The organism is Paenibacillus terricola (genome assembly GCF_014779765.1).
Lineage (GTDB): Bacteria > Bacillota > Bacilli > Paenibacillales > Paenibacillaceae > Paenibacillus_T > Paenibacillus_T terricola.
Genome location: NZ_JACXZA010000001.1, coordinates 576,715 through 807,400, shown reverse-complemented (window position 1 = coordinate 807,400; position 230,686 = coordinate 576,715). Strand labels below are relative to the sequence as shown.

At 51.2% G+C, this 230,686-nt stretch carries 199 protein-coding genes and 1 tRNA gene (2 of these 200 running past the window's edge); 36 read left to right on the top strand and 164 right to left on the bottom strand.

From position 1 onward, the window contains the following. The 14 genes from H8B09_RS03510 to H8B09_RS03445 all read right to left on the bottom strand — a co-directional run. Positions 1–8,707, bottom strand: partial view of a non-ribosomal peptide synthetase gene (locus tag H8B09_RS03510; protein ID WP_191202068.1) — the 5' portion only. 443 nt of this gene lie to the left of the window's left edge; only the first 8,707 of its 9,150 coding nucleotides appear in the window; the start codon lies at positions 8,705–8,707; its stop codon lies beyond the left edge, outside the window. A 4-nt stretch (positions 8,708–8,711) separates the two neighbouring features. Next, positions 8,712–9,443: a thioesterase II family protein gene (locus H8B09_RS03505; RefSeq protein ID WP_318152526.1), complete on the bottom strand. Its 732-nt coding sequence runs from the start codon at positions 9,441–9,443 to the stop codon at positions 8,712–8,714. Positions 9,444–9,454: 11 nt separating this feature from the next. Continuing rightward, the gene (locus H8B09_RS03500) at positions 9,455–12,811 is read right to left on the bottom strand and encodes a non-ribosomal peptide synthetase (RefSeq protein WP_191202066.1); all 3,357 of its coding nucleotides are present in this window, start codon (positions 12,809–12,811) and stop codon (positions 9,455–9,457) included. Then, the gene (locus H8B09_RS03495; protein WP_191202065.1) at positions 12,801–13,892 is read right to left on the bottom strand and encodes a hypothetical protein; all 1,092 of its coding nucleotides are present in this window, start codon (positions 13,890–13,892) and stop codon (positions 12,801–12,803) included. Before H8B09_RS03495 ends, H8B09_RS03500 begins: the two co-directional genes overlap by 11 nt. 70 nt (positions 13,893–13,962) lie before the next feature. Further along, positions 13,963–17,892 (bottom strand): non-ribosomal peptide synthetase, encoded by a 3,930-nt coding sequence (locus tag H8B09_RS03490; RefSeq protein WP_191202064.1) that lies wholly within the window; start codon positions 17,890–17,892, stop codon positions 13,963–13,965. Positions 17,893–18,409: 517 nt separating this feature from the next. Next, positions 18,410–18,580 (bottom strand): hypothetical protein, encoded by a 171-nt coding sequence (locus H8B09_RS03485; RefSeq protein WP_191202063.1) that lies wholly within the window; start codon positions 18,578–18,580, stop codon positions 18,410–18,412. 108 nt (positions 18,581–18,688) lie between these two features. Continuing rightward, entirely contained in the window at positions 18,689–19,159 is a 471-nt protein-coding gene (gene dtd, locus H8B09_RS03480) for a D-aminoacyl-tRNA deacylase (RefSeq protein WP_191202062.1), read from the bottom strand. A 61-nt stretch (positions 19,160–19,220) separates the two neighbouring features. After that, the gene (locus tag H8B09_RS03475) at positions 19,221–21,407 is read right to left on the bottom strand and encodes a RelA/SpoT family protein (RefSeq protein WP_191202061.1); all 2,187 of its coding nucleotides are present in this window, start codon (positions 21,405–21,407) and stop codon (positions 19,221–19,223) included. Between the two features lie 246 nt (positions 21,408–21,653). Further along, the gene (locus H8B09_RS03470; RefSeq protein ID WP_191202060.1) at positions 21,654–22,169 is read right to left on the bottom strand and encodes an adenine phosphoribosyltransferase; all 516 of its coding nucleotides are present in this window, start codon (positions 22,167–22,169) and stop codon (positions 21,654–21,656) included. Positions 22,170–22,174: 5 nt separating this feature from the next. Continuing rightward, on the bottom strand, positions 22,175–24,571 hold the full coding sequence (gene recJ / locus H8B09_RS03465; protein ID WP_191202059.1) for a single-stranded-DNA-specific exonuclease RecJ: 2,397 nt from the start codon (positions 24,569–24,571) through the stop codon (positions 22,175–22,177). 466 nt (positions 24,572–25,037) lie between these two features. Further along, entirely contained in the window at positions 25,038–25,937 is a 900-nt protein-coding gene (locus H8B09_RS03460) for a cation diffusion facilitator family transporter (protein WP_191202058.1), read from the bottom strand. A 12-nt stretch (positions 25,938–25,949) separates the two neighbouring features. Beyond that, positions 25,950–26,885 carry a protein translocase subunit SecF gene (gene secF, locus H8B09_RS03455; RefSeq protein ID WP_191202057.1) on the bottom strand — a complete coding sequence of 312 codons (936 nt, stop codon included), beginning with the start codon at positions 26,883–26,885 and terminating at the stop codon, positions 25,950–25,952. Next, on the bottom strand, positions 26,875–28,110 hold the full coding sequence (secD, locus tag H8B09_RS03450) for a protein translocase subunit SecD (RefSeq protein WP_191202056.1): 1,236 nt from the start codon (positions 28,108–28,110) through the stop codon (positions 26,875–26,877). Before secD ends, secF begins: the two co-directional genes overlap by 11 nt. 83 nt (positions 28,111–28,193) lie before the next feature. Beyond that, positions 28,194–28,433, bottom strand: coding sequence for a post-transcriptional regulator (locus H8B09_RS03445; RefSeq protein ID WP_224753231.1), 240 nt, complete (start codon positions 28,431–28,433; stop codon positions 28,194–28,196). A 256-nt stretch (positions 28,434–28,689) separates the two neighbouring features. Between H8B09_RS03445 and spoVB the strand changes: the two genes are divergently transcribed. Further along, complete coding sequence (gene spoVB, locus H8B09_RS03440; protein WP_191202055.1) at positions 28,690–30,270, top strand: stage V sporulation protein B; 1,581 nt, start codon at positions 28,690–28,692, stop codon at positions 30,268–30,270. Between the two features lie 8 nt (positions 30,271–30,278). On the opposite strand, the gene H8B09_RS03435 is transcribed toward spoVB, so the two are convergent. Next, positions 30,279–31,001: a DUF421 domain-containing protein gene (locus H8B09_RS03435; RefSeq protein ID WP_318152525.1), complete on the bottom strand. Its 723-nt coding sequence runs from the start codon at positions 30,999–31,001 to the stop codon at positions 30,279–30,281. A gap of 213 nt (positions 31,002–31,214) precedes the next feature. Between H8B09_RS03435 and H8B09_RS03430 the strand changes: the two genes are divergently transcribed. After that, complete coding sequence (locus H8B09_RS03430) at positions 31,215–31,604, top strand: TIGR04086 family membrane protein (RefSeq protein WP_191202054.1); 390 nt, start codon at positions 31,215–31,217, stop codon at positions 31,602–31,604. Between the two features lie 91 nt (positions 31,605–31,695). Continuing rightward, a complete protein-coding gene (locus H8B09_RS03425; protein ID WP_191202053.1) occupies positions 31,696–32,547 on the top strand; it encodes a phosphatase PAP2 family protein in 852 nt (283 codons plus the stop codon). Positions 32,548–32,595: 48 nt separating this feature from the next. On the opposite strand, the gene yajC is transcribed toward H8B09_RS03425, so the two are convergent. From yajC to ruvC, 7 genes are all read right to left on the bottom strand, one after another. Next, the gene (yajC, locus tag H8B09_RS03420; RefSeq protein WP_191202052.1) at positions 32,596–32,937 is read right to left on the bottom strand and encodes a preprotein translocase subunit YajC; all 342 of its coding nucleotides are present in this window, start codon (positions 32,935–32,937) and stop codon (positions 32,596–32,598) included. 15 nt (positions 32,938–32,952) lie between these two features. Continuing rightward, complete coding sequence (tgt, locus tag H8B09_RS03415; RefSeq protein ID WP_191202051.1) at positions 32,953–34,089, bottom strand: tRNA guanosine(34) transglycosylase Tgt; 1,137 nt, start codon at positions 34,087–34,089, stop codon at positions 32,953–32,955. 50 nt (positions 34,090–34,139) lie between these two features. Next, positions 34,140–35,186 carry a tRNA preQ1(34) S-adenosylmethionine ribosyltransferase-isomerase QueA gene (gene queA, locus H8B09_RS03410; RefSeq protein ID WP_191202050.1) on the bottom strand — a complete coding sequence of 349 codons (1,047 nt, stop codon included), beginning with the start codon at positions 35,184–35,186 and terminating at the stop codon, positions 34,140–34,142. 37 nt (positions 35,187–35,223) lie between these two features. Then, positions 35,224–37,308, bottom strand: coding sequence for a SpoIID/LytB domain-containing protein (locus tag H8B09_RS03405; RefSeq protein WP_318152524.1), 2,085 nt, complete (start codon positions 37,306–37,308; stop codon positions 35,224–35,226). Positions 37,309–37,380: 72 nt separating this feature from the next. Then, the gene (gene ruvB / locus H8B09_RS03400; protein WP_191202049.1) at positions 37,381–38,388 is read right to left on the bottom strand and encodes a Holliday junction branch migration DNA helicase RuvB; all 1,008 of its coding nucleotides are present in this window, start codon (positions 38,386–38,388) and stop codon (positions 37,381–37,383) included. Positions 38,389–38,413: 25 nt separating this feature from the next. Then, on the bottom strand, positions 38,414–39,034 hold the full coding sequence (gene ruvA / locus H8B09_RS03395) for a Holliday junction branch migration protein RuvA (RefSeq protein ID WP_191202048.1): 621 nt from the start codon (positions 39,032–39,034) through the stop codon (positions 38,414–38,416). After that, positions 39,031–39,534: a crossover junction endodeoxyribonuclease RuvC gene (gene ruvC, locus H8B09_RS03390; RefSeq protein ID WP_191202047.1), complete on the bottom strand. Its 504-nt coding sequence runs from the start codon at positions 39,532–39,534 to the stop codon at positions 39,031–39,033. Before ruvC ends, ruvA begins: the two co-directional genes overlap by 4 nt. 466 nt (positions 39,535–40,000) lie before the next feature. Between ruvC and H8B09_RS03385 the strand changes: the two genes are divergently transcribed. Continuing rightward, positions 40,001–40,258: a hypothetical protein gene (locus H8B09_RS03385; protein WP_191202046.1), complete on the top strand. Its 258-nt coding sequence runs from the start codon at positions 40,001–40,003 to the stop codon at positions 40,256–40,258. Positions 40,259–40,348: 90 nt separating this feature from the next. Here H8B09_RS03385 and H8B09_RS03380 read toward each other — a convergent pair whose 3' ends face one another. The 14 genes from H8B09_RS03380 to H8B09_RS03315 form a co-directional block, all read right to left on the bottom strand. Next, on the bottom strand, positions 40,349–41,023 hold the full coding sequence (locus H8B09_RS03380) for a BofC C-terminal domain-containing protein (RefSeq protein WP_191202045.1): 675 nt from the start codon (positions 41,021–41,023) through the stop codon (positions 40,349–40,351). A gap of 121 nt (positions 41,024–41,144) precedes the next feature. Then, on the bottom strand, positions 41,145–43,715 hold the full coding sequence (locus tag H8B09_RS03375) for a LysM peptidoglycan-binding domain-containing protein (RefSeq protein WP_191202044.1): 2,571 nt from the start codon (positions 43,713–43,715) through the stop codon (positions 41,145–41,147). A 191-nt stretch (positions 43,716–43,906) separates the two neighbouring features. Continuing rightward, a complete protein-coding gene (pheA, locus tag H8B09_RS03370) occupies positions 43,907–44,794 on the bottom strand; it encodes a prephenate dehydratase (RefSeq protein ID WP_191202782.1) in 888 nt (295 codons plus the stop codon). After that, positions 44,791–45,768, bottom strand: a complete 978-nt coding sequence (gene thrB, locus H8B09_RS03365) for a homoserine kinase (protein ID WP_191202043.1) — start codon at positions 45,766–45,768, stop codon at positions 44,791–44,793. The genes pheA and thrB overlap by 4 nt, the downstream gene beginning before the upstream one ends. Before the next feature lie 97 nt (positions 45,769–45,865). Further along, positions 45,866–47,152: a homoserine dehydrogenase gene (locus H8B09_RS03360; protein ID WP_191202042.1), complete on the bottom strand. Its 1,287-nt coding sequence runs from the start codon at positions 47,150–47,152 to the stop codon at positions 45,866–45,868. 90 nt (positions 47,153–47,242) lie between these two features. Next, positions 47,243–47,680, bottom strand: a complete 438-nt coding sequence (thrR, locus tag H8B09_RS03355) for a transcriptional regulator ThrR (protein WP_191202041.1) — start codon at positions 47,678–47,680, stop codon at positions 47,243–47,245. 667 nt (positions 47,681–48,347) lie between these two features. Continuing rightward, positions 48,348–49,667 (bottom strand): GTPase ObgE, encoded by a 1,320-nt coding sequence (obgE, locus tag H8B09_RS03350; protein WP_191202040.1) that lies wholly within the window; start codon positions 49,665–49,667, stop codon positions 48,348–48,350. A 17-nt stretch (positions 49,668–49,684) separates the two neighbouring features. Continuing rightward, positions 49,685–50,422: a Spo0B domain-containing protein gene (locus tag H8B09_RS03345; RefSeq protein WP_191202039.1), complete on the bottom strand. Its 738-nt coding sequence runs from the start codon at positions 50,420–50,422 to the stop codon at positions 49,685–49,687. Positions 50,423–50,574: 152 nt separating this feature from the next. Further along, the gene (gene rpmA, locus H8B09_RS03340; protein WP_191202038.1) at positions 50,575–50,886 is read right to left on the bottom strand and encodes a 50S ribosomal protein L27; all 312 of its coding nucleotides are present in this window, start codon (positions 50,884–50,886) and stop codon (positions 50,575–50,577) included. Between the two features lie 15 nt (positions 50,887–50,901). Next, positions 50,902–51,240 carry a ribosomal-processing cysteine protease Prp gene (locus H8B09_RS03335; RefSeq protein WP_191202037.1) on the bottom strand — a complete coding sequence of 113 codons (339 nt, stop codon included), beginning with the start codon at positions 51,238–51,240 and terminating at the stop codon, positions 50,902–50,904. 13 nt (positions 51,241–51,253) lie between these two features. After that, positions 51,254–51,565: a 50S ribosomal protein L21 gene (rplU, locus tag H8B09_RS03330; RefSeq protein WP_110047210.1), complete on the bottom strand. Its 312-nt coding sequence runs from the start codon at positions 51,563–51,565 to the stop codon at positions 51,254–51,256. Between the two features lie 157 nt (positions 51,566–51,722). Continuing rightward, a complete protein-coding gene (locus H8B09_RS03325) occupies positions 51,723–52,994 on the bottom strand; it encodes an Rne/Rng family ribonuclease (protein ID WP_224753227.1) in 1,272 nt (423 codons plus the stop codon). 64 nt (positions 52,995–53,058) lie between these two features. After that, the gene (locus tag H8B09_RS03320) at positions 53,059–53,940 is read right to left on the bottom strand and encodes a site-2 protease family protein (protein ID WP_191202036.1); all 882 of its coding nucleotides are present in this window, start codon (positions 53,938–53,940) and stop codon (positions 53,059–53,061) included. Next, positions 53,933–54,973 carry a M23 family metallopeptidase gene (locus H8B09_RS03315; RefSeq protein ID WP_191202035.1) on the bottom strand — a complete coding sequence of 347 codons (1,041 nt, stop codon included), beginning with the start codon at positions 54,971–54,973 and terminating at the stop codon, positions 53,933–53,935. Before H8B09_RS03315 ends, H8B09_RS03320 begins: the two co-directional genes overlap by 8 nt. Before the next feature lie 610 nt (positions 54,974–55,583). Here H8B09_RS03315 and H8B09_RS03310 point away from each other — a divergent pair. Further along, entirely contained in the window at positions 55,584–58,886 is a 3,303-nt protein-coding gene (locus H8B09_RS03310; RefSeq protein ID WP_318152551.1) for a X2-like carbohydrate binding domain-containing protein, read from the top strand. 98 nt (positions 58,887–58,984) lie between these two features. On the opposite strand, the gene H8B09_RS03305 is transcribed toward H8B09_RS03310, so the two are convergent. The 21 genes from H8B09_RS03305 to H8B09_RS03200 form a co-directional block, all read right to left on the bottom strand. After that, the gene (locus H8B09_RS03305; RefSeq protein WP_191202033.1) at positions 58,985–59,944 is read right to left on the bottom strand and encodes a D-2-hydroxyacid dehydrogenase; all 960 of its coding nucleotides are present in this window, start codon (positions 59,942–59,944) and stop codon (positions 58,985–58,987) included. Between the two features lie 102 nt (positions 59,945–60,046). Further along, a complete protein-coding gene (locus H8B09_RS03300; protein ID WP_191202032.1) occupies positions 60,047–61,192 on the bottom strand; it encodes an FtsW/RodA/SpoVE family cell cycle protein in 1,146 nt (381 codons plus the stop codon). Positions 61,193–61,199: 7 nt separating this feature from the next. Next, complete coding sequence (minD, locus tag H8B09_RS03295) at positions 61,200–61,994, bottom strand: septum site-determining protein MinD (protein ID WP_191202031.1); 795 nt, start codon at positions 61,992–61,994, stop codon at positions 61,200–61,202. 5 nt (positions 61,995–61,999) lie between these two features. Then, entirely contained in the window at positions 62,000–62,665 is a 666-nt protein-coding gene (locus H8B09_RS03290; RefSeq protein WP_191202030.1) for a septum site-determining protein MinC, read from the bottom strand. Positions 62,666–62,730: 65 nt separating this feature from the next. Then, positions 62,731–63,258 carry a rod shape-determining protein MreD gene (gene mreD, locus H8B09_RS03285; RefSeq protein ID WP_191202029.1) on the bottom strand — a complete coding sequence of 176 codons (528 nt, stop codon included), beginning with the start codon at positions 63,256–63,258 and terminating at the stop codon, positions 62,731–62,733. Further along, positions 63,255–64,118 carry a rod shape-determining protein MreC gene (gene mreC / locus H8B09_RS03280; protein WP_224753226.1) on the bottom strand — a complete coding sequence of 288 codons (864 nt, stop codon included), beginning with the start codon at positions 64,116–64,118 and terminating at the stop codon, positions 63,255–63,257. Before mreC ends, mreD begins: the two co-directional genes overlap by 4 nt. A gap of 100 nt (positions 64,119–64,218) precedes the next feature. Continuing rightward, on the bottom strand, positions 64,219–65,247 hold the full coding sequence (locus H8B09_RS03275) for a rod shape-determining protein (protein WP_191202027.1): 1,029 nt from the start codon (positions 65,245–65,247) through the stop codon (positions 64,219–64,221). A 46-nt stretch (positions 65,248–65,293) separates the two neighbouring features. Next, entirely contained in the window at positions 65,294–65,983 is a 690-nt protein-coding gene (gene radC / locus H8B09_RS03270; protein ID WP_191202026.1) for a RadC family protein, read from the bottom strand. Positions 65,984–66,055: 72 nt separating this feature from the next. Beyond that, positions 66,056–66,691, bottom strand: coding sequence for a Maf family protein (locus H8B09_RS03265; protein WP_191202025.1), 636 nt, complete (start codon positions 66,689–66,691; stop codon positions 66,056–66,058). A 77-nt stretch (positions 66,692–66,768) separates the two neighbouring features. Beyond that, positions 66,769–67,011, bottom strand: a complete 243-nt coding sequence (locus H8B09_RS03260) for a DUF4321 domain-containing protein (protein ID WP_191202024.1) — start codon at positions 67,009–67,011, stop codon at positions 66,769–66,771. Positions 67,012–67,072: 61 nt separating this feature from the next. Beyond that, a complete protein-coding gene (locus H8B09_RS03255) occupies positions 67,073–68,548 on the bottom strand; it encodes an SPOR domain-containing protein (protein ID WP_191202023.1) in 1,476 nt (491 codons plus the stop codon). A gap of 249 nt (positions 68,549–68,797) precedes the next feature. Further along, positions 68,798–69,190, bottom strand: a complete 393-nt coding sequence (locus tag H8B09_RS03250) for a divergent PAP2 family protein (protein ID WP_191202022.1) — start codon at positions 69,188–69,190, stop codon at positions 68,798–68,800. Between the two features lie 12 nt (positions 69,191–69,202). Next, a complete protein-coding gene (locus tag H8B09_RS03245) occupies positions 69,203–70,117 on the bottom strand; it encodes a decaprenyl-phosphate phosphoribosyltransferase (protein ID WP_191202021.1) in 915 nt (304 codons plus the stop codon). 41 nt (positions 70,118–70,158) lie between these two features. Beyond that, positions 70,159–71,382: a glycosyltransferase family 2 protein gene (locus H8B09_RS03240; RefSeq protein ID WP_191202020.1), complete on the bottom strand. Its 1,224-nt coding sequence runs from the start codon at positions 71,380–71,382 to the stop codon at positions 70,159–70,161. Next, a complete protein-coding gene (locus H8B09_RS03235) occupies positions 71,379–72,707 on the bottom strand; it encodes an oligosaccharide flippase family protein (protein WP_191202019.1) in 1,329 nt (442 codons plus the stop codon). Before H8B09_RS03235 ends, H8B09_RS03240 begins: the two co-directional genes overlap by 4 nt. Before the next feature lie 9 nt (positions 72,708–72,716). Then, positions 72,717–73,409: a hypothetical protein gene (locus tag H8B09_RS03230; protein WP_191202018.1), complete on the bottom strand. Its 693-nt coding sequence runs from the start codon at positions 73,407–73,409 to the stop codon at positions 72,717–72,719. A 395-nt stretch (positions 73,410–73,804) separates the two neighbouring features. Further along, positions 73,805–74,947 (bottom strand): stalk domain-containing protein, encoded by a 1,143-nt coding sequence (locus tag H8B09_RS03225; protein WP_191202017.1) that lies wholly within the window; start codon positions 74,945–74,947, stop codon positions 73,805–73,807. Between the two features lie 249 nt (positions 74,948–75,196). Continuing rightward, positions 75,197–76,579, bottom strand: coding sequence for a UDP-N-acetylmuramate--L-alanine ligase (gene murC / locus H8B09_RS03220; RefSeq protein ID WP_191202016.1), 1,383 nt, complete (start codon positions 76,577–76,579; stop codon positions 75,197–75,199). Between the two features lie 7 nt (positions 76,580–76,586). Continuing rightward, positions 76,587–77,975, bottom strand: coding sequence for a bifunctional folylpolyglutamate synthase/dihydrofolate synthase (locus H8B09_RS03215; RefSeq protein ID WP_191202015.1), 1,389 nt, complete (start codon positions 77,973–77,975; stop codon positions 76,587–76,589). 44 nt (positions 77,976–78,019) lie between these two features. Continuing rightward, positions 78,020–80,680: a valine--tRNA ligase gene (locus tag H8B09_RS03210; protein ID WP_191202014.1), complete on the bottom strand. Its 2,661-nt coding sequence runs from the start codon at positions 80,678–80,680 to the stop codon at positions 78,020–78,022. A gap of 414 nt (positions 80,681–81,094) precedes the next feature. Next, a complete protein-coding gene (locus H8B09_RS03200) occupies positions 81,095–83,050 on the bottom strand; it encodes an endonuclease MutS2 (protein ID WP_191202012.1) in 1,956 nt (651 codons plus the stop codon). Between the two features lie 521 nt (positions 83,051–83,571). On the opposite strand from H8B09_RS03200, the gene H8B09_RS03195 reads away from it, so the two are divergent. After that, the gene (locus tag H8B09_RS03195) at positions 83,572–83,931 is read left to right on the top strand and encodes a hypothetical protein (RefSeq protein WP_191202011.1); all 360 of its coding nucleotides are present in this window, start codon (positions 83,572–83,574) and stop codon (positions 83,929–83,931) included. A gap of 60 nt (positions 83,932–83,991) precedes the next feature. Here the strand turns inward: H8B09_RS03195 and H8B09_RS30980 are convergent, their stop codons facing one another. The 20 genes from H8B09_RS30980 to H8B09_RS03095 form a co-directional block, all read right to left on the bottom strand. Next, on the bottom strand, positions 83,992–85,467 hold the full coding sequence (locus H8B09_RS30980) for a LysM peptidoglycan-binding domain-containing protein (protein WP_191202010.1): 1,476 nt from the start codon (positions 85,465–85,467) through the stop codon (positions 83,992–83,994). A 196-nt stretch (positions 85,468–85,663) separates the two neighbouring features. Continuing rightward, positions 85,664–86,668 carry an RluA family pseudouridine synthase gene (locus H8B09_RS03185; RefSeq protein ID WP_224753225.1) on the bottom strand — a complete coding sequence of 335 codons (1,005 nt, stop codon included), beginning with the start codon at positions 86,666–86,668 and terminating at the stop codon, positions 85,664–85,666. A gap of 9 nt (positions 86,669–86,677) precedes the next feature. Further along, on the bottom strand, positions 86,678–87,988 hold the full coding sequence (gene hemL / locus H8B09_RS03180) for a glutamate-1-semialdehyde 2,1-aminomutase (protein WP_191202009.1): 1,311 nt from the start codon (positions 87,986–87,988) through the stop codon (positions 86,678–86,680). Positions 87,989–88,037: 49 nt separating this feature from the next. Next, positions 88,038–89,030 (bottom strand): porphobilinogen synthase, encoded by a 993-nt coding sequence (gene hemB / locus H8B09_RS03175; protein ID WP_191202008.1) that lies wholly within the window; start codon positions 89,028–89,030, stop codon positions 88,038–88,040. A gap of 289 nt (positions 89,031–89,319) precedes the next feature. Continuing rightward, a complete protein-coding gene (gene cobA / locus H8B09_RS03170) occupies positions 89,320–90,888 on the bottom strand; it encodes a uroporphyrinogen-III C-methyltransferase (protein ID WP_191202007.1) in 1,569 nt (522 codons plus the stop codon). A gap of 6 nt (positions 90,889–90,894) precedes the next feature. Beyond that, the gene (gene hemC / locus H8B09_RS03165; RefSeq protein ID WP_191202006.1) at positions 90,895–91,887 is read right to left on the bottom strand and encodes a hydroxymethylbilane synthase; all 993 of its coding nucleotides are present in this window, start codon (positions 91,885–91,887) and stop codon (positions 90,895–90,897) included. Then, positions 91,880–92,602 (bottom strand): precorrin-2 dehydrogenase/sirohydrochlorin ferrochelatase family protein, encoded by a 723-nt coding sequence (locus tag H8B09_RS03160; RefSeq protein ID WP_191202005.1) that lies wholly within the window; start codon positions 92,600–92,602, stop codon positions 91,880–91,882. The genes hemC and H8B09_RS03160 overlap by 8 nt, the downstream gene beginning before the upstream one ends. A 138-nt stretch (positions 92,603–92,740) precedes the next feature. Then, positions 92,741–93,553, bottom strand: a complete 813-nt coding sequence (locus tag H8B09_RS03155; RefSeq protein WP_191202004.1) for a cytochrome C assembly family protein — start codon at positions 93,551–93,553, stop codon at positions 92,741–92,743. A 66-nt stretch (positions 93,554–93,619) separates the two neighbouring features. Next, positions 93,620–95,008, bottom strand: coding sequence for a glutamyl-tRNA reductase (gene hemA, locus H8B09_RS03150; RefSeq protein ID WP_191202003.1), 1,389 nt, complete (start codon positions 95,006–95,008; stop codon positions 93,620–93,622). Between the two features lie 277 nt (positions 95,009–95,285). After that, positions 95,286–95,888, bottom strand: coding sequence for a ribosome biogenesis GTP-binding protein YihA/YsxC (gene yihA / locus H8B09_RS03145; RefSeq protein ID WP_191202002.1), 603 nt, complete (start codon positions 95,886–95,888; stop codon positions 95,286–95,288). After that, positions 95,885–98,275 carry an endopeptidase La gene (lon, locus tag H8B09_RS03140; RefSeq protein WP_191202001.1) on the bottom strand — a complete coding sequence of 797 codons (2,391 nt, stop codon included), beginning with the start codon at positions 98,273–98,275 and terminating at the stop codon, positions 95,885–95,887. Before lon ends, yihA begins: the two co-directional genes overlap by 4 nt. Before the next feature lie 36 nt (positions 98,276–98,311). After that, complete coding sequence (gene lonB / locus H8B09_RS03135) at positions 98,312–100,015, bottom strand: ATP-dependent protease LonB (protein WP_191202000.1); 1,704 nt, start codon at positions 100,013–100,015, stop codon at positions 98,312–98,314. A 229-nt stretch (positions 100,016–100,244) separates the two neighbouring features. Next, entirely contained in the window at positions 100,245–101,357 is a 1,113-nt protein-coding gene (gene ispG, locus H8B09_RS03130; protein ID WP_191201999.1) for a flavodoxin-dependent (E)-4-hydroxy-3-methylbut-2-enyl-diphosphate synthase, read from the bottom strand. Between the two features lie 101 nt (positions 101,358–101,458). Continuing rightward, a complete protein-coding gene (clpX, locus tag H8B09_RS03125; protein WP_110047155.1) occupies positions 101,459–102,715 on the bottom strand; it encodes an ATP-dependent protease ATP-binding subunit ClpX in 1,257 nt (418 codons plus the stop codon). A gap of 13 nt (positions 102,716–102,728) precedes the next feature. Continuing rightward, entirely contained in the window at positions 102,729–103,310 is a 582-nt protein-coding gene (gene clpP, locus H8B09_RS03120; RefSeq protein WP_110047156.1) for an ATP-dependent Clp endopeptidase proteolytic subunit ClpP, read from the bottom strand. A 342-nt stretch (positions 103,311–103,652) separates the two neighbouring features. Further along, positions 103,653–104,951 carry a trigger factor gene (gene tig, locus H8B09_RS03115; protein ID WP_191201998.1) on the bottom strand — a complete coding sequence of 433 codons (1,299 nt, stop codon included), beginning with the start codon at positions 104,949–104,951 and terminating at the stop codon, positions 103,653–103,655. A 98-nt stretch (positions 104,952–105,049) separates the two neighbouring features. Beyond that, positions 105,050–106,039: a hypothetical protein gene (locus H8B09_RS03110; protein WP_224753224.1), complete on the bottom strand. Its 990-nt coding sequence runs from the start codon at positions 106,037–106,039 to the stop codon at positions 105,050–105,052. 238 nt (positions 106,040–106,277) lie between these two features. After that, positions 106,278–106,351, bottom strand: a tRNA-Arg gene (locus H8B09_RS03105). A gap of 241 nt (positions 106,352–106,592) precedes the next feature. After that, positions 106,593–107,924: a 5'-deoxyadenosine deaminase gene (locus tag H8B09_RS03100; protein ID WP_191201997.1), complete on the bottom strand. Its 1,332-nt coding sequence runs from the start codon at positions 107,922–107,924 to the stop codon at positions 106,593–106,595. A 132-nt stretch (positions 107,925–108,056) separates the two neighbouring features. Then, positions 108,057–108,803, bottom strand: a complete 747-nt coding sequence (locus H8B09_RS03095) for a YheC/YheD family protein (protein WP_224753223.1) — start codon at positions 108,801–108,803, stop codon at positions 108,057–108,059. A 130-nt stretch (positions 108,804–108,933) separates the two neighbouring features. Between H8B09_RS03095 and H8B09_RS03090 the strand changes: the two genes are divergently transcribed. From H8B09_RS03090 to H8B09_RS03080, 3 genes are read left to right on the top strand one after another with little or no spacing between them, the layout of a single operon-like run. Continuing rightward, the gene (locus tag H8B09_RS03090; RefSeq protein ID WP_191201995.1) at positions 108,934–110,139 is read left to right on the top strand and encodes an AMP-binding protein; all 1,206 of its coding nucleotides are present in this window, start codon (positions 108,934–108,936) and stop codon (positions 110,137–110,139) included. After that, the gene (gene sbnA / locus H8B09_RS03085) at positions 110,112–111,119 is read left to right on the top strand and encodes a 2,3-diaminopropionate biosynthesis protein SbnA (protein WP_191201994.1); all 1,008 of its coding nucleotides are present in this window, start codon (positions 110,112–110,114) and stop codon (positions 111,117–111,119) included. The genes H8B09_RS03090 and sbnA overlap by 28 nt, the downstream gene beginning before the upstream one ends. After that, the gene (locus H8B09_RS03080; RefSeq protein WP_318152523.1) at positions 111,082–112,095 is read left to right on the top strand and encodes a 2,3-diaminopropionate biosynthesis protein SbnB; all 1,014 of its coding nucleotides are present in this window, start codon (positions 111,082–111,084) and stop codon (positions 112,093–112,095) included. The genes sbnA and H8B09_RS03080 overlap by 38 nt, the downstream gene beginning before the upstream one ends. 90 nt (positions 112,096–112,185) lie before the next feature. Here H8B09_RS03080 and H8B09_RS03075 read toward each other — a convergent pair whose 3' ends face one another. Continuing rightward, positions 112,186–112,620 carry a hypothetical protein gene (locus tag H8B09_RS03075; protein ID WP_224753222.1) on the bottom strand — a complete coding sequence of 145 codons (435 nt, stop codon included), beginning with the start codon at positions 112,618–112,620 and terminating at the stop codon, positions 112,186–112,188. Positions 112,621–112,799: 179 nt separating this feature from the next. Between H8B09_RS03075 and asnB the strand changes: the two genes are divergently transcribed. Continuing rightward, complete coding sequence (gene asnB, locus H8B09_RS03070; RefSeq protein WP_191201992.1) at positions 112,800–114,644, top strand: asparagine synthase (glutamine-hydrolyzing); 1,845 nt, start codon at positions 112,800–112,802, stop codon at positions 114,642–114,644. 93 nt (positions 114,645–114,737) lie between these two features. Here asnB and rdgB read toward each other — a convergent pair whose 3' ends face one another. From rdgB to H8B09_RS03055, 3 genes are all read right to left on the bottom strand, one after another. Then, on the bottom strand, positions 114,738–115,382 hold the full coding sequence (rdgB, locus tag H8B09_RS03065; RefSeq protein WP_191201991.1) for an RdgB/HAM1 family non-canonical purine NTP pyrophosphatase: 645 nt from the start codon (positions 115,380–115,382) through the stop codon (positions 114,738–114,740). Further along, positions 115,379–116,122 carry a ribonuclease PH gene (rph, locus tag H8B09_RS03060; RefSeq protein ID WP_191201990.1) on the bottom strand — a complete coding sequence of 248 codons (744 nt, stop codon included), beginning with the start codon at positions 116,120–116,122 and terminating at the stop codon, positions 115,379–115,381. The genes rdgB and rph overlap by 4 nt, the downstream gene beginning before the upstream one ends. A 230-nt stretch (positions 116,123–116,352) precedes the next feature. Further along, a complete protein-coding gene (locus H8B09_RS03055; protein ID WP_191201989.1) occupies positions 116,353–117,417 on the bottom strand; it encodes a GerMN domain-containing protein in 1,065 nt (354 codons plus the stop codon). 194 nt (positions 117,418–117,611) lie between these two features. On the opposite strand from H8B09_RS03055, the gene H8B09_RS03050 reads away from it, so the two are divergent. Continuing rightward, entirely contained in the window at positions 117,612–118,142 is a 531-nt protein-coding gene (locus H8B09_RS03050; protein WP_191201988.1) for a phosphatidylglycerophosphatase A family protein, read from the top strand. Between the two features lie 88 nt (positions 118,143–118,230). Here the strand turns inward: H8B09_RS03050 and H8B09_RS03045 are convergent, their stop codons facing one another. From H8B09_RS03045 to H8B09_RS03030, 5 genes are read right to left on the bottom strand one after another with little or no spacing between them, the layout of a single operon-like run. Further along, positions 118,231–118,593, bottom strand: coding sequence for a lipid-A-disaccharide synthase N-terminal domain-containing protein (locus H8B09_RS03045; protein ID WP_191201987.1), 363 nt, complete (start codon positions 118,591–118,593; stop codon positions 118,231–118,233). After that, positions 118,594–119,301: a glycosyltransferase family 2 protein gene (locus tag H8B09_RS03040; protein WP_191201986.1), complete on the bottom strand. Its 708-nt coding sequence runs from the start codon at positions 119,299–119,301 to the stop codon at positions 118,594–118,596. After that, the gene (locus tag H8B09_RS03035; protein ID WP_191201985.1) at positions 119,295–120,329 is read right to left on the bottom strand and encodes a GDP-mannose 4,6-dehydratase; all 1,035 of its coding nucleotides are present in this window, start codon (positions 120,327–120,329) and stop codon (positions 119,295–119,297) included. The genes H8B09_RS03040 and H8B09_RS03035 overlap by 7 nt, the downstream gene beginning before the upstream one ends. Next, complete coding sequence (locus H8B09_RS30320) at positions 120,326–120,796, bottom strand: UDP binding domain-containing protein (protein ID WP_224753221.1); 471 nt, start codon at positions 120,794–120,796, stop codon at positions 120,326–120,328. The genes H8B09_RS03035 and H8B09_RS30320 overlap by 4 nt, the downstream gene beginning before the upstream one ends. Continuing rightward, positions 120,748–121,698 carry a UDP-glucose dehydrogenase family protein gene (locus H8B09_RS03030; RefSeq protein ID WP_224753220.1) on the bottom strand — a complete coding sequence of 317 codons (951 nt, stop codon included), beginning with the start codon at positions 121,696–121,698 and terminating at the stop codon, positions 120,748–120,750. Before H8B09_RS03030 ends, H8B09_RS30320 begins: the two co-directional genes overlap by 49 nt. Before the next feature lie 157 nt (positions 121,699–121,855). Between H8B09_RS03030 and H8B09_RS03025 the strand changes: the two genes are divergently transcribed. Beyond that, positions 121,856–122,305: a MarR family winged helix-turn-helix transcriptional regulator gene (locus tag H8B09_RS03025; protein WP_191201984.1), complete on the top strand. Its 450-nt coding sequence runs from the start codon at positions 121,856–121,858 to the stop codon at positions 122,303–122,305. Positions 122,306–122,385: 80 nt separating this feature from the next. Here the strand turns inward: H8B09_RS03025 and H8B09_RS03020 are convergent, their stop codons facing one another. After that, positions 122,386–123,417, bottom strand: a complete 1,032-nt coding sequence (locus tag H8B09_RS03020; RefSeq protein WP_191201983.1) for an MBL fold metallo-hydrolase — start codon at positions 123,415–123,417, stop codon at positions 122,386–122,388. Between the two features lie 2 nt (positions 123,418–123,419). Continuing rightward, positions 123,420–124,157: a class I SAM-dependent methyltransferase gene (locus H8B09_RS03015; protein WP_191201982.1), complete on the bottom strand. Its 738-nt coding sequence runs from the start codon at positions 124,155–124,157 to the stop codon at positions 123,420–123,422. 275 nt (positions 124,158–124,432) lie between these two features. Here H8B09_RS03015 and H8B09_RS03010 point away from each other — a divergent pair, with 275 nt between their 5' ends. Further along, the gene (locus tag H8B09_RS03010; protein ID WP_191201981.1) at positions 124,433–125,443 is read left to right on the top strand and encodes a LacI family DNA-binding transcriptional regulator; all 1,011 of its coding nucleotides are present in this window, start codon (positions 124,433–124,435) and stop codon (positions 125,441–125,443) included. Positions 125,444–125,452: 9 nt separating this feature from the next. Here H8B09_RS03010 and rbsK read toward each other — a convergent pair whose 3' ends face one another. From rbsK to citZ, 8 genes are all read right to left on the bottom strand, one after another. After that, positions 125,453–126,391, bottom strand: coding sequence for a ribokinase (gene rbsK, locus H8B09_RS03005; protein WP_191201980.1), 939 nt, complete (start codon positions 126,389–126,391; stop codon positions 125,453–125,455). Beyond that, positions 126,388–127,473, bottom strand: coding sequence for a type 2 isopentenyl-diphosphate Delta-isomerase (gene fni / locus H8B09_RS03000; RefSeq protein WP_397376047.1), 1,086 nt, complete (start codon positions 127,471–127,473; stop codon positions 126,388–126,390). The genes rbsK and fni overlap by 4 nt, the downstream gene beginning before the upstream one ends. Before the next feature lie 139 nt (positions 127,474–127,612). Beyond that, positions 127,613–128,569: a sugar kinase gene (locus tag H8B09_RS02995; protein ID WP_191201978.1), complete on the bottom strand. Its 957-nt coding sequence runs from the start codon at positions 128,567–128,569 to the stop codon at positions 127,613–127,615. Positions 128,570–128,619: 50 nt separating this feature from the next. Beyond that, on the bottom strand, positions 128,620–129,042 hold the full coding sequence (locus H8B09_RS02990; RefSeq protein WP_191201977.1) for a hypothetical protein: 423 nt from the start codon (positions 129,040–129,042) through the stop codon (positions 128,620–128,622). A gap of 114 nt (positions 129,043–129,156) precedes the next feature. Further along, positions 129,157–131,370, bottom strand: a complete 2,214-nt coding sequence (gene recQ / locus H8B09_RS02985) for a DNA helicase RecQ (protein WP_191201976.1) — start codon at positions 131,368–131,370, stop codon at positions 129,157–129,159. A gap of 285 nt (positions 131,371–131,655) precedes the next feature. Next, complete coding sequence (gene mdh / locus H8B09_RS02980) at positions 131,656–132,597, bottom strand: malate dehydrogenase (RefSeq protein WP_191201975.1); 942 nt, start codon at positions 132,595–132,597, stop codon at positions 131,656–131,658. 824 nt (positions 132,598–133,421) lie between these two features. Then, on the bottom strand, positions 133,422–134,717 hold the full coding sequence (icd, locus tag H8B09_RS02975) for an NADP-dependent isocitrate dehydrogenase (RefSeq protein ID WP_191201974.1): 1,296 nt from the start codon (positions 134,715–134,717) through the stop codon (positions 133,422–133,424). Between the two features lie 51 nt (positions 134,718–134,768). After that, the gene (citZ, locus tag H8B09_RS02970) at positions 134,769–135,881 is read right to left on the bottom strand and encodes a citrate synthase (protein ID WP_191201973.1); all 1,113 of its coding nucleotides are present in this window, start codon (positions 135,879–135,881) and stop codon (positions 134,769–134,771) included. Positions 135,882–136,175: 294 nt separating this feature from the next. Between citZ and H8B09_RS02965 the strand changes: the two genes are divergently transcribed. Continuing rightward, positions 136,176–137,702: a Ppx/GppA phosphatase family protein gene (locus H8B09_RS02965; protein WP_191201972.1), complete on the top strand. Its 1,527-nt coding sequence runs from the start codon at positions 136,176–136,178 to the stop codon at positions 137,700–137,702. Here the strand turns inward: H8B09_RS02965 and ppk1 are convergent. Continuing rightward, complete coding sequence (gene ppk1 / locus H8B09_RS02960; RefSeq protein WP_191201971.1) at positions 137,699–139,762, bottom strand: polyphosphate kinase 1; 2,064 nt, start codon at positions 139,760–139,762, stop codon at positions 137,699–137,701. The genes H8B09_RS02965 and ppk1 overlap by 4 nt on opposite strands. Before the next feature lie 318 nt (positions 139,763–140,080). Between ppk1 and ytvI the strand changes: the two genes are divergently transcribed. Beyond that, positions 140,081–141,196 (top strand): sporulation integral membrane protein YtvI, encoded by a 1,116-nt coding sequence (gene ytvI, locus H8B09_RS02955; protein WP_191201970.1) that lies wholly within the window; start codon positions 140,081–140,083, stop codon positions 141,194–141,196. A 353-nt stretch (positions 141,197–141,549) separates the two neighbouring features. On the opposite strand, the gene H8B09_RS02950 is transcribed toward ytvI, so the two are convergent. The 8 genes from H8B09_RS02950 to H8B09_RS02915 form a co-directional block, all read right to left on the bottom strand. Continuing rightward, positions 141,550–141,942: an FxsA family protein gene (locus H8B09_RS02950; RefSeq protein ID WP_191201969.1), complete on the bottom strand. Its 393-nt coding sequence runs from the start codon at positions 141,940–141,942 to the stop codon at positions 141,550–141,552. Between the two features lie 290 nt (positions 141,943–142,232). Then, on the bottom strand, positions 142,233–142,715 hold the full coding sequence (locus H8B09_RS02945; RefSeq protein WP_397376038.1) for an acyl-CoA thioesterase: 483 nt from the start codon (positions 142,713–142,715) through the stop codon (positions 142,233–142,235). Between the two features lie 90 nt (positions 142,716–142,805). Beyond that, on the bottom strand, positions 142,806–144,560 hold the full coding sequence (gene pyk / locus H8B09_RS02940) for a pyruvate kinase (protein WP_191201967.1): 1,755 nt from the start codon (positions 144,558–144,560) through the stop codon (positions 142,806–142,808). 33 nt (positions 144,561–144,593) lie between these two features. Then, entirely contained in the window at positions 144,594–145,652 is a 1,059-nt protein-coding gene (locus tag H8B09_RS02935) for an acetyl-CoA carboxylase carboxyltransferase subunit alpha (RefSeq protein ID WP_191201966.1), read from the bottom strand. After that, positions 145,642–146,526 carry an acetyl-CoA carboxylase, carboxyltransferase subunit beta gene (accD, locus tag H8B09_RS02930; protein ID WP_191201965.1) on the bottom strand — a complete coding sequence of 295 codons (885 nt, stop codon included), beginning with the start codon at positions 146,524–146,526 and terminating at the stop codon, positions 145,642–145,644. The genes H8B09_RS02935 and accD overlap by 11 nt, the downstream gene beginning before the upstream one ends. 36 nt (positions 146,527–146,562) lie before the next feature. After that, positions 146,563–146,751, bottom strand: a complete 189-nt coding sequence (locus H8B09_RS02925) for a glutamate decarboxylase (RefSeq protein WP_191201964.1) — start codon at positions 146,749–146,751, stop codon at positions 146,563–146,565. Positions 146,752–146,894: 143 nt separating this feature from the next. Beyond that, positions 146,895–147,386 (bottom strand): phosphatidylglycerophosphatase A family protein, encoded by a 492-nt coding sequence (locus H8B09_RS02920; RefSeq protein WP_191201963.1) that lies wholly within the window; start codon positions 147,384–147,386, stop codon positions 146,895–146,897. A 941-nt stretch (positions 147,387–148,327) separates the two neighbouring features. Beyond that, a complete protein-coding gene (locus H8B09_RS02915) occupies positions 148,328–152,146 on the bottom strand; it encodes a DNA polymerase III subunit alpha (RefSeq protein ID WP_191201962.1) in 3,819 nt (1,272 codons plus the stop codon). Between the two features lie 331 nt (positions 152,147–152,477). Between H8B09_RS02915 and H8B09_RS02910 the strand changes: the two genes are divergently transcribed. Beyond that, positions 152,478–152,807, top strand: a complete 330-nt coding sequence (locus H8B09_RS02910) for a YtrH family sporulation protein (RefSeq protein ID WP_191201961.1) — start codon at positions 152,478–152,480, stop codon at positions 152,805–152,807. A gap of 2 nt (positions 152,808–152,809) precedes the next feature. After that, on the top strand, positions 152,810–153,307 hold the full coding sequence (locus H8B09_RS02905) for a sporulation membrane protein YtrI (protein ID WP_191201960.1): 498 nt from the start codon (positions 152,810–152,812) through the stop codon (positions 153,305–153,307). 198 nt (positions 153,308–153,505) lie between these two features. Here H8B09_RS02905 and fabF read toward each other — a convergent pair whose 3' ends face one another. After that, a complete protein-coding gene (gene fabF / locus H8B09_RS02900; protein ID WP_191201959.1) occupies positions 153,506–154,744 on the bottom strand; it encodes a beta-ketoacyl-ACP synthase II in 1,239 nt (412 codons plus the stop codon). Between the two features lie 229 nt (positions 154,745–154,973). On the opposite strand from fabF, the gene H8B09_RS02895 reads away from it, so the two are divergent. Together H8B09_RS02895 and H8B09_RS02890 are read left to right on the top strand one after the other, a co-directional pair. After that, positions 154,974–155,828 (top strand): helix-turn-helix transcriptional regulator, encoded by an 855-nt coding sequence (locus tag H8B09_RS02895; RefSeq protein ID WP_191201958.1) that lies wholly within the window; start codon positions 154,974–154,976, stop codon positions 155,826–155,828. Positions 155,829–155,991: 163 nt separating this feature from the next. Next, positions 155,992–156,291, top strand: coding sequence for a YtpI family protein (locus H8B09_RS02890; RefSeq protein WP_191201957.1), 300 nt, complete (start codon positions 155,992–155,994; stop codon positions 156,289–156,291). Between the two features lie 74 nt (positions 156,292–156,365). On the opposite strand, the gene H8B09_RS02885 is transcribed toward H8B09_RS02890, so the two are convergent. The 4 genes from H8B09_RS02885 to H8B09_RS02870 form a co-directional block, all read right to left on the bottom strand. Further along, positions 156,366–157,139 (bottom strand): class I SAM-dependent methyltransferase, encoded by a 774-nt coding sequence (locus H8B09_RS02885; RefSeq protein WP_191202777.1) that lies wholly within the window; start codon positions 157,137–157,139, stop codon positions 156,366–156,368. A gap of 29 nt (positions 157,140–157,168) precedes the next feature. Beyond that, complete coding sequence (locus tag H8B09_RS02880) at positions 157,169–158,533, bottom strand: DRTGG domain-containing protein (protein ID WP_191201956.1); 1,365 nt, start codon at positions 158,531–158,533, stop codon at positions 157,169–157,171. A gap of 95 nt (positions 158,534–158,628) precedes the next feature. Beyond that, positions 158,629–158,922: a hypothetical protein gene (locus H8B09_RS02875; RefSeq protein WP_191201955.1), complete on the bottom strand. Its 294-nt coding sequence runs from the start codon at positions 158,920–158,922 to the stop codon at positions 158,629–158,631. A 139-nt stretch (positions 158,923–159,061) separates the two neighbouring features. Continuing rightward, positions 159,062–159,397 (bottom strand): YlbF family regulator, encoded by a 336-nt coding sequence (locus H8B09_RS02870; protein WP_191201954.1) that lies wholly within the window; start codon positions 159,395–159,397, stop codon positions 159,062–159,064. Positions 159,398–159,650: 253 nt separating this feature from the next. Between H8B09_RS02870 and H8B09_RS02865 the strand changes: the two genes are divergently transcribed. From H8B09_RS02865 to H8B09_RS02840, 6 genes are read left to right on the top strand one after another with little or no spacing between them, the layout of a single operon-like run. Continuing rightward, positions 159,651–161,015, top strand: a complete 1,365-nt coding sequence (locus tag H8B09_RS02865; RefSeq protein WP_191201953.1) for a YheC/YheD family endospore coat-associated protein — start codon at positions 159,651–159,653, stop codon at positions 161,013–161,015. A 14-nt stretch (positions 161,016–161,029) separates the two neighbouring features. Beyond that, the gene (locus H8B09_RS02860; RefSeq protein ID WP_191201952.1) at positions 161,030–162,244 is read left to right on the top strand and encodes a YheC/YheD family endospore coat-associated protein; all 1,215 of its coding nucleotides are present in this window, start codon (positions 161,030–161,032) and stop codon (positions 162,242–162,244) included. Then, positions 162,241–163,617, top strand: a complete 1,377-nt coding sequence (locus H8B09_RS02855) for a YheC/YheD family endospore coat-associated protein (RefSeq protein ID WP_191201951.1) — start codon at positions 162,241–162,243, stop codon at positions 163,615–163,617. Before H8B09_RS02860 ends, H8B09_RS02855 begins: the two co-directional genes overlap by 4 nt. Then, on the top strand, positions 163,607–164,761 hold the full coding sequence (locus H8B09_RS02850) for a YheC/YheD family endospore coat-associated protein (RefSeq protein WP_191201950.1): 1,155 nt from the start codon (positions 163,607–163,609) through the stop codon (positions 164,759–164,761). Before H8B09_RS02855 ends, H8B09_RS02850 begins: the two co-directional genes overlap by 11 nt. Next, the gene (locus H8B09_RS02845; RefSeq protein ID WP_191201949.1) at positions 164,762–165,265 is read left to right on the top strand and encodes a GNAT family N-acetyltransferase; all 504 of its coding nucleotides are present in this window, start codon (positions 164,762–164,764) and stop codon (positions 165,263–165,265) included. It abuts the gene before it with no gap. Next, positions 165,247–166,419 (top strand): YheC/YheD family endospore coat-associated protein, encoded by a 1,173-nt coding sequence (locus H8B09_RS02840; protein ID WP_191201948.1) that lies wholly within the window; start codon positions 165,247–165,249, stop codon positions 166,417–166,419. Before H8B09_RS02845 ends, H8B09_RS02840 begins: the two co-directional genes overlap by 19 nt. A 763-nt stretch (positions 166,420–167,182) precedes the next feature. Here H8B09_RS02840 and H8B09_RS02835 read toward each other — a convergent pair. The 3 genes from H8B09_RS02835 to H8B09_RS02825 form a co-directional block, all read right to left on the bottom strand. Beyond that, the gene (locus H8B09_RS02835) at positions 167,183–168,478 is read right to left on the bottom strand and encodes a D-alanyl-D-alanine carboxypeptidase family protein (protein ID WP_318152522.1); all 1,296 of its coding nucleotides are present in this window, start codon (positions 168,476–168,478) and stop codon (positions 167,183–167,185) included. Between the two features lie 88 nt (positions 168,479–168,566). Next, positions 168,567–169,043, bottom strand: coding sequence for an HPP family protein (locus H8B09_RS02830; RefSeq protein WP_191201947.1), 477 nt, complete (start codon positions 169,041–169,043; stop codon positions 168,567–168,569). Positions 169,044–169,250: 207 nt separating this feature from the next. Continuing rightward, complete coding sequence (locus H8B09_RS02825; RefSeq protein ID WP_191201946.1) at positions 169,251–170,225, bottom strand: aldo/keto reductase family protein; 975 nt, start codon at positions 170,223–170,225, stop codon at positions 169,251–169,253. Positions 170,226–170,437: 212 nt separating this feature from the next. On the opposite strand from H8B09_RS02825, the gene H8B09_RS02820 reads away from it, so the two are divergent. After that, positions 170,438–170,860, top strand: a complete 423-nt coding sequence (locus tag H8B09_RS02820; protein WP_397376046.1) for a GNAT family N-acetyltransferase — start codon at positions 170,438–170,440, stop codon at positions 170,858–170,860. A 118-nt stretch (positions 170,861–170,978) separates the two neighbouring features. Here H8B09_RS02820 and odhB read toward each other — a convergent pair whose 3' ends face one another. From odhB to moaA, 16 genes are all read right to left on the bottom strand, one after another. Beyond that, positions 170,979–172,217, bottom strand: a complete 1,239-nt coding sequence (odhB, locus tag H8B09_RS02815; protein WP_191201944.1) for a 2-oxoglutarate dehydrogenase complex dihydrolipoyllysine-residue succinyltransferase — start codon at positions 172,215–172,217, stop codon at positions 170,979–170,981. Between the two features lie 5 nt (positions 172,218–172,222). Then, positions 172,223–175,090 carry a 2-oxoglutarate dehydrogenase E1 component gene (locus tag H8B09_RS02810; protein WP_191202775.1) on the bottom strand — a complete coding sequence of 956 codons (2,868 nt, stop codon included), beginning with the start codon at positions 175,088–175,090 and terminating at the stop codon, positions 172,223–172,225. Between the two features lie 284 nt (positions 175,091–175,374). Then, entirely contained in the window at positions 175,375–176,403 is a 1,029-nt protein-coding gene (locus H8B09_RS02805; protein WP_191201943.1) for a Gfo/Idh/MocA family protein, read from the bottom strand. Continuing rightward, the gene (locus tag H8B09_RS02800; RefSeq protein ID WP_191201942.1) at positions 176,400–177,185 is read right to left on the bottom strand and encodes a sugar phosphate isomerase/epimerase family protein; all 786 of its coding nucleotides are present in this window, start codon (positions 177,183–177,185) and stop codon (positions 176,400–176,402) included. Before H8B09_RS02800 ends, H8B09_RS02805 begins: the two co-directional genes overlap by 4 nt. Before the next feature lie 144 nt (positions 177,186–177,329). Further along, positions 177,330–178,349, bottom strand: a complete 1,020-nt coding sequence (locus H8B09_RS02795; protein WP_191201941.1) for a hypothetical protein — start codon at positions 178,347–178,349, stop codon at positions 177,330–177,332. Beyond that, entirely contained in the window at positions 178,346–179,650 is a 1,305-nt protein-coding gene (locus H8B09_RS02790; RefSeq protein ID WP_191201940.1) for a hypothetical protein, read from the bottom strand. Before H8B09_RS02790 ends, H8B09_RS02795 begins: the two co-directional genes overlap by 4 nt. Before the next feature lie 127 nt (positions 179,651–179,777). Then, on the bottom strand, positions 179,778–180,596 hold the full coding sequence (locus H8B09_RS02785; RefSeq protein ID WP_191201939.1) for a DUF2935 domain-containing protein: 819 nt from the start codon (positions 180,594–180,596) through the stop codon (positions 179,778–179,780). Positions 180,597–180,660: 64 nt separating this feature from the next. Beyond that, the gene (locus tag H8B09_RS02780) at positions 180,661–181,230 is read right to left on the bottom strand and encodes a manganese catalase family protein (RefSeq protein WP_191201938.1); all 570 of its coding nucleotides are present in this window, start codon (positions 181,228–181,230) and stop codon (positions 180,661–180,663) included. A 27-nt stretch (positions 181,231–181,257) separates the two neighbouring features. Next, on the bottom strand, positions 181,258–181,524 hold the full coding sequence (locus tag H8B09_RS02775; protein WP_191201937.1) for a spore coat protein CotJB: 267 nt from the start codon (positions 181,522–181,524) through the stop codon (positions 181,258–181,260). 7 nt (positions 181,525–181,531) lie between these two features. Continuing rightward, entirely contained in the window at positions 181,532–181,759 is a 228-nt protein-coding gene (locus tag H8B09_RS02770) for a spore coat associated protein CotJA (protein ID WP_191202774.1), read from the bottom strand. A gap of 230 nt (positions 181,760–181,989) precedes the next feature. Continuing rightward, a complete protein-coding gene (locus H8B09_RS02765; protein ID WP_191202773.1) occupies positions 181,990–183,321 on the bottom strand; it encodes a hemolysin family protein in 1,332 nt (443 codons plus the stop codon). A gap of 70 nt (positions 183,322–183,391) precedes the next feature. Further along, positions 183,392–184,531 (bottom strand): radical SAM/CxCxxxxC motif protein YfkAB, encoded by a 1,140-nt coding sequence (yfkAB, locus tag H8B09_RS02760; RefSeq protein WP_191201936.1) that lies wholly within the window; start codon positions 184,529–184,531, stop codon positions 183,392–183,394. A gap of 227 nt (positions 184,532–184,758) precedes the next feature. Beyond that, complete coding sequence (locus tag H8B09_RS02755; protein ID WP_191201935.1) at positions 184,759–185,859, bottom strand: HD-GYP domain-containing protein; 1,101 nt, start codon at positions 185,857–185,859, stop codon at positions 184,759–184,761. Between the two features lie 121 nt (positions 185,860–185,980). After that, entirely contained in the window at positions 185,981–187,438 is a 1,458-nt protein-coding gene (locus tag H8B09_RS02750) for a bifunctional metallophosphatase/5'-nucleotidase (protein WP_191201934.1), read from the bottom strand. Positions 187,439–187,463: 25 nt separating this feature from the next. Continuing rightward, complete coding sequence (locus tag H8B09_RS02745; RefSeq protein ID WP_191201933.1) at positions 187,464–187,985, bottom strand: hypothetical protein; 522 nt, start codon at positions 187,983–187,985, stop codon at positions 187,464–187,466. Positions 187,986–188,035: 50 nt separating this feature from the next. Further along, positions 188,036–189,037, bottom strand: coding sequence for a GTP 3',8-cyclase MoaA (gene moaA, locus H8B09_RS02740; RefSeq protein WP_191201932.1), 1,002 nt, complete (start codon positions 189,035–189,037; stop codon positions 188,036–188,038). 121 nt (positions 189,038–189,158) lie between these two features. Between moaA and H8B09_RS02735 the strand changes: the two genes are divergently transcribed. From H8B09_RS02735 to H8B09_RS02725, 3 genes are all read left to right on the top strand, one after another. After that, on the top strand, positions 189,159–189,908 hold the full coding sequence (locus H8B09_RS02735; protein ID WP_191201931.1) for a molybdenum cofactor biosynthesis protein: 750 nt from the start codon (positions 189,159–189,161) through the stop codon (positions 189,906–189,908). Continuing rightward, positions 189,851–190,969, top strand: coding sequence for a ThiF family adenylyltransferase (locus H8B09_RS02730; RefSeq protein ID WP_397376037.1), 1,119 nt, complete (start codon positions 189,851–189,853; stop codon positions 190,967–190,969). Before H8B09_RS02735 ends, H8B09_RS02730 begins: the two co-directional genes overlap by 58 nt. 178 nt (positions 190,970–191,147) lie before the next feature. After that, the gene (locus tag H8B09_RS02725) at positions 191,148–192,224 is read left to right on the top strand and encodes an HD-GYP domain-containing protein (protein ID WP_191201929.1); all 1,077 of its coding nucleotides are present in this window, start codon (positions 191,148–191,150) and stop codon (positions 192,222–192,224) included. A gap of 112 nt (positions 192,225–192,336) precedes the next feature. On the opposite strand, the gene H8B09_RS02720 is transcribed toward H8B09_RS02725, so the two are convergent. From H8B09_RS02720 to H8B09_RS02595, 26 genes are all read right to left on the bottom strand, one after another. Continuing rightward, on the bottom strand, positions 192,337–193,812 hold the full coding sequence (locus H8B09_RS02720; protein WP_224753217.1) for an ABC transporter substrate-binding protein: 1,476 nt from the start codon (positions 193,810–193,812) through the stop codon (positions 192,337–192,339). Positions 193,813–193,949: 137 nt separating this feature from the next. Next, entirely contained in the window at positions 193,950–194,825 is an 876-nt protein-coding gene (locus tag H8B09_RS02715) for a carbohydrate ABC transporter permease (protein WP_191201928.1), read from the bottom strand. Position 194,826: 1 nt separating this feature from the next. Beyond that, the gene (locus H8B09_RS02710; protein WP_191201927.1) at positions 194,827–195,756 is read right to left on the bottom strand and encodes a carbohydrate ABC transporter permease; all 930 of its coding nucleotides are present in this window, start codon (positions 195,754–195,756) and stop codon (positions 194,827–194,829) included. A gap of 123 nt (positions 195,757–195,879) precedes the next feature. Further along, positions 195,880–197,217 (bottom strand): response regulator transcription factor, encoded by a 1,338-nt coding sequence (locus tag H8B09_RS02705; RefSeq protein ID WP_191201926.1) that lies wholly within the window; start codon positions 197,215–197,217, stop codon positions 195,880–195,882. A gap of 79 nt (positions 197,218–197,296) precedes the next feature. Further along, positions 197,297–199,114: a cache domain-containing sensor histidine kinase gene (locus H8B09_RS02700; protein ID WP_224753216.1), complete on the bottom strand. Its 1,818-nt coding sequence runs from the start codon at positions 199,112–199,114 to the stop codon at positions 197,297–197,299. 922 nt (positions 199,115–200,036) lie between these two features. Beyond that, positions 200,037–200,660 carry a lysozyme gene (locus tag H8B09_RS02695; protein WP_191201925.1) on the bottom strand — a complete coding sequence of 208 codons (624 nt, stop codon included), beginning with the start codon at positions 200,658–200,660 and terminating at the stop codon, positions 200,037–200,039. Next, positions 200,650–200,925 carry a hypothetical protein gene (locus tag H8B09_RS02690; RefSeq protein WP_224753215.1) on the bottom strand — a complete coding sequence of 92 codons (276 nt, stop codon included), beginning with the start codon at positions 200,923–200,925 and terminating at the stop codon, positions 200,650–200,652. Before H8B09_RS02690 ends, H8B09_RS02695 begins: the two co-directional genes overlap by 11 nt. A gap of 56 nt (positions 200,926–200,981) precedes the next feature. Next, positions 200,982–201,275 carry a hypothetical protein gene (locus tag H8B09_RS02685; protein WP_191201923.1) on the bottom strand — a complete coding sequence of 98 codons (294 nt, stop codon included), beginning with the start codon at positions 201,273–201,275 and terminating at the stop codon, positions 200,982–200,984. 196 nt (positions 201,276–201,471) lie between these two features. Beyond that, positions 201,472–201,615 carry a hypothetical protein gene (locus H8B09_RS02680; RefSeq protein WP_191201922.1) on the bottom strand — a complete coding sequence of 48 codons (144 nt, stop codon included), beginning with the start codon at positions 201,613–201,615 and terminating at the stop codon, positions 201,472–201,474. Further along, positions 201,615–201,965, bottom strand: coding sequence for a hypothetical protein (locus H8B09_RS02675; RefSeq protein WP_191201921.1), 351 nt, complete (start codon positions 201,963–201,965; stop codon positions 201,615–201,617). The genes H8B09_RS02680 and H8B09_RS02675 overlap by 1 nt, the downstream gene beginning before the upstream one ends. Before the next feature lie 2 nt (positions 201,966–201,967). Beyond that, positions 201,968–204,733 (bottom strand): XkdV family phage structural protein, encoded by a 2,766-nt coding sequence (locus H8B09_RS30315; protein WP_224753214.1) that lies wholly within the window; start codon positions 204,731–204,733, stop codon positions 201,968–201,970. 7 nt (positions 204,734–204,740) lie between these two features. After that, entirely contained in the window at positions 204,741–205,019 is a 279-nt protein-coding gene (locus tag H8B09_RS02665) for a ketopantoate hydroxymethyltransferase (RefSeq protein WP_191201920.1), read from the bottom strand. Continuing rightward, positions 205,016–205,600 carry a putative phage tail protein gene (locus H8B09_RS02660; RefSeq protein ID WP_191201919.1) on the bottom strand — a complete coding sequence of 195 codons (585 nt, stop codon included), beginning with the start codon at positions 205,598–205,600 and terminating at the stop codon, positions 205,016–205,018. The genes H8B09_RS02665 and H8B09_RS02660 overlap by 4 nt, the downstream gene beginning before the upstream one ends. Beyond that, on the bottom strand, positions 205,593–206,669 hold the full coding sequence (locus H8B09_RS02655) for a baseplate J/gp47 family protein (protein WP_191201918.1): 1,077 nt from the start codon (positions 206,667–206,669) through the stop codon (positions 205,593–205,595). Before H8B09_RS02655 ends, H8B09_RS02660 begins: the two co-directional genes overlap by 8 nt. Continuing rightward, positions 206,662–207,060 carry a DUF2634 domain-containing protein gene (locus H8B09_RS02650; protein ID WP_191201917.1) on the bottom strand — a complete coding sequence of 133 codons (399 nt, stop codon included), beginning with the start codon at positions 207,058–207,060 and terminating at the stop codon, positions 206,662–206,664. Before H8B09_RS02650 ends, H8B09_RS02655 begins: the two co-directional genes overlap by 8 nt. After that, on the bottom strand, positions 207,057–207,350 hold the full coding sequence (locus H8B09_RS02645; RefSeq protein WP_191201916.1) for a DUF2577 domain-containing protein: 294 nt from the start codon (positions 207,348–207,350) through the stop codon (positions 207,057–207,059). The genes H8B09_RS02650 and H8B09_RS02645 overlap by 4 nt, the downstream gene beginning before the upstream one ends. A 1-nt stretch (position 207,351) precedes the next feature. Beyond that, positions 207,352–208,320, bottom strand: a complete 969-nt coding sequence (locus H8B09_RS02640; protein ID WP_191201915.1) for an XkdQ/YqbQ family protein — start codon at positions 208,318–208,320, stop codon at positions 207,352–207,354. Further along, positions 208,313–208,999 carry a LysM peptidoglycan-binding domain-containing protein gene (locus H8B09_RS02635; RefSeq protein ID WP_191201914.1) on the bottom strand — a complete coding sequence of 229 codons (687 nt, stop codon included), beginning with the start codon at positions 208,997–208,999 and terminating at the stop codon, positions 208,313–208,315. The genes H8B09_RS02640 and H8B09_RS02635 overlap by 8 nt, the downstream gene beginning before the upstream one ends. Then, positions 208,996–211,305 (bottom strand): phage tail family protein, encoded by a 2,310-nt coding sequence (locus tag H8B09_RS02630; RefSeq protein ID WP_191201913.1) that lies wholly within the window; start codon positions 211,303–211,305, stop codon positions 208,996–208,998. The genes H8B09_RS02635 and H8B09_RS02630 overlap by 4 nt, the downstream gene beginning before the upstream one ends. A gap of 187 nt (positions 211,306–211,492) precedes the next feature. After that, on the bottom strand, positions 211,493–211,918 hold the full coding sequence (locus tag H8B09_RS02625) for a phage tail assembly chaperone (protein ID WP_191201912.1): 426 nt from the start codon (positions 211,916–211,918) through the stop codon (positions 211,493–211,495). A 27-nt stretch (positions 211,919–211,945) separates the two neighbouring features. Beyond that, positions 211,946–212,413 carry a phage tail tube protein gene (locus H8B09_RS02620; RefSeq protein WP_191201911.1) on the bottom strand — a complete coding sequence of 156 codons (468 nt, stop codon included), beginning with the start codon at positions 212,411–212,413 and terminating at the stop codon, positions 211,946–211,948. 1 nt (position 212,414) lies between these two features. After that, a complete protein-coding gene (locus tag H8B09_RS02615) occupies positions 212,415–213,731 on the bottom strand; it encodes a phage tail sheath family protein (protein ID WP_191201910.1) in 1,317 nt (438 codons plus the stop codon). A 1-nt stretch (position 213,732) separates the two neighbouring features. Continuing rightward, entirely contained in the window at positions 213,733–213,924 is a 192-nt protein-coding gene (locus tag H8B09_RS02610) for a hypothetical protein (protein WP_191201909.1), read from the bottom strand. Continuing rightward, positions 213,884–214,351, bottom strand: a complete 468-nt coding sequence (locus H8B09_RS02605) for a phage tail terminator family protein (RefSeq protein WP_191201908.1) — start codon at positions 214,349–214,351, stop codon at positions 213,884–213,886. Before H8B09_RS02605 ends, H8B09_RS02610 begins: the two co-directional genes overlap by 41 nt. A 649-nt stretch (positions 214,352–215,000) precedes the next feature. Next, positions 215,001–215,645 carry an ECF-type sigma factor gene (locus H8B09_RS02600; RefSeq protein WP_224753213.1) on the bottom strand — a complete coding sequence of 215 codons (645 nt, stop codon included), beginning with the start codon at positions 215,643–215,645 and terminating at the stop codon, positions 215,001–215,003. Between the two features lie 77 nt (positions 215,646–215,722). After that, positions 215,723–216,055, bottom strand: coding sequence for a PDDEXK family nuclease (locus H8B09_RS02595; RefSeq protein ID WP_191201907.1), 333 nt, complete (start codon positions 216,053–216,055; stop codon positions 215,723–215,725). A 282-nt stretch (positions 216,056–216,337) separates the two neighbouring features. On the opposite strand from H8B09_RS02595, the gene H8B09_RS02590 reads away from it, so the two are divergent. Together H8B09_RS02590 and H8B09_RS02585 are read left to right on the top strand one after the other, a co-directional pair. Further along, entirely contained in the window at positions 216,338–216,775 is a 438-nt protein-coding gene (locus tag H8B09_RS02590; RefSeq protein ID WP_191201906.1) for a helix-turn-helix domain-containing protein, read from the top strand. Continuing rightward, complete coding sequence (locus tag H8B09_RS02585; protein WP_191201905.1) at positions 216,708–217,250, top strand: ImmA/IrrE family metallo-endopeptidase; 543 nt, start codon at positions 216,708–216,710, stop codon at positions 217,248–217,250. The genes H8B09_RS02590 and H8B09_RS02585 overlap by 68 nt, the downstream gene beginning before the upstream one ends. 282 nt (positions 217,251–217,532) lie before the next feature. Here H8B09_RS02585 and sufB read toward each other — a convergent pair whose 3' ends face one another. The 6 genes from sufB to H8B09_RS02555 all read right to left on the bottom strand — a co-directional run bounded on the left by sufB (position 217,533) and on the right by H8B09_RS02555 (position 223,582). After that, positions 217,533–218,930 (bottom strand): Fe-S cluster assembly protein SufB, encoded by a 1,398-nt coding sequence (gene sufB / locus H8B09_RS02580; protein ID WP_191201904.1) that lies wholly within the window; start codon positions 218,928–218,930, stop codon positions 217,533–217,535. 75 nt (positions 218,931–219,005) lie between these two features. Further along, positions 219,006–219,434, bottom strand: a complete 429-nt coding sequence (gene sufU, locus H8B09_RS02575; RefSeq protein ID WP_191201903.1) for a Fe-S cluster assembly sulfur transfer protein SufU — start codon at positions 219,432–219,434, stop codon at positions 219,006–219,008. Next, positions 219,421–220,647: a cysteine desulfurase gene (locus H8B09_RS02570; protein WP_191201902.1), complete on the bottom strand. Its 1,227-nt coding sequence runs from the start codon at positions 220,645–220,647 to the stop codon at positions 219,421–219,423. Before H8B09_RS02570 ends, sufU begins: the two co-directional genes overlap by 14 nt. After that, positions 220,644–221,951 carry a Fe-S cluster assembly protein SufD gene (gene sufD / locus H8B09_RS02565; RefSeq protein WP_191201901.1) on the bottom strand — a complete coding sequence of 436 codons (1,308 nt, stop codon included), beginning with the start codon at positions 221,949–221,951 and terminating at the stop codon, positions 220,644–220,646. Before sufD ends, H8B09_RS02570 begins: the two co-directional genes overlap by 4 nt. Before the next feature lie 19 nt (positions 221,952–221,970). Further along, the gene (gene sufC, locus H8B09_RS02560) at positions 221,971–222,750 is read right to left on the bottom strand and encodes a Fe-S cluster assembly ATPase SufC (RefSeq protein ID WP_191201900.1); all 780 of its coding nucleotides are present in this window, start codon (positions 222,748–222,750) and stop codon (positions 221,971–221,973) included. A gap of 250 nt (positions 222,751–223,000) precedes the next feature. Further along, positions 223,001–223,582 carry a DUF1802 family protein gene (locus tag H8B09_RS02555; protein ID WP_191201899.1) on the bottom strand — a complete coding sequence of 194 codons (582 nt, stop codon included), beginning with the start codon at positions 223,580–223,582 and terminating at the stop codon, positions 223,001–223,003. Between the two features lie 216 nt (positions 223,583–223,798). Between H8B09_RS02555 and mtnA the strand changes: the two genes are divergently transcribed. Then, the gene (gene mtnA, locus H8B09_RS02550) at positions 223,799–224,866 is read left to right on the top strand and encodes an S-methyl-5-thioribose-1-phosphate isomerase (protein WP_191201898.1); all 1,068 of its coding nucleotides are present in this window, start codon (positions 223,799–223,801) and stop codon (positions 224,864–224,866) included. 117 nt (positions 224,867–224,983) lie between these two features. Here mtnA and H8B09_RS02545 read toward each other — a convergent pair whose 3' ends face one another. Continuing rightward, complete coding sequence (locus H8B09_RS02545; protein ID WP_191201897.1) at positions 224,984–225,289, bottom strand: YunC family protein; 306 nt, start codon at positions 225,287–225,289, stop codon at positions 224,984–224,986. Between the two features lie 192 nt (positions 225,290–225,481). Here H8B09_RS02545 and H8B09_RS02540 point away from each other — a divergent pair, with 192 nt between their 5' ends. The 4 genes from H8B09_RS02540 to H8B09_RS02525 all read left to right on the top strand — a co-directional run bounded on the left by H8B09_RS02540 (position 225,482) and on the right by H8B09_RS02525 (position 228,251). Continuing rightward, the gene (locus H8B09_RS02540; RefSeq protein ID WP_191201896.1) at positions 225,482–226,036 is read left to right on the top strand and encodes a hypothetical protein; all 555 of its coding nucleotides are present in this window, start codon (positions 225,482–225,484) and stop codon (positions 226,034–226,036) included. Between the two features lie 434 nt (positions 226,037–226,470). Next, complete coding sequence (locus H8B09_RS02535) at positions 226,471–226,971, top strand: hypothetical protein (protein ID WP_191201895.1); 501 nt, start codon at positions 226,471–226,473, stop codon at positions 226,969–226,971. A gap of 112 nt (positions 226,972–227,083) precedes the next feature. Then, a complete protein-coding gene (locus H8B09_RS02530) occupies positions 227,084–227,764 on the top strand; it encodes a hypothetical protein (protein ID WP_191201894.1) in 681 nt (226 codons plus the stop codon). Positions 227,765–227,792: 28 nt separating this feature from the next. Then, positions 227,793–228,251, top strand: a complete 459-nt coding sequence (locus H8B09_RS02525) for a hypothetical protein (RefSeq protein ID WP_224753212.1) — start codon at positions 227,793–227,795, stop codon at positions 228,249–228,251. A 69-nt stretch (positions 228,252–228,320) separates the two neighbouring features. On the opposite strand, the gene H8B09_RS02520 is transcribed toward H8B09_RS02525, so the two are convergent. Then, positions 228,321–230,150, bottom strand: coding sequence for a putative bifunctional diguanylate cyclase/phosphodiesterase (locus H8B09_RS02520; protein WP_224753211.1), 1,830 nt, complete (start codon positions 230,148–230,150; stop codon positions 228,321–228,323). 228 nt (positions 230,151–230,378) lie between these two features. Then, on the bottom strand, positions 230,379–230,686 hold the 3' portion of the coding sequence (locus H8B09_RS02515; protein ID WP_191202768.1) for a DUF423 domain-containing protein. It continues 88 nt past the right edge of the window; only the last 308 of its 396 coding nucleotides appear in the window; its start codon lies off the right edge, out of view; it ends in the stop codon at positions 230,379–230,381.

Sequence of the window (230,686 nt, the reverse complement as noted above, 5' to 3'; positions counted from 1 at the left end):
CTTGAGCAGCGAGCCCCGCCGATTGCCCAAGCATAGTCAGCTGCTCGACCGTTTCCTCCGGCAGAGTGGAGCGATAAAGCTGAATCGTTCTGCTCGGTTCCAGCTCGACACGCCAGCTGTCAGGCAGCGCAATCAACTCAGGCGTTACCGCCGTCTGTATACTTGATTCGTCTAAATATCTAGCCAGCTGCTCAATCGTCGGATATGCAAACAAGTCGCCTACGCTGACGGTTTCATACTGCGGATACCGATCCTGCAGCGCCCGATGAAGCCGAATGAGCAGCAGCGAATTGCCGCCCAGCTCGAAAAATTGATCGCGTGCGCCGACTCGATCTCGCTGCAGAAGCTCCTGCCAGAGAGCTGCCAACGCTTTCTCGGTCTCTGTTCGCGGCTCCTCGTAGGCTGTGCCTGTCTTCATGGACGTGCCGGCATGCGGTTGAGGCAGCGCTTTGCGATCTGCCTTGCCGCTTGCTGTAAGCGGCATTTGCTCCAGCTGCACGTAGGCTGTTGGCAGCATGTAGACTGGCAGCAGCGCAGCGCAGTGCTCGCGCAGCTCGCTTGCTGTGCAAGAGCGCCCAGCGACGATGTATGCGCATATGGAGCGCTCATCCTTCGATGTCGAATTTCCGTCAACAACGGTCACAATCGCTTCTGACACCGCTTCATGCGTCAACAGCGCACGTTCGATCTCACCAAGCTCGATGCGGTGACCACGAATCTTCACCTGATTGTCGATCCGGCCCAAGTAGTCCAGCATCCCATCTTCCGTCCAGCGCACCAAATCGCCCGACCGATACAAACGTCCGCTTAGATCATGTGAGAATGGATCTGGCACGAACCGCTCCGCCGTCAGCTCTGGCCGATTCACATAACCCGCTGCGACTTGAACGCCTCCAATGCAAAGCTCTCCTGCAATCCCGATTGGTTGAAACTCCAATCCGTTCGGACTCAAGACGTACGCTGTCGTATTATCGATCGGCCGGCCAATCGGTACAGCGTGCAGCCGAGCTCCTGGCTCGCATTCATACACCGTTACGTCGACGGTTGCTTCTGTCGGACCGTACAAGTTGATCAGCCGGGATTCTGTATTTCCCGCTGCCATCATCAAGTCGTAGAACCTCTCCACATGGCTTGGCTGCAGCGCTTCACCGCTGGCGAATACGTAGCGGAGCGTCCGAAGCTTGCGCTGGAGCTGTTCTACTGGCTTAAGCTGCGCTGATTCCGTGAAGGCCGCCAGCATCGATGGCACAAAATGAATCGTCGTTGCGCCGCTCGTCTCGATGGCTTGCAGCAGCGCATCGGGATCCCTCTCCGCTCCAGGCGCAAGGAAAGATGCAGATGCGCCGGCAAGCATCCACCAGAACAGCTCCCAGACGGAGACGTCGAAGCTGTAAGGCGTTTTCTGCACGATGACATCCTCCGCTTGAAGCGGATATGCCCGCTGCATCCAACCGATTCGGTTCATGACGGCGCCGTGGCGGATCATGACGCCCTTTGGTCTGCCCGTTGAACCAGAGGTGAACAAAATGTACGCGAGATCGTCGGCCGTGACGTTGGCTGCGCTGAGATGAAGATCATCGGTTGAACTCAAATGAGAAGACGTGCACTCGCCTTCCGTATTAAGCGTAACGATCCGCTTCTCGGGCAGCGCGGACGCCGCAGCATTCACCCAATCCTCCTGCACGCATATGACTTCCAGCCCGCTGTCCTCTGTCATGAAGCGCAGCCTCTCCGCTGGAAAATCCGGCGGCAGCGGCACATACGCGCCTCCCGCTTTCATAATCGCAAGAACGCCAACTATCAGTGCCGGCGACCGCTCGGTCATCAGGCCTACTGCGCCCCCCAGACGCACACCATGTGACTGCAGCTGCTTCGCCAGACGATCTGATCGTAGATCAAGCTCTTGGTAAGTCAGTGATATCGTGCCGCCGAATACTGCTGCGATCCGCTCTGGCGTACGTTTCGCCTGTAGACGGAACATATCATGCAGGGTCAATGCTTCGTACGGATGTTCCATTGCCGCCCTGTTGAACCTGTGCAGCAGCTGTTCCCGCTCTTGCTCGTCCAGCAGCGCCAACTCGCTGAGCGGTACATCCGGATTGCTCACCGCCGACTCCAGAAGGCGAAGCCAATGACCGGCCATCCTCTCGATCCGCTCTCGGCGGAACAGCTTCGTCCGGTATTCGAAACGGCATTGCAGCGAATCGCTGCCTGCCTTCTCGATAACCTCCAGAGTCAAATCGAATTTGGATGTTGATGTACGCTGGTCGACAGGTTCGAATACGACGTCTCCGCATGCGACAGCTGGAATCGACGTATTTTGCACAATAAACATGACATCAAACAATGGATTGCGGCTGTTATCCCGCCGAACCGACAGCTTATCGACCAGCCGCTCGAACGGATACCGATCGTTATCCAACGCCGAAATCGACTGTTCACGCGTATGCGCAAGCAGTTCGCGGAAGGTTAGGCTGCCGTGCGGCATACAACGAATGACGACCGTGTTAACGAACATCCCGATCATTTCATGAAGCTGAGAATGAGGTCTGCCGCCGACCGGTGTGCCAATCCAAATATCTTCTTCCCCCGTATACCGGTGCAGAAGCGCTTGGAACGCCGTCAGCAGCGTCATGAACATCGTTGCGCCAGACTTTGTGGTAAGTGATTGCAGCCGCGTCACCAGCATCTCATTCAGCTCGACTCGAACATCGTCGCCTGCGAATTCGAGCCGGTCCGGACGGCTGAAATCGGCTGGAAGCGACAGCGTCGGAGGCGTCCCCGCCAGCGTCTGCTGCCAGAACTGCTCCTGCTTACCGCTTTGTTCAGTCGACATCCACTGCTCCTGCCACGCACTATAGTCGACGTAAGCGGCTCTGGATGGCTCCAATTCTTGGCCCTCGTACAACGTCATAAACTGTCGAGCTAATACCGCGATCGACAGCCCGTCAGCGATAAGGTGATGCATCTCAAGCAGCAGCCGATGTTCTTGGTTGTCCACTGCTGCTAGCTGCAGCCGAAGCAGCGGAGCCTGTTGAAGGTCAAACGGCCGCGAGAAGCTGTCTGCTGCGGCAATCGAACTCGAGTGGCGTTCATCCACCCACTCCCATTCCGCTTCTGTCGCTGGCGCGATCCGCATGACAGGTTGTCCATCGACCCAGTGAAACGATGCACGCAGCATCTCATGCTGATCGATAAGGGATTGGAACGCCGCACGCAAGCGTGCCAGATCCAGCGGCCCCGTAATGCGCAGGGTTGCCGAAACATGATAGCCCGTACTAGCTGGATCGAGCTGCTGCAGCACAAACAGACGATTTTGACCCATAGACAATGGATATTCTGCTCGACGCGGCTGCTTCGGAAGGTCTTCATAACCGTCCGCCCTGCGTTCCGCATTCTGCTCATCAATGCGAGCGGCCAACTGCCTGACCGTAGAATGGTTGAAAATATCCCGCAATGACAACGTACACTGGAAGGTGCGATGGATGGAGGCCAGCAGAGATGCGCCCTTCAACGAATGACCGCCTATTGCGAAGAAGTCATCGTCCGCACCAATCGGCTCACGTCCAAGCAGCTCCTGCCAGAGCGCTGCCAATGCTTGCTCCGTCGCGGTTCTCGGCTCAATATGTGTTGAGCCCGTCTCCATGGATATAATAGCCGGCGGTTTCGGCAGTGCCTTCCGGTCTGCTTTGCCGCTTGCCGTCAGCGGCATTTGCTCCAGCTGTATGCAGACGACTGGCAGCATATACGCAGGCAGCAGCGCCGCGCAATGCTCGCGCAGTTCCGTGGAAGTGCAAGTGCGGCTCGCCACGATATAGGCCCATATCGAACGATCGCCTTCTGCCGCGCCATCAACGGTGGTTACGACCGCTTCTGATACCGCTTCATGCGACAGCAGTGCACGCTCAATCTCGCCAAGCTCGATGCGGTGACCACGAATCTTCACCTGATTGTCGATTCGGCCCAAATAATCGAGCGTTCCCTCTTCCGTCCAGCGTACGAGATCGCCTGTCCGATACAGCCGAGCGTCCGTTACATCTGAGAATGGGTCTGGCACGAACCGCTCCGCTGTCAGCTCTGGCCGATTCACATAGCCGGCTGCGACTTGAACGCCTCCAATACATAACTCTCCTGCGATCCCGATTGGTTGAAGCTCCATTCCGTTCGGACTCAAGACGTATGCTGTCGTATTATCGATCGGGCGACCGATCGGCACGGTGCGAAGCTTCGCCCCTGGTTCGCATTCGTACACGGTAACGTCCACCGTCGCTTCGGTCGGCCCGTACAAATTAATCAACCTTGACTCGGTATTGCTTGCTCGGGTCATCTGTTCGTAGAATCGATCCACATGACTCGGCTGGAGCGCTTCTCCGCTCGCGAACACGCGGCGCAGCGTTCGCAGCTTGCGCTGAAGCTGTTCTACTGGCTGAGGCTGCAATGAATCCGTGAAAGCCGCCAGCATCGACGGCACAAAATGGATCGTCGTCGCGCCGCTCGCCTCAATCGCCTGCAGCAGCGCAGCTGGGTCTTTCTCATCGCCAGGAGCAAGGAAAGTCGCTGATGCGCCAGCAAGCATCCACCAGAACAGCTCCCAGACCGAGACATCGAAGCTGTAAGGCGTCTTCTGTACGATGACGTCTCCCGCGTCGAGCGGATAAGCGCGCTGCATCCAACCAATGCGGTTCAAGACGGCACCATGGCGGATCATGACGCCCTTCGGCCGGCCGGTAGAGCCGGAAGTGAACAGAATATAAGCCAAGTCATCAGCGGTAACTGATTCATCATTGGTTAGAAGTTCATCATAGGTTTCTAGTTCAGAGCGCTCGCAATCGCAATAACCATCCTCATGAATCGAGAGAAGCTTCATCTCGGGCAGCGCACCTGCTGCCGTATCCCCCCATGCTTCCTGCACGCATACGACATCCAGTCCGCTCTCCTCCGTCATGAAACGCAGACGCTCCGTCGGAAAATCAGGCGGCAGCGGCACATAAGCGCCGCCCGCCTTCAGAATCCCGAGTACGCCAACCATCATGGCAGGTGAACGTTCAGCCATTAAGCCAACTGCGTAGCCACGTTGTACGCCTTGTCTCCGCAGCTGCTTCGCGAGTCGATCTGACCGCTCATTAAGCTCGCGATAGGTAAGCTGTGCCTTGGCGCCACCACCGAATGCCGCCGCGATCCGTTCGGGTACCCGTTCTGCTTGTCGACGGAACATTCCGTGCAAGGTTGCTTCCTCGAACCGATGCTCGATTGCCGTTGCGTTAAATGTATGCAGCAGTAATTCCCGCTCCTGCTCGTCCAGTAGTTCCAGCTCACGAATAGTAGCATCAGGACGTTCTACAGCCTGCTGCACCAGCTTTAACCATAAGCGAGCTAATCGTTCCGCCGCTTGACGGGTGAACAGCGCTTCGTTGTATTCCCAGACGCAGCTTAGTTCCCCGGATGCTTCCGGGAACACATCAAGCTTCAGATCCAGCTTCGCAGAGTTCGTATCCAGAAACCGCTGCTCGAATTGGCAGCCTGCTGCCTTGAACGCTGTACGGATGCCTTCCGTCTGGTTATGCAGCACGAGCATCGTATCGAACAATGGATTACGTCCTCGCTCTGGCGAAACCTCTGTAAGCGAAGTAATTAATTCATAAGGAACGCTGCCGTGACGGAGCGCATCCAGGACAGTCGTACGGGTCTCAGCCAGTAACTCTTGAAGTGAAACGTTGCCTGCCGCATGCATCCGAATCGGTACGTAGTTATTGAACATACCGACGATTGCAGCAGTGCTCGGATGATCGCGGCCCGCCAGCAGCATGCCGATTACGAATTGTTCCTGTCCGGTATATCGGTGCAGGAGCATGCCGAGCAGCGATTGAAGCACCGCCGACATTGGAGCATGCTGCGTCGCAGCTAGCTGCTGGAGACGCTTGGTCACCGAAGCGGGAAGCTGACTTTGTACCGTTCCTCCGCGGTAGGTACGCTTGTCTGCTCTCGCTGCAGATGCCGGCCATTCGATAACCGGAAGCCGACCTGCTAATTGCTGCTTCCAATAACCAAGTGAAAGCTCTATTACAGCAGAACCATGCCGCTTGCGCTCCATTTCTGCATAATCCCGATAACTCGCTTGCAGTCCCTCTAGCGTATGGCCAACCAACAATGCCGTAAATTCGTTCAGCAGCACATTCATCGCAACACCGTCAGCCGCAATATGATGGATAGCTAACAGAAGCTCATGCTGCAGATTACCATCTGTCACGAGCAGCGCGCGTAACAGCGGTGGAGAAGATAAGTCGAACGGTCGCAGCAATAGGTCGCTATGTTCCTGATCTGCTCGTCCTTCTTCGACATGAACGACACCCCACCAGCTGTCATTCCATTGTCCCGCCTGCAGCGGCACCGCTCTAACCTCTCCATTCTGCCAGCGATAGCTCGTTCGCAACGTTTCATGCCTTTCAATCAACGTAGATAATGCAGCATAAACCTTATCCGCTGCCAAAGGACCATCGGCTTGCAGCGCTACCGCAATGACATAAGCATTGCCGATCCCTTCCGCCTGCTCAACAAGCGCGATTCGAGCTTCAGCATAAGATGCAGCTGTGAACGGCTCATTCCGATCCGATCGAACCAAGAGTTGCAAATCAGTTGAACTAGCGGCTTCGCCGATTGCAGCTCCCGCTTCCTCTGCTGCTAGTCGAGCTAAAAGCAGCCTTGGCGTTGGACACTGATACAGCTCGCGAATCGATATATCCGTGCGCCAACGAGCGCTTATCGCATGAGCGGCATAAGCCGCCTTAAGCGAGTTGCCGCCCAACTCCAAGAAGTGGCTGTCAAGCCCAATAGTCAACTGCTCTTTGCCCAATGCCTCTCGCCAAATAGCGGTCAATTCTTCGAAGCGGTCCGGGTATTCCGCAGCATTTATCCCATCGATTGTCTCACTTGATAGGTTATCTTTCTCCTTCGAAACAGAAGTCTGGCTCCCCTGGCAATCGAGCTCCGCCAACTCCTGCATAATGGAAGTCCACTCACCAGCTTGCCAACGTTCAGCGAGCAGATACCGTTGGATCTTGCCGCTCGTCGTCCGCGGAATCGTCCGAATCGGAACGATGGCATATACGTCCATGCCCAACTCGCGATTTAACTGCTTCCTCCAAAGTCTCGCCTGCTCGGCGAACCGTTCCAGCTTGCCGCGATGGACGACGAATAAGACGATTTCCTCATCGCCGGAATCGGGCAGCTTTACCCCGCATACTGCCGCGCGGCCATTGCCGGTGCCGTCCAATTCCTCCGCTCGGCGTTCTACGTCATGCGGATAAACATTTTGCCCGCGAACGAACATGATGTCTTTGAATCGGCCCGTTATGATCAGCCTGCCTGCTTTCACAAACCCGATATCGCCAGTCCGCAGCCAGCCGTCAGCGGTGAAGGCGGCATGATTCGCTTCCGCGTTATTGTAGTACCCCGTCGTTACACCAGCTCCGCGAATATGAATGTGGCCAACCGCCAGCTCCGGCAGCATACGATCTTCATCATCCGCAATGCGAACCTCACAGTCCGCTACGGGCAAGCCGACGTCGACGAATGTAATCGTCCCATCCACTGTTTCTTCAGCGATAACGGCTGAACCGCCGAGTTTAAGCGATTGCTGCTGAACCGATACCGATACGAGCCGCTCCTCCACAGGCGGAAAAGTGACAGCGAGCGTCGCTTCAGCCATGCCATACACCGGAAACATGGCAGCCGGATTCAACCCGTAATCAGCGAGTGCATCGACGAAACGATCGGCCCACTGAGCGGAGATCGGCTCCGCGCCATTGAAAATAAGCCGGACAGCCGATAAATCCCAGTCGTGCCTCTCCGATGGCTTCAATCGGCCAAGGACATGCTTATAACCAAAATTAGGCGACGCAATGGACGTAATGCGATATTCAGATGTTTTGGCAAGCCACATCGCGGGATCCATCATAAATTGCGCCGGCTGCATCAAATATTGATTCATGCCAGCGTAGATCGGGGACAGGTGAAAACCGATCAAACCCATATCATGCGTCAGCGGCATCCAGCTGAGCGAGCGATCGCTTGGCGTTGAGCGCGAGCCTGATACGATCGCATCCATATTGGACATCAGGTTGCGGTTCGTGAGCATGACGCCTTTCGGATCGCCGGTCGAACCGGAAGAAAACTGAATGAACGCTAGGGAATCGGCATTCGAATCAGGCAAGGCATATGAGTCCCCTTCATCAACATGCTCAGACGAATACAGCTCCACGTGTCCGATACCTGACGGTTGATCAACGAATAGTTTCCAGTCCACAACAGCTTCAGCTGGAATTGAACCATTCCCCGAACCGATTACCTGAAGGAGCATCTTCGCTTCGTCTGTAATGAGCCAAGGACGCCGAAGCACCCCCCATACCTTGTACAGCTTCGCTAGACTCTCATCTCCACCGCCGGAAGCAAGCGGAACGGGAATCATGCTGCTAAGAACAGCCGCCCAGAAAGCTCTCACGAAGCTCCGCATATCTTCTATGCGAAGCACGACTTCATCGCCTGGCCGCATGCCATACGAGCGCAGTTGACCGGCAAGCTGAAGGCTCTCTTTGTACAATTGGCGGTACGAGAGCCGTTCATCGCCTTTTTTACGTATAAAAACGATACCTGCACCTGCCTCGTCCATAGCCCGCTGCTCGAGCATTGCGGCTAAGTCGGCAAATCTCATCGTCTTATCCCCTTTCCCACCCGATATTCGCATGCAAGAATTGAAGCTCCTCTGACAGAAGCGAGGTAATCGGTTCCGGATTGCCGTTCCAATAGAAATGGCCGCCTTCAAGCCTCGTGATGCGGCAGCCAGCCGATGTATGGCTGTGCCAGCCATTCAATTGTTCATCCGTCCATCGCTCAGTCGTTCCTGCAACGACAAGAAACCGATAGGGCAGCGGCGCCCGAGGCTTGTACACATACGTCTCAACGAGTCGAAAGTCTGCACGAAGCACGGGCAGAAATATATTGCGAAGCTGTTGGTCAGCGAACAGCTCGGAAGGCGTGCCGCCCATCTCTTCGATCCGCTTCATGAAATCGGCATCCGGCAGTTGATGGATGTTTGCATCCGTTCGCTCAACATGAGGGGCCGGCCGACCGGAGAAAATAAGCAGCGCAGGCGGCGGAAGTTGTCGCTCAAGAATGAGGTGCGCGGCCTCATACGCAATCATGCCGCCCATCGAATGGCCGAACAACGCATAAGGCTCCCTGTCAGTGACGTGATTCATCATCTGCTCTACCACATCTTCCGCCGCATCCTTCATTCCTTCATAGAAAGCGAGCTGACGGCGAACGCCTCTCCCCGTCAACTCAATTGGCATGCACGCGATGCCAGCCTGAAACCTTCTACGCCATGCAGCGTATAAATTGGCGGAGCCTCCAGCATACGGTAAGCACAACAATTTCAATCGGCGCACTCTCCGTCCGTTTATTTAGTCGTATGCTGCGCCAGATCACGTATCGTACGACACTGTGCGAACTGCTCAGGCGATATGAGATAGCCGCGCAGCTCCATCTCGAGTTCCATCTTCACGGCCAGCAAGGAATGGCCCCCGATTTCGAAGAAATCATCGAGCACGCTCACGTTGTCAAGTTCGAGCAGTTCCTTCCACAGCTCTGCGATTTCCGCTTCCATGTCATTCGCTGGCGGCTCATAAGCTTCATCCGGCCGCTTAATCGAGTGGGGATCCGGCAATGCGGATCGGTCAACCTTGCCATTCGAGGTGACGGGGATCGATGCCAACTTGATGAAATAAGAAGGAATCATATAAGGCGGCAGCTCGGTGCCCAAATAGTCACGCAGCGACCGCACCTGATATTCTTCTTCTGCGACATAATAGGCGCACAGCGACTTTACGCCGGCGGCATCAGCACGATCCAGCACGATGCACTGCCCGATGCCAGGATATCGCAGCAGCTTCGCTTGAATTTCGCCAAGCTCGACGCGGTACCCGCGGATTTTGACCTGATGATCCGTCCGACCGAGAAACTCCATATTGCCATCCCGCATCCACTTGGCGAGATCGCCTGTCCTGTACATCACACCGCCAGCTATAGGGGAATAAGGGTCAGCAATAAACCGATCCAGCGTCAGCTTCTCCGAGTGATAACCAGATGCTAAGCAATCTCCGCCGATATACAGCTCGCCTATTGCGCCGATCGGACAAGGCTTATAATTCCGGTCCAGAATGTAATAACGCGCATTGCGAATCGGTTTGCCGTACGGAATGCTTGCCCAAGCCGGATCCACCTCGTCAACCTCGTAACAGTTAGACCAGATACACGCCTCCGTCGCACCGCCAAGCGCTGCAACGCGAATGCCCGGAAACCGATTATTCAATTGGCCAGGCAGCGTCAGCGGAATCCAGTCGCCGCTTAGAAGAGCCAGACGGAGCTTCACAAGCTCCGACCATTGGCGTTCCATGTACGGCACGCACTGCGCTAATGCAGCAGGAGCCGAATCCCAGATCGTAATGCCCGCTTCTGCCATACGTTTGAGCCAGCCTTCCGGTCGTTTGACGTCTTCCTCCGGCACAATGTCGATAGCGCCGCCTGCCGCGAACATGCCGAACATGTCGTAGACCGACAGATCGAAACATAGTGAGGTAATGAAGAACAAACGGTCCTGCTCGTCCACCCCAAACGTTCTATTCACCCAGTCGATAACGTTTACGACCGGGCGATGCGTGACGACAACGCCTTTGGGCGTACCTGTCGAGCCAGATGTGAACAACACATAAGCGGTATCCTCCGGTCTCTCAACAGGATCGAGAGCATCTGCGCTCTCTTGCGCAATTCGGCCGCCTGTTACGTATAGATTGTGACCAGGCTCCATATATTCTCCATCCAAGGTCATCACGACATCATATCGATATCGCAGCTCGTTGCGGAAACCGGATCTGCGTGCTATCTCGATCGATACATTCGGATACATAGCCGCATAACCTTGGAAAAATGCTTCGCTCGCGTACAGATGTTGATCGATATTGAATCGGGACTGATAGACCATTCCATAATCACGGCGGAACTCTTCGAGCGAGATGCGGAACTCCTCCTTGGAATCCTCGTCGGGCACATCCGCAATCAGAATCGTTCCGTTTGGCTTCAGCAGACGCAATGCTAAACGCATAACCTTCTCCGCATACCGGTACCCGTCAAAGAACTGAAAAACACTCGGCAGCATAATCAAATCAAACGATGCCGCCTCCATGTCAGCCATGCTGTCCGCGAAAGCGGTGAGCAGCGAAACGTTAGCGAACCCGCGCTCGCGGCGAATCTGCTCATTGCGCTGTTGTGTTGCTGGCGAAGGATCAAGACCGACATAGAAACCGAACAACGGTGCCAGCTCGAACATAATCAAGCCGGAGCCGCAGCCTACTTCAAGCACCCGCCTATCATCTCTTGCGAACGGCCTTGCTAGCTCGACAATCCGGTTCACATATTGATTGACCTCTTCTTCTGTATAAGCAAGACCTGTGTAGGCGCTAATGAATCCGCCTGCCGATACCCGATCATGGGCCGCAGCGGATAGATCGTCAAACATCCGGACAATAAGATCCGGCTGCTGCAGGACTGGTTCTGCATGAACGTCCTCTTCATCAAGCAGAAGAATGCGGTCGATCGAACGTACGCGACGCGCCAGATCCGCAACAGGCTCCCAAGTCTGTTTCATCGTAACGATATGCGTCGCTCCTACTTCCTGAAGCACCGTCTCCAACCTTCGCTTCGGCCATGCAGCATCAAGCGGAACATAGGCCCCGCCTGCTTTGAGGATGCCCAGCACGGCGGCCACCATCGCAAACGAACGGCTGCACAGCACCGCTGTACGCGAGCCGGAAGCAGCGCCTGTCTGCCGAAGCGTTCTTGCAATCCGATTCGACCATTCATCTAACTCGCGATACGAGATCCGTTCATCCCGACACAGCGCAGCAATCGCATCCGGCATTCGAAGCGCCTGTGCCTCGAACAAGCTGTGCAGCGTTGCATCCGAAGGGAAAGGTCCTGCCGTTGCATTCCATTGCTCGATAACAAGTGAACGATCGGATGCCGGCAGCCACTCCAGTTCAACGAGCGTCGTATCGGTTTGCACCGCCAGTTCTCGAACGGCTGATTGCCAATGCATGCTGATCTGTTCAATGAACGCCTCTGAATACAGCTGTGCATTATAGGTCAGTTCCAGCAGCAATTGACCGTCCGCCGAATAACTGAACCAGAACTGAAGATCGGTGAGATTCGCGTCAAGCTCAGCCTTAGACTGCAGCTTGCTGTAGCCGACTGCAATCGGAATGGTCAGCAGTTCCTCCTCTTGAGCAAGCCAGCCGATCTCGCGAGCCAATCGATCAAAAGGATAGCGTTGATGCTCCATCACACCTCGAAGCATATCCCGCATGCCGTTCAAATACATTCTTGTGTTATCCTGCTGCCCGATCGCAACCGGCATCACAAGAAGATCGTTATCCATCCCCCCTTCCCTTGTTTGTTCGAACACGGGCGTCACTAGCAGCACTTCGTGCTGATTCGTATATCGGGCTGTGACAAGCGCAAGCGCGCCTGTCACAAGCAAGTACATCGCATAATCCGAACCGCCGCTTCTACCATGAAGCAGCGCCGTTAACCCTTCATCACATTTTAAGCTGTACTGGGCTAGCAGCGAGTCCAGCTTTCTGCTATCGGCTGGAACGCGTGTCAGCTCCCGGTCGTTCCCCAGCAGATTGCGCCAGAATAACCGATCCGCCTCATGCACGACACCGCTTAACGTTTGACCGTTCGATGCATCAAAAGGCATAGGCACCATTCTCCTTCACTCTTCCTTGTGGATTCGCCGCATACTGCTCGAGCATGGATGTCATAATGACCCGCTCGTCCTGCTCCATCTGAACGAGACGCTCACGCAATTGCTGAAGGAACCGCATATCCTGAGACAACCAAAACTTCAGAATCAGGTTTTTCATCACAAGCGCCGACTGTTCAATCCGCTCATATCCTTCTCTTACCTGCCGGTCGAACTGGAAAATCTCGTTCTGCTCCATGTAGTCCAGACGGGCATTCATCACCCGCTTGTGTTCCCACAATATTAGCAGCGGGCGATGATCGACGACATCTTTGCCGTTCAAGTGATCATCGACCCTGCGAATGAGCTCGCCGTACACATCGATTCCATACATCGAAGGGAATGGCGGCAGCTCGTCCATGGCGTAATTGGCGTAAGTGGTCGGCTTTGCATTCAAATAATCCTGCAGCTGTTCCATGACCCAATACAGCTTGAACGACATCCCTTTTCTGCGTTCCTCATTGATTCGAATCAAATGCACCATCCGATGAAAATCCTCGGAAAAGAACCCTTCGATATTGGCAAAAGACCGCTCTACATCCTCGTAGTCAATCAAGCGGGAGGCCAGCTTCTGGTTAGCGAAGAAGCCCATCACATGGAACTTCTTCAGCTCATCGTCATAGCCGTGGATCATCATGCTATGGACAAAATAGCGATTGTTATAGCTCAAGCTGCCGGGAATGTAATATTCATCAAGCGAGGCGAAGACGTAAAATCCTCGGCTAACTCGGTTACGGACAAAATCTGTAAAGCTGCCGGTCTCCTTGACGGAGTCCCGGGTCATCTGCTCAGAGCCCTGCAGGAAAGAGATGTAGGCCGAGAACGGACACGGCGTCGTAAAATCAACAAATAGCGAATTACCCTCGGTCCCGTTCGGAAAAAGCGTCACCTTGAGTTGGACATGATTGCTGTACACCCAGCGCATTGCAATTTCATCGGTATACAAAATGGAGTTGAAATAAGCATTGTGCGCGTATGTCGCAATATCCGGTTCTGCGATCGGTAGAACCCGTCTCGTATCCAAAGCGATTGCCATCTACATCAGCCTCCAGTGCTTTATTTGTGATGCGTACGTTTGCTATTAAAAGTGCATGTTCGAACAATCGCTAAAACTCAAAATCGAGCGCCGAACCAGTAGAAACAACTGGCTGCGCTTTCGCTTCATGAACTGGCAGCTCTACATCACCAATTCGCATAGCTGGATTGGCGGCAAGCTGCTCAAGCAGCAGCAAGTAATCAGAGGCCAAATTCTCTACTGTCGATCGTCTGAAGAGCGCGGAAGCATACGTAATCCACAGCAGCATCCCGTCAGCGTTGTCCCATGCTTGGAAGACGAGATCGAATCGCGTCATCCGCTCTTCCAACCGATGAGGAATTATCGCTAAGCCTTCTGACGAAGCGAGCGGAATTTCAAGATTTTGCAGAACGAACATCGTATCGAACAACGGGTTGCGTGAAGAATCCCGAATACCGAGCTTGCGTACAAGCGTCTCGAAAGGATAAGCGCTATGCGCATAATCTTCCATTACGTCTTGTTTCACTCGGCTGACAAACTCATCGAAGCGCATTTCTTCTTGCATTTGCTGTCGATGTGCCAGCGTATGCACGAACATCCCTACCATATCTGCCGCATCAGGATGGCTTCGTCCCGCATGCAGCGATCCGACCGTCCAGTTGCGATAACCCGTTGTACGAGTAAGCAGCACATAATAAGCGGCAAGCAAGGTCAGATGAACAGTCGCGCCGCATTGTACCGCAAGATGTTTCAAGGCTTCTGCCATGGAACGGTCCCATTGAATCGCTATCGTATCGCCTGCAAATTGACGTACCGTCCCACGTGAATAGTCGATCGGAAGCTCGCCGCTGCTCTGGCCGTCCGAGAAACGGCGAAGCCAATGCGCTTCCGCTTCTTCCATTCGGCTGTCATGCTCATTACCGCTCGTCTGCAGCCATTCGCTGTAATCCTTGTACTGCAGTTGAAGCGGCGCAAGCGGACGTTCTGACAACAGCGCCAATAAGTCATGAACGAGTCGACCAAGTGACATGCCGTCTGCGATGAGGTGATGAATCTGTATGAACAACATCGTCCTGCCATCGGACCAATCAATCCAATCCGCATGCAGCAGCGGTGCTTGTTCAATAGTAAACGTATGATTCATGTAATCCGCGACTTCAGACAGCTTCTCGATCGGAAGTGACAACTTGTTTAGATAAAAGGGTACATGCTCGCTTATCCATTGCACGAGCTCCCCATCCTGCCAGCCGAAAGACGTACGAAGCGGTTCATGCCGATCGATAAGCTTGCGCAGCGCATCTTCGAAACGATCCGCCGAGGCGCGCTCTCCGCTTACCCATAAGGCGAAGGGGAGGACATACAGCGAACCGGACTGCCTCGACTTCTCAACGGCATACACGCGACGCTGAGCAGGGGAAGCTCGATAGGCAGAAGCTTTCGGAGCTGGCGCAATCGGCCGGATCACGCGCAGCTGCCGTTCCTTCTCGATCAACGCGGACATCTCCGCAAGCGATGCATGCTCTATGAGCTGCTCAAGCGGTACATCTACGCCGAATTGCTCGTACAGCAATGATCCTAACTTGGCAGCCTTGAGCGAGTGCCCGCCGATTTCAAAGAAGCGGTCATGTCGTCCAATGTTGTCGACCGCTATCACCTTCGCCCATAATCGAGCTAATTCGTTCTCTACCGCGCCCTGTGGCGCTTCGAAACGCTCTCGCTCCATCAAAGCAGCCGCTTCCGCAGCGCTTGGGAGCGCCTTTCGATCGGGCTTGCCATTGATCGTAAGCGGTATAATCGGAAGGCGAACCCACCGTTCGGGCAACATATGACGCGGCAGCTTAGCTGCGAGACCGGCAGCCAGCATCTTCGAAGCCGGTGCTTCTTCGCCGGTATAATAGGCGATCAAGACATGCTCTCCGTGCTCGTCTGGCTTTGCCAGAACGACTGCAGTCTCAACGCCTTTCAAGCTGCGTATAGCAAGCGCGACTTCCTCCGTCTCAATTCGGAAGCCTCTTATTTTGACCTGCTGGTCAATCCGACCTAAAAACTCTATATCCCCCATTTCAGTCCATCGTGCTAAATCACCGGTACGGTAGACACGCATGCCGTCCTCGGGCATTAACACGAAACGTTCCGATGTCAAATCCGGTCGATTCCAATAACCTTGCGCCAATCCGATACCGCCTACGCACAGCTCTCCTGCCATACCTGTCGGCAGTCGCTGCATGCTGCCGTTCACAATCGAAACGGTCATATTCGGAAGCGGTCTTCCGATAGGAACGATCGAGTGAATCGGTTCTAATAATTCGTTCATAGCGAAGTCCTTAGCGTTCGGACACTCCCATACTGTTGCGCATACAGTCGTCTCTGTTGGACCGTAAGCGTTATAATAGCGAGCCTTGCCGTTCCATCGTGCAGGCAGCTCAGGATGGGCTTCTGATCCGGCTGTAATAAGCGTTCGAAGACTGGGAATCCGTTCGGGCGCGAGCTGCGCAGCATAAGCTGGAGGCAAAGTTGCCGTTGTCACCCGCTGTTCCCGTATCAGCTGTTCGAACAGTCTCGAATCGGCGATTCGATTAGGCTTAGCGATTACAAGTGCTGCTCCTGTAAGCAGCGCCATGGCGATTTCCCATATTGACGCGTCAAATGAAGCGCTCGCAAACTGGATAATACGGTCTTCGGGGCCAATACCCATTCTGTGCATGAACAAGTTGGTTAGATTAATAACTCCGCGATGTTCGATCATGACACCTTTCGGTTGTCCGGTCGATCCTGAGGTAAACAACAGATAAGCCAGCGCATCCGGCGCCGCTCTGCTCTCTTGTTGCGTGAAGCCAATTTGTGGGGAAGTATTTGAGGTTGTTAGATCTTGGATGTGGTAATAAGTGCCTGTCCAGCCGGCGGGACTGCCGCGATCTCCGATACAGGCGACTGCTTCGCTGTCCTTCAGCATGGCATCGATTCTTTCTTGCGGATAAGCGGGATCGATCGGCACATAGATGCAGCCGTTATGCAGGATGCCTAGGAACGCTGCAATCCAAGAAGCGGATCGCTCCATCATAACGACAATTCGATCGCCTGGGTTATAACCTGCACGACGCAGCTGCGTCGCTGCGTTAAGCGCTTGAATGTGAAGCTCTTTGTAAGTCCATTCGATACCTTCATCCACAATGGCAAGTGAAGTCGGCTGCTTGGATACGAGTCGCTCGAATGCCTCGATAATGGACTGCTCGGAATCGAAAGGATGCGTCGTAGCGTTCCATTCGTCCTGCCTTGCTTTCTCGCATTCTGACAGCAAGTTTATCTGCTTGAGCGGGGTTTGGAGTTCGCCGCTAATCGCTGTCGATAAAACTCGCATAAACAGATCGGCTAATGATGCAAGAAGTGTCGAACTATAATTGGCGGCACCTGTCAGCTCCATGCTTAGCTTTCTTTCATCCTCTGCACGTATTCTAAAGACCAAATCTGCCTCATCATCTGGTACTTTAACCATGCCATGCAGCGGCTCATGGACGAATCGAATCCGATAAAGTCCATTAGGAAACGAGTCACTTATCGCTTGATACAGCTGTTCATGCTGCGAATGCTTATTGCAGTGCTTCACTGTCTCCAGGTTACGCTGTAAAGCATCCCGAAAGTTTTCCGATCCCGGTCTGTTTCGACATCGGATCGGCATCCACTGAACGAAGTTTTGTGACGAAATTGTAACTTCAGAGGCAACCATTCGACGGATTGCTGGCATTGCGATAACATGATCAGCGCCATCGAGGGCAAGTGTAGAAAACGTTTCCGATAATGCGGTCAACAAAAAAACAGCTTTCAAATCTTCCCGACTTTTGCAATATCGATCGATCTGATGAGTTTCGGCTATCCATCGACATACACGAGAGGATTGCTGCCCAGGGGAAAGCTTCGAATCGGGCATCATCACCTGATCCGCCTGCCACCCTTCCAGCAGCTTGGACCAATAGTCGCGAATTTGCCCCTCGGTTAATCGATCATCCGACAAATGTTGATTCAAAGCTTGTTCAACCCCTTTGTTGAGTATGAGGCATTGTACCAGCATTTCGACATTTGCTAACAAATTCACATTTTGACAAATATGACTATAGTTAGATCGTTTAACCTGTACATTTCGTTCTGATTGTAATCATAGATGGAACATTGGTCAATAGGTCTGGCTGTTCGTCAAGCAACATACATTCGATTGATAATAACTTTCAATTTTCTAGAAATAATATAATGCTGCTTGAAAAAAATCGTGATGAATGAAAACTTCAATACGCTGTATCCTCTGTATTATTCAGACAAATCGCTCTCTAACTTATTCATATAACTAAATATTTACATATAAAGATTTGATTCCATTATTGTTGAAGCACAAATTATTCTTGAAAAAAGACAGAAAAAAACCTGCGGCATACACCGCAGGTTATCCAAAGTATATTTTAAAAAAGGGGGTCGAGTTCTAGTATAGACCGACCATGTTAAAGGAAGATGTTAATCCTATTACAATCAGATTACAAAATATAAAGCGTTTACGTCTGCTCCTGATTATGCCTTCTCGCCGGCATTGTGCCTTGCGCCCACTCCGCAGCGGCCTCCATGTCATCCTCCCATTCGTCCAGCAGCATCGCTTCCTTGCGATCAGTGAACAGAAGACGGCGATTCGCCCGTTCTACACTTTGCTCCTTGCGCGATTGATGCATTCGAATTCAGCTCCTTTACGGTCATTCGTCTGCCGTAACTACGGCATTTCGCTATCCGTATTGTTTCCGAATTCGGGTAAAGTAATCGTCGCGGCGCTAAAGAGGTTGTTACTTATTCAAACTTGGGCTGGAGGCGGCACTCGGACTGTCCAATATAAGCGTAACCGGCCCCCAATTGACCAAGGAGACGTCCATCATCGCACCAAATCGACCTGTTTCGACATGAAGCTCTGCGTCGCGCAGCAGCTCATTGAAACGATTGTACAGCGCTTCAGCAGGCTCTGGACGAGCTGCTCCCATGAAATTCGGGCGTTTGCCATTGCGGCAATCGCCATACAACGTAAACTGCGAGATCGACAGAACCGACCCGCCGACATCTCGGATGGATAAATTCATTTTGCCCGCGTCATCTTCGAAGATGCGCAAGCCTGCAATTTTGTCCGCAAGCCACTTCGCGTCTTTCTCGGTATCTTCATGCGTAACACCAACTAGCAACACGAGACCGTGATCGATCGCACCTACTGTTACGCCATCTACCTCTACGGATGCCTTCTTGCTGCGTTGCAGTACAACTCTCATCTGCATCTGCCCTCAATCCAAAGACCGCCTGCCCAAGGCGGGCAGGCAGTCGTGTAATGTGCTATTGCATAATCCGCTGAACGGAATAAATATCTTTGACACGTTTGATTTTCTCCACGACGGATTCCAAATGCTGAACGTTGCGAATGAGAATCGTCATGTGAATCATCGCCATCTTATTCTTCACAGCTCGGCTCGTAACCGCCGAAATATTCGTCTTGCTCTCGGACACAGCCTGCAGCACTTCATTCAGAACGCCTCTGCGATCATGGCCGGTAATCTCGATATCGACACTGTAATTCGCCTCAACCGATTCTTCCCACTCCACCTCAATGACGCGATCTGCTTCTTCTCCCTCGCCTGCTGCCGGGATGTTCGTGCAGTCCAGCCGATGCACGGATACGCCGCGACCACGTGTAATGTACCCGATAATCTCGTCGCCTGGCACAGGATTGCAACAACGTGCGAAACGAACAAGAAGGTTATCGATACCTTTAACGGTAACGCCGTAATTCGGACGATTCCGCTTCGCTCCCGGCGACTTCATCTCATGCGGCTCGTTCGACAGCTCGATGAGGTTTGCTTCCTCTGCCTCTTTGCGGAGCTTCTCCGTCAGCTTCGAGCATACTTGAGCGGCTGTGATGCCGTTAAAGCCGATAGCTGAGAGCATATCTTCAACATCGTTAAATGTGAATTTAGTCGCAACTTCCTGCAGCTTATCATCCGTTAACCATACCGATGCTTCCAGTCCAAGACGCTTAATCTCGCGTTCGAGCAGTTCGCGTCCTTTCGCGACATTCTCGTCACGCTTCTCCTTCTTGAACCACTGCTTGATCTTGCTTCGCGCATGCGAAGACTGTGCAATCTTCACCCAGTCCTGTGATGGACCGTACGAGTGTTTCGAAGTAAGAATCTCAACGATATCGCCTGTCTTTAGCTTGTGGTCGAGCGGAACGATGCGGCCGTTGACCTTCGCGCCAATCGTGCGGTTACCGACTTCCGTATGGACACGATACGCAAAGTCCAGCGGTACGGAGCCTGCAGGGAGCTCGAACACTTCACCTTTCGGCGAGAACACGAATACAAGATCGGAGAAAAAGTCCATCTTCAACGATTCGACAAATTCCGATGCATCCTTCGCATCCTGCTGAAGCTCGACAATTTCGCGGAACCAGGACATTTTGTCTTCAAAATTGCCGCCTGCTACAACATGCGAGCTGCCTTCCTTATAAGCCCAGTGCGCAGCAACGCCATATTCGCTCGTCCGGTGCATGTCCCATGTCCGAATTTGCACCTCGGTTGGTTCCCCATTCGGTCCAATGACTGTCGTATGGAGCGACTGGTACATGTTCGTCTTAGGCATCGCAATATAGTCCTTGAAGCGGCCTGGCATCGGTCTCCACAGCGTATGAATAATGCCAAGGGTCGCGTAGCAATCTTTAATATTGTCGACTATAATCCGAATCGCAAGCAAATCGTAGATCTCGTTAAATTGCTTGTTCTTGATCGTCATTTTCTTATAAATGCTGTAAATATGTTTGGGACGGCCGGAAATGTCGCCTTCAATGCCCATTTCCTCCATCTTTTCAAATATTCTTGCAATTACGTCCGCGATATACCGCTCACGTTCGGTCCGCTTCTTCTTCATCAGGTTAGCGATCCGATAATACTGCTGCGGGTTCAAGTAGCGAAGAGCAATGTCCTCCATCTCCCACTTGATCGCACTGATGCCGAGCCGATGCGCAATGGGACAAAAAATTTCGAGCGTCTCATAGGCAATACGGCGTTGCGCTTCTTCCGACTGAAATTTCAGCGTACGCATATTGTGGAGCCGGTCAGCGAGCTTAATGAGAATAACGCGTATGTCCTGAGCCATCGCCACGAACATTTTGCGATAGTTCTCATTCTGCTGCTCTTCTTTCGACCGGAATTGAATTTTCTCTAGCTTCGTCAGGCCATCGACCAGCATCGCACACGTATCGCCGAACCGCGCGCGTACAGCACTTAATTCTACGGTCGTATCTTCGACAACATCATGCAGGAGTGCCGCAATAATCGACATCACATCCATCTGCATGTCGACAAGAATCTCGGCTACTGCGACTGGGTGCAAGATGTACGGCTCACCCGATTTACGGACTTGGCCGTAATGCGCCTGCTCCGCAAAAGCATAAGCTTCGCGTACATGCAGCAGATCCTGTTCCTTCATGTAGGCCGATGCCTTTTCAAGTAACTGCTCTATGCCCATGCAACGTCCCTTTCCGAAACGAGTCGACTCCCCCGTTTGCCCTAATCAAACTATCAATCGTACACGATTCATTCATAATGGATTAAAGCTATTATGCCTGTTAAACCAACGCGGCGTCAACTCTTTGGCTGTCGATGCACGCCCGGCATCAATATACACGAATAAAACAAACACGCCCTTAACGGACGTGTCTGGATATAATCAATAGCTAACTTGTTCACGTAAGCTTACGCTGCTTCACTACAATTAGTACGTAATGAGCGAATTAATCTCGAACCCACTGCCGAGTTTCTCACGCCCTGGCAGGTAGCCAAGCTCAATAAGGAACGATGTGCCAACGACTTCGCCGCCGAGCTGGCGGATCAGATTGATCGTCGTTGCAATGGTACCGCCCGTTGCGAGCAGGTCGTCTGCAATAAGAACCCGCTGGCCTGGTTTGATTGCATCTTTATGAATGGCAAGGCTGTCATTCCCATACTCAAGGTCATAGCTTGCTTGCACGGTCTCGAACGGCAGCTTACCTGGCTTACGGACAGGAACAAAGCCTACGCCAAGTGAAATGGCAAGCGGAGCGCCAATGACGAAGCCGCGAGCTTCAGGACCGGCTACTACGTCAATCTCCAAATGTTCAACCGCAGCCTTCATTGCTTCTATTGCGGCACGATAGGCAGGGCCGTTCTGAAGCAGAGTCGTAATATCTTTGAAACGAATGCCCGGCTGCGGGTAGTCATGGATGACGCGGATGTAGTCTTTGAAATTCATGAAGCTTAACTTCCTCTCGTAATAAAATTATACAATTGCTCAGTGGATGCAAATAAAATGCCATTATTCTCGCTTTGACGCTTCGCCTTGTTATATGCTTGCGATGTGGACAGATCTGCCTTAGAAGGCGTCTCCGCAACAGTTACGACACCCGAATTCCGCGCAATGAACGCAAGCTCCTCGAACACATCCAGCATCATCGATACAACAGAAGGCGGCCAGCCAATCTGCTGCGCGATCCGCTCGTTCAACCCGCGTTCCGGCGCTTGACCAAGCCGTCTAAGGAGCTGATATGCCGCTCCAAAATCTTTCCGTTCAGGGAAGCTTGTCTTCCCTGTTCGGTCACCGCGATCATTCTGACGCTTCGCATACAGCAGATGAACCGATTGCAGCTTACCGAGCTTGTTAGCAATCATCAGCTGCAGCGCATCCGCGGAAGGCGGCAGTCCGTATACGATAGCTTCAACAAATGGGAGTGAATCTGACAACGTATCTTCATAATGACCAATATAATAATGCTCGGATACGGCATCCGTCCTTGCACAAGCAGCTGCTGTTTCACGCACTGCATCTTCACTTGTTAATACGATCGTCCGTCTACTGCCTCGACTTGCCGTCTCCAGAAGACGGCGCAAAGCTGCATAAGGCTCCCGCTCATCCCGCCAATCGAACAGCTGGACCTTCTCCACTCGTAAATCTTGAATGAACAGCTGCGGTTTCCGATTGCCGTTCCATTCATTCACAGCAAGCTCACCTACAAGATCAACGAACGCACCGTGCGCCATTCGCTCAGCAAGCTCGCCGAACCCGAAACCAACCGCTTCTAGCTTCATCCCAGTGCCGACTGTCAGACGAAGATGCCGATGATCCTTGCCCATCGTGCGTTTATCTGCTACCGGTTGAGCTGCCAATAGAAACCGCGGAGCCGGATTACCCACTCCGAAAGGCTCGAGCAAACCAAGATGATCGATCGTCTCCAACGATACGTCTGATGCCGCGCAGCAAATATCGACTGCTGTTTTCGGTATCCAGTCTTCTGACGTTAACCATGCATTCGCCGATTGAATCAAGCTCGCTTCGAACGCCTCAAGTCGATCTCGATGCAGACTCATCCCTGCAGCAGCCTGATGACCACCAAAATGATCAAAAAGCTCTGCGCACTCATTCAGTGCTGCATGCAGATCGAACCTATCGATTGAGCGAGCCGAGCCCTTGCACATGCCCGTCTCTGGATCGATACCAAGCACGACAGTCGGCTTGTAATGCTTATCGAGCAGCTTGGATGCGACAATGCCAATGACGCCAGCATTCCAGCCCTCGCCGGCAACGACAATGACAGATGGCTCCGGCAAATCGGCTTCTGCTGCTGCTTGACACTTATCGGCCCACTGCTGTTTAGCTTGTTCTACGATGACTTCTACAATGCCCTGGCGCTCTCGATTTAGCGTATCGAGCCGTGCAGCCATCACATCGGCAGATTCCCGGTCCGATGCGGTCAACAGTTCCACAGCGCCATTCGCATGATCAAGCCGCCCGCTCGCATTAATGCGTGGCGCCATTGCAAAAGCGACGTTCGTCGACGTTACCTTGTGAATATCGAACCCAGCGATTTCTGCTAATGAGCGAAATCCAGGACGCGTGTTGGCAGCCATCGTTTCCAAACCTAGCTTAACGAGTATACGATTCTCGCCTGTCAACGGCATGACATCAGCAATTGTTCCGAGAGCGACGATGTCGGTCAAATCGATTGGCGGTTCGCCCAGCAACGCTGTTGCTAGTTTGAATGCAACGCCTACACCTGCAAGCGAGGAATAAGGATATGTGCATGCTTCTTGTTTCGGATTAATAATGGCATATGCATCAGGCAAAATGTCCGGCGGTTCATGGTGATCTGTTACAACCACATCAATGCCAAGTTCATTCGCGTATGCAACCTCATCAACAGCACTAATTCCAGTATCGACTGTGATGAACAGCTTTACCCCTGCTTGGGCTGCAAGATCTACCGCTCCATTGTTCATCCCGTAGCCCTCGCGAGTCCGATGCGGAATGTAATAATCGAAGTTAGCGCCAAGTCGTTGAAGCAAATGTATCATAAGCGACGTGCTGGATACCCCGTCAGCATCGTAGTCACCGTAAATGCGGATGCGTTCTCCGTCCGTGATCGCCTGACGGATCCGTTCAACAGCAGCGTCCATGCCATGAAGCTCATAAGGATCATGCAGCAGCTCCGCGCCGCCCTTGAGAAAAGCTTCTGCTTCATCCGCCGTCTCGATGCCTCGTCCTACGAGCAAACGAGCAACGATCGGGGGAATGCTGAGCAGCTTCGATAAGCTGCTGGCCGCCTGTTCGCGGTCTTCTGTCCATTCCGGCTCCGACCACCGTGTTTTGGATGGAATCATCGGTGCATCGCCTCCCTTGAATAGGGGCTTTCCGCCCCTTTTGACCCCGATTGTTTTAAAACAAAAAAATAAATAAAATTACAAGTCCTATTACACACATTAAAACCAATATTTCTACCCACCTAAATCCTCCCTGCTAGGGAGGACCCCCGGGGTTTCCAACCCCTGGACCCCGGAAGGGGATGTTGGAGGAACAGTGGCGTAGAAATGTTGCTGCGTGCTGTCAGCCGTGTGCCCTCTTGGCACAACTCTTGTTCGAGCGTTTGAATACAGCGCAAATGAGTTACTGCGTGCTGTGAGCCGTCTACCCTCTTGGCACAACTCTTGTTCGAGCGTTTGAATAAAGCGTAAATGAGTTACTGCGAGCTGAGAGTCATGTACCCCTGTGGGGTACACCTCTTGTTCGAGCGTTTAAAAGATAAATAAGAAGAATCTTACAAACGTTCAACCACATGCAAAGACGCTGCTATTGCAGCAGCGTCGGCATATGGTTTTGATTCGGATCGTGGTTGGATTTGTACGGATAACCAGGATCATAGGGTTCGACGTAGACGGTTGTTTCCGTTACGTGAATGAACCTTTTCATAATGAGTTCTTTAATCATCTTCGCGATCTCATTGCCTTCCAGCACGGAGATGCGCGGATTAACGCTAATTACGATATGAACAACAATATAATGCCCGTGCTCGCGTGCACGCAGCGACTCAACGGTAACAACGCCTTCGACACGCTGAACAACTTCCATAATAGCTGAAACTTGTTCCTCATGCCCGAGCGGCATGCTGCGCCGATTCGATGCGAGCTGAAGCAAACAAGTATATCCCTTGTACACGACAATTAGGGCAACGAACATGGCGGCAATTGGATCGGCCGCTTCCAGTGCAGGCATGTTAGCATAATCGCCTATTGCAGCACAGCCTGCGCCAGCAACTGTTACAAGCGACGCCAGTCGATCCAGCAGCTGTTTGCTTACAGCAGGAACCAGCCATTCCTTCAAGACGAGCGCAATTAGAGCAAATACAGCTGCGGTCCAATCCGGCACAGCGGCCGACTCCGATGACCAACTGCGAAATGCTTCAAGTCCGATCTCGACGCCAAGGAGCAGCGTAATCGCAGACACGATAATGACTGCCGTAGCTCCACTGCTCTCTTGGTGTTTCATTCGGGTTATTCTGCGCCCATCAATGTGAAAGCTGTAAGCCAACGATTCAGCGCCATTGGCGATCGATCGGATCGAATCCGCCATTAATGCAGTGCTGCCTGATAAAAGCGCCGCAGCCGCCTTGCCAAGCGCCAATGCTCCATTACCCCATATCCCTGCGCGCATGGCAGAGAATCGCTTGTCCGATAATTGATTAGCGCTCATGTAAATCCCCTCTTACGATGCAGCAGGCGTCTTGACTGTTTTGCGTTGCTTCTTGCCATTACCGTGAAGCATCAGCCACAACGGACTTGCGATGCAGACAGACGAGTAAGCGCCGCTCGCCAGACCGATCAGCTTCGCAAGCGCGAACAGCTTGATCGACTCGCTGCCGAACAGGTAGAGGCAGGCAGCCACGATCAATACGGTAAGCACCGTGTAGATGTTACGCGCCATTGTCTGCCACAAGCTCGCATTAACAAGCTCGGCGAGCTGCTCTTTATTTTTTTGCTTGCTGAAACGCAGGTTCTCGCGAATACGGTCAAAGATAACGATTTTATCGTTGATCGAATAACCGATCGTCGTCAGAACAGCCGCGATAAACGGAAGGTTTACCTCGAGCCTGAAGATCGAGAACAATGCGATAACGACGAATGCGTCATACAAGATCGCAATATTCGCAGCCACAGCGAACCGCCATTCGAAACGAATCATCACGTAGAGCATGATTGCAATGCTCGCAATAATGATCGCATAGATTGTTTTCTTACCAAGCTCCTGCGCCATATCCGGGGATACAACGTTCGTCTCAGCCGAAACGGTATCGCCATACTTCGCTTTCAAGCCAGTCAAAATTTCAGTAACCTTTGCTTGCTCCAGAACATCATCGAAACGAACAGAGAGACGCGAGTTGTTCGAACCGCCAACTGTCGTATCTACGCCTTCATAGCCCAGCTCAGCCAGTTCGGCTTTCGCTTCTGCCTGCGTAATTGTTTTGCCAAGCTCGATATCCATGTTCGTGCCGGCTTTGAAGTCGACGCCGAAGTTCATTTGGAAGAAGATCAGAGACAGAATCCCGATAATAACAAGCGCGATCGATGCACCGAAAAACTTCTTCTGATGCTTAATGAAGTCAAAACGAATCTTGGTATGGAATCTCTCGTTATAGTGCACGGATTTCTTCCTCCTTCACGCCATAGTAGCTTGGTTTCTTAAACACGTTGCTGCGAATGAGCAGGTGAATGAGGAACCGGCTAAAGAAGATGTTCGTAACGATACTTACGAGAATACTGAAAATCATCGTGAGCGCGAAACCGCGAATGGCGCCATTGCCGATGACATACAGCACAACGCTTGCGATGATGTTCGTGATATTCGCGTCCATGATCGTGCGCAGCGAGTTCTTCGAACCTGCTTTCAGCGAGGAGAGCAAGCTTTTGCCACTGCGGATTTCTTCTTTGATCCGTTCGTACATAATGATGTTTGCGTCAACCGCCATACCGACACCAAGCACGAATGCCGCGATACCCGGAAGGGTTAGCGTTGCGTTCATTAGCTTGAATACGAGTAGCAGCAGCCAGACGTACGAAATAACCGTAATACCAGCCACAACACCTGGCACGCGGAACAGAATGACCAGGAATACGAGAACGATTGCGGAACCGATAATACCCGCCTCAACCGTCTGGTGAAGCGATTGCTCACCAAGTTTAGCGCCTACGCTTTGCGTATATTTCTCCGTCAGCTTGAGCGGAAGTGCACCCAGGTTGATCGTATCTCTCAGCTTCTTCGCTTCTTCCATCGTGTAATTACCGCTAATTTGCGCGCTGCCGCCAGGAATCGCGTAATTGACCATTGGATCGGACAACATCTCTTCGTCCAAGTAGATCGACATCTTTTGGCCAATCAGCTTAGTCGTAACTTCCTCAAATTTCTTAGCATCCTTCAGCTTGATCGTTATCATCGGGCTGCCGAGTTGGTCACGTACAACTTCTGCGCCGTTCTGTACGAAGTCCGTACCTGTCAGCACGGTTTCGCCTTGCGGATTACGGAATGTGAGGTTGACAGGCTTCTTGAGCATGTCACGCACTTCATCCTCATCCATTACGCCGGCCAGCTTCACGCGAATGCGGTTGGTGCCTTCCGTTGTAATTTCAGGCTCGGCGATACCTCTGGAGTCGATCCGATCCTCAAGGCTTTTGGCCGTACGTTTCAATGACTCCGGCGTTACCGCCTCGCCGCCTTCAAGCGGTGATGCTTCGTACAAAACCTCGAATCCGCCCTTCAAGTCCAATCCTAACTTGATGTCCTTGACTAGCCCTGGGGTTGTCCAAGCGAAAACGCCGGCCATAATTACAATAATACCCAGGAAGGCTACCAACCTGCTGCTGCCTTTCATAGACGAATGATCCCCCTTATTTTCACAATAGTCCTATTATACCGAGGAGGTAAAAAGCAGTCAAAAAAAAGACCGTTTCTGTATCAGAAACGGCTGCCTCGGTAAGCGTTCAACGTCATCTGATTCATGAATGTCGTCGCCTTAAGCGACAAAATGTCGTTCACAACAGCATGCAATGCTGGAACGCCATTCTTGCTATATTTGCTGCTGACACATGTCCAAACTTCCTCTGCTTCAACGTGCTCATAGCCGATCAGCCGAAATTCTTCCGCTTTACTCTCGCACAGCGTCTGCACCATCTCATCAAATTCACCTTCCGTCATCGCCCGCTCTTCCTCTCCATTGCCGTTATTCCCTTATCCACTGATGGGCAACACTTCTTTATTCGCCTTCACCCACAAATTATCCTGCTGGCAAATTTGAGAAAACCTCTAGCCGTTATCTAGGTCATTCGAAGATAAGATAAATTCTTATGCCGTTCAAATCCGATTGGACATGCGCTAATCGTTGCCTGCATAAGGATGAATAAGAGCTTGTTCCACTAGGGCGAAGTCTTATTTTTTGAAAAGAGGGAAGCGTGTGACGAAACAATCGTTCATCAAAGGCGCTTTGATTTTGCTGCTGGCAGGCGTAATCAATCGACTGCTCGGATTCGTTCCCCGTATCGTCCTGCCGCGCATAATGGGAGCGGAAGGGGTCGGCATTTATCAGCTTGGCTACCCTTTCCTATCGGTCATGCTGACGATTGTTGTTGGCGGCATCCCTCTAGCTGTGGCCAAATGGATAGCTGAAGCTGAATCGCTTGGTGATACGAGACGGGTCAAGAAGATATTCCGAACGGCTATGACGTTTACTGTAACGCTATCCTTATTGCTCACGGCGCTGCTTGTTTTGTTTGCACCTATGATATCCTCTCACATTTTGCCAGATGCCAGGGTGTATCAGACGTTTCTATGTATGACGCCGCTTGTTACGATAATTGGCGTTTCCTCGGTGTATCGCGCCTATTTCCAAGGCAAACATAACATGATTCCTACAGCGGCTTCACAGGTTACGGAAACAATCATCCGCATCATCTTTCAGCTCATGCTTGCCACAGCGCTGCTCCCTTACGGATTACAATGGGCGGCAGCTGGCGCCATGTTAGGTACCGTCGCGGGTGAAATCGCTGGACTTGGTGTTACCCTTTACCATTATTTCAAAGACCGCAGACGTCAGCCTGTTATGCCTGACCAAGAGCCTGACGCCTCTGTTCCTTCCTTATATAAACGCCGTCCTGCGGAACCTCCGGTTCTTCGCCGTCTGCTGCATCTGTCTATCCCGGTCACGGGCAGTCGACTGGTCGGATCACTGTCTTACTTGCTGGAGACGATATTCACCAATCGCAGTCTCGCGGCAGCCGGCATTGCCATCGGAGTGGCAACATCGCAATACGGCGCGCTGCAAGGGATGGTCGTTCCGCTAGTACTGCTGCCCACCGCTCTGACTTACTCGCTGTCTGTATCTTTAATACCGACATTAGCGGAAGCAGCCGCACGCGGAGATCGAGAGCTCATCCATCGTCGAATGCATCAATCACTGCGTCTGTCGCTCGTGACAGGCGCCCCATTCGTTGTTGTCATGACCCTATTCGCTGAACCGTTATGTCGACTGATCTATAATCATGCTGATATCGCTCCACTGCTCCAGCTTATTGCACCATTTGGCATGTTCATTTATTTGCAAGGACCACTGCAAGCGGCTCTTCAAGCTTTGGAGAAGCCTGGAACAGCACTTCTGAATACATTTATTGGTGCTGGCATTAAGCTCGTCCTCATTATTCAGCTTGCCTCAAAACCTGAGTTAGGCATCTATGGTGCTGCCATCGCTATCTGTCTGAACATTGTGATCGTAACCGCACTGCATGGCTGGAGTGTCGCCCGATTCGTCGGTTATCGGATCAAATTATTAGATTTTGTAAAGGTCGGAACTGCGATGACGATCATGAGCGCTTTCTCGCTCTGGCTAATGAAAGGCGCTTGGCTGCCGCATGAAGCGCTCAATCTCATGCTCGCATCCGCAGGCGGCGTCGTGCTCTATCTCATCATTATGCTGCTTACCGGCATCGTTGATCGTTATGATGCTATGCGCCTTCCAATCATTGGTCGATTGTTTAAGTGATCACTCGATTATCGGCTTCGCTTCTTATCCACATACCATCTTCCGCGATGATCGATCGTGCAGAAGAATACATCCTTGAAGTCGGTAACTCCCTGCTGCTGCAGTTCATTTTTGAGCCAAAAACGCGTTTTCTCCATCTTCTCCAAATTATTATCCTGCACCTTGCCATCCATTATGAGTGGAACTGGCAGCATTTCAAACCGGTAACGATGCGGGAAGATCGTGTCCTCAGATTCCTCCGGCTTATCACTTATGATAGGGGTAGCTGGAGGATGTTCTTTCTTAATAACGGACAACTTGCCGCTCGTCTCCAAAATGGCGAATTCTACCTCGCTTACGGAGCTGATCCCGTTCTCCCTAAGCTGGAGCATCAGGTCATCCAAGTTGTAACGCCCCCTGTGCATCACATGACGGTTCAGTTCCCCGTTCTGGACAATAATACTTGGCTTGCCATCAAACATCAGACGCAGCTTGCGATTCTTCATCGTAATGAAAGAAATCACGATTTGCAGCAACATAAGCAGCGCCATCGGGAATATGCCGTGCCACATGGAACGCTTCGTATCCTCGATAACAATGACAGCAATCTCGGCAATCATGAAGGAAATGACGAGGTCAAGCACCGACATTTTGCCGATCTCGCGTTTGCCCATCAGACGCATGACAATTAAAACAACGAAGTAAATCAGAACCGTTCGAAGGAATAAGCTCCCGAATTCTGCCGCTTCCACACTTAACGCCCTCCTCTTCGCTGTACGTTTTATCCGACTTGTAGAAGTATTCTCACCTCCACCCTCAGCCGTCATGCCTGCGTTAGCATTCGAATTTATGGCAGGTAAGCCAGGCGCTTGTACTAAATGGTTGGACATAGCCATACAGTGGAAGTAAGTCATCATTCGTACGTACTATTCACTCCAAAATTCGTTAGAGGGGGTACATCACTCGTGAATCCGATTAAAAATGTATCCAAGGTAAGTGTCTCTTCACCTATGCTAGGCGGCGCATTGACGGCTTGTATCTGGCTTGGTGCTGGCGCCTTGCTGTTATCGCTTATTCTGAAATTTAGCAGCATGCAGGAAACATCGCTCCCGATGTATGCGATGACCATACACGGCTGCGCATCCTTCGCCGGCGGCTTTTCTTCAGGTAAACGTTCTGGCCGCAAAGGCTGGTATCATGGCGGTGGGCTTGGCATTCTCTATGCGCTAATCATCATTCTAATTGGCTTCCTGTCTGTCAATGCCGGCTTCTCCTCACATACTTGGAATCTGCTTGCTGTTGTCGTACCAGCTTCTGCAATTGGTGGTATGATTGGCGTCAACTTGAAGAAATAAATCGCTTTTGTGATGTTCCCCCAGTTTTGTGTTATACTAATGCAGGCACTTTGGACTTCGCCGCTGCATTACGTCATTAGGGGGATCATGCATGGTTTTGTTTGACAATATGGGGAGCGTAACGTTATACACAGTCCTGGTCGTCACCGCGCTTCTTACATACGGCGTAGCTGGAAATCCGTTTGCTGCCGCATTGGATTTTCTGAAAAATTTAGTTTTATCGCCGAAGCATTTCATTCATTTTGTTGCAGTGCTAGCCATTTTGTTTCTGAACAAGAATGAAATGCGTTTCGAACGAAACATAGACTTTTCCGCCAACTTCACACACTTGTTCAAATCCATTGAAGGTAATTTCGTTGCCAATCTGCAGCATACTTTTGAAAATTCTACGTTAACGACTGGACTAGTTTTCATATATGTGGTTTGCTTGCAAGCTCTCCTTGTTTCGTCAATCATTCTCTATACGTATCGAAGCAAATCGAAACAAATGTACTACGCAACCTGCTATGCTATTATGATTAATTATCTCGTCGCCATACCATTCTACCTGTTCTTTCCGATTAACGAGGTCTGGTCTTACGACCCGAATGTAAGGTTTCTCATGCTGGAAGCTTTCCCGAAATTCGAGACCGAATATCGTCCATTGTCAGGGTTAAACAACTGCTTCCCTAGTCTTCACACCTCGATCTCAACAACGCTTGCGATCTTGGCTGTAAAATCCGGCAATAAGAAATGGGCCGTTCTTGTCTGCACTTGTGCGGCACTCACGATCTTCTCCATCTTCTATCTGGGCATTCACTGGCTCATTGATATGTGTGGAGGACTAGTGCTCGCAACATTCGCTTCCGTAGTTGGCCTCAAGCTTGCGAAGTTAAACTTACTTCGTCTTCCTGAACAACTTCCTAGCCGCTTGTTCGCACGTGCACGTGAAGAAGTGAAATAAAAAAGGTTGAGCAGAATAATCTGCTCAACCTTTTCTCGTTCCTATGGACTACTCGGATTTCTCCGCTTTCTCCAGCTTCTCCGACGGAGCAGGCGCGCTCGTCAGAACGCTGCTAATTGCACTGCGTTCGAACGTGAGCTTGACCGTATCGTTGACGCGAAGAACAACCGTGTCGCTGTTCAGCTCAACGATCGTACCGTGCAAGCCACCGATTGTTGCGATTTTGTCACCCTTCTTCAGCTGGTTCATCATCGCATTACGCGTTTTCGTCTTGCGCTGCTGCGGTCTCAGTAATAGGAAATAAAATACCGCAAACATGAGAACGAACGGGAGTACAAGACCCCAAATGCCACCGCCTGAACTAGAGGCAGAGTCTGCTGCTAGATACATACGAATTCCTCCTTTTTAAAATCCTCTTTCATTGTCATTAAGACCATACTTCGCGAAAAATTCGTCCCGGAAATCAAGCAGCCGGTCGTCCATAATCGCTTGTCGTACATCCTTCATGAGCTGAATCAGGAAATGCAAGTTATGGTACGTCGTCAATCGAATACCGAATGTTTCATCGGCCTTGATTAGATGACGGATGTACGCGCGAGAGTAATTGCGGCATGTATAACAGTCGCAGTTCGGATCAAGCGGGCCAAAATCATCGGCGAACTTCGCATTGCGAATGACAAGACGTCCTTCGCTTGTCATGGTTGTACCATTGCGTGCAATACGGGTTGGCAGCACACAGTCGAACATGTCGATGCCACGAATCGAGCCTTCAAGCAATGCGTCTGGCGATCCTACGCCCATCAGGTAACGAGGCTTATTAGCCGGCATTAGCGGCACGGTAACATCCAGCATCTCATACATAAGAGGCTTGGATTCGCCTACGCTCAAACCACCAATAGCATAACCCGGAAAATCCATGGCGGTCAATTGCTCCGCGCTCTGCTTGCGCAGATCCGCGTACATGCCGCCTTGAATAATGGCGAAGAGCGCCTGATCCTGCGGGCGAGCATGTGCCTTCAGGCAGCGCTCTGCCCAGCGAGTTGTCCGTTCCAGCGAGTTCTTCACATATTCATAATCAGCCGGGTATGGCGGACATTCGTCGAACGCCATCATAATGTCTGGTCCAAGAGCGTTCTGGATTTCCATTGCTACCTCAGGAGAGATAAACAGCTTGTCCCCGTTCAAATGGGAGCGGAAGGTTACACCCTCCTCGGTAATCTTACGCATATTAGCGAGGCTGAACACTTGGAAGCCGCCGCTGTCCGTCAGAATCGGGCGATCCCAATTCATAAACTTATGCAGACCGCCTGCTTGGCGAACGATCTCATGACCAGGACGAATAAACAGATGATACGTGTTGCTCAGAATGATCTGCGCGTCCATCGATTTCAATTCTTCCGGACTCATCGTCTTCACTGTAGCCTGTGTGCCAACTGGCATAAAAGTCGGCGTCTCGATCACGCCGTGTGGTGTATGTACACGCCCTAAGCGTGCGCCTGACTGTTTGCAAACTTTAATTAATTCGTATTTAACTGCTGCCACGAACGTCCCTCTTCCGTAATCACTAATGATATGTTAATGATTCAATTCATTTAATAAATAAACATGGCGTCACCGAAACTAAAGAACCGATAACGTCGCTCTACCGCTTGTCGGTAAGCTTCCATAATATGCTCTCGGCCAGCTATCGCGCTGACCAGCATGACGAGCGTTGACTTCGGCAGGTGAAAATTCGTCAGCAGCGCATCTACCAGCTTAAACGAATAGCCCGGGAATATGAAAATGTCCGTCCAACCGCTGCAAGCCTGCACTTCTTCACCATCAAACCGCTGTGCAACACTCTCAAGCGTACGGGCCGATGTTGTGCCTACAGCTACAATACGTCCGCCGCGCGCTTTGGTTTCATTCAATTGCTGCGCTGTTTCTTCTGACAATTCATAATACTCGCTGTGCATAACATGCTCTTCAACCGTATCGACGCTCATCGGACGGAATGTACCTAACCCAACATGCAGCGTAATGTATCCGATACGAACCCCTTTGTTCTTCAACCGATCAAGCAAATCTTGTGTAAAATGAAGACCTGCCGTCGGAGCAGCGGCAGATCCCTCATGCTTCGCATATACCGTCTGGTAACGCTCTCGATCTTCGAGCTTCTCCTTGATATAAGGGGGAAGCGGCATCTCGCCCAATCGGTCGAGCAGTTCATTGAAGATGCCTTCATACTCGAAACGTACAATGCGGGCGCCATGCTCGCCTTCTTCTTCTACAACAGCCGTTAATAATGGGCTGCCATCTGCTTCATTGCCGAAAGCAAGCACCGTGCCTGCCTTCATACGCTTTGCTGGCTTCGCAAGTGTTTCCCACCGATTATCGCCAAGCGCCTTCAGCAGCAACAGCTCCACCTTGGCGCCTGTATCCTGCTTCACGCCCATTAACCGGGCAGGCAGCACGCGAGTATCGTTAAGAATTAACAAATCGCCTTCGCCAAGCATTTGTTCCATATCAAGGAATGTGCCGTGACCAACCTCGCCTGTTAACTTATTGAGCGTTAATAGGCGGGAGCCGGTCCGTTCTGCCAAAGGCGTCTGTGCGATGAGCTCTTCCGGCAGATCAAAATCAAATAAATCTACGTTCATGATTTCCGTCCTAACTGATCAATTAACAGCTTGTCCGTTACTGTCCTTCGATCGTAATTCCATTATAGTAGTATTGCATGATATAGACATAGTCATACCCAAGCTGTGCCAGCCCCTGCGCCCCGTACTGCGACAAACCAACGCCGTGTCCGTTGCCGTATCCAACGAAACGGAATTCTGGTTCTACTGTGGCCGCACGGACAGTACCGTCTCCGCTCAATACATAGTAATTCGAGGAAGCAGCCGTCTTGCCGTTAGCGCCTGCAATGTAGAGCGTTCCCGACTGCTCCGGACGTTTGCTCGTCGCACCGTTCGCGCCTGCGATTTCAAGGCGCGCCGTCTCGTCAATCTCAAAGCGCGTACTCGGCAACCCTCCCATCAACGTCCGATAGTTGACCGGCGATTTCGTAGACAGCGAGGATCCGTTAATGCGCATGCCAATGACGCGTCCCGATTGTCCGTAATCCGCTTCGAGCGTGCGAATCGCCGATGTCCAACCCGAAGACTTCTGAAGGGTATCGGATGTATATGGACCAAGCACCCATGACATTTTGTTCGATTCGATAGACTGATCGATGAGAACAACCTCTGTGCCTTTGGCTAACTTGTCCACTAGCGCGATTGTGTCGTTAACGACAGGATTATCACGTACCTTCACGCCATCCGTGTTCGTGACAAGCACCTTCGCGCCAACCGCATTCTTGCGCCCCGTATCATCCAGCAAATCCTGACGGATATAGCCGACGTCCCCGCTTGGCACAACAACGCGATACCACTGCATGAGACCATTCTGCGCGGCTTGATCCGGACTAGGCACCGACTTCAAATACGGAACCGCATTCCCCCAGATTTCGGTTGCGTCCGCCGTTTGACCGCCTGCATTCGATGAGAACAGCGCTTCAATTGGCTTGCCGTTGTACATCGCGACCATACCTGCTGTCGCATTGACAGCGTCTGTCGTTGATTGCTTCTCTGTATCAATGCCGCTGTATACTTGGCTGAGCTCCGTATCATTCACGTGTGCGATACCGAAGCCCATCCCTTGATAAAGGGCATAGGAACGTGCCGCAACAGCCTGCGCTTTCAACGCTTCACTAGCCCATGACGAAGGCATCTCGGAAGGAACGACCGAATACAAATACTGTTCGAATGGCAACTCATTGACGACAGCCATCTTGCCGTTATATGCACTGACTTCCATGGAGCCCCGGTAAGTACGTCCGCCACGTTCCTGCAGTTTTATGCCTGCGCTGCCATCTGTCGACACCCATACCTTCGTACCGCCTGCTGGGTACGAATAGGATGGGTAAGTCTGCTTCGCTGTGCCAGAGATGGTGTTATCGTCACGAAGCAGCAAATATGGCGTTGAGGTGTCTGCTTCACGAAGCGAAGGAGCACCTGCAACTTTGCTTGCATTAGTCTTAAGCGTTGATAGCGCCGCCGAATCGGCTGCAGCCCCGACCATAACACTGTATGTACCCGCTTTGCGAAGAGCCGGATAGGCATCGATGCCTGCTGCACTAAACAATTGAACAACGCTGCGCGCAGCAGACTCGCTTGCATAACTCCCGCCCTCTAAGTGAAGCGGTCCCGTAAGCGAAGCTTTGAGCGATCCCATCAAGGATGCAATAGAGCTATCCTTCGTCCACTTATCCATCGCTGTCTTCGCATCTGCAGCCGTACCGTAACTGCCCTCAGAAACAACATAAAAACTTTTGCCGCTTTTCGAGATCGTTGTGATGACGGCTGAGCCGCCGAGCGCCAGCACCCGCTTCGAAATCGACAACGCTGTATTGAAATCCGTCGTTTCTGCCAATTTAACTTTAAAATCGTCGACAGCGAAACGTACAGGGTCCTTGCCTGCAGTTAACCAGTTCTCAACAGCTGAAGCTGTCCGCAAGCCGATCTTTAGGGAGCTTGCAGATGAAAAGGTCGCAGTTGCTGTATTCAATCGATATTTGGTTGACGCATCAATAAACAAGGCAACCCGAATGTTATCCAGTTTGGGAGCTGCTGCCCCCGATGAAGGCGAATCCTGCCACACAGAGATGGACATCAGCAGCGCCGCTGACACCATAACAGCAAATACCCGATTTCTAACTTTGGTTCGTTTAGCAGACACGTTGTAAAACGCACTCCTTCCCTATTGCATGCTGTTGCCGACGCCAGGCGATGTCTTAAAGAGGATTATATTCTAAGAATCGCCTGGTACCGGTATGCCAAGATGGCGATAAGCCTGCGTCGTGACAACACGTCCGCGAGGCGTTCGCTGCAGCAGTCCGACCTGCATTAAGTAAGGCTCATAAACATCTTCAATGGTCTGACTCTCTTCACCGATCGTTGCTGCGATCGTATCAAGGCCCACAGGCCCTCCGCGGAAGCCCTCAATCATTGCGCGAAGCATCTTGTGGTCGATTGCATCAAGTCCCATCGGGTCAACGCGAAGCAGTTCTAATGCGGAACGGGCAAGATCATGCGTTATGATGCCATCTCCACGCACCTGTGCAAAATCCCTAACCCGCTTCAACAGCCGATTGGCAATACGCGGTGTACCACGTGCGCGAAGCGCGATCTCCGTCGCCGCTTCTCCAACGATGCTGACGCCAAGTATATCGGAGGCGCGAGAAACGATAAATGCGAGTTCATCTGTCTTATAAAATTCAAGACGGCTGACGACGCCGAAGCGGTCCCGAAGCGGAGCGGACAGCAAGCCTGCTCTCGTCGTTGCGCCGATAAGCGTAAACGGCGGAAGATCGAGCCGCACCGAACGGGCGCTTGGCCCTTTGCCAATCATTATATCAAGCGCGAAGTCTTCCATCGCCGGATACAGCACTTCTTCTACCGACCGATTCAACCGATGAATCTCGTCGATGAACAAGACGTCGCCTTCCTGCAAATTCGTCAGCAGCGCGGCGAGATCGCCGGGACGCTCGATAGCAGGTCCCGACGTCGTCCTTAAGTTAACGCCAAGCTCGTTGGCGATAATGTTCGACAGCGTCGTTTTGCCAAGTCCGGGCGGTCCATACAGCAGCACATGATCAAGCGCTTCCTTACGCATCTTCGCCGCTTCGATGAATACCTTCAAATTTTCCTTAACACTTGATTGGCCGATATATTCAGCCAAATAGCGGGGACGAAGACTTAATTCAACGGCCTGCTCATCCATCATCAAGTTAGCGGATATGATACGATCATCATCCATGGGTCATTCCTCCTTCCGCTTCCCTTTACCCCTTGAACAGCTGCTGAAGCGCGCGCTTCATTAATGAATCGACCGACTCATCCGGCTTAATTGATTCGCGAAGCCCTTCATACGCCTTGTTCAGCTCTGCACCTGTATAACCGAGCGCCTCCAGCGCCTCGCGAGCTTCCGCCCATGCGCCGATCTTCTGATCGGAAGGCGAGCTCTCCTCGGTCCATGCCGATGCATCCGCGCCGAATGCAAGCGGCGCATTACCGAGCTTATCCTTCAGATCGAGTATCATGCGCTGCGCAGTCTTCCTTCCGATGCCTGGCAGCTTGGTCAAGAAGTTGATATTCTCTTGTTGAATAGCTGCAACGATGGCTTCCGGCTTGCCGCCAGCAAGCACGCCAAGCGCTACACGCGGGCCAATGCCAGACACATCCAGCAGCTTGCGGAACATGGTCTGCTCATCGCGCGATGAGAAACCAAACAGCTGGATTGCATCCTCGCGGACATGATGATGAATGAAGACGGTAACCGGCTCGCTCGAGCGTGCGAACGCATACGGATTCGGCGTGAACACCCGATAGCCGACATCACGCACATCGAGTACAACGTATTCTGAATCCCAGTGGACAACCGGTCCTTTAAGAAAATCGATCATAATTTCGGCACCCCGTTCAATTTGTTCGTCAGTACGACGGAATGCGCATGACAAATGGCAACAGCAAGCGCATCGGCCACGTCGTCAGGCTTCGGTACCGCGCTCAGCTTCAAGAACATGCGGACCATCTCCTGCACTTGCCGCTTCTCTGCCTTGCCGTAACCGACAACGGCCTGTTTGACCTGCAGCGGCGTATACTCCGCAACGGGAAGTCCGCGCTGCGCTGCCGCTAATATAATAACTCCGCGAGCCTGACCAACAGCAAAAGCCGTCGTCACGTTACGGTTGAAAAACAGCTTCTCGACCGCAACTTCGTCCGGCTTGTATTTGTCCATCAGCGCTCCTGCCGATTCATAAACCTGAATAAGGCGCGTCTCCTGCGGCGTTCCTGCCTTCGTCTCAATCGATCCGTATTGCACAGGCGTGAGCTTATGTCCGTCCTTATCTACAAATCCGAATCCCACAATCGCTATCCCGGGATCTATGCCTAGCACACGCAAATTCGTCCTCTCCCTTACCCACCTGCAATTAACGGAAGCTTCCTATCATTATAGCAAAATATCAGCGAGATGAGAACGCGCGTTTCTACTTGGAGAACACTTCGCGGATAAAATCTATTTTGTAATGCTCATAGGATATGCTTCGTGAACAAATGTTCTTCCGATCGCTGTTGTGTCCAGATTGTTCTGATTTGATAAATTCAGAATAGGAAACAATCCGGACACAAAGGCGAACGCTGGCGCTTCTCCAGAATCATTTGTCCACTACGCTGACTCCTAGTTCGCATTACTTCAATGAGTTTTCCCGCTTCGTGTTTGGGATGGAACTTTGTGTGGTCGTCTATTTCATATAGACGACCACAACCATTCATAAACATTAGTGCAGAATATAGTTAGTCTGCAGCGTGGACTCGTATACTCGTTCCGCTGTATAATTTAGGAAAACCTTGCGGAAGAGGTGAGTTCTGTGGACAATCATGATCATTCAAACTCGAATCATTCCCATTCGCATAGTCATCAAGAGAGCACCGATACGGGCTCCGGAGCGGATGTTCCGGTGTTTAATGATGTGACGTCGCACTATCAGAACATTATGGGTGTTCCGAGTAAGAAGGCGGATTTGAAGTCGATGCCGGGACCGGTCCGCTGGTTCGGTTATTTCTTTTATGCCGCGATTATCGCACTCGCTGCGATCTTCGTCGTATCTTATATCGTCAATCGTTGATCGTTCGCTGAATAGGCGGCGATTGTTTATATGCAAGAACAAGAACAGCCCCTCTGCCATATGGACAGGGGGCTGTTTGCACTACCTTTACTATGGCGTCATCGTCTCTCGGGAAGCGTCGATTGCGAAGTCGCTGAATGAGGAGAGGACGCTGTAGTATGTCTCTTTGTCCTCGATGCGAATGCCATTCGTCAATCGTTTGATCTCTTCCTCAGGCAGACTGCTTTCCATGAAGTTGACATCAAGTTGGTAAAAAGTACGAACCACCTTTTCTTTCTTAGGCGGTCCGTCATATAACGTTAGTCGGCCGGCACGATCGACACCAAATACTGCACGCTGTTTGCATGCTTCTGATAAATCGCTCACCCGCTCCTCCAGTACAAGTGATGGAATCGCTGCTGAGTCAGCGTTCAAGCGAACGAAGGACACAGTTGGTCGTTTAGCGATTTTGAGCGCACGATCTGTTGGAATCATACCTAGCGAACGATATTCTTCCCCGCATATATAGGTGCGGTGAATCCGAACGATCATTGGCTGCTTAATGGACAGGACAGCCTTCTCAAGCTTCTTCCATTGATCAGCAGTCTGTATGCTGCCGCTGTATGAGCCTGATGATAAACCAGGATCGGCTGCATCTGCTGTCGGAATCACACCTGCATTGAAACCAAACAAGACCATAACCAATATGCTTCCCAACGTCCACATTGGGCGACCATTGCGGCGAAGCTTACGTTTGAGCTGTTTCCATAGGCTGAATGCCCTCATGGCGAATATCCCCTTACATCCCTTTTTGCGTTATTGTGGCTTAATGCAAGGGAAATATTCACTCCTGCACAAAAAGAGACAGCGATCGCCGCTTTCGCGTACAATCGCTGTCTCCTGCACCTTAATTGTTAATCCAAGGCTTGCTGCTGCGTTTACGCTCCGACCGGGACGGGACACTGCGTACCGATACCTTCTTAACCGGTTTGCGTGGCGCGTTCCGTTTGACTGATTTACCGTTGCTAGCCGTATTGTTAACTTTAATGGAATCGAATTCGGATAGCTCTTCGCCATCCTCCTCGCCATTTTCTTCATCCTCACGTTTGTTGCAGCCACAATCTTTATCCTCTGCAGCTTGCTGTACAGGCCAAGTTGGATACGCGCCATAAGGCCAAGCCGATTGTCCGGCTGCGAACGGATCAACAGCGTTTGGCGAACCATAACCATAATAGTCTGCGCCTGCACCTGCAGGCGCTACAGAAGGCACGCCGTAACCATAATGGTCAAGGTTCGCTGGCGATACGAGCGGCGAGCCATAGCCCTGCTCTGGGCCCACGTTTGCTGGCGACACGAGTGGCGAGCCATAACCAAAGCCTGGGCCTACGTTCGCTGGCGATACGAGCGGCGAGCCGTAACCAAAGCCTGGGCCTACGTTCGCTGGCGATACGAGCGGCGAGCCATAGCCAAAGCCTGGGCCTACGTTCGCTGGCGATACGAGCGGCGAGCCATAGCCCTGCTCTGGGCCCACGTTTGCTGGCGACACGAGCGGCGAGCCATAGCCCTGCTCTGGGCCTACGTTCGCTGGCGATACGAGCGGCGAGCCATACCCAAAGCCTGGGCCTACGTTCGCTGGCGATACGAGCGGCGAGCCATAGCCCTGCTCTGGGCCCACGTTTGCTGGCGACACGAGCGGCGAGCCATAGCCCTGCTCTGGGCCCACGTTTGCTGGCGACACAAGCGGCGAGCCATAACCAAAGCCTGGGCCTACGTTCGCTGGCGATACAAGCGGTGAACCATAACCCTGCTCTGGGCCTACGTTTGCTGGCGACACGAGTGGAGAGCCATAGCCAAAGCCTGGGCCTACGTTCGCTGGCGATACAAGCGGCGAACCATAGCCTGGCTCTCGACCTGCGTTCGCTGGCGATACGAGCGACGAGTCATAACCAGAGCCTTGGCCTACGTTCGCTGGCGATACGAGCGGTGAACCATAGCCAAAACCTGGGCCCATGTTCGCAGGCGATACGAGCGGTGAGCCATAACCAAACTGCTCTGGGCTGACATTCGCTGGCGATACGAGCGGTGAACCATAGCCTTGTTCTGGGCCTATGTTCGCTGGCGATACAAGCGGCGAGCCATAGCCAAATTGCTCTGGGCTGACATTTGCCGGCGACACGAGCGGTGAGCCATAACCAAACTGCTCTGGGCTGACATTCGCTGGCGATACGAGCAGTGAACCATAGCCTTGCTCTGGGCCTACGTTTGCTGGCGACACGAGTGGCGAGCCATAGCCAAAGCCTGGGCCTACGTTCGCTGGCGACACTAGCGGTGAACCATAGCCATGTTCTGGGCCGATATTCGCTGGCGATACAAGCGGCGAGCCATAACCATGCTCTGCGCCGATATTCGCTGGCGATACAAGCGGCGAGCCATAACCATGCTCTGGGCCGATATTCGCTGGCGACACAAGCGGCGAGCCATAACCATGTTCTGGGCCGATATTCGCTGGCGACACAAGCGGCGAGCCATAACCATGTTCTGGGCCGATATTCGCTGGCGATACAAGCGGCAAGCCATAACCGTAATGCTCTGGACCGATATTCGCTGGCGATACAAGCGGCGAGCCATAACCGTAATGCTCCGTACCGATATTCGCTGGCGACACGAGCGGCGAGCCATAGCCATGGTGCTCGAAATGGGCTGGCGACACCTTCTCTGGCATATGCGGCACGCCATAGACGGCACCTGCCTCAACAGCTGGTATGCCGCATTGCTGGAACAACTGGACGTTCTGTTGATGATATTCAACATGAACGGGATACGGCTTCGGTACCGGCTTCTCTACCACAATTGGCGCTGGGGCTGGTGCAGGTGCTGGCGCAGGGGCAGGAAGCGGAACTGGTGCTTCAGGCACAGCTTCTGCAATCGGACCCGTTGGTGTCTTCTCAATTGGTGCAGTCGGAACTTTTCCCGTATTCTTTTTGCCCGGAATAATGCCAGTTGGAATTTTGCCTGCCAAGCCCTGTACGCTGTTCTTGATCGACGATGGGCTCATATGATGGCTGTGATGATGCGAACCAGACGATCCATGCGCATTCATCTGGTTGACGATACTCTCTGCATGCACATGCGTCTTCGGAATGTTCACAATATCGCCGGTCAGCAGAACATTCGGATTTTTCAGTTGCGGATTCGCTTTAATTAAGTCGTTCAGCGGAATCCCCCATGCCTTGGACAACTTCCACAACGTATCGCCCTGTTTCACAACATGCTGATGCATAATGTCTTCCCCTGCATGTGAGCCGTTCGAACCATGCCCGCCATGCGGGTTGGAAGGGACCTTCACCTTCATTCCAACTTCGATGACGTCAGGATTCGTAATGCCAGGATTCAGCTTCATAACTTCTTCAACGGATACGCCATATTTTTGTGCGAGCCCGAAAAGCGTATCGCCACTTTTGACAATATGGATTTTCACTCCCCGCAAGCCTCCATTCACGGTCTATATTGCGAGCGGCGCGAGACATTCGCCCACCAATCATTACATCCTATGCGCGTTATATGCCGATGTCCCCGTCCGTTAGAAAAAAAATTTGCATGAATCTCCTGCTAGTTCACCAATACAAAAAGCTCCTTCGGCAAAACGCCGAAAGAGCTTCGTTCAGGTTCTTACTTGTTATGCGCAGCTGCTTGATATGAGAAGCTTGGATAGGTACCCATTACTCGAACCTGGAAACCAATCGCCTCGATCTCTGCAATCGCGGATTGCAGAAGAATCGATTCCAACGACATATCGATGTCGATCAGGAAGTAATAAGTGCCCAGCTTCTTCTTCGTAGGCCGCGACTCGATCCGCGACAGATTAATGCGGCGCCAAGCCAATGCCGACAGCACTTGGTGCAGACCGCCTGGATAATCTTCTTGGCTCGATACAATAATCGTCGTCTTATGCTTGTCCGACGTCTTGCCTTGCAGCGGCTTCGGACCGATCAATAGAAATCGCGTGTAGTTGTTATCGTGATCCGTCACCGATTCTTGCAGCACATCCAGCCCATTATACTGTGCAGCCGTCTTCTGACCGATAGCAGCCCAGCCGAGGCCTGGATTATCGCGAACCAAACGGATCGCTTCCGTTGTGCTTCCAACATGTTCAAGCTCAGCATGCGGAATATGCTTCTTCAGAAACTGACGACATTGTGCCATTGCTACAGGGTGGCTCATTACTTTCACAATACGGCTATAATCCAGCTCGCCCGTTGATGTGCGATCCAGCTCTGCCTGACGGCCAATTAGATTCTGAATAGACGGATATACCCACTCTGCTTGAATCGGCAGATCCACATCATCAATCAGCAAATCCGTGTGCAGGCTTACCGAACCGTCAATCGTATTCTCGATCGGAATAACGCCGTAGTCCGAGCGACCTTCTGCCGTACTCGCGAACACTTCAGCAATCAGACGATGATAATGATATTCTACACCTTCGATATTGTCTAAAATGTAACGGGCTGCATCATCGGATGTCGAGCCTTGGGGCAATACGGCTACTCTCATTATGCACGCACCTCATTTCGAATCAGATCCATAAGCGGCGTCGTATCATGCTCTTCGAGCTTCGTCCACACTGCACCATGCTTATAAGGCGGGAGCCACATTGTCTCAGCCTCGATGCCTTCTGCAGCGAGCGTATCAAGAAGAAACCGTTCCAACTCCGCTTTGCTGCTCTCGCTGCTGCTGCCATCGACGAATGTAATAATCGTCGGACCGGCGCCGCTGAGTGCAGCACCAAGCGCTCCATGCTCGGAAGCATGCGCCAGAATATTGCTCATGCCAGGAATCAACGGTGCACGGTACGGTTGATGCAGACGATCGCGCATCGCTGTGCTAATAAGATCAAGACGTCCAGCGCTAAGCGCTGCTACAAGCAGAGAGCTGCGGCCGACGTTGAATACGGCATCTGCCATGTTCAGCGTCTTCGGCAGCGCATGGCGCGCTTTCTCCGTCGACAACTGGAACGATGGAATAACAACCAACGTCTCGAGTGAAGGATGCGGCTCAATTCTCACATGGTCCGCGCGTTCGCCATCCCATGCGGAGACGACGATGCCACCAAACAACGAGGCACCTACGTTATCAGGATGGCCTTCAAGCTTCGTAGCGATCTGGAACAGCTCATCCTCGCTCAGCGGCGAGCCGATAAGTGCATTCGCTGCTACCAGTGCGCCAATGATCGCCGATGCGCTGCTGCCAAGCCCCCGCGTCAGCGGAATGTCGCAATAGAGCGAGATCGACAGCTCGGGAACGGAGACTCCAGCCTCTTCGAATACAAGCTGCGCCACTTTATAGATCAGATTTGATTTATCCCCGGGAATATCCTGCATCCCTTTGCCATACGCCGTAATGGTCGTTTCATCTGCAGCCCGCATTTCAATCCATTCAAACAATGATAGCGCCATTCCTAACGTGTCAAAGCCCGGTCCTAGATTAGCCGTGCTTGCCGGAACTTTAACAAGAATTCGTGGTCCGTACATGTGTCCCCTCTTTTCAGCTTGTCTATCAGCATAGGATAAAAATAAAAACCGGCACGCCGCCAATTGGCGACGCCCGGTTGTAAAATTCGCCTGCGTTCTAGCCTTCGACGCGGTAAACGCTCTTCACTTGCCGAATTACATCGAGCGATTGGAAGGCGCCCAGCACTTGATTCATTGCAGCTTTATTCGCATCATGAGTAATAACGATAATTTCTGCTTCCGGGTTGTGAGGATTCGGCTGTTGAAGCACCGATTGCAAGCTTACCTCATGCTCTGCGAATACTTGCGTAATGCGTGCCAATACGCCGGCACGGTCCGCTACATGAAGCAGCAAGAAGTATTTGGAAGAGATCTGCTCATCCGTTTTGAGCTTCTTCTCCTTATAAGCCGTAACGCCTTGTTTGCCATTCACACCAAGCTTCAAGTTTTTCACAACTGCAACCAAGTCGGAAACAATAGAAGTTGCTGTTGGCAGTTCACCTGCACCTGCACCATAGAACATCGTCTCGCCAACCGCTTCACCATGTACGTAGACGGCGTTGAACACTCCGTTAACCGAAGCGATCGGGTGGCTGATCTTGACCATTGTCGGCTGTACGCTGACGCTAATATAGTCGTCCTGGCGCTCTGCGATACCGAGCAGCTTGAGCTCATAGCCAAGGCGTTTGGCATAGGCGATATCTTCTTGGCTGACCGACGAAATTCCTTTGACGCTAACATCCTCAAGCGCAACGTTAGCACGGAAGCCAAGCGTCGATAGAATCGTCATTTTGCGAGCGGCATCAAGACCTTCTACGTCCGAAGTCGGGTCCGCTTCCGCATAACCAAGCTGCTGCGCTTCCTTCAGCACGTCATCGTAAGAGGCGCCTTCCTTGCTCATCTTCGTCAAGATGTAGTTCGTCGTACCGTTCACGATGCCCATAATCTTCGTGATCCGATCGGAGGAGAAGCCTTCGATCAGCGTACGGATGATTGGAATGCCGCCCGCAACGCTTGCTTCATACAGAACGTCGCATTCGTTAGCACGTGCTGCGGCAATAATTTCTGGACCGTGCAGCGCCATCAAATCTTTGTTTGCCGTTACGACATGCTTCCCGCGCGACAGCGCCTCGAGAATGTACTGCTTCGTATCTGCGATACCGCCCATCACTTCAACGACAACATCGATCTCTGGATCTCGGATAATATCCCATGGATCTTCCGTCAGTTTATCCGCATCGATATGCAGCGCGCGCTGCTTCGATTTATTTTGTACAAGAATTTTCTCGATTACAATCGACGAGCCTACTTGGCTCTTCAAATCCTCTTGATGTCCCTCTACGATCCGCACAACGCCCGTTCCAACCGTTCCGAGTCCAAGCAAGCCTACTTTTACTGGTTTCATGCGTTACCTCCAACAACCGTTGATTTGCCATATAAGAATATAAAAGTTTACGAATATATTGAAAAAACAAAAACCTCAAAAGAAAGCTTATCACCCTTGCCCGATAACTGATGCTTTGCGGACGCCATCCAATCGGCGAATCCTCTCGAGCATCTCTGTCAATTGTTCTGTCATGTAAGAAGTATCAACCGATATGACGACATTGGCAAGCCCTTGGAGCGGAATGCTCTGATTGATCGTCAGCACATTGCCTTCAATTCCCGCTACTAGACCAAGCACTTTCGACAAAATACCAGAGCGATGCTCCAATTCCATCGATATCGTCACAATTCGCTCTCGATCCAACTCGCTCAGCGGAAATACGCCATCCTTATATTTGTAGAATGCGCTTCGACTAAGTCCTACCCGTTCCACAGCCTCGTGTACGGTAGCCGCTTCGCCCCGCTTCAGCATGTCCTTCACTTGAATTGTCTTTATGATCGCTTCCGGTAATATGTCCTCCCTGACGACATAATAACGTTCTGTCATTCATCGTCCTCCTGAAAAAGACAACTGTACACCTATAGCGGACATTATACGTGAATTTTGGAGTATCGGCAATAGGCAATTAGGGGCGCTGCCCCTAATGACCCCTTATTTAAAGTAATCTTAAAAATACTAATGATATATTTTCTTCTTATCTGAAGAGTTTCTACCCACCCAAACCCTCCCTGCAAGGGAGGGTTTGGGTGGGTAGAAACTCTGGACTCCTCACAAGGACTTTTCTTGATTATGCTGAACGTATGCACGCACTTGCCGCTTTGGCGGCAAGCTTTTGTTCGTATGGATCTAGATACGGTATATCGTTCGCACAGCTTGTTCGTTCGTGCCCAACGGTCACCGCCCATTGAAGATACTTATGATTAGATGCAGCATGATGCTGGATAGTTAGTTAGGTTCCTCAAATGAAAAAAGACGGTATATCGTTCGCACTGCTTGTTCGTTCGTGCCCAACGGTCACCGCCCATTGAAGATACTTATGATTAGATGCAGCATGATGCTGGATAGTTAGTTAGGTTCCTCAAATGAAAAAAGACGGTATATCGTTTGTGCCCAACTGTCACCGCCCATTGAGGATACTTATGATTAGATGCAGCATGATGCTGGATAGTTAGTTAGGTTCCTCAAATGAAAAAAGACGGGTTTCCCCGTCTTTCTAGAAATTATAGTCGCTGCCTTCGAAGAACTCGAATTGATAGTGCCCGATACGGCAAATATCGCCGTCTTTCGCGCCGATCTTGCGCAGCTCCTTGTCGACTCCGAGATTACGCAGAATGCGTGCGAAACGCATTACCGCATCGTACGAATTCAAGTTCGTACGTCTCATGAGACGTTCGATGCCTTCGCTCTCCACAACGAAAATCTCGTCCTCGCGGAATACGCGGAACTTGATTTGATCGCGCTCCTCGAACTTGTACACCTTGCGTTCCGCCAGCTCGCTTACTTCCTCGATCAGCGGCTGCTCCGGCACCGTCTCCAGCACTTCGGCAGCACGGTACAGAAGCTCTTGAACGCCTTGACGCGTCAGCGACGACATCGGCATAATTTCATACTTTTCGCCGCCCTCAATCTCAGCCAGCTGCTCCTTGAACAACTCCAGCTGCTCTTCAGCGCCTGGCATGTCCATTTTGTTCGCAGCAATAATCTGCGGCCGTTCGCTAAGCTTATCATTATATTGACGAAGCTCTGCATTGATCTTCACCCAGTCATCGAATGGATCGCGGCCTTCTGTGGCAGCCATATCGATGACATGAATTATGATCCGCGTCCGTTCGACGTGACGGAGAAACTCGTGGCCGAGACCAACGCCTTCACTTGCGCCTTCGATCAGACCAGGCAGGTCGGCCATTACGAAGTTGCGGCCATCACCAACGTCAACGACGCCCAAATTCGGCGTAATCGTCGTGAAATGATAAGCGCCAATCTTCGGCTTTGCACCCGATACGACCGACAGCAGCGTTGATTTGCCTACGCTCGGGAAACCGACGAGACCAACGTCTGCCATGACCTTCAGCTCAAGGACAACCCAACGCTCTTCGCCCTCTTCGCCATTCTCAGAAATGTCTGGAGCCGGATTGTTAGACGTTGCGAACCGCATATTACCGCGTCCGCCGCGTCCGCCGCGCGCAATAACAACTTCTTGTCCTTGACGCGTCATATCCGCAATAATTTCTTGCGTATCGTCATCGACGACAACCGTTCCTGGCGGAACACGTACGATCATATCGTCCGCATTCGCACCATGCATGCCTTTGACCTTACCCCGATCGCCCGGCTTGGCCTTAAAGTGCTTCTGATAACGGAAGTCTACAAGCGTCCGAAGGCCTTCATCAACGCGGAAAATAACGTTGCCGCCGCGTCCTCCGTCACCACCTGCTGGTCCCCCGTTCGGAACATACAGCTCACGCCGGTACGATACGATACCGTTACCGCCGTCGCCGCCTTTTACAAAAATCTTCGTTTTATCTACAAACATGTTGCTCTGGCCTCCGTTCAGCCACGCAGTTCAGCCTTGAGCAGCAGCCCACTGGGAGACTGCTCCGAACCGATTGGCTGCAGCGGCGAGTTTTTCAGCCGCTGTTTTATTTTGTGCATCGAACTATCGATGTCATTCCATTCTCCATCATAGCACAAGGCAGCATGCAGCGCCTTGTCGTCGCGCGACAGCCGAAGCGTTAAGTAAGCAGGATCACCGACGCTTGGCTTTACGCCGCTGCGATAAATATTCATAAGATCGATGAGTGCGACTGCAACAGCCTCCTTATCGATCGGAATTTCTTCGATGTCCAAGTCGCCATCGATGTCCACGACAAGCTGCAGCGAATTGGTCATCGTTCGGAACGATTGCAGATACATGACAAGCGCTGGCACACCCAGCTTAGCAATCCGGCTTTCTGCTGCCATACGATCTCGAACCCGTTCCACGTACTGTACAACTCGTTCCTGCTTGTTCATACGGATATAGCCGTATAACACCTGCAGTTCATTCATCCAATCATGACGATGATGGTTCAACGTACGAATTGCCGCAGTTTGAATCGCGCGTTCTATTGTGCTCTGACGCCTGCGATATTCATTCCGCTCGAGTCGAATCCATACGACAAGCACCATCACGGACCATGCGACGAAAGTCAATATCGGCCACCATGCCTTGTCCCAAATGAATAAACAAGCGATTGGGAGCAGCAGCGAAGCCGACACGTAAAGTTTTGCCGAACCGATCCGATTCATTCGCGATAAACCCACCTTTATATGTAGAGCGGTATATGCATCATAGTACGGATGATTTGCTAATATAGGCCGTTCGAGAACAGACCGTTACACTCATTTAAATCTGAAAAACCCGGCCTGTGACTTCAGGCCGGGCTCTTGTTGAAGCGATATTATTCGACTGCTGCAGCAACAGCAGCTGCTTCAGCAACAGGGTATACGCTAACTTTCTTACGGTCGCGACCCCAACGTTCGAATTTAACGACGCCTTCGACCAGAGCGAACAGCGTATCGTCTTTACCGATGCCTACATTGTTACCTGGGTGAATTTTCGTTCCGCGTTGACGGAAGAGAATGCTGCCCGCAGTAACTTGTTGGCCGTCTGCGCGTTTAGCGCCCAGACGCTTCGAGTGGCTATCGCGTCCGTTCTTCGTCGAGCCTACGCCCTTCTTGGATGCGAATAACTGAAGATCCAATTTCAACATGGTGGTTTCCCTCCTTTATTGTACGAATTGCTCTTGAATGGCAACATACTTCCCGTACGATTGCCGTATCGAATCGATCATGACCGCCATACCTTCAAGCAGCAGCTGCACCCGTTCATCGACGGACGAATCATCCTGAGCCGGAATATCCGAGCTCACGAAACCGTTCCGCATCGATGCCGGCAGCGTTACGCCCGCAACTGCCTCTATCGCATTGACCGTTCCAACGGTAACTGCAGAAACGCCTGCACAGACAATGTCTTGACCGTGCTTCGCGTAATGCGCATGTCCGGAAACTTCGAACGATACGATACGACGGTCAGTGGCGTTCCGCACGATCGTGACCGTAATCATCGATCAAATCCGATTACGCTTGGATTTTTTCAATCGTCACTTTCGTGTACGGTTGACGGTGGCCTTGTTTACGACGGTAGTTTTTCTTCGCTTTGTATTTGTAAACGATGATTTTTTTACCGCGGCCTTGCTTCTCGACTTTAGCAGAAACCGATGCTCCGGCTACAACCGGCGTTCCTGCAACGAGAGCGTCGCCTTTGGATACGGCAAGAACGCGATCGAAAGTGATGCTTTCGCCTGCGCCAGCTTCGAGTTTCTCGATGTAAAGAACATCGCCCTCTTGGACTTTGTATTGCTTGCCGCCCGTTTCAATAATTGCGTACATGGATGGTGCACCTCCTTATTAGTGAAGACTCGCCTGATGGCAGGTGGCATGCGCAGGAGCGCCTGCACTTGATAGACCTGATCGGAGCGGTACCTTGTGTATGCAAGACATATGCAAAACATACACCCGACTAGTATAGCATGCCCATTAGGCGAATTCAACGTTTTTCGTACAAAAGTCCGCGCCCGCCGCAGCTGCCACATGTTGTAATCGCGGAAGGCAGCGACTTCAAACGTGATTTCTTGCGTGTGATCTCCAGCAAACCAAGCCTTGTCCAGCCTACAACGGTGCAGCGACTGCGGTCCATGCGAGTCAGCGCCTCCAACTGCTGCGATATGCGCTGACGGTTCGCTTCGATCTCCATATCAATGAAATCAACAATAATGATGCCGCCTGTATCTCGGATGCGCAGCAGTCTGGCAATAAGCTCGGCCGCTTCCGCATTCGTTCGAAACATCGTTTCCTCTAGATTGTCACTGCCGATAAATCGCCCTGTATTCACATCGATGACCGTCAGCGCTTCCGTCTCGTCCCATACAATATAGCCCCCGCTGGCAAGCTGAATCGTTCGGGAGAGCGCCTTCTCCGCTTGATGGCTAATGCCGAATTGTTCGAACAGATCGCCTGCCGTGCTGTGGCATCGCACAAGATTGGTCCTGCCTGGCGCCATTGTGCCTACAAGAGAGCATACCTGCTCATACAGCTGCTGATCGCTTACGAGCACTTCATCAATATCGGCTGCCAGCATGTCGCGGACAACCCGGTGCACCAGCCCCGCCTCAAGATGAAGCACTGCCGGCGCTTTCTTGTTCACTGCTTGTCCAGTAAGCGCCTGCCACAATTCGCGCAGTACGGCTGCGTCATCGGCAAGAGCCTCATCCGGCACTCCGTCTGCCGCAGTACGCATAATGACGCCTTCCTCAGGCTGCCGAATCCGCTCGCCTGCAATTCGTAGTCGCTCGCGTTCCTGCTCGTCGCCAATTTTGCGAGATACGCCCACATATGCCGCCTCCGGCATATAGACCAGCCATCTGCCCGGCAGCGAAATGTGTGTTGTGACGCGCGCGCCTTTCCCGCCGCCTGGTTCTCTCACTACTTGCACGACCAGCTCTTGTCCCGGCCGCAGCACATCGCGAATTGACGGTTTGTCAGCCGCCTGCTTCTCTCTCTTCTCAAGGTTCGGGTGCAGCACATCGTCGATGTAAAGAAACGCATTTTTCGACAAACCGATATCAAGAAAAGCTGCCTGCATACCAGGCAGCACATTCATTACTTTGCCTTTATAAATATTGCCCATCACCGCTCCTGGCTGCATTCGCCCTGGCTGCTCTGGATCATGAAGTTGTGAGACGTAATCGACCAAAATCCCGTTATCGAGCACCGCTGCATAGAGACCATCCATGCTGCTATGCATAAGCAATTGCTTCAAATGTCGTCACCTGCCCGTCCGATTCGTTAACGTCAGGACGATTATAGCATGAACGAATGGGCGGTTAAATGATCAGTTCGGCAACGGGTCGATTCGGGTTGGCAGACGCAAAGAAACCATGCAGCAGCTCATTTTCCGGCAATATGCCAAGCAGCTCTCCGCGCGCTGTTGTTACATAGACGAGATGAACCGCATCCCGTCGAAAATATTTGAGCACCGAATGCAGCGCTGTTTCGGGCCTTACAATGATTGGCGCTGCGCTGGCGCCGCGGTTCATATGTTTACGGGCATACCGCTCGCGGTTCATGAGGAAACGGATGAAAAGAAAAGGCATATGGCGCCGCTGCGTCCAATTCGTAGCGAGCAGGAAGATTGCAATCGTGAGCACATTAAGTTGGATGCCGCCGCCTGGCCACAGCTGCTGAATGAAAGCCGATATAGCTAACAGTAGGCTCAGCGCCATACTTATACGGATTGTCCATGCCAGCGCTAGATGATAGGTCATGAGACGGCACAGCAGACATTGAAACAGCTTTCCGCCATCCAACGGATGAATGGGAATCATATTGAACAACGCAATGAGCATATTCGCTTCGACCAGCTCATTCGCCCATGCGGGATCTCCGATTCCCATCTGCCCTATTCCCCAAGCCAGAGCCGCCATCCATACGTTCTGCAGCGGTCCTGCGAGTGCAACAATCGCTTCCTCCCGCGTTGGCATACCGCCCGCTTCCTCTGTCTCTGCAACGCCTCCGAATGGAAGCAGCTTCACCTCTCGGATGTGCCAGCCGAATGAACGCGCCGCTACAACATGTCCTAGTTCATGAACAAAAACGAGAATGAATAATGTGATAAGCTCGGCGAATCGGCCTGCTGCAGCGGACAGCAGCATAACGATAACGAAGAGCGGATGAACACTCCATACGATGCCGCGGAATTTAATCAAGCGGGATCACGTCGGTCGGGTCAATATAACGTCCATCCTCTTTTACAGCAAAATACAATACGCCAGATTCGCTGCCGCTGTCATTCGCGAGCTGGCCGATAATATCGCCTGCTTCCACCCAGTCACCTTTGCTCACCGCCGCAGCAGCCAGCTGTCCATATTGCGTCTGCCTGCCGCCCGAATGCTGAATGACGACCGTCTGGCCTTTTCCGGCATTCTCTGTGACAAGCACGACTTGTCCGGTTTCAGCCGCCGCAACCGAGCTTCCTGGATCCCCGGCCAATTCAATTCCGCCAAGCGACTCCGCGAACGATTTGATCAATGTCGACTTCGGCAGTGGCGAGACGATAGGCAGTGTGCTGTGCGGAGCGCTATCTACAGCCGTAACTTCATCTTTATTGTCGCCGAACAGCGGAATAAATGCAGGCGAGCCGGCAAACGTTCGATCGTACCAAGCTTCCACGGTTTGAAAATTAAACTCGTCCGTCAGCGCAGCCGTCACAATCGTCTGCCCACGCTCTGCCATACCGCCATTTAGTTGAAATAATCCCCATACAACGCCGAACAACACTGCGCTCGCAACAATTTGCAACCGCAGTTGACGCAAGAAGCGAGACCCGCCGCCATCGACTGGGCCAACCGGAGGATACTCCGAAGCAAGGCTGCCGTATCCCGAACCTGGCCGGTTCACCCCAAGCCATGGCGCCGAACTTGATTTCCACAGTTTCTCCGGATCCTGTTCCATCTGATGAGGACCAGCAGATACAACAGCCGGATCGCCACGTTTGACAAGCATAGGCGGACGGCTATTCACCATGTCGCTTGGCGGAAGCGATCCTTCCTCCATCAGCGGCATCGCTGGTTGTATCGCATGCTTCAACGGCAGCGGCGAAGAAACCGTTGTTTCTGCCGGGGTCATTGTGTGTCCGCTTATGTCCGCCATATCAATGTGATCCACCTGCATTTGAAGTTGATTCTGCTCTATGATTTGGCGGATTCGTTCCTTCTGCCTCTCTCGAATCCTCTCGTTCATCGCTAACGCCCTCCTTCACTTGTCCTATATGTATGAAAAAGGCTGGACAACTATGAACAGTGCATGATGCACATGCGGTGCAAATATAGAGGCAAATAATTTCTTTACATCAATTTCGAATTGATTTATGATGTAAGCGCAAACATTTCTTGTGTCATATTGTCTCAGCCTACCCCGTCCTTGGGCATTAGGCTTTTTTTATCCCACATTTCGGAAACGTTTTCGTTTGGTCTTTCGAAACATTTTGCCACCAACGAACTGCTTACGTATTCCGCTCCCACATCTAACTCCAACGTTGTTGTTTTGCTAATATCCCTACATCAACGCCGCATTCAAACTACTGCCCAACATGTAATCGATATCGATCTGCTTCCTATCTATGATCCGATTTAAGGAGGTGATGCCCTCGTCGAAACTGGTCTGACAGGTTTGGTGTTTTGAAAGATTTCATGATGTGTTTTGAACGTATTCGTGTTAAGGAAAGCATTCAGATCTGCTACACGATTCCGCACACATTCTAACACCATCTCACCCATTCCAATTTACAGGAGGTTATTTCGTGTTCAAATCGTTGCTTAAGCAAGCTGGCTTTGTTTCTCTCGTAACTGCCATACTTGCGACTTCTTTCGTGTTCAGCGCACCTCAACAGGCATCCGCAGCGGCAAGTGAAGCTTATAACTGGAACAATGTCGTTACCGGTGGCGGCGGCGGATATGTACCAGGCATTATTTTCAACAAAAAGGAAAAAGATTTGATCTACGCCCGTACCGATATCGGCGGCGCCTATCGTTGGAATAAAACGACGAACAGCTGGGACTCCATCACGGACTCCGCTGGCTGGGTCGACTGGAATAAGAACGGTGTAGACGCGCTCGCGACAGACGTTGTCGACCCGAACCGTCTGTACCTTGCAACTGGCATGTACACGAACGAATGGGACGGAAACGGCCAAATTATGCGCTCAACGGACCGGGGCAATACGTGGTCGGTCACCCCTCTCCCGTTCAAAGTGGGCGGCAATATGCCAGGACGCGGAATGGGCGAACGTCTCGTTATCGACCCGAATAAGAACAGCATTCTGTTCTACGGCGCTAGAAGCGGCAATGGTCTGTGGAAAAGTACGGACTACGGCGCAACTTGGTCGAAGGTAACGACATTCCCGAACGCAGGCACTTACATTCAAACGCCAGGTGACGTGTACGGCGGCGATATTGTTGGTCTGTCCTGGGTCACGTTTGATCCAAGCACAGGCACATCAGGCAATGCAACGCAAACGATTTATGTGGGTGTCGCCGACAAAGGGACAAGCGTCTACAAGAGTACGAATGGCGGCGCGACATGGTCGGCAGTGGCGGGTCAACCAACAGGTTATATTCCGCATCATGGCGAGCTCGCATCGAACGGTTATCTGTACATAACGTACAGCGATGGCGCTGGTCCATATGACGGCACCAAAGGTGACGTGTGGAAGCTGAACACAGCAACTGGCGCATGGACGAACATTAGCCCAGTACCAAGCAGCAACGCATCGGACAACTACTTCGGCTATGGCGGTATTGCTGTTGATGCGCAAAATCCGAACACGCTTGTTGTTGCACCGCTCAACATGTGGTGGCCGGACAGCCAAATTTACCGCAGCCGCGATGGTGGCGCAACATGGTCGACGTTCTGGGTATGGGGTAATTATCCGAGCCGTACGCTGAATTATTCGCATGATATTACGGGAGCTCCGTGGCTCGATATGGGCGTAACGGCATCGATGCCGGATGTATCTCCGAAGCTTGGTTGGATGATGGACGATATCGAGATCGACCCATTCAACTCCGATCGGATGATGTATGGCACTGGCGCAACGATCTACGGTACGACGAATCTGACAGCTCTAGATACTGGCGGCAAAGTCAATTTGTCTGTCATGGCTAAAGGCGTTGAGGAAACAGCTGTTCTCGGTCTGATCAGCCCGCCATCAGGCGCACCGCTGCTGAGCGCGCTCGGCGATATTGCCGGCTTCCGTCATGACAGCCTGACGACGCCTCCGTCCAAAGTGTTCACAAGCCCTCACTGGTCGACCACTTATGGCATCGACTATGCCGAGCTTAGTCCAAGCTATATCGTACGGGTTGGCATGGCCGACTATAAGGCGGATCCATCTGTGAAATCGGTTGCCATCTCGACGGATGGCGGAACGAACTGGTACAAAACAAATTCGGAACCTTCCGGCACCACAGGCGGCGGCACTGTAGCCGTAGCGGCCGATGCAAGTTCCATCGTCTGGAGCACGTCGGACAAAGGCGTTTATTATTCCAAGACAGGCGGCAACTCTTGGACTGCAAGTACAGGCGTACCCGCAGGTGCGAAGGTTGCTTCCGACCGCGTTAATCCAAACAAAATCTATGCTTACTCAGCAGGCGCACTCTACTTGAGCACGAACGGCGGCGCTTCGTTTACACAGACTGCAGCAACGGGACTGCCGCTGGGCGGCTCCGCGGACCTTAAAGCTGTACCAGGAATTGAAGGCGACATCTGGTTCGCCGGCGGCAACGACAACCCAGGACCATATGGCCTGTGGCATTCGACGAACTCCGGCGCATCGTTCACGAAGCTGTCCAATGTAACTGAAGCAGACGGCATCGGTTTCGGTAAAGCCGCACCAGGCGCCTCCTATATGGCACTCTATACGATTGCTAAGATCGACGGCGTACGCGGCATCTTCCGTTCCAATGATGCGGGTGCAACATGGGTTCGTATCAATGATGACCAACATCAATATGGACGCCCGACGGTTATTACAGGGGATCCGCGCCTCTATGGCCGCGTCTACCTGGGCACGAACGGCCGCGGCATTCTATACGCAGACCCAACAGGCGGAACGACAACGCCAGTCAACTCAACGATTACGCCAACGACCGCTTCGTTCGATAAGAAAACAGCGAATCAAGCCGACATTGCCGTAACGATGACGCTGAACGGCAACACGCTTTCGAACATCAAGAATGGTTCGACAACGCTCGTATCCGGTACGGATTACACCGTCTCCGGCAGCGCCGTAACGATTAAGAAAAGCTATCTGGCTGCGCAAGCTGTTGGAACGACGACGCTGACATTCAACTTCAGCGCAGGCGCTGCAGCGACGCTCGCAGTAACGGTCGTAGATACGACGTCTACGGTAAACAACTCAACGATTACGCCAACGACCGCTTCGTTCGATAAGAAAACAGCGAATCAAGCCGACATTGCCGTAACGATGACGCTGAACGGCAACACGCTCTCGAACATCAAGAATGGTTCGACAACGCTCGTATCCGGTACGGATTACACCGTCTCCGGCAGCGCCTTAACGATTAAGAAAAGCTATCTGGCTGCGCAAGCTGTTGGCACGACGACGCTGACATTCAACTTCAGCGCAGGCACTGCAGCGACGTTGACCGTATCCGTAGTGGATACGACTTCAACTGCAACTGGCTCCTTCAAGGTACTAACTTTCAACGGTACGGTCGCAGCTTCGACCCAGTCGATCAACCCACGTATCCGCATTCTGAACACGGGAACGACTGCACTGAATTTAGCGGATATCAAAGTTCGCTACTACTACACGTCGAACGGTACGCAATCGCAAGTCTATGCGATCGACTGGGCTTCGATCAGCAGCACGAACATCACAGGCAGCTTCGTCACGATGCCAACAGCCAAAACGAATGCCGATACGTATTTAGAGATCGGCTTCACGAGTGCAGCAGGCACGCTGGCAGCAGGCCAAAGCGTAGATATTCAAATCCGGTTCAACAAATCCGACTGGTCGAATTATACGCAAACGGACGACTACTCGTATAATTCCACGGCTACCGCTTATGCCGACTCGACCAAAGCAACTGGATACACTTCCGGCGTGCTTGCTTGGGGTATTGAACCGTAAGAAGCTGTTCGGTTAGAACCAAACAAGCCGACCTCGCACCAGCTGAGAAACCAGCTGTCGCAAGGTCGGCTTGTGCTATTTATTCATAACCTACAATTCTAGCCAACAACACGGTTGATCGACTTGCCTGCTTGATACTGGGCTAGGTTATTCGCCGCAATCGCCATTAACCGCTGTCGGGCTTCGAACGTAGCCCAGCCAATGTGCGGCGTGATCAGGCAGTTCTGTGCTCCAATGAGCGGATTACCGGAAGAAGGCGGTTCGATCGAGAGCACATCGACAGCTGCACCTGCAAGACGCCCCTCATTAAGAGCTGCCGCAAGCTCCTCCTCTGCGATATGTCCGCCGCGAGCCGTATTAATAAGAAAAGCGCTAGGCTTCATCAAATCAATCGTTTCTTTATTTATAAGATGCTGGGTATGCTCGGTTAATGGGCAATGAAGCGTCACGAAGTCGGACGCTGGCAGCAGCTGTTCAAGTGAAGTGAATTTCACTGATTCAAGTCCGGCAACATGCTTCTCTGTCCTGCTGTTTACGAGCACCCTCATGCCAAATGCTAGCGCGATGCGCGCAACCTGCTGGCCAATTTGCCCGAAGCCAATAATGCCGATCGACTTCCCTGCCAACTCGACCATTGGATAATTGGCGAACATAAAATGCTCACTTCGGCTCCATTGTCCCTCCTCCACCGCATCGCTATGACGTTGTATATGGTGACAGTGCTCCAGCACATAAGCGAACACGAGTTGGGCGACGGACATCGTGCTGTAATCCGGAATGTTCGTTACCGTTATCCCTTTCTCAGCCGCGGCCGACAAATCGATAACATTGTAACCCGTCGCCAACACACCGACATACCGTAGTTTCGGGAGCAAAGCTATCGCTTCCGCATTCAGCGGCGTCTTGTTTGTTAATATAACGTCTGCCTCTAGCGCACGTTCAACGACAAGCGACGGCTCTGTACGGTCATATACGGTTACTTGTCCCAATGCTTCGAATGCATCCCAGTTCAAATCGCCAGGATTAAGCGTATAACCATCCAGCACTACAATATTCATCTTATCTACCCCTTCGTCCAGCGCTTCCGCAGCTTCTCATTATTCCATTGAAAAAGGACGACCTTTGAGCAATCAAAAGTCGTCCCTATCCCTAATTGGTGGTTAAGTGTCTATCTCATATTTATCCTGGTGCATCTTAATGCTGAGCACAAGTCCAACGCAAAGCATATTAAGCAGCAGTGACGTACCGCCATAGCTGACAAACGGAAGCGTAATACCGGTGATCGGCATCAATCCGATCATCATCCCGATGTTCTCGAATATTTGGAACACGAACATCGAGACAATCCCGATAATCATGAATGACCCCCGTTTGTCATTGCACTGGAAGGCAATGATGATCATCCGATATATCAATAAGAAATATAGGAGCAGCAGCACGGCTCCTCCCTGGAAGCCAAACTCCTCGCCAACGACGACAAAGATGGAATCGGAGTAAGGATACGAGATGAAGGCATTATTCTTAGAATCGCCCTGCATGTATCCATCGCCAGATAGCCCGCCTGAACCAATTGCAATCTTCGCCTTGGTCGCCTGATACACTTCCCTCTCCGAGGCATTGCCTGGATTCATAAATCCGTTGATCCGCTCATACCAGTGCAGCTTGTTATGATCAATCATATACGTCTTAATCTCGTCGTTATACGTATTAAACAACGTACCGAATATGAGCAGGAAGCCTACGACAGCAGTCACGCCAATCATGACATGTGTATATCGGACATTACCGATCCAGAGCATTCCGAGAACGATAATGATATAGATGATGGCGTTACCCAAGTCGGGCTGCATCATGACCAATAAGAATGGCACAATGGAGAAAACAGCAATCGGCAATACATCGCTGGTCAAGTTCAACGTTTCCCCTTGACGTCTGCCCATCAAGTGCGCAATTCCAATAATCAAGACGATCTTAACCATCTCCGCGGGCTGAAAATTCAGTCCGCCCAGTTTGAACCAAGCTCGCGCACCGTTAATTTCCGCACCGAGGAAGAAAACGAGAACGAGCAGAATCAAACCGAGTCCGTACCATATGAGCCAACCTTTGAGCAGCAGCCGATAGTCGATCATCGAAATAATGAACACAACGCTTATTCCAACGCAATAAAAAATAACCGTCTTTGTATCATATGTGGCATATTTGGGGTCGTACGAGGTGGCGCTGTGTACGATTAGCGTACTGATGCACATGAACACAAGCAGCATCAGTATAATGCCCCAATCCATTTTCTTGAATTTATTGATCACCGCAAGCTCATCCTATTCCCAGGAACTTGCGGATACGCTTGAACATGCCGGCTGATTTCTCATCTAACGGCATTAGCGGCACCATATCACCCAGAATGCGGCGAGCAATATTGCGGTATGCAATTGCTGCTCTCGATGAAGGGTCCATAACCGTTGGTTCACCAGCATTCGCCGACTTGATCACTTTCTCATCATCGGGCACGATGCCGAGCAAGTCGATAGCAAGCACTTGGCAAACCTCGTCAATTTCAAGCATATCCCCAGTCTTCAACATGGCAGGCCGGATCCGGTTAATGACCAGCTTAGCCGTAATTTGCGATTGCTCCAACAGTCCAATGACACGGTCAGCATCCCGAACCGCAGCATTCTCCGGCGTTGTGACGACGATTGCACGATCAGCGCCGGCTACCGCATTGCGGAAGCCTTGCTCGATACCGGCAGGGCAATCGATGATGACGAAGTCGAATTCTTTCTTAAGCTCCAGCACAATATCGCGAACCTGTTCCGGCGATACGTCATGCTTATCTTTTGTTTGCGCTGCGGGAAGCATATACAACTCTTCAAACCGTTTGTCCTTCACAAGCGCTTGTTGCAGACGGCAGCGGCCCTCCGCGACATCGACAAGATCGTATACGATCCGGTTCTCAAGTCCCATCACGACATCCAAGTTGCGAAGACCGATATCGGTATCGACCATGCACACTTTTTTGCCAAGCAGCGCAAGCGCCGTTCCTACATTCGCGGACGTCGTCGTTTTGCCAACGCCGCCTTTACCCGAAGTTACGACTATCGCATCTCCCATAATCTCTACACTCCTTTATACACGAGCGGTTCTCTTCTCATACGGAACAATTGAGTCGTCTTATCGACTTGCATAACACCTTCCTGGAGGAAAGCGTATTCCATCGCAGCATCGCCGGTAAGCCATTCCTCTGGCGGTCGGCTTATGACATCTGCGATTCGCAATTGCGTCGGTTTGAGCAGTGACGCTGCAATAATGACGTCCATTCTGCCTTCCGACCCCGCATGAGCCATACCAGCGAGTGTTCCCATCACATATATATCGCCTGTACAAATAATCGAACCGCCGGGATGCAAGTCGCCTAGCAGCAGCAGACTGCCATCGTGCGTGACCACCTGTCCAGATCGAATGATACCAGACATTACCTTAAGCTCCTGCTGATTGCTTTCCGTCAGCGACTGAAGTTCCGAATCGCTCTGGATTGACTGGACAAGCAGGTTCCCCTGCTGCCTCAGCACGGACTTGATTTGTTCTTTCTCATCATCCGTCGTCTCACGGCTGCCTAGCTTAACGTTGACATGCATAAGCGGGCCGGTTAACAACTGTTGGTGTGTTTTCTCCAACTTATAATGCAGCTCGTCGAGCAATGCCGAAAATTCGCAGCGATCGTCGAGAATGAACACGAGACCATCTTTAACACCCTTGATCGTAATATGTTGTTTATCGGTCAACGTTCGTCCCTCCCATGATCTATTTCTTTTCTTTTCGACATGCCCCGAATCCTGCCGAGCTTCTGTTATTCTTCTTCTTTTTCAGGTTGGCGTACAGGAATGGCGCTTTGCACCCAACGTCTTGCCGGCACATATACAGCCAGTGCGAAGCCAAGCTGAAGGAAAGTGCTCAGCAGCATATGATCAACTACTGCATAAGCAAGCGATTCCCGCGTAAACCAGAACACACGATAAACGGCATAAATGATAATCTCATAAACCATGCAGCAAACCGCTATCGTGAACAATGCGCTCATCATCGTAACCTTCCGCTTCTCTAGAAGGAGACCCGTTACATAGCCAATGAGGCCCATAGCGAATGTATGAAGACCAAGCAGACTGCCATAGAACACCACATCCTGAAGCAAGCCGTATAGCAACCCAAGCATTAATGCCTTATGCCTTGTGCCATACATTGCCGCATATAGCACGAACACGAATGTGAAATGCGGATAAAGCCGCCCTACTAGCGAGGTTGGGATGAACCATGGCACCAGCGTACTCTCGATTACAAAAAGCAAAAACATGACGACGCCTAGTCGACCGATCGTCATGGCGTACCGCCCTCATTGTCCGCCATCTTCACAACGAACACTTCCGTCAGTCGGTTGAAGTCAGCCTGTGGTTTAACGGAAGCTACCTTCGTTAAGCCGAAGTCCCCTGCTTGAGGCGTCGTCTCAACCGTTCCGACCACGAGACCACGAGGGAATACGCGGCCAAGTCCAGACGTAATGACCGTATCGCCAACGATCATCGGATCGTTCTCTGGAATACGGGTCATCTCAAAGCGCCCATTTTCTTGATCGTATGTGGCAATAATGCCGAATGAGTCATTCTCCCTGCCAAGAACCGTAACCGAAATCGACTTCGAATTCGGCGACTTCTCATCAAGCGACGTAATGGGCTCAACATTCGAGGAGAAGGCCGACACTTTGGAAACAATGCCGATTAAGCCATCTACTGTCACGACAGCCATATTCTCTTTAATGCCGTTCTCAGAGCCGAGGTCAATCTTAATCGTTGGATTGTAAGGATCAGAGCTGACCGATACCACTTGTGCGATCAAATATTGATAGTCATTCAACTGGCGCTGACGCTCTGTAAACTTAAGATCCCTTTCCAATTGCGCATTCTGCTTCTCAATCACATTGTACTTGATTTTGTCTCTCGCATAAGCAGCGGCAGTCGTACGAAGCTGTTCATTCTCTTCTTGCAGAGATCGGATGTTGCCAATATCCTCAAAGAAGCCCGCTATATAGCCAGCGGGCTTGTACAACCATTGCTGCACATAGGCGACAGAGTCATTGACAAACTTCTCAGGCGCCGACAATTGACGGTCACGCAATGAGAACCCGATCACTGCGATGAACAGGATCAATCCGATCATGAGGAAGAACAACCGCTTGTTTCTCATCAGATTAAACAGTCCAATCACCGCCGATTAAGTTAACTTGAAATGAATAGTAGAAATATCGAAGCCTAGCGAGGCTATGCCATGCTAGACTGTTGAACGATTAGCGCTTCGAACGGGAACCCGAAGCCCGATTCTTGAACAGATGAATATTATCGAGCGCGCGACCCGTGCCTATCGCTACGCAATCAAGCGGATTCTCAGCGACAATGACCGGCATACCCGTCTCGCGAGCCAGCAGCTTATCGAGGCTGCGGAGCAGCGCGCCGCCACCCGTCAGAACGATACCGCGGTCCATAATATCAGCCGACAACTCTGGCGGACACTTCTCCAGTGTAATCTTAACCGCATCCACGATGGAATTAACCGTATCCGTCAGCGCATCCGTCATTTCGTCCGACGTAATCGGCAGCGTCTTCGGCAGACCCGAAACCAGATCGCGTCCGCGGATTTCGATTGTTTCCGTCTTCTCAAGCGGAAGCGCGGATCCAATCTCCATCTTCAGCTGCTCAGCTGTCCGTTCGCCGATCATCAAATTGTATTGACGCTTAATATATTGAATAATCGCTTCGTCCATCTCGTCGCCAGCAACTCGAATCGACCGGCTCGTAACGATACCGCCCAGCGAAATAACAGCAACTTCAGTCGTACCGCCGCCGATGTCAACAACCATGCTGCCCGTAGGCTCCCATACTGGAAGATCCGCACCGATTGCTGCCGCGAACGGCTCTTCAATCGTATAAGCTTCCTTGGCGCCTGCCTGCTTCGTTGCATCCTCAACAGCACGCTTCTCAACGGCTGTAATGCCGGATGGCACGCATACCATCACGTTCGGATGGCGCGGGAACAGCGCACGCTGTTTCTGTGCCTGTCTGATGAAATGCTTGATCATCGTTGCAGTCGTTTCAAAATCAGCAATAACGCCATCCTTCATCGGACGGATCGCACGAATATTGCCTGGCGTTCTGCCAATCATTTTCTTCGCTTGTTCGCCAACAGCTGTAATCGACTTCGTATCGGTATGCAGGGCTACCACCGACGGCTCCCTGACGACTATTCCTTTACCTCGCGCATAGACCAAAGTATTCGCAGTACCAAGGTCAATTCCTAAATCTTTCGATCCACCAAACATAACTGTAAAGCTCCCTTCTTTTCATACGACAATCCTTATTATTATATTACAACAAACCCCGCTCCTTCAAACTAACATACTTTCCATCTCCGATAATAAGATGGTCCAGCACATCAATTCCAACGAGTTCTCCAGCTTCACGCAAACGCCGCGTCAATGCGATATCTTCGGGGCTTGGGGTCGGGTCTCCGCTCGGGTGGTTATGCGCACATATAATCGATGCGCTCCCGCGCTTGATCGCTTCACGGAACACTTCGCGCGGATGAACAAGAGATGCGTTAAGTGTACCGACAGACAACGTTTCTCGCGCTACGACTTGGTTCTTCGTATTTAGAAATAAGCACATGAAGTGCTCGACCGTTTGATAACGAAGTTCTTCCATAATAAGATCTGATGCATCTGCCGGCCGCTTTATGACAGGTCGGTCACCGAACCTTGCTGCCGCCATTCGTCTGCCAAGCTCAATCCCGGCTTTCAGTTGAAGCGCCTTAGCAGGTCCGACTCCCCGGACATTCATAAGCTGCTCCAAGCTGGCATCTACCAGATATCGGAGTCCGCCGCATTCTTTCAGGATATTATTGGCAAGCTCCATAACAGATTCCCGGCTTGTACCGGTCCGCAGCAAAATTGCCAGTAATTCGGCGTGACTCAGCGCTTCAGCCCCATGTGTCATCATGCGTTCTCTAGGTCGTTCTTCAAGGGGAACATCGCGCAGTAATTGAACCTTCGCTTTCATGTTCCGATCCTCCCAAACAGCATTGAAAAGCTTATGTCCAGCATGGGCCAGCATCAGCCCTTTTCTTATCAATCAGTAGACGTCTACGCCAAATGGCCCCAACATGTCTGCTAGGAGCGACAATGGCAGTCCGACGACGTTGAAATAACAGCCTTCAATCCGTTCTACAATCGTTGAGCCAAGTCCTTGAATGCCATAGCTTCCGGCCTTATCCATCGGTTCGCCAGTTGCTACATAACGTTCGACTCGCGCTTGGGACAAGGGCTTCATCCATACTTGTGTATGACGATGTTGAACAACTGTTGTACCATCCTGTGAGTGGATGCAGGCAACTCCTGTGAACACATCGTGGCTCCGCCCTTGCAGACGCATCAGCGTTGCAATCGCATCCTGCTGGTCGATCGGCTTGCCGAGCACTTCCCCATCCAATACGACAATGGTGTCAGCACCGATAACGAGCGAAGGCTTGTCCGATTCTTCAGCGACTAGCCGTGCTGCTGCCGCTGCTGCCTTGCGCTCCGCAAGTTTCTCAACGACCTCGGCGGGCGACCATGTTGGTTCAATGGATTCATCCGCATCCGTTGATAAAATACGAACCGGCAAGGACAGGTCGAGAGATGCGACCAGTTCCTGCCGGCGCGGAGACGAAGATGCCAGCACGAGCTGACATAACTTATTCGATTGTAACTCCTTACCGAATGCTGCCACTGTTACGACACTTCCTCTCCCGGTGCTGAAAACCGAACCTTTTGAACTTGCACTCAACTTTTATTCGTTAACCCGTTCTATAACTTCCTAAACAGCCAAATCGCCAAAACAAGACACAAAATGCTAAGCAGGCTCAGTTCAAGCCGTATCGTCAGGTCATAACTGAGCACAACCAAATCTGCGTCTGGCGACCACTTAATCGTTGTTGTATCGGTCAGAAAGGACAACGACGATACACGTTTTAACCATTTCGTAATGAGTGCGCCCGTTATCAATCCGAGCACGATAAAAAGAAGGAGGGTCCAGCCATTCTTCTTCATCCTACAACGCCTCTCGCCATGAAATGACACCTATGGACATTATAAGACGTAACGGAATGGTTTACAATCCAGCGTTCGAATCCAGCCATCCTTTTTCAGCGAAAACAGCACCCATCAACGCCGACTGCACGTTCCACAAATAAGCAGCAGAAGGCTTCTTATCATATTGCTCTAGTGATACGGCAGCTGTGTTAATGGACTGGGACAAACGGTTGGCCCCGGCACTCGCCTTGTCGCCACTCAGCTTGGCCGTTACAGCAGACGATGTGGTGAGCCATTGTTCATGCATCTTCTTCCATGCAGCGGATACGGCAGTACTGAAAGGTTCCATCTTATTCTGACTAAGCTGATCAAGCGTCAGCCGATCTAGTACGGCGATGAGCTCACTTGTCTGCTTCCAATATTGCTTTAACAGCTCCGCATCACCGTTGAACGGCATGGATTCAATGGAGGGGAGCTCGATTGCCTTCACATAAACTTCCAGGCCGTCAAGCTGCTTCGTCAAGGCCGCCGCCCCATCCCGATCATTCGAAATGCCGACGTACACGCGGAAATCTGCTGCTGTATCCCATCGGTAAGCAGCCAGACCTTTGTCCTTCAGCTCTGCAACGGCTGCATCCGCACCTTCTGCCGAGCTGAAGACGCCATACTGAAGCGCTTGGTATGTCTGGCCTGGTACAGCGATCTGTACGGTTGCAGCGGATGCGTCTGACGGTTTGTCTGGCGATGCGACCGGATCCGTTCCCGTGGCCGAAGAATCAGTGCCCGCTTCAGGTGCTGCTCCGCTCGTGCCCGTCTGCGTATCCGTCTGATTGCCAGAGGCGCCAGGAAGTGTAATGGTTGTCTGTTCGGCTTCATTTGGCGTCTTCTCTCCGCTTCCCCCTGCCCACGGACCCTCTCCTGCGAATAATGCAAGCGCCATATATCCGAACAATGCGCCAGTTGCGATAGCGCCTGCGACTGAAGCAAATACTTTAAGCCAAGAAGGTCCCCTCGAGCTTCGAATATGATTGATATCCGCATACCGGAATCCGCCCGTTCCTTTATCCGATTTGCTCTCGCGGTCTTCCTCAGCGATTCCCCAATCATAGGCGTGAACCGGCAGCGTTGGAGAAATCTCTGTCGGAGGGGCGATAACAACAAGCGGCTGGGTCTGCTCTATCGCCGGCGGCAGCGACTGGTTAGACGCAATCAGATCCAGCGAACTCATCTCATTGTTCATGACCTCCGCTTCGATACGTTTCGCACCAGAAGACGATTTTCGTTCGGTTTCGACACGATTTTGTTTCGATTTATGAATCGGCTCTGGAAAATGCCATACGCTTGGTCGATTAGGAGCATGATCTGCACTCTCTGCATCGGGCTTGTCCACGACATGCTGCATTTCTGATTTCGCTTCGGCGCTGCTGTTCCCGTGTCGAATGAGCTCCTCCAACGCCTGTATATCATCTTGAAGCGGCTGCGTATCAAACTGCCTTGCGGAATCAGCCGGAGAAGTTCCATCAAATCGAAAAGTTAATCGCGTGTCTCGTTTCATATATGCCTCTCTCCTTCGCTAACTGCATTTGGATCTGCAGCTTCGGAAGCTTGTCAATCAAGCCTTTACTAGTAATCTATGAACTGCTTGCGAGATTTATGACGAGTATTAGCGAGCAGCAGACATCTCGTAACATAAAAAAGACTGCGCAAACGCGGAACATTATCGTTCCACCGCGCAGTCCTTGATGTATGGCTTTCGTCTATAAGTCGTTGCGTCACCGCTCTCTTAAATTACACCGTACAGCCTTCAAATGATCCAGCTCAAAGCCCAGCCAAGCAGCGTCCCAAGGACAAGACCTCCGCCTACTTCAACTGCGTTATGCCCTACACTCTCTCTAAGTTTATGGCCATCCAGCCTCAACTCGTTAATATGCCGAGCATGCAGACCCACATAACGCCTGAGCCCCATCGCATCAATAATGACAATAAAGGTGACGGCCGCACCTAGTCCGAATATCGGGCTGGAGAAGCCTTCCTTCCATCCGATTAACATCATCGTTGTCGTCACAATCGTCGTATGATTGCTAGGAAACCCGCCATTGCCGACTCTCTCCCGCGCATTGCCATACCTGAAGTGATTGACGGCATATTTCATCATGCCGGCGATTAGCCAGGCGACGAAAGGCGCAACAAAATACATTGGCCCTTCCCCCTATAAATGTAAATTTAAAATAAGAACTACAGCAATTCCGAAGACGACAACGCAGGATAATATGCCTTTATCCTCAAACAACAGCGTTTCCGGCTTGCCTCCCTTGCCTAATACATGGATCAAATAAAGATAGCGGAACATCCCATATATTACGCAAGGGATCGTCCACATTAAGTAAATAGACTGGCTCGACATAAACGTATACAGCGAGAAGCACATAATCGTCATCGTTGTTACTACGCCTGACAGCTGATTCAACAGCGGTTCCGAATAGTTCAACAACACTTTGCGATGCGATCCTTTGTTATTTTCCAGCAAAATCAGCTCATGTCTGCGTTTGCCGATCGCGAGAAACAGCGATAAGAAGAATACGCACAACAGGAACCATGAAGTAAAGCTGGTCTCCAGTACAAGACCGCCTCCAACCGCCCTCATACCAAATCCGCTCGCGATGATCATAATGTCCATAATGACGAAGTGCTTCAACTTCAGTGAATAGGAAACGTTCATCGTGAAGTACGCAAGCAGCAGCAAACCGAACAGCATGTTCTCATAGAATCCAACGACAAGCGAGCATACGAGCAGCAAGCCGCCGAATATTAACGCTACAACAGGATTCAGTCTCCCAGAGGCTAGCGGCCGCCTCTTTTTGTCCGGATGCAGGCGGTCAGCCTCTCTGTCTACGTAATCGTTGAGAATATAAACACAGCCCGATACGCTGCAAAACAACACAAACGCCATCAAACTCGCCTTCATTCCGGCCAAGTTCATTTTATCGACCGAAAAGGCCAGCGCTCCAAACACAAGCAAATTTTTGCTCCATTGCCGCGGCCGAACCAGTCGGAATAATAACCCTATCGTCTCTAGCAAATCAAACCGTTTCTCCAACTGGATGGTCTCTTTCCCTAGTTCCATCCTCTATCCCGCCTCCTTCCTATTCATGAAGTTTCAAGGATTCAACGAGACACCTCTCTGCTTCTCGATGGCTGCGGACTGGATTTGTGGAAGGCTTGCGCCAATTTGCTGCCAACGAGACGTATGCACCGATAAACGAGAATAAACGTTCTTTTCCAAGAAAATACTTGCTTAAAAAACTTACGAACGTCCTCATCAGCAAATACATACGATTTCGGGAAGTAACGAACTTCGCTTGGCGTGAACCCGAGCAATTGTATCCAGAGATGCAGATCTCTCGATTCCACTTCATCGTGCACAATAATTAAATCTCCCCGCTGAGCGGACAATGCGGCGATCTGCTCCTTCATCCACGGAATCTGCGCTTCATGCCGTACAGTCAAGTGGTACTCCTTGCGATTGCGTTCTTTGCGCATAAGCATCTGGGGGACTCTCCTCGTAAAATAAGCGAAGTTGATGCGCCAACGGGGCAATTCACGTCTAAGAGCAGGATGGATATGGAACATTCGTACGATATTTTGGTCCCATTCGCGCATCTTATCATTGCTCCGCAGATCTCCGAATGCCTCGCCATGGAATTGGTGCAGCGCCTCCATGCCAAGATGGGATACGATAGGCATGCCCAGCTTGTAACATCTGTAGCCGATATCCGTATCCTCCATGCCCCAGCCTTTATACCCTTCATCGAAGCCGCCGATTTGCTCCAACCTCTTCTTGGAGAGCGCCATATTGCATGAATAGACGCAGTGCCAAGGATGGGCGAGGGCTGCGATATTGAACGAATGAATCTGGCTGTCGTAATGGCGGGCCTCCATATATTCCAGTGCGGTATAGTTCGTGTCGAACACGCGTCCTGATTTGACGTCTTGGAGCGATACCGGATCTTTGAGCATATAACGGTACGATATAATGAGCATGTCTTCATTTTGAACCAAATACCGATTCAGCTCTCGCAGATAACTTCTGGGGACGATCATATCGGAGTCGAGAAAAATGACATATTTCCCTTTAGCCTGACGCCAGCCTGTATTGCGAACTCTTGACCGGCAAGAGTTCGCAGACCGCTCCAAGTAAATATATTGGAACGCGTACGTTCTTGGCGTCCCTTCGACTTCACGTAATGTATTATCGCTTCCCCCGTCATCCACGACGATAACTTCATAACCGCCTTTCTCGAAACCAAGCTGATCGTTAAGCGATTCCAACGTATTGTTAAGCATCACTTTATTGTTGTAGGTAGGAATCACAACGCTATACTTGATCAATTGGACAACACTCCTTTCTCTGGAGTCGGTTGAAATGGATAAAACAGCCGAATCGTCATCCTAAACACCAATATTAACCCTGCGTTTAACCCAATAACCGAGGTCATGCCGCCAATCATTCCCCAGCGCTCCACCATTAAGTATTGCAAGGGGAGGATGATAGGAATCGGTATGATCAGCGCTGCAAAAGCCAGTCTGGCCGCCCGGACTCCGTCCAATGAAATGACCGTGGTGAATAGAAGGTAGATCATGTTCATCGCGATGCCTGCTGAAGTAAGCCCGACATACGTCCATTCAAGCGGAAAATTCCCGTAAAGTTTAACAAGAATGGCTGTAATAATAGCAGTCGCCAACCATAAGGCCGCATAGATCGCAACCGAATATTTGACAATGATTCGATCTGCATGGCGCTTGTTTAACCCTGCCATCATCGGCAAGAACACAACAGCGAACACGTCTTGGAACAGGATGGTGAATAGCCCTCTAATCGTATTCTGATAAACAGAATAGACACCGAGCTCATAGTCTGACCCGAATCTTGCCATTAGCAGCAAGTCGCTTGTAAATAGCAGCGTAGAGACAAGCCACGACAGCATGATGAAGAAACCGAAAGAAAACAATTTGTTCAATGCTTTCCAAGTAACGCGCAGTTGACTCAGATTCATTCGGCACAACGTTATGACAAAGAAGAACAAGTTCTGAAGAATAAGAGGGATCAAATAACTGAACAATGATTTGACACCTAGCAGGTATAGACCTGTCAGCGCCCCAGCTAGAAATAACAGCGAGCCGATAAGCTTGTAGACACCTAAACGAAAAAATTGCTGCTGCCCGCGCAGGAAGGATTCGGTCAATATGTATAAGTTGATGCTCATAGCGAGCGCCACCGCACCTATCCAAGAAGTGGAAGAGAAACCGAACAACCTCTCTACGACATGCCCCGATACAACAAGCAAAGCTGTAACCACAGAGGATAGAACCACGGTGGTCACCAACGCTGTCCCCATCAGCTCCCGACTCTCTTCCTCGGTAGACACAGGCACATACTTGACGACACCGTTATACAGTCCAAACGTCAGCGGAATTAACACGATGCTGGATACACTGCCGATAAGCGCAATCTGCCCCCAAGTGATGACTCCAAGCTCACGAACGCATATGACATAGACAACTAGCGTCAAGAGCAGCGATAACGCCTTAAAAATAAAGGTGACGCCTAGATTCCTCAGGAAGATCGCAATTCCCGGCTTTCGGGTTTGCGCCAACAACTTCCCGATTACGGAGTGGAGACGATTCCTCCCACCTGCTGTTTCTATCTGTTTCAATTCCGCAACCTAGGAAACCAGCGTCGGAACCGACTTCTGTTTCTGTTGATTTCTGCCCTGCACTCGCTCGGAAATACGAGCAAACCATCGGTCCAGCGGCATCCACATCACGAACAGGAATAAAGGTAAATGGCACAAAGCAAACACAATCGTTTCCTTGTAGGAAAGCGCATGGCCAACTAATACGATAATGTGATGTGCATAGATTAGTCCGCCTTCCGGAACTTCGACTGGATTGATCGTATAGAATGCGATGTCGAGGAAACCAGAAAACAAGGTGATGGTTGCGAGCAGCGATATTTTCATCGTTCTGCCTGGCGTTCCTCCGCCCATCCGATATGCGAATGAAACCGTGAAGTTGATCATTTGAACGACCAGCAGGTAAAGCAAGGTGTACCATTCACCAACCGACGCAAAATTCGTTACGATTACGTTACCCGTTACCCCGAAGAAGCTGACTCTAGGAATTAAGTAACCGAGGAAAATAAGGAACGGAACATATACCATGAGATGTCCGTATTTCAATTTATTAGGGAAGAAGGAGATGGCTCCGATAATAAACAAGTAGCTGACCAGCTTCGCCAACAAATGCCACACATTTTCAATTTCCGGCTCACGAGGGATGACCAGCCATACGAAGGCAAACCCGCATAGCCCTATAAACGCAAGCACTAACCATAATTGTTTTCGAATGAATTCCATTGTTTTGTCCTCCTAAAAAGTTTTTTGCAGGTTCTTCGAGTTACTTCCTGAAGCAAAAAACTTGCTTCGGAAGCATACCTATGTAACGAAAACGTTATCGACCAGAAAGCGACCGAACGCTTGTCTAAGTTGCCGTTCCCCCCTTTCGCCCTGTGCCATCAACGACAACGGCAAATGATTCAACCGCTGATCTGACATTCACTACAAGAAGGTATCGTGAATCGACTTAATGTGATAGGCAATTTTATGACTTTCCAATGGCAATATTGGTACTAAATAGAAAAAGACGCATGTAGGATTGATCCGTGACCTTATGGTCATCGTCCAATTCCACATGCGTCTATTTGCGTTTAATCTTTACTTAATGCCCAGTCCATGCCATGTAAAAAGTGCGATTACAGCTCAGTTAGCTCTTGGATCTTCCAGTTGTTTGCTTCATCGCGCACCAAGAATAATACAACATCATATGGATAAGCTGATTCCTCGTCCTCAGCATCCAGTGCTACATAAACAGTTGCCGTACCTTTTGCTTCATCCGCGCCAATAATCATAAGGTCGGACAGCTCATAACGCGTATCATATCCGTCAAAGTCATCCGCCCAGAAATCGAGCATCATCTCGGCGCTCATCGAATCTTCAGCGAACATGCCTTGAACAGCATCCAAATCTTCCGCATTCAGATTGTCGATTAATTGGTTAACAGCATCTTCAACGCTGGTAGAGAATGTTTGCGTTGTGTTAACTGGTTTATTAGGGAGATCATAGTTGTAGTCTTCAAGGTTCTCCTGCTTGATCTTCCACGCACCAGCCGAATCCTTAACCATTGTGTACGTGATGGAATATATTTCATCAATCTGATAAGGGCTCGGGTAATTGATATTAACTTCAGCCTTAATCGTTGCTTTCGTGCCTGTAAAGCTGGTTACTTTCACAGATTTAACAGTGAAGATGACAGCCTCGCCATCGGCTAGCAGCAAATCTTCTTCATCTTCAGCGTTCCAGCTTGTTGGCAGCCAGGCGGATTTAACACCTTTCACATCTAACTTGGAGAGCGCCGCGAAGTACCCATTAATGACATTAACAGCCTTCTGCTTGCTCAGTGCTTCGACTGCAGACGGTGAAGTAATGCTCAGCTTGCTCTTGCCATCCCATGCAACTGATCCGCCGAATGATTTCACAACGAATTCAGCCGGAACAATAACATAGCCTTTGACGCTGTACGGAGCAACTGCCAGCTGCTGTTTCACGCCATTAACGTATGCTGCTTTGCTATCCAATGACAGCTTAATCGAAGTTGCGCCTTTCTTGATCGTTGCCGACTTCGTCTTCGTATCAAATGCATAAGTCGCTCCAAGCTGAGCTGCAAGCGGCTTCGCTTCAACAAAAGTCAAATTCGATTTGCGAACAGGCGGCTGTGTAAATTTGACTGCTTTGCCGTCATACGCAACCGTTACGGGTGCCGTGGCAGCGGATGCATAAGCCGGAACAAGCATGAGGACCAAACTCAATAACAGGAAAAGCGATAAACTTTTTTTCATCTCTGTAACCCTTCCCTTCCAAATTTTCTATTACTTTATCGTCATTCATGAATGAATTGTTAAGTGTTACGCAATCATTTTCATAAAATGTTTGTAAAGATTTAGTCAATCCTATTACGCCGAAGTGTATGAGCAAACCAGAAACCCTACGCCTCAGCGTAGGGTTCCATCAAAAAAAGCTGCGGCAAAGTCGATTCAACTCGACTTTGCCACAGCTTCTTACCCTATCCTTGGGAATGGGAATATATTTTATAAACTATCTGCGAGAGCCGCCGCAACCTTCCAAATGTCGCCTGCGCCCATCGTAATGATCAGATCGCCAGGCTTCATCGAGCCTTTCAGCTGTTCCAACACCTCTTCCTTCGTCGGAACATAATGCGTGTTGGCGTTGCTATTCTGAATGATCAGTTCCACAAGTCTGCGGGAGCTGACGCCTTCAATCTGCTGCTCGCCAGCCGGCGAATAGATATCGGTAATAATGACTTCATCCGCTTCCCCGAAAGCGCAGCTGAACTGCTCCAGAAGGAAATAAGTTCGCGTATAGCGCTGAGGCTGAAATACCGCTACAATCCGCTTTCCCGTTGCCTTCGCAGCGCTGATCGTTGCTTGAATCTCCGTAGGATGATGTGCATAATCGTCGATGACGAGAATATCATTCTTCTCGCCAAGCACATGGAAACGACGTTTCGCACCTCGGAACTGCTTAATTGCATCTGCAACATTCGCGAATGGCAGCCCCGCTTCCAGACATGTTATAATCGTCGCCATTGCATTGTAGACGTTGTGACGTCCTGGTACCGACAGCTCGACTTGGCCAAGCTCTGTCCCATTGTGATGAAGCTTGAACGTTACCTTACGGTCGCCAAGCTCAATATCCGTTGCACGATATTGCGCATCGCAATCAATGCCGTACGTAATCACTTGGTCAGCCCGAAGTGAACCGCTGTTCACTATCGGCAGCAGCTCTTGCAGATTTGTATCATCGATGCAAACAATCGCTTTGCCGTCCGACTTCACTTGCTGAAGGAACTGCACATAAGCGCTCTTCAATTTATTGAAATCGCCGTCATAGTTTTCAAGATGGTCCGGCTCGATGTTCGTCACAATCGCAATTGCAGGGTGGTACTGCAGGAATGAACCATCGCTTTCGTCCGCTTCCGCTACGACGTATTCGCCTTTACCTGCCTTAGCATTCGTTCCGACGTTAACAATCTCGCCTCCAATAATGAAGGTCGGATCGATCCCGCACGTTTCCATGACAAGCGCAATCATCGAGGATGTCGTTGTCTTGCCGTGTGCGCCAGCAACTGCTACGCCTTTACCCGCATTCATCAGTCTTGCAAGCATCTGTGCGCGGTGAAGAACCGGAATGTTAAGCGCTTCTGCTGCTTGGCGCTCTACATTATCCTTCGGAAGTGCTGTCGAGTACACGACAAGATCGGCGCCTTTCACATTGTCTGCTTCATGGCCGATGTAGATGCCGGCACCCTTCTGTGCCAACTTCTCAGCCAACTCCGCTTTGACAACATCAGACCCCGTTACTTTATAGCCCATTTCTAGCATTACTCGCGCAATTGCGCTCATCCCGTAACCGCCGATGCCGATAAAATGCACATGTTCAGCCGTATTCAAAGACGGTTCACCAACCTTTTTCAGAATCCGTAATATGAAGCAGTCGAGCGCGCACGTCAGAGATCAGGTACAGCGTACCGGTCACGACGCCAAGATCACCTTCAGCGATTAGCTGCTTCAGCTTATCGAGCGCCGCACGCCAATCCGGCTCTACGATGAGATTAACCGAAGAGCCTGTTTCTGCCGCTATTTCCTGAACGATTGACGCGAACGACTCCGCACTCATCTTTTTGCGAAAATCAGGTTCGGTCACGATCAGTGAATCCGCTATTGGCAGTATATGCTTAAGAGTCTCCGTGTGATTCTTATTCTCGAGCATTCCCATCATGACATGTGCCCGTTTATACGAATATGTGGACTTCAGAGCAGCCGCTAAAGTCGCGGCGCCTTCTGGATTGTGGGCGCCATCAAGCAGAATGCGAGGATCTTGAGACACCATCTCCAGACGTCCTGGCCAAGCTGTAGAACGAAGCCCGTCATTCAGTTGGTCATCTTCAACCAGAAGCGCATTGTATTGACGCAGCACTTCAAGCGTCATAACTGCAAGGGCAGCATTCGCAACTTGATGAGGACCATTAAGCGAAATCGTGAGTGGATCGATCGAACGGAACGGTCCGCGGAACCGGAACGACTGCTGATCTTCTTGCACCTCAATCGACTCATAATGGAACTGCTCGCCAAGCAAGTACAACGTGCTTTTCGTCTGTGCAGCTTTCTCCTTCAGAATCGCGATAACCTCTGGCTGAGTTGCCGTACTGACTACAGGAACGCCTGGCTTAATAATGCCGGCTTTCTCCCAAGCGATCTGCTCGATCGTATCGCCAAGAATGTCCATATGGTCATGTCCGACATTCGTAATAACCGAAATCGCTGGAGACACGATATTGGTTACGTCCATACGGCCGCCAAGACCTGTCTCCCACACAACATAATCAGGGAACGTTACTTTGGCAAAATACAAAATTGCAATCGCCGTCGAAACCTCGAACATGGTTGGCGAGCCAAGTTCAGTTGCAGCGATATCCTCAACATGCGGCTTCAGCATGTTAGACAGTTCCAGCAATGTTTGCTCTGGAATGTCCTGTCCATTGTATTGGAATCGGTTCGTGAATTTCGTAATGTACGGCGATGTGAACGTACCGACATCATATCCGCTCTTAATGAGGACTGACGTCAAGTAAGCACATGTCGAGCCTTTGCCATTCGTACCTGCAACATGGATAAACCGCAGTCTCCGCTCGGGATTATCAAGACGCTCCATGAGCAGCTGCATCCGTTCTAAGCCAGGACGAACGCCGAATGGAATAAGCCCGTTAATCCAATCCGCCGCCTCTTGATATGTAGAGAGCGGAGCGGCGTTATCCGCCGCTGCCGCATCTTTGCGTTGTTCACTCATCTGTTCCACTACCTTTCTTTAGATGCAAAACAACTTATAGCACCTTAAGCGCGAAGTTCAGCAATGCGGGCAATGACTTTATCGCGTTTGTCTGCGTAGTCCGCCATTTTTGCTTTCTCTTCTTCGATAACCTTCGCAGGCGCTTTCGAAACGAAACCTTCGTTACCAAGTTTCTTCTCGATACGCTCTACCTCGCCGTTCAGCGTCTTCAGCTCTTTCTCAAGACGTGTTATTTCCTGGGCAATATCAATCAAGCCTGCAAGCGGCAGCAGCAGCTCAGCGCCCGTTACAACAGCCGACATCGCTTTGTCTGGCGTCTCGATCGCAAGACCCGCATCCAGCTTCGACGTGCCGCAGAAGCGCTCAATGAACTCGCGGTTGCGATTCACAATTGCTAGCTCCGCATCGCCGGACGGCTTGATCAACAGCTCGATCTTCTTGCTCATCGGCACGTTCACTTCCGCGCGGATGTTGCGAACCGCACGAATCATATCCATGAGCAGCTCCATCTCACGAACCGCTTCCGGCGATTCCAGCGCCGAATCGAACGTTGGCCATGCCGCAAGCGTGATCGTCTCACCTTCATGCGGCAAGTGTTGCCAAATCTCTTCGCTAATAAACGGCATGAATGGGTGGATCAAACGCTGCGTACGGTCGAGCACGTAAGCGAGTACCGATTGCGTCGCTTTCTTCGCAGCCGGATCACTGCCGTAAAGGTTCAGCTTCGCGAACTCGATATACCAGTCGCACAGGTCATCCCAGATGAAGTTGTAAAGCAGACGTCCCGTTTCACCGAAATCGTAGCTGTCGATCAGACGCGTAACGTCGCGGCAAGTTTCGTTCAGACGGTGCAGAATCCAGCGGTCAGCTGTACCCAGCGGAGCCGTAATGTCGATATCGGCAGCCGTAACGCCTTCCAGGTTCATGAGCGCGAAGCGCGAAGCGTTCCAGATCTTGTTCGCGAAGTTGCGCGCTTGTTCAACTTTCTCCCAACGGAAGCGAAGGTCTTGGCCTGGCGTGTTGTTCGTCGAGAGCATGAAGCGCATAGCGTCAGCGCCATACTTCTCAATAACATCCAGCGGATCAACGCCGTTGCCAAGCGACTTGGACATCTTCTGGTTGTTCTCATCGCGTACGAGACCGTGCATGAGCACGTCTTTGAACGGAATTTGATCCGTAAACTCAAGTGCCGTGAAGATCATCCGCGCAACCCAGAAGTAAATAATATCGTAGCCTGTTACGAGAAGGTCCGTCGGATAGAAGCGTTTGAAATCCTCATGGTTCTCATCCGGCCAGCCAAGCGTCGAGAATGGCCACAGTGCGGAGCTGAACCACGTATCGAGTACGTCTTCGTCCTGTTTCCATGGTGAACCTTCGTTGTCCGCGCCTTCCGGAGCGTCTACGCCTACGAACGTTTCGCCCGTCTCCGTGTTGTACCATGCTGGGATACGATGGCCCCACCACAACTGGCGCGAGATACACCAGTCACGAACGTTCTCGATCCACTGCAGGTACGTACGCTCGAACCGATCCGGTACGAAGTTAACGCCTTTGCCGCTCTTCTGCGCTTCGATCGCACGATCAGCCAGCGGCTTCATCGATACGAACCACTGCGTCGACAGGTAAGGCTCAACAACAGCGCCGCTGCGCTCGGAGTGGCCAACCTGGTGCACATGCTCTTCGATGCGGATGCAGATACCCTGCTCCTGCATATCCTTAACGATCGCCTTACGGCAATCAGCACGGTCCAGACCTTGGTAAGGACCTGCATGTTCATTCATCTTGCCGCTCTCATCCATAACTGTAATTTGCGGCAGATTATGACGCAGGCCTACCTCGAAGTCGTTCGGATCATGAGCTGGCGTGATCTTAACCGCACCGGAACCGAAGTCCTTCTCTACATACTCGTCGCCTACAATTGGAATCTCGCGGCCAATAATCGGCAGCACGAGGTTCTGACCGATCAGGTGCTTGTAGCGCTCATCCTCCGGATGAACGGCAACCGCCGTATCGCCAAGCATCGTCTCTGGTCGCGTCGTCGCAACGATAATATGTCCGCTGCCATCAGCAAGCGGGTATTGCAGGTGGTACAATGCGCCCGTTACTTCTTTATATTCAACCTCAATGTCGGACAATGCCGTACGAGCGGCAGGGTCCCAGTTGATGATTTTTTTGCCGCGGTAAATCAAGCCCTTCTCATAGAGACGGACGAATACTTGGCGAACAGCTTGGGACAAACCTTCATCCAACGTGAAACGTTCGCGGGAATAGTCAAGACCGAAGCCCATCTTCGCCCATTGCTCGCGAATCGTATTATTGTACGTATCTTTCCATTCCCATACTTTCTCGAGGAACTTCTCGCGGCCTAGGTCATAGCGGGACAGACCTTGCTCTCGCAGCTTCTGCTCAACCTTCGTCTGCGTAGCGATGCCGGCATGGTCGCTGCCAGGCAGCCAGAGCGAATCATAACCTTGCATCCGCTTCGCGCGCGTCATAATATCTTGAAGCGTAAAGTCCAGCGCATGGCCGATATGCAGCATGCCTGTTACGTTCGGAGGCGGAATTACGATCGTATATTTCGGCGCATCGGGACGTTTGCCCGCTTCGAAATAACCGCCTTTCATCCAATAGTCATACCATTTGGCTTCCGCGCTCTTCGGATCATATGTCGTTGGCATCGCGGTCGTTGCTTGATTGTCAGACATGTTCACTACCCCCATCGCCTATTAGAAAAATAAAAAAAACCTTCCGTCGCAAAGGACGAAAGGTTCTAGCTTCCGTGGTACCACCTTCATTCCATGCAGCTTGTGCGCGAATAACTCGCACCGCATGGCACTCAAACAGATAACGGCTGTGTCCGGCCAGACCTATCAGCTGCATAATAGAGCGACAGCGTTCAGTCCAGGCAACTCCGGGGCGACACGCGGCATCGACATTCCTGCGGTTCCTCTCAGCGTAACGGCTCCGCTCTCTGAAGGCACGAATACGGCGCTTCCCTTTCCTTGTTGTTGCTTATATGGTTCGCGATATCTGAGCAGGCCGTAATTATCGATTCCTGTCGTCAGATTGCATATATCGTAATAATACTTCTCTTAACGTTACAAGTCAATGTTAGAAGGCTACTCGCCCTCCTCCGGCTTCGTTACAATCGACACGCCTTTCACATATTTACGGTCCATCATATGACGTTTCTTTCGGTTCTCTTTCGATTCGAAAACGATGTCCATGTCATAATCCTGTCCCGGGTAAAGTTTGCTGCGATCGATATAACGGGCAAGTCGCTTTTGATTAAAAGTCAGCTTGCGTTCCTCTACCTGTACAATCACGTTGCCGCGTTCATCCGCCTCACGGTAGACGATGCCGGTTCGTTTGAGCGGGTGAATCCATACGCAGTCTCCTGCGCGATGCGGCTCTTTCGGTAGTGTCTCTCCATCCCTCTTATGGTTTGACTGTCTCTGAGATATCTCGTGTTTCTTGCTAGGCGTCGTTTCCTTACCAAGTGTCTCCTGCGAAACAGACGGCATTGGCAAATGCTGCGGTTGGCCACTCTGCGAAACAAGCAGCTCTGCACGAGAGACGATCCTTTCCATCAGGCCAAATCTGCGGGCAACGGCGAACGCACGGCTCTCCCCTGCTTCGCCAATCACCAGCCGATGCAGCGGACGGAGCGTCTCTGGATCGAAGGTCATGCTGGCGTTCATACAGCCAGGCGTATGAGAGGCGAATCGTTTGATTTCATTAAAATGCGTCGTCGCCACCACACGTGCTTTCATCTCCATCAGGTGCTCGAGTACAGCAACCGACAGCGCTATGCCTTCGCCGGGATCGGTGCCCGCCGCCAATTCATCAAGCAGCAGCAGAGACCGGTTATTCGCCTCGCGAACCATCGACGCTACGTTCATCATATGCGAGGAGAACGTGCTCAGCGATTGCTCAAGGCTTTGCCCATCGCCAAGATCCGCCATCACCTTATGAAAAATGCCAAGCTCGCTTCCGGCATCAGCCGGAATTAGGAACCCGCATTGATGCAGCAGCACATGCAAACCAAACGTCTTCAGCGCGACTGTCTTACCGCCGGTGTTCGGTCCGGTAATAATCAATTGCTGCCATTCCGCGCCGATTTCCGCATCCAGTGGAATGCATCGATCTACTGCTATTAACGGATGTCTCGCTTGAACGAGCTTCACGATGGGCTGACTGCTCATGGATGGGCGTACGCCATTGTATGACCGAGACATTTTGCCACGAGCGGTAATGAAATCAAATGCGGCCATCGCTTCAACATTCCATTCCAACTCCGACGTCCGCGTCTCAGCCATTGCAGACAACCGTGCCTGAATCGCATAGCACTCGCTCTCCTCATCTGCCTTCCAGCTGTCCCACTCCAGCTGCAGCGCCGCAATATCGGCAGGTTCAACGAACAAGGTCTGGCCGCTCGAGGACTCATCCCATACCGTCCCTGGCACCTGCTTGCGCAAATCCCGCTTCACGGCAATAACGTAATGCCCTCGCCGCTTGCTAATGATCGTTTCCTGAAGCGCACTCTTGTACTTAACCATCGTCTGCTCAAGCTTCTTCTCAATCTTGCCTTCGAGCGCATACAACTGCCGACGGATGCGTCCTAGCTCCGGACTTGCTTCATCAGCCAGACTACTGCCGCGAAGGCATCGGTTAAGCTCCTGACGCAGCTCCGGGCAATCATTCATGGAGTCAGCATAGGACGCAATACGCGGTGCTGTCTCACGCTTGCTGTCCATGTAACGCCTCATCTGCGCGATCGATGTCAGCCAAAGGTTAAGATGATACAGCTCAGATGGCACATACACCCTGCCTTTACCGAGCAGCGCCACGATCTCATCGATGCCTTCCATCGCAGATAACGGGATGCTTGCGCCTGCGCCCAGCAGCTTCGCAGCCTCTTCCGTCTCTTCCAGCCATGCGCGCACTTGCCGTTCATCGGTACTTGGTTCATGGCGCTCCGCAAGCCTGCGTCCTGCAGGTGATACCGTATACTCGGCTGCCATAGACAACATTTTATCCAGCTCTAACATTCGCTTTGCAGATTCATTAATCATTCGTTCCATCTTCCTTTCAATCTATAAATGGGCACAAAAAAACAGGGACAGAACGCGATAAACGTCCCATCCCTGTAAAGGCGTATCCCCGTTTCAGCCAACAAAAAAGCCGTGCTGCAAGAGCACGGCGAATTGGGCCGAACGGTTGTTTACGCGTTCAGGCGGAATTGTCGTCGCATGTTCTTAACTCATTGGACGAGTCCCGCTAAACTTACAGCTCAAATAAAACTCTCTTGATCGAAAGTTTCGCAGAAAGCTGTCTCGCTTAGACAGACACTCGATTTATCCAATTATTAGTTAAGAACACCCGTCGTCATACTTATTTCCCCTTACGCATATAAATGTAAGATACACCGTCATTGTATCGTTGCGAGAGTTGTCCCGTCAAGTCTCGATGTCGGCCATTCCACTAATATGCACATTGTTATCTGTATTTTCTGACCACTCCGTCATTCAGCTATTGCCATTCCAATAATTCCGAGTATAATACTATGTAAATCAAACAAGATGGGTGATGCCTGATGAAAACGAACATAACCAATCAGATCGAAGTCTGGATCAATGACCAGCTGGATCTGTATAACTATGCTCTTCAGATCGGGGATACAGACTGGCAGCAGCACATTATTGAAACGTTGTCCCATAAGGATGATTACTTGCAGGAACTATATAATGAACAAGAGAATCAAAAGCTGTGGGGGCTATTCAATGAGGTTAATCAAGCGATGCTCCAGCTGCTTGAAGAAATTCGCACCCAAGCATTGGATCGGGAACAACTCGAAGAGATTCGCAGTAAGCTGACCGTGCTGAAGAAGCGTCGGCTTGCTATCGTACAACGAATAAATACGGTGAAGGTGACACCATCATCATCATCGAACTAATGCATAAGGCGCTGCCAATCCCCGATCGGGTAAGGCAGCGCCTTGTTAATTATAAGGCAATCACGGAATATAAATGACTTGCCCCTCCGATATCGCTTGATCCTGCAGTCGGTTATAAAGGGAAAGCTCCCTCGTATTTTTACCATACCGTTCTGCAATATCATCGAGCGTTTCTTCCTTCTGCACGATGCACATCCGAACTCTACGGAACGACTGCTCATCGGCCAGCTTACCTAAGAACAGCGTCTTCCATTCGATCTCATCGCCCGTTGTCACTCTCGATTTCTCTTTAGCGCCAGCTGAGCTATTCTCCGCTGCTTCTCGACTCTCCTGCTCGCGCTTTGACGACTGCAGCAGCGTGCGTATGCCGACTGGCTCTTTAGCAGGCTCTACTTCTTCAATCTTCTTGCGGCCAAAAGCGACCTTCGGCTCTTTGCGTCCCACGTCGGCCTCTTCAAGACGAGGCGCTTCAATTGCAGCCTGCTCCTGCTGGGCTTGATCGAAGAATGATGCAGCGTTCGGGCGCTGTTCCGCAAACTCGGAAGTTAACGGATCGAACTGCTCTTCTTGCTCTTCTCGCTGTTCTTCTACCACTGATGCCTGCGTAAAGAAGCTGTCATCGTCCGCGTTATCATCAGCTGCTTCGACCACTGATTCTTGTCGCGAAGATGGTGAGATATCGCCGAACGATATGTCCGCATTCCGTGTTGCTTCTTGAGAGAATGCATTCACATCCGGCGCGTCATTGACGGCAGGAATCGACCACGGCTCATCCGGCCTGCCATAAGCTGAATTGTAAAGCGGTTGCTCCGGCGCCTGCTCCACCGGAGACTGCGAAGCAAAAGCAGACCAGCTGATCACAGGCTTGTAGGGCTCCGGTTCTGGCTCTGGTTGCTGCTGCGGCACTGCAGCTTCGTTACGCACGAATGGCTGCGTATGTCCCCAAGGAACGGAGAAATTGGGCTGCTGCAAGGACTGCTCTGGTTCCAGCTGATCCAGCTCTTCTTCCTCTTGGAATTGAGCCTGTCCGTAGTCATTTGCCCTTACCGTTTCAGGACTGTCGTAAAAATTCGATTGATACGATGGCTCAGCGGGCTTCGACTCCTCCCGCCGGTGAACGACCGTAATCGGCTCATCCTCTTCCCAGACATTATCCGCTTCCTCTCGATGTTCAACTGCAATGCCATGAAGCGATAGAATGCCTGTAATGTTCAGCGTCCTCGATGACAACAGATCAACATCGAAATGATCGATCTCGACCGATATATCATCCAGGCTGTTCACCCGATTCATCGGCAGCGTAATTTCAACCGGAATCCAGTGTTCTAGCGATTGCGGCTGCTGCAAATCATTATGCGAACGATATACACCCGTCAGCAGCAGCTGTCCCTTCAACAACGCTTGTTCACCCTGCTGGACGACTTGAATGCGAGGAACTAGCTCGATTTCCTCCAGCTCCTCAATAGCAGCAACATCATCCGGCAAATGGACGCGTTCGTACACATCAAAGCGCAAACCGCTCGTTTGATCCGGCACGCTTCAGTCCTCCCTTCCGCCTTGCAAGCTTGGGCAATCTTCTCATTCAATAACTATCATATGGCCGCGCAGTATAGCGCATGACTATGAAATTCGCATTGAATCGCACTAACGATATCGAAGATTGAACGATCCGGCCTGATTGCGGCCAAAAAAAACCGCGAACAAGACGGACATCTTGTTCGCGGTTCATCGTTTAGGTTGAAGCTAAAGCCCGTCTGATCGGCTCGAACCAGTCAGGTCGCGGAGAAACAACCTCTACCTGCCCGCCATATAGCGGATGGGTGAAGAGCAGCCGTTCGCCGTGCAGTGCCTGATGCGCAAGCAGCCGCGTGCTGCCGCCATACAAGCTGTCCCCAACGAGCGGATGGCCGGTATGGCTCATATGTACGCGGATCTGATGCGTACGTCCTGTCTCCAGTCGGACGCTTACAAGCGCAGCGCTGCCGTATTGCTCAAGCACCTCATAGTGCGTAACAGCAGGGTCACCGCCCGCCCCAGCACGGCGCTTCATAGAATGATGGCGGTCGCGGCCAATCGGTGCATCGATGATACCAGAACGCCGGGCCAGCCTTCCCTGCACGAAGGCAACGTAGCGCCGATCGATTGCCTTATTGCGCATCGCTTCGTCCAGCCGCTGCTGTGCAAGTTCATTTTTGCTGTACAGCACCAGTCCCGACGTTTCGTTATCGAGCCGATGAATGTGGCGGACTGGCAGTGGATCGCCCCGCTTCAGCAGATGGAGGGCAGCAGCTTCATCCAGCGTACCGCGTTCTCCTGGCCTGGAAGCATGGACAGGCATGCCTGCCGGTTTATTCATGACAAGAACATAATCATCCTCGTACAACGGCTCGGCCATAAGTTTGCTGCCGCTGCTGCTATCCTTAAGAGCACTCGCCGCCAGTTTGTAGACCGGGTCTTTCGACGGATCAGCCGGAATGAACGCATCCAGAACGATACGATCATCTTCCATCTGTATTCCGCCTACAGAGAAAAGCAGATTGATCCATTTCGTCGGAAACAATCCTGCAGCAGCAAGCCACTGTTTCACCGTATGCGAATTAGATTGTGCAGCAGGCCACTGCGCCACTGTCGTTCCGCTGTCATCAGTCATTAATCCTTGCGGCAGGAGAACCAACCTGCGTCCTTCACGGCGCGCACCGATCTGCCAGTTAAAGCCTATGCTGCTAACGCTCTGCATCAGCAGCTATTACAGACGCGACAGCGCTTCGTCGTTCGCTGCAATCGTCAGGTCGATATCCTCTTCCGTGTGTACGCCGGATACGAACATGCCCTCGAACTGAGATGGAGCTACGCTGACGCCAAGATTGAGCATGTGGCCGAAATAAGCGCGGAATTGATCGAGATTTGACATTTTGGCCGTCTCGAAGTTGATGACATGATTATCGGTGAAGAATGGGCATACCATTGATCCAACGCGATTGATCGTCATCGCAATGCCGTTCTTCGCCGCATTAGCCTCGAAGCCAAGCTGCAGGCGCGTCGATAGGCGCTCCAGAAGCTCATACCGGTCTGGCGTCATCAGCTTCAACGTCGTGTAACCTGCCGCCATTGCCAGCGGGTTGCCGGACAACGTACCAGCTTGATAGATCGGGCCTGCAGGGGCCATTTGCTCCATTAGATCCCGTCTGCCCGCATAAGCGCCGACTGGGAGGCCGCCTCCAATTACTTTGCCAAGGCACGTCAAGTCTGGCGTAATGCCGTACAAGCCTTGTGCGCAATGATAATTAACGCGGAAACCTGTCATTACCTCATCGAAAATAAGCAGGCTGCCGTATTGCGTCGTTACGTCACGCAATCCTTGCAGGAAGCCCGGCAGCGGCGGAACGACACCCATATTGCCGGCAATTGGTTCGACGATGACGCAAGCGATCTGCTCGCCAAACTTCTCGAATGCAAGCTTAACCGATTCGATATCGTTATATGGCACCGTAATTGTATGCGTAGCTACGCTCTCCGGCACGCCAGGGCTGTCTGGCAGACCAAGCGTTGCAACACCGGAGCCAGCCTTGATCAGCAAGCTGTCCGCATGTCCATGGTAGGATCCTTCGAATTTAAGAATTTTGCTCCGCTTCGTATAACCACGCGCCAAGCGCAATGCGCTCATCGTTGCTTCCGTACCGGAGTTAACCATCCGAACAATATCGGCAGAAGGTACACGTTCGCAGACGAGCTGCGCCATCAGTGTCTCGATCTCTGTTGGAGCACCGAAGCTTGTCCCTTTCTCAGCTGTCTTCTTGATCGCTTCTACAACCTCTGGATGGGCATGACCCATAATGAGAGGTCCCCATGACGCTACATAGTCAATATAGCTGTTGCCGTCGATATCGTAGACGCGCGAACCGCTGCCGCGCTCGATGTAAGCTGGCGTCAAGCCAACGGATTTGAATGCCCGGACAGGGCTGTTAACGCCGCCAGGGATATATTGCTTCGCCAGCTCGAATGCGGCTTTGGACCGCTCATCGCGGCGTTGGCGGTTCGGGTCGAATGTTTCGCTCATCGTTTCCGTCTCCTTCTCTATACATCCTGTAGAAGCTATCGTACTCCCATTATCCCTTCAGCCAGTGCGCAGCATCCTTTGCATGGTACGAAATAATAAGGTCAGCTCCGGCACGCTTCATGCCGATGAGCGTTTCCAATACGATCTTCTGCTCGTCAATCCAACCATTCGCTGCTGCTGCTTTGACCATTGCATACTCACCGCTGACGTTGTAGGCTACAAGCGGCAAATCGAACTGATCCTTCAGCGTACGGATAATATCGAGATAAGCCAGCGCTGGCTTCACCATCAAGAAATCAGCGCCTTCGAGCACATCGCTTTCTGCTTCGCGGAGCGCTTCGCGCGCATTCGCCGGATCCATCTGGTACGTCTTGCGGTCACCGAATTGCGGTGCGGAATGCGCCGCTTCGCGGAATGGGCCATAATATGCAGACGCATATTTGACCGAATACGACATGATTGGCACATTCGTATAACCCGCTTCGTCAAGCCCTTCGCGAATGGCTGTAACGAATCCATCCATCATGTTCGAAGGGGCGATAATATCTGCGCCTGCCTCCGCCTGCGACACAGCTGTCTTCACCAGCAACGGCAGCGATTCATCGTTATTAACATCTGCCGTTCCGTTATGCTCTTGAACGTGGACAACGCCGCAATGGCCATGATCCGTATATTGGCACAAGCATGTATCAGCGATTACGACAAGCTCTGGCGCCCATTGCTTGATCAGACGCGTCGCTTGCTGCACGATTTCGTTCGGGTCATATGCGGATGAACCCACCGCGTCCTTCGTAGCTGGAATGCCGAACAGCATGATCGATGGAATGCCAAGTGCTGTGATTTCGCGAATTTCTGCTTCAAGCAGATCAAGCGAGAAATGATAAACGCCTGGCATCGAGCGAATCTCTTCTTTGATGTTCGTACCATGCACTACATAGATCGGATATATAAAATCATTAACTGTCAGCACCGTCTCGCGCACCATGCTGCGCAATGCGGCAGATCCGCGCAAGCGGCGATGTCTAATCGTTGGGAAACTCATGCGGGAAACCTCCTTGTTTTCTACCCACCCAAACCCTCTCGATTTCTACCCACCTAAACCCTCCCTGCAAGGGAGGGCTCCGGGGTTTTCAGTTTATGCTCCCGAAGTGGTTTCCTTACGGAAACCTTTACCCCTGGACCCCGGAAGGTTGGCGGTGGGAGAGACTGTTGTGTGTGTATGTTACTGCGTGCTGGGAGTCGCGTGACCCTGCGGGTCACAACTTTCGTTCGAACTTATTAAAAACAAAAATAAATGACTGAAACATAGATTAAATTTATCTAGGGACAACCTATATAACGTTCACGCCGTTGGCGTTCGTTCGGTCGACTAGTCGCTTGGCCACGATAGCAGCAACCAGTGCCTCGATCGTAGCCTCTTCCGGCTCAATGGCAACCTCAAGGCCGGCAGCATTCACAGCTTGTGTCGTGATTGGTCCGATGCTTGCGATTTGAGTTTGCTTAAGCAGTGCCACTGGGTCTTCGACGCCATTGGCCCGCAGCAGCGTCAGCAAGTTCGTTACCGTCGATGAGCTCGTGAACGTCACGACGTGAACGTCTCCGTCCCGCAGCTGTTCAAGCGCGAGCTCATCCTGTCGATCCGCAATCACCGTTTCGTATACGTCAAGTTCAACTGCTTCAACACCTAACGCTCTAAGCTCGCGCGGCAGCACCTTACGTGCGAGATCGCCTCGTGCCAACAGCGCACGTTGCCCTGACTGTACCTCACCGCTAAGCTGCTCCAGCAAGCCTTCCTGCATATACTTCCCGGGAAGCTCTTCTACTGTTAAGCCCCGCTCCAGCAACGCCTCTGCGGTCTTAGGTCCGACAGCCACAATCCGTGCACGGCCGAAACGACGAATGTCTGTTCCGTACCGCCGCAGCCAGCGGAAGAAAGATTCAACGCCGTTCACACTCGTAAACATCAGCCAGTCGAATGATTCCGCTTCGTCGAAAGCACGTTCGATCGCCTGTGTTTGCACAGCTTCCGTAACATCGCGTGTCTCGATGACTGGATATTCGCATGGCTCACCGCCCAGCTCCTCGATCATTTGAATGAGCTCGCTTGCTTGAGCGCGAGCACGCGTAACGAGGACGCGTGTACCGAACAACGGTTTCTTGTCGAACCAGCGAAGCATGTCGCGCTGCTTCACCACGTCGCCAACAACGATAACAGCTGGCGGCTTGAAGCCAGCTGCTTCCACCTTCTCTGCGATATCCGCCAGCGTACCCGTCAGCGTCTCTTGCTCGACACGCGTCCCCCATCGAACGAGGGCAACAGGCGTCGTTGGCGATTTGCCATGGAACATCAGCTGTTCGCTGATATACCCAATCTTCGCAACGCCCATGAGGAAAATAAGCGTACCTGTCGCATTCGTAACTTTGTCCCAATGAATCGATTGATCCAGCTTTTCCGGGCTTTCATGTCCTGTTACGATCGACAGCGAGGAAGCCATATCCCGGTGAGTGACTGGAATGCCTGCATAAGCAGGTACTGCAATCGCCGACGTAATGCCTGGTACGATCTCGAATTCAACGCCATTCTGAACAAGCAGCTCCGCCTCTTCGCCGACGCGTCCGAAGATCGTAGGATCGCCACCCTTCAAGCGAGTAACCGTCTTGCCTTCAAGTGCAAGATCAACGAGCAGTTGATTGATTTCCTCTTGCTTCATCGTGTGACGATCTGGAAGCTTACCGACATACACACGCTCTGCCCCAGGCTTTATATGTGCCAGCAGCCTCGGGCTGGCAAGTCGGTCATACACAATAACATCCGCGCGCTTGATACATTCTAGTCCACGAACCGTAATTAGCTTTGGATCACCTGGACCTGCACCTACCAGATATACTTTCCCCTTCATCGCTCATCAGCCCCTTACTTGCGCCAGAATTTCATCTGCACCCGATGTAATCAGCTTATCCGCAATAGACAAGCCAAGCGCCTCAGGATTCGAATCTTTGCCTATTTCCTTCAGCAAAACCGCACCATCTGGCGATCCAACAATGCCGACCAGCTCGATAACTGCACCTTCAACCGATTTCTCCCCCGCACCTTCCGGCAGCGTAACGATTGCATGAGCGCCGATCGGGATTTGGCATCCCCCGTTCAGAGCGCCAAGGAAGCTGCGTTCTGCACGAACAGCCAGCTCCGATACAGGATCGTTCAACAACGACAACAGCTCCCGAACGCCTGTGTCCGATTCACGACATTCAATGCCAAGCGCACCTTGCCCAACGGCAGGAACACAAATATCGATTGGCAGCCGCTCATGAATGCGAGACTCCCAACCCATCCGATGTAAGCCTGCAGCAGCCAGCACAATCGCATCGAACTCTTCCGTCTCCAGCTTACGAATACGGGAATCGATATTGCCGCGGATCGACACAAGCTCAATATCCGGCCTGTAGCTCTTCAGCTGGCTGGCACGGCGCAAGCTGCTCGTTCCAATCTTCGCGCCGTTGGGCAGTGTCTCAAGACCGCCGCCAGTCGAAGTGATCAACACATCACGCGGATCAACCCGCTTCGGAACAGCACCATTCATTAACCCTTCCGGCAGCTCGAACGGCATGTCTTTCATGCTGTGAACCGCCATATCAATCTCGCCGTCCATGAGCGCCTGCTCGATTTCTTTGACGAACAGCCCTTTGCCGCCTACCTTAGACAGCGTAACATCGAGAATCCGATCGCCTTTTGTTACGATTTTGACAACTTCAAACGTGTAAGGCAATCCATGCTGCTCACTAAGTTCCTTAAGCTGATCAATTACTTGACCAGTCTGTGTTAATGCGAGCGCACTTTGTCTTGTTCCTACTCGAATGACACGTGCATTGCCATCTTGCGTATGAGTCTCTTTAGACACAGGCTTCTCCTCCTAAAAGTAATTGCTTACTTAGCTGATCTATCCAACCATCTGTCGCTTTAGCGATATCAATATCTGTACTTGTCAAGTCTTCCCGTACTCGAGCCAGCTCCTGCCAGCCCGTTTCATCCGCAGCCGCTGCCCGAAGGAGATGCTGCTTCGCCGCCAATTGATCCGTCTCAGACCTAATTACGTAATCCGAACTCAGCAACCGATCTCGAACCAGACGAAGTGACTGCAGCCGAGCACCGTATTCATCACCATACTGCTGCTCCAGCTCAAGCTTGAGCCTGGCTGCAAGCGATGGGCTCGCCCCGCTAGTGGTGACACCAATAACGAGATCGCCTCTGCGGACAACCGCAGGCGTTACGAATGACCCTTCGCCGCCTTCACTTGCTGAATTCGCCCATATGCCAAGCGCATCAGCCTCACTGACGATCCGAGCATTGAGCACCGGGTCGCTTGTTGCAGCAATGACGAGCCAAGCCTGCTGAATATCTGCTGGCTCATACGGTCGTTGGGCAATACGAACGAGGCTCGAATGCCCGAGTTCAGCCAGTGTATCCGTCACTTGCTCGGCTATGACGTCTATACGATCAGCCCCCGCTTCCATCAGAGCAGCCACTTTACGTTCAGCTACCTTGCCGCCCCCGATGACAGCACATCGCCTGCCAGCCAGCCGAAGCATGATCGGATACAATGCGTCTTCCTGCATCATAGGCCTCCTTACATCAGGATCTTTGAACGGAGTTCAAAGTCACTCCGCTGCTACATCAGGATCTTTGAACACGACATAGGGATCTTTGCGCCCCGCGCAAAGTCTCTCTGCTCTCAATGTCACTCCGCTCTATAATCAATGGAAGTTAGAAATCGGGTTAATCAGCACATTAAGAATCATAATACCAAATGCAAGCAAATTATACCTTGCAGCCATGTAGCCGACTTGACCATGTGTCTTGCGACGAACGAAATTCGCAACATACAGAACGAGAGCAATTAGTGAAATAATAACCTTCAAATCCGCTAGATAAATCCAACGTCCTTCAATCGCCACTGATACGATCGCCAGCGACAACGCAATAGCGAGCAGCGGCACGCCTGCAGAGACGAAACGGAAAGCGTATATTTCGATCACTTCGAGACTCGGCAGCCGCTTCATCGGCATGGTCCAACTCTTCTTCTTCAGCTTGCGATGAAGGAACAAGTACATGCCTGAGAATACGGCCGATATGGTCAGCGCAGCAAACGCGCAAATCATCAAGCTGATATGTAGAATAAGCAGATTGCGAGCTGCCTCATAAGGCTCAATGGTTTGCGCCGGCTTCGGATTGACCAGCAGCAGCGCCGCTAGCACAGCGAACCCGATTAAGTTAACGATAAAGACCAAATATTCAATTCGGAAGAACTGGCTGATGACAAGCGATATCGTCACTAACAGCCAAGAAACAGCAAACCAATATTCAAACCCCGATATATAACCAACGTCAAGGTGTGACATCATGCGATAGACCAAATATCCCGTTTGCAGCCCCCACACAAACATAAGCAGCCCTGTACCAATCCGTCTAGCGCTCCGGTTCGCATCTACGAAGTCGGAGAAATAAAACAGTAAGGTCAGGGCGTATACGTATAGCATGGCATCATAAAACCAATGTGATGTTATCATAAGCAGCCCCCATCCTTCACTGTTACCGCAACAAAGAAAAAACCGCCACATTCAAGCGGCGGCTTCTCACGGCGTTGCAGCAGCTATGCCCGCCGGCATCGGAACGGATGCTGGCTCGGCAGCAGCCTGCGGCTCTGTTGTTGGCTTAGGCTTCGATGCCGCTTGAGCGGACTCGCGGCCATTCTCGATCGAATGCTCAAGCGCGAACAGCTTGACGAACATATCCATCGCTTCACCGGCGTGTTTCTCGCCAGCCATTTCTTTAATACGCAGTATCGGGTCGCTCATCATTTGATTGACAATGCTCTTCGTCAGCTTGCGAATCACCTTCATCTCGTGTTCATCGAGATCAGGCAGCTTCTTCTCCAAGCTGTCCATCGTTTCCGAATGAATCGTCTCCGCCTTCGTCTGAAGTGCACGAATGAGAGGAATGACGCCCAGCGTCTTGTACCAGCTGCGGAACGAATCAAGCTCAATTGCGATCATCGCTTCAATCTTCAACGATTCTCTGCGACGCTGCTCGAGATTGCTGCCCACGATACCTTCAAGATCATCAATGTTGTATAAGAAAACATTATCCACTGCAGCGATAGCCGGGTCGAGATCCCGTGGCATCGCGATATCAATCATAAATAATGGACGTGATTTGCGGCGCTGCATAGCAGCCGCAACCTGCTCGCGCAGCAGCACATACTTGCTCGCTCCGGTCGAGCTGATCACCACGTCCGCTTCATGCAGACGTGCAATGGCATCCTCCATTGTACACGGCGTACCGCCAAGCTTGTCCGCCAATTCCGTTGCCCGTTCGAGTGTACGGTTCGCTACGATGACGCGCTCTGCACCATTGGATGAAAGGTGCTTACCCGTGAGCTCGCTCATTTTGCCAGCGCCAATAATCATGACGGTCTTCTTACCGAAATTGCCGAATATACGCTTGCCAAGTTCAACTGCTGCGTAGCTGACCGATACAGCCGCTTCGCCGATCGATGTCTCGGAATGCGCACGTTTGGCCATCGTGATGGCCTGTTTGAACAGCATATTAAACAGCGTTCCCGTCGCCTTCTCTTTCTGCGCAGTCAGAAACGCGTCTTTCACTTGACCCAGAATCTGTGTCTCGCCGATCACCATCGAGTCTAGACCGCTCGTAACGCGGAACAGATGCTCAATAGCCTGATCATCTTCGTACATATATAGATGATTCGTGAACTGCTGTCTAGGCAGCGCGAACCACTTCTCCATAAAGCTGCGAATATAATGACCGCATAGATGATGCCGATCGACGACCGCGTACAATTCCGTTCGGTTGCAGGTCGCGACGATGACACCTTCTAAGATGCTCTTAGTCTGCTTTAATTGCCGCAATGCTTCGGGTAAGTCTTGTTCGGCGAACGTGAATCGTTCCCGCACCTCAACCGGCGCCGTGCGATAATTCAAACCGACAACAATGATATGCATGCGAGCCTGCCTCCCTTCTGTTCGAATCTGTATCCAATCGGTCACGAACATTATAGCATAGTTCCAAGGTACTTCCGTCTTCAAATATGAAAAATGTTTGAAACAACATCTGTCCCTAGTGTGGTCAGTTGAAACTTCCATTATTCGCATAGGTTGTCCAGCTGCGGAAAAAATGAGAAAGACCATGGGTACCCATGGTCGATTGTTGTATTCAAAGCATGATGCCATTTATCTCATTAAGATGAAATATAAGACGCTGTCGATTCGCGTAAGCCGCTTAACTTTCTTCCTGATCCGAACTGATCGTCTGCATGATATGACCCCACAGCTGATCGCGGCCTTCGCCCGTCTCAGAGGAATAACGGATAATCGTATCGCGCGGGTCCGCCTGCAAAGTCTCTTTCACAAGCTTGATCTGCTTGTCCCATTGACTCTTCGGAATCTTGTCCGACTTCGTCACAACGATACAGGTTGGAATCTCAAAATGCTTAAGCCATTCATACATCAAGCAATCGTCCTTGGATGGTGCATGACGAATATCAATAATGAGCATCACGAGCTTCAGCTCTTCACGATCTTTGAGATACCTCTCGATCATTCGGCCCCAGGCTTCGCGCTCCGACTTCGACACCTTGGCATAACCATAGCCGGGAAAGTCGATGAAATAAACTTGTTCATTGATACGATAATAGTTCAACTGCTGCGTCTTACCCGGCTGGGAGCTTGTCCGAGCGAGGTTCTTACGGTTAATCATCCTATTAATGAGTGACGATTTACCGACATTCGAACGCCCTGCCAGAGCAATCTCTGGCAAGGCGTCAGTCGGATATTGATCCGGTCTTACTGCACTTATTACGAATTCTGCTGATGTGATTTTCATGTAACGGTTGTCCCTGCTTTCTGTTCTTGTGCTGAAGCTCCACCTTCAGCATGGTCTGCTGGCAGCAGCGCGTGCTGCAGCACCTCGTCCATATGGCCAACTGGCACGAAGGTCATCTCCTCGCGGATGCTCTCAGGTACGTCGACGAGATCACGCTCGTTGTCCTTAGGAAGCAGCACTTTGCGAATGCCTGCCCGATGGGCCGCGAGCGATTTCTCTTTCAGCCCGCCAATCGGAAGCACTCTGCCGCGTAGTGTAATCTCTCCGGTCATAGCGACTTCACGCGATACTGGACGGTTCGTCAGTGCGCTGATAAGTGCTGTTGCCATTGTAATGCCAGCAGATGGTCCATCCTTCGGAATAGCCCCTTCTGGAATATGGATATGAATATCGTTCTTCTCATGGAAATCCGGCTCGATATTAAGCGCAGCCGCTCTGCTGCGCGTATAGCTGAATGCAGCTTGCGCAGACTCCTTCATTACGTCGCCAAGCTTACCTGTCAGCGTCAGCTTCCCGCTGCCCGGCAGCACCGTCACTTCAATGACGAGCGTATCGCCGCCAACTTCGGTCCATGCAAGGCCTGTTACAGCGCCGACCTGATCCTCCTGCTCGGCGAGACCGTAGCGGAACTTCGATGGTCCGAGCCATTCTTTCACCTTCGCGAGGTCGACTGTAATCGATCCCTCGTGATCCTTGGAGACAATCTGCTTCGCTGCTTTACGGCACAGTGCAGCCAGCTGCTGCTCCAGGTTACGAACACCAGACTCACGCGTATATTCGCGTATAATGCCTTGCAGTGCCTCGCTCTCGACGACAAGCTGTTCATTGTCCAGTCCATGCTCACGCTTCTGCTTCGGCAGCAGGTAGCGCTCTGCGATTTGCTGCTTCTCCATCTCAGTGTAACCCGGAATGTAGAGCACTTCCATCCGATCAAGCAGCGGCCGCGGCACATTGTGCAGCGAGTTCGCTGTCGTCACGAACATAACGTTAGACAGATCATAAGGCACTTCGATGAAATGATCGCTGAACGTCGAGTTCTGCTCTGGATCGAGCACTTCAAGCAGAGCGGAAGCTGGGTCTCCCCGGAAATCCATCGCCATCTTGTCGATTTCATCGAGCAGGAACACGGGATTCATCGTACCTGCTGTCTTCATCCCTTGCATGATGCGGCCTGGCATAGCGCCAACATAGGTGCGGCGGTGGCCGCGAATTTCTGCTTCGTCACGCACGCCGCCGAGCGAGATACGGACGAACTTGCGATTAAGCGACTTCGCGATAGAACGCGCAATCGATGTTTTGCCGACGCCAGGAGGTCCAACGAGACAAAGAATCGGCCCTTTCAGCTTCTGTACGAGCTTCTGCACCGCCAAGTATTCGAGTACCCGTTCCTTCGGCTTATCCAGACCGTAATGATCATCGTTAAGAATAGCTTCGGCTTTGTCGAGATCGAGTTCAATCCCTTCGTCTTTCCCTTTGCGCCAAGGCAATGACAACAACCAATCGATATAATTGCGGATGACGCCCCCCTCTGCTGAGGTTGACGGCATTTTCTCCAGTCGATCAATTTCTTTCTCGACCTTCTCCTTCACTTTATCCGGCAAGCCCGCTTCCTCAAGCTGACTGCGCAGCTCTTCGACTTCGCCGGCGCGGCCTTCCTTGTCGCCAAGTTCCTTCTGGATCGCCTTCATCTGCTCGCGAAGATAATATTCCTTCTGCGTCTTCTCCATCTGCTTCTTGACGCGCTGGTTAATCTTGCGTTCCAGTTCGAGCACTTCGCGCTCGTTATGCAGAATGTCGAGCAGTTTCTCAAGACGCTGGCGGACGTCAATCGTCTCCAGAATGTCCTGTTTGTCGCGGATCTTAAGCGATAGGTGGCTCGTAATGACGTCCGCGAGTCTTCCCGGTTCATCAATGTCAGAGACGGCCGCAAGCGTCTCCGGCGTCACTTTCTTCGACAGATTGATATAATTCTCGAACTGCGTTAGCACCGTTCGCATTAGCGCGTCTGTCTCGGAGTCATCCGTCTCCTGCTCCGGAAGCTCCTTGACCATAACCTCGTAGAACTCTTCGTTCGGCAAATAGTCCAACACCTCTGCCCGAACTACACCTTCGACGAGCACGCGAATCGTCCCATTCGGCAGCTTCAGCATTTGTCTAACGCGCGCTACTGTACCGATTCGGTATATATCTTCCTGCGTAGGTTCCTCAATATTCACTTCTGATTGGGAACACAACAGAATCATATGGTCATCGACCATTGCGCGTTCAAGCGCCCGAACCGATTTTTCCCTTCCCACGTCTAGGTGGAGTACCATGCTGGGATATACGAGCAGTCCCCTAAGCGGAAGCAGGGGCAGCCTGCGTCCTTTCGATTTTCCAGGCCCCATTCCAGCACCTCCAATAGTGATGTCTAACCCATTTTATCACTCCGCCGAATCAGCCTGCAAATACGGCACCGTCGGCGCGATAAAACGATCCTGCGCGGCGGCCGAATCGACCATCTGGAATTTCTCCTCCGACTGCGGAAATACGATCGCAAACACTTCATCCACACGATCAACCGGCGTAATATGTACCCCTTCGAGTCCATCAAAAATCGCCTGCCAGTTCTCGCGAGGAATGATCACCCGCTGAGCCCCTGCTTGGAAAGCAGCCTCGACTTTCGCCAATACGCCGCCGACGGGCTTCACGTTGCCATGAATACCGATCTCGCCAGTCATCGCAAGCTTATTGTCTACCGGCTCACCTTTGATCGCAGAAGCGATAGCGGTTGCCATAGCGATACCAGCCGATGGGCCGTCAATTGGCGTTCCGCCCGGGAAGTTAATATGCAGGTCGTAGTCATGTGGACGAAGTCCATAGCGACGCATCACAGTCAGAACGTTCTCTACCGAACCTTTAGCCATGCTCTTGCGGCGCAGCGTACGCGAACCGCCGCCAAGCTCCTCTTCATCAACAACACCCGTAATTGTAAATGTACCTTTGCCCGAACGGACCGGAATGGCACTCACTTCGATTTCGAGCAGCGTGCCCATGTTAGGTCCATAGACGGCAAGTCCGTTTACAAAGCCGATCTGCGGCTCTGCAGGTACCTTGCGATCTGGTCTAGGCGGAATCTGACTGCTGTTAACAACCCATTCGATGTCAGCAGCGATCAGCTCACTGCGTTTCTCAGACAGAGCAAGCCCTGCGGCAAGCTGGATGACATTAACCGCTTCGCGGCCGTTCGTTGCATAACGGGTAACAACCTCAATTGCATCAGGCGACGGCTCGAAGCCGATTTTTTTTACCGCATTGGTTGCAATTTGAGCAATCTCGCCAGCGAGCAGCGGCCGGAAGTAAACTTCCATGCACCGCGAGCGAAGTGCGGCTGGCAGTTCTTGAGGGGAACGTGTCGTTGCGCCGACAAGACGAAAGTCCGCTGGCAACCCATTCTGGAACACATCATGCACATACATTGGAATGTTTGCATCTTCGGAGTTGTAATAGGCACTCTCTAGGAATACTTTGCGATCCTCAAGAACTTTTAATAATTTATTCAGTTGGATCGGATGCAATTCCCCAATCTCGTCAATAAACAATATACCGCCATGCGCTTTCGTTACTGCACCTGGCTTCGGCTGCGGAATACCTGCGACACCCATTGCGCCAGCGCCTTGGTAAATCGGGTCATGCACGGAGCCTATGAGCGGATCGGCGATACCGCGTTCATCGAATCGAGCCGTCGTAGCATCGATCTCGGTAAACTTCGCTTCCGGCAGAAACGGAGACGTAGGGTTTTTCTTCGCTTCCTCCAGCACGACGCGTGCAGCTGCAGTCTTGCCGACGCCAGGAGGACCGTAGATGATGACATGCTGCGGATTCGCGCTGCATAACGCTGCTTTCAGCGCTTTAAGGCCGTCAACTTGACCGACAATGTCCTGCATGGCCTGCGGTCTCGTCTTCTCTGCCAACGGCTTCGTAAGCGAGATGGAGCGCAGCTTGCGCAGCTTGTCCATCTCCTTGCGAGATTCACGGTCGACTGCCGACCGGCTCGTCTTCTGATTACGAAGCAAATTCCAAAAGTATAGACCGATAACGACAGCAAAAAACACCTGAATCATCATTAACACAAAGCTCAAAGTCATTACAAATCCCCTCCTGACATAAGGATCTTTGAGCCTAACCTCAGACTCAAAGCTACCCTGCCTCCTAATTTGCTTTCATCTTCGATATTGCTACCTGCAAGCAAATTGTTGGCGCATTGCCAATACAAAAAACACCCACAGGTCTAATACTTGTCAGTATTCCCTGCGGGTGTTTGAATATACGGAGGGGAAAGCGATTCACTTATAGAGGAAACACACAATTTAAGTGTTATTTGACTGGCGCGTGCTGCTTGCGGCCTGGAATTTCGCCAGTCGCTTCGAATACGCGCACAATCTCGTCGATTTCTTTCTTCAGCTCCGAGAGCAGATCTGCTTCTGGCACCTTACGAATCATCTCGCCATAGCGGAACAGCATCCCTTCGCCGCGTGCGCCGGCGATGCCGATATCAGCTTCACGCGCTTCGCCAGGTCCGTTAACGGCGCAGCCAAGCACGGATACTTTGATTGGCACTTTAATCTTCGAGATGTATTCCTCAACCTCGTTCGCAATCGTGAACAGGTCGATATCAAGGCGACCGCATGTCGGGCAGGATACGAGTGTTGCAGCATTCGTAATGAGACCAAATGTCTTCAGCAGCTCGCGCGCAACCTTCACTTCTTCAACCGGATCAGCACTCAAACTGATACGCACCGTGTTGCCGATACCCATTGCGAGCAATGCGCCGATACCTGCAGAGCTCTTGATCGTACCCGTATGGAGCGTGCCAGCTTCAGTAATGCCGAGGTGAAGAGGATATTTGATTTTCTCCGCTGCCATCGAGTAAGCAGCAATCGCCATCGGTACATCGGAAGCTTTGAGCGAGACGATAATATCGTGGAAATCCAGCTCTTCGAGAATGCCGATGTGGAACAATGCGCTCTCTACCATCGCTTCTGGCGTCGGATAACCGTATTTCTCCAAGAGGTGATTCTCGAGCGAGCCAGCGTTAACGCCAATTCGGATCGGAATCCCTTTCTCCTTACAAGCTTGAACAACCGCTTCAACTTTCTCGCGGCGACCGATATTCCCCGGATTGATCCGTACTTTATCAATGCCATTCTCGATCGCAAGCAAAGCGAGACGATAGTCGAAGTGGATGTCCGCGACGAGCGGAATATGAATCCGCTTCTTAATTTCTTTGATCGCTTCCGCCGCTTCCTTGTTATTGACCGTGACACGAACGATCTGGCAGCCCGCTTCTTCTAGGCGCAAAATTTCTGCAACTGTCGCATCCACGTCTGCTGTCTTCGTCGTACACATACTCTGAATGATGACTTCATCGCTGCCACCGATCGTCAGTGGACCAACCTTAACCGGCACCGTATCCTTGCGTAAGTACATGAGCCCTTCTCTCCCATGAACGTCAAAGTCCACCCGTCAGACAGCCCAAAAGCCGCATAACGGGTGGAAACTCCGACGGTAATATATGGATCGCCTAACGATTAGGCGCTCTCTTCTTTCTTTTTGCCCTTCTTAGGCGTCAATTCTGGCATAATTTTCTCGTTCACAACCTGCTCCGTAATGAGGCAGCTGCTTACGTCGTCGCGGGATGGCACTTCGTACATAACCTCGAGCATAATGCCCTCGATAATGGCACGAAGACCGCGTGCGCCAGTGTTACGCTTGATCGCTTCGCGCGCAATAGCTTCCAATGCGCCCTTCTCGAACTCAAGCTTCACATTGTCCATCTCAAGAAGTTTCTGATATTGCTTAACGAGCGCATTCTTCGGCTCGGAGAGAATACGAACAAGCGTCTCCTCATCGAGCGGCTCCAGCGAGGAAATAACTGGCAGACGACCAACGAATTCGGGGATAAGACCGAATTTGAGCAAGTCTTCTGGCAATACCATCGACAAGTATTCACCTGGCTTCAATTCTTTGCTGCTGTCGCCAGCCGCATTAAAGCCGATTACTTTCTTGCCGATTCTCCGTTTGATCAGCTGCTCCAGACCGTCGAACGCACCGCCGCAAATGAACAGAATGTTCGTCGTATCGATCTGAATGAACTCTTGATGCGGATGCTTACGACCACCTTGCGGCGGTACAGAAGCAACCGTACCTTCGAGGATCTTCAGCAGCGCCTGCTGAACGCCTTCGCCCGATACGTCGCGTGTAATCGATGGATTCTCCGATTTGCGAGCTACTTTATCAATCTCGTCAATGTAGATAATGCCGCGTTCAGCTTTCTCTACATCGTAATCAGCCGCTTGAATCAGTTTGAGCAAAATATTCTCAACGTCTTCGCCGACATAGCCAGCTTCCGTCAGCGACGTTGCATCTGCAATCGCGAACGGAACGTTCAGAATCTTCGCCATCGTCTGAGCGAGAAGCGTCTTACCAGAGCCAGTAGGACCTACGAGAAGAATGTTACTCTTCTGCAGCTCTACATCTTCCAGCTTGTTCTGCGAGTTGATCCGCTTGTAGTGGTTGTATACCGCTACCGCAAGCGACTTCTTCGCGCTCTCTTGACCAATTACATACGAGTCAAGAATGGCACGAATATCTTTGGGCTTCGGAATATCTTTCAGATCAAGCTCTTCCTCATGGCCGAGCTCCTCTTCTACGATTTCCGTGCACAGCTCGATGCATTCGTCGCATATATAAACGCCGGGACCGGCGACAAGCTTCCGAACCTGCTCCTGCGATTTGCCGCAGAACGAGCATTTCAACTGGCCCTTCTCGTCGTTGAATTTAAACATGGAATCACCCTTTCTATAGTGACGTTACCACCTTGTCAATCAAACCGTATGCCACGGCCTCTTCTGCTGACAGGAAATTGTCACGATCGGTATCGCGTTCGATCTTCTCATACGGCTGACCTGTACGCTCTACATAAATCTGATTCAGCTTCTGCTTCGTCTTAATGATCCAATCAGCATGAATCTTAATGTCCGAAGCTTGACCGCGAACGCCGCCAAGCGGCTGATGAATCATGACTTCGCTGTTCGGCAGCGCGAAGCGCTTGCCTTTGGCGCCTGCAGTAAGCAGAAGCGAGCCCATGCTCGCCGCCATGCCAACGCAGATCGTCGAGACGTCAGGCTTAATGAACTGCATTGTATCAAATATACCCATACCAGCGGTGACTGAACCGCCCGGCGAGTTAATGTACAGATGAATGTCCTTCTCTGGATCGTCGGCCGCCAGGAATAGCAGCTGAGCGATTACGGAGTTAGCAACATCATCATCTATTGCGCTGCCGAGAAAAATGATCCTGTCCTTTAACAGCCTTGAATAAATATCGTAAGAACGTTCTCCACGATTCGTCTGTTCGACTACGATCGGTACTAAATTCATGCGACCAACCTTCTTTCTTTAGGCGGAATGGTTACTTCCTTATATTATCACGTCGCTGCGCGGCTGTCATTTTTGAAGTAACAGTCGATAATACAGTATACGACGTGGCACTGCCGATATGTACGGGGAATAGCCCTATAAACGCACTTCAAAAAGTCCGTTTCAGATCAACTTTTCGAATCACGCACTTATGTATGTTACGCGTTGGGGCTGCAATAAGTTGCAGCGATATGTATGTATCAACAAACCGTTGAATGCAGGTTAAGTATTCTAGTGGAAAAATAAGGCACGTTTCGAGAACGTGCCTTACTCTCCTATGAAGCGCTACAGGCAATTTATGCCTTAAGCGTTAACTGCTTCTTTGCTGTTTTCAAGAAGGAATTTAACCGTGTTACGAACTGCAATGTCATCCTTCAGGTTGTCCAGGTTGCCGTTGCGCGTGAAGATTTCACGAAGCTCTTCGGCTGGACGGTTGTATGCTGTAGCAAGCGTCTCGAGCTCTGCACTAACTTCTTCGTCTGTAACTGCGATATTCTCAGCCTTCGCGATTGCTTCCAGCACGAGGTTGTTGCGAACGCGCTTCTCAGCATCGCCCTTCATTTGCTCGCGGAGCATTGCTTCGTTCTGGCCGGAGAATTGGAAGTACAGTTCAAGATTCATGCCTTGCATGCGCAGACGGTTCTCGAAGTCCTTCAGCATGTAGTCCGTTTCCGTACCGATCATTGCTTCAGGGATAACAACTTCAGCCGCTTCTGCTGCTTTCTCGACAACAGCTGCTTCACGAGCGCCTTCTGCTTCTTTCACTTTGCGCTCTTTCAGCTTGCCTTCGAGGTCTTGCTTGAACTCAGCAAGCGTATCGAATTCGGATACGTCCTTCGCGAACTCATCGTCAAGCGCTGGCAGGCTCTTACGTTTGATTTCGTGCAGTTTCACTTTGAATACTGCAGCTTTGCCAGCTAGGTTGTCCGCATGGTAGCTCTCTGGGAACGTAACTTCTACGTCCTTGAAATCGCCAGTGCCCATGCCGATCACTTGATCTTCGAAGCCTGGGATGAACGAACCGGAGCCGATCTCGAGCGAATAACGCTCGCTCTTGCCGCCTTCGAATGCAACGCCGTCAACATAGCCGTCGAAGTCGATAACAGCGATGTCGCCGTTCTCAACTGTACCTTCGTCAACAACGTTCAGTTCAGCATGACGCTGTTGCAGACGGTTCAATTCTTCGCCGATTTCCTCTTCGGAAACTGCTGCTTCTGCAGCTGGCACTTCGATGCCTTTGTACTCGCCAAGCTTCACTTCCGGCTTAACCGTTACTTTCGCAGTGAATTTGAACGATTGGCCTTTCGCGAATTGCACGACATCGATGTCAGGACGATCAACTGGAATGATGCCCGTTTCGTCAATTGCTTGTGGATATACTTCTTGCAGCAGGATGTCTACTGCGTCTTGGTACAGCGATTCAACGCCAAAACGTTTCTCGAACATCGCGCGTGGCACTTTGCCTTTGCGGAAGCCTGGAACGTTTACTTTCTGTACCACTTTCTTGAACGCTTTATCTAGCGCTTCATTAACTCGTTCCGCTTCAACCTCAACGCTGAGCGAAACCAGATTCGTGTCTATTTTTTCCCAAGTAGCTGTCATGGCTTGCAGTCCCCTCCAACATTACGCATTCAATGCGAAAATCTCATGTTTCTCACGTTTAATAAACCATTCTATTATAATCAACATCCAGCTAATTATCAAGACTCGTTGCTGCCCCCAAATGGACCATACGCAATTACTTGACGAAGTGCGCGGCACGCCTGCTCATAACTGAAGCGCATCGGCTCCGAAATGCCATAAGCTTCACGGGTCGCGTCATCATCGGCTTTGCCATATACGGTCAGAAGCAGCGTAAGGTGCAGTGCCGCTGCCCAACAGTCAATATTAAAGGTCTCATCGTCCAGCATTCGACGATACGAGGAAGTGCCGTATAAGTATTGAAGCAAATCTTTCCATAACTCGCGCGCAAAATGAGGCAGTGTCGGATCATCTGCATCCACAGATGCCTCAACCCGCTCAAGCGCCTGAATTACAGGACTGGGAAACTCTTCTAAAGACAGCGGCGTGCTCTCTATATCAAGCTCGACCCGCTCGTCCATCCGATCAAGTGTAATCATGCCCGACGCGCCATGGCGTTTCAGGCATTGCAGCGCTTTAAACTGTACGGCGGGGTGAACTGATTCGGTCGACAACCATTCCATTATCGCAGGGTTGATATCCGGATGGTCCAGATGAATAGCGCGTTCAAGCGCAAGCATCTGCTGGTCGGGCATCGGATGATGCTGAATAATATGCAGCACCTGTTTCACGTAGGACTCATCCTGCTCGCCAGGTTTCAGCGCGCTGCGGCGCATCTCTTCTTCTTCATTCTCATCCTCTTCAACCCGCTCATCAGCGGATTCCGGGAAAGCGACTTCAAGCCATGAGAGCAAATTGCCCCATTCCTCATAATGCCGCTCGTCTTCTCCCCTGCATTGGAGAAGAAATCGAATGAGTTTCTTCGCCTCGCTGTATTGCTCCGCTTCCAGCATGCGCGTCAATTGAATCTGATAGTGATCAAGCATGCTCGGAAACAAATAAACGTTATCTCGATTGCCTTCCTGTGGTTCTTGATTATTCGTAATGATAGCACCGCCTTGCAATGGGGAAACCGAACGTCGGGTCGGTTCCGCCAAACTTTGGTTCATTATACCATGCCGTGCGGTGAAACACACGAAGCGGTAGCGCCAATCGATTCTCCTGCCAAAAGTGTACTCTTGCAGTACTGTCCGTTTTTCAATTCATTTAAACGAAATGGCGAAAAGTTTGGGGATGAAGCCCTGGGGGATGAACCATAGTGAAATAAAAAAAACGCCTGATATCCTTAACAAGTAAGGGATCAGACGTCTATAAAGTGCCGAATGGACACCGACGTTCTATGAAGAACGTCCCGGAAGGGATTCGAACCCCCGACCGACGGCTTAGAAGGCCGTTGCTCTATCCTGCTGAGCTACCGGGACACGAGGGTTTTATCATAGCATAGCCGAACTCGTCAGTGCAATCCCTTTTCACGATTTTTTAGCAAAATGTGTGAGTGATTTGTTTAAATACCACCTATAAATTAGCGTTTTTGATAATTAGTTTATATAAATGTAATCGATTTCTATAATGAAGTAGTCGTTGGCCAACGGCACTTCAAAGGCGGAAGGATATGTTTTGACGAACTAGCTGCCCGCCGAGCAATAGACGGGCAGCTTTATATTATGCCATCCTGCCTAGCAACCTGCTTATCGCAGCATCTGCATCACTCAGAACTGCGGCCTCGTCTATGGTCGTCATCACTCTTCCCCGCATGACCACATGTCCATCTATCCATACCGTATCTACGTCACCTCGTCCGGCCGCATAAACGATTCTCGAATAAAGATCCGCCTCATAGGAAGGAAAAGCATGGAACTTGTTTAAATCGAGCAGTATGAGATCCGCCTTCTTGCCAACCTCAATCGAACCGATCTCCCGCTCCAGACCAAGCACTTCAGCGCCGCCAATCGTCGCCATTCGAAGCACCGTCCTTGCATTCATCGAAGTAGGCCCATGCTGAACTTTGTGAATCATAGCCGTTAGCCGCATCTCCTGAAACATATCCAGATTGTTATTGCACGGAGCACCGTCTGCGCCAAGTCCAACTTGTACGCCATTGCTAAGCAAGGCAGGCACAGCCGCAATGCCGGAGGCGAGCTTCAAGTTCGAACCTGGACAGTGCGTCACTTTCGTCCCCGTTCGCTGAATGATGGTACGCTCCGTATCGTCCAGCCAGATCGAATGCGCCAATACAAGTCTTGGAGAAGTCAGGCCAAGATGATCCAAATAAACGATATTCCTCATCCCCGTCTGCTTTTCGACAAGCTCGATTTCGCCCTTATTTTCTGAGGCGTGGGTATGTATAAGTATCTTATGCTGCTCGGCTAAGTCGCGCACAGTAATTAACAGCCGCTCGGTACAGGATACAACGAATCGGGGACAAAAGGCATATTGCAGCCGTCCGCCATCATAGCCATGCCATTTCTCCAAGAGCGCCACGCTGTCCGCTAGTGAACGATCCGTATTCTCCTGCAGCGCAGACGGTATATCTTCGCCCGCTCGGTCCATCATCACCTTGCCGCTTATCGCCCGAATGCCGCTTTGCGCCATCGCCCGGAATGCAGCGTCTGTATGATTGACCGTCTCCATGTCGAGCAGCGTCGTCGTCCCGCTCTGAATGAGCTCGCCAATGCCGAGCAGCGCCGATAGGTAGACCGATTCGTCGTCATGTGCAGCCTCAAGCGGCCATATTCGCGTCCGAAGCCAATCCATCAGTTCCATATCGTCAGCTCTGCTTCGGAACAAGGTCTGGCACAAATGGATATGCGTCTGTATAAAGCCAGGCAGCAATACACGCCCTCTCGCCTCCACAACCTGATCAGGTACAAAATGCTCTTCCTCATCCCCAACGCCTACGATGCGGTCATCTGTTATTCGCACATCCCCACGAACGATCGTTCCTGCCGCGTCCATTGTCACGATATTCGCATCTCTTATCACTGTGTTCCCCATTCGCTTCCCCTCCCGCATACGGATCTCTTGCCCGTATCCAATACTGTAAGTTATGCAGCTCAAGAAGCGCCCATATCTTAGGATCCAAATCCGATCCGATATGAGCGCCCCTATTCCCATCGTTAAACAGCCTCAATGACCCTTGTTCTTCCCCCTATAAGCCATGATCGTGCGATACATCGAAAGATTGTTCAGCCGTGTAAAAGGTTTAATCTGCGGCCTCGTGTTAACTTCAAGCAGCCAGATTCGGCGCTTGTTGTCTACAGCAACGTCCAATCCCAGTTCAATGCACTTGGCATATGAGAGGGTATAGCGCCTTGCGATCCGCAGTGCGAGATTATCAATCGAACCCTTGAGCCTGCCCGTCTGTTCTGCAGACATATTCGCGCCAAACACTTGCGGATAGGGGTGAATCGAAGCGCCTTGGCTTCCGTTCGTTACGATTCTCCCGGGAGCTGCTACACGTGCGAGAACACCTGTGACACGCCAAGCATCATGCGAGTTTCTGCGCTGCGTCACGACGCGCAGGTCGAATCTTCGTCCCCGATACTTCATCAGATCGATGCCGCGCTGGACGAGGTAACTCCCTGATTTTTTATACGAATGAATCAAAGACATCAACCTAGTAATCGAGGAGACATGCTTGCGCTGCAGCTTATACCGCCATTCATACTTATTCGCTGACAGCTTTCGAACCCGCATAACACCAACGCCTAATGCACCTACATTAGGCTTCACATAGACGGTATCGTACGTACTAAGCATCTGCTTCAAGCTGGAGGCCGACAAAATCACCGTCTTCGGGATCGCTGCCCGTACATGTGGATCGCCGAGCAGGATACGCGTCTTTCTCATTTTGTTATGGTCGAATTTCACCATTGATCATAGCTCGCCTCCACGAAAGGGATGGTTTCTACAGCATATGTCATATAGGTGGTCCCATCGTGTGCTCGAACCCATGCAGGTCCAATCGGACTGGCATAAGATATTTCATCGGGGAGGAATGTGCTTGAAAAATCGACATTTGAAAAGGCTGGCCGCTTTTTACGCGCGCCAATTTCCTTGGTATGCCAAGTTATTGCAATACGATCGTGATAGAGCAGCTGCCAGCGATCTGCCTTATATGACAGCAGAGCTGTTAGAAAAGCACTACTACAGCGCTCCAGCACCAGACGAACACTTCGTCTATCGCACTTCGGGAACGAGCGGCGGCGCTCGTAAGGCGATCCAATATTCACATGCAGATGAACGCCGCTATCTGCAGGTTAAGGTCCGCCTCTTCGCGCAGCTAGCAGGAACCCGTCCGATTCAGCGAGCACTTGCCGATATGGGCACTGGACATGCAGCAGCAACTGCGCTTGATGTGTTTCGCACCCTTGGCTGGGAGGCTGAAGCCGTCGCATACAATGAGCCGCTGGCTGTGCATGTCGAGCGGCTGTCAGTTGTTCGCCCCGACTTACTCTATACGATGCCTTCCCTTCTGGACCGCCTTGTCTGCACGCTGGACAATCCGGCGGAGCTCGGCATCCGCTGCATCGTGACTGTTGGCGAGCCAGCATCGCCGCAATGGCGCAGTGCAATGGCAGCAAGCTTCGGTATCTCGGAGGCGGACGTGATCGATACGTATGGATCGATCGAGGTCGGCACGATTGCTTGGTTCGATCATGAGGCTGGCATCTACCGGCTGGCGGACGGAATAAACGCTGAAATCGCGGAGCCGACTGCGTTAGGGCTTTATGATTCACTTGCACCAGACGAAGGTGCGCTGGTGCTGACCTCCACCATGCGGTCGGCCTTCCCAGCTATTCGGTTCGCAACTGGCGATGTAGTCAGAGGCTTTAAGAGCGGTGGTGAGGATGGGGCGCAAGCAACTTTCGAAGCGATTGTAAGAAGGATTGGTCCTGAGCTGAAGCATGGTGAGAAAATTAGCATTCACGATATTGAAGCCGCCGTATTCGCGCATGCAACCCGCATTCAAGCGAGAGCTGCATCGGATGGCAATCGGCTCGTCGTTTATTTGCATGGCCCTGATGCCACTCCCGAAGCAGCACAATTAATAGAAGAAGAAATTGAACGGAAAGTACCGGAGATTGGAGACATGATTCGTGGCGGCATGCTGCCACGGATTGAAATGGTCTTAGCCTCCAGCGAGAGCGAACTGCCCCAAGGGAGTGTGAAGCAGAAAAAATGGCATCGACTCAACGATTCCAACTAGAGCAGCTGGAAACGGGTATCCTTCGCCTTATCGGCGGAACCCCGCTCGTGCCGTTGCGCCGCCTATATCCGGATGCGCCCGTCAATATTTATGCCAAGCTTGAAATGTATAATCCCGGAGGAAGCGCCAAAGACCGTCCGGCGCTTCGTATGATGCGCGAAGCAATCGCTGCTGGCCGTGTAGGACCTGGTACGACCATTGTAGAATCAAGCTCAGGCAATATGGCCATCTCGCTAGCGATGATATGCGGCATACTTGGCCTCCGCTTCATCTGTGTTGTTGACCCTCGTACCGCGGAAACGAATTTAAGCATTATTCGTTCCTATGGCGCAGAGATCAACTATGTAACAGAACCAGATCCGGCGACTGGCGAATTCCTTCCTGCCCGCATCGCACGCGTTAACGAACTCGTGCATCAGATAGGAGACGCGTTCTGGCCCAATCAATATGGGAATGAGTTCAATGCCGCCGCTCACCGCGATACCACGATGCCCGAGATCGAAGCTGCCATCGGCCATATCGACATGCTGCTCGTTGGCGTAAGCAGCTGCGGTAGCCTGCGCGGGTGCGCTGACTACGTCCGCAATAACGGACTCACTACAGCCGTTATTGGCGTCGATGCAGCGGGCAGCGTTATATTCGGCGGGCCTGGAAGCAGACGGCTGCCAGGGCTTGGCGCAGGTATTGTACCGCCACTGTTCGCGCCAGGGCTTGCTAACGGACACGAAACGGTCAGCGATCTGGATTGCGTGAGCGGCTGCAGGCGGCTTCTTCGCAAGGAATCGATTATGGTCGGCGGTTCAGCTGGAGGCGTCGTTGCTGCGCTGGGAAGAAGACTCGACCAATTGCCGCCCGGCTCCAATGCCGTCATGATTCTAGCCGACCGCGGCGACCGCTATTTGGATACGGTCTACAGCGACGAATGGGTGACGCGCTGCTTCGGTGAAGAAGCCGCAGCAAGATTGGCGGTTGAGCGCTAATATGTTGTATTTGAATGAAGCGGATTTGCTTACGCTCGGCGCGGATTGGGGCATACTTGCGGACACCGTGACCCAGGCGCTTGCCAGCATGTCTGTCGGCGACTATGTCCAGCCGATCAAGCCTTACCTGCGTTTCAAGAACCCTGCCAACCGGATCATTGCGATGCCTGCATATATCGGCGGCAGCTTCGACGCAGCCGGCATTAAGTGGATTGCCAGTTTCCCAGCCAATCCGTCCTTCGGCATTCCGCGAGCACACAGTGTTGTTGTACTCAATGATGCGGCAACCGGGCAGCCCGTCGCACTAATCAACAGTCCATTGCTCAGCATTATGCGGACAGCGGCCGTCAGTGCGGTCATGCTTAGAAGATGGCTGGAGCTTCCGAGCCAGCACCATGAGCGACAGCTAAACGTAGGACTTATCGGCTGCGGACCAATCGGACAATGGCACGCCCGCATGCTTACGGTTATTCTAGGCTCAAGGCTTGGGCGCTTAACAACGTACGACTTATCACCCGAGCGGGCACGTGCGGCGGCAGCAACAGCAGGAAGCAGTGGAGTGGCCTCCTCCCAATGGGAAGAAGCTTATTCCGACTCGGATATAATCGTGACCTGCACCGTATCCGGCAGCCGCTATATTAGCTCCCCGCCTCCGCCCGGCAGCCTGCTTCTTCACGTATCGCTGCGCGATTATCAGCCAGCAGCACTCTCCTCCATCGAAACCATTGTCGTCGATGATTGGGAAGAGATTTGTCGGGAGAACACGGATATCGAACAAATGCATTTGACAGCAGGCCTGGGAAAGGATCAGACAATCGCTTTCTCAGAGGCTGTATTCGGCGACAAATTGTTAACGATGAAGCAAGACAGTAATGTACTGTTTAGCCCAATGGGCATGGCAATCTTCGATATTGCCGTTGCCGCCTATATGACAGAACTCGCACGAGACAAAGGAATCGGTCTCGAATTAACGTAGTGTAACTCTCATAAACGTAAAAAGGGGCTGCCTTCCAAACTCAGCAATACAAGTGCTGATGATCGGATTGCAGCCCCTCGACATTTTAACTTACAGCAGATGGTTATGTTCGATAAACTCTCTTGTATCCGGTGTTCCCAGCTCATGCAGCAGATTGTAGATTTGATTAATAATCGCATCTGTCCCCCCGCTGAGTGACCGATCATCGTTCGTCTCATACGGATGACGGGTAAAGTGGAGCGCTTCCGCCTCATCCATGCTCGAATATTCGCCGAACAGCTCCTTCAGCTTGTTCACCTCATCCGCTGTCGCTTCTATGACGAGCTCATAGGTGGCAGCATGCGGGTCTTCAAGCACTTGTCCTGCTCCTACAGATACATAATAGATCCGGCGCTCGCCAGCATCACCCGCATAATGGTCACGATTATGAGTATGTTCATGACGCTGAGCATGGCTGTGATTAGAATGGTTATGGTTGTCATGTGACATAAGAACAAATCCCTTCATCGATCGGTTCATGGACACTCTACAATAGGTTCCCCCTATGGACAGACATTTTATCCTATATTTCCGCATATACCTGGTATTATCTCGACAAAATAGACAACTGCCGTTCCCCCCGGCCCTCGCGCCAGTTGAACCGCAGGATGCGGACGAGCGAGCAACAACTAGACAACATCCTGGAGAGAGAGGGATGAATTAGTATGTGTGGTATTACCGGTTGGATTGATTGGAGCCGTGATCTGACGCAATTCAGCGAACAGCTCGAACGGATGACAGAAACGTTGGCCCCTCGAGGTCCGGATGCAGCGGGTACATGGATATCATCTCATTGCGGCCTTGGGCATCGCAGACTGTCCGTCATCGACCCGGAGAATGGCGCGCAGCCGATGATTCGCCATGAGGGCGAACGGACTTGCGTAATCGTTTATAACGGTGAGCTGTATAATGCACTGGAACTGCGGGCCGATCTGGAAAGCAAAGGCAGAACGTTTACGACGAACTGCGATACGGAAGTGCTGCTAGTTTCCTATATGGAATGGGGCAAAGCGTGCATTGAACGTTTCAATGGCATATTCGCTTTCGCGATCTGGGATTCCGCTGAGCAGCATCTGTTCCTTGCGCGCGACCGACTTGGCGTCAAGCCGCTCTTCTACAGTGAAGGAGAAGGCAAATTCATGTTCGGCTCCGAGCCCAAAGCGATTCTTGCCCATGATGAAGTGCCTGCGCGAGTCGGGGCTGAAGGGCTGGCCGAAATCTTCATCGTAGGACCTGCGCGTACGCCTGGCCAAGGCGTCTATAAGCAGCTGCGCGAGCTGCGTCCCGGCCAATGTATGACGGTACGGCGTGAAGGCAACGCCATTCACACCTACTGGAAGCTCGAAAGTCGTCCGCATACGGACGATGTTGACGCTACAGCAGCACGTGTAGGCGAGCTGCTGCAGGATACGGTTGAACGCCAACTCGTCTCCGACGTGCCGGTATGCACCCTGCTGTCCGGCGGACTCGACTCAAGTGCGCTTACCTCGCTGGCAGTCCGTTATTATCAAGGCACTGGGCAAGGCAACATCCATACGTATTCCGTAGACTATGTCGATAACGATAAACATTTCAAGGCCCATGCATTCCAACCGAATGCGGATGCCCCTTGGATTAAACGGATGAGCGAGCACCTCGGCACCATTCATCACAACGTACAATTCGATACGCCTGAATTGGTCGATGCGCTTCGCGCGGCCACGCTCGCGCGTGACCTGCCGGGCATGGCAGACGTTGATGCATCGCTGCTTCTCTTCTGCCGTGAAATCAAGAAGGGGGCCACTGTTGCCCTATCTGGCGAGGCGGCCGACGAAATTTTCGGCGGTTATCCTTGGTTCCACCGCGAAGAGACGTTGAACGCCAATACATTCCCTTGGTCGCTTGCTACTGGGATGCGCGCCGATCTGCTCAATCCAGAAATCGCCGATTGGATAAAGCCTCAGCAGTACTTAGCCGACCGCTATGACGATGCGCTCGCGGAAGTGCCTCACCTGGAAGGCGAAGATGCCGCTGCCCAGCGGATGCGCATCATGTCTTATCTGAACATTACGCGCTTCATGCCGACGCTGCTCGACCGGAAAGACCGGATGAGCATGGCGGTTGGCTTGGAAGTCCGCGTCCCTTTTTGCGACCATCGTCTCGTCGACTACGTATTCAACATCCCGTGGGAAACGAAGACGTCGGGCAGCCGCGAGAAAGGTATTTTGCGCAAATCGCTGACTGGCGCTCTGCCGGATGACGTGTTATGGCGTAAGAAAAGCCCTTATCCGAAGACACACAATCCGAATTATCTGGATGCCGTGCGCAGCAAGCTGCTGGAAGTGCTAGACGACCCTAGCTCCCCGCTGCTGCCTCTCATTAATGTTGCGAAAGTGCGTGAACTCGCCGCTTCGACCGATGCAAGCTCCAACATTCCTTGGTTCGGCCAGTTGATGAGCGGACCGCAAGTGTTTGCCTACCTGTGGCAGACGGATCTGTGGCTGCGCGAATATAAGGTCTCCATCGGTTAATCCTTCATCATTAAGTTTCCATGCAAAAAGGCTGCTCGATATCCGTCACGTGGTTTACGGTGACTTCATCGAGCAGCCTTCTTTATGAACCAACTATTGAAGCTTCGGCAGCAGTTCGCGCAGCGCTGCTCCGCGGTGGCTGATCGCCTGCTTCTCCTCTGTCGACAGTTCCGCCATGGATCGACCAAGCTCCGGCAGCCAGAATAACGGATCATAGCCGAAGCCGCCTGCGCCTCTCGCGCTCGAAAGAATACGCCCCTCTACCGCGCCTTCCGCATCAACGAATGATCCGTCAGTCGGATCATACAGCGCAAGCGCGCATCGGAACTGTGCGCCTCCGAATAGGTTCACCCCATGCGCCTCAGCAGCAGGCACATCGCCGAGTGCGCCGGCAAGCCGGGTCAATTCGCGAAGCAGCTTCGCGTTGTTATCCGCATCAGTCGCTCCTTCACCTGCGTAACGGGCTGAATAAACGCCTGGCGCGCCGTCCAATGCATCCACGCACAGACCGGAATCGTCAGCCAATACGGGAAGCTTCAGCGCATCGCCAATAACCTTCGCCTTCTTGCGGGCATTCGCTTGGAACGTATCGCCGTCTTCGATAATGTCCGGCAGACCTTCATAGTCCCGCAGGCTGCGTACTTCTAAGCCCAACTGAGCGAATGCATGCGCGAACTCCTTTACCTTACCGGCATTGCCAGTTGCGACGACAACGACTTGTCCATCTGCAAATCTCATGCTTTGCCTCCGATCTTCGCGCCCATCTCTCCAAGCGCTTCGCGCTGCTTGTTAATCAGTTCGCCGATCCCAAGCTCAGCTAACGCAAGCAGATCATTGAGCTCCTGTCTGGAGAATGGAGATTCTTCGCCGGTGCCCTGCACCTCAACGAATTGACCAGCGCCTGTCATAACCACGTTCATATCCACCTTAGCGGTCGAATCCTCATCATAGTTCAAATCGAGTAACGGCGTTCCATTAATAACGCCTACGCTGACAGAAGCCAGATAATCCGTAATCGGGTAACGACTGAAGTTATGTTTCTCTGACAGCTTATGAATCGCAATAGCCATTGCAATGAACGCGCCGGTAATCGAAGTTGTCCGCGTACCGCCATCCGCTTGAATAACGTCGCAGTCCAGCGTAATCGTCCGCTCGCCAAGCGCCTGCAGATCAACAGCAGAGCGCAGCGCACGTCCGATCAGCCGTTGAATTTCCATCGTGCGGCCGCCAAGCTTTCCTTTCGCCGCTTCGCGCTGATTACGAGTCTGTGTTGCGCGAGGCAGCATCGAATATTCCGCCGTGATCCAGCCTTTGCCCTGCCCTTTCATGAAAGGAGGAACCCGCTCCTCCACCGATGCTGTGCAAATGACCTTCGTATCACCGAACGAAATTTCAACCGATCCTTCTGCATATTTGTTCACGCCTGTCGCGATGACTACAGGACGTAGTTGATTTTGTTGACGCCCATCCGATCTCATGCTTGTCCTCCTAAAAGCAATTTGCTTTCTTCTTCGAGTTTACTCCCTGCAGGCAAATTGCTTGCTTCGTAAGCATATGCTTGCAATTTGCTTTCTTATTCCTGACCACCTTCCCCATTTTACCAGACACACTGGATAAAATCGACCTTACGCCATGATACCTCAAACACAACAAGGTGGCTTCGCAGGAACATAGTCCTGAAAGCCACCTTGTGGTCACTCATGTTCGATTAAGATTTAAGCGCGTTGACAAACGACGGACGAGTTACTGGCTCTGTCAACAGATTCGTTTCACCGTTCAACGTAATCTGTACCTTCGATGCACTCGCATTCGCATTCTCCGTCACGGACAGAATGATCGCCTGCAGCATATCGTCTGGTTCAGTTGTGCCTTCCATATACTGCTCATCCTGCAGATTGACCGTAATCATATTGTCGGATGGCACGACGCTCTTCACTTGAACATCCGGCGTCATGACGCCGATCAACTGACTTTGGCCAAGCGGACCAGCTATAAGCTGATCAATCGAAGCCTTCAGAATATCATCAGTCCGGTTAATGAGGCGTGTGACCGGTACGTAATACATATCGCCATCCTGCGTCTCCGAAGAGAAGTAGAGCGTTACTGGAACCGATTGGCCGTAATCAACGCCATCGGCTGCTTCAAGGTTAATGCCAACCGAACGATCCAGCGGACGATCCAGCGGGTAGGACCGCTCTGGCATTTCCGTCAGCTTCGTTCCTTCCAACATGAGATCAACCCCAGATACATCCGGCAGACCCGTCAGCGTCCATGCGATCGCCTCTACAATCTTCCGTTCATCGCCTGCATTATAATCCGTGAAGGACTTGGAGAAGTCGACCGTTGCCAGCTTCGTATCCTTCGATTCTGTATACTTAATAACCGAAGTTCCTTTTGGAATAATACCCGTAAATCCTGCTGGCAGCTGATCCGCATACGCTCCGCCATCCGTCATCATCTCCAGCGCCTTCTGTCCTAGCTGCTCCTTGTCTCCTAACGTTGTCCGAAGGGTAACTGGCGCCAAATAACCATGCGAGTCCAGCAAGTAGACCGTCATTTGCGTCTCACCTGTTTGCAGATCAATGCTTGCTCCTGTTTCACTGCTTGTTCCATTTTGCTGCAGGCTGCCGCTTGCCTCATTCTGTGTTTCGACAGGCGGAGGATCGATTTCCTTCGCTGCGTTTTGCGAGAAAATTCCGCAGCCAGCTGTCAATAGCGGCAGTGCAATAACCCCTGTCCATGCTGCCCGGCGAATCCAACGATTACGATTCATATCCGTTTCTTCCTCCCATCCTATTCGCGCCGCGCCACGGCGTAATTGGTTCATTGGCTCGGTTTGTAGTACTATGTATACGAGCTCTCTGCTTTTTTAGACCAGTTTTGTCCACTCCATTGGACAAAGTTTCGTTTTTACCGCAGAGGAGTTCGAAACGCCATTCATCTATAACGCAAGGAGGCTATTGCACAATGTCTAACCCGGAGCCTTACAGACTGAACAGCCGAGCAGTCGCCGAAGCGACAAGGCAATGGCTGTCGAAGCGAGGCGTCTCCATTCAAGAGATTGCAGAGCTCGCTTACTTGCTGCAGAAGGACTACTACCCTGAGCTGACAGAGGAAGCTTGCATCGAGCACGTTGAGGCGGTATTGTCCAAGCGAGAGGTGCACAATGCGGTACTAACAGGCATTCAGCTCGATATGCTAGCTGAACAACGATTGCTGCTGCCGCCTCTGCAGGACATGCTGTTCCATGATGAGCCGCTGTACGGCTGCGATGAAGTGCTCGCCTTATCTATCGTGAACGTTTATGGCAGTATCGGCCTGACCAACTTCGGCTATATTGACAAGCTGAAGCCCGGCGTCATCAAGCGGCTCAACGAAAAAAACGGGCGCGACGTGCACACGTTTCTTGATGATCTCGTCGGCGCGATTGCTGCCGCCGCAGCAAGCCGAATCGCGCATCGGATGCAAGCTGACCATGAGAATGGCCATCCGGAATGATCTAACCATACGTAAAGAACGCAAAAAAAGGCTGTCATACAGCAGGTTATTGGCATCTAACCTGCTGTATGACAGCCTTCTTCCATTTTTACGAATCGATGGACCGTACATTGCTGTTCTGAACGTGCTTGTTTACCACAGCAGCAGCATCATCCTCTGCTTTTCTAGCTGCCTTCCGGTTGATCATAATATTGCGGAAATACACGAATACGCTTGGAAGCTGCCCTAGCAGGAAGACAGGATCCCTCCGATAAAGCGCATAAGCTGACAGGATGGCGCTGCCAAGTATGCTGTAAACCCAGAATGACATCGGGATGACCGTTTGCTTAGCCTTCTCGCTTGCCAGCCACTGGGTCACGAAGCGCAATGAGAACATAATTTGTCCGGCGAACCCGAACACCACCCAACATATCTCGCTCCACGACAGGCTGCCGAATATATAGCTGCGCATCTACTGGCCTCTTACTTGGTATCGGATGACCCGTTTTCTAAGCCAGCCAATGACGATCGCATCCATCAAGCCGACGAATGCGCGATTGAAGACACCGTATTTGGACACGCCATGCTGCCGTTCACGATGCGACACCGCGACCTCAATCACCTTGAAGCCGTTAATCTTGGCCAGCGTCGGCAGGAAACGATGCATTCCCTCATAGAGATAGTAGCTCTCCGCCACTTCACGTTTCATCAGCTTCATCGGGCAGCCCGTATCGTAGATTTGATCGCCCGTAAGCCAGTTGCGCACGCCGTTGCCGACGCGGGAAGATACCTTCTTCACCAATGTATCTTGGCGTTTGACTCGCTTGCCGTTGACGAAATCCATCTGCGGGATGTATGGCATCAGTTTAAAAATATCGCGAGGGTCCGTCTGCAGATCCGCATCGATGAGCGCAATCAGATCGCCTTTCGCATGCTTGAGGCCTGCATAAATCGCAGCTGTCTGTCCGCAGTTCGAGACGAAATGAATGACTTGAACAGCCGGATCTTCCGCTGCAAGCTCATTGAGAATACTTGCGCTGCGATCCTTGCTTCCGTCATTCACGAGCACGATCTCATAGCTCTCCACTCGTTCCTTCACCGCGTTCGTTATTGCCTCATGCAGCAGTCGAATATTCTCTTCTTCATTATAAATCGGCGCTACGATTGACAGCTTCACCATTTGCGTTCACCCCTGTACCAAGTCACGAATCTTGCAATGCCTTCTTCAAAATCGGTTGTCGGATCATATCCGAACAAGCGGCGCGCTTTGCTTATATCCGCGTAAGTCTGATCCACATCGCCAGGCTGATCAGGCAGCCATCGAATATTCGCGGCATGGCCTGCATGTCGCTCCAGCGTCTGCACGAGCTCGATTAACGTGACGGTATGATGGGTTCCGAGGTTAACGATCTCATATACTCGCTCTTCATTCTCGATATATTGAAGCGCACCTAACAAGCCTTGAATAATATCATCAATATGCGTGTAATCTCGTCTCGACGATCCATCGCCGTACAGCGTCAGCTCCTCGCCATTCTCCAGCATTCGTAGAAACTTATGAATGGCAAGATCAGGCCGCTGGCGTTCGCCGTATACGGTGAAGAAACGGAGCATCACCGTATCGATGCCGAACAAATGGTGATACGTATGACCCATCACCTCGCACGAATTCTTCGTTGCCGCATAGGGCGATATCATTCGGTCAACAGGATCCTGTTCGGAGAAAGGAAGCTTCTTCTGATTGCCGTATACGGATGAACTTGAAGCGCATAACCATTTGCGTACTCCATGCTTGCGCATCGCTTCAAGAATATGCATCGTGCCTTTCACGTTCACTTCTTCATACAGCATCGGATCTTCGATGGAAGGCCTTACGCCAGCCATCGCCGCTAGATGGATCACAACTTCGATCTGCTCGCTTGCGAATACGGCGTCCATTGCAGCCAGATCGCGAATATCTGCGACAACGAGCTTATAACGGCTGTCATTCACAATGCCAGGCAGCTTCTGCAGATCGGACAACTTATCTGACCGAAGAAACGGTTCGGTCGTATGCGTACTCTTCAGCACGTTATTCATCTTTATTCTGTAATCATAGACATCATTGAAATTATCAATACATACAACGCGATGACCTTGACCAAGCAGCCGCTCGCACAAATGGGAGCCAATGAAGCCCGCTCCCCCTGTAACACAATACGTTGTCATTTGGCCTCCTGCAGCGAATACACTTTAGGCTCCGCATTGGCGCCAACGCCGTAGTAGGTAAATAACTGCTGGACGTCTGTATTCATTGCGAACATATTTCGTAAATCAAACATCGCGCGATCGCCCCGCATGCCCCTTGCAATAGCTTCCCAATCTACAGTACGGAACTGCGCCCATTCGGTCATCAAGACGATCGCATCGGCATTCGCCGCGCAATCTGCTTCACTGTTGCAATATTGAATCGTACCATTCAATTCCGACCACAGCCGTCTCGCCTGCCGCATCCCCTGCGGACAATAGGCATTGATGGATGCTCCCCGCTCAACAAGCCCTTGGATGATATCACGGCTTGGCGCATCACGAATATCATCAGTATCCGGTTTGAAAGAAAGTCCCCACACGCTGATCGTTTTTCCCTTCAGTCTGCCACTGTACGGCGCCAGCGCTTCGCTAATCTTCGTAACCATCTTCTGCTTCTGTTTCTTATTCGCGTCAATTGCGCCTGTACAACGAACAATGGTTCGCCATTTCGTCTGCCTATGTCGACGACAGCCTCTGTATCTTTCGGGAAGCAGCTTCCTCCATAACCTGGTCCGGCCTGTAGAAAATGGGGTGAAATTCGGCTGTCGAGCCCCATTCCCTCTGCAATGTCATCAATCTTGGCACCTACTTTCTCGGCCAGTAGCGCAAGTTCATTGATGAATGAAATTTTGACCGCCAGGAATGAATTGGATGCATACTTGACCATCTCCGCCGTCTCCGGGTTCGTGAATAGAACCGGCACGCCACGCGCAATCTGAATAGAATAGATGGATTGCAGCATCTGTCTAGCAGTATCCGAATCTGTCCCGATAACAATTCTAGATGGCGACAATGCGTCACTAACCGCCTGCCCCTGCCGAAGAAACTCTGGATTGGATGCGACATCCACACGGAACGATGCGCCGGACGCTTGCAGCGCTCCATTAAGCTGCTTTGCAATACGGCTGCTCGACCCAACAGGCAGCGTCGATTTGCATACGATCACTTTGTAGCCGTTCAAATAGTTGCTGATCGTTTGCACGACTCCCTGAACGTATGAGAGATCAGCGCTGCCGTCCTTCTTCGAAGGGGTGCCTACCGCTATGAAAATCACATCGCTCATTTGCACGACCTGTTGTGCATCCGAAGTGAACGACAGCGTGCCACCCGCGATGCCGCGCTGGATCAGCTGCTCCAGCTCAGGCTCGTAGATCGGGGACACGCCAGCGGATAATTGCTTTATTTTATGCTCGTCTACATCCATACATGAAACATTAAAACCATAACTTGAAAGAACAGCGCCATGGACTAGTCCAACATATCCGGTCCCCATAATGCCAATGTTCATAAAATCCACCCCGGTTTGTGTTTAACAGCCATAATAAAAGTGTAAAGTTTATATAAATTTATTTAGTTTAGTAACCTAACTATAATAATAATGAACAAATGGGCACAATTCAAGTATTATTAACAATATACATTTGCCATATTAGACAGGAGAATCTATGGAAAAGAATGATTTGATTCAAGAGCTGCATGAAGCATTTTTACGTTTCTCCAAAGCCGAGTGGCGGGAACGGCCCGTGAGCGGATACAAGCGGAGCGAAATCCGTGTACTGTTCTGTATCATGGAAGCCACAAGGAATGGACGCCATGGCATGAAGTTGTCGGAAATCAGCAAACGGTTGATGGTTACCCCGCCTTCTGTAACGCAGCTGATGAAAACGCTAATCGAAGATAAACTTGTCGAACGTACGGTCGACCCTGAGGACAAACGGTCTTACGATCTCATCTTGACGCCGAAAGGACTGCAAATTGCCCAGGAAGCAGACGAGCACTTCAAGCAGTCACTGGGTGGACTGGCTGAGCATCTTGGTGAGGAGCAAACTCTTCAGCTGGCTGACCTGCTGACAAAAGCGTTCAATTACTATTCAGAGCGCAATCGATTCCTATAACCCTTACTTTATTGCGTTCAAAGCAATAAACAAATAAACGTCCGGCTGCTCATCAACTGATGAGGACCGGACGTTCCGTTTTATAATATCGCATGATAGATGTATTGCCCGTTCCGCTTCAGCAGCTCCACTCTTCCCTGCTTCTCCAGACGAACAAGGTGAGCAAGCGTCTCTGCCATCGCGAAACGCAAGTTATGCATATTAAGCGTAATACGACCTCCGAACAGCAGTTCACACATCGCGAATCCAGTCGCCTCCGCTCCCTGCTGCTCCTGCAGCAGTACGACCATTTTGTCCAGTCGGCGGGCATGATGCGCAATTAAGCCCTCACAGCGTCCGGTAAAATCGACAAAGGATTCCCGATGACCCGGCAGAGCGAGCGATACCTCCAGCTTGCTGAGCTGCTGCAAACTGACAAGGAAAGCTTCCAGCGGATCCTCTGTTTCACCCGGTACGACGCTCACATTGGGCGTAATGTCGGGCATGACTTGATCCCCGCATACAATTATTCCGCTAGCCTCATCATAGAACAATATTTGCCCCTCTGCGTGACCATTGCCTTCGATTGTGGTCCAATCGATCCCACCGAATCGGAATGGCTGACCCGCTTCCATATAGGTCACAGCTGGGTAAGGAGTAACCATCGGAACGAAGCTCTCCAAGTTGTCTTTGATTCCTTGGCGCAGTTCATTCGGCATGCCATGCAGCCGGAACACTTCAATCAGCTCGTCGGCAAGCACTCGATTAGGTCCCCACATCCGTTCCGCATATTGCTGCGATGCGCGGCTTATCCATACAGGCGCACCAGACCGCTGCTGGAACAACCCTGCCAGACCGTAATGATCCGGATGCTGATGCGTCAGCACGATACGTATAATATCGGTGAACGTAAGACCGAGGTTCGCCAGCACGAACTCCCAAGCTGCCAGCGCTTCGGGCGTATGCAGCCCAGGATCGATGACGGTATAGCCGCTGCCTTCTTGCTCCGGTACCAAGTAAGCATTCACATATTTCAGCGAAAAAGGCAGCGGCACCTTCACCTGTATCCAGCCGTTATCCAGTTGATTCGTATTTGCTATTGCATTTGCATCTGATTGATGTTCATTAGTCATTGTTAATCCGCTCTCCCGCTAATAATAAGCCGTTTCGATTCGGACCCGTTATAGTTCGCGCCGTTATAGCTGCCGGCTATGCGTGTAATACGCATGCCAACATCGGCAAGCGCCTCCTCGAACCAATCCAGTCCGTACAGCTTCACACATTCTTCATAGTGACGCTCTTCCCCTGAATTCGTCACAATCGTAATCGTCTTGCAAACTGACCCATTTTCAATTCGCCGTTGCTCGCGTATCATCCAGCCCGTCTGCTCGTCCACATGTTCAGACAACGGCGCGAGCTTACGCGAAACTTCATCCGCATTCAAAAAATCAATAACAAAACTACCGCCCGAGCGCAATACGCGCCTCTGCTCATGCAGAACACGCCGATTGTCCTGCTCGCTGAAATAACCAAACGACGTGAACAGATTTAACGTCGCATCGAAACTACTGTCCGGATAAGGCAGCGTCCGCATATCTCCATGTTCCCAACGCACATGCCCATTCACATCATGTTCTCGCGCTTCCTCCAGCAGCGGCTCCGACAGATCGACTCCGCTCACTCGATACCCCATCTCAGCGAGTGCCACCGCATGCCGGCCCATTCCGCAGCCAACATCAAGCAGTGATGACCCCTGCGGCAGCTCCAGCCACCTCATCATTAGACGGACTTCCTCAATCGCCCGCTCCCAGTTCCGATGTCTGTATACGACCATATAATCGTCACCGAAGCTCCGCTCATACCATTCTTTCATGAATCGCCCATCCTTCTTACAGGTTTATTGTACTTTATAATGGGCTAGAGGGGCAAAGAGGATACACGGTGCTCACATGACAAAAAAGGCTATCAAGCCGAATTCGCATGATAGCCTTGCCGAGCGGCCTGGCATCAAAACCAAAGTATTGCTGTTGCTGTCAATCCATAAATTGAGTACGATGGAATCATAGATTGCATACTTAATCGTGTGTATGAACGATTTGTTGTAGATCATCCTACATATTGGTTTATAGGGAAGGCTGGATTAAGCGAATGGTTACAATTTACGATATCGCGAAGCAAGCGAACGTATCTGCGATGACAGTATCTCGCGTTATTAATAATACCGGACGAATTAGTGATAAAACGAGAGCGAAAGTCCGCCATGTCATGGAAGAAATGAATTACGTGCCGAACGCCATGGCCCGTTCACTCGTCCTGCAGAAAACAAATATCGTCTCTCTGCTCGTTACGGATATTACGAACCCGTTCTATACGACACTCGCACGGGGAGCGGAAGATGCAGCACGAGCACATGGCTACAAATTGCTGCTCGGTAACAGTGATGAGGATCTGGTCAAAGAAAAGGAATATATCGAAACCATTCTGTCGACTCGCGTGGATGGCGTTCTGCTTACACCTGCAAGCGACAATTCAAAGGAGCAGCTGGAAGCGCTCATGCGGCATGGAACGCCGTTCGTCGCGATTGACCGGGATGTGCCGGGCATTACATGTGACGCTGTTGTAGGTGACAGCGTCGGGGGGGCGCGTAAGCTGATTGATCACCTCGTCGAGCTTGGCCATCGAGTCATCGCGCTGGTCGGCGGTACATTTGATGTATCCACCGCGCGCGAACGGCATGATGGATACCGTGAAGCGCTCGAAGCCAACGGTCTGCCATACGATGAGCAGCTTGTCTTCCAGACCGGTTATCGGCTGCAAGATATGGAGCAAGCAGTAGAGCGGCTGTTCGCTTTGAATCCGGCGCCAACTGCCATTCTGGCCGGCAACAACTTGCTTGCGCTTGGGCTGCTGCAATCATTCCGCCGCCGAGGCATCGAGACGCCCGGTCAGATGTCCATCGTCACCTTCGATTCGCTAGGCTATCGCGACCTAATCGATCCGCTGTTCACAACCGCGGAGCAGCCTGCATACCGGTTCGGTGAGCTGGGCATTACGATGCTGATCGAACGAATCGAGGGAAGAGCCGAAGTACAGCCAAGACGCAAGGTGCTTCTGAATGAGCTTATTATCGGAAGCTCGACTGGCGAGCCCCAGCCTTGAAACAATCCATTAATCAGAGCTCGACATAAAGGCAAGCACATCCGCCATTGCCGGGATTGATGCTTGCGCCCCCAGCTTCGTCACAGAAAGTGCTGCTGCAGCCGTCGCGTAACGCAGTGCCGCCTGTGGCGAAGCATCCGCGGTAATGCCGCCATACCGAACTGCCGCATAAGCGCCTATGAAGGTGTCCCCCGCGGCTGTCGTATCGACCGGCTGAAGTCGATACGCCTGCAGACGGCAGCTCTCGCCACCAGCATCCTGATAGAAGCATCCATCCGCACCTAGCGTAATAATGACCGCTCGGATCCCTCCACTTAGAAACCATTCAGCAGCTGACCTGAGACTCGCATCATCCTCCGGTGCAATGCCGGTGATTGCTTCTGTCTCTGTCTCATTGAGCACAATCGTATCAATGAGCGGCAGAATGGCGGCATCCAGCTTAGCTGCTGGCGCCGGATTATAAATAACAGGCACCGCCGCAGCAGAAGCTTTGCGCATGAATGATGTGTTAGCTGACCAAGGGATCTCATTTTGCAGCAAAACCGCTCCCGCTTCTCCCAACAACCGCTCCATTGCTTCAATCTCCGTCCCTGCCACCTTGCCATTCGCGCCAGCGCATAATACAATCTGATTCTCGCCCGTCTCGCTTACCGTTATGAGTGCAAGGCCAGATGCCCCTTCTATTACGCTAACCTCAGCTACGGCTGCACCTCTCGCCTCGATGGCCCCAAGCAACTGGCCGCCGAAGCCATCCGTCCCAACGGCGCCGATCATCCTTGTGGAAGCTCCTGCTTGTGCTGCAGCAACGGCTTGATTCGCTCCTTTGCCGCCCGGCATATACTGGGCTTCGCTCCCATGAACCGTCTCGCCGGGACGCGGAAACTGGTCAACGCGGCTGACGACGTCCATATTAATGCTGCCTGCAACGACAATAGTAGGATTGCTCATTGCGCGGTTCCGTTCTTCGCCTGCAAGCGATCGGTCATCGCGAGATCCCGAATCGATGCGGCGCCAATTCCGAACATCGCAGCCCTTAGCTCGAATTCGATTTGTTCAAACTGCTGAAGCAGCAGCTTCGAATCGCTGGCTTGAGCCGCGTAAGGAAGAAGAGTTCGTCCGAAGCCCACAATATTCGCCCCCAGCGCAATCGCTTTGGCTGCATCAACGCCATTCTTCAGGCCGCCGCTGCCGATCACAACCGCCTCATATGGCAAATGTCTCCTTACATCGCTTATGCAATCAGCCGTGGGGATGCCCCAATCGGCGAAAGCTTCCGCCGCCGCGCGGCGCATCGGGTCTGTCGTACGGAATTTCTCTACCTGACTCCAAGATGTTCCGCCGGCTCCTGCTACATCGATGAATGCAATTCCTGCATCATACAACTGCTTCGCCGTCCGTCCATCGATTCCCCAACCAACCTCTTTGATACCTACGGGCATGTCCAGCTTGCTGCACACCTCGCCGATACGCCCCAGCAGCCCGCTGAAATCCGTGTCTCCTTCGGGCTGAAACAGCTCCTGCATGCCGTTCAAATGAAGCACCAGCGCATCAGCCTCTGCCAGCTCCACAGCGCGGCGGCATTGATCGACGCCATAGCCTAACGCGAGCTGCACTGCTCCAAGATTAGCGATCACTGGGGCTGTAGGCGCAGCATGCCGTACGCGGAACGAGGCAGCGAGCTCCTCGCTTTCAATCGCCGCGCGCATGGAACCAAGGCCGATTGCCCAGCCTCTTGCTTCTGCTGCTTCCGCGAGACGAATGTTGATCGCTGATGCTTCTTCCGTGCCGCCTGTCATCGAACTAACGAGAAACGGCGCACGAAGTTTGCGGCCAAGAAACGACGCCTCTAACGATATGGAATTAAACCGCAGCTCGGGCAGTGCGTTATGCTCGAAGCGATACCGATCAAATCCTGACGAAATACCTTCACCCTCAACATCTTCCTGAAGGCAAATGCGGATGTGCTCCCCTTTGCGCTTCGCGGTCAATGCGGCTTGCTCTGCCGACTCTCGCGATCTAATCGTCACGATTCATTCCCCCTGTATTTCGAACAACCTACCGTACATCATAGCGCAGCGGGCGATACTAGAGCAAATTCAGGAGCTCGAATTTATATATTAAAAAAGGCTCCGTCTATGTTGTTCAACAGTAGACGAGAGCCTATTCGTTCTATCGCTCAACCCAAGCTTGTCCATCCAGCCGCGAGGAGGCAACCGCCCATGTCGGGAGCGCTTCCCAATCGCCGCGCATCTGAACAGCCAATGAGCCTGTTACACTTGCGAGCTTCACCGCTTCAACCGGTGTCATGCCTTTCACGATGCCTGACAGGAAGCCGGCACAGAAGCCGTCGCCTGCTCCAACCGTATCGACAACGTTGTCAGCCGGGTAAAAAGGAACCTGTTCCATCGAGCCATTGGCTAGAATAACAGTCTGATCACCCTTGCTTTTCACGATGGAAATCGCACGAAGTGCCGCTAATCGCTCGGCAACTCGCTCCCAATCGCTCGTTTCGTACAATAGTTGAAGCTCATCCCATCCTGGCAGGAAGTAGTCAGCTTTGGCCGCAATCGGCAGCAGCGCATCACGCGCAGCCTCGATCGACCACAGCTTCAAGCGCAGGTTCGGATCAAAACTAACGGGTACGCCGGCATCGAGCGCAATATCGACTGCCCGCTCAACCGTCCGTCTGCTGCTCTCGCTGATCGCCATCGATATACCGGTAACGTGGAGCAGCTTGCTTCCCCGTATATACGCTTCATCTAAATCCTCAGGCCGCATACGGCTTGCTGCCGAATGCTTCCGATAGTAATGAACGGCCAGCCGTCCTGCAACCGTCTCGCGGAACATTAGACCTGTCGGTGCCTCATTGCTTAACTTCACACGCGAGACGTCCACGCCTTCGCCGCGAAGCGTTTTCACAATCATATGGCCGAACGGATCGTTGCCGAGTGCCCCGAACCAGCCTACCGACACGCCTAAACGTGCGGCCCCCACTGCCACATTGCTCTCTGCTCCGCCGAATCCTTGCTCGAGCGTGGATGCACGCTCGAGCGCTCGGTGTTCCGGCGGCATGAACAAGGCCATCGATTCGCCGAATGTAATCAAATCGGGCGATGCTTGCGTCATGCGGTACTACCTCCCATGATAGCTTTACTAGGGGTTAAACAAATACTTTTTTAGCTGAAGGGATTAGTCATCAGATACATAATCGCAGCGTAAAGCACAAGAATGATGATGCTCAGTACGCGCGCTTTGGCGATGTGTGCCGTTGCGCTTTTTCCCTCGCGAATCGATGTGCCGATCCCCTTCAGCGGTTTGCCCATAATGCCGGAGAGTGCGCCGATCGCTAAGAAAATAAGCGTGATGATGATCATCCACAGCGTCGAGTAATCCCCTTGCGACATCAGGTATCCGCCAGTCAGCAGCTGCACGATAAGTGCATACTGCGCAATGCGGTTAGCTGAAGACAGACCTGCAGCAAGACCTTCTTGTCCCGCGCCTGTCAGCTTTGTTGCTTGTCCGACAAGCAATGGCATTATCAAGTAAATGCCCATGCCTGCCGCACCAATTACGTGCAGCCAAATCATAATGTTGAACACGTCGATTCCTCCTGAGAGCATATGCTAGAAAGCGTTGCTTTTGAATCTTCTTTAGTATACTAAAATATGCTCCATTACTCAAAGAACATCCTGCATTGTCACGATATTGCCGTTTTATTGGAGGCTGCGCTTCGCTAGCGCAGCTTTGATCATGAAATAGCTGATCTCATCAGGCAGCGTTTCTTTGATCGGCTTCAGTTTATCAGCGCCAACTTGATCGACGGCCTCTATAATCTGAGCTTCATAAGCGGCTGGCAGCATCCTCTCCCAGTCTACCGGCAAACCTTCCAATGCGCATCGAATCAAATGCCCTTCGATCGTCACTTCGCTTAAGCCCCGTGCCGCTGCAATGTCCTTCACACTCATGCCTGCTTCGAACTGTTCGAGCGACTGAACATGGCTTGCTCCATCCGCATCTGCAGAGCTGCTAGGCGCTCTCCTGCTCGACTCCTTCTTCGTACTTGTTCCATAATCCTGATTGGACGCGACAACAGCACTGACAGTTACAGGATGCTCCGCCCTCACTGATGTCGATGCCGCTGCTGCAGCATCATTAGTTAAAGCGAAGGATCCGATAATCGATAGGATATCATCGCCGTACTTGTCCGCCTTCGCTGCGCCGATCCCTTTAATGGACAACAACTCTTCTCGCGTTGTCGGCGCCGCATCTGCCAGCTCCCTCAGCGTTGCATCGAAGAACAGCATGAATGGCGGAACCTTCTCCCGTGCCGCCGCCGTTCGCCGCCATTCACGCAGCGCGTCGAAGAGCGGTGAGCTTACTGCTTGGGACGATGCTTGCCTTACAGTCGTCCGCTTCCGCTGCTGCACCCGTTCCCTGCCCTCAAGCACTGGCAGCGAACCCGACGCAAGCGATACCGTTGGATATTGTCCATCGCTCATGACCAAATAACCTTCAGCTACGAGCCAGTACAGCCAATCCGAAATTTCTTTCTCCGGCCAGCGTGAGAACAACCCATAGGTTGATAGACGGTCTAGTCCCCATTCCAGAACGCGCTTGTCGCGCGAACCCTTCAGCACCTTCGCCGCAGTCGTGACCCCGAACTTTCCCTTTAGCCGCGCAACGCAAGATAATGCTTTGAGCGCATCGTCTGTGCGGTCGATTAACTCGCTCTTATCGAGACAGCTGCTGCATTTGCCGCAAGGCGGAACATCCGCTTCGCCGAAGTATTCAACGATAAACTGCTGCAAGCAGCGCTGCGTTCGCGAGAAATTCATCATCGTATGCAGCTTCGCCATTTGAATCGACTTGCGGTCGCCGTCACCTGTACCTTGATCGATTAAGAAACGTTGAACTTGAACGTCCTGCGGTTCAAAAAGAAGGATGCATTCGCTCTCTTCCCCGTCACGCCCCGCACGACCTGCTTCCTGATAATATGATTCGACGTCGCCTGGCATCTGCCAGTGCAGAACGAATCGTACGTTGGGCTTATCGATACCCATGCCGAACGCATTGGTTGCTACCATAACGCGAACGTCGTCGAAGCGGAACTTCTCCTGCATTTCCGCTCGTTCGGTATCGCCAAGTCCGCCATGGTACTTGCCTGCAGCAATGCCCATTTTCTCAAGAACGGCATGCACCTGCTCTGTTTCCTTACGAGTAGCAGCATAAATAATACCGGATTGATCTTTGCGTTCTGTAATGAACTTACGGAGAAAAGCCGGCTTGTCCGCCCCGCTAACGACAGACAGCGATAGGTTATCCCTCGCGAAGCCGCTCACATGAATGCTCGGATCATGCAGACCCAGCATGTTCGCAATATCACGCGCTACCTCTTCCGTAGCCGTAGCCGTAAACGCAGCGACCAGCGGGCGGTTATTCATACGCGCGATCCAACCTGCCAATTGGCGGTAGCTAGGACGGAAATCATGTCCCCACTGCGATACGCAGTGCGCCTCGTCGATCGCGATAAGCGGAATATGCATCTGCTCCGACAACGATGCAAACATCGGCGCATCCAGTCTCTCCGGCGCTACATAGAGCAGCTTATATTCACCCATGAATGCTTGCCGCATCACTTCGCGATATTCAACCGCACTCATCGAGCTGTTCAGATACGCTGCTTTCACACCCAGTCGGTTGAGCGCATCGACCTGGTCCTTCATTAATGAAATAAGCGGCGATACGACTAGCGTCGTCCCGTCCATCAATAGCGCTGGAATCTGATAACAGACCGACTTCCCCCCGCCTGTCGGCAAAATCGCCAGCGTATCGCGGCCTTCCATAACGCCGCTAATAATCGCTTCTTGCCCTTTGCGAAACGTATCATAGCCATATACCTGCTTCAGCAGCTTCCTTGCTTCTTGCAAACGATCCCTCCTCTCTAGAGTTCTACCCACCCAAACCCTCCCTGCAAGGGAGGGCCCATGGGAGTTCCGTCCCCTGGACCTTGGAAGGTTGGTGATGGAATGAATGTTGCGTGTGTCTGATGCTGCGTGCTAGGAGTCGCGTGCCCTGTTCGGGCAAGCTTTCTGTTTCGATAAAAGTGTTAAAGATCGTGATGAAAAAAAATAGACCCTGACCGTTGTGCAGCTCGTCAGGGTCTTCCTGTAGCTATAATTATACTTTATGGACGAAAATCGATAAAGCTTCGATTAGCCTTGAACGATCTTGATGACGCTGCGTACCGACTCTGCGGATTGATTAAGTGCTGCTTTCTCTTCTGCTGTCAGGTCCAGCTCGAAAATGTTCTCGATGCCGTCTCCTCCGATAATCGTGGGAACGCCCATGAACAGGTCGTTATAGCCGTATTCGCCTTGCAGAAGCGCAATGACAGGCAGAACCCGTTTCTTATCCTTGAGGATCGCTTCCGTCATCTGAACAAGTGATGCCGCTGGTGCGTAATAGGCGCTTCCGTTGCCAAGCAGGTTGACGATTTCGCCGCCGCCAACACGCGTCCGCTGAACGATTGCCTCAATGCGATCAGCTGGGATGAGCTTCTCGATCGGAATACCGCCAACATTCGAATACCGAACAAGCGGCACCATATCGTCGCCATGCCCGCCAAGCACGAAGCCGCGAACATCTTCAACGGACACGTTCAGCTCCTGCGCAATGAACGTGCAGTAACGAGCCGTATCCAGTACACCGGACTGGCCAATTACACGGTTTTTCGGAAAACCAAGCGCATGATACGCCGCATACGTCATCGCATCAACCGGGTTCGATAAGATGATCACAATGCTGTTCGGACTTGTCGTCTTGATGTTCTCGCACACGGACCGGACAATGCCTGCGTTCGTGTTCACAAGATCATCCCGGCTCATCCCAGGCTTGCGCGCGATACCAGCCGTAATAATCACAACATCCGAATCTCGCGTATCCTCATAATTGGACGTCCCCGTAATTCTCGCGTCAATGCCTTGAACCGGCGTGGACTCCAACATGTCGAGCGCTTTGCCCTTCGTCGGATTCTCAAGCTGCGGAATATCGACGAGCACGATGTCGCCCAATTCCTTCTGCGCAAGCATCAGCGCCGTAGTCGCTCCCGTAAAGCCAGCTCCAACAACCGTAATCTTATTCCGTTTAATCGCCATCTCGGATTCCTCCTTGAAGAAGCTCTTCTGACGCTAACTGCCAATCACGGACGTCATGATTGCATGAATCAATGCATGCACAACAACGACCTTAATGACCCACACGATCATGCAATCACCCCACCTTCATCTGTTTTGGCGATGGCCGTTCTCGCAGAGAACCATCGCCTCTTCGCCAGCGCTACTCTCACGCCTTTCAACGATGGTGTTCCCGCAGGGGACCATCGCCCCTTCGCAGCATCCACTCTCACGCCTTTCGACGATGGCTGTTCCCGCAGGGAACCATCGTCGGCTTCGTCAGCATCACTCTCACGCCTTTCGACGATGGGTGTTCCCGCAGGGAACCATCGTCGGCTTCGTCAGCATCACTCTCACGCCTTTCGACGATGGGTGTTCCTGCAGGGAACCATCGTCGGCTTCGTCAGCATCGCTCTCACGCCCTTCGACGATGGGTGTTCCCGCAGGGAACCATCGTCGACCCCGAAGCGTTACCCAACCCCTACATTGCACGAGCCAAGCGAGTGCCAATACCAATCTTGATCAAACACGTCAGCACGCACCAAACATCAGACGTTCGAACTCGCCCACCTCTAACGCCCCTCACATCCACCACAGTAGAGCGTGTCCAATCCACCATAGTCTTATTCCGAGGGAATAGGACTATGGTGGATTGGACAAAAGCGGCTCCCTACTCTCCAGCCACCCGAGCGCGCACATATGCGAAACTTCCGGTGTCCAGAGGGCGGGAGCCCTTTGGGGTCCCCCTTCCTTGGGGAAGGGGGATTTAGGGGGTTGCGGGATGTCAGGGTTGGTAAGGGTCTCCCTTACATATTAGCGATAACGTAGTCCGCGAACTCCGAGCACTTCACTTCTTTCGCGCCTTCCATCAGACGTGCGAAGTCGTAAGTAACCGTTTTGTTGTTGATCGACGTCTCCAGACCTTTGTAGATAAGGTCTGCAGCTTCTTGCCAGCCAAGGTGCTCGAGGAGCATTACGCCGGACAGGATAACCGAACCTGGGTTTACAACGTCTTTGTCTGCATATTTAGGAGCCGTGCCGTGCGTAGCTTCGAAGATAGCATGGCCCGTCAGGTAGTTGATGTTAGCGCCTGGAGCGATGCCGATACCGCCAACTTGTGCAGCAAGTGCGTCGGACAGGTAGTCACCGTTCAGGTTGAGCGTTGCGATTACGTCGAAGTCCGTAGGACGCGTCAGAACTTGTTGAAGCGCGATGTCTGCGATTGCGTCTTTAACGAGGATTTTGCCGGAATCCAGAGCGGCTTTCTGAGCGGCGTTAGCCGCTTCTTCGCCTTTCTCTGCTTTGATTGCGTCGTATTGGCCCCACGTGAACGTTTGCTCAGCGAACTCTTGCTCAGCTACTTCATAGCCCCAGTTCTTGAACGCGCCTTCCGTGTATTTCATGATGTTGCCTTTGTGTACGAGCGTAACCGATTTGCGGCCATGCTTGATTGCGTATTCGATCGCTGCGCGAACGAGACGTTTCGAACCTTCGGACGATACTGGCTTGATGCCGATACCGGACGTTTCTGGGAAGCGGATTTTGTTAACGCCCATTTCTTGTTGAAGGAACGTCAGCACTTTCTTAACAGCTTCCGAACCCGATTGATACTCGATACCTGCATAGATGTCTTCCGTGTTCTCGCGGAAAATAACCATGTCAACGAGCTCAGGACGTTTAACTGGCGAAGGCACGCCGTCGAAGTAACGTACTGGACGAAGGCAAGTGTACAGGTCAAGCTCTTGGCGAAGCGCAACGTTCAGGGAACGGATACCGCCGCCGATTGGCGTCGTCAGAGGACCTTTGATTGCAACGATATATTCACGGATTGCAGTCAGCGTATCAGCTGGCAGCCATTCGCCGTATTGGTTGAATGCTTTCTCACCAGCGAATACTTCGTACCAAGCGATTTTCTTCTCGCCTTTGTATGCTTTCTCTACAGCAGCGTCAAGAACGCGTACGGATGCGCGCCAGATGTCGCGGCCCGTGCCGTCACCCTCGATGAAAGGGATGATTGGGTTGTTAGGTACTTGAAGTTTGCTGTCTTGAATCGTGATTGGTTGGCCTTCCGTTGGAAGAGCGAATTTTTCGAGTTGTGGCATGATTTGTTTCCTCCTAAAAATAATAAATGATAATGCTGAACAAACAGTAGCTTAGCGCTGGCTAATTGGTACGTACTTCACATTCGATGGACCCGTATATTCAGCACGCGGACGAATGAGACGATTATCTTCATATTGCTCGAGGATATGGGCTGTCCATCCCGAAACACGGCTGATTGCAAAGATTGGCGTAAACAGATCGCGCGGAATGCCCAGCGTCGTGTAGACAGATGCCGAATAGAAGTCGACATTCGGTTTCAGACCTTTCTGACCTGTAACGAGCTCTTCGATTTTGATCGACATTTCGTACAGTTCAGGCGTGCCCTTCTGTTTGCCAAGCTCACGGGACATCTTCATCAGATGCTTCGCGCGTGGATCGCCATTCTTGTAGACACGGTGTCCAAAGCCCATGATTTTAACTTTATTGTTCAGCTTGTCGTTGATGTAAGATTCAACGTTAGCAAGCGAACCGATTTCTTCGAGCATGACCATAACCGCTTCGTTCGCACCACCGTGGAGTGGTCCTTTCAGCGCGCCGATTGCCGATGTAACGCCCGAGTAAATGTCGGACAACGTTGCAACCGTTACACGTGCTGCGAAAGTCGAGGCGTTCAATTCATGGTCAGCATGCAGTACGAGTGCTTGGTCGAGTGCTTTAACAGCAACATCGCTAGGCTCCTCGCCGCTCAGCATATAGAGGAAGTTGTAAGCAATCGAAACGCCTTGCTTCGGCTCCACAGGCTCAAGACCTTGGCGGATGCGCGAATAGGCAGCAACAACAGCTGGAAGCTGTGCTTGCAGACGGATCGCTTTGCGAACATTCGCTTCACGCGACATGTCGTTCGCTTCTGCATCATACAGAGCGAGGCTCGACACGATTGTACGCAGGGAAGCCATAGAATTGCTGTTGCTTGGCAGCAGCTTGAGATGCTCGATGGTTTGCTTAGGCAGTGCAGCATATTCACTGAATTGACGATTCAAATCGTCAAGCTCAGCTTGGGTAGGCAGCTTGCCGAACCAGAGTAAGTAAGCAACCTCTTCGAACGAAGCGTTTTCTGCCAAGTCATCGATATTAATGCCGCGGTACGTAAGTACGCCGTCGATGATGGAACTGATGGAAGAAGTCGTAGCGACAATTCCTTCCAGACCTTTGGTTGCTGTCATGTTTTTCTCTCCTTCGGTTTCGGAATTATCCAATGAAAAAGGAATCTCGTCGTATGTTCAACTATCTAATCATACCGAATTTTGCCCATGAAGTGAACAAAACGACACAAAACGCCGAATAGAATTCCTTTATCGACTTAATAAAGTATTTTTGCCACAGTTAAAAAAATAACATATTTCCCTTATCATCGGCAATCTTGTTAGGATTCGCGACTAGAAAATGGTAAACTGATAGCATTAGCCGTCATTCCACCCGAGGCAACGGCAGTCAAATCATATTCGGAGGAAGCAATCATGAAGGAACAACGCCTAGGCATTATCGACATCGGCTCCAACTCTATCCGACTAGCCGTCTATGAACGTACCGCTAATGGGGCACACCGGGTCATTGATGGCAGCAAGCGTCCTGCAAGGTTAAGCGGTAGTATTGATGATCAAGGCCGGCTCCGGCCTGAGAAAATCGACGAACTTATTGACATTATGAACCATTACCGGCTCATTTGCGCCCATCATCGTACGGGCTATATACGTGCTGTTGCCACCGCAGCGATTCGCAACGCCGCTAATCGGGATGAAATCGTAGAACGCGTTCAGGAAGAGGCAGGACTTACCATCGAGGTACTCTCCGGCGAAGAGGAGGCTCGTTTCGGCTTCCTTGGCATGATCAACACCCTCGATGTCCGTGAAGGCTTCTTGATCGATATCGGCGGCGGAAGCACCGAAATATCGTTGTTTCGCGACCGGACACTCGTACAGAGCGTATCGTTCCCTATCGGCTGCGTAAATATGTCCCATTTTCTCGCCAAAGACGGGACCTTGTCCGATGAAGCACTAAGCGAACTTGAAGACAAAGTGGAACAGACCGTCCGGAAGGAAGCATGGCTGAGCTGGACGCCTGGCCTTCCACTAATCGGTGTAGGCGGAACCGTTCGGGCACTCAGTAAACTCGACCAAGCCGATACCAAATATGCATTTCCGCTTACCCATAACTACATGATCACCGAATCTCGAACCAACGAGCTCTTTGAGCAGCTGCGCCCTATTCCAACAGACAAACGGAATAAGCTGCCTGGCCTGTCCAAAGACCGTGCTGACGTTATTGTTTCGGGACTTGCCATTCTTCGCTGCTTATACCGTAAGCTGCAGGCAACCCATTATCTCGTCTGCGGAGCCGGTCTTCGCGATGGATTGTTCTATGACACCCGGTTCCAGAATCAGCCGCGGCTGGACGATGTGCTTGGCTACAGCGTACGCAATTTGAGCTGGCTGCATCCTGAAGCGCCTCAGCAGCATGTCATGCAGGTGAATCGACTGGCGATGCAGCTGTTCGAATATTTGAGCCCCAAGATGGAACTGCCCGAGCGCGCTCACCGCTGGATGGATACCGCATCTTCGCTGTTCCGGATCGGTGCATCCATCGATTATTACCATTACGCGAAGCACTCTTTCTATCTGATCGTCAACTCGCATCTGAACGGCTTATCTCATCGGGAGATGGTCCTGGTCGCTGCAATTGCTTCCTTCAAGGGCAAAAGCCGACTGCGCCAGCAAATTGCTGAATACCGTGACCTGCTCGAAGAGTCGGATCTCGATTATATTACGCTGCTCGGCACAATATTGCAGCTCGCGGCCGCGCTTGACCGAACGGAAACGCAGTCGATTGGTCGACTCTCCATTACAACTGCGCAAGGCATGCTGAAACTAGAAGCGCTAACAAGCGGAAGCCCGCTCGATGTCGAGCGGGCCGAAGTAGAAGAGGTAAGTAAAGATTTTAACAAAGCCTGGCATCTCACACCGGTACTTGCAATACCTAACTTCTAGTGTGATTTCCAACGCGATATACGTTTCGCCTCGAACTGGCTTCTCATAGGAGCCAGTTCGTTCGTTACGCGCTGATAAACGCCGGTCGATTGCAGCTCGTGTGCCTTCACATTGTCTTCCAGGTTCATGAATAATATGTTGCGGACTGTTCGGCGAAGATAACCATCGAATACCGGGCACATCAGTTCAATACGCCGGTTCAAGTTGCGCGTCATCCAGTCTGCGCTCGATAGATACACTTCCTCATCGCCACCGTTTGCGAACAGCGTCATACGCGAATGCTCCAAATAACGGTCCACGATGCTAATGACACGAATATTATCGCTGAGTCCTTCAACCCCTGGACGCAAGCAGCATACCCCGCGCACGATCAGATCGATTTTCACTCCTGCTTGAGAAGCGGAATAAAGCTTATCAATCATCTCTTGATTGGATAGCGAGTTCATCTTCGCAATAATACGTGCAGGACGCCCCGCTATGGCATGTTCCTTCTCCCGATCGATTAACGCAAACAGCTTATCTTTCAGCGAGGTCGGCGCAACTCCGAAAGCTCGCCAATCATATGGAGAGGAATAACCCGTCATCTCATTGAATAGCGCCGAAGCGTCCTCGCCAATAACAGGATGTGAAGTGAATAATCCGATATCGGTATATAGCTTGGCGGTACTATCGTTATAGTTGCCTGTGCCAACATGCACATAACGACGTAATCCATCCAGCTCGCGACGAACGACCAGCAGAATCTTGGCATGGGTCTTCAACCCGATAAGGCCATAGACAACATGACAGCCAGCTTTCTCGAGCTGACGCGCCCATGCAATATTACGTTCCTCATCGAATCGCGCTTTCAGCTCTACAACGACCGTAACCTGTTTGCCGGATTCAGCCGCCTTGACGAGCGCTTGGACGAGCTCGGACTGGCCGCTAACCCGATACAGGGTCATTTTTATCGCGAGAACCTCTGGATCATAAGCAGACTGCACAAGAAAATCAGTGACAGCCTCAAACGATTCATATGGATGATACATAAGAACATCTCGCTCACGCAGCACTTCAAACATATCATCCGTCTCATCGAACTCACGTGGATACACAGGCTCCATACGCTCATACCGCAAGTTTTCGTAATTCGGCAGCGTAACCGCGAACTTCATTAGGAAGCTCAAGTCCAGCGGACCATCAATCTCGACGATATTATCGCTGATCTCCAATTCATCTTTCAGTACAGCCAGCGCGTAAGGATCGATATCCTTATCGACTTCAAGTCGAACGGTCATCCCCCAACGGCGGCGGCGAATTTCTTTCTCAATCTCTTCAAGCAGATCCTCTGCGCCTTCTTCATTCAAGGTTAGGTCAGAATTCCGAGTTATACGAAACGGATGAACGGCATATGGCGTATATCCTTTGAATAGCGTGTCGATATACTTCTCTATCAGATCCTCCATCAGCACGAACTCGGTACGTTTGGTACCCGATCGCACAGGCAGCGGGATATGGCGAGGCAGTATAGATGGAATTTGTATAATGGCAAAATAAGGTTCCTCTTCAGGTGCATCCTCTTCTTTGCGGAGCAAGACAGACATGTACAGCTCTTTCGTATGCACAAGCGGGAAAGGACGGCTCTGGTCAACGGCCATCGGCGTTAAGACAGGGAATATGATATCGTGAAAATAGCGCTCCATTGCTGTCGTCTGCGTCGCATTCAACTCATCGACGGAGCGGAATACGATGCCCTCCTTCGCCATGCCTCGAACAACCTCGCGGAATGTACGGTATTGTTCCGTTACCATTTGGGAATTCCGTTTGATCAGTCGTTTCCATAAGCCAACAGGCGTATAGCCGGTAAAGTCTTTCTTCGTCAGACCTGCTTTCATCTGACTCTGGACGCCTGCTCCCCTTACGCTAATAAATTCATCAAGGTTACTGGATACGATTGCAAGAAACTTCGCTCGTTCCAGAAGCGGTGTGGTCGCATCCTGCGCTTCGCGCAGCACACGACGGTTAAACTCGATCCAGCTTAGATCGCGGTTTACATAGTGGGACATTATTTGCTTGCTCATACGGACGAGCGCCTCCATTTCTTGTCCTCATTATGCTTGTCGATTATTCGTACAATGTTAAATAATTGTAAATCTATTGTTAAAGAGGTCGTTCAAAAAGTCCGCTGTTGATCACCAAGCCACAGGAAATGAATTTGGCATCAGATCATGAAAACGACAATTTGTGAACACGGACATCAAGACAGACCATTATCTTACAAAATGGACAAATCGCCCTACAGAGCTTTGGTAAAATATTCTGATTCGTGATACACTTTCTGGTACAGCCTGATCTTCGAACGATGCTTAATGGAACTCATCCTTAGGAGGTGCGGCAGCTTGAACAAAGTCGTCGCCATGCGCATGTGGCGTGGCCTATTCGTTGTAGTCATGCTTGCTTTACTCGTACTAGCCGTTGTATATGTAACACCGCTTGTTTATCCATTCTTAATTGGCTGGATACTTGCGTATGCGCTCAATCCCCTCGTCCGTTTCCTGCAGAAGCGAGTCCGTTTTCCAAGATGGCTGGCCGTTACCTTCTCCTTATTCCTGTTCGTTGTTATCGCCGTTACGATTATTTCCGCACTCATTACCCGCATTGTTACCGAAGTTATTCATCTATCCCAATCCATCAACGGTACGATCAACTGGTGGCGCGATGAATTTGACAAGTTTGTAAATACCCCCGAAATGCAAGATTTGATCAATAAAATCAGCACCTTCTATAACGAGAATCCGAAGTACCAGCAGCCGATCAACAACAAGATCGAGGATACAGCCAATATGCTGGCAGAAGCGAGTACGAGCCTCGTCACCCATTTCTTCAACGGTCTGACGTCGATTCTAATCTCGTTGCCGAACGTCTTGACGATAACGGTTGTCGTCCTGCTCGCTTCCTTCTTCATCGGCAAGGACTGGCATAAGCATGCCAAAGTACTGACAGGCTGGGTTCCAGACGGCCTCCTGAAATCCCTCACAACCGTATGGGGCGATTTGCAAAAGGCTTTATTCGGCTATCTTCGTTCACAGTTCATTATGATCTCGATAACTGCGGTTGTTGTTATTATCGGCCTTTTGCTGTTAGGCGTTAATTACGCCATTACGATCGGCCTGTTGATCGGCTTCGTCGATCTGCTGCCGTACCTGGGCGTTGGTGCTGTCATGGTGCCTTGGATCGCCTACACGTTCATCTATGGCGATGTGCAGTTAGGTATCGGCCTCTCCATTCTGTATGGCGTCATTCTCGTCGCCCGTCAAATGATCGAGCCAAAAGTACTCGCCAGCAGCGTAGGTCTAGACCCGCTGCCTACGCTTATCGCAATGTTCGCCGGCTTGAAGCTGTTCGGCGTGCTTGGCCTCATCATCGGCCCGGTATCGCTCGTCATCTTCTTCGCCTTCGTGCGAGCCAACGTATTCCGGGATCTCTACAACTTTATCCTCCGCGGAGCGAGGTAGCCTGACAACGGAACTGATTACAGTGTACAACCCGATTAACAAAGGCGAACGCTTAAAAGCTTTTCGGAGAAAAGCTTCATCGGAAGCATATGCTCTGCACCTCCAGAATCATTCGCATGTTCCGATTAGCGACTACTTAAATATAAACTTTGTGTAAATGGAAGTTCTTGCTTCTTCCATTCTACCAAGATTGATTTCCAGATTCAAAAAAAGGTCGAGCATCTGCTAAGCTGCTCAACCTTTTTTATTTTCCCCCTCCCCCAAAGCTGGGAGAGGTACATGTACGGACAACAACGATCGTAGGAACATTTACTTACGCAGTGCAGCACAGCTAGCAATAGACATGTAACGCTTCACCAGCGACGAATCGTGAAAGAGCCGCCGTTGCGCAGCTTCCTCTCGATGAAGGTGAGCATGTAGCCCTTATACAGCGGCCGTGTAAAGGGCAGCAGCAGCGTCAAACCGATGATGTCAGATAGAAAGCCTGGCAGCATGAGCAGAATCGAGCCCAGCAGCACGCAAACCCCATCAAGCATTGCATGGCCTGGCGGTCTGCCCTGCTGAAGCTGTTGCTGCATCTCCAGCCATGATTTGCGTCCTTCGAAGCGCATCAAATAAAAACCGGCGAAGGCTGACAATAGCAGCAGCAAGAACGAGACACCGCCCCCTAGCCAAGCCCCAACCGCACTAATGGTCCACCAATCAAGCAATAAGCCAACAATTACGATAAGAAGCCATTTGCGCATGATGTCATAACCTCCTAAAAGCAATTTGCTTACTTCTCGTTATTACTGCCTGTTAAGCAAATTGCTTACTTCGTAAGCATACACTTAGCAATTTGCTTGCTTCTCGTTATTACTGCCTGTTAAGCAAATTGCTTGCTTCGTAAGCATACACTTAGCAATTTGCTTGCTTCTCGTTATTACTGCCTGTAAGCAAATTGCTTACCTTTAGGTTAATGCTGCCTGTGAGTAATTGCTTGTTTCTTGTTACTACGTAGGCAACCGATAATTCGGTGCAAATAATTCGCTGCTAATTATTTCCCTTGCACCAACTGCAGAAGCATAGTATAAAGCTGCGGCATCGTCCGATCCAGCCTAGTCGGCTTGAATGAGCTGTTCACCCACATATGGCGTGTACCGCCCGCTGCGAGCAGTTCGCACGCCTCTAATGCTTCTGCATTACGCAAACCGCTGCCAGCAGCCAAATACGATGCATCACCTAGCCTGATCTGCGATTCAAAAGCTAAACGCACCGGCGAATAATCTGCAATCCTTGTACATACGAGTACAACATCGTCATAACGAGCTGGCTTGACATATTTGCAATCGACATCGATAACCGGGAGCAGCAGTCCTGCGGCTTCGATGTCGCGATAAGCATAACCTGCGTGCCGGATCCACTCCGTCCGTCCAATCTCAAACCACGTCAAATAATTGCCGTGAAAGACGACGCTCATCTGATCGGTCTCTTCATAACGGACTCGAAGCGGATGAACATGCCATTGTTGTTCGTTCATCTTCATCCCTGCATTTCTCGAAAAGTGGACTAATCGTACCTAGAACAAAAGCGACGGCTAATAGACCGTCGCTCGAGTAAACCTACGTTATTACAATACTTTGGATTGTCCCGTATAGATAACGCCTGTCTCACCGTACAGCGTTATTTCCATACCGTCATGCAGCAGTTCCGTTGCGCGCTCGATACCAAGCACAACAGGGATACCCAGGTTGAGACCAACGATTGCTGCATGGCTCGTAATACCGCCTTGCTCGGTTACGATAGCAGCAGCCTTCTCAACAGCCGGCATATATTCTTTGTCGGAAGCTACGACTACAAGAATCGAGCCTTCCGTTGTCTTCGCGATTGCTTCTTCAGCTGTACGCGCAACAACGACTTTACCTTTAGCCGATTGCGTGCCAATGCCTTGACCTTTGGCAACCAACTCACCGATGTGGTGAATTTTGATCAGGTTCGTCGTACCTGCACGGCCAACTGGAACACCTGCCGTTATAACAACCGTGTCGCCGAGACCAACGATACCTGTTGCGAGTGCGCCTTTAACAGCCGTCTCGAACATAGCGTCGGTCGTGTCCGCTTCTGCACCATATGCAGGGACTACGCCCCATACAAGCGCCAGTCGGCGCATTACCGACTCATTAGGTGTAACTGCGATGATTGGCGATTTCGGACGGTATTTCGACACCATGCGTGCCGTGTAGCCGCTCTCCGTCGACGTTACAATCGCACCTGCTTCCAGATCCAGCGCAGAGTTCGCAACTGCTTGGCTGATCGCTTCTGTTACGGACGTCTGCTGTGCATTCGCCTGCTTCACGAACAGCTCACGATATTCCAGTGCTGCTTCAGCACGTTCAGCGATGCGGGACATCGTCTGTACCGATTCAACTGGATACTTACCAGCAGCCGTTTCGCCGGACAACATGATAGCGCTTGTACCATCAAAAATAGCATTCGCAACGTCGCTTGCTTCAGCGCGCGTCGGACGCGGGTTGCGCTGCATCGAGTCGAGCATTTGCGTTGCCGTAATGACCGGCTTGCCTACGCGGTTGCATTTCTCGATCATACGCTTCTGAACGAGTGGAACTTCTTCTGCCGGGATTTCAACGCCGAGGTCGCCGCGGGCAACCATCAGGCCGTCGGACACTTCAAGAATTTCGTCGAGATTGTCAACGCCTTGTTGGTTCTCGATTTTCGAAATAATTTGAATGTGCGTGCCGTTATGCTTCTCGAGCAGTTCACGAATTTCGAGCACGTCGCTAGCTTTGCGCACGAACGACGCTGCGATGAAGTCGATGCCTTGCTCGATACCGAATACGATATCAGCAGCATCCTTCTCCGTAATGCCCGGCAGCGAGATGTGCACGCCTGGCACGTTAACGCCCTTCTTGCTCTTGATTTGACCGCTGTTTACGATACGGCAGTGGATCTCCGTACCTTCCACACGTTCAACCGTCAAGCCAATAAGGCCATCGTCGATAAGCACCGTCGAACCTTCCGAAATATCGTTCGGCAAGTTTTTGTATGTAACCGGAATACGGTTAATATCGCCGAGAATTTCTTCGGTCGTCAGCGTAATCGCCTTGCCTGCTTCGAGTTCAATCGGTTCTTCCTTCAGCTTGCCGAGACGAATCTCAGGACCTTTCGTGTCCAGCAGAATAGCAACCGTCTTGCCAAGCTCTTGACGTGCTTGCTTCAGGTTTTTGATACGATTGCCGTGCTCCTCAAAATCGCCGTGCGAGAAGTTGAGGCGCGCAACGTTCATACCTGCTTCGATCAGCTTCTTCGTGTTCTCGAGCGATTCGCTCGACGGGCCGATCGTACAAACAATCTTTGTTTTACGCATAATCAGGTTCAAACCTCCGTTTGGGGTACGTTACTACACTATTGGATTGACGCTTTTAACAAGATCAAGTTCTGGTTGAACATTCATAGGGCTGTTTTCAAGTTCTTGCTTCTTATCATTTATTATTTCCGCATCTTGGCGTTCATAAAACTCCCCGATTTTGCGGAATTTGTTGTAACGGTCCTCAATCAGCTGTTCAGCGGACATGGCAGTCAGCTCTTTCAAGTGGCGGACAAGCGCTTCTTGAATCGATTGTGCCTGTTCGGCCAGGTCACGGTGCGCGCCGCCTTGCGGTTCCGGTATAATCTCTTCGATAATTTGGAACGCAAGCAGATCCTTAGCCGTAATCTTCATCGCTTCCGCGGCCTCATCGGCACGCGACGCATCTTTCCATAGAATCGATGCCGCGCCATTCGGCGAAATCGCAGAGTAGATCGCATTCTCCAGCATAAGAACACGGTTGCCGACGCCAAGCGCCAGCGCGCCGCCGCTGCCGCCTTCGCCGATAACGACGCAGACGATCGGAACGCCAAAAGCAGCCATCTCGCGCAAATTGCGTGCGATCGCTTCCGATTGGCCGCGTTCTTCCGCTGTGTTACCCGGATAAGCGCCTTTCGTATCGATGAACGTTACGATAGGTCGATTAAATTTGACAGCTTGCTGCATGAAACGAAGCGCCTTGCGGAAACCTTCCGGATGCGGGCTGCCGAAGAAACGTGCGATGTTGTCGCGCGTATCTTTGCCCCGCTGATGGCCGATAACCGTCACAGGCACTCCGTTCAGACGCGCAATGCCGCCGACGATCGCCAGATCGTCGGCAAACAAGCGGTCACCGTGAAGCTCCACGAAATCAGTAAAAATCGTCTGAATATAGTCAAGCGAAGTCGGACGCTGATGATGTCTAGCTAGATGCATCTTCTGCGCAGCCGACAGCTCGCTGTACATTTCGTCTTCTAGTTGCTTGCATTTCTCTTCGAGACGTGCAATCTCTTCAGAGAAATCGATCCCTTGCATTTGACCGAACCGCTTCAGTTCTTCGACCTTCTTGCGATAATCAACTAGTGGTTTCTCGAATGGAAGCTCATTCGCCATCGGACCAATCCCCCCTTACGGTATGCAGTTCCAGCAGCTTCGTCAGCATCGATCTCAAGTCTTTGCGATGGACAACTTTATCCAATTGGCCATGCTGCAGGTTGAATTCTGCCGTCTGGAAGTTATCAGGCAGCTTCTGGCGGATCGTCTGTTCAATAACGATGCGACCTGCGAAACCGATCAATGCGCCAGGCTCGGCCAAATTAATGTCGCCAAGACTCGCGAAGCTTGCCGATACGCCACCTGTCGTTGGGTCTGTGAAGACAGAGATGAACAGGCCGCCATTGTTATGGAGCTTGGCCAGCGCTGCACTAGTCTTCGCCATCTGCATAAGGCTCAGTATGCTTTCTTGCATACGTGCGCCGCCCGAAGTCGAGAAAATAATAATTGGCAATTTCTTCGCATCTGCGTATTCGATCGCCCGCGTAATTTTTTCCCCTACAACCGAACCCATGCTGCCAGTAAAGAAGTCGAAGCTCATCACCGCGACAACGACCGGAACGCCTCCGATCGTGCCTTCGCCAGTGACGACTGCTTCCGTTAGTCCTGATTTCTCCTGCTGTTTGCGCAGCTTGCTCTTGTAGTCTGGGAATGACAGCGGATCGCCGGATTCCAGATGAGCGTCGATTTCAAGCAAACGTCCGTCATCAAGCGTCATTCCGATACGTTCCCAAGCGGACAAGCGGAAATGATGCCCGCATGACGGACATACTTTCAAGTTTTTTTCAAGTTCTTTGGTGAATGCGATATTACCGCACTTCGGGCATTTGTTCATAAGCCCTTCTGGGATATCCTTCTTCGGTCGCTCCGCAGATGGTGCGGGCACGGAAGGAACAGTCGCATATTTCTTCTTATGAAATAAGTCCTTAAACACGAATGACACCTCTCACGGCGCAGTTATTAGGTCGAGTCACGGATGAAGAATGGAGTTGAGAACTTCCTGCACTTCTTCGAGCTCGCCGGACGGAACCAAAATCTCATATTGCTGTTTCGAAAGGTTGATCGGCCTGACCTGGACGAGGAATCCTTCCTCCGTCAGCCGGTTCTTGATATTCTCTGCAATTCTAGTTGTAGGCGCGATATAGATGACCGTCCACATGAAAGGTTGTACCCCCTAAAAACATCGGTTTCCAGGCCCTATAATGAACTTATGATAGCATAACTTCTCTTCAGGCCGCAACAAAGCGGTAGGAGCCGATGTTTTCAGGCGGTATATTCCCCCTATACTGCAAGCAGTAAAATCTAAGGCAGTTCGTAACGTGCCGCCTTCGGATCCTGATGAGCAATCCGTGCGGATGCGGCTGCAGCCAGCCCTGCAACAAGGTCATCTAGAAATACATGAATATGAGGGCCTTTCAAATTAAGCTTTCGGATAATGCCAGGCTTTACTTTATCAAGATAGCCAAAGCTCGTCAATCCAATCATGCCGTACACATTTGTAATTCCAAGCGCCAGTGTTTCATCGACCCCATACAACGATTCGTCTGTTTCCATAATCGCCTGCAGCGGCTGAGGCAGCAGCTTGCGCTCCGCCAATTCATCAAGTGCGATGCCTGTGTACATGACATATTGCACCTCTCGCTTCACCAATACGGCTCGTACGCTTTCTACGCACTGCTCCATCGTCAAATCGGCATTATAAGGGTGCTGCAGCGCAAATACGATTTCGGCAACGTCGCCGATCGACACGCCACGTCTTAACAGCCAAGCTTCAATCCCGCTTCCGCTCGTCAATCGTCATCCCTCCGTGGCCGGGGCGTCACGAACGTTCCGGGCGCTGCCGGCAAGTCGCTTGCGGCATTTGTGCCGCAATACGGGCAAGTCCTGCAAAGGTGATGCAGCGGCAAATGCCCGATGTCTCCTAAATGTATGCAGCATGCTGACGATTTGTGCATGAAAAAAAGGACGTGCATAACCAGCGAACCGGCCTATGTCCTCCCTCAAGGGAGGACTCCAGGGACAGAGCCCCTGTGACCCCGGTTTTGAAGGGGCTTCGCCCCTATGACCCCAATTTATATTAAGAATAAAAATGAAAGATCTCTACCCACCCAAACCCTCCCTGCAAGGGAGGGCCCCATGGGTTTCCAACCCCTGGACCCCGGAAGGGGATGGTGATGGGACTGCGGCGGTTAAGAATTACTGCGTGCTGGGAGTCGTGAGACCCTTTGGGTCACAACTTTTGTTCGAGCTGTAAACCTCTACCCATCCCCTACTTAGTCTGCGAAGCGGATAATGATGGGACTGCGGCGGTTGAAAAATACTGCGTGCTGGGAGTCGTGTGACCCTTGGGTCACAACTTTTGTTCGAGATGTAAACTTTGTTCGAGCCGTAAAACCACATTTGAACTGTCGAAATCCAAACAGAAAAAAGCGCTGCTCAGCATGCTCAGCAGCGCTTTTTTCTGTTTGGGACGATATCGTTAGGGGAGTAAGAAGTAATGCTAACCATTACTTACTTTATTTTAAAACGAGTAACCGTAAGTTGTGACCCGAAGGGGCACGCGGCTCCCAGCAGACATTCCCATATCCGCGCCTCTGAATGTCCCACGTTTCCCCTTCCGGGGTCCAGGGGACGGGAGTCCCCTGGGGTCCTCCCTTGCAGGGAGGATTTAGGTGGGTAGAAATTTATCAGTAGGGTTGATGACTTTAATAAAAAGGGTTGTAGGGGCTTGGCTCCTATTTCACCGCGATGGCGCCCTTGCCCAGAAGACCTTCTACTGCGCTGAATAGCTCCGGCGAAGGCTTGACGCTGTACTGCTCACTAAGCGCAAGCATGCGCTGATCGCGCTCGTAGAACAGGACAGTGGCAAGCGGTCCGTGATGCGATACGAGCAGCTGCTTGAGCTTCTCCAGCACGGACGAATGCTCGCGTCCGGCTGCGATCTTGACGTACACCCGCTGCGCACGCTTAGCGGGTGGCGCCTGGCGGGGCTGCACAGCCGCCCCGCCTTCGGCCCCCTGCGGGGGCCGCTCGCCTGCGGGCTTCGCCCCCGCAGGCGGTGCCGCCGCTTCGCGGCGTGGCGCGGCTGCCGAAGGCTGCCGCGCAGCGCTGGCGCTGGCCCCGCTGCCGATGCTGCTGCGCGAAGCTGCTGCATCGGCAGTGCCAGCGCCAGCAGGCCCCGGCGCGGCTCCGCCTGTGCGCGCCGGGGCCTCGCCAGCGGCGCGCGGAGACCGCACGCGCGCCTGCTGGCGCAGGCGGCGTACCTGACCCGCTAGATTCGGGTCAGGGCCGTCTAGCGGGACGACATCCTCAAGCAGCAGCTTGAAGTCGTCGTCCTGATGCTGAACGGCGGCAAGCGCAAGGACGATGCCGCCTTTCTCCAGCTTCTCCGCGTGCCGCTTCCAGAACGCCGGGAACGCGACCGCTTCAACGCGCATGATGCGGTCCTCCACTTCGAGGAACGCCATCGCCTGGCCTTTGCGCGTCATCATCGGCTTCGTCGATACGACCATCACCGGCAGCACAGCAAGCGTTCCATCCGGCTGTTCAGCAAGGTCCACAAGCCGATCGACGCCATGCGGCGCGAGCGATTCCTCCGCCGCGTCGATCGGGTGACCGGACAAATACAGGCCAAGCAGCTCCCGCTCAAGCTCCAGTTTCTGCCCCGTCGTATACGGACGTACTTCCGGCAGCTCAACCTCCCAGTTGATGACCTCTTCGAAACCGAACAAGTCAAGCTGCAGCTCTTCCCTGTCCTTCCGCCATTTGGCTGCTGCTTCTACGATCTCATCGAGAGCTCCCAGCAGCTGGGCCCGATGCCCAGGCAGAGAATCCGTCGCGCCTGACATGACCAACGATTCCATGACGCGCTTGTTCACGACACGCAGATCAACGCGGCGGCACAGATCTGCCAAGCTGTCATAAGGACGCTCTACTCGTTCTTTCATAATAGATTCAATCGCTTGTGTACCAACGTTCTTAACAGCAGCGAGACCGAATCGAATCGCGCCATCGGAATCACCTGTATCTAGGCCCGCTCCTGCTGTTTGAGAAGCCTCTTCTGCATCCTCTGCATCCTGGGTTTCTCCCGCATTTCCCTTCACCGGCGTAAACGTTACGCCGCTCTCATTGACATCCGGCGGCAGCACCGCGATACCCATCCGCCTGCACTCGTCCACGTACTCCGCCGTCTTACGCTGGTTGCCCGTCACGGAAGCAAGCATGGATGCCATGAAAGGCACGGGATAATGCGCCTTCAGATAAGCAGTCTGAAAAGCTAGGACGCCATAAGCTGCAGCATGCGCACGCGGGAAGCCATAATCAGCGAAACGTACGATCATGTCATAGACATGATTGGCATCCTCCGAGGAGTAACCCTGCTTCAAGCTGCCCGCCACAAAATGCGCCCGCTCCTCGTCCAATATCTCGCGTTTCTTCTTCGAAACCGCTCGGCGGAGCAGGTCCGCTTCACCTAGCGAGAAGCCGGCCATCGCTGAGGCGATCTGCATAATCTGTTCCTGATAGACGATAATGCCGTACGTATCAGACAGTATCGGTTCAAGGGAAGGGTGCGGATAACTTACTTCAGCTAGACCATGCTTGCCCTGTATATATTTGGGTATAAACTCCATCGGACCTGGACGATACAGCGCGAGCACGGAGATAATATCCTCGAAAGCCGAAGGCTTCATCTCTTTCAGAACGCGTCGCATGCCCGTAGACTCGAGTTGGAAAATACCCGTCGTCTCGCCGCGTCCAATCATCGCATAGGTTAGCGGATCATCGTCACGCACATGACGGAAGTCGATGTCGCGGCCGTACAATTCCTTCACCCACCGGAGCGTCCGCTCGACGATGGACAACGTACGGAGGCCAAGAAAGTCCATTTTCAGCAGACCGACGGCTTCCAAATTTTCCATCGAATATTGAGTGAGCGCCGTCCGCTCCGTACCCGCCTGCAGCGGTACATAATGCGTCAATGGTTCCTGCGAGATCACGACGCCTGCCGCATGGGTAGATGCATGGCGCGGCATCCCTTCCACCTTCATCGCCATCTTCAGCAGCGCATCGGTTCGCGGCTGCTTCGCGCATGCATCTCTAAGTTCTGCGCTCGTGCGAAGCGCTTCTTCCAGCGTAATGCCAAGTTGATTCGGAATAAGCTTCGCCGCGCGGTCGACTTCGCCGTACGACACATTCATCGCACGTCCAACGTCGCGCACCGCCGCCTTCGCTGCCATCGTGCCGAACGTAATGATTTGCGCTACATGCTCTTCGCCATATTTGGCGCTTACATAGGCGATAACCTCATCGCGCCGCTCGTCATTGAAGTCGATATCGATATCGGGCATCGAGATCCGTTCCGGGTTCAGGAAACGCTCGAAGAGCAGCTTATATTTGAGCGGATCAACATCCGTGATATGCAGTACATACGCAACAAGACTGCCCGCTGATGAGCCCCGTCCTGGGCCAGTCCGGATTCCTCGTTCATGAGAAAACCGAATGAAATCCCATACGATAAGAAAATAATCGCTGTATCCCATCCGCTCAATAACGGCTAACTCATACTGAAGACGTTCCTTCGCTTCTGCACTAGGCATTCCTTCGTACCGTTCTTCCAGTCCGCCGCGACACAGCTCCGCGAGATAATCCGCGCTCGTCATCGCTTCGGGCACCGGACGGAACGTTGGCAGCGCCGCGCGGCCAAGCGTCAGCTCCAGACGGCATTTGTCCGCAATTTCCAAAGTATTCGCAATCGCCTCCGGCACATGGCGGAACAGCGCCGCCATCTCGTCGCCGCTCTTAAGATAGAGTTGATCCGTGGCCATCTTCAGACGATCCTCGTCATCAACGGTTTTGCCGGTTCCGATACATATAAGCACATCCTGCATCGCTGCATCTTCCGGCTGCAAATAGTGGGCATCGTTCGTTGCCGCTAACTTGATTCCGAGTTCGCGTGCGAGCGTAATGAGCTCCGGCATCACTTTGCGCTGCTCTAGCAGGCCATGATCCTGAAGTTCAATATAATAATCGTCGCCAAAAATCGCCTGATGCCGCTGTGCAGCCGCCTTCGCCTCATCGCTCCTGCCGTGGAGCAAATGCTGCGGAACCTCACCACCAAGACATGAGCTTAAGCAGATAAGACCCTCTGCATGATTCGCAAGCGCCTCCATATCGATGCGGGGCTTATAGTGCATCCCTTCCAAATGGCCGATCGACACGAGCTTCATCAGGTTGCGATAGCCTGTCTCGTTCTTCGCAAGCAGAATGAGATGGTAGATCGGGTTATCTTTTCTCGTGCCTTTATCGAAACGCGACCCCGCCGTCGTATAAACCTCGCAGCCGATAATCGGCCGAATGCCGTGCTCACGGCACGCTTTATAGAACGGTATGGCACCGTACATGACACCATGGTCCGTGAGCGCGAGCGCATCCATCCCAAGCTCCGCCGCCCTTGCAGCCAGATCGCGTATTCGCGCTGCGCCATCAAGCAGGCTGTATTCGCTATGAACGTGCAAATGCACGAATCGATTCCGTCCTTGTTCCGTAGCGTTCATGATATCCTTACCTCCCTTGCCGTGCAATGGATCGAATCTTAAACCAACCTTCTCGGTGCTGAAAACCGTACTTTGTGAATACGTAATATGACTATTTTACCACATAAAAATTTATAAAAGGTTGTTCATGCATCCTCTTTTAATCACGTAGACGAACAAGAAATAAATCATATCGTATCCGATATTTCGCCCATCCTCAAAGTCTGGTGCTCCTAAAAGTTTCTCATCATATTGCACCCCTATCGGTCCATACAATGTATAAGAGCCGGACAGGCGTATGAGAGGTTGTCTCTCTAGTCTTACGGCGATGCGGAACAGGAGGTTGCGTTAGATGCTTAATAGTGTTCTAGCCAAAGCCATAGTCGATATGATGATCGCCTTCGGCGTCGTCGTTGGTGGTTCAATGCTCGCAGGTATCGGCTCTGTGTTCGTATTGGCTCCCCCTGCGGTATACATGGTAGAGACAGCCACAAAACTCAAAATATGGGCGATCGTAGCCGCTGTCGGCGGTTCCATTGACCCCATGCGCGTTATCGAAAGCAATATGCTTGCGGGGCATCTGTCGCCCGTGGCGGTGCAAATCTTCTATATCCTCTGTTCCTTCCTGGGCGCACATATGGGAACGGAGCTGATCAAGGCGATCTGCAAAGGAGCTTACTAAGTATGCGCATCCCGCAATTCGACCGTTATTACCGTTATGTTCGGTATAGCGTCGTGCTGCTGCTCGGCAGCGTCGTAGGCGCTGCGGTCTATCACTCGATCTTCATGAACAATTTCAATACAGTCGCCAAATTGAATGAACAATTGAAAGAGCAATTGGAGCAAAACGTTCTCGACATCAACAAGCTCCAAAAACTGCAGCATCAGCACACCGTCATTAAAAGCGTCGTTCCTTACATTGATGACGAGGACAAGCCGCTTAACGTGCTCGTGGAAACGGAGCTGAAGAAGCGGCTGAAGGAGGATCTATCTGTTTTCATCGGCAAAAGCATCTACTCCATCGACGAAAATGCCGACATGGCGCGTACGCTGCTAAAGAACAAGCTATACGCCGGCATTCGCGGCGCTGACTACCAGGTCAGCATTCGCACCGTACTCGTCGTAGACAACATCCTGCAAGTATGGGCGCGTGCAACGATATACGAGCGGCCGCCGACTTGATCGACCATTAGGGAATGCCGCAAGCCAGCCCCTTCATACAGAAATATTCCTCTAGAATAATTCATTACTATAAGTTTATCGAACGTACGTTCCTTTGTAAATGCCAAATAAGCGTGACTCGCCAAGGAGCCACGCTTATTGGTTTGATTACCTTCCGCTCGGTCATTTTATGTGCAGCAGAATCGGACTTCCATTCCGTTATTCCTCAAACCGCTTCGCAACAATAACCGCATTATGCCCGCCGAAACCAAAAGAGTTCGACAATCCGATCGTAAGCGGACGTTTCATTGCCTGATTGGGCACATTCGCTAAACCACATGATGCATCCAGCTGCTCCAGATTAATGGTCGGCGGTACAATGCCCTCCCGCAGACTTTGGATCAACGCTATCGCTTCAACGCCGCCTGCTGCGCCTAACATATGGCCAAGCATCGATTTGTTCGCCGTAACCGGTACCCTGTCCGTATGTTCACTGAATAAACGTCTGATTGCCTGCCCCTCCGAACGGTCGCCAACACCTGTACTCGTCGCATGTGCGCTGATGATATCGACATCCTCAGGTGCAATGGCAGCATCCGCTAGAGCATGACGCATCGCGAGCTGAGCCCCTGCCCCTTCCGGATGGGTAGCGACGATATGATATGCATCTGAGCTTGCGCCATAGCCGATCATTTCACCGTAGATGCGAGCTTCGCGCCGCTTCGCATGCGAGAGCGATTCCAGAACGATAATGCCAGCGCCTTCCGACATGACGAACCCATCCCGCTGTTCGTCGAAAGGTCGGCTTGCCCGCATCGGTTCCTCATTGCGTGTGGACATTGCCGTTGCATTGCCGAAACTCGCAAGCGACAGCTCGGTTATAGCCGCTTCCGAGCCTCCAGCGATCACAATGTCTGCAAGGCCGAGCCGAATCAATCGCAGCGCTTCTCCGATTGCCGTATTGCCGATGGAACATGCCGTAACAGGCGATAGCGTTGGACCATGCGCTCCATACCGAATGCTGATCGTTGCTGCCGCCATGTTCGAAATCATCATTGGCACGAGCAGCGGCGACACCCGCTCCGGCCCCCGATCCCTTAGGGTCCCGTCTTGTTCCAGCAGCGTTTGAAGTCCGCCAATGCCAGAACCGACGTATACGCCTACTCTTTCCCGATCCACCTGCTCCATATCTAATCCCGAATCTTCTACAGCTTGTTCTGCTGCTGCCAGCGCGAATTGGACGAACCGGTCCATCTTGCGCGCTTCCTTGCGTCCGAAGCGTCCTTCTGCATCGAAATCCGTAACAACACCTGCGATTTTACTGCGCAGCCTGCTTGTATCCATCCCCTCGATAGCCCTTATGCCAGACTCTCCTCGAATAAGGCGTCCCCACATTGAACCTGTATCTTGACCTAATGGCGAAATGACACCCATCCCTGTTACAACCGCTCGTTCCATTCGAATCAACTCCTTCGATAACTGAAATACCTTTGACTTAGTACCTGGTATTAAGTATCATGTCACAAGGGTTATCCTATTACAAGTTGTTGGTTATCCTAGTATAATGAGTACTATTACTAACTCTAATTCGATAGAGGAACCTTACCTTATCTTCTCTACCTAATACCTATAAGCAATCGCGATGATCCCGATATTGCTTATTCCATAATTAAAAGGAGGTCTGATGATGAATCACGCAGCACGGTTAGCCGCTTTATCCGCATTCTTAAAAAATCAGCGGACCAAATTGTCTCCGGAATCGGTAGGACTGCCTATCGGTATACGAAGAAGGACGACTGGTTTAAGGCGGGAGGAGGTTGCACAACTGGCTGGCGTCAGCACAACCTGGTATACGTGGCTGGAGCAGGGGCGGGATATCCAAGCTTCTCCGCAAGTGTTAGATGCAGTGGCAGGTGCACTCCGATTGACGCGTGATGAGCGCAGTTACTTATTCTCGCTGGCACTGGATGCTGGCAGCGGCGTCAGCACTGCAGCAGCACAGCTGGAGCCGGCTCCGGAGCTGTCTCCCTCATTGATGCGCATCCTGAAAGAACTTCGTTATTGTCCCACCATCGTCTCCGATCGGAGATGCCGAATTGTCGGCTGGAACGAAGCGGCTGCCCATGTCTTTCTCGACTTCGGCCTCGTACCGGTCGAGGAACGCAACATGATCTCGCTGCTGTTCTCTCGCCAGGAGCTTAAACGTCTCGCCATCAACTGGGAGCACTTTGCGAGCGGGTACCTGGCGATCTTCCGCTCCTATTATGGACAGTATGTCGAAGACAGCTGGTACGAGCAGTTTCTGCGCGAGATGTCGGCGCAGCATCCTGACTTCCAGCCGCTCTGGGAACGCAGCCGGGTCAGCACGGCGCCCGAAGTCATTATTGAGTTCCGCCATGCGAGAGCAGGCAAAATGCAGTTCCAGCTCAGTTCGCTGCAGCAGCATGGCGAGACGGATCTGCGTCTCAGCGTTTATACGCCAGCACCGGATTCGAAGACTGAGGGCAAGCTTCGTAAGCTGCTTGCCGCACCGGGACTGTAATTGTCCATTTCTTTCTGTGCTGTCTGTGATGTCCGTGACTAAAGCTAGCTTCACTTGAGCATCTGCAATGTAAAGTTCGCTATTCGTTCTTAGCTGCGGCATTGCGAGGCCTGCCCCCTTTTATGCTACAATAGATCTATTAAGTTCGAAGGAGCTGCACACGATGTACATACTTCACTGGCTGTTAACGATAGGTGTCCTGGTATCCTCGGTCGTCTCCGTTATTTACAGCTTCAAATCCAGACGGTCAACCGATCCGCTTGTTCGCGGACTTAATGGCGCACGCATGAATATTAGTATGGGCGCGATGCTCATTCTGATCGCCCTGTTCCAGATGCTCGCCTTCTCCGGTTCTACCTTGAAGGTCGTCATCGGCGCAGTATTGCTCGTGCTGGGCGTGTTCAACATCTTCGCGGGCTTGCGCAATCAGAGCGCATACCGGCAGATGGCGAAACGCGTATGACAAACACATAAAAGGGTTGAGCAGAAGTGATACTCCTGCTCAACCCTTTTTGTGTTATGAGAATGAGTTATGCCTTACAGCTCGCCCCAATAAATTTCCGTTTCATAATCGAATGCCACAAGTCCGTTCTGATTATTCTGGTCGAAAACCCGGCGGAGCTCCTTCATCATCGGTTCATATTGCGGATGATCCGGCGTCGGGATATAGGAGGATGAGTGCATACGGCCGCTCAGCCCTTCGTAATCGAATGCTTGGCTGTTCACGAATCTAGCCTCTTCCATAGGCTTCGGTGCATAGAAAGCTGCAAGATCCGCAGGCGAAATGTTCTTATGCATCAGCTTCGCATAATCGATGCCGTATGTATGGAGCAGCCGGTCATATGCTTCGCGGAAAGGCGTGCCGCTAGTAATTCGCGAGTTCCAGATGAGCACAACTTGTCCGCCAGGCTTTAGAATTCGCGCAAACTCCTGGCGTGCTGCACTGCGATCAAACCAATGGAATGCCTGCGCGCATACGATGAAGTCGACGGAGTGATTCGGCAACCCGGTCTCTTCTGCAGAACCCGGCGCAGTACGGAACAACGGATTCGCACCTAACCTTTGCTCCGCTGCTTCACGCATTTCCTTGTTTGGTTCAACAGCGATGACTGGGCTTCCTTGATTCAAGAGCAGCTCGGAGAACTTGCCAGTGCCTGCACCAACATCTGCGATGACGCTGCTCCTACTCAAGCCGATCGTATGATAAAGATGTGCAATCGCCTCTGCGGGATAACTTGGGCGGTACTTGACATATGCATCTACTCGATTCGAGAACCGTTCTTTACTATTCGTCTCGGCATCTGATGGAATAACAATCGCCTCCGCTTCTTATCGATTATCTATGGCTCAATCGTCTGTACCGTCAGCATCGCTTTGGCAGCTAATCCGCGGCTGTCGGAAACTTCAACCTCAAGCTTGGACAACTTACGTCCGATCTCCAGAGCTCGCGGTGTCAGACGAATATCGCTGTCAATCTGTACAGGCCTCATGAAATAAGTCGTCAAGCTTTCAATTACATAATCATGCTTGCCGACAATTCGTACGAAACGTCTAGCCGCTTCCATCATGAGCGCTGCAAGCACACCCTCGGAAACAGTGCCAAGAGGGCCGGACATTTGCGGCATAATTTTGCCTGTATAGTGATATTCGTATTGGTCATCGCCAATTTCTACTTCCTCTTGTATGAACCCGTCCCACATCAAATCGTCGAATGTCTGACCCGTTTCCCGATGCTTGCCTGCATAACGCATCGCATCCAGCACGTCCTTACGGCTGACGACACCCAACAGCTTCCGATGCCGGTCGACTACAGGCAGCAGATCGATGCCCTCATTGGCCATCGTATGGGCAGCCGAAATAACAGCGATGTTCGGTGCAATCGTAATCGGGTGCCGCGTCATCAAGCGGTCCACGAGCGCATCATCCTGTGCGCCGATGACATCTTTGCTCGCAATCATGCCAATAACGCGGGCCCTATCGTCAATGACCGGGAAGCGGAACATGCCGGAATCGGTAGACAGCCGGTGATAATCAGCCGCCGTATCCGTTGGACGAAGCACCTGTGCCGGCTTGCTCATCGCCACGATGTCTTCAACGAGCATGATCTTGCGTTTAATAAGACGGTCATACATGGCACGGTTGATCATCGAAGCAACCGTAAACGTATCGTAACGTGATACAATGATCGGCAGCTCTCGTTCATCCGCAAGCCGCTTAATCTCTTCTCCTGGCGCGAAGCCGCCGGTCACGAGTACGCCCGCTCCTTGCTCCAGCGCGACGCGGTGCGCATTCTCGCGGTTGCCGACAATAAGCAGGCTGCCTTCATCGATATAACGAAGCATCGCTTCAAGCTCCATGGCGCCGATAGCGAATTTGTTCAAGGTTTTGTCCAGGCCGTTCTCGCCGCCATGCACACGACCTTCAACCATCTCCGCCACCTCGCGGAAAGTAAGCTGAATCGAATTGCCTCTGCTGCGCTTCTCGATCCGGACCGTACCGATTCGCTCGCGCGTGCTGACAATGCCGGAAGCCTCCGCTTCCTTGATCGCCTTGTAGGCTGTACCTTCGCTTACGCCTAGAGATTTGGCAATGGCGCGAACCGATATTTTGGAACCAACCTCAAGCTGTTCGATTGCCGCCAATATTTGCTCGTGCTTCGTTAGAGCGGCATCACCATCGATGCCGCTTCCACCGTTCTTCGTCATGCTGACAGCCCCCTGTTATGATCTACCTGCTGCTCACCCGCGAACCGCTTCATACACAACAAAAGCCCGGTACCCTCCCGGGCATCGGGCTTTGCTCATTGCTTCGAACGGCGATAGCGCATCTGCGCTTGGACGGGTTGCTGCATACGACGTTCCCATATCGCAGCACGTTCACGTTTGATCTGCGCCAGCCGCTGCTTCGTCCGTTCTTTGACTCCGAACAACAGGTACAGCTGCGCGCTGATCACAATGAGAGCAAAGCCAAGCCACACAATTCCGAATACCGTACTAAGCGTCCAGCTCTGCCCAAACTCTATGCGAGGCAGCGCGTACAGCACCATCGCGATCGCGATAGCCAAATAAATGACATTGCGGATTGTTCCGGACATTCGATATCCTCCTCGCATTCGCGTAAATAAGCGTTAGCCCATTCATATCCCAATAAGACAGGATAGATGCGCTTGTCCCTATTAGCGTATGCGGTCGAATAAAACAATAGACCGGTCGTCCACCTCTTGAAGCAGCCAATTAATCCAGCAGCGACTTCAAGCCTTCGCCGAGAATCCGGTTCACGTCCTCGAATAAGACGGAGAAACGGCGCTCTGCGTCAAAATACTTGCTGATCAGAGGATTAAGCGTCAGCACCTCATACAACTTATTCATTTGCTCGAGTTCGCCTGGCGACGGCTCTTCTCCGCTCATCATCTGATGGTGCAGCTTGTGCTGCCGCTCCATGAAGCTGTCCAGCGAGCGTTTAGCATCCGCATCGCCATCTACTGCTTGCTTGGCTGCTTGAAGCGCTTGCGCTTCAGCTGACTCGCGAAGTGACTTCGCCAGTTCGTAAGCCTTATCGTATACGTTCATCTCCATCCACTCCTAATGACCGCGAATTGCATCATACTACTTCGATCATACCACTGTGTACACTGCCCAGCCAAGGTCTTGTCGTCAATTGTTTAGTAAAACGTTGGGCTCGGCAGCAGTCGTCCTAGTTACGAAAGTCGCAATATGGCCAATCACCAAGGGATAGATGTCCTCATATGATGAAGTAATTCGTGAAAAACACCTATAGCCCTTCTATTCAACGTCAACGCTCCCGCTTGGAAGGAGATTTACGATGCTCAAATCCAAAGTCGCCGTCCATGCGGTCAGCTTCGGCCTTCTGCCGGACGATGCGATCATGCTGGGCGAATCTTATCTGAAGCAGTGGAAGATCCCAACAGCCCAGCCGATTACACTCCGGCTCGGCGCTTATCGCCAGCCTATCAAGGTCGTATCTGTCGCCCGCTATGACGGCATGCGCATCAATCAAAGCCTTGCCCGGCGAATCGGTCTCGCGAGCAGCGCTACGCTGCGCCTTCATTATTCCGAGAAAACGTCGACTCTCTCACTCGGCCCGATCATTGGCGTATTGATTAGCCGTGATTATCCGAACCTGCCGGATCGGCCGTTCGGCTCCATTACGATGTTTTGTAAGGAGCTGGTTGACGGTTGTGCGGACGAAGGCGCACATGTCTTTTTTTTCACACCTAACGGCATTTCAGAAAACTCGGACACCGTTGAAGGCTGGGTATTCAACAATGCGTGGAAACGAATATCGATGCCCTACCCTGACATCGTCAACAATCGGCTTACGTCGCGCAAGCTCGAGAATAAACCGAATGTGCAGCAATTTCTGAAGGAAATCAAAATGCGCCATTCCGCTCACGTTTTTAATGAGAAATTTCTCGACAAGCACGAGGTATTCGATGCGCTGAAAAGCGATCTCAAGCTCATCCGTTACTTGCCAGAATCCCATCTGCTGCGTAATTATACGATGCTGAAAGCGATGTGCTCCAAATATGAATCGGTTTTCTTGAAGCCGGTCAGAGGCAGCCTTGGCAAAGGTATCATCAAAATTACGCGTACGGATAACGGCGGCTATCAGGCCATGTTCACAACGACGGCAGGCACGCGCAAGCAGCAATTTGCTTCTCTTGTAAAGCTGTTCTCCTCCATTAATGTCAAAATGAAAACTGTGCGCTATCAAGTCCAGCAAGGATTACAGCTTATCGATATTTCAAAGCGCCCCGTCGACTTCCGAGCACTCGTACAGAAGAACGCCGCCGGCAAATGGACGGTTACTTCCATTGTCGCGCGAACGGCAGGCGGCGCTCACTTTGTATCCAATCTTGCCCGCGGCGGTACGCTTAGCACCGTGAAGGAAGCAATCGGCAAATCAAATCTGCTCGTTGCAAGACAAGAAGCGCCTGAACGGTTGCAGCGGGCCGCGCTTGAGATTGCCGAGGGGATCGATCAGCATATTCCCGCCCATTTTGGCGAACTGGGCATCGACCTTGCCGTCGATACTTCGGGTCGCGTCTGGCTGCTCGAAGTGAACTCCAAGCCTTCTAAGAATGATAATACGCCGCTGACCGAGCTCAAGATTCGTCCGTCAGTGTTAAGAATGATTCAATACAGCCGGTATTTATCCGGTTTTTAATTCGGAGGTCGACTATGGATCGGTTGTGGCTGCTGCTAGCCGTCTTCATCACACGTCTTCCCGTATCACTCGTTGGCGCAGGCTCCAAGGATGCCGATTCCTCAGCCCGCAGCCGAATGCCAGAGGATCGGTTCCTCCGCATGCTCGCTGCCGCTGGTGCACAGCAGCGCATTCGTGTCGTTGTCATCGATGCCGACTATGGTTCTGTGCAGGATGGGACGATACACGGCTTCGAACGGGCAAACGGACGGTGGGCACCCTGCTCCTGTCCGCTGCCTGATGTTGTTTATGACCGCAGCTTCGCCAAGAACGCAGAAACCCGAACTCGCATTCGACGAGCGCTGCAAACACTCATTCATGCAGGAGCTAAACCGCTCAGCAGCGAGCTTCCCGATAAGCTTCTCGTGCAGGATGCCCTGCTAAGCCATCCGGAACTTGCAAAGCTGGTTCCGCCGACATGGCTTTATCAGGGAAGCGCGCAGTTGCGCCACCTGTTGAAGCTCAGACCCGAGGGGCTGTTCTTAAAGCCTGCTGCCGGTTCGCAGGGCCGCGGTGCGCTGCGCATTCGCCAGCATGGTGAAGCAATTGTCATAGATGGGCGTACAAGAGCCAATCAGTCGTTCTCCTTCCGTTATGCGAGTATACAAGAAGCGACCGATCGTCTAGATCGGTTCGTCGGAGCAAGCCGCTTCATTATTCAGCCGTTGCTGCCGCTGCTCGATGCTGAAGATCGGCCCCACGATGTCAGACTTCTCTTACAAAAGGTTAACAACGGCCGTTGGGTCAGCACTTGTATGGTAAGCCGAGTAGGGCAAAACGGCAGCGTCACATCGAATTTGCATGGCGGCGGCACAGCAGAGTCCGCTAAGGAAAGATTATCCCGGCTCTACGGTAGAGATAAAACCGAAATTCTGCTGCAAACGATAGTCTCCGCAGGGCAACTGGCGGCTCCCTTGATTGAGCAGCATTACGGCCGATTCGCTGAATTTGGATTTGACTTCGGACTATCGCAAGACGGCAAGCTGTGGCTGCTGGAGGCGAACTCGAAGCCAGGCCGCCAATCGCTAAAGCTGACAGGGGATACGCAAGCCGAACAACTATCAGTCAGACGTCTCCTGTCTTATGCACGAAAGCTAGCCGACGGAAAGCGGCTCTATTCGAGAGCTTCCAACGGTCATAACCACTATGTCGGGTTCCCATCGGACTACGTTCAGGAGGTTCATCCATGAGTTTGACATTATGTAACGTGCAATTCTCGCAACAATCCGATCGTGTCGTCTATTTATCGAATCCGGTACTAAAGAGTCTTGCAGGCCATAAAACCGTTAACATCAAGCTCGGCAAAGAAACCATCACAGCAGCGGTTAAACCGCTCAAACGTTCCGGCAATTATATGTATCTGTCAGCAGGCGTTCGCCAATCGATTCGCGTGCCAAAGTCGGGCAATGTCTATTTGCTTCAAGGCAGCAGTAATGAGCTGCAGCTTGGACCGCTCATCGGTGTATTGTGCGACTCTGGCTTCCGATCCGATACGATGCCTTTCGGCTCCCGCACCGGTTATATAAGGCAGCTGCTCCGCGCTGGCGAGAAGAAAGCTTATCTGTTCGCCTTCAGCCCTCGCGACGTGAACTGGCAGCAGGAAACGATCAACGGTTACTTCTTGAATGGCTCGGGCGGCTGGATACGCCGTGTTGTACCGCTGCCGGACGTTGTCTACAACCGTCTGCCGAGCAGAAAAGCTGAAACGACATCCGCTATCGTCAATTTCCGCGAACGTTTCATCAAACGCAATATCCCGTTCTTCAACTGGACGTTCTTCAATAAATCGGATGTTTACAAATTGATCGATAATGATGTGGAGGCGCTCAAGCATCTCCCGGATTCCGTGTCGCGGCCAAGTCCAGAGAAAATCAAAGAAATGCTTGAGAAACATCAGTTCCTTTACTTCAAGCCAACCGGCGGCAGCCTAGGCATCGGCATCTATCGACTCACTTATCATCCTAAACGCGGCTATTTCGCTCGCTATCGCAAAGGCGGCAGCAACGTGCTGCTCCGGTTCTCGAACTTCAACTCGATGATGCGCATGCTGCAGGGCAATCATGGCGTTTCGCTTAACAATTACGTCAGCCAACAGGGCATCCGCTTAATTGAGATTGATGGTTGCCCAATCGACTTCCGTTTCCACATGCATAAGGACGGCAATAACGAATGGGTACCGGCAGGCATCGGAGCGAAGAAAGCTGGCCGCGGCAGCGTAACGACACATGTGAAGAACGGCGGATCGCTGATGACGCCAGAGCAAGCGTTGTCCCGCGTATTCGGCGACAGAGCAGACGAGATTTTGGATAAAGCAAAGAAGGTTGCAATAAAGCTGTCCGAAGCCATCGAACGCAACTATTCGCATCGACTTGGCGAGTTGGGTCTCGATCTTGGCATCGATAAAGACGGCGAAGTGTGGATGTTCGAGGCGAACTCCAAGCCAGGACGGTCGATCTTCAAGCACCCGGCGTTGAAGGAGCAAGGGCGCGCCTCTCTGTCGTATATTTTGGACCACTGTCTGTACCTGAGCCGGTTCCAGGGAGGTAAAGCAGATGGATCTTGAGTCGGTAGTAGAAGATAAACCAGCAGAGGTTCAGTCCCGTCGGCCCGTCATGGCCATTCTGACGATGGAAGACGATCTGCTGCTGTTCCGCGGTAACCGCGAAAACTTCGCCGATATCATTCGGACTGGACGCGACATGGGCTTTATCGTTTACGTGCTGACGACCAAAAATTTAAACTTGTCGAAAAGTCAGCTCGTCGGCTATGCGTTCAACGATCGTGAGGAGCTGTGGTACAATCAGCTCTTCCCGTTCCCTGACGTCATCTACAATCGGATTCCGCTTCGTGAAGATGAACTTCAGCCTTCCGTTCGCGGCAAAATTAACGCCTGCATGAAGCATCCGAGAACCCAATTGTTCAACCCGACCTTCTTCAACAAGTGGAGCCTGTTCGAATGGCTTCGCTTGTCGAAGACGACAAAGCCATTTATTCCGACAACGAAGCGGATGCTCTCTCGTTCCGGCTTGACCCAGCTTATGCGAAAGTACAACTTTTTGTATTTGAAGCCTGTCAGCGGTAAAGCCGGCAAGGGCATTATGACAGTGAAGGTCCTTCCCGAGAAAAGTTTGCCGTACCGGCTTCGGATCCAAATGGATAAGAAAAGCGTGACGTACAACTGCGCTTCGATCCCGAAGCTGTGGACGCGAATCCGTAAGCAGAGCATTGGCGAGGCCTACATCGTCCAGCAAGGCATCGCGTTAGCAACCGTGAATGAACGCCGCTTCGATCTTCGGGCACTGATCCAGAAAAATCAGCGCGGGCAATGGGACATTACAGGGGTGGGCGCACGTCTTGCAGGCACAACCAGCATTACAACACATGTGCCAAGGGGCGGCAGCATCGAAGATCCAGAGAAGCTGCTTGTGCAAACATTCGGTGAAGACGAAGCGCGTAAAATTATGATCAAAGCCAAAAACACTTCGCTTATTATCGCCAAACAGATTGAGCGCGGGTCCGGTCAAGAGCTTGGCGAGATGTCTATGGATCTGGGCGTCGACCAGACGGGCAATGTGTGGTTCTTTGAAGCTAACGCAAAGCCGATGAAATTCGATGAACCGCATATTCGCAAAAAGTCGCTGGAGCGTATTTTCCACTACGGCCTATATCTATACGGCAGGAAAAAGTCTAAGATCGGAGGAGCGTAAATGGACATTGTGCGGTTAAAGCCATCGCAATGGCTGCAATGGCGCAGCCGCCTCGTCACATTCGCCAAGCGCTATGGTGACCGCCGGCTTACTGCCGGCGGCCTGCACGCTTTATCGCTTGCAGGCGAATCCGCCTCCGCATCGACCGCTATCGTTATCGCACACGAAGCCGGCAGACTTGCTGGCTTCGCTTTTGCGCAGGATGCAGGCGAAGCGGCTTGTGTAATCGCTGTCCGCCCGGAGGCGCGTGGTCGTGGCGTTGGAGGCAGACTGATTGCTTCGCTGATTGAAGCATGCGGTGGCTTGTGCGGCTCTGTCGCCTGCGATAATGCAGCGAGCATGAAGTTATTTTTCCGCGCAGGGTTAAAGGCTGTTAGTCTTCATAGCGGGCCGACTGGCAAACCAACCCTTCGCTTCGAGACTGATGGATACCGATCGCAGCCAACTGTTCAACAGCCTTCCGAGTCTATAAAGGAGGCATCCGCATGGCAAAGCCCGTGCTAGGCATCTTAACCTTATATTTGAACGACAATGGCGCGCTCGAAGAGCGCCCGATCTATCAACGCATGACGACAGCCGGCCAGAAACTCGGATTAGATGTGTTCGTGTTCACGCCGCGCGATGTCAATTACAAGACGAATCGAATAAACGCCCAATTCTATGATGCGGCCACGAAGAAATGGTCGAAGCGCTGGACCCCCTTCCCTAACCTCATTTATGATCGCTGCCGCATTCAGAAATCAAGCCGTTTCGATGAGCTTCGCCGCTTCCGTCAGCAATATGGCCATTTGACATTTCTTAACCGACCGCTCCGTAACAAATGGACCGTACATCGCACGCTATCTCGCGACAAACGGTTCGCAGGCAATTTGCCTAGCACACGTATGTACGAATCGATTGCTGATCTGAATGCCATGCTTCGCAAGCATTCGCTCATTTACTTAAAGCCCATAAACGGGACCGGCGGCCGCGGCATCCTGAGAATCGAACGAGTCGATAATGACAAGGTGCTGCTGCAAGGTCGTGACCAGCATCGCCGTATAGTTGCATCGCAGCGCATCTCCACATCAGAGCTGGCCGATAAGCTGTCCTCGTGGCATCTGAAGGAGAAACGTTATCTCGTGCAGCAGGGCATTCCGATCAAGCTGCCGAATGGCCGCGTGCACGACTACCGGATGCTTGTGCAGAAAGATGGCGAAGGCAATTGGCGTGTAACAGGCTGTGCTGGACGCATTGGCGCGCAGAACAGCGTTACGTCCAATTTGCATGGCGGCGGCCATGCTGCAACGATGGATACGCTTCTGAAGCGGTGGATTAAGAATGATTCGAAGATTGATATCGTGAAGCGTGATGCCGAACAATTCGGGATACAGGTCGCTCAGCATCTCGAACAATCATATGGGCGGCTGTGCGAGCTGGCGTTAGACCTTGCGATCGATAAACAAGGGCGCGTCTGGCTCCTCGAGGTGAATCCGAAGCCGGCTCGTGAGGTGTTCATTGAGGCGGGAGATACGAAGACGTACCAACAAGCGATCACTCGTCCGCTGGAGTATGCGATGCATCTGTTTGAGAAGGAAAAGAAGAAGAAAGTGGAAGTGAAGACGTCGAGCTTGGATGAAGATCTTCGGTGGGATGACTATAAGGGATCAGAGGATTAGAAGACTAGAAGATGAGTAGCGCTTCGCGCATTCATGTGCGTAGAGATCACTCCACAGGGGGCGGCTTCGCCCTAGTAGTGCGGCTGTCACTGCGCAGGGAGCGGCTTCGCCTTATAGTGCGACCGACACTGCGCAGGTGAATGTTTCTTCCGATCGCTGTTGTCCCCAGATTGTTCTGATCTTATAGATTCTATATTGGATACAATCCGGTTGACAAAGGCGACCACTACGTTTCTCCAGAAATCATTCACCTGCTCCGTTACGACGCACGGCCTTCGCCACTTCGGATTTTTATATAGCATAGTGGCTGAACAGGTTAAGATACTCCTGTCCAGCCTTCGTTGTTGTGTAGCGCTTCGCGCATTAATGTGCGTGGAGGTCACTCCACAGGGGGCGGCTTCGCCTTATAGTGCGACCGACACTGCGCAGGTGAATGTTTCTTCCGATCGCTGTTGTCCCCAGATTGTTCTGATCTTATAGATTCTATATTGGATACAATCCGGTTGACAAAGGCGACCACTACGTTTCTCCAGAAATCATTCACCTGCTCCGTTCTGCCGCACGGCCTTCGCCACTTCGGATTTTTATATAGCATAGTGGCTGAACAGGTTAAGATACTCCTGTTCAGCCTTCGTTGTTATGTAGCGCTTCGCGCATTAATGTGCGTAATGGTCACTCCACAGGGGCCGGCTTCGCCTATACTGCTGGTCTGGAGAGATAAAAAGGCTGAACAGCAATGCCCTGTTCAGCCTTTTGTGTAGTATTAGCTTGCGGATGTGTCGTTGCGCTTGCGCATACGGTAGACTACGGTACCGCCTGCGAGAGCGCCGATAAGGCAGGTGCCAGCGAGCGTCCATGCACGGCCTGCCCTACCTCCGTCCTCTTCGACCGCGGTAGGTGTATTGGCAGCCATGGATGCTGCTAGCATCTTCACCTCATTTTCATGATGAGACACTTGAAAATGTCCCGCATCGGATATGCCATGTGAAGTGATGACGCGAATATTGCCTAACGTATCTACGAGAAGCTCCGGTTTTTCACCTTTGGGCACAACCGTCCAGATCGGTTTCTCTGCCATGTAGTCAACGTTCGGCATCCCTTCCATATGATAAACCTCGTTCTCTTCGAACAACTGCTTCTGCTCGAAAGCGTTGAATCCGTAATCAAGCAGGCCGCGCATATCTTTATACAGCTGATCGCTTGAAGGCGACTTCAGGACGACGCCGATAATCTCCATGTCGGCCCGTTTGGCGGATGCGACAAGTGTCTGGCCTGCAACCGTCGTATAACCGTTCTTAATGCCTGTAGCGCCTTCATAGGTGCCAAGCAGCTTATTATGGTTAACGAGCGTTGTCTGCCACGTCTCACCCGTCCAATTGACCTTCTTCGTGCCGACCAGCTCGCGGAACTTCTCATTCTGCATCGCATAGCGAGCTATCTTCGCCATGTCCTCTGCTGTTGTGTAATGTTCCGGATCTGGCAGACCATGCGGATTGCGGAACTGACTGTTCATCGCCCCCGCATGCTCGCGCACGAACGTATTCATCCGCTCAGCGAACTTCTCCTTGGATCCGTCAATGTGATCGGCTATTGCTGTCGCCGCATCGTTACCCGAGTTAACCATCATGCCAAGCAGCAGCTGCCACATGGACATCTGCTCGCCCTCTTCCAGGTAGACACGCGTCCCTTCTTCCCAACGGGCATCTTTGGAAACGGTTACAGTATCAGAAACGTCAGCAGTCTCGAGCGCCACAATCGCCGTTACGATCTTCGTGATGCTCGCTGGATACATTTGCTCCGTTGCATTCTTCGAATATAAGACCGTTCCGGTTCTCCCGTCGATCAGAATGGCAGACTCTGCTGCAACGTCTGGCTTATGGACTGCTGCAGCATCAGATGCCGTTGACTGATCGCCAGAAGATTCAGAAGCTGCAGGCGCAGCCATAACAACGGCAGAAGCTGGCATTTGCATACCGATCAGCATGACGAGCGCGGCAGCAAACGCGAGCCGCATCCAGCCTGCCATATTTCGAAACTTAGCTCTTTTGCTTATTGCCACGCCTATCTCTCCTGTCTCTTCCGTTTTCCCGTAGATGCTACATACAGTACAGTATACGCGTCTCCATCCTGCGCAAGCACAAATGGAATTATAAGCCTGTTTCTATTTCTATATCTTCGCGTTTCGGAACGCGAACGCTAATTCCTTGTTCAACCGCTTCCGTTAGCCACAACATGGCAAGGAGGCCGACCAGCGAAACTGCAACCGATACAGGCAGCGACCAAATCACTTTCGGATGCGAGAAGAAAGGAATGAACGACACCGCCATAATCGGAGGCGCATTCCATTTCATCTTCGTAATTAATCCGATCATCAGCAGTGCATTAATGAAGAAGGTTATTGGTCCATGGTCAATTGTGTACAACGTCGTTCCAATGCAGGCACCGATTATGGCGCCGATCATAATATTGAACTGCGCTTTCCGTTCTTGTGTACGTTTCAGGAATAACAAACAAAATGCCCCGAGCGTCGGGAAAAACAAAGTATGTACATCCGGAAACTGAGTTGAAGCCCAATAAATAAACATCATATATAAACTGGCCATAATTGCACGAGTCTTAGACATAATTCAACCTTTCTATTCTTCCATCACGCCGTTACCAAGTAGATGGGTCTTATTAACTAGACCTATTGTAAAAGACTGGACTGGATATCGTCAATGACTAACGATTGGCAGACATTGCACTGAACCTCTTCAATAAGTTCCATAATCGCATGAAAAACGCATCAGGCTTGGATTTGCCCGATGCGTATAGGTAATCATTAATAATCTTTAACGAAGCGGTGCAAAATGTGCTACTTGCGCAAGCAGTCGGTCAATCTCGGATAATACTGCTGCATCAAGATTAACGCCTACTGCTTTCACATTTTCTTCGATCTGTTCCGGACGAGTTGCTCCAATAATCGCAGAGCTAACATTCGGCTGACGGAGAATCCATGACAGCGCAAGCTGCGACAGCTTCAAATCGAGCGTACCTGCCAGCTCTTCCAGCTGTGCAACAACGCCAAGCACTTCATCATTCATATAGCTGTTGATGACGAAATTAACGGACGAGTCCGAAGCGCGCGTGCCTGCAGGAATCGGCTGGCCTGGCTTATATTTGCCGGTCAATACGCCTTGAGCCAGCGGCGAGAAGACAACTTGTCCCAGCCCTTCCCGTTCACTCAACGGAATCACTTCGCGCTCAATATAACGCTCGAACATGTTGTAGATCGGTTGGTTCGCAATCTGCGGACGAAGATTCATTCGGCGGCCGATCTCGACAGCTTGACCAATCTGTGCAGCAGACCATTCGCTCACGGCCGAATACAAGATTTTACCTTGTGCGGTCAAGTCATCAAGTGCTCGCAAAGTCTCTTCGACGGGCACGGAATCGTCAAACCGGTGGCAGAAGTAGATGTCGATGTAATCGACGCCGAGACGTCGCAGACTCGCATCACACTGCTCCATAATGTGCTTGCGCGACAGACCGCGCTCGTTCACATCGTCGCCCATTGCGAAAAACACTTTAGTCGACAGCACATAGCTGCTTCTCGAATAAGGCTTCAACGCAGCGCCCATTGCCTCTTCGCCTGCTCCACGATTGTATGCGTTTGCTGTATCAAAAAAGTTAATTCCGTTGTCGAACGCTGAACGAATACATTTATCTGCCGCATCACGTTCTGCTGCCGTACCATATGTAAGCCAGCTGCCAAGTCCGATTTCGCTTACTTTCAAACCGCTTTTGCCAAGACTTCTATATTGCATTGTTATTATCCCCTTTCTTCTATGCTATTGTATCGAATGAAGCGATTCCATGAAAGACGTGAAAAGTTATTGCGTTAATGACGAATTGGATAGCAGCTATACTTTAGGTAACTACTCTGGAGCATTCCGATTTGCATTCAGCCTCCCAAAATGGTACAACTACGCTAGCCGACCAAATAGATGTTGAACAACGAGAGGATGGAACAACAATGATTGAAGTCAATCGCGTGCAAACAGAGCGTGACTTAAACGAAGTATACAGCATTCGCAAGAAAGTGTTCGTCGAGGAACAAGGCGTATCCGAACAGGAAGAATACGATGAGCATGAGCAGACCTCTGCACATGTGCTCGCTACTTATAATGGACAACCTGCAGGCGCAGGCCGTGTCCGACTGCTCGACAACGTTGCGAAGCTGGAGCGAATATGCGTGCTGCCCGAATACCGCAAATTCGGCGTAGGAGCAGCCATCACGACTGCATTGGAAGTGGAGGGCAAACGCCTAGGCGCCGCGAAAACTAAGCTGCACGGCCAGACGCAAGCTGCCCCCTTCTATTCAAAGCTTGGCTATGAGACAGTCTCAGACGTTTTCCATGAGGCTGGAATCCCGCATGTAGTCATGACGAAGAAGCTATAGCCGTTGTAGTCCAACAGGTCTAGTCAAGCCCTTATATTAATCGTAACAAGCAAAGAAGCCATCTGCTCTCATTGAGCGGATGGCTTCTTCTCTATTGCAATGCAAGAAGGAGTTAATCTTAGCCTTCGAGCAGCAGCGTTTCTGGATCTTCGAGCAGTTCCTTCACCTTCACGAGGAAGCTAACTGCACCTGCGCCGTCTACGATACGGTGGTCGTACGACAATGCGATGTACATCATCGGACGGTTTTCCATACGTTCAGCGTCGATTGCAACTGGACGGAGCTGGATTTTGTGCATACCGAGAATACCGACTTGCGGAGCATTCAGGATAGGCGTCGACAGCAGCGAGCCGAATACGCCGCCGTTCGTGATCGTGAACGTGCCGCCTTGCAGCTCGGACAGGCTCAGCGAGTTATTGCGAGCTTTCACTGCAAGGTCAACGATGTTACGCTCGATCTCTGCGAAGCCGAGACGATCTGCATCGCGAACGACTGGAACAACGAGACCTTCTGGTGCCGATACCGCAATGCCGATATCATAGTAGTGCTTCTCGATGATGTCGTCGCCATCGATTTCTGCATTAAGCAGCGGGAACGCTTTGAGCGCGCCTACGACAGCTTTCGTGAAGAACGACATGAAGCCCAGGTTGACATCATGCTTCTCTTTAAACTTGTCCTTGCGGCGTTTGCGAACGTCCAGAATCGCCGTCATGTCGACTTCATTGAACGTCGTCAGCATTGCTGCGTTATGTTGAGCCTCGACCAGACGTTTCGCAATCGTCTGACGGCGGCGCGACATGCGCTTGCGCTCTGCTGGCTTGCCAGCAACTGCCGCTGCAGGTGCTGACGGAGCACCAGCTGCTGCTGGAGCTGGTGCCGCTGGTTTAGTCGATGCCGATTTCACATCGTCTTGGTATACACGGCCAATTGGATCACGCGTAGGAACGGCATTCAGATCGATGCCTTTCTCGCGAGCCAGCTTGCGTGCTGCTGGCGATGCATTCACTTGCGACGGCTCTGCTACAGCTACTGCTGCAGCAGGTGCGCTTGCTGGTGCAGCAGTAGCTGCTGCTGCAGGCGCTGGTGCGCTGGCTGCAGGTGCTGCCGCTGGAGCTGCAGCCGAACCCTCACCGATTGTACCGATAACTTCGCCGATCGCGACCGTGTCGCCTTCTTGCTTCAGGATGCTCGTAACAACACCGTCAGCTTCTGCGCCGATCTCGATATTTACTTTATCCGTTTCAAGCTCGAGGAGTACGTCACCTTGACGAACTTGTGCTCCTGCTTGAACGACCCATTTGGAAATCGTTCCTTCTGTGATCGATTCTCCCATTGCTGGTACGATAATATCACTCACTGCTGCTACCTCCCATTGCTATATGTTAAGCTTGGTTTTTGATCAAACGTCAATGTAATGATTTGCTGCTGCTCAAATGCATGTACATGCTGGAAGCCGGTTGCCGGGCTCGAACGATCAGGACGGCCGATGTAGCTAACCGTCGCCCCTTTAGGAGCTACAGCACGCAGGCGAGGCTCCATGTAGAACCAAGCGCCCATGTTTTGCGGTTCTTCTTGTACCCAGATCAGCTGCTTCGCATTCGGATAACGAGCAATGATCGCTTCGATCTCTTGCTGCGGGAATGGATACAACTGCTCGATGCGCACAATGTGCAGCCAGTCGTTGTCTTTATCCTCCGATTTGTCGAGCGCATCTTCCAGATCGATTGCCATCTTGCCTGTGCAGAATACAATGCGTTTCACATGCTCTGGCTTACCGCCAAGGCCTGGCTGTTCGACCACTGTACGGAACTCTGTTCCTTCAGCGAATTCCGATGCCGATGAAGCAACGCGCGGGTTACGGATCAAGCTCTTAGGCGACATCAAGACCAGTGGACGCGATGCTTCCGTGCCTGCGATTGCCGCTTGACGACGAAGCAGGTGGAAGTACTGAGATGCGCTGGACAAGTAAGCTACCGTCCAGTTCTCTTCGCCAGACAGCTGCAGGAAACGTTCCAGGCGGGCACTGGAGTGCTCTGGACCTTGACCTTCGAAACCGTGCGGCAGCAGCATAATCAGGTTCGATTTCTGCGACCACTTCGAACGGCCAGCCGAGATGAATTGATCGATCAGCACTTGCGCCGTATTCGCGAAGTCACCGAATTGCGCTTCCCAGATCGACATCGTCTCAGGCGAGTAAACATTATAGCCGTATTCGAATCCAAGAACGGCCGATTCGGACAGCGGGCTGTTATGGATGGCGAAAGACGCTTTCGCTTCTGGCAGCTTGTGCAGCGGGCAGAATGTGTCGCCAGTTACAGCATCATGAAGCACGAGGTTACGGTGCGCGAACGTTGCGCGTTCTGCGTCTTGACCCGTAATTCGGATTGGTTTGCCTTCTGCGAGAATCGTTGCGAATGCAAGCGTCTCAGCATGGGACCAATCGATTTTCTCGCCTTCGTTAAAGGCTGTGCCGCGACGCTCCAGAATACGCTGCAGCTTCGGATATACCTTGAAGTCGCTAGGCCATTGCAGCAGGTTCGTATTGATCTGGCGCAGCTGTTCAAGCGAAACGCCTGTCGCGATCTTGCCGATTTGACGAGCGGCGCGAACGTCTGTGTTCTGGTGAACTTGTTCCTGCGTCTCGCCTGCTTTCATCTCATCGTAAGCTGTCTTGAGAACCGATAGAACGTCCTCGCGAATAGCGTTGATCTCTTCTGCCGTAACGATGCCGCGCGCTACGAGCTTGTCGCCATAAATATGGCTGACCGATGGATGCGCCTTAACCTTCGCATAAATCGTAGGTTGTGTTGTTTCCGGATCGTCCGTTTCATTATGACCATAACGACGATAGCCGATCAAATCGATCAAGAAATCTTTCTTGAACTTCGAGCGATAGCCCGTTGCGATTCGAGCTGCCAGAATAGCCGCTTCCGGATCGTCAGCGTTCACGTGAATGACTGGAATTTCAAAGCCTTTAGCTGGGTCACTCGAGTAATGCGTGGAACGCGAGTCGCCGCTTTCCGTCGTAAAGCCGATTTTGTTATTAACGATAACGTGGATGGAACCGCCATTGTTATAGCCGTTCAACTGTCCAAGGTTAAGTGTCTCCGTTACGATGCCTTCACCAGGGAATGCAGCGTCGCCGTGCAACACGATTGCGCCGGCAACCGTCTGATCTTGTGAAGGATAGCCTGGTTGCGTGCGATTGTCTTGAGCAGCGCGTGTGAAGCCGTGTACGACAGGGTTAACGTATTCCAAGTGGCTCGGGTTGTTCGCCAGCGTAATACGCGTTTGAACCGTCTCGTTCATCTTCAGCTCATGATTAGCGCCCAAGTGGTATTTAACGTCGCCGGACCAACCATAGTTGATACCCATCGAACCTTCGGATGGTACCAGGTTACGGTTCGGTGCATGATGGAACTCGGAGAAGATCTTCGAATAAGGCTTGCCAAGTACGTGTGCGAGCACGTTCAAGCGACCGCGATGCGCCATGCCGAGCAAGATGTCCTTAGCGCCGTTGTTAGCAAGCTGCTTGACCAACTCGTTAACGAGTGGAACCGTTGCCTCGTTGCCTTCAACGGAGAAGCGTTTCTGACCAACGAAAGTGCGGTGCAGGAAGTCTTCAAATGATTCTGCCTCAATTAAACCGCGAAGCAATTCTTTGCTCTCGCCGCTGGACAGCTTGAAGGATGGAGCGATACGCTCTGCTTGCGCGTGCAGCCAATCCCGTTCTTCCTGTACATGCACATGGCTGAATTCGTAAGCAATCGTGCCCGTGTAGGCATTGCGAAGCATACGAATAGCATCGGCGCCCGTGACGGCCGATGCAGGCGCGTTATACCAAACGAGCTCGCCAGGAATGTTCGTGAGATCAGACTCTTTGAGATTGTACTTCGCAAGGCTGCTCATGCCTGAGTCAGCTGCAGGTCCAATGTTAAGCGGATCGATGTTAGCCGAAAGATGGCCATGTGCTCGAATATTCGCCACAAGCTTACCTGCTGCAACCGCTTTCTTAACCAGATTCATATCTATCGTCGTGCCAGCACCTGCTGCACTCGCCTGTGGCGTTTCTGCTGCAGGCGGCTGACCCCAGCGCTCAAACATTGATCGCGTTTCGGCATCAACTGATGCAGGATCGTTCACATAGCGCTCGTACTGCTCTTGCGCGTAACCAAGGTTCGGACCATAAAAACCTTCCCAAGAGCGTTCTTTGTTATTGTCCGTCGACATGGATGTTAGACCTCCGTCTAGGATTTTGATATTCATTATGGAGGAAAATCATATTCATTCCTGTAATCATTATAATATAGCCATGCGGTAAGACTGAAATAACACTTTTGTATGATATCAATCTCACATAGAGATGAATCGGCACAAAAGCATCTTTTTTTAACAGAACCGTTCAATTTCAGCGATAAAACGTCTTTTTATTGTGAGCTTAGCCTGCATTGGTTATTCCTTCTTATGTACGTAAAAAAGCTGCGCAGGTTTCAAAATCCTGCACAGCTATCCGCTCAAGATTCGACAGCAACCACTTTGCCTGTCTCCTGCGACTCGAATGCAGCCAAAATGACTTTCAGTGACTTGAGTCCCTCTTCCCCGGAAATCGAAGGCTTCTTATTGTTCAAGATGCAATCGACGAACTGCTCGATCACAAAGCTCGGCAGCTGTCTTTCGTTCGTCGATATAGCGCCTGCATCCATATTCTCCGATGTACCGTCACGCAGCTCGAGAATAACCTGACGATCAGGATCCGTACCGATCTTCAGCACGCCATTCTCGCACCATAGAATCGTCGAGTTATCTTCGCCGCGATAATAGGTCCAACTGGCAACAAGCGTGCCAATCGCGCCGTTCTTCATCCGAAGAATGCAGGTTGCGTTATCGTCGACAGCCGTATTCTCCTTATGAAGCGTTCCCACGAAAGCTGCAACATCCACAACCTCGTCACCTAGCAGCCAGCGGATAAGATCGGCCTTGTGTACGCCAAGGTCACCCATTGCCCCCATAACAGCTTCATCTTTGCGGAAGAACCAACTGTCGCGCCCATCCAGACTCCAGCTCTCCGGTCCCGGGTGGCCGAACGAGGTGCGGAAAGAAAGCACCCGTCCAAGCCTGCCTGATTCGAGCACTTCCTTCGCTTTCACATGCGGCGGCATGAGCCGTTGATTATGGCCGACCATCAGCAATACCCCATTATCTTGTGCTGCTTGGATCATAGCCTGCGCTTCCTGTTCATTCGTTGCCATCGGTTTCTCTACGAGTACATGTGCACCGGCATTCGCTGCTGTAATGGATGCATCCGCATGCAAGTGGTTTGGTGTACAGACGCTAACAGCGTCAACCTCAACCTCAGCCAGCATCGCTCGATAATCGCTGAATGCGCGTGCGCCGAATCGATTCGCTTGTTCTTCTGCTCGCTCCAGCCTCGGATCAGCAAAAGCGACAAGCCTCACGTTTGGATTGTCCGCATATTCCGGAATATGACGACGAACTGCGATCGCACCGCAGCCAATGACAGCTACTCGAATAGGTTCAGTCATGTAGAAACGCCCACTTTCGTCAGATAATGGTCTTTCAGCCACTGCATACTCGCCTCAATGCTTTCAAAAGGAGGGCTCTGGCATACATCCTGCTCGACGATCAGCCATTCAACATCAGCATGGCTCGCTTCCTCCAGCACCGCTGGAAGATTAACCTTGCCTTGACCCAATTGAAGCGTAATCATCTGATTATCGTCACCATGCGTGAAATCTTTCAAATGCAGAAGCGGCAGTCTTCCTGCATAACGGCGAATATAAGCGAGCGGGTCTTCGTTCGCGAATTGCACCCAGCATACGTCCAGCTCCGATTTCATCGCTTGTTCACTGATTTGGCTGAACAGCTGGTCGTATACGCTCCTACCATCCAGCTTCGTTTCAAACTCAAATTCATGATTATGATAGCAAAATTGAAGACCTTGCTTATTAACTTCCTCTGCCGTTGTTTTGAAATAGTTGATCAGACCGCGCCAGTCTTCAGCACTTTGTCGATCTTCTGGTTCTATATACGAGCAGGGCATATATCTCGCTCCTATTGCTTTAGCATATGCAATTTCGCCCTGAAGGTCATTACGGAGTCGAGTAAGTCCGACATGCGTGCTGAATGCAGCAAGCCCTAGCTCGTCCAGCCAAGCTCGCATTTGCTTCGCAGGCACATCGAAATAACCCGCGAATTCAACCCCTTCGTAGCCAAGCGCCGCCACTTTGCGAAGCGTTTCCTGTACATCCTTCTCCATCTCATCTCGCAGCGTGTACAGTTGTACGCCGATTCCCATTCTTCGCATATGAACAACCCTTCTTTCTTCCTGTTATTCCAGGTAAGTTTTTCCTTATCTATTGTCGCCGCTTACGAATGGAAAAATACGAGGGACTGCTCCAAAAAGTCACCATGACTCTCTGGAACAGCCCCTCTATAACCCGCAAATATATTAACTTATTGGAGCTGGATTCTGTCCTTCGATTCCATCTATGATGTGCTTGTTGCTCCACGCATAAGGATCCCCTAAGACATGGCGGTCTTCATTAACTCGATAGATGTTACGGGCCTCTTCGGATATCCGCTCGCCATTGTAATAATAATCGTAGCTCCATACCGTTTCTCTGTTAAATCCTTGCGCCTCATGCCCCTGACACGCAACCTGATACTGTTGCAGCAGCTTACGTGCTTGTTCTGCTTGAAGCGGAGCTAGACGGTATAAGCTCTCTTCGAATTCGTTATGTTCATCTCTGTAGTTGAAGCAGCGCATCGGTCCGCCGACAATCGAAGCCCAATCCGCTTCTACAGTTGTGATCTGCCGAGAAGGCTCGTGCAAATTCCAGCAAGCCATATGGATGCCCGGCTGACGTATGATGAACGGATGAAAGAGAACAGGTACGAGATCCAACCACTGTTGGCTTCGATCATGAAATTCATAAGAGTCGCGATAAAGCTTATCCGCCCACCAAGTCAGGAAGCTCTTCGACTCTTTGCTTCGCCGCACACCGATGAAGCCATCGTTAAAGCTTCCTGTTTGATGCAGTTTTATTTCCTGTTCCAAGGAAACCGCAAGGTTCGGTCCGCTCAGATGAGGCGTCAAGACAATAGAATGTCCAGTTAATGCATCAATTACTTCACGCAGCGGCCCGTACAGCCTCATCGTATGTTCAAGGAAAATAACCGAATCTGCATGGGGATCGTACGAGGTCAAATAAACGATCAAATGGCCAACTACTGCATCATGCGCTTGAGTTGCTGATAGCTTGAACATGAACGTCCTGAAATGAGGAATGCCGATGTCCTTTATCTGAATCACCTCATCGAACCAAGGTGATTGTGCAGTCGACTCTGGCACCCACTCCTCAATCAGACCAAGAACAAATTTCGCCTCCGGGTGATAGGCCTTCACCGATCGGGCTAATTCCAATGCTTGCGGCAGTTTGGATAATGATGCCGTTGTGCATATGATCATCTCGTCCCTACTCTCCTACGACTAGTCGTCCTGTTATGCAAGAGTGGAATTGCCCTCCGATGGGGGAATGACCAGGTATGCTGTTTCTTCACACTACTTCGGCTCGATACGAGCAATTTTCCCGTAGAGCTTGTTGAAGTTGAATGGCTCTGCACTTGATTGCTTAAAGTCTTAGACTTCTTCAGATTCTTCTTCATGCTGCGCTGCGGAGGCTTCGACCCACGTCGTACAATAGAAAGAGTGGTATCGCCAGCCACTATCGAATTAGGCTTATTGTCGACCTCAGGCTGTACAGCAGGCGGCACTTCACCAAACATCCCCCACTCAAAAAACTCGTTGCTAAGCTCGTATGGATTCGGGTACTTCTCTTCAAGAAACAAATTGTTGCGATACAGCATCCGCGTTGAAGGTTGAATCGGCTCTCCGCTGGCGAAGAACTGATAGCTCCACGGGATCGAATCGTCGCGCCCCCTGCCAAGTGCATCCAACCGGTCCGTGTATTGTTTTGTTAGAGCCGACAGTATTGGATGCTTCTTCACGTATTCCGCGCTGTCTTTCTCCCGATTATCGATGTGATGAAAATGTTTGATGTAGAGCGTCTCTCCATTGGCCAGGTAATGGCTGCCCCCATCCTGTGAAATCTCACGCTCGTTATAATTCCAATCGGCAACGTTATAGCCAGCGTGCTTCAGCACTTGCGTACCTTCGAACAGCGCAGGTACCTGGTTCAGCCATTTCTGTTCATCCGGCCATGATTGAGTCTTCGTATCATAATCCACGGAGCTGTAACGTTCTGAACGATCCATCCACCATCGAACGAATGCTAATCCTGATGGCGTTCGGTTAACCCCTATAAGGCCCGCGTCATATACCCCATATCGTGTATCGCCATGATCATTGCTCGAACTGAGTCGTCGAGGGGTTAACAATATGGAGCATCGAGCGAGCCTGGATTCTAGATCCTGCAGCGGAGCGAGGACTTCCATATCGCAGTCGAGCAGTACGACCTGATTCTCATTCGGATAGCGATGAAACATATAATCGATTAACAGCGCCCCAGCAAAGCATGAGGCTTCTTCCTGAGCCGAATATTTGAAGATAGCCTGATTGAAATTGCCGGACCACGTCTGGCTGGCAAGAACTACCTCGTCGAAGTGAGGATACATGCTGATGTCTTGCTGGTTGTATCGTTCCAGCAGACTGACGACAACCTTCACTTCTGGATTGAATCGTTTGATGGATTGTGCCAACAGTTTCGCCCGGGCTAGGTGACTTCTAGTGACGACTGTTCCAACGATCATAGGCCAACCCCACTCCTTTACCATCGATCCTCATCCAGCTTATGAGCGTTTGTAGGAGAGGTATAGGCGATATAAGCAGTATGAATGCCCGTTTTACAGGATATCTATCTAGTTTACGTTTATACTCCTACCCTTCCACTCTTGGCTTCGCCGGATCGCAGTTCGGGGATGGCACGAGTCCGATTGTCGCCAGCTTCGTCAAATAATAACACTCTTCCCTTGCCATATGATCAGGCATAAGAGGTGTAATCGTGTCAAGTACTGCTGACGACAGCTCCAACTCCTCCAGCTCTTGCAAAAACTTCTTAAACAAACTCATCTCCAAATCAATCTCGTTATGAAAGCGGCGAAATGCCGGAAAATCACGAAGCCCGGTACGCATATACCCCGCCATTTCTACCGCCTTAAGAAACAGATCGTTAAAGTGCTTCTCGAAAACCGAATAACGTTCGATAAGCGAACGTTCCACACGATCCAACCCCATAATAATGGCACCTGCATGACCTGAAGCATCCGGCAGCCAGACCATGTCATAATGAAGCGGCTCATATACAGGCACTGGCTTGCCCGCTAACAATGCGTTCAAGATATGAACGTATTCGTCCAGCTCATTGACCATATGGTTGAAAAAGGTTGGCGGCAAGCCCACCGTCACTTTACCTAGTAAGAGCCGCTCCAGCAATGACAACTTGAACGCCCTTAGCTGCATTGCCGCCGTATGCGCCTCTCTTGTAAGATCAATCAGCGACTTTCCACTGGACGGATTCCGTCCCTGTGATAACAATGCATCGAACCGAGCAATCCAGTGCATGGCCTGCTGTACATCATTGGTTTCTTTCGGAGACAGCGAATTCATGATGAATCGGCTGTGATCGCCAAGAATTCGCAGCCAGAACCGATGTTCAAACCATGCAGCCGATTGCTGCGCTTCTGTTAATGCGTTCATTCCAGTCCCTCCCCTATGGTTCAAAACGAAAGCCGCAGAGTATACTCTGCGGCCCGTGTTGAAATTAAAATATTTTCTTCTGCTCTCGATCCGCCTTAATGATCTCGACGGCCTCTCTAAAGCGCAAGGAATGGACGATTTCCCGCTCCCGGAGAAATTTCAGACTGTCCTGCAGGTCGACGTCATCCGTCATGTCAATCAGCCACTGATACGTCGCCCTTGCCTTTTCTTCAGCAGCGATATCCTCATACAGATCCGCGAGAGGATCGCCCTTCGCTTGAATATAGGAGGCCGTCCACGGTACGCCTGAAGAATTCGCATAGAACAAAGCATGGTCGCGCTGGGCGTAATTATCGCCAAGCCCCGCCGCCTTCAATTGTTCCACCGTCGCATCCTTGGTTAGTTTATACACCATTGTTGCGATCATCTCGAGGTGGGCGAACTCTTCTGTGCCGATATCGGTCAGCAAGCCTATAACCTTGTCGGGAATCGAGTAGCGCTGATTCAAATAACGGAGCGCTGCTGCGAGCTCACCGTCCGCACCGCCATACTGCTCCAGCAGAAACTTGGCCATCATCGGATCGCATTTGCTGACCCGAACGGGATACTGCAGCTTTTTATCATAAACCCACATCGTTCATGCCCCCCTCCAATCGCATCGTTAAACTTGCCATGGCCAAGGGGTTTCCACCCATTGCCAAGGAAAACGGGAGTAGCTATGACCAAATTGCATCAGCGGACCGTATTGCATTTCGAATTGATAGGCGGCATGCTGACGCTGCTGCGCGAGCTGATTGAACTGCTGCAGCGCGTTCAGGTCGTTCGGATGCGTATCCAAATAGAGCGTCAGCTCGACCAATGCAAAATCAAGCTGCTGAAGGCCTTCCAGCTTCGCATAATACTGTGCATCCAGCTGCTTTTCGCTCATGTACGGATCACCTTCCTTTACCGGACTTCGACTCGTACGGACTAAACAAGGCAGGCCACAAAGTCCCTTTGCGTAGGGCTTCCTGTAGAGAGAACTGAGGCAAGTTCATCGGTTGAAACGTGATGTATTGGTTCGGCGGCACAACGTATGTTTTGATAAGAATAGGGGGGCAAGGGTCAAATGGACCGCGGAACGGCCTCCACTCCCGATAGCCTGCTTGTGAAACGCCTGCCACATAACCAGCTGGATTGACATTCGCATTCGCTGCGTTTACGACATTGGGGTTGTTAACATTTGAATTCAAGCTCACGACCTCCTCCTTATAGCCATCTTGCCACTGCTGCTACTTTCCATCGTATGTGCTGGCGGGTATGTCCAATGTCATATGAACAGGAATAGAATGATGGAGTTAAAAATAAAAAGCAGTGCGGGATATGTCCCGCACTGCTGGTATTCCCGCATTGCTTATTCCTTCATAATCTCAATAGTCTCCGGCTCATCTTCATTCTTCTTGTAGATCGATACGCGCAAAACGCGCAGCGGCTCGCATTCGGCAACCTCGAACCAGTATCCGTCATATGCGATACGTTTGCCGACGACCGGGACGCCCTCCAGGTTCGTAAACAGCCAGCCGCCGATTGAATCCACATCTTCGTCGGTAATGTCTAAATCGAACATATCGTTCACATCCTCGATCAGCATCCGCCCTTCAACCGAAGTGGTATCTCCCTTCACGATGACGCTCGGCTGCTCCGTATCGAACTCGTCGTGAATCTCGCCAACGATCTCTTCAAGGATAAGCTCTGTCGTCAGCATGCCAGCTGTACCGCCATATTCATCGACGACAATTGCAAGCTGTGAATGCTTACGCTGCATCAGCTTCAGCACATCGCTAATTTCCATCGACTCCGGTACGCTAAGAATCGGCCGAATAAATCGGCGAATATCATATCCCGCGACTTTATCAGCAGTCAGCAAATCAGTAATATGGACGAACCCGATAATCTGGTCCTTATCCTCGATACCGACCGGATAACGAGTGTGCTTCGTCTTATAGACAAGCTTCGCCACTTCATCGTAAGTTTGATCCGTGAAGATGCAGTCCATATCGGTCCGCGGCAGCATAACTTCACGTGCAAGCCGATCCGAGAATTCAAATACATTATCGAACAGCGTCATCTCATCCTTATCAATGACACCGCTTTGCGCACTCTGATCCATCAGAATGCGAATTTCTTCCTCCGTATGTACACCTTCGCCTTCACTGGCGGGTTGAACGCCGATCAGTCTTAGCAGTCGGTTCGCCGTGCCATTAAGCAGCCAAATCGCAGGCAAGAACAACCTATGGAACATCATTAGCGGCCAGGACAGCCACAACGATACGCTCTCCGACTTCTGAATAGCGAGCGACTTAGGCGCCAATTCACCAAGCACAATGTGCAGAAAGGTAATGACGAGAAATCCAATTGTAACCGATAGCGTTGAAATGACCGTCTCATCTGATAAGCCAAACTTGTAGAAGATCGGTTCGACAATCAGCTCGGATATTGCAGGCTCGCCAACCCAACCTAATCCAAGCGATGCCAGCGTAATGCCCAGCTGAGTAGCCGACAAATAAGCATCCAGCTTCCGATTGACCTTCATGGCATAACGCGCGCGCGTATTCCCTTCATTGGCGAGCTGCGTCAGTCGGGACTGACGCACCTTCACCAATGCAAATTCTGCGGCAACGAAAAAAGCGTTAAAAAACACGAGCAGCAATACGATCAACAAATTCGTAATGATCGATCCAGGCATAAATTCCGTATGGTTCAAGCCGGCATTTCTCCTTTACCGCCTTCGTCTCAAACGAGACTGGCACTAACATTTACTCTATAATCGCCGAACGTTCCAGGAAATTATCCTCGCGGTAGTACATATCTTTCACAAGCAGATTCGGTCCGCAGCAGCTGGCAGCCGGGCAATGGCAGTCAATCGCTTGGGCCAATGAGCCATTCAGCCAGCGGCCGAATACGTCATCCAGACGGTCCTTCTCTATATTGCCGAATGCTGGCACATCCGAGAAGTCGGTAACGAAGACATCGCCCGTGAACAGATTGACATTCAATCGGTTGCGGCCGTCAGGGTCATTGCGCACCGTTACATTCGGCTCTGACGCGAGCCTTGCAAGCAGCTGGCGCTCTTCGGCATTCGTGCTGCAGCGGAAGAACGGCAGCGTGCCGAACAGCATCCACACCGACTTATCACGCGTATCCAGCAGCTTCTCAATCGCTGCCCGCATCTCTTCACGTGAAAGCATCGGCAGATCCTTCGCGAAGGAGCTCGGATACATCGGATGCACCTCATGACGCTTGCAGCCCATCTCAATAATGAGCTGGTGAATTTCATCGATTTTGTGATGCGTCCGGAAGTTGATCATGGATTCCGCAGACACAAGAACGCCTGCTTCGCTAAGCCGTCTTGCATTGTCGATCATTCGCTCATACATCTTAGCGGCAGTCTCCTTAGAGACAGCATGATTTGCTTTAGCAAACCCGACCTGATGGAAGTCATCTGCCGATGTATAGTTGAATGAAATATGCATGACGTCCAGATAAGGGGCAAGCTGCTCATAACGCTTATAATCAAGTGTTACATTGGAATTGATTTGTGATCGGATTCCTCGGCTCCGCGCATATCGCAGCAGCGGCACCATATAATCTCGTACAGTCGTCGCCGAGAACGAAGGCTCGCCGCCTGTAATGCTGATCGTTTCCAGATGCTCGACTTCGTCCAATCTGCGCAGCATCAGGTCGAGCGGCATTTTGGCCGGCTCCACCATTACGAGTGTATCACCGACCGCACAGTGCTCGCAGCGCATATTGCACAGATTAGAAACCGTCATCTCTACACTAGTCAGTACATGACGCCCATGCTGCTGCAGCGACCGAATCGGGTCCCACGGATCGTATGTAGGAGACAGCTCCTGTCTGTTGTGCAAGTCGTTTAACGCTAGTATATGATTCATTCTCAACACCTATTTTCACCGATATGAATTAATGCATTATCTTTCATTGTAATATTCGAAGCGTGTTGACGCAAATGAGAATACCTGTCTTGCGGCCAATAACACCCTTCACAGTAATTGAGCGGGACGAGTTACCATAAGCGCCAGTGCCTCGCACAATCGCTGGAACGCAAACAAAATCCCGCCGTGATCGGCGGGATTGCGAATCAGTCATGTACACGGTGCGGTTAGACCGCCTCTGTAATCTCGTTATTCACGCCGATGATCATCGTGGACAGCTGCTTGGATAGATCGACTTCATATGGCGAACGCACTGTCGCTCCGCCATCCTCAAGAACACGGATAATCGGACGATGTGGACATGCAGCGTTAATATCGACGACGACCCCGGATTCGCCACTGTTCATCTGAACGGTCAAGCCGATCGGATAGATTGCAACCTTGTCGCGGAACTGCTGCACCATACGTTGTTCATATAAGGTGCCGCTGCCCGCATACATAAGCTCAATGGCTTGGTGCGGCAGCATTGCCGCGCGATAAATGCGCGTCGTTGTCATCGCATCGTAGGAATCCACGAGTCCGATCCACTTGGCATACTCATGAATCTCATTTCCGCGTATGCCCCTTGGGTACCCGCTTCCGTCCAAACGTTCATGATGCTGATAGGCGCAATGGGCAACGAGCAGCGGCATGTTCGGCTCATCCTTCAACATCCGATAACCGATCTCTGCATGCAGCTTCATCAGCTCGTATTCCTCATGGTTCAGCTGGCCAGGCTTCTTTAAGACATCGACCGGAATACGTGATTTACCGATATCATGCAGGGCGGCGCCCATCCCGAGCACCATCAGCTCGTCGCGGGTGTAGCCTTCTGCAATGCCGAGCAACGTCGTGTAGACGCAGACATTAAGCGAATGTTGATACAGATAGTGGTCGACCGAATTTAAATTCATCAGCATTATCATCGCATCTTCACGGGCTGTAAGATCATCGATGACCATGTTCATCATGTTGTAGTAAGATTTCGAAATATACGGATAGGTTACCCCTCGTTTTCCGTTCGGCCGGTCCATCATTTGACGGAACGACTGCCTAATCTCCTTCAACGCGCTGCGAATCGTTTCCTCGCTAATAATATCCGGAATAACTGTATCTTGAAGGCGTGGGTCTTTTATATAGATGTATGATATACCGCAATCCGTTAACCGTCTGATCATGCGAGCGTCTAACTCCACATTTTCAGCAAGGAGAACAAGCCCTTCCTCGGAAAATATTTTTTTGGCCAACCGCATCCCCGGCTTAGCCAGTGATATGGGCATTAAACGCATTTTAATCCCGCCCCGCAACTGGTGTTTTATCATATAGTCTATCGTGTTTATCGGCTAGGGACGCCCCGTTGTGAATCGATTTCATAAATTTTTCATCAAAAATCGACTTTTTCTTCGCATTTTAGGTTGCAGCTCTGCCCCGAATAACAAATCTCGCCTCTGAAGCGGCTGCAATAGCTTCTGGATTAAGCAATTCCTCTGCCAGAATATCGCGTATAAACTCAGGCAGGAAGTATTGAATATCCGTTCCCTGCTTGAGCGATAAGTAGCCAACGCCGAACGTGAACATATCCAATGTTCCGACGGAATACTCGCGGTCATCGATGAGCGGATCACCACCGACGTAGACAGCCGACAGGTGCAGTTGTCCATGGGGATCGTATTCCGCTTCAATCGTCATGCCATCGACCGCCAGCGTCCCGAGCACATTGCCGCGAAAGCCGAAGCCGCGGATTGGCTTCGTTATATATTCGTCGCACAGCGACTGCTGCAGCGCTTCACGAATATGCTGGCCGAGCAGCCTTATCCGGCATGGATTGATGGGTGACGGGCAAATCGCATGCAAATCCCCTGCTGTTACGTCACCGATCGGCAATCCCGATAACAATTGGCCATTATTCGTAATGCCAATATCCGCTTGGGTCCAGCGGCGGATGCCTGCTGCAAGCAGATTCGGCAATTGAGACTCTTGGTCATCGCGCGACGCTAAAGGCGTCTCTAGCTTCACGATTACCCTGCCCAGCCGCTCAGATGCCAGCTCGCGGTACTTTGCAATGGCCTCCACTGCATCGGGATGCTCGGCATAAGCAGCCACAGGCACACAAGCGGCGCGGAATAAAGGCTTGGATGAGATTGAATCCCACCCGATCTCAACGCGGCCAACCCATTCGCCGAACTTCCCGGCGGCACAGATCGTCGTCGAACCGATAACTAGCGGTTCTTCGAGCAGGTGATGCGTATGTCCGCCAAGAATCAGATCGATTCCTTCAAGCTGTTCGGCGATTAGTCGGTCTGATGGAAGTCCTAGATGCGACAGGACCACGAGCACATCGACATGTGGTCTCAGCTCCGCGGCTTCCATTCGGATCGCTTCAATCGGATCCGTGACATCCCAGCCTAGGAGTGTATAGAAATCGGAGTATCTTGCGGAAACTCCGATAAGGCCAATGCGCAGCTTCCCTTTACGAATGATGGTCGAAGGCGACAGCCATTCGGGCCTCTCATGATTGGAAGCACGGAACATATTAGCGACCAGCACAGGAAACTTCACACGATCGCGATAGGCGGCTTCAAGCATGTTGGGCTCAAGTGTTAATCCTTCATTGTTGCCCAGCGTAGATGCTTCGCAGCCTGCAATATGCAGAAGCTCTATATTGACCTGCCCATCGCTGCCTTCCGTTTCGAAGCGCATACGGTCCATATGATCACCGATATCAACTGCGAGCACCCGATCACTGCCGTGTGTCCGACGTTCCTCTGCAATGACCGTTGCGATCTTAGCTGCATGCTCAAGACGGCTGTGAATATCGTTGCTATGCAGCAGAATCGCTTCTATTGTCCAATCCTGCGTCTCGTTCATGCTTACCTCCTGCCAAGCTGGCGCGTTAGCTGCCCAGCGCTTTCTTCTGTCTCAGCTCATCGGCAGACCACTGCTGCTTAAAGCCAAACGTCGCCTCATCACTGAGCGCTTCTTCCGTACTGATGACGATTCGAACGACATTTTTCACATTCAAGCACTTGCTCGTACCATTAGGGACATAGAATCGGATCGGACCCGCTGTCGTCAGCGGGCTGCCATCCGTCTCTGCGAACAGCACGGCAGCTTCCTGCAGCTGCGACCATGGAATGATCGCTTCGAATGAATCTGACGCGTACAGCTTCAGATGGGTAGGGGGAGACAGTTTGCACTTCGTTGTATATGAGAGCAGAAACAGCCACTCCTCGAACCATTGGTGCCAATCGAAAGCGATACCCGAAGCGCCAGGTACGCGTGACTCAATCGCGAATGCTTCTCCCGCGAGTTCAGACATGACGACCGCTGTCCACTGCTCCACACCAAACTGCTCGTGCTCAATCTCGATGTCCGTTTCCTTCCCAGCATTATTGTACGCTTTCGGCACCATCATGTCAGGATCTCCTTTCGAGATATAAATAGGGAACAGCATCTTCTTCGAGGTTAACCCCCGATTTGGGACATTCTGCGGTCAGTCGGTACGTGGGAAAGCGCACCACCGGCCAAAGTTGCAGCCATCTCATGGCTTTCTGGCTTCAAGTCAAGTGCCTTGAACAGCAGTGCTTCCATTTCCTCTTGACTGCCGAGCGCCTGACGTACATTCAACTCCTCCATCCAATAGAGGCATGGCTTCAAATAGCCGTCTGCCGTCAGACGGAGCCGATTGCATCGTTTGCAGAACTCATCGCTGATGGGGTGTATCAATCCGAACGATCCGCGTCCGCCGACGATCTCATAATTATCAGAGGGTCCGCTTCCGGATATATCGCCTCTTGTACGGTAACGAAGCCCCCGCTCATCCGCAACTTCCAACACGCGGGTTAATGGCAGATACTGTTTGCGCCAATTCTCATCCGCATGGCCAATCGGCATATATTCGATAAAGCGAACATGCAGCGGTTGGTCATATGCCATTTGCAGAAAATCGCCAATCTCATCTTCATTAACTCCACGCAGCAGCACGCAGTTAAGCTTGATCGGATCAAAGCCTACCCTGCCCGCTGCTTCTATTCCATCCAGTACCCGCCGCAGTTCACCGCGCCGTGCGATGAACTTGAACCGCGCCGAGCTAAGCGTATCTAGACTAATGTTAATACGATTCAGCCCCGCTTCACGCAGCGCTTCTGCCTGCTGAGCCAGCAGGATGCCGTTGGTTGTCATCGAAATATCGGATATGCCAGGAATAGCGGCCAGCATCCGGATCAACTGGTCCAGATCTTTGCGTACAAGCGGTTCTCCACCTGTTATCCGAAGTTTTGTTACGCCGCAGCTGGCTGCTGAGCGAACGACCTCAGCGATCTGTTCGAACGACAGCAGATTAGACGTATCCGTAAATTCGACGCCTTCCTCCGGCATACAATAGACACAGCGTAAATTGCACCGGTCTGTTACCGAAATTCGCAAATAGTTATGCTCTCGCCCAAATCGATCGACTAGTGTACCCATCACAGCCACCTCCTGCCTTTACGTTTCACAAACATTTCATTACTTACTAGCATAACATCTCTATGCTGATTATGATATACTTTAACCATCATTATACCATCAGTATGAGAGGTTTTCTGACATGGAATATAAATGGACGATTCGATTATTTGCTGGTCTTAATGAACGACTGGACGCATCCTCCGTCGAACTGAATACCCAGCACTCAACACTGACCGTTGCCGCTCTGAAAAAACTCCTGATTGAACAATTCCCCTCCCATCAGCATTTGATCCATCTCTGCTTCGTTGCGTGCAATCAGACCTATGCAACTGACGATGACACAATTAACCACACCGATGAACTTGCGCTGCTCCCTCCTGTTTCGGGTGGAGAAGAGTCGGCTCCTGAGCCTTCAACACAGACGCCAGAAGATGCCTTGCCACTCTATTGGCTCACCGATCAGCCAATATCTGTCGAAGACGTTACGAGAAGAGTCATAACACCGGATCACGGGGCCTCCATTGCATTCGTTGGAACGACGCGCGAGTGGACGGCAGGACAGCGGACGGTGCGACTTGAATATGAGGCTTATGCACCGATGGCGGTTAGAACGATGGAGCAGATCGGCGAGGAAATTGCTGCACGATGGAATGGAGCTCAATGTGCCATTGCTCATCGGACAGGCATCGTCGATGTTGCAGACATCAGTGTCGTCATCGCTGTCTCATCGCCGCATCGCGATGAATGTTATGAGGCAAGCCGGTACGCAATTGAACGTCTGAAACAGATTGTTCCCATCTGGAAGAAAGAAATTTGGGAAGACGGATCGGAGTGGAAAGGCCACCAGACGGGTCCATGGAACCCATTGGCGGATCAGGTGCAGCCATGACAAGCCATGAAGTTACGAACAACACGCCTGCGACATCGCGTTATGTGCGGCAGATGCGTTATGCGCCAATCGGAACTGCAGGGCAGCAATCTTTAGGTTCTCGCTCTGCCGTAGTCGTTGGCTTAGGCGCACTGGGCGCTGTCATCGCTTCGCATCTTGTCCGTGCTGGCATCGGACGAATCCGGCTTATCGACCGCGATATAGTCGAGTACAGCAACCTTCACCGGCAGATGCTTTACACCGAGGAGGATGCCGAACATCTGGTACCGAAGGCAGAAGCTGCAGCAATTCATCTCCGTGCGGCGAATTCAGAACCGATTATAGAACCGGTCGTTACGGAGCTATCTGCTTTTAATGCGGAGCGGCTGCTTGCAGATGCCGATATTATAATGGATGGAACGGACAATTTCTCCGCCCGCTATCTCATCAATGAGGTAAGCGTAAAGCACGGTATTCCTTGGGTATACGGCGGCGCCGTAGGCGGATCCGGCATGTGTACTTCCATTATACCAGGTACGACCGCTTGCTTCCGCTGTTTGTTCCCAGCACCGCCAGCTGCCGGAGCAGTAGACACATGCGAAACAGCAGGCGTCATCTCTCCTATTGTTGATATCATCGGTTCTCTGCAGGCAGCAGAGGCACTTAAGCTTCTGACTGGTAATGCCGGAGCCGTTAACACTGGCCTCACGCAAGTAGACGTGTGGCACAGCCAGTGGCTTAATATTAAGACAACACAATCAAGAAGAAGCGATTGTCCCGTCTGCGCCAAGCGTTCGTTCGAGACTCTTGAGAATACCGACAGCCATACGGCAGCTGCCTCCCTGTGCGGCCGTCATACAGTTCAGATTACGCCACCACAACCGCTGCAATCCCCGCTGTCACAGATCGCTAGCAGACTGTCCCATATAGGCCAGATTGAATCGACGCGCTATCTGATGCGGATCTCGCTTGCAGACCGCGAGTGTACCTTCATCCTATTTCCAGACGGACGCGCGCTCATACAAGGGACCGATGACCCAGTTGCTGCGCAGCGAATCTATAACGACTTGATAGGAACGTAATAGATAGTTCGTACTAGCCTGCAGAATATGCGATTTCTTTAATTTATTTAATTATTGTTAAGAAAATATGTATAAAATGTTAGCATTTTCACCATTGGTCGACATTCAATTATTGCCATCAGTAACAACTATTGATACTATATGACTAGTACATCAAATCTAGTTCAGGGGTGGCATCATGCGGGTACACGTCACCGATTTGAGAGATGGAGACTTCCTTCTTAGAGATACATTCAATAACTTCGGTCTCCATGTTCTATCAAAAGGTACGACTTTACGCAACAAAGAGATCTCCATGCTGTTTCAGCATCAAATCGATTACGTCGATATCGAGATGCGATCTTTCGACCAGCCTGTCCATCCGGTAGCTGAAGGAAGCACTCGTACGATCGAGTCAAGTGTAAGCCCGAAATGGATGCCAACTGTTAAACCTATTTACGAAGATACAATCAAAGGGTTCAAAACGCTGTTCGAGAAAGCGGTCAACGAGGGGGTAATTGAAGAACAGGCTGTTAAGAATACGTTCCAGCCTCTCGTCGACAACTTCCGGATGGAGCGGGACGTCGTTTCCATGCTTCTACTCTTGAACACGAAGGATGATTATACCTATCAGCATTCCGTGCAAGTTGGCATGCTGTCCTTCTATCTCGCATCATGGCTCGGTTACAGTCAGGAAGAGTCCGTTGAGATCGGACAAGCCGGCTTCCTCCATGACATTGGCAAATGTCGGATCGACACCGCCATTCTGAACAAGCCAGGAAAGCTGACGGATGAAGAGTTTGCTGAGATCAAACGTCATCCGCAATACGGCCACGACATCATTCAGAATTCGATGGACAACGAGATTGCGGCTATTGTAGCGGCGCAGCATCACGAACGAAGTGATGGCAGCGGTTACCCGCTTGGCTTGAAGGATGAACAGATTCACCCCATCGCCAAAATCGTTTCCGTTGTTGACGTATACAGCGCGATGATCTCCATGCGCGTCTATCGGGAGAAACGCGACCTGCTGCAGGTGCTTCGCGAAATTTACCGCATGAGCTTCAACGAGCTTGATGCGAAGACGGCTCATACGTTCATTAAGCATATGATTCCGAACTTCATTGGCAAACGTGCAACGCTTGATAATGGCAAAACTGGCATTATCGTGATGACGCATCCGACAGAGTTCTTCCGGCCATTAATTCAAATCGATAACGAATTCGTCGATCTGACTCTTATCCGCGATGTCGATGTGACAGAAATTGTTTTGTAGCCGTTCCACTGAAGAGGCGCCCATATAAGCGGGCGCCTTTCTTTTGTTTGTGTCGCATATACGAATGAAGGCGACCGCTCCTCAGAGCGATCGCCTTTATTCATTCATAAACCTATTTCACTTCGATTTTGCTAAAATATTTGTCCTGCATATTCTTCGCAGCTTCATCCAACTTCGCCTTCAGATCGACGCCCTTCTTCGAGAACACCTGCTGAACGACGTTCGTCATCTCAGCATAGTAATCTTGCGTGTTGTACTGTGCCTCTGGCTGACCATCAAGCAGCGCATTCGACTCTGGTGCATATTTGTACACGTTGTCATACTTATCGAAGATGGCTTGAACCTTTTGACCGTAATCGGAATCTTCACGGAAGTAGTTCATTTGTGGCGGAATGAAATATTTGTTCTGTGCTTTACGCGCTTGGATATCCTTCTCGACCGACGCAAGCCAATCATCGGAGAAGTAGTCGAACGTAATGTAACGGAATGCCGCTTCTTGCTCGACTTTGCTAGCATTCGGGTTAATGACAAGATAGTCTCCGCCCAGAATACCGTAATGTTTGCCGCCTGCTTCAACTGCAGGCATTGGGAACGTGAGAACATCCTCCGGCTTCATGCCGCCTTGGTTCAGTGCTTCCTCAAGCGGACCTTCTGCACCAGCAATAACCATCGCCGTTCTGCCTTGCGTGAACGCGCCTACCGCGTCGCCCCAGCCAAGTGCCCAGTCCTTCGGAATGGCATTTGCATCCCAGCGCAGTTTCTCGTACAGCTGCAGCGCTTTAACGCCTGCATCCGAGTTGAATGCTGCCGTCACTTTGCCGCCGTCCGTACTAATGATTTGACCGCCAGCTTCGAATAGGAAGTTGGTCCAGTTCCAGCCTGCTTCGTTGCCTTTGCCCATCGGCGCAATACCTGCAATCCCTTTCGCCGGGTCAGCAACAGCTTTCGCCGTATTGATCATGTCATCCCATGTCCAGTCATACGATGGAATGGCTACGCCTTTCTCATCCAACATCTTTTTGTTCACGACCGTACTTGTCGAATAACCCTTCTGAACGACGCCGTACACTTTACCGTCTATAATGAATTGATTTTGCAGCGTTGGATTAATTTGATCTTTATTCTCGTAGTTGTTCCACAGATCGGTGATGTCAGCTGCCCAACCGCGCTCGATCAGAAACTTCGCTTCCGTGGCGAACGTATTGAAGATCGTTGGTGCCTCGTTCGATGCCATCTTGATGCCAATCTCATCTACTTTATAATGCCAGTCGCTCTTCTCAATCGTAATGTTAGGGTATTTCTCCGTGAAGCGGCGGATCTTGTCATCTTCCAGCTTGCGGTTTTCCACCTGATCCGGCGTAGGGTAATAGATGCTGATTGTCGCCTTCTCATTCACGAACGGATCTGTTGCCGCCGGTTCGTCAGTTGTTCCCGCAGTGTCCGTCTTCGTACCTGCATTGTCTGTCGTACCCGTCGTGTTCGTGTCTTCCTTCGTCGTTTCCTTGTCTGAACCTCCGCCGCATGCTGCGAGCATGGAGGCAGACAAAGCTAGACATGCCATGACTGTCATGAGCTTACGCTTATGCATGGATACTCCCCTTTTCTAGACGCTTAAGTTTTCCTTACGCATTCATCATATCGTCTGCAAACGCTTCATACGATGTGTGTCATTATGCCGATTGTGTGTGGTTCTACGCTGTTGTTTGACGCCTTATGTGTGCAATATTATCCTTTAACCCCACCTAGATTAAGACCGCGCATAATGAAACGCTGGAAGACGAGGAACACAACGATCGGCGGCAGCATGACCATGAACAGAATCGCGAATCGAATATTCAGGCCGAGACCACGTGCGCTTATGACATACTTATAAATTGCTGTCGAGAGCGGATATTTGCTGTCATTGTGCATAACGAGCGATGGCCAGAACCAATCATTCCATGCCGTCGAGAAGACGAATATCGCCAGCGTCGCAATGATCGGAATGGACAGAGGCAGTGCCAAGCCTGCGAAGCAGCGAAGCTCGGATGCGCCATCTATTCGAGCCGCCTCGAACATCTCTTGATGAAGGCCGTCGAAGAAATTTTTCAGCAGCAGCAGATTGAATGCACTTGCACCGGCCGGCAGCCAGAATGCCGCGAATGTGTTAATCAAACCAAGATCCTTCAGGTTCAAGAAGTTCGGAATCAGGTAAGTCGTCGGCGGAATGAACAACGTGATGAGAAAGAACATGCTAATATGTTTCGCCTTCGGCACTTGAAGTTTGGACAAGCTGAATGCTGCAAGTCCTAGAACGCCGACTGTGACAACCATGTTGCCGATGAATATAAACATTGTGTTGCGCAGGAAAATCGGCAAATCGATATAATTCCAGGCCTGCTTTAAGTTACTCCAATGCCAGCCTTCATTCGGCAAGAAGGTCGGCGGGAAGCTGTTGACTTCCGTGTTCGTCTTGAACGCATTGAACATTGCAACAAGAACCGGATAAATCATGGAGCAAGCCATCACAATGACGACCAGGAGCATGATGACATATACCGTCCGGTTAAACGGCTTCCTCAGATCATAGCGGGACAGAATGCCGCGTTCTTCAAGTTTCATCCTAGTTGTCCCCCTTATGCTGAAGCCGGAATTGGATAATGGCAAGCACGCTCAATACGATAAACATGAGCACGCCCATCGCGGAAGCAACGCCGAGCTCAAGTCGCGTTGTCGCGTATTTGACAATGAGCAGCGCATACGTCAGCGTGGCATTGTTCGGACCGCCATCAAGCATCGCCAGCTGGGATTGGAAGCCCTGCGACGTGCCGATCAACTGCAGCAGAAGCATGAGCAGAATCAAGTTTTTGATCGAAGGCAGCGTTATATGGCGAATACGCATCCAGACGCCTGCTCCATCGATCTCTGCTGCTTCATACCAGTCGCGTGGAACGCTTAGGATTGCCGCTAGATAGAGCAGCATCGCTGCACCGAATTGCTGCCACGTCTCCATGAATACAAGCGATATCATGGACCAGCTCGTGTCTGTCATGAAGGAGACGCCTTCGCCGCCGACCGTCTTCGTGATCGCTGCATTGATCGGTCCCACCGGATCGTAGAACCAGCGCCATAATCCGTATAGAACGACGACTGGAATAACGTTAGGCAGGTACGCTGCAATGCGCAGAATGCCTTGGAATCGCCGAACCTCAGAGATCGAGATGGCGAATACGATCGGCACCCAGAAGCCCATAACGAGTGCCAGTCCCATATAGTAGAGCGTGTTACGGATTGAAATCCCTACATCGGAATCGTGGAACACCGTCTTGTAGTTGTCGAAGCCAACGAATGAGTTCCCTTTGACAAAATCAACATGGTAGAAGCTGTAGAAAAAACCTTTGATAATGGGCAGCCATAGAAACATTGCAAAAATAAGAAGGGCGGGCAGCAGAAACAGATAACCCCAAAGATGCTTCTTCAGGATCTGTCCGATGCCCGCCCTCCGTTCTCCGATCTCCCCTTGCTGCCGTTGTGGAGCTGCTGTGCGATCCATCTTACGTCCTCCTCATTCCCCTGTAGCAAGTAGCTTGCTCCTTCATTGTAGTGAAAGCGCTGCTGACTGCACATGTGCGTATCTATTGGAATGATGAGCGATTTTACTCCACTGATTGATCGTTTACTTCTTCAGCTCGCTTGGACTAATGCCGTAATACTTTTTGAATATTTTGCTAAAATGTTCCGGCGACTCGTATCCGACCCGCTCGGCAATCTCGTATCTGCGCATATCGGTCTCGAGCAGCAGACGGCGGCTCTCCTCCATCCTCAACTTCATAACATATTCCCACAGGTTCATGCCATTCGTTTTCTTGAACAGGTAGCTGAGGTAGTTCGGGCTGACGTGATTGTTCTGCGCCACCTCGTGCAGCGTGAGCCCTTTCTGAGCATAGTTGCGATCAATGTATGCCTTCGCGCCTTCTGCAATTCGGTTGTGCTGAGCATGAAGCTCATCTTCGGATGTCTCTTCCTTCGTGTATAAGCTTTCGTGGAAATCGCCGTAATAAAAGACGTCATGATCCGGATGTCGCTCGCTCCACCGCAGCGCTTGAATTGCCTGTTTATTCAGCAGAACGAGACTCTGCAACCCGTTGGCAATCTGGCTAATGCTGACGATGGTCGTCAGCCCTAGATAACGTTTCATGCTTCGGTGCAAGCTTCTGCCAATCATGTCCAGCTGGTCAAGCTTGCTTGCCGATGTGTTCTCGTATGATTCCTCATCCCACTGCATAACAATGCTCAGCTCATCTGCTCCGGAGTAGAACACGACAGATTCGCGTTCGGTCTCGGCAAGCAGCTCCGCCGTGATGTTAAGCGCAGCATATCGCAGCAGTTGGGCATCCCGCTCCGATGGCGGGCCACCTGCAGATGAGGCTGTTCTCGTCAGTAATCTCAGCTTGAGTACGGCAAAATACGGACCGTCCAAACCAATGCCAAGCTTATGCATCTCTATGGACGAAGGCTTCATGGAGTTGGCTTCATCGCTGAGCAAGTTGTTCAGTAGAGCTGTCTGCAACGCTGATGGCTCTGCGACTCGGAACGAATCGCGCAGCGTGTCGATCGTTTCTTCGCGCGACTTCGACCGCTTCTCGAGTTTAAGCAGCGCATTGCGTACTGAATCAAGCAGCTGGATGCCATCCAGTGGCTTAATCAAATAATCCTTAGCTCCGAGCCGCATCGCGAGTTGAGCATATTGGAACGTTTCATGGGCAGAAATGACGATGGTCTGAATCCATGGACGTACCAGCTTCGCCTGATGCATAAGTTCAATCCCGCTCATCGCGCCCATCTGGATGTCCGTAATGAGCAGGTCGATATCTTCCATACGTATATAGTCGAGCGCTTCATAGCCGTTATGAGCGACATAGATCGCTTCGATGCCAATTCCTGACGATGCGAGCAGGCTGTTTAATCCTTGGCCGATCAACGGCTCGTCGTCGACGATAAGTATGCGGTGCATAACACAGCCTCCCTGTTGATTTATTAGGTAACAAGCTATTTTCAATTTTGCATAGACATAGACGCTGCGTGGCAGCCCGTTAGATTTCTTCCTCTCCTGGCGCTTCGGTGACAGCGGGCATAATTAGACGGGCGATTGTTGCTCCACCTTCGCGGCTGTAACTTAAGCCATATGCTGTACCAAAATGCAGTCGGATCCGCTGCTGAATATTGCGGATGCCATAGCCGGACTGCTCTCCTGAGCCATTGCCAGCAATCATCCGCTCAATTGCATCGGTATCAACCTCTTTGTAACCATTATCTTCGATTTGAATGATGATGGCATTATTGTCGATATGAAGAGTAATTCGGATCTCGCCATCCTCACCCATATGCTTGATTCCGTGGATAATGGCATTCTCTATGAGCGGCTGCAGCGTGATTTTGGGAATCAGATAGGGCAGTGCTTCGTCCGGTATGCGCCAGTCCACATTGAAGGTGAAGGCATAACGATGCTGCTGCAGCTTAATATAAGCGCCTGCATGCTCCAGCTCTTCTCCTATCGTAATCAGCTCGCGGCCGCGGCTTAAGCTGATACGCATCAGTTTGGACAAGTCCTTGATCATCTCGGCAGATTCCGATCGGCCTTCGATCGTGCTTTTCCAATAGATGCTTTCCAACGTGTTGTAGAGCAGATGCGGATTGATCTGTTGATAAAGCATTTGAAGCTGCGTTTCCTTCTGCTTGATTTCCATCTGATACTTATCTTTGATCAGCATGTTGAGACGGCGCGCCATATCGTAAAGCGAGGACATAAGAATACCAATCTCATCCCTTCTATCCTTGGCCGGCGTTCCTGGTACAAGCTTGCCCGGCTCATAGGACCTTGAGAATGAAGCCATTTTCTGAAGCGGTTTCATGAGAGAGCGCCAGAAGTACGTCATCACCACACAGCACAATGCCAAATAAATAATCGACAGCACCTGAATGATACGTTTAAACTCGGTCTGCTGTTTCAACAGCGACTGTTTCGGAATATTGTAGACGAGCTCGCGCCCATCATTGCCGAACGTAGATACATAGATGCTGTCCGCTTCAATGAGATGAATCGATTTACCCGGACCGCTCTGCTGCTGTAATCCCAACGGTACTGTGAGCTGCGTTCCTAATCGGCCAGCCTCATTCGAGGCGAGAATCGTTCCCTGTCCATCTGTAAAATACACATTGCCGCCTTCCGGCAAGTCTACCGAATTGATCGAGACGCCAATCTGGTCCTCCATATTGGTGGCTACAAGTACGCCAATGACGTTGTTTCCGCTGCTCGTATCCCGTACGGCACGAATATAAGCGAGCGTCTTCGTCTTCGGAGCCATCTGCACCATGCTGTCGATGACCTTCATATAACCTTCACCCTTGCGCTGCACCGCTTCTTCATACCAGACAGGCGGAGCCTGCTCCTTCGTGAAGAAATATACACCGCTCGCAGCCATTTGCCGTTTAGGCGCAAATTCGTATAAGTCATTGGGGTCATACACGTAGAAGGAATACGCTATCGTGCTGGAGCCATCGGCTGTCGTCGAATAGTTAGACAACATAATATCCGCTGCCGAATACTTGCGCACCCGATCGATTACCTCACTGCCTGCCGATAAATCCGTCCGCAGCTGCTGTGTGATTGGATTCGCGATGATCGTTGATGTGATTTTGCTGATCGTATCAATATCTCTGCTTATTAATGACAAGTTCTGCTTACTCGTCTCCGCATACGCGCTAGTCACATTCCGCGTCATTATTTCCTCTGCCTTGGCACTCCCATAAACCTGCAGAACAAGTATCGGTATGACCATCACAAGCAGCAGCAGCAGCAATTGACGGTTAACGCTGAACCTTGTTAATGGATTCCAGCTGTATTTGCCCAAATGCAAGTTCCCCCTCCGGCTGATATCTATACAATATCAATTCTTGCGCACGATACAATGGCTAATGCTATTCAAATGAGGTGTAATGTTAAGCTCTATTTCTCTGTTTTCTCTCATTCTATCATCATAACTAGTACGATCGGCAGTAAAAAAAGCTTGCCAGCTATCAGTTCATCAACTGATAGCTGGCAAGCTTCTGAAAGGAATCGAATTCAATCCAACTCTTCCGGTTCTTCCATAAACCACGAGATATTCGTACAATTATTGCAAATCAAAATCGTAGCGTTCTTATTCGCCCAATCCAGCCCGAGAAAAGTCGCCCCTCTGGAATTCAGCTGCCGATAGTCTTTGTCGAAGTCATCATGCCCACAACATGGACATGCAAGCTGTCTGTTACCCGCCACATATTTCATTCCGGCACCCCTTACATTCGTGATCTTGTCTGAAAGGTATACATTATATAACGCTGTTCCCAGTTGTTTGGTTGCGCCGATGAGAAGAATAAATAACTTGATCAAAGTCGTTAATCTTCCTTGATAGAATTCGCGGCATGGAGTTGTTATCAGAAATGAAAAAGGATTCCATTATATAATAGGAAGAAACACAACTGAACCCGCATTAATTTCTCTATTTCTCTTTTCTTTCGTAAACTTATCAAAATTGATTTTTCTTTAACCACTCTAGACAGTACCCATGTCTGCTTTATTAGATCGAGCCTCTGATTTAACCGAAAGCAATTCTGTTTTCTTTGGATTCAAATGGTGAGGCTGGATATGGACTACCCTCTTTTACGGGTCATTTATGTTTTAAGCAGGAGAGGAAAAGTGGATCGGAACGAGGAATATGAGATCGCTTTAAAGAAGAATAAATGAGTAAATTGAAGACTACATAGGTCAGCTGTTGAGCTGCTCTTGGCTATTATTTATCGCATCGACACGACGAATGTCAACCAAGCTAGTTCTGATGTCGTTAGTGTTCGTTCCTTGATCTTATCCAGCCACAATCTATCTGTTACCTTCTTATTATCCAATAGCTTCCTGATACTTGTCTCCAATACGCCCCATTGGTAATTGCTCAGCTGCATGTCTTCTTCCTCCTTCGCCGTTTCAGGCTTATTAAATAGTTCCAACTCGGCTTGTCGCCGGACTGTCAGACCCGTCAAGAACGTTCCATTTGACTTGTTGTACGCGATGAGATGCTTAGCAATCTCAGTAACCGTCCGTGCATTGCAAAGCCTCTGCAGATTACCTGACCCACAGTTGTAACAAAATGATACCAATGCATCGAATTGATTCTGCGTGAGCTTGTCTGTAACGGGAACGTAAGATGGGTTGTTAACGCATGCCTCGTACTTGGCTAGATCAGCAATGAACATGCTATCAGCTTGTTCCTGCGTAATCGTCATGCCTGCTTGTACGTCAGGGCCGTAATGGCCCCAGCCAATAGTGTAATGAGGTTCGGTAGCTACCGGTTTATAAGCAGCGAGCCGGCAGGCCTCGAACGATTGAATTAGGCTAATACCTATTTTCGATATTTTACGGTTCATTGGATGCGTCCTCCTTCATCGTTGCAGACACTCCTGGTGGGGATAGCGCCTTCTGATGCATCTGACCTGCAGCTGCCGCTACCAGGAATGCATTGGCGAACGATAACGCATACAGCCTCCAGTCGTACGCCGTTGCTCCAGAAGCAAGCTGTGCAAAAATCAGGATTACCCAAGCCACAGAGACAGCCAGCACATCTGTTGGCAGCCATGTTACAAAGCGATCGATCGTCGTTTTGAAATAGGCGGTCACAAAATAGGTAAGCAAAGAAGCTCCCCCCATTGAGGAGAGAGCTTCCCAATTAAATAGTTGTCCGTTGTCCATTAGTGATCATCCTCCAGTTTATCAATCCTTTTATGTGCCTGCTTCACCAATTCCTCAATCCTCGTGACTCTTTCAGCCAACAAATCACTTCTCTGCACGAGTGCACGCTGTTCGAACCGGATATCTTCGATTCCTCGTTTGATATGCTCAAGATCAGCACGAATGACGGCATCTTTACCAGCATCCGTTACCGTATCTTGCAGCACCGTTCGAGATCTGCCAGACCAGCCCAATACAATACCCGATATCGTGGCTACAGCCGAAATAATCACTGCAACAATTGATGTATTCATTCCCCCCATGCCCCCACCTTCGAAAATAAAAAAGCCCCGCCTAAGCGAGACTGCTGCAAAAAGCGTGCTTTTGAAGAATCTAACATTTTTAGGGGGGTCATAAAATGTCTCCCCTACCTCAAAACGAGCCTTAGAATCGATTCTAGAGGCTCGTTTTATGAGTTCACTTTAGAAAAAGCACTTTTACTGCATTCTCTCAAGCAAGGCTTTTTATCAGGTCTTGACGTTTATGACTAGTAAGGAAAATATTTATTATGTCTTGCAGATCAGGACGACGTTCGACCACATACTCATACGTATATGCGCCTTCCATAATACGCTGTGCAATGTAAGCTGCCATTACACCACTCCTCCTAGAATTAAATCATCCAACGCAAGCTGCATTAAATCTTGTTTTTGACGAGCTACTGCTAATTCATGTAACAATCGGTCGATTTTCTGTAAGTTGGACTCCTGAGGTGCCGTACCTATGACATATTGTCCACCGTTAGTGTCTTCTGCAATATCGAGTTCTTCGATAACCGCCCCATCTGGTAAAGGGTTGCTTACAACTTCTTGAAACCGTGCTTCGTCGATCTTATTGCCATTATCATCAAACATTTCCGGCGATATTTCTATCGTTTTGATCTGGTAATCCCATGGTCCAATATTAATGACTTGTCCATTCAGAATCACACAAGGTTTAATCATACCTATACCGACCTCCATCCTGTATTACCTGTACCGCTTTCCTTGATATAAAGTGTGGTGCTTGTGCCACCATCCGTGCGCTGGTAAATCGAACCGATAGGAGCCGAAACAACGCCAATCGGACTGCCTGAACCAAGATAAATCAGTGCATTCCCTGCGTGGTAGACCTTATTACCACGATACGTAAAGCCATTCGCTAATGAGGATCCAGCCTCTACTGCTATTGAAGTACCAGGTAAGGCATAATCATATAAGACAAATTTATTATTCAGTGTACTATGGCCCAGCATAAACATGTCTGTCCCGGCTGCATTCCTCATCCGCATACCAGTGGTCCCGACAATATCAATAGTCGGTTGGATTACAATAGCTGGATTTGTATTATTAATGGTTGTGTTGCCTGTTAATGTACCACCTGTCCTAGGCAATGCAGCTGATGCTAGATCGTACGCTGACTTTACAGCACTTGGCGTTGCAGCTTGGGTTGTAGATGTACTATTCGTAGCAGTCGAGAGGGGCAACTGTGCTGCAGCAATCAGGCCGTCAGCTCCAATTCCTGCATATCCATTTGCCATATTTTTATTGCCCGTGTGTTCACGCTCTCTCCAACCTGTCCATGTCACGCCATCTTTCAAAGAATTTGTGTACATCCGATTGTTTGTATCAACTGCTAAAATCCAACCGTACGGAGCACCACCTTGCATGAATGAGATACCTCTTATTGAAGCAGTTGAAGGCATGTTTAGTACAGTTCCGGCAGCATAGATCGTGCGAAGACCAGGACCAGCACTAATTACGGTTGCAAGCAGATCATCCGTTGCTTGGGTCAGATTGATGATGTTGTTTCCATCATCTTTTGTGATCTTACTCATTTGGGCCATGTCCGTCGTTACGATCTTTCGCCACTGAGTCCAAGTCGTACCAGTGTTTTCAGTTGACCGGATCCAAGTATCGCCAGTAGCTGATTTAATCCACATTTGAAATGACTCAGAATTCGTCCGACGAGTAACAAAAATAGTACTCGTCACGGCTTCAGGTAAATTTGTATTTGACGTATTGACTATATATATTCCTGTATCAAGCAGCATATTAACATCACCCGCATACGGTAAGGGCTTTCCGTTTGGTTGGGTTAAAGAATAGAAGGAATCCTCAAAGGCTAGCTTGCGCCAAGCTGTCCACGTTGTACCGGTATCAATAGTTGTCCGCGTGTACATTGATGGCGTCGTGCCTGCATTCCACCAAGTCTGGATGGATGTCGTACTGTTGCGCTGTGTAACCAACAAAACCCCAGTCGCGGCCTCCGGAATATTCGGTACGTTATTTGCAATGGTATATATACCAGTACTCAGCAGTCCGTTTAGATCGTTTGTATGCACCTGCCCAAAACCATTATACGATGTCAGTGTGTAAGATTGGTGTTTTCTCCAGCCATACCACCCGCTAGAACCATTGCAGTAATTAGTATAAACACCATCTGTGCCTATAAGGACTACAAAACCGAAAGGATTTGAGCCAGTCGCGGACATAAATGATATACCTCTATAGGACGACGTAGAAGGTGTATTTGACGCATTACCATTGCAATATACCGTGTTCATACCTACTTTGGCTGCAACCATGGCTAACAGATCATCACCAGCGTTGCTCGCGTTTATAGTGAAGTTTCCTGTATCTGTGGTTATTTTCATCATTTGAACAACCGTTTCCAGTGCGTACTGTGGATGAGGATCGGATGCTGTTGCGTGAGTATTCACCTTTGCCTGCGCACCTGTCGGAGTTTCCTTTGCATTCCACTCAGCCCGTTCTAACGCGGTAACATGCTTAACCATATCAGCCAAGTGGGTATCGAAGTCAGCTGCATCTGTAATCATCCTCCATTTTACCGCGGTATCGCTTGGCCCGTAGATACCCCAATATGCCCGGTTGGATGTATCAATCCAGAGTAGGTGACCAATATTCGCTTGAGCAATCTGCCATCCGCGGCCCGAAGCTGACGAAGGCACTCCAATAACACCAGGATTTGTATAAAAAGTACACGTGCGATATGGGTTAATTCTACCTAAGAAATCTTCTCCGGACGCAATGTTCACGACATGCGTCCCTGTATCAGAAGTCAATGGCCATTTTTGCTTCCAGTTTATATCCACATATGCCTTAGCGTTAACTTCTGCTGCATCTACAGTATCCTTCCGAGCGACGTCAGCTGCTGCACTTGGAGAAGCAACCTGCACCCGCCCGCTAGCATCGCGCTGCATAATTGCATTTGAAGTTGCTGCACTCGTCGCCCCATGCACACCGGTTGTTGCATCCATGTGAGTTTTCGCTGCTTCCAGGGAGGTCGCCGGCGCCGTGCGCCAATTGCTTTTGCCGGTGATTGACTTTAGCATATTCGCAATCCATCCGAGCAAGGTCGTTATTGTACCACTATCACCTGTCGCAGCCGTACCATCTGCAATGGTACGCGTTCCGATCACCGTATCCGTAGCTGATCCATCCGCTAGTTGTCCGCTCCCGACTGCCTTGTCGCCGAGTTGACCTTGTCCAACCGCTTTATCGCCAATCTTCGCTTGCGTAACCGTCTTGGCTGCCAGCTTGTCCGTTGTTACCGAACCGTCCGGGTGATCCAATACAGCGGCTGTCTTATGCGTCGTCAAACTTTGCTGAGCACTGGTCGCAGACGAGGCTGCTGCATTAATTTCCTGCCCGATTTGGTTCAGATCGGTTTCCTTTACGACATCGTTATACTGCCAATTCGTCTTAGCCAACCTGCATTCACTCCTCTACCGAGATTACCTGCACGATCAACGTATCCGTTGCGATCGGAATACTTACAGGATGGTCGCTGATCGTGACGGTTGAACTTTTCACTTCGACCCGATTTACAGTCGCTACCGCTCCAAGCGGAATCAAATAATTGAGCGTGACGGTGCCGTTATCCACTTGCTTGACCGTAAATGCCGTTATTACGTAAGCTCCGGAATTTAGCGAAACTTTCGTTATCCGTCCCGCAGTGTATTCCGCAAGTTCATTCTTAAAAGCTGACGTTATCAAGTTGCCGTCACCCCCGCTCCCGGTTCCGCGAACGGTGTTGCTCCAAGCCGCCAGCTAGTCCCCAAACGGGTATTGCGAGCCAGCGCATAACTGACGATCCGCGCCTTCAGCCGTATTCGATCCACGATAGCCGTTTGCTGTCGGTATCCCATATTTGCAGGCTTCAAGGTCGCGATTGTACGCTCTACTTCACCGAAGACCGGTGCGTCATCGATTGCCGTCGTAACGGTCAGCCGATACAGGCTCGGCTCTACGGAAACAACGGCTTTCCCTTTGCCTGCAATGTAATTGATTCGTTCCTGCAAATACTGGGCAGTGAAAGGAGGCTTCGTCTGATAACGGTTCAGAATGCGAAGCCTCCGAAATTCCAGCGATTCCGATGGACTAGCTTGAATGTCCAGCATGGCCTCCCGCCGCTCGATGGCGCCCGCTCCAGATGTGGTGACGAATTGATCGGCATACAAACGCTGAACGGCTTGAGCAAGACTCTCAAGCTCCATGCTTTCCGTATCCGACAACTCCACAAAATCTTGTATTTCCTTATAAAACGGTGGTAAATAACCTAATACGCGATCAGCCACTGATTGTCACCGTCCCCAACAACGGAATCTCATCCTGCGTAAGCGTCATGTTACCAGCAACGCCGTTCAGTCGGGTTCCAGTTACGTCAATCACACCTGGTACGGTGAGAATCGCTCCCTCTACCAAAGCGACCCGCACAACAAGTTGACTTTGATTCGACCACGATTTTCTTAAATCGGTCATATAAGCCTCCAACGCAGCCGTAACCGAAGCCTGTATTTGGGCAACGGTCACACCTGCTAACGTAACAGTTGTTTCTACCTTCAATGTCTTGCTGCTCACGCCTGCAATCGTTACCTTATGTCCGATCGGCGCCAAACCTCTCCCTGTACCCGCATTGACGGTCGGATCAACAGCCGTCTGAATGGTATTGATCAGCGTAGCGGATGGTACGGACCAATCTGACGCAATCACCGTACATTTCACCGTCCCGCCTCCCTGCCATATCGGGTATACCTTCAGTCCACCAATGCCATCCATCGCACTGATCGTCTGCTTGTAATCCGCCACATTGCCGCCGAATGCCGGGCTATTCACCTCGTCATAGTAACGCCTTCGCAGCGCATCATCCGTTTCTTCATCTTCGCCGGGTACAAGCACCAAGCCAAGCTCCGCACGAACAAGTCCCGGTACGAATTGAATCGGCAGCAGTACACCGAACGGTTGATTTCCTACAGCACCGGCTGTCTCACAAATGAGTGTATGGACCCCCGACCCAACACGTGATCCTACGACAAATATGACGCCGCCAATCGAATATCGCCCGCCTTCGGGCACATCGATCAGCGAATCTGCCGCTCCGTAAAATCGCCCTTCGCGACTGGCAAAAGTAGCCTGTTCCCGATTAACTCCGAATTCAGCCGTACGCCGAGCTAATTCTTCCCCCGAGGCTGTATCTGCGAAGGATAATCGGTAGTTCACGTCGATCTCCGCGTACATTTGCGCAAGCTCTGCTGCCGCCGGAGCCAAGGCATCATAAATGATGGAGCCCTGCCGCTTGTCGATGTCTCCTGACACTCTCGCAAGCATCCGATCCAATATCGCATCAGCCGTTTGTGCCTCATACATAGGTCGTCACCTCCCCTTCAAAGTTCCCGAATATGGATACTACCGTAAACACAACCGACGCCACGTCTCCTTCGATCGAAATCGTCATATCCGAGACATCGTGAATCCGATCATCTTCTATCAATGCTTCTCGAATTTGGCGGTGAAGCTCCGACTCGACCAATAACGGACTCTTCCCGATAAGCCCAGCCATCTCGCTGCCATAGTTGGCATCATAGATGAGATAAGCGAAGCGATCGGTCTGAAGAATCTTGTAAGCCGCTTGCTTGACGGCATCGAAACCATCTGTCTTACCAACCACTTTGCCGCGGTCAAAATCCAACTTCCAGGTTAAAGATGGTACTTGCGCTTCATTGCTGTCCGTCGTCACCTGTCCACCGATCGGAATCATGCTCTCACCACTCTGTCTAAGATTAAATATCGCTGCCCGCCCTGAAGTCGGACGAGCACGACTTGATCGCCAACTTGCAATGGCCGACGAATGAAATACTCGGCGGGCCCGATCCTAACCCTTAACTCTGTTGTCGCTTCGGTCTGAACTAAAAAATCCGCATCGAGCGTAAATCGTTGATCAACGTTTACCTCGAGCGGATTTATTTGAGTTACGATGCCAAACAAAAAAGCGACTGGATTTGACGCCTCCACGGCAGTCATTGCAGCCTTGCGAATCGCATCCAGCATGTTAAATCACCCTTAACGTAATGGTCATATTATGCTCTGCACTGCCGAAGCTGTGCTTCACTTCTTCCGCGAGCATAAGCTCTTTGATGCCAAGCGCCGAGATCGCAATGGGCAGGTACATGCCTGCGCGAACACGAATATCTCCGATCGCATCGATGGATAACGTGCGCTGCTCGCGATTTTTTAATTGAGCTAATTGGTAGAGCTTCTGTTCGATCTGGGCAGCATTCAAGTTCTCGTCTATGCTCTCATATAGCTGCAGCATGCCCCACTGCGCAACGTTGGCGCTGTCCTGCTCCAAGTAGATATCACGTTTTCCTGTCTCCTTGTTGTCGCGATACAGCTTAATCCGATTATACGTATCACTGTCGATATCCTGCGCGTAATCGTAGCCGGTCAACAGACTGCCGTCACCAATGTAAAAGTCGGTCTGCAGCTGACTTACCCGCCGGAGAGAGAGTGCGCCGAAGTCGTCGAAAAACACGAAAAACTGGCCATAATTGCTTATGGTCAGCGCATTCGCCTTCTCAATGATATCCAGCAGCGTCTGGCCGTCTTCCATCATCGAAGGAATAGAATAACCAGTAGCGTCAATCGTGCCGGTCTTCAATTTGAAATCAGCAGCGATCTTCCTGATAATGTCGCCGGTCTCCATGTTTTTGAACTTATAGGTGTCCTTGTTCAACAAATATCGCATCTGATCGTACGCGGTGACACTAATGATCTGTTCTGTGTTCTGCTGCAGCTTGAAAACATAGCCATAGAAAACGTTGTGCCCAGCATAACGTACACGTATAACATCCCCGTTATTAATGGTAAACAACTGATTCTGGGTGACACTATCGTTTACCAGAGACAACTCCAGAACAGAAGGCTTCCCCACGCGAACCGTCTTCCAAGAAACATCTTTCGCAATTTGCGAAACGTCCCAGACACGCCCGTTTTTGTTATCAATCAATATTTCAAGCATTAGCCTTCACCGCTGGAAGCTTCAGTATCGTTCCAATCTTAAGCGACTTCGTCTGAGCATCCGTAATCCCGTTCAGCGCCTGAATTTCTCGCCATCGGCCGCCGTCACCGAGCGCCCTCTGAGCAATCTTCCATAAGGAATCGCCTGAAACAACGGTATAGGTCGATGCAGGTACACGATCATCCACTCGCTTCTCTGCTGACTTCTTCACTGTGTTGTTCTCGACCTTGACCTGCTGTGCTGAATAAAACCGATACTCTTTCAACTTGAGCTTGTACTCGATATCACCTGGCGTTCCCCCGGACTCCCGCCACTCGAACGACTCAATGCTTACTGGTGTATTGATCTGCATCGTCGACCCAACATAAACAAAGCGAATCGGCCATCTAGACTCCCACCAGCGCATAATGGATTCGACATAACGTTTAGGTGAGAGCAGAAACTCAGTTTTCACATATGGCTGCACGATGGGGATAAATAAACTCGGTTTGCGAGGGAAAAAGCTTTCGATGCTGTATTCCTTCAGCCCTCGATTCTTGATGACATTGATCTTGCCGCCGCCTTGCACCTCGTGCTCCCCTCCGTCCCCACTTACGCTTACACCAATCTCAGCCGGCAGCACGGGCAGATCGAAGCCTTCTTTCTGGTTGTTCCAGCTTAGCCAAATGCCATAACTCATCCGTATACCCCCCGTGCAGACGATACAAGCTCTTCCTGCAAGCGCGTCTTGATATTCGTAATGATCTCATCAACGCTTCTTCCATCCTGACGAATATGCGTGTCGCCGAAGCTCAACTGCGGCTGCAGCGTAACGAAGTTTTGAATGTTTTGCATTTCCGCCAGCTCGCGCATCGTCTGCAGATCCTCGCTGGAGACGTCTACCTGGTCATTGATTTTGCCGACCTCGTTAACCTTGTTAATGTTACGATTGCCGTTCGTGGCCATCGGTTGCTGAGTGGAATTCCACTGGTCCAAAACTTCATTATCTACACTCGGCTTCTTATAGTGGAAAGAATTGGCGAACGAAGAGCCTGCCTTCGCTCCATAAGCGTATTCGTTGCTCAAGTCCTTCATCTCCATGCGAGGAACCGTGACAACCGACTTGTCGCTTACAGGTTTCTCAAGCTTATCTAGCATTCCTTGCAAACGCTCGCTCATGGCATGGACATTCGTTGTGTCAAAGAGATCCACTGTACCAAGATCGACGCCGGTAAGTTTTTCAATTTTTTTGCTTAACCAGTTAAAGCCCTTCAATATGCCGTTGATTGCGCCAAGAATCGTTTCCATGAATCCGCCAGCAAAGCCTTCGGCATTACGCAGCATGTTCACCATATATCCTCCGAACATCGTTGCTAGATCATAGAATAGCTTTTGAATCGCATAGGTCGGATCAATAAGCAGGTTTTTTAGAAATTCGGCGAAGCTAGCGAAATAATTCCACCAGACTGCAATCAAGTTGTAGATGACGCCACCAAGCCAAGTAAACGCTCCAACGATCGCACCGATCACATCTGCCGCAGTTACACCAAATTTCTGCAAGACGAACATTACAACTCCAATAAAAGCTGCAACCGCCAAAATCGGCCAGTTAAGCAACAACCACTCGGCGACAATCGCTGCCAATGGAGGAATCATAGACCATAGCATTGGTATGAGCAGCATACCGATTAACGCTGCAATTCCCCCTAGAACAGAACTGAAGATACCCCAATTGTTCGCAATCACTCCACCAAACCATAAAGCGCCTTGAACTAATACTGCCAGTAACGATGTTACCCAACCAATTGCAGTACCCATTGCATGGAAGAACGCTTGTATTTGTCCTTGTTGAAACATCTGGTTAAGCATCGAAACGACTGGTAATAATGATTGCACGATTGAATCACCCGCGTCCGCCAACGCCGACTTTGCGTTATTGCCCAACGTCTTTACCTGATTTGCAGGGCTCGCCATCTTCGTTTGATAAGCTTGATCACCCAACTTCTGCTGTTCCATCAATTGATTGAGCGATTGCAGGAAACCATCGATATTGCTAGGGCCAAAGCTGCCGATATTGAACTTGTCTAACTCCGCTTCCGGTATGTTGTAGCTAGCAGCAAGTGAGCCAACATCGCCACCAAGAGCCTCCTTTAATGCAGAAGCAGCATCCATAATCCCGCCGCCTGAAAGATCGAAAGCCGACAAGTGAGCCGCCACCTCATTAAATTGACTCAGCTGATCGGTATTTTGTGTAACGGGGAAGAGCGACAGCGTACCTTGAAGCGACTGCGTTACATCCTGCCCCATCGCAAGCGCCTCTTGCTTGAACTTCTCGAACATCGCTGTACCGACATCTTCCTTGCCTGTACGTGCAATAAACGTATCCTTCAGATCCTGCTGCTCCATCGAGCCGGCAACTGCAGGTACGATTTGCGCTCCGGCAAATAGTAAAGAGCTTTTTGCCATTCCTTTCAGATAACCGACTACGTTTTTAACTCGGGCGCCGCCCTTACCTTTTGTGGAATTGGATTGCTCTGATTCATTGTCACTATTATCTTGATCAAGCCCCGCGTCTGGTCCCGGCAGCGGTTGACCTCTATTACCATTAATTGAGCTGAGCCGTCTTATCGAGGCCTGCATTCGCATCACAAGTCGTTGAAGATTGGTGAACATCCTATTAATCGAAGTCGGAAGAGTGACCTGAATGTTCGCCCGAATTGTACTGAGCTCTGCGTCAATCCGCCTTCGGACAGCTCTTATGTCTCCCATATTCTGAACCACAATCCGAACGCCGATATCGACGGGCCTAGCAATTTGCAGCCGCCTTCGAGCCCGCTCCATTTGATTCAATGCCTGTCCGGTGTCAGCGCTCATCGACAGAGGCCTCTGCAGCGTTTCCCGCAAACGTTCCGCAACTCTTATGGTGCGGTTTATCACCTTCTGTGCTCGGCCAAGAGAAGATGTGAGCTGATCGATGTTTAGCAAGCTCACGCTTATGGTGGGCATTGTACAACCCTCCTTTGCTACTTTTTGCGTGATTTAGCAGCTTGTCTTTCTTTCTTGACTCGTATCTCGATCATTGCATAGATGGCCGCCCTGTGAAGGCGGCTCATCTGCATAAGGTCATGTGGCAATATATTTAATTCGTGGAGGGCGTAGTAAGCATATACGGCTTCGCTATCACCCTCCTCGATCAGTTTTTTACCTCTTCAACCAAATCGTTCATATCGCGATCGAAGCCATTAAGCTCCTGCACCTTGCCGACCAAGCCAGCGTATTCGCCAGGACGGAGCATTGTTCGCAGAAGGCTTTCTGCCCCAAGCACACCGTAAGACTGCTGCAGCTCGGCATCCTTCAAATTCGGGAAAACGACACTTGCAACAACCAGTTTGGCCAAGTATTCGTCAGGGTTTGTTTCCACCGACTGCTGGCCGTTCTTGCCCTTCACTTTGCGCGTTGCCGATTTGCGGCATTGCTCGTTCTCCGCCTCTGTCATGCTCCGCAGTTTCCACGCTGCTGGCGCGCCCTCACTGTCGCGAAACCGATCCGAGACGATGAACGTCTCGGCTTCTACTGCTGCTGCATTTTGCGCATAAAATGCACTCAAATCATTTGCCATAAAGTTGAAACCTCCTATTGAATATGATTACAATCCCAGCGTTGGCGGAACGAACCTATCGTTCATGCTGACACTTTCGAACGTGAACTCGATTTCTTCATCCAGCGCTTCGCTTTCCGTATCGAGCTTCGCGATGATGACCTTGTCGAGATTGACGCCCTTGAGCGTGACATCCTGTTTACCGACCGAGGAGTTCGGGTCTTCGTTCACGATCTGAATATCGAAATAAGTATCGACGCCTCTCTGAATATACTTCAGCATCAATTCACGGAACTTCGACGTTACATAGTAGATCGTCATGCTGCCGCTGCCAGACCAGCCCGTTGCTTTATGCTGTGTGCCTCGTCTGCCCAATGTTTTGATTTCCGCTTTTTCTTTCTCGATAGTCGCTTCAAGCGACTTGATGTAGAACATCTCTTCGACCTGCCCGTTAATCTTCGCGTAGGCACGTCCTTCCTGACCATTGATTGTATCTGTAGCACGCATGTATGACATCCTACTTCACCTTCACTTTCATGTAGATTTTTTCAACGCTATCGACTGGCTGAATGCCTGCTTCAACAGTAACGCTGTCGGAATCGGCGCCTTGCTGGACGGTAATATCCGTTTGCGGATCGAAGTTCTGGATCGCATTCGAATCCTGCAGACTGGTCAAATACGTAATGATCTCGGACTTGAGCATATTGCGCCCATCAGCGTTATTGCTCACTTTGCCAAGATAATATTGTTCGAAAATACGCTTCATATCGTTGCCGATGCCATCCAGCACTCGCACAACCCGATTTTTATGGAAGGACTTCCCTTTGTCGCCTCCGAAGCTTGTCAAGCTGTTAATGTCCTGCTCGACGATAACCTGACCATTGCTCGCCGTGAAAACAAACTCACCCGCTTCAAGTGCAGCAATCGTCTGCGAATTCGTATAACGAGGCAGCGCATCTGCCGCATCGTCATAGCTTTGGAATGTCAGTGACTCAGCAACGCCAGCCGAGGCAGTCGCTGCTGCAACCCAAGCTGTCGCTTGCGCAGCCGTCAGTCTTGTGCCGTCCGACAGAATGACGCCGTTCTTCACGCTGATGACACCCTCGTGATCGGCTAACGGATAATTCTCCAATACGACCTGAATCTTCTTCCCTTCCGATTCACGCAGTCGTCTTGCGAATGCAGCGTACACGCCTTTAAGCGTATTGTCCGTAGCGGAGAGTGCAGCTGTCTGGAAATCTTCCAGCTCCAACGCCGACAGAAAATCCGTATGATCCGCGTTCGTTACGCTGCCATCACTGCCGCCTGCCAAGGCTGCCCCCGCCGTTGCTGTCAGAGTGCCGGTACCACTAAAGCTCACCCATTGATTCGATCTCAGCTCATCCACCGTAGAGACCGTCTGTGTCTCAATCGCTTCGCCGCTCAGCATCGTCGTAACATCGAATTTCGTACTATCATCAATGTTTGCTTGTACGATAACGGACAGATCATTACCTCTCTCTCCGCCATGAACCGCGGTCGCCGTCAATGCACCAATAACGGCGCTGGCCTTAGTACCGACATTGAGGCGGTAAAGGAGTAGTGTAGATGCGCGCTTCAATGCCTCTCGTACAAGCAGTAGTTGCTGGGAAGCCATATCGTAGCCCAGAAGGTCTTTGACGTTATCTCCCGCTTCAATCCGAAGCAATTGTTTCGCCGGTCCCCAAGATAAAGGAAGAGCAATGGATGTCGTACCTCTTTCCCCCATTACACCAATCGACCCGCCATCGTTTACAAAATTAATGTAGATGCCTGGACGCACCTTGTTTTGAGTTGTCCATACTCCGCCTGCCATTCTACTTCACCGACCTTTTCTCAAATTGTTGAATACGACGCAATGCCGCGTCGATTGTGTACGATTCTCCATCCGTTAACACAGCTGCCAACACATCTTTGTGCTGAGCGCTGAATCGATTCGAAGCAATCATCTGCTGCTTGCCATATCCTTCAACCGATGCTATCTTCCCACTCGTTGGTGCTTTGTTCATTTTTGATCCTTCCTTCCATGTCCATCGCCGCCATTTTAGGAGCCGATTGTTGCTTCTTAAACACATGCATTCGAATCTCGAAATAAAAGTGCATTACGCCTTCGACCATCTCGTGCCGCATCCCCGAGCCGCGAAGCTTCCCTCTCCCCAGTGGGATATACTCCATCACTTCTGCAAGCCTTTCTGCTATTTGACTGGCATCTTGGATAGGCTCGGGAGAGGATCCGGAAGGGAAATACCGAATGTCGAAAGCATATACACGTGCATAGCGACGTCCCATAATTCGGTTGTACGTTACGGAACAATCCGTCATCTGAAAGCAGGGAGTTGTTTCTTGGCCCATCGTTTCGGTGTAGATCACCGTGCCGGGAAATGACTCCGCTAACAAACCAACCACCGAATCGCGTATATCGATAACCGTCTCCACCTTCTACCTCCGATTCGCCAGTCCGCAGCTCTGCTGCGTCCACATGCTAGCCTCTTCGCCTTCGGCGATCCTACTAACAGGAGGGTCTCTCAGCTTCCGAATTGTTAGCTGATTTGTGATTCGCTCCATCTGCATCTGCATCAACCTCACTTCTCACCCGGCATTTGCCGGAAAATAAGAGGGCCCCGGCAGTCTCAGCCAGGGCCCTCGAACTTGCTTTCATTTAAAACAGAAAAGGTCGTCCGATTGGACGACCTTGGCATTTCGTATACATGCTTTCATACTAGCATCTTACCACGGGTTGACTCGCTTTACTACGCCTTCGTTCCGCCATCTTGCCGCCTGCCGACAACTGCCATCTTCTACCTTGTAACAAGCGTAAAGGCCACCTTTTCGGGTGGCTTCTAGCTCGTATACATTGTTTTCATACTAGCATCTTATCATGGGTTGACATGCTTTACTACGCCTTTCCTCCGCCAACTTACCGCCTGCCGACAACCGCGATCTTCTACCTTGTAACATGCATAAAAGCCACCTTTTCGGGTGGCTTCTAACTCGTATACATTGTTTTCATACTAGCATCTTATCACGGGTTGACACGCTTTACTACGCCTTTGCTCCGCCAGCTTACCGCCTGCCCTCTTTAACGCTACATAGATAGCCTGCTAAATTCGTACAGAGCTTTCGGTCGGCTCCGTTCGAACGTACGTCTCGAAGTCTGCATTCGTTCGACGACCTCCACAATCTCCAAACCTTCGACGTACCGCAGTCGAAGCAGAAAAGCATAATCCGGCTTATAGCTTTCCAAGGCCTCCAAGCCCGCATCGATCTGATCGCGCTCATTCTCCAAATCTTGAAATTCGCTCAATCGATCCAGTACACCCTCATAGCCCTCCCGATTCCCAGTACGCGCCTCGATGACCTTCTCAATCTTTTGACGAATTTCCCTTAGAGCCTGTGCATCCCCGGGATCTGCAGCCGTTCGCGGTATCGCCGCAAGCTGAGCTTTCGTACCAACCGGATAGTCGGTTAAATACGCATGTGCAGTTGTTTCCAACACCTGCTCTCGATTCGTCAGATACATATAAGTCGGCATCGCACGCAGCTTACGATGCAAATCCATCAGATGATCGTCCTGATTCATCCGGCTCACCGTGATCCCTGCACCTACCGAATAGTTCTCCAAAACCTTAAGACGAGCTATTATGCGCTTATAACTGCGGAGCCGTTCGATTGCTTCAGCTTCATGCATTTTATAATAAGAAGAATGATTACTTGATTGTTGAAGATTCATAATATAAACCACCTTTTATAATAGCCTCTGACCGGCTATCCGCTGTATTTGTATTATTTAATACTCGATAAACGCAATTACCGATTCTTATGTAATCCTCCAACGCTAACGTCCCTAATGAACCGGTCTATTCCTTCGTTCGAATCGATTATATAGTGACGGCAGCGGGGACCAAGGAGCCGTTTCACCCATCGCAGCTGCGCCGTATCACATTTGCAACCAGGCGTCTTCATTACGACATATAAAGTGCACTCTCCCGGGAAGATGACGATCCGAGCCGGAGCTGCACGATTATGTTCACCCAGCCATCTTGGAGCCATTCCGCCAAGCCGTTCAACCTCTTGCACCAATCTAAGCTCCAGCACCGATTGTTCCGTCGATCTTCCTGAGTTTCTTTCACTTGCACGCATTGGAATATCCTCTCCTCCCTTGATTGAAAAAAAGACTGGCCGTACCAATCCCACTCAACAATTATGTTGATAAGATTTTTATCAGAGCAAACATAAAGACTTGCTGGTTGCCGCACTTGACGATAATTGTTTTATCGTATATGCTGGTGTAGATAATATTTTTATCAATACAGCTGCATCAAGCTTATCGTTTTGCTGTATTCCGATTATATTTGATAAGTATATTATCGTCAATGTATTTTTGATAATAATATTATCATTAGCTTGAGAGGTAGACCCGACATGAATCTAAATCAAAGAATCTCAGCTTTAAGAAACCATAGACGGCTTACGCAAGAACAAGTCGCAAATGCGCTTGGCGTTAAGCGAGCTCGCTATAATGCATGGGAGAACGGCATATCTAACCCAGACCATGTCATGCTTGCGGCATTGGCTCAATTTCACGGGGTAAGCGTCGACTTTCTGCTTGGATTGCAGCATCCCGACGGCGATGCAAATCATCGTACCGATAAGCTGACAGATAACTTTTCAACTGATTCGTTCCTTTCAGAATTAGCCAATGAACTCGAGCGCAATCATCGTTTGACAAGAGGCTTAAACAGCGGCGAGGTCGAAACGATTGCAGCACATCATGATGGAGAAGAGTGGACAGATGAGGAACGCGAAGAAATTGAGCGCTTCAAAGCTTATATCCGATCCAAACGAAAACCGCAAGAATGAGGCTACCGAATACGAGTACTTGCTGAAAGATACGGCGCAGTGCGGAATCGATATTCAGGAACGCCCTATGGTCTCTTCCATCAAGGGTTTATATGGCGACGGTACGATTTGGATTAATCAATCGCTCCAAACCACAGCCGAGAAAGCCTGTGTGCTGGCCGAAGAACTTGGGCATTACCACACCTCATCGGGCGATATACTCGACCAACAGGATACAGTGAACCGAAAACAAGAACTCCGCGCCAGACGATGGGCTTATCAGCGGTTAATTCCGTTGGAGCGTCTCGTTGATGCTTATAACGCTCGTATCAAAGGACGATATGAACTTGCAGACTTTTTAGGTGTAACGGAACCATTCTTACAATCTGCCCTTGACCAATACCGTGATAAGTACGGACTGTTCACAATGATCGGTGATCGCTACATCATCTACTTCGAACCGCTTCGCGTTGCCGAGGTCTTTGCCCTACGTTAAACTCGCCACCTGCTCCACTCTTATTTATTGCAATACCAAACCCCGAGCCGTCTCTAGGCAAGGGGCTTTTTGCTGCCCACCGCAGGTGGAATTCGCGAAGAGAAGCGGAACGTTCGGAATCTTGTTGCCGCCGCGCAGCGGCTAATGTTTTTATGTTTTTCTCTTTTTTCTCTTTTCGCCTTTCACGCTTTAACACTTTTATGCTCTTCCCGCTTCCATTCCTACGTAACCGCAGCAAAAAGCCCCTCGCTATCAGCTAGCGAGGGGCTTGGTATTGCAATATTAACCGATCGAACCTTCCATCTCAAATTTAATGAGACGGTTCATTTCGACCGCGTACTCCATCGGCAGCTCTTTCGTGAACGGCTCGATGAAGCCCATAACGATCATTTGCGTTGCTTCATCTTCCGTCAGACCGCGGCTCATCAAGTAGAAGAGCTGGTCCTCGGATACTTTGGATACAGTAGCTTCATGCTCGAGCGTAATATTGTCGTTCATGATCTCGTTGTATGGGATCGTATCCGACGTCGACTCGTTGTCGAGGATGAGCGTATCGCATTTGATGTTTGCTTTGGAACCTTCGGAGTTGCGTCCGAACGAAGCGAGACCGCGGTACGTTACTTTACCGCCGTGCTTCGAGATCGACTTCGACACGATCGTCGACGTCGTATCCGGTGCCAGGTGGAGCATCTTAGCGCCTGCATCTTGGTGCTGGCCTTTGCCTGCTACTGCGATCGACAATACCATGCCTTTCGCACCGCGGCCTTTAAGCACAACCGCAGGATATTTCATCGTCAGCTTGGAGCCGATGTTGCCGTCGACCCACTCCATTGTCGCATTCTCTTCTGCAACGGCGCGCTTCGTAACGAGGTTGTAGATGTTCGGTGCCCAGTTCTGAATCGTCGTGTAACGAACGCGAGCGTCCTTCTTCACGATGATCTCAACGACTGCGGAGTGCAGCGAGTTCGTGCTGTATACAGGCGCAGTGCAACCCTCTACGTAGTGCACGAAGCTGCCTTCGTCAGCGATGATGAGCGTACGCTCGAACTGACCCATGTTCTCCGAGTTGATACGGAAGTAAGCTTGAAGCGGAATTTCACACTGCACGCCTTTCGGCACGTAGATGAAACTGCCGCCGGACCATACCGAGCTGTTCAGCGCTGCGAATTTGTTGTCCGCTGGTGGGATTACCGTTCCGAAGTACTCTTGGAACAGTTCTGGATGCTCGCGAAGCGCCGTGTCCGTATCCGTGAAGATTACGCCTTGCTTCGCAAGATCTTCCTGCATGCTGTGGTATACAACCTCGGACTCATACTGAGCCGATACGCCTGCAAGGAATTTCTGCTCCGCTTCTGGAATTCCGAGCTTGTCGAACGTTTCCTTGATTTCAGTCGGAACCTCTTCCCACGTCTTGCCTTGTTTCTCGGATGGCTTAACGTAGTACTGGATGTCGTTGAAGTCAAGATCGTCCATGTTGCCGCCCCATGTTGGCATAGGCATTTTGTTGAATTGCTCCAGCGACTTCAGGCGGAAGTTCAACATGAACTCCGGCTCGCCCTTCATCTCCGAAATCGTGCGAACGATCTCAGGCGTCAATCCTTTACCGGATTGGAAAATCGCCTTATGCTCGTCGCGAAAGCCATACTTGTACTCTTCCATTTCTGGCATACTTTTTGCCATGGCAGTCACGCCTCCTTATAAAGTCATTCTATATCGAATACTCGATCTGTAATCGAGCGTGGTAGACAGTTTGAGCTATGATTGCTGCTGTTGCTCAATTCCTTTGCGAAGCGCGTTCCATGAGAGCGTCGCACACTTAATGCGCGCTGGGAATTTGTTCACGCCGGACAGAGCCTCAATATCTTCAAGCTCTTCGAACTCGACCTCTTCGCCTTTCATGAGGGCGGAGAAACGTTCAGCAAGCTCAAGCGCCTGCTCATACGTCTTGCCCTTCACGACTTGGGTCATCATCGAAGCGGACGACAGGCTGATCGAGCAGCCTTCACCGCTGAACTTGGCATCGATGACTTTGCCATCCTCAATCTGCAGCTGAAGCGCAATGCGGTCGCCGCAGGTCGGGTTGTTCAAATTAATCGTCACCGATTCGTTGTCGAGTGTGCCCCGATTTCTTGGGTTCTTATAGTGATCCATGATCACTCTGCGATACAAATCATCCAATTGCATGGCCGAAAAACTCCTTTGTCCGCTGCAGCGAAGCTGCAAGCCGGTCAATCTCTTCTTCGGTATTGTATAGATAGAAGCTTGCCCGCGCCGTCGAGCTTACATTCAGCCAGCGCATCAGCGGCTGGCAGCAATGATGGCCTGCCCGCACCGCGATTCCTTCGGAATCAAGCGCGGTTGCCACGTCATGCGGATGAACATCATCCAGGTTGAACGTGACCAGCCCGACACGGCCTTCCTTCGGTCCATAGATCGTAATACCGTCGATCGCCGACAACTGCTCGTAAGCATAGGCTGCAAGCTTTTGCTCATGATGATGAATATGGTCCAGCCCGATCTCTTGGAGAAAATCAATCGCCGCCGCAAGTCCGATCGCACCGGCAATGATTGGCGTACCACCCTCGAAGCGAGTCGGCACATCCTTCCAAGTCGATTCGTACAGCTCAACGAAATCAATCATCTCGCCGCCGTATTCGATTGGCTCCATGCGGCTGAGAATCGACTTCTTGCCGTACAGCGCGCCGATACCGGTAGGACCGCACATCTTGTGCGCGGAGAATGCGTAGAAATCGCAATCAAGGTCTTGCACATCCACTTTCAGATGCGGCGTGCTCTGAGCACCGTCAACGACCATTACAGCGCCGTTGCGATGAGCGATCGCAGCCACTTCCTTCACTGGATTGATGACACCCAGCACGTTCGAAGCATAAGTCATCGAGACGACTTTCGTGCGGCTCGTAACCGTCGCTTCCACATCAGCAAGGCTAATGGTACCGTCAGACTGAAGCGGAATGTACTTGAGCGTCGCGCCGGTTGCTTTCGCAGCCTGCTGCCAAGGAATCAGGTTACTGTGATGCTCCATTGGCGTAATCACGATCTCGTCGCCTTCGCCGCATACCGAACGGGCATAGCTGCTCGCAACAAGGTTAATCGCTGCCGTCGTACCGCGTGTGAACACAATTTCCTCTTCGCTCGATGCGTTCAGAAAAGCAGCCACTTTGGCACGCGCGGCTTCATACCCTTCCGTCGCACGCGAGCCAAGTGTATGCACACCACGGTGAACGTTCGCGTTATCCCACTCATAATAACGTTTTACCGCATCAATGACGGAACGCGGCTTCTGTGAAGTCGCCGCGCTGTCCAGGTAAACAAGCGGATGCCCGTTTATCTCTTGATGCAATATCGGGAATTGCTCCCGTATCGCATTTACATTCATGCTTCCAGCTTCCTTTCGAGCAGACGCTGAAGCTGCTCACGGACGGCGTCAATCGGAATTTCCGATACGACCGGCGCCAAGAAACCGTAAATAATGAGCCGTTCAGCATCAATCTTGGCAATGCCTCGGGACATCAGATAGTATACTTGCTCTGGATTGACTTGACCTACGCTCGCTGCGTGGCCAGCCGTTACATCATCTTCATCGATCAGAAGGATCGGGTTCGCGTCACCGCGCGACTTAGGGCTGAGCATAAGAACTTTCTCCGTCTGCTCGCCGTTCGCCTTCGTTGCGCCTTTCTCGATCTTCGTAATGCCGTTGATGATTGCCGTTGCTTCTTCACGCATAACCGCACGCGTAATCATCTGGCTGTCCGTGCTCTTGCCCCAATGAACAGCTTGCGTCGTCAGGGACAACTTCTGCTTCTTCGAGCCGATGCTGATTACTTTGGAATCGGAAGACGAGCCGCGGCCGTTCAGAACCGACTTCGTATCCGACAGCGTGTTGCCATCGTTCAGGTCGCCGATAATCCATTCTACGCGTGCATCGTTATCAAGCGCTGCGCGGCGGATCGAAATATCGACGACTTCCTCGCCCATGCTATGGATGGAAGCGAAGCTTACTTTCGCGCCAGCCTTAGCGACTACCTCAACGACACCGTGATGGATCGCTGCAACTTGTGCTGCACTTCCCGTTGTGATGACGTTGTCTACATAGGTTACACGGCTGTTCGACTCTGCGACGATCAGAACATGTGGCGCGAAAGTCGCATCTGCATCGTCATTGTACAGCACGGCTTGCAGCGGAAGATCTACTTCCACGTTCTTCGGCACGTATACGAATACGCCGCCGTTCCAGAGCGCGCTGTGCAGCGCCGACAATTTATCTTCATTGCTCGCTACAACCGAGTGTAGATACTGCTGTACAATTGCACTGTGCTCACGAGCTGCTGTTTCGAGGTCTGTGAAAATAACGCCTTGCGCTTTCAGTTCATCCGACAGCGTGCTGAATACTGCGCCTGATCCACGCGTTACGAGAAGTCCGGATTGCGACTCTGGTACGAATGCTTGGATGTCTTGGGACAGCTCCGCTGCACTGCTTACAGGCTGAGCCGGTTTATATTGACCGTACGCCGATAGATTCCAGCGATCGATTCTCGTTTTCTCAACTTTAGGTAGTTCCAGTGTCTCCACCAGTTCAGCTGCTTCAGCACGTTTGGCCGTCAGCCATTCTGGCTCTCCCTTGCTGCGCGACAACGCTTCGGCTGCTTGCCGGTTAACGGGAGTCGATAATTGAATACTCATGCTCGATATCCCCCTCCGATTAAGCTTGGCCGACTGTTTCGTCCACGATGCCGAGTTCTTCTTTCACCCAATCATAGCCTTCGTTCTCCAGGCGTTCTGCAAGTTCAGGACCGCCTGATTTAACGATGCGGCCTTGCATCATAACGTGTACGAAGTCTGGCTTGATGTAGTTAAGGAGACGTTGGTAGTGCGTGATCACGAGGAAACCGCGATCTTCGGAACGCATAGCGTTAACGCCATTCGATACGATTCTCAGAGCATCGATGTCAAGACCGGAGTCGATCTCGTCAAGAATGACAAGTTTCGGATCAAGCAGCATCATTTGAAGAATTTCGTTACGTTTCTTCTCGCCGCCGGAGAAACCTTCGTTCAGGTAACGGTGAGCAAACTCCGTGTTCATCTCTAGCTCTTTCATCTTGCCTTCCATTTGGCGGATGAACTTGATGAGGCTGATCTCGTTGCCTTCTTCGCGACGTGCGTTGATTGCACTGCGCAGGAAATCGGCGTTCGTTACGCCAGTAATTTCGCTTGGATATTGCATAGCGAGGAACATGCCAGCACGTGCGCGCTCGTCAACTTCCATCTCAAGGATGTCTTCTCCGTTCAGATGAGCAGTACCGCCCGTTACTTCATATTTAGGATGGCCCATAAGTGCCGATGCAAGCGTAGATTTACCCGTACCGTTCGGACCCATGATTGCGTGGATCTCGCCGCCCTTGATTTCCAGATTAATGCCCTTCAATATTTCCTTACCTTCAACCGACGCTTTAAGGTCGTTGATGATGAATTGTGTCGACATACATGCCGCTCCTTCCAAATGGTTGAAATGTATCTTCTAGTTATGGGGGTCCACTCACTAGCCGGATCATGGCTGAAGCGGGTCAAGTGTCCCGTAAGTGTAAGCGTAGTTCGCCTCATAACATACAAGCAATCGTGATTCTCACTGATTCTCAATAATTATTTTATTATAAGTCTTGTTACAAATCAATGTGCGTTTCATGGGGAGAAACTGAGCGTTCGATGAAGAACATGAAGGAACACCATTCTCTCTATCCTTTCAGCTGCTCCATAATCCTATTAACCTTCACAGCAAACTCCTTATCACTTAGTACAGGAGTCATACCGACTTCAGGCATACCATCCTCGAGTGTGACCCATGACTTACAACCTATATAGGCAGGATGCATCGGAACCGTTATCGGACGGTCCAGTTTGTACACCCGCAAAAGCAGCACATGAAGCGGATTTTTCTTCTTCCATTTCAGCCGTTCTTCTGCAAACGTCTCCGTCCAAATATGCTCGCCAAAAACACGTTCAAGCGTCTCGCTGTCGTACACCTCGATATCTTGTACCGCCTCTGCATAGGCTTCGAGCGTCATCGTTTCCGCGTCCTTGGACCAGCCTTCAAGCGTACTTGCGATCCGCCCTTGATAAGGGGCTTTCAACAGTTCTTCGCGCTGATGCTCATAGGCAGGCATTAAGTAGAAGCTTGGTCTGATCAGTCGAAAATCTCGCGTCTCCTCTACGATGCCGCCCTTGCGCATAACCATAATCATTTCGCCTTCAGCCAACGATCGAACCGTCACTGCCCACTCCTTGAGCGCGACCGGTTGATTCAATTGTTCACTCATTGTATGTATCCCCCCTGACCTATCCATTCATACCGTCCAATGACGGTCTTAATGTCCAACCTTCATTATAGCAAAGAGGTATTCCAACGCGAAACATATTTCAGTATACTAATGGGGGTCTCGCCTATACATGGATTTATTCGATAAATGTATGGACAACAACAATCAGTCGGTTAAACGGCTTATCGATAATGTAAAGAGAAAGAAGGATTTTCTATGACAACCGCACCGGCTCATATAGGACTTAAGTCCGTTATTTGGACTTCCACACATCTCGACTTGCTGGACCAGCGTCTTCTTCCGGGCGAGGTTGTCTACCTCGAGCTGCGAACAGCCGAAAGCGTATGGGATGCAATAAAAAATCTGGCTGTCCGAGGAGCTCCTGCCATCGGTATTGCTGCAGCATATGGCGTTGTTCTAGGCTCCCGCGAAACAGATGGCACTCCTGAGCAGTGGCTCGCTTCAGTCAATCACGCTGCCGAATACCTTGCAACTTCTCGCCCGACTGCCGTTAATCTGTTCTGGGCGCTCGATCGGATGAAAGCTCGTGCCGCGTCCCTTCTTGCAGAAGGCATAGGACTTGAGCAGTGCAAGCAGTCATTACTCGATGATGCAATCGCGATTCAGAGCGAAGATGAAGAAACATGCCGCCTTATCGGCGAGCATGCTCTGGAGCTGTTCGAAGATGGCATGGGCGTGCTTACGCATTGCAATGCTGGCGGACTGGCGACCGCCAGGTACGGTACGGCGCTTGCGCCATTTTACCTCGCACAAGAGAAAGGCATGCATTTGAAAGTATTCGCGGATGAAACAAGGCCTGTTCTGCAAGGCGCTCGCCTAACGGCGTTCGAGCTGCATCAAGCGGGAGTCGACGTTACGCTGATCTGCGATAACATGGCAGGCATGGTCATGTCCAAAGGGTGGATCAATGCCGTTATTGTCGGCACAGACCGAGTCGCTGCGAATGGCGATGTCGCAAACAAAATCGGGACGTACAGCGTTGCTGTCCTTGCCAAAGCGCATGGCATCCCCTTCTATGTCGCATGTCCGCTGTCTACGATTGACCTTAATACACCAACCGGCGACCTTATTCCAATCGAAGAGCGGCATGCTGAGGAGATTACGGAAGGGTTCGGCAAACGGACTGCGCCGGAAGGCGTCAAAGTATTCAATCCAGCATTTGATGTTACGCCGAACGAGCTTGTGACTGCGATTATTACGGAGAAGGGGATCGTGAAAGCGCCGTATAACGTAAACTTGCCGAATCTGTTCCAGCATGAATAGGTTCACAATTGATATTGTGCATAAAAGCCTCTGCTTCAGGCGGGTCGGATTCACTCCGGCCATCCTGATACAGAGGCTTTAATCGTTTACAACTGTTCTAATCCGAACGCTCATCCTTCAAGCCAGCAGCTTCAATGCTTCTCTGCCGCTCATTCCGACGTGGATGCCGATCTGCTCTGCATGCGTCGTAACTGATTCCAACGGTGCCTCCATCAGCTGCTCCAACGTACGAACGCCAACCGCTCGGCCAGCCAAAATACCGCGATCCGCAAGATCTCGGTTCAATAAACCGACATCAAGCGCTCCGCACATAATGTATCCTTTATCCGTCATCCAGGCTAATAACGTCGTCTTCGGGAGCTTGACTTCGATGCCGATGACAGTCCGGCCGTTATCCAACTCATAGGGAACCATGCGCATCATTGGTGTCCCGTTCCCCTCCTCCACCATGGACATTGCTTCGATGTGCCAACCACATTCGCACGTATTCACTATATGCATCGCTTCAAGACTGGTGCGGGAGATCATATCTTAGAAGAATGCTTGTTCGCAATAATAACTATCTGCTATAGTGTTACTTGTTATTATTTTATTAAGATTGACCGGAGGAGCCTCATGATTCCAACGAATAATGGTCAACAGACTCATTTATTTCAAGTCGAGATCCTTGTCGAAGGTGAGACGAACGCCAAGGCAATGGAACATCTGCTGCATGTTCTGAATAATGGGGGATTCCCTGACTTCCGCGTCTTGTCCGGCAGTGCAATGGGAAGACTTATTGATTCCATGCGCGAACAGCATCAGAATGGTCAGTTGAATGCAGCACAATCGGCGCCCGAAGCGCAGACACATACGGGAACAACTTCACCGGCAACGGCTAAAGTCAGATCCAACGCAGGAAACACATCCAATCGCAAGTCCGTTCAACCACCCTCTTCGACTGTTTCGAGCACAAGTCCATTCGCATCAATAGCAGCTCAGTTTCGCGAATTCATGGAGCAGAATAAGTTGATTCGATTGAAAATAAATAAAGGGCTAGGTGTCTCGCTTAGCATTCCAGGAAGAATCATTAACGTAGACGAAGCCACCGAGCTCTTGACGGTCTACCATGTGGATGAGAAGCAGGTCTATACCTTCAAGCTGAATGAGATCGACGATTTCTCGGTTTAACAAAGACAATTGAGTCGACTACCTGGATAAAAATAGGTTGACGTTACCGATGAAGAAACGATTGATCCGTTAAAGCCGCAAGAGCCCATTCAGTAATGAATCGGCTCTTGTATCCTCGATATTTCATACAATTCCCTTCACGCTTCAGTTCTTGACCATTTCCTAAGCGATTTCATATTTCGTATGTTCAATCTCAAAGATTCAACCTTCAAGCAAATTGAATATTAACTTTTCTTAAAATTTGCTCAAATATCAATCCATCTACTCCTCAAAAAGGGAAAAATAGGTTAATCTTATATTGTTTTTACATTCAGATATTTTTTAGAACCGCTAGAAGAGTGGAATGGAACGGAGGGTCAATTCCAAATAGTCATCAACTGCCAAGATTCAATTCCAGAAAGGGCACCTAGTTAAAAATTAAGAGGTAATTATTGATGAAAGGAACATTTTTCAAGATCTTTACTAGCATCATCTTACTTATTGTAATGTTGTTACAAATTAGCCCCGTCCTTGCTAGCCATCCTTACAGTCCTGAAAGACGCATTTCAACTATTCACAGTTCGACAGAAAGTGAATCTTTTTGTGTTGATGTCAAAAATACATCAAGAGTAACTTACACAACAGCTATCGATACACTAAAAACCGTTTTATACAATAGTGATGACGGCTGGGATCAACTAAATAATGGTAAAATTGATTTTGTTGCAGCTTCCGGAGGCCAGAATTGCTCAGATATGACATCTGCCATACTGTCCATCTACGAATTCAGATATTATGTGTTAGATAATCCAGAAGATTTTAGCGGTGGGACTACGCCAGTAATCGACTGTAGTACGAACTGCGTAAAACGTTACAGTCCAACTTCAGTTAGCGGGCATACTCATTATGCTTATGGCCACGCAACTAATCCAGCATGGCCAACTAAGGCAGCATGAGCTTGGCTGTCTTTTGCATAGATTGTAGCTCCTAGAAGGACGTTGACAGCGAGTGCTACCAACAAATAAGTAAGTGTTTTTCTATTCATCATATTCACCTCAATATTAGCTTTTGTTACTTTCAGCAGTTACAGAGTCTTTATCTAATGGACAAGAGGATAATCATTCTCACTCAGATGAAATACATTCCAAATTCACCAACCGAGCCACCTTAACATCTAATCGAGACAAAATATCAATTTGCATTGGAGATTATACTCAAACATCTTCTAGTAAATCATTATCAGAAAAGGTAATTAACAGTACAAATAGCATACTAGAAGGACAACTTAAGAAACATGCAAAATGGAAGGACAGTGGCTACTCAAAAGAGCAATTTGAAGTAGTAAAAGGATGTTCTTTCACCCCTTTTTTATTGGATGATGGAAATGCACATCCTGTCTACTCGGGGAAGATGAATAAAAAACTAGATAGGATCATAGATACCCCTAGCAAGGAGCAACTAGGGATCTTTATCGTAGATCCGACAGTAATCGAAAAACATTTTAAAGATGCTCCAGATCGTTGGAGTCCTGAAGAGATGTTATGTGAAAACAACGAATGCGCAGAGGTAACATCCGGCATTTACCTTACTGCAGACGAACTCTCCGGGATCGACAACAAAAATCTAGAATATGAAATCATGAAACGCTTCGGATTTGAACAAGGACATATAAGCGCTGAACAACAAGAACAGATAAAAAATGATGAACAACAAAAAGAATTATTCATAAAATCAAAGAAAGAAACATAAGGCAATGGCAGAATCGAGGTGAGATCACATGAAAAGCCTTTCAGCAATCATGATACGTTTATGTTTAGTCGCGCTTATTGTTGGATCACTTGGTGCATGCTCACTCGACAACGAGCAGAAAGAAGTTCAAGCAGCGTACACTGTCCATCCAGATTTAATGAAAGACCGCGATTCTCTCCTAGACAGATTGAAGCAGATTGACGACTACGATGCTGTAACTTATACCGATAACCAGTTGTTGGAGATGAAGAATTCGCCGGAGTCGCAGGATTATAAACAGGTCCTCATCTCCTATGTGGAGAACGAATTAAACAAACAAATCGAGTCGTATCAGACAATTGATGAAACGTCGAACGAAAAGTATCGTGCTCTGGCCGTCGTAACCGAAGATCAAACGGTATACAAAATACTATTGACTAAAAAGGACGAAATCTGGATTGTTAGCTCTATCGCGCAATTAGTCTGGAAAGAATACGCGATTGGTTAGTACGTATGAATTACTGCAAAGGCCGAGCCTTGAACAGATGATCTGCTCAAGGCTCGGCCTTTATTTCATTTATGCAGCAAGCATCTCTGCGATCCGTTCGCTCGGTACTGGCGGGCTGCCATAATAACCTTGCATTTCGTCGCATAGATGCATTTTGAGAAAATGAACCTGCTGCGCCGTCTCGACACCTTCTGCAATGACTTGCATATGCAGATTGTGCGCCATCGCGATAATGGCAGCTACAATCTCTGCATCGTCCGGGTCATCCTCAATATCGCTGACGAAGGAACGATCGATCTTCAGACGATCGATTGGGAAATGTTTCAGATAACTGAAAGAGCTGTAGCCCGTTCCGAAGTCATCAATGCTAATGCTGATGCCGATATCGGTTAACCGAAGCAAACTGTTCGTCAGCTTATCCGCATCCATCGTCATCGATTCGGTAATCTCAAGCTCCAGGTAACGCGGCTCCAACCCAATGCGTTCCAGTACTGCAGCTATCGACTCCGGAAAGTTGGGCTGCCAGAATTGACGCATCGATAAGTTCACAGATACCGGAATCTTCGGAAGGCCTGCATCCTGCCATTCCTTATTCTGCCGGCAAGCTTCCTCCAGCACCCATTGACCGATCTGTACAATAATGCCGCTGCTCTCGGCAATCGGAATGAACTGAGCAGGCGGAACCAACCCACGTACAGGATGATTCCAGCGGAGAAGCGCTTCAACCCCAACAATCGCACCTGAATGCATATCATATTGCGGCTGATAATGGAGTATAAACTCTCGATTAATGACTGCGCGCCTGAGATCATGCTGAATGCGAAGACGCTCGATGGAAGCTGCGTCCCACTCTTCGCGATAGCCCTGGCACTCATTAGGCCCGCTCTCCTTCGCCTTGATGAGTGCGAGATTCGCATTGCGCAGCAACTTATCAGAATGATGCGGCTCCTGTCCGCTCGTTGTGTAGCCAGCACTTGCCGTAATATGAATCGGAACACCCTGAATATCGAACGGCTCTTCCAAGACAGCCATTAATTTAAGAATGGCGTCGCCCTCGCTTCGTTCGCCTGTCGTATCGGCCAGCACAATGCCGAACTTATCGCCTTCCATCCGACAGATGAGGTCTCCCTCTCCGCAGCTGCGCAGTAACCGGTCTGCAACCTGCAGCAGCAGCATATCTCCGCAGTCATGGCCGAAAGAAGCATTAATCAGCTTAAAATGGTCGATATCGATACAGCATATGGTAAGCAAAGTATCTGAACTGTCCTTAATAGCCTCAAGCATCTCATCAAGCTGCTCAATGAACAATCTCCGGTTCGGCAAGCCTGTCCGGTCATCGTAATGCGTCAAATGACGAGTATGCTCATCGTTTCGTCGCCGCTCGTTCACATCTTGTGCGATCAAGATGCAGCCGACCGGACATCCAACAGAACCTGCTGGTGCAAGGAGTGCTTTCCAGTAAGAAATATCACCAGATAGGCCCCGTAGGCCAATAATGATCTGCGTCGATTTGCCCCCTGCGGCAAGCTCGGCATGTTCGGATAACAGGTGAACATCAGTCGCATCGACATAACGGTCGAATCGTTCGCCAATAGGGACATTGGATGCAGGCTCATATCCAAGCGACAAGGCCGCCGCTTCATTCATCTGGATAATTCGCCCACTCCGATCCATCGCATAGAACGGAAGCGGATTATGACGGATGCCTGACCAAGCTGCTTCAACGCTCGCCCGTTCATGGAGCATTCGTCTCAGCATAACAACCATACCGATTGCGCTAATTGCTGCGGCAATGAATAGCAGTGTGATGTCCAAGCTAACATGTTCTGTGACTGCAATTCCTGTAAAGACACACATAGCGATTGCAACGCACCATACGCCCGCGTATTGCCATTTCAAGGCTCGGACACTTATGGGGTTACCCGTGTATGGCGCCCTCGCGGGCTTTAACTTCCGACTCGTCACCTGAAAACGTCCTTCCTCTATCCGATGTACATTTACAACTAGTTTAGTTGGTTTTATTATAATACGAATGCCGATCAGTGGATAGAAAAAAATGCTAATCTTTGTCGCAGGATGCGAGAAAATTCAGGCTATTGTCGAAACGATTAGAATTGCATTCGCCGATTACTTTACACTGCGGGAATCGGATCTGCTAGACCACAACGCCCACGCAATCATAGCCCAACCTGCGAGGAAGCAGACACCGCCAATCGGCGTAATCGCACCAAGCCATTTCGTGCCGCTCAAGCTAAGCACATACAGGCTGCCCGAGAACACAATGATGCCGATATGCAGCAGCATAGCGCCTCTCCGCAGTACATCAGCCTTGCCCACGCGATCCGACAAAACCGCAACAACAAGAATGCCGAGGCCGTGATACATTTGATAACGAACGCCCGTCTCGAACACTTCAAGCATGTCCTCATCAAGTA

Excerpts from the sequence above, each read along its gene's own strand:
- H8B09_RS02830 (WP_191201947.1), bottom strand. The coding sequence starts at position 169,043 with ATGTCTAAGACTCGTGCAATTATGGCCAGTTTATATATGATGTTTATT.
- H8B09_RS03315 (WP_191202035.1), bottom strand. The coding sequence starts at position 54,973 with ATGAACGAGAGGATTCGAGAGAGGCAGAAGGAACGAATCCGCCAAATC.
- H8B09_RS02880 (WP_191201956.1), bottom strand. The coding sequence starts at position 158,533 with ATGACGAAGAACGGTGGAAGCGGCATCGATGGTGATGCCGCTCTAACG.
- H8B09_RS02965 (WP_191201972.1), top strand. The coding sequence starts at position 136,176 with ATGAAGGAACAACGCCTAGGCATTATCGACATCGGCTCCAACTCTATC.
- recJ (WP_191202059.1), bottom strand. The coding sequence starts at position 24,571 with ATGATTCCATCCAAAACACGGTGGTCGGAGCCGGAATGGACAGAAGAC.
- H8B09_RS02535 (WP_191201895.1), top strand. The coding sequence starts at position 226,471 with ATGAAAGGAACATTTTTCAAGATCTTTACTAGCATCATCTTACTTATT.
- queA (WP_191202050.1), bottom strand. The coding sequence starts at position 35,186 with ATGAACGTAGATTTATTTGATTTTGATCTGCCGGAAGAGCTCATCGCA.
- H8B09_RS02540 (WP_191201896.1), top strand. The coding sequence starts at position 225,482 with ATGATTCCAACGAATAATGGTCAACAGACTCATTTATTTCAAGTCGAG.
- H8B09_RS03210 (WP_191202014.1), bottom strand. The coding sequence starts at position 80,680 with ATGTCTGACAATCAAGCAACGACCGCGATGCCAACGACATATGATCCG.
- fabF (WP_191201959.1), bottom strand. The coding sequence starts at position 154,744 with ATGGAACGAGCGGTTGTAACAGGGATGGGTGTCATTTCGCCATTAGGT.
- rdgB (WP_191201991.1), bottom strand. The coding sequence starts at position 115,382 with ATGAGATTTGCAGATGGACAAGTCGTTGTCGTCGCAACTGGCAATGCC.
- H8B09_RS03200 (WP_191202012.1), bottom strand. The coding sequence starts at position 83,050 with ATGATTAATGAATCTGCAAAGCGAATGTTAGAGCTGGATAAAATGTTG.
- yfkAB (WP_191201936.1), bottom strand. The coding sequence starts at position 184,531 with ATGAATCATATACTAGCGTTAAACGACTTGCACAACAGACAGGAGCTG.
- H8B09_RS03305 (WP_191202033.1), bottom strand. The coding sequence starts at position 59,944 with ATGAATATTGTAGTGCTGGATGGTTATACGCTTAATCCTGGCGATTTG.
- mreD (WP_191202029.1), bottom strand. The coding sequence starts at position 63,258 with ATGACGATCGGTCGACTAGGCGTCGTCATGTTTTTGCTTTTTGTAATC.
- H8B09_RS03380 (WP_191202045.1), bottom strand. The coding sequence starts at position 41,023 with ATGAGGGCATTCAGCCTATGGAAACAGCTCAAACGTAAGCTTCGCCGC.
- sbnA (WP_191201994.1), top strand. The coding sequence starts at position 110,112 with ATGGCATCGACTCAACGATTCCAACTAGAGCAGCTGGAAACGGGTATC.
- H8B09_RS02750 (WP_191201934.1), bottom strand. The coding sequence starts at position 187,438 with ATGAACGAGACGCAGGATTGGACAATAGAAGCGATTCTGCTGCATAGC.
- H8B09_RS02600 (WP_224753213.1), bottom strand. The coding sequence starts at position 215,645 with ATGAATCTTCAACAATCAAGTAATCATTCTTCTTATTATAAAATGCAT.
- H8B09_RS03445 (WP_224753231.1), bottom strand. The coding sequence starts at position 28,433 with ATGACGGAAGGTGAATTTGATGAGATGGTGCAGACGCTGTGCGAGAGT.
- citZ (WP_191201973.1), bottom strand. The coding sequence starts at position 135,881 with ATGACAGCAACCAAAGGTCTGGAAGGAATTGTCGCTACGACTTCTTCC.
- H8B09_RS02735 (WP_191201931.1), top strand. The coding sequence starts at position 189,159 with ATGGAATATAAATGGACGATTCGATTATTTGCTGGTCTTAATGAACGA.
- H8B09_RS02625 (WP_191201912.1), bottom strand. The coding sequence starts at position 211,918 with ATGGCAAATGATTTGAGTGCATTTTATGCGCAAAATGCAGCAGCAGTA.
- mtnA (WP_191201898.1), top strand. The coding sequence starts at position 223,799 with ATGACAACCGCACCGGCTCATATAGGACTTAAGTCCGTTATTTGGACT.
- ruvA (WP_191202048.1), bottom strand. The coding sequence starts at position 39,034 with ATGATCGATTTTCTTAAAGGACCGGTTGTCCACTGGGATTCAGAATAC.
- hemB (WP_191202008.1), bottom strand. The coding sequence starts at position 89,030 with ATGAGTTTCCCAACGATTAGACATCGCCGCTTGCGCGGATCTGCCGCA.
- H8B09_RS02810 (WP_191202775.1), bottom strand. The coding sequence starts at position 175,090 with ATGTCGACGGACAATAACAAAGAACGCTCTTGGGAAGGTTTTTATGGT.
- H8B09_RS02925 (WP_191201964.1), bottom strand. The coding sequence starts at position 146,751 with ATGTGGACGGTCATCTATATCGCGCCTACAACTAGAATTGCAGAGAAT.
- tig (WP_191201998.1), bottom strand. The coding sequence starts at position 104,951 with ATGACAGCTACTTGGGAAAAAATAGACACGAATCTGGTTTCGCTCAGC.
- sufD (WP_191201901.1), bottom strand. The coding sequence starts at position 221,951 with ATGAGTATTCAATTATCGACTCCCGTTAACCGGCAAGCAGCCGAAGCG.
- H8B09_RS02855 (WP_191201951.1), top strand. The coding sequence starts at position 162,241 with ATGAGTTTGACATTATGTAACGTGCAATTCTCGCAACAATCCGATCGT.
- H8B09_RS02850 (WP_191201950.1), top strand. The coding sequence starts at position 163,607 with ATGGATCTTGAGTCGGTAGTAGAAGATAAACCAGCAGAGGTTCAGTCC.
- H8B09_RS03095 (WP_224753223.1), bottom strand. The coding sequence starts at position 108,803 with ATGGTGAAATTCGACCATAACAAAATGAGAAAGACGCGTATCCTGCTC.
- rpmA (WP_191202038.1), bottom strand. The coding sequence starts at position 50,886 with ATGTTGAAATTGGATCTTCAGTTATTCGCATCCAAGAAGGGCGTAGGC.
- radC (WP_191202026.1), bottom strand. The coding sequence starts at position 65,983 with ATGAAAGCGAAGGTTCAATTACTGCGCGATGTTCCCCTTGAAGAACGA.
- clpP (WP_110047156.1), bottom strand. The coding sequence starts at position 103,310 with ATGAATTTAGTACCGATCGTAGTCGAACAGACGAATCGTGGAGAACGT.
- H8B09_RS02630 (WP_191201913.1), bottom strand. The coding sequence starts at position 211,305 with ATGCCCACCATAAGCGTGAGCTTGCTAAACATCGATCAGCTCACATCT.
- H8B09_RS03255 (WP_191202023.1), bottom strand. The coding sequence starts at position 68,548 with ATGAAACGAGACACGCGATTAACTTTTCGATTTGATGGAACTTCTCCG.
- H8B09_RS02650 (WP_191201917.1), bottom strand. The coding sequence starts at position 207,060 with ATGATTCCGATCGGTGGACAGGTGACGACGGACAGCAATGAAGCGCAA.
- H8B09_RS02840 (WP_191201948.1), top strand. The coding sequence starts at position 165,247 with ATGGCAAAGCCCGTGCTAGGCATCTTAACCTTATATTTGAACGACAAT.
- H8B09_RS02635 (WP_191201914.1), bottom strand. The coding sequence starts at position 208,999 with ATGAGTTATGGCATTTGGCTAAGCTGGAACAACCAGAAAGAAGGCTTC.
- thrB (WP_191202043.1), bottom strand. The coding sequence starts at position 45,768 with ATGTACGGACCACGAATTCTTGTTAAAGTTCCGGCAAGCACGGCTAAT.
- H8B09_RS03040 (WP_191201986.1), bottom strand. The coding sequence starts at position 119,301 with ATGGTGAAGCTGTCAATCGTAGCGCCGATTTATAATGAAGAAGAGAAT.
- H8B09_RS02895 (WP_191201958.1), top strand. The coding sequence starts at position 154,974 with ATGAATCACGCAGCACGGTTAGCCGCTTTATCCGCATTCTTAAAAAAT.
- H8B09_RS03225 (WP_191202017.1), bottom strand. The coding sequence starts at position 74,947 with ATGAAAAAAAGTTTATCGCTTTTCCTGTTATTGAGTTTGGTCCTCATG.
- H8B09_RS02945 (WP_397376038.1), bottom strand. The coding sequence starts at position 142,715 with ATGAACGAACAACAATGGCATGTTCATCCGCTTCGAGTCCGTTATGAA.
- H8B09_RS02725 (WP_191201929.1), top strand. The coding sequence starts at position 191,148 with ATGCGGGTACACGTCACCGATTTGAGAGATGGAGACTTCCTTCTTAGA.
- H8B09_RS03035 (WP_191201985.1), bottom strand. The coding sequence starts at position 120,329 with ATGACAACGTATTGTGTTACAGGGGGAGCGGGCTTCATTGGCTCCCAT.
- H8B09_RS03230 (WP_191202018.1), bottom strand. The coding sequence starts at position 73,409 with ATGGAATTCATTCGAAAACAATTATGGTTAGTGCTTGCGTTTATAGGG.
- H8B09_RS02610 (WP_191201909.1), bottom strand. The coding sequence starts at position 213,924 with ATGAACAAAGCACCAACGAGTGGGAAGATAGCATCGGTTGAAGGATAT.
- H8B09_RS02715 (WP_191201928.1), bottom strand. The coding sequence starts at position 194,825 with ATGAAACTTGAAGAACGCGGCATTCTGTCCCGCTATGATCTGAGGAAG.
- H8B09_RS02795 (WP_191201941.1), bottom strand. The coding sequence starts at position 178,349 with ATGATCATATGCACAACGGCATCATTATCCAAACTGCCGCAAGCATTG.
- H8B09_RS03360 (WP_191202042.1), bottom strand. The coding sequence starts at position 47,152 with ATGAAACCAGTAAAAGTAGGCTTGCTTGGACTCGGAACGGTTGGAACG.
- H8B09_RS02860 (WP_191201952.1), top strand. The coding sequence starts at position 161,030 with ATGGATCGGTTGTGGCTGCTGCTAGCCGTCTTCATCACACGTCTTCCC.
- hemA (WP_191202003.1), bottom strand. The coding sequence starts at position 95,008 with ATGCATATCATTGTTGTCGGTTTGAATTATCGCACGGCGCCGGTTGAG.
- mdh (WP_191201975.1), bottom strand. The coding sequence starts at position 132,597 with ATGGCGATTAAACGGAATAAGATTACGGTTGTTGGAGCTGGCTTTACG.
- H8B09_RS03260 (WP_191202024.1), bottom strand. The coding sequence starts at position 67,011 with ATGAAGAAGAATGGCTGGACCCTCCTTCTTTTTATCGTGCTCGGATTG.
- H8B09_RS03010 (WP_191201981.1), top strand. The coding sequence starts at position 124,433 with ATGGTTACAATTTACGATATCGCGAAGCAAGCGAACGTATCTGCGATG.
- H8B09_RS02555 (WP_191201899.1), bottom strand. The coding sequence starts at position 223,582 with ATGAGTGAACAATTGAATCAACCGGTCGCGCTCAAGGAGTGGGCAGTG.
- H8B09_RS03100 (WP_191201997.1), bottom strand. The coding sequence starts at position 107,924 with ATGGGGAACACAGTGATAAGAGATGCGAATATCGTGACAATGGACGCG.
- H8B09_RS02545 (WP_191201897.1), bottom strand. The coding sequence starts at position 225,289 with ATGATGCGCATGGTTCCCTATGAGTTGGATAACGGCCGGACTGTCATC.
- H8B09_RS03345 (WP_191202039.1), bottom strand. The coding sequence starts at position 50,422 with ATGAATCGGATCGGTTCGGCAAAACTTTACGTGTCGGCTTCGCTGCTG.
- H8B09_RS02995 (WP_191201978.1), bottom strand. The coding sequence starts at position 128,569 with ATGACGCAAGCATCGCCCGATTTGATTACATTCGGCGAATCGATGGCC.
- H8B09_RS02585 (WP_191201905.1), top strand. The coding sequence starts at position 216,708 with ATGAGGAACGCGAAGAAATTGAGCGCTTCAAAGCTTATATCCGATCCA.
- H8B09_RS02525 (WP_224753212.1), top strand. The coding sequence starts at position 227,793 with ATGAAAAGCCTTTCAGCAATCATGATACGTTTATGTTTAGTCGCGCTT.
- H8B09_RS02875 (WP_191201955.1), bottom strand. The coding sequence starts at position 158,922 with ATGTCCGGAACAATCCGCAATGTCATTTATTTGGCTATCGCGATCGCG.
- H8B09_RS03195 (WP_191202011.1), top strand. The coding sequence starts at position 83,572 with ATGAAAACGAACATAACCAATCAGATCGAAGTCTGGATCAATGACCAG.
- H8B09_RS02645 (WP_191201916.1), bottom strand. The coding sequence starts at position 207,350 with ATGCTGGATGCGATTCGCAAGGCTGCAATGACTGCCGTGGAGGCGTCA.
- obgE (WP_191202040.1), bottom strand. The coding sequence starts at position 49,667 with ATGTTTGTAGATAAAACGAAGATTTTTGTAAAAGGCGGCGACGGCGGT.
- H8B09_RS03275 (WP_191202027.1), bottom strand. The coding sequence starts at position 65,247 with ATGTTTGGTGGATCGAAAGATTTAGGAATTGACCTTGGTACTGCGAAT.
- H8B09_RS02755 (WP_191201935.1), bottom strand. The coding sequence starts at position 185,859 with ATGCGTTTAATGCCCATATCACTGGCTAAGCCGGGGATGCGGTTGGCC.
- H8B09_RS02710 (WP_191201927.1), bottom strand. The coding sequence starts at position 195,756 with ATGGATCGCACAGCAGCTCCACAACGGCAGCAAGGGGAGATCGGAGAA.
- H8B09_RS02905 (WP_191201960.1), top strand. The coding sequence starts at position 152,810 with ATGCGCATCCCGCAATTCGACCGTTATTACCGTTATGTTCGGTATAGC.
- minD (WP_191202031.1), bottom strand. The coding sequence starts at position 61,994 with ATGGGAGATGCGATAGTCGTAACTTCGGGTAAAGGCGGCGTTGGCAAA.
- ppk1 (WP_191201971.1), bottom strand. The coding sequence starts at position 139,762 with ATGAGCAAGCAAATAATGTCCCACTATGTAAACCGCGATCTAAGCTGG.
- H8B09_RS02615 (WP_191201910.1), bottom strand. The coding sequence starts at position 213,731 with ATGGCAGGCGGAGTATGGACAACTCAAAACAAGGTGCGTCCAGGCATC.
- H8B09_RS03425 (WP_191202053.1), top strand. The coding sequence starts at position 31,696 with ATGGTTTTGTTTGACAATATGGGGAGCGTAACGTTATACACAGTCCTG.
- H8B09_RS03500 (WP_191202066.1), bottom strand. The coding sequence starts at position 12,811 with ATGCCTTTTGATGCATCGAACGGTCAAACGTTAAGCGGTGTCGTGCAT.
- yajC (WP_191202052.1), bottom strand. The coding sequence starts at position 32,937 with ATGTATCTAGCAGCAGACTCTGCCTCTAGTTCAGGCGGTGGCATTTGG.
- H8B09_RS02680 (WP_191201922.1), bottom strand. The coding sequence starts at position 201,615 with ATGGCAGCTTACATTGCACAGCGTATTATGGAAGGCGCATATACGTAT.
- dtd (WP_191202062.1), bottom strand. The coding sequence starts at position 19,159 with ATGAGAGTTGTACTGCAACGCAGCAAGAAGGCATCCGTAGAGGTAGAT.
- H8B09_RS03155 (WP_191202004.1), bottom strand. The coding sequence starts at position 93,553 with ATGATAACATCACATTGGTTTTATGATGCCATGCTATACGTATACGCC.
- H8B09_RS03475 (WP_191202061.1), bottom strand. The coding sequence starts at position 21,407 with ATGGGCATAGAGCAGTTACTTGAAAAGGCATCGGCCTACATGAAGGAA.
- H8B09_RS02890 (WP_191201957.1), top strand. The coding sequence starts at position 155,992 with ATGTACATACTTCACTGGCTGTTAACGATAGGTGTCCTGGTATCCTCG.
- H8B09_RS02720 (WP_224753217.1), bottom strand. The coding sequence starts at position 193,812 with ATGCATAAGCGTAAGCTCATGACAGTCATGGCATGTCTAGCTTTGTCT.
- H8B09_RS03020 (WP_191201983.1), bottom strand. The coding sequence starts at position 123,417 with ATGACTAATGAACATCAATCAGATGCAAATGCAATAGCAAATACGAAT.
- H8B09_RS02935 (WP_191201966.1), bottom strand. The coding sequence starts at position 145,652 with ATGGCGAATGAGCTTCCATTCGAGAAACCACTAGTTGATTATCGCAAG.
- H8B09_RS02865 (WP_191201953.1), top strand. The coding sequence starts at position 159,651 with ATGCTCAAATCCAAAGTCGCCGTCCATGCGGTCAGCTTCGGCCTTCTG.
- H8B09_RS03015 (WP_191201982.1), bottom strand. The coding sequence starts at position 124,157 with ATGAAAGAATGGTATGAGCGGAGCTTCGGTGACGATTATATGGTCGTA.
- H8B09_RS03110 (WP_224753224.1), bottom strand. The coding sequence starts at position 106,039 with ATGAACCAAAGTTTGGCGGAACCGACCCGACGTTCGGTTTCCCCATTG.
- H8B09_RS02800 (WP_191201942.1), bottom strand. The coding sequence starts at position 177,185 with ATGCGAAGAATGGGAATCGGCGTACAACTGTACACGCTGCGAGATGAG.
- H8B09_RS02790 (WP_191201940.1), bottom strand. The coding sequence starts at position 179,650 with ATGATCGTTGGAACAGTCGTCACTAGAAGTCACCTAGCCCGGGCGAAA.
- H8B09_RS03245 (WP_191202021.1), bottom strand. The coding sequence starts at position 70,117 with ATGGAACTAGGGAAAGAGACCATCCAGTTGGAGAAACGGTTTGATTTG.
- moaA (WP_191201932.1), bottom strand. The coding sequence starts at position 189,037 with ATGGGTACACTAGTCGATCGATTTGGGCGAGAGCATAACTATTTGCGA.
- ruvB (WP_191202049.1), bottom strand. The coding sequence starts at position 38,388 with ATGGATGATGATCGTATCATATCCGCTAACTTGATGATGGATGAGCAG.
- H8B09_RS03160 (WP_191202005.1), bottom strand. The coding sequence starts at position 92,602 with ATGCAGGAAGACGCATTGTATCCGATCATGCTTCGGCTGGCTGGCAGG.
- H8B09_RS03025 (WP_191201984.1), top strand. The coding sequence starts at position 121,856 with ATGGAAAAGAATGATTTGATTCAAGAGCTGCATGAAGCATTTTTACGT.
- H8B09_RS03185 (WP_224753225.1), bottom strand. The coding sequence starts at position 86,668 with ATGCAGAGCGTTAGCAGCATAGGCTTTAACTGGCAGATCGGTGCGCGC.
- H8B09_RS02915 (WP_191201962.1), bottom strand. The coding sequence starts at position 152,146 with ATGAACGCTACGGAACAAGGACGGAATCGATTCGTGCATTTGCACGTT.
- icd (WP_191201974.1), bottom strand. The coding sequence starts at position 134,717 with ATGCCACAACTCGAAAAATTCGCTCTTCCAACGGAAGGCCAACCAATC.
- H8B09_RS02570 (WP_191201902.1), bottom strand. The coding sequence starts at position 220,647 with ATGAATGTAAATGCGATACGGGAGCAATTCCCGATATTGCATCAAGAG.
- yihA (WP_191202002.1), bottom strand. The coding sequence starts at position 95,888 with ATGAAAATCACATCAGCAGAATTCGTAATAAGTGCAGTAAGACCGGAT.
- H8B09_RS02595 (WP_191201907.1), bottom strand. The coding sequence starts at position 216,055 with ATGCGTGCAAGTGAAAGAAACTCAGGAAGATCGACGGAACAATCGGTG.
- H8B09_RS03460 (WP_191202058.1), bottom strand. The coding sequence starts at position 25,937 with ATGAGCGCTAATCAATTATCGGACAAGCGATTCTCTGCCATGCGCGCA.
- H8B09_RS02590 (WP_191201906.1), top strand. The coding sequence starts at position 216,338 with ATGAATCTAAATCAAAGAATCTCAGCTTTAAGAAACCATAGACGGCTT.
- H8B09_RS03335 (WP_191202037.1), bottom strand. The coding sequence starts at position 51,240 with ATGATTACGGTCACGATCGTGCGGAACGCCACTGACCGTCGTATCGTA.
- H8B09_RS02785 (WP_191201939.1), bottom strand. The coding sequence starts at position 180,596 with ATGAACGCATTAACAGAAGCGCAGCAATCGGCTGCATGGTTTGAACAT.
- pyk (WP_191201967.1), bottom strand. The coding sequence starts at position 144,560 with ATGCGTAAAACAAAGATTGTTTGTACGATCGGCCCGTCGAGCGAATCG.
- H8B09_RS03470 (WP_191202060.1), bottom strand. The coding sequence starts at position 22,169 with ATGAATTTCAAAGACTACATCCGCGTCATCCATGACTACCCGCAGCCG.
- secD (WP_191202056.1), bottom strand. The coding sequence starts at position 28,110 with ATGAAAGGCAGCAGCAGGTTGGTAGCCTTCCTGGGTATTATTGTAATT.
- H8B09_RS02805 (WP_191201943.1), bottom strand. The coding sequence starts at position 176,403 with ATGACTGAACCTATTCGAGTAGCTGTCATTGGCTGCGGTGCGATCGCA.
- rplU (WP_110047210.1), bottom strand. The coding sequence starts at position 51,565 with ATGTACGCAATTATTGAAACGGGCGGCAAGCAATACAAAGTCCAAGAG.
- H8B09_RS02620 (WP_191201911.1), bottom strand. The coding sequence starts at position 212,413 with ATGTCATACATGCGTGCTACAGATACAATCAATGGTCAGGAAGGACGT.
- H8B09_RS02780 (WP_191201938.1), bottom strand. The coding sequence starts at position 181,230 with ATGTGGGTTTATGATAAAAAGCTGCAGTATCCCGTTCGGGTCAGCAAA.
- H8B09_RS03050 (WP_191201988.1), top strand. The coding sequence starts at position 117,612 with ATGTCTAACCCGGAGCCTTACAGACTGAACAGCCGAGCAGTCGCCGAA.
- H8B09_RS02870 (WP_191201954.1), bottom strand. The coding sequence starts at position 159,397 with ATGAACGTATACGATAAGGCTTACGAACTGGCGAAGTCACTTCGCGAG.
- ispG (WP_191201999.1), bottom strand. The coding sequence starts at position 101,357 with ATGTACTTACGCAAGGATACGGTGCCGGTTAAGGTTGGTCCACTGACG.
- H8B09_RS03055 (WP_191201989.1), bottom strand. The coding sequence starts at position 117,417 with ATGAATCGTAATCGTTGGATTCGCCGGGCAGCATGGACAGGGGTTATT.
- H8B09_RS03250 (WP_191202022.1), bottom strand. The coding sequence starts at position 69,190 with ATGTATTTTGTTGCGCCTTTCGTCGCCTGGCTAATCGCCGGCATGATG.
- H8B09_RS02705 (WP_191201926.1), bottom strand. The coding sequence starts at position 197,217 with ATGCACCGCATACTTATCGTCGACGACGAGCCGTTGATCGGCCAAGGA.
- lon (WP_191202001.1), bottom strand. The coding sequence starts at position 98,275 with ATGGGGCCTGGAAAATCGAAAGGACGCAGGCTGCCCCTGCTTCCGCTT.
- H8B09_RS30320 (WP_224753221.1), bottom strand. The coding sequence starts at position 120,796 with ATGGTTACGAAGATTAGCGAAGCGCTGGCGCCGTACAGTGGCAGACTG.
- H8B09_RS02745 (WP_191201933.1), bottom strand. The coding sequence starts at position 187,985 with ATGATGGTGCCGAAAGCGTACAATAATGCTGGGAAGGAAACGGACATC.
- H8B09_RS03045 (WP_191201987.1), bottom strand. The coding sequence starts at position 118,593 with ATGCGCAGCTATATATTCGGCAGCCTGTCGTGGAGCGAGATATGTTGG.
- lonB (WP_191202000.1), bottom strand. The coding sequence starts at position 100,015 with ATGACTTTGAGCTTTGTGTTAATGATGATTCAGGTGTTTTTTGCTGTC.
- H8B09_RS02765 (WP_191202773.1), bottom strand. The coding sequence starts at position 183,321 with ATGCCTGGATCGATCATTACGAATTTGTTGATCGTATTGCTGCTCGTG.
- sufB (WP_191201904.1), bottom strand. The coding sequence starts at position 218,930 with ATGGCAAAAAGTATGCCAGAAATGGAAGAGTACAAGTATGGCTTTCGC.
- thrR (WP_191202041.1), bottom strand. The coding sequence starts at position 47,680 with ATGACAGAACGTTATTATGTCGTCAGGGAGGACATATTACCGGAAGCG.
- cobA (WP_191202007.1), bottom strand. The coding sequence starts at position 90,888 with ATGAAGGGGAAAGTATATCTGGTAGGTGCAGGTCCAGGTGATCCAAAG.
- H8B09_RS02845 (WP_191201949.1), top strand. The coding sequence starts at position 164,762 with ATGGACATTGTGCGGTTAAAGCCATCGCAATGGCTGCAATGGCGCAGC.
- rph (WP_191201990.1), bottom strand. The coding sequence starts at position 116,122 with ATGAGATCGGATGGGCGTCAACAAAATCAACTACGTCCTGTAGTCATC.
- H8B09_RS02640 (WP_191201915.1), bottom strand. The coding sequence starts at position 208,320 with ATGCTTGAAATATTGATTGATAACAAAAACGGGCGTGTCTGGGACGTT.
- rbsK (WP_191201980.1), bottom strand. The coding sequence starts at position 126,391 with ATGAGCAATCCTACTATTGTCGTTGCAGGCAGCATTAATATGGACGTC.
- H8B09_RS02910 (WP_191201961.1), top strand. The coding sequence starts at position 152,478 with ATGCTTAATAGTGTTCTAGCCAAAGCCATAGTCGATATGATGATCGCC.
- H8B09_RS02675 (WP_191201921.1), bottom strand. The coding sequence starts at position 201,965 with ATGATTAAACCTTGTGTGATTCTGAATGGACAAGTCATTAATATTGGA.
- asnB (WP_191201992.1), top strand. The coding sequence starts at position 112,800 with ATGTGTGGTATTACCGGTTGGATTGATTGGAGCCGTGATCTGACGCAA.
- H8B09_RS03495 (WP_191202065.1), bottom strand. The coding sequence starts at position 13,892 with ATGGCAATCGCTTTGGATACGAGACGGGTTCTACCGATCGCAGAACCG.
- sufC (WP_191201900.1), bottom strand. The coding sequence starts at position 222,750 with ATGTCGACACAATTCATCATCAACGACCTTAAAGCGTCGGTTGAAGGT.
- H8B09_RS02950 (WP_191201969.1), bottom strand. The coding sequence starts at position 141,942 with ATGCGCAAATGGCTTCTTATCGTAATTGTTGGCTTATTGCTTGATTGG.
- H8B09_RS03485 (WP_191202063.1), bottom strand. The coding sequence starts at position 18,580 with ATGCATCAATCGCGCAAGGAGCAAAGTGTAGAACGGGCGAATCGCCGT.
- H8B09_RS02775 (WP_191201937.1), bottom strand. The coding sequence starts at position 181,524 with ATGAGCGAAAAGCAGCTGGATGCACAGTATTATGCGAAGCTGGAAGGC.
- hemL (WP_191202009.1), bottom strand. The coding sequence starts at position 87,988 with ATGAGCGAAACATTCGACCCGAACCGCCAACGCCGCGATGAGCGGTCC.
- H8B09_RS03030 (WP_224753220.1), bottom strand. The coding sequence starts at position 121,698 with ATGAACATTGGCATTATGGGGACCGGATATGTTGGACTAGTCCATGGC.
- H8B09_RS03215 (WP_191202015.1), bottom strand. The coding sequence starts at position 77,975 with ATGAGTGAACAACGCAAAGATGCGGCAGCGGCGGATAACGCCGCTCCG.
- H8B09_RS02685 (WP_191201923.1), bottom strand. The coding sequence starts at position 201,275 with ATGAATACATCAATTGTTGCAGTGATTATTTCGGCTGTAGCCACGATA.
- H8B09_RS02825 (WP_191201946.1), bottom strand. The coding sequence starts at position 170,225 with ATGCAATATAGAAGTCTTGGCAAAAGCGGTTTGAAAGTAAGCGAAATC.
- H8B09_RS02695 (WP_191201925.1), bottom strand. The coding sequence starts at position 200,660 with ATGAACCGTAAAATATCGAAAATAGGTATTAGCCTAATTCAATCGTTC.
- mreC (WP_224753226.1), bottom strand. The coding sequence starts at position 64,118 with ATGAGAAACAAGCGGTTGTTCTTCCTCATGATCGGATTGATCCTGTTC.
- H8B09_RS02655 (WP_191201918.1), bottom strand. The coding sequence starts at position 206,669 with ATGTATGAGGCACAAACGGCTGATGCGATATTGGATCGGATGCTTGCG.
- clpX (WP_110047155.1), bottom strand. The coding sequence starts at position 102,715 with ATGTTTAAATTCAACGACGAGAAGGGCCAGTTGAAATGCTCGTTCTGC.
- sufU (WP_191201903.1), bottom strand. The coding sequence starts at position 219,434 with ATGCAATTGGATGATTTGTATCGCAGAGTGATCATGGATCACTATAAG.